The 225,315-nt window shown below is 68.2% G+C and carries 215 protein-coding genes, 1 tRNA gene and 2 pseudogenes (2 of these 218 running past the window's edge); 118 read left to right on the top strand and 100 right to left on the bottom strand.

Annotation, left to right across the window (positions count from 1 at the left end):
- The 4 genes from P0Y52_14975 to P0Y52_14960 form a co-directional block, all read left to right on the top strand.
- Window positions 1-514: the 3' portion of a uroporphyrinogen-III synthase gene (locus P0Y52_14975; GenBank protein WEK57822.1), read on the top strand. Its footprint begins 182 nt before the window's first position; only the last 514 of its 696 coding nucleotides appear in the window; its start codon lies off the left edge, out of view; the stop codon is at window positions 512-514.
- 50 nt (window positions 515-564) lie between these two features.
- Window positions 565-640 (top strand) — tRNA-Thr (locus P0Y52_14970).
- A gap of 170 nt (window positions 641-810) precedes the next feature.
- On the top strand, window positions 811-2,007 hold the full coding sequence (metK, locus tag P0Y52_14965; GenBank protein ID WEK57821.1) for a methionine adenosyltransferase: 1,197 nt from the start codon (window positions 811-813) through the stop codon (window positions 2,005-2,007).
- A 174-nt stretch (window positions 2,008-2,181) separates the two neighbouring features.
- The gene (locus P0Y52_14960; GenBank protein ID WEK57820.1) at window positions 2,182-3,429 is read left to right on the top strand and encodes an argininosuccinate synthase; all 1,248 of its coding nucleotides are present in this window, start codon (window positions 2,182-2,184) and stop codon (window positions 3,427-3,429) included.
- Window positions 3,430-3,440: 11 nt separating this feature from the next.
- Here P0Y52_14960 and P0Y52_14955 read toward each other — a convergent pair whose 3' ends face one another.
- Window positions 3,441-4,742 (bottom strand): PQQ-dependent sugar dehydrogenase, encoded by a 1,302-nt coding sequence (locus P0Y52_14955; GenBank protein WEK57819.1) that lies wholly within the window; start codon window positions 4,740-4,742, stop codon window positions 3,441-3,443.
- Window positions 4,743-4,892: 150 nt separating this feature from the next.
- On the opposite strand from P0Y52_14955, the gene P0Y52_14950 reads away from it, so the two are divergent.
- From P0Y52_14950 to P0Y52_14925, 6 genes are all read left to right on the top strand, one after another.
- Entirely contained in the window at window positions 4,893-5,339 is a 447-nt protein-coding gene (locus tag P0Y52_14950; GenBank protein ID WEK57818.1) for a hypothetical protein, read from the top strand.
- A gap of 127 nt (window positions 5,340-5,466) precedes the next feature.
- Window positions 5,467-5,928 (top strand): translation initiation factor IF-2, encoded by a 462-nt coding sequence (locus P0Y52_14945; GenBank protein WEK57817.1) that lies wholly within the window; start codon window positions 5,467-5,469, stop codon window positions 5,926-5,928.
- A gap of 105 nt (window positions 5,929-6,033) precedes the next feature.
- Window positions 6,034-6,501 carry a hypothetical protein gene (locus tag P0Y52_14940; GenBank protein ID WEK57816.1) on the top strand — a complete coding sequence of 156 codons (468 nt, stop codon included), beginning with the start codon at window positions 6,034-6,036 and terminating at the stop codon, window positions 6,499-6,501.
- Between the two features lie 111 nt (window positions 6,502-6,612).
- Complete coding sequence (locus tag P0Y52_14935; protein ID WEK57815.1) at window positions 6,613-7,161, top strand: hypothetical protein; 549 nt, start codon at window positions 6,613-6,615, stop codon at window positions 7,159-7,161.
- A 53-nt stretch (window positions 7,162-7,214) separates the two neighbouring features.
- Entirely contained in the window at window positions 7,215-7,853 is a 639-nt protein-coding gene (locus P0Y52_14930) for a LysE family translocator (GenBank protein WEK57814.1), read from the top strand.
- 87 nt (window positions 7,854-7,940) lie between these two features.
- Complete coding sequence (locus P0Y52_14925) at window positions 7,941-8,498, top strand: hypothetical protein (protein WEK57813.1); 558 nt, start codon at window positions 7,941-7,943, stop codon at window positions 8,496-8,498.
- A gap of 138 nt (window positions 8,499-8,636) precedes the next feature.
- On the opposite strand, the gene P0Y52_14920 is transcribed toward P0Y52_14925, so the two are convergent.
- Window positions 8,637-9,377 carry a DUF6065 family protein gene (locus P0Y52_14920; protein WEK57812.1) on the bottom strand — a complete coding sequence of 247 codons (741 nt, stop codon included), beginning with the start codon at window positions 9,375-9,377 and terminating at the stop codon, window positions 8,637-8,639.
- Between the two features lie 161 nt (window positions 9,378-9,538).
- On the opposite strand from P0Y52_14920, the gene P0Y52_14915 reads away from it, so the two are divergent.
- The 9 genes from P0Y52_14915 (at window position 9,539) to P0Y52_14875 (ending at window position 14,351) form a co-directional block, all read left to right on the top strand.
- Window positions 9,539-10,006 carry a prolyl-tRNA synthetase associated domain-containing protein gene (locus tag P0Y52_14915; GenBank protein ID WEK59509.1) on the top strand — a complete coding sequence of 156 codons (468 nt, stop codon included), beginning with the start codon at window positions 9,539-9,541 and terminating at the stop codon, window positions 10,004-10,006.
- A 54-nt stretch (window positions 10,007-10,060) separates the two neighbouring features.
- The gene (locus P0Y52_14910) at window positions 10,061-10,273 is read left to right on the top strand and encodes a ParD-like family protein (GenBank protein WEK59508.1); all 213 of its coding nucleotides are present in this window, start codon (window positions 10,061-10,063) and stop codon (window positions 10,271-10,273) included.
- Window positions 10,270-11,040 carry a type I methionyl aminopeptidase gene (map, locus tag P0Y52_14905; protein WEK57811.1) on the top strand — a complete coding sequence of 257 codons (771 nt, stop codon included), beginning with the start codon at window positions 10,270-10,272 and terminating at the stop codon, window positions 11,038-11,040. Before P0Y52_14910 ends, map begins: the two co-directional genes overlap by 4 nt.
- Window positions 11,041-11,827: 787 nt before the next feature.
- A complete protein-coding gene (gene trxA / locus P0Y52_14900; protein WEK57810.1) occupies window positions 11,828-12,727 on the top strand; it encodes a thioredoxin in 900 nt (299 codons plus the stop codon).
- Between the two features lie 15 nt (window positions 12,728-12,742).
- On the top strand, window positions 12,743-13,402 hold the full coding sequence (locus P0Y52_14895) for an LON peptidase substrate-binding domain-containing protein (GenBank protein ID WEK57809.1): 660 nt from the start codon (window positions 12,743-12,745) through the stop codon (window positions 13,400-13,402).
- A 104-nt stretch (window positions 13,403-13,506) separates the two neighbouring features.
- On the top strand, window positions 13,507-13,701 hold the full coding sequence (locus P0Y52_14890; GenBank protein WEK57808.1) for a Trm112 family protein: 195 nt from the start codon (window positions 13,507-13,509) through the stop codon (window positions 13,699-13,701).
- 91 nt (window positions 13,702-13,792) lie between these two features.
- The gene (locus tag P0Y52_14885; GenBank protein ID WEK57807.1) at window positions 13,793-13,942 is read left to right on the top strand and encodes a hypothetical protein; all 150 of its coding nucleotides are present in this window, start codon (window positions 13,793-13,795) and stop codon (window positions 13,940-13,942) included.
- Window positions 13,942-14,148: a hypothetical protein gene (locus tag P0Y52_14880; GenBank protein WEK57806.1), complete on the top strand. Its 207-nt coding sequence runs from the start codon at window positions 13,942-13,944 to the stop codon at window positions 14,146-14,148. The genes P0Y52_14885 and P0Y52_14880 overlap by 1 nt, the downstream gene beginning before the upstream one ends.
- Before the next feature lie 8 nt (window positions 14,149-14,156).
- Entirely contained in the window at window positions 14,157-14,351 is a 195-nt protein-coding gene (locus P0Y52_14875) for a hypothetical protein (protein ID WEK59518.1), read from the top strand.
- A gap of 30 nt (window positions 14,352-14,381) precedes the next feature.
- Here the strand turns inward: P0Y52_14875 and P0Y52_14870 are convergent.
- A pseudogene (locus tag P0Y52_14870) lies at window positions 14,382-14,501 on the bottom strand (hypothetical protein).
- 49 nt (window positions 14,502-14,550) lie between these two features.
- Window positions 14,551-15,801: a UbiH/UbiF/VisC/COQ6 family ubiquinone biosynthesis hydroxylase gene (locus tag P0Y52_14865; protein ID WEK57805.1), complete on the bottom strand. Its 1,251-nt coding sequence runs from the start codon at window positions 15,799-15,801 to the stop codon at window positions 14,551-14,553.
- A gap of 144 nt (window positions 15,802-15,945) precedes the next feature.
- Between P0Y52_14865 and P0Y52_14860 the strand changes: the two genes are divergently transcribed.
- From P0Y52_14860 to P0Y52_14845, 4 genes are all read left to right on the top strand, one after another.
- Window positions 15,946-18,426, top strand: coding sequence for a DNA translocase FtsK (locus P0Y52_14860; protein ID WEK57804.1), 2,481 nt, complete (start codon window positions 15,946-15,948; stop codon window positions 18,424-18,426).
- 288 nt (window positions 18,427-18,714) lie between these two features.
- A complete protein-coding gene (locus P0Y52_14855) occupies window positions 18,715-19,350 on the top strand; it encodes an outer membrane lipoprotein carrier protein LolA (protein WEK57803.1) in 636 nt (211 codons plus the stop codon).
- 233 nt (window positions 19,351-19,583) lie between these two features.
- Window positions 19,584-20,387: an exodeoxyribonuclease III gene (xth, locus tag P0Y52_14850; GenBank protein ID WEK57802.1), complete on the top strand. Its 804-nt coding sequence runs from the start codon at window positions 19,584-19,586 to the stop codon at window positions 20,385-20,387.
- 89 nt (window positions 20,388-20,476) lie between these two features.
- On the top strand, window positions 20,477-21,436 hold the full coding sequence (locus P0Y52_14845; protein ID WEK57801.1) for a hypothetical protein: 960 nt from the start codon (window positions 20,477-20,479) through the stop codon (window positions 21,434-21,436).
- A 220-nt stretch (window positions 21,437-21,656) separates the two neighbouring features.
- On the opposite strand, the gene gcvA is transcribed toward P0Y52_14845, so the two are convergent.
- The 3 genes from gcvA to P0Y52_14830 are packed head-to-tail and all read right to left on the bottom strand — an operon-like array spanning window position 21,657 to window position 24,043.
- Complete coding sequence (gene gcvA, locus P0Y52_14840) at window positions 21,657-22,580, bottom strand: transcriptional regulator GcvA (GenBank protein WEK57800.1); 924 nt, start codon at window positions 22,578-22,580, stop codon at window positions 21,657-21,659.
- A 7-nt stretch (window positions 22,581-22,587) separates the two neighbouring features.
- A complete protein-coding gene (locus P0Y52_14835) occupies window positions 22,588-23,274 on the bottom strand; it encodes a response regulator transcription factor (GenBank protein ID WEK57799.1) in 687 nt (228 codons plus the stop codon).
- A gap of 58 nt (window positions 23,275-23,332) precedes the next feature.
- The gene (locus tag P0Y52_14830) at window positions 23,333-24,043 is read right to left on the bottom strand and encodes a YggS family pyridoxal phosphate-dependent enzyme (protein ID WEK57798.1); all 711 of its coding nucleotides are present in this window, start codon (window positions 24,041-24,043) and stop codon (window positions 23,333-23,335) included.
- Here P0Y52_14830 and P0Y52_14825 point away from each other — a divergent pair.
- Window positions 24,042-24,683, top strand: a complete 642-nt coding sequence (locus tag P0Y52_14825) for a thiamine phosphate synthase (protein ID WEK57797.1) — start codon at window positions 24,042-24,044, stop codon at window positions 24,681-24,683. The two genes, P0Y52_14830 and P0Y52_14825, sit on opposite strands and share 2 nt — an antisense overlap.
- A gap of 13 nt (window positions 24,684-24,696) precedes the next feature.
- Here P0Y52_14825 and P0Y52_14820 read toward each other — a convergent pair whose 3' ends face one another.
- A complete protein-coding gene (locus P0Y52_14820; protein ID WEK57796.1) occupies window positions 24,697-25,092 on the bottom strand; it encodes a hypothetical protein in 396 nt (131 codons plus the stop codon).
- Window positions 25,093-25,425: 333 nt separating this feature from the next.
- On the opposite strand from P0Y52_14820, the gene P0Y52_14815 reads away from it, so the two are divergent.
- The 4 genes from P0Y52_14815 (at window position 25,426) to holA (ending at window position 30,099) form a co-directional block, all read left to right on the top strand.
- A complete protein-coding gene (locus tag P0Y52_14815; protein ID WEK57795.1) occupies window positions 25,426-25,872 on the top strand; it encodes a DUF3576 domain-containing protein in 447 nt (148 codons plus the stop codon).
- An 84-nt stretch (window positions 25,873-25,956) separates the two neighbouring features.
- Window positions 25,957-28,539, top strand: coding sequence for a leucine--tRNA ligase (leuS, locus tag P0Y52_14810; protein ID WEK57794.1), 2,583 nt, complete (start codon window positions 25,957-25,959; stop codon window positions 28,537-28,539).
- Entirely contained in the window at window positions 28,539-29,021 is a 483-nt protein-coding gene (lptE, locus tag P0Y52_14805) for an LPS assembly lipoprotein LptE (protein WEK57793.1), read from the top strand. Before leuS ends, lptE begins: the two co-directional genes overlap by 1 nt.
- Before the next feature lie 25 nt (window positions 29,022-29,046).
- The gene (holA, locus tag P0Y52_14800; protein WEK57792.1) at window positions 29,047-30,099 is read left to right on the top strand and encodes a DNA polymerase III subunit delta; all 1,053 of its coding nucleotides are present in this window, start codon (window positions 29,047-29,049) and stop codon (window positions 30,097-30,099) included.
- Window positions 30,100-30,280: 181 nt separating this feature from the next.
- On the opposite strand, the gene P0Y52_14795 is transcribed toward holA, so the two are convergent.
- The 11 genes from P0Y52_14795 to hemE form a co-directional block, all read right to left on the bottom strand.
- Window positions 30,281-30,469, bottom strand: coding sequence for a hypothetical protein (locus P0Y52_14795; GenBank protein WEK57791.1), 189 nt, complete (start codon window positions 30,467-30,469; stop codon window positions 30,281-30,283).
- A 34-nt stretch (window positions 30,470-30,503) separates the two neighbouring features.
- Window positions 30,504-31,388, bottom strand: a complete 885-nt coding sequence (locus P0Y52_14790; GenBank protein WEK57790.1) for a ParB/RepB/Spo0J family partition protein — start codon at window positions 31,386-31,388, stop codon at window positions 30,504-30,506.
- A 39-nt stretch (window positions 31,389-31,427) separates the two neighbouring features.
- On the bottom strand, window positions 31,428-32,249 hold the full coding sequence (locus P0Y52_14785; protein ID WEK57789.1) for a ParA family protein: 822 nt from the start codon (window positions 32,247-32,249) through the stop codon (window positions 31,428-31,430).
- Window positions 32,239-32,862 carry a 16S rRNA (guanine(527)-N(7))-methyltransferase RsmG gene (gene rsmG / locus P0Y52_14780; protein WEK57788.1) on the bottom strand — a complete coding sequence of 208 codons (624 nt, stop codon included), beginning with the start codon at window positions 32,860-32,862 and terminating at the stop codon, window positions 32,239-32,241. Before rsmG ends, P0Y52_14785 begins: the two co-directional genes overlap by 11 nt.
- Window positions 32,859-34,754, bottom strand: a complete 1,896-nt coding sequence (mnmG, locus tag P0Y52_14775) for a tRNA uridine-5-carboxymethylaminomethyl(34) synthesis enzyme MnmG (protein ID WEK57787.1) — start codon at window positions 34,752-34,754, stop codon at window positions 32,859-32,861. Before mnmG ends, rsmG begins: the two co-directional genes overlap by 4 nt.
- 81 nt (window positions 34,755-34,835) lie before the next feature.
- Complete coding sequence (gene mnmE, locus P0Y52_14770) at window positions 34,836-36,182, bottom strand: tRNA uridine-5-carboxymethylaminomethyl(34) synthesis GTPase MnmE (GenBank protein ID WEK57786.1); 1,347 nt, start codon at window positions 36,180-36,182, stop codon at window positions 34,836-34,838.
- A 4-nt stretch (window positions 36,183-36,186) separates the two neighbouring features.
- Window positions 36,187-36,426 (bottom strand): DUF6489 family protein, encoded by a 240-nt coding sequence (locus P0Y52_14765; GenBank protein ID WEK57785.1) that lies wholly within the window; start codon window positions 36,424-36,426, stop codon window positions 36,187-36,189.
- An 82-nt stretch (window positions 36,427-36,508) separates the two neighbouring features.
- On the bottom strand, window positions 36,509-37,999 hold the full coding sequence (gene rho / locus P0Y52_14760; GenBank protein WEK57784.1) for a transcription termination factor Rho: 1,491 nt from the start codon (window positions 37,997-37,999) through the stop codon (window positions 36,509-36,511).
- 309 nt (window positions 38,000-38,308) lie between these two features.
- The gene (locus P0Y52_14755; GenBank protein WEK57783.1) at window positions 38,309-38,773 is read right to left on the bottom strand and encodes a CopD family protein; all 465 of its coding nucleotides are present in this window, start codon (window positions 38,771-38,773) and stop codon (window positions 38,309-38,311) included.
- Between the two features lie 9 nt (window positions 38,774-38,782).
- Window positions 38,783-39,856, bottom strand: a complete 1,074-nt coding sequence (gene hemH / locus P0Y52_14750; GenBank protein ID WEK57782.1) for a ferrochelatase — start codon at window positions 39,854-39,856, stop codon at window positions 38,783-38,785.
- Window positions 39,853-40,887 (bottom strand): uroporphyrinogen decarboxylase, encoded by a 1,035-nt coding sequence (gene hemE, locus P0Y52_14745; GenBank protein WEK57781.1) that lies wholly within the window; start codon window positions 40,885-40,887, stop codon window positions 39,853-39,855. Before hemE ends, hemH begins: the two co-directional genes overlap by 4 nt.
- Window positions 40,888-41,410: 523 nt before the next feature.
- Here hemE and P0Y52_14740 point away from each other — a divergent pair.
- The 5 genes from P0Y52_14740 to dnaQ are packed head-to-tail and all read left to right on the top strand — an operon-like array spanning window position 41,411 to window position 45,107.
- Window positions 41,411-42,283, top strand: a complete 873-nt coding sequence (locus P0Y52_14740) for a kinase/pyrophosphorylase (GenBank protein WEK57780.1) — start codon at window positions 41,411-41,413, stop codon at window positions 42,281-42,283.
- Window positions 42,280-42,879: a Maf family protein gene (locus P0Y52_14735; protein ID WEK57779.1), complete on the top strand. Its 600-nt coding sequence runs from the start codon at window positions 42,280-42,282 to the stop codon at window positions 42,877-42,879. Before P0Y52_14740 ends, P0Y52_14735 begins: the two co-directional genes overlap by 4 nt.
- Window positions 42,876-43,718 (top strand): shikimate dehydrogenase, encoded by an 843-nt coding sequence (locus P0Y52_14730; GenBank protein WEK57778.1) that lies wholly within the window; start codon window positions 42,876-42,878, stop codon window positions 43,716-43,718. The genes P0Y52_14735 and P0Y52_14730 overlap by 4 nt, the downstream gene beginning before the upstream one ends.
- A complete protein-coding gene (coaE, locus tag P0Y52_14725) occupies window positions 43,715-44,329 on the top strand; it encodes a dephospho-CoA kinase (GenBank protein WEK57777.1) in 615 nt (204 codons plus the stop codon). The genes P0Y52_14730 and coaE overlap by 4 nt, the downstream gene beginning before the upstream one ends.
- A 43-nt stretch (window positions 44,330-44,372) precedes the next feature.
- A complete protein-coding gene (gene dnaQ, locus P0Y52_14720; protein ID WEK57776.1) occupies window positions 44,373-45,107 on the top strand; it encodes a DNA polymerase III subunit epsilon in 735 nt (244 codons plus the stop codon).
- Here the strand turns inward: dnaQ and P0Y52_14715 are convergent.
- Both P0Y52_14715 and secB read right to left on the bottom strand, forming a co-directional pair.
- A complete protein-coding gene (locus P0Y52_14715) occupies window positions 45,104-45,391 on the bottom strand; it encodes a putative quinol monooxygenase (protein WEK57775.1) in 288 nt (95 codons plus the stop codon). The genes dnaQ and P0Y52_14715 overlap by 4 nt on opposite strands.
- Before the next feature lie 114 nt (window positions 45,392-45,505).
- Entirely contained in the window at window positions 45,506-46,027 is a 522-nt protein-coding gene (gene secB / locus P0Y52_14710; protein ID WEK57774.1) for a protein-export chaperone SecB, read from the bottom strand.
- A 223-nt stretch (window positions 46,028-46,250) separates the two neighbouring features.
- On the opposite strand from secB, the gene timA reads away from it, so the two are divergent.
- From timA to P0Y52_14695, 3 genes are all read left to right on the top strand, one after another.
- The gene (timA, locus tag P0Y52_14705; protein WEK59507.1) at window positions 46,251-46,865 is read left to right on the top strand and encodes a TIM44-related membrane protein TimA; all 615 of its coding nucleotides are present in this window, start codon (window positions 46,251-46,253) and stop codon (window positions 46,863-46,865) included.
- On the top strand, window positions 46,865-47,980 hold the full coding sequence (locus P0Y52_14700) for an MltA domain-containing protein (GenBank protein WEK57773.1): 1,116 nt from the start codon (window positions 46,865-46,867) through the stop codon (window positions 47,978-47,980). Before timA ends, P0Y52_14700 begins: the two co-directional genes overlap by 1 nt.
- Before the next feature lie 113 nt (window positions 47,981-48,093).
- Window positions 48,094-48,399, top strand: a complete 306-nt coding sequence (locus P0Y52_14695; GenBank protein ID WEK57772.1) for a hypothetical protein — start codon at window positions 48,094-48,096, stop codon at window positions 48,397-48,399.
- Window positions 48,400-48,709: 310 nt separating this feature from the next.
- On the opposite strand, the gene P0Y52_14690 is transcribed toward P0Y52_14695, so the two are convergent.
- Entirely contained in the window at window positions 48,710-50,227 is a 1,518-nt protein-coding gene (locus P0Y52_14690; GenBank protein ID WEK57771.1) for a DUF853 family protein, read from the bottom strand.
- Window positions 50,228-50,344: 117 nt separating this feature from the next.
- Between P0Y52_14690 and P0Y52_14685 the strand changes: the two genes are divergently transcribed.
- From P0Y52_14685 to P0Y52_14620, 14 genes are all read left to right on the top strand, one after another.
- Entirely contained in the window at window positions 50,345-51,508 is a 1,164-nt protein-coding gene (locus P0Y52_14685) for an AI-2E family transporter (protein ID WEK57770.1), read from the top strand.
- 408 nt (window positions 51,509-51,916) lie between these two features.
- Complete coding sequence (locus P0Y52_14680) at window positions 51,917-56,776, top strand: NAD-glutamate dehydrogenase (protein ID WEK57769.1); 4,860 nt, start codon at window positions 51,917-51,919, stop codon at window positions 56,774-56,776.
- A gap of 237 nt (window positions 56,777-57,013) precedes the next feature.
- Window positions 57,014-57,481 carry a universal stress protein gene (locus P0Y52_14675; protein ID WEK57768.1) on the top strand — a complete coding sequence of 156 codons (468 nt, stop codon included), beginning with the start codon at window positions 57,014-57,016 and terminating at the stop codon, window positions 57,479-57,481.
- 105 nt (window positions 57,482-57,586) lie between these two features.
- Window positions 57,587-58,144, top strand: a complete 558-nt coding sequence (locus P0Y52_14670; protein ID WEK57767.1) for a NifU family protein — start codon at window positions 57,587-57,589, stop codon at window positions 58,142-58,144.
- A gap of 348 nt (window positions 58,145-58,492) precedes the next feature.
- The gene (locus tag P0Y52_14665; protein ID WEK57766.1) at window positions 58,493-59,092 is read left to right on the top strand and encodes a helix-turn-helix transcriptional regulator; all 600 of its coding nucleotides are present in this window, start codon (window positions 58,493-58,495) and stop codon (window positions 59,090-59,092) included.
- 72 nt (window positions 59,093-59,164) lie between these two features.
- Window positions 59,165-59,533 (top strand): helix-turn-helix transcriptional regulator, encoded by a 369-nt coding sequence (locus tag P0Y52_14660; protein ID WEK57765.1) that lies wholly within the window; start codon window positions 59,165-59,167, stop codon window positions 59,531-59,533.
- 22 nt (window positions 59,534-59,555) lie between these two features.
- Window positions 59,556-60,245, top strand: coding sequence for a tRNA (adenosine(37)-N6)-threonylcarbamoyltransferase complex dimerization subunit type 1 TsaB (gene tsaB, locus P0Y52_14655; protein ID WEK57764.1), 690 nt, complete (start codon window positions 59,556-59,558; stop codon window positions 60,243-60,245).
- Window positions 60,242-60,664, top strand: coding sequence for a ribosomal protein S18-alanine N-acetyltransferase (gene rimI / locus P0Y52_14650; protein WEK57763.1), 423 nt, complete (start codon window positions 60,242-60,244; stop codon window positions 60,662-60,664). Before tsaB ends, rimI begins: the two co-directional genes overlap by 4 nt.
- A gap of 28 nt (window positions 60,665-60,692) precedes the next feature.
- Window positions 60,693-61,169, top strand: a complete 477-nt coding sequence (locus P0Y52_14645; protein ID WEK57762.1) for a Fur family transcriptional regulator — start codon at window positions 60,693-60,695, stop codon at window positions 61,167-61,169.
- Between the two features lie 103 nt (window positions 61,170-61,272).
- Window positions 61,273-62,640: a tRNA (N6-isopentenyl adenosine(37)-C2)-methylthiotransferase MiaB gene (gene miaB, locus P0Y52_14640; GenBank protein WEK59506.1), complete on the top strand. Its 1,368-nt coding sequence runs from the start codon at window positions 61,273-61,275 to the stop codon at window positions 62,638-62,640.
- A 136-nt stretch (window positions 62,641-62,776) separates the two neighbouring features.
- Complete coding sequence (locus P0Y52_14635; GenBank protein WEK57761.1) at window positions 62,777-63,769, top strand: PhoH family protein; 993 nt, start codon at window positions 62,777-62,779, stop codon at window positions 63,767-63,769.
- On the top strand, window positions 63,770-64,225 hold the full coding sequence (gene ybeY / locus P0Y52_14630) for an rRNA maturation RNase YbeY (GenBank protein WEK57760.1): 456 nt from the start codon (window positions 63,770-63,772) through the stop codon (window positions 64,223-64,225).
- The gene (gene lnt / locus P0Y52_14625) at window positions 64,222-65,811 is read left to right on the top strand and encodes an apolipoprotein N-acyltransferase (protein WEK57759.1); all 1,590 of its coding nucleotides are present in this window, start codon (window positions 64,222-64,224) and stop codon (window positions 65,809-65,811) included. The genes ybeY and lnt overlap by 4 nt, the downstream gene beginning before the upstream one ends.
- Window positions 65,812-65,972: 161 nt before the next feature.
- Window positions 65,973-66,389 (top strand): helix-turn-helix domain-containing protein, encoded by a 417-nt coding sequence (locus P0Y52_14620; GenBank protein WEK57758.1) that lies wholly within the window; start codon window positions 65,973-65,975, stop codon window positions 66,387-66,389.
- A 71-nt stretch (window positions 66,390-66,460) separates the two neighbouring features.
- Here P0Y52_14620 and P0Y52_14615 read toward each other — a convergent pair whose 3' ends face one another.
- Both P0Y52_14615 and P0Y52_14610 read right to left on the bottom strand, forming a co-directional pair.
- Window positions 66,461-66,994, bottom strand: a complete 534-nt coding sequence (locus tag P0Y52_14615; GenBank protein WEK57757.1) for a carboxymuconolactone decarboxylase family protein — start codon at window positions 66,992-66,994, stop codon at window positions 66,461-66,463.
- Between the two features lie 201 nt (window positions 66,995-67,195).
- Window positions 67,196-67,750: a peroxiredoxin gene (locus P0Y52_14610; GenBank protein WEK57756.1), complete on the bottom strand. Its 555-nt coding sequence runs from the start codon at window positions 67,748-67,750 to the stop codon at window positions 67,196-67,198.
- A gap of 273 nt (window positions 67,751-68,023) precedes the next feature.
- On the opposite strand from P0Y52_14610, the gene katG reads away from it, so the two are divergent.
- Together katG and P0Y52_14600 are read left to right on the top strand one after the other, a co-directional pair.
- Window positions 68,024-70,237: a catalase/peroxidase HPI gene (katG, locus tag P0Y52_14605; protein ID WEK57755.1), complete on the top strand. Its 2,214-nt coding sequence runs from the start codon at window positions 68,024-68,026 to the stop codon at window positions 70,235-70,237.
- Between the two features lie 102 nt (window positions 70,238-70,339).
- On the top strand, window positions 70,340-71,227 hold the full coding sequence (locus P0Y52_14600; GenBank protein WEK57754.1) for a hydrogen peroxide-inducible genes activator: 888 nt from the start codon (window positions 70,340-70,342) through the stop codon (window positions 71,225-71,227).
- Between the two features lie 186 nt (window positions 71,228-71,413).
- Here P0Y52_14600 and P0Y52_14595 read toward each other — a convergent pair whose 3' ends face one another.
- Together P0Y52_14595 and acnA are read right to left on the bottom strand one after the other, a co-directional pair.
- Window positions 71,414-71,845 carry a hypothetical protein gene (locus P0Y52_14595; protein WEK57753.1) on the bottom strand — a complete coding sequence of 144 codons (432 nt, stop codon included), beginning with the start codon at window positions 71,843-71,845 and terminating at the stop codon, window positions 71,414-71,416.
- A gap of 106 nt (window positions 71,846-71,951) precedes the next feature.
- Entirely contained in the window at window positions 71,952-74,657 is a 2,706-nt protein-coding gene (gene acnA / locus P0Y52_14590) for an aconitate hydratase AcnA (protein ID WEK57752.1), read from the bottom strand.
- Between the two features lie 198 nt (window positions 74,658-74,855).
- Between acnA and ccmA the strand changes: the two genes are divergently transcribed.
- Together ccmA and ccmB are read left to right on the top strand one after the other, a co-directional pair.
- The gene (gene ccmA / locus P0Y52_14585; GenBank protein ID WEK57751.1) at window positions 74,856-75,479 is read left to right on the top strand and encodes a heme ABC exporter ATP-binding protein CcmA; all 624 of its coding nucleotides are present in this window, start codon (window positions 74,856-74,858) and stop codon (window positions 75,477-75,479) included.
- Window positions 75,476-76,141, top strand: a complete 666-nt coding sequence (gene ccmB, locus P0Y52_14580) for a heme exporter protein CcmB (GenBank protein ID WEK57750.1) — start codon at window positions 75,476-75,478, stop codon at window positions 76,139-76,141. Before ccmA ends, ccmB begins: the two co-directional genes overlap by 4 nt.
- A gap of 149 nt (window positions 76,142-76,290) precedes the next feature.
- On the opposite strand, the gene P0Y52_14575 is transcribed toward ccmB, so the two are convergent.
- From P0Y52_14575 to P0Y52_14565, 3 genes are read right to left on the bottom strand one after another with little or no spacing between them, the layout of a single operon-like run.
- On the bottom strand, window positions 76,291-76,839 hold the full coding sequence (locus P0Y52_14575; GenBank protein ID WEK57749.1) for a Smr/MutS family protein: 549 nt from the start codon (window positions 76,837-76,839) through the stop codon (window positions 76,291-76,293).
- A 58-nt stretch (window positions 76,840-76,897) separates the two neighbouring features.
- Entirely contained in the window at window positions 76,898-77,143 is a 246-nt protein-coding gene (locus tag P0Y52_14570; protein ID WEK57748.1) for a helix-turn-helix transcriptional regulator, read from the bottom strand.
- Between the two features lie 23 nt (window positions 77,144-77,166).
- A complete protein-coding gene (locus tag P0Y52_14565; protein WEK57747.1) occupies window positions 77,167-77,775 on the bottom strand; it encodes a DUF2975 domain-containing protein in 609 nt (202 codons plus the stop codon).
- Between the two features lie 445 nt (window positions 77,776-78,220).
- Between P0Y52_14565 and rdgB the strand changes: the two genes are divergently transcribed.
- The 9 genes from rdgB (at window position 78,221) to P0Y52_14520 (ending at window position 88,429) form a co-directional block, all read left to right on the top strand.
- Window positions 78,221-78,823 carry an RdgB/HAM1 family non-canonical purine NTP pyrophosphatase gene (gene rdgB, locus P0Y52_14560; GenBank protein WEK57746.1) on the top strand — a complete coding sequence of 201 codons (603 nt, stop codon included), beginning with the start codon at window positions 78,221-78,223 and terminating at the stop codon, window positions 78,821-78,823.
- A gap of 159 nt (window positions 78,824-78,982) precedes the next feature.
- Window positions 78,983-80,125: a radical SAM family heme chaperone HemW gene (hemW, locus tag P0Y52_14555; GenBank protein WEK57745.1), complete on the top strand. Its 1,143-nt coding sequence runs from the start codon at window positions 78,983-78,985 to the stop codon at window positions 80,123-80,125.
- A gap of 57 nt (window positions 80,126-80,182) precedes the next feature.
- Window positions 80,183-81,055: a 16S rRNA (cytidine(1402)-2'-O)-methyltransferase gene (gene rsmI, locus P0Y52_14550; protein WEK57744.1), complete on the top strand. Its 873-nt coding sequence runs from the start codon at window positions 80,183-80,185 to the stop codon at window positions 81,053-81,055.
- The gene (locus P0Y52_14545; GenBank protein ID WEK57743.1) at window positions 81,052-81,480 is read left to right on the top strand and encodes a YraN family protein; all 429 of its coding nucleotides are present in this window, start codon (window positions 81,052-81,054) and stop codon (window positions 81,478-81,480) included. Before rsmI ends, P0Y52_14545 begins: the two co-directional genes overlap by 4 nt.
- The gene (locus P0Y52_14540; protein ID WEK57742.1) at window positions 81,477-82,289 is read left to right on the top strand and encodes a transglutaminase family protein; all 813 of its coding nucleotides are present in this window, start codon (window positions 81,477-81,479) and stop codon (window positions 82,287-82,289) included. The genes P0Y52_14545 and P0Y52_14540 overlap by 4 nt, the downstream gene beginning before the upstream one ends.
- A gap of 155 nt (window positions 82,290-82,444) precedes the next feature.
- Window positions 82,445-83,395, top strand: coding sequence for a glutathione synthase (gshB, locus tag P0Y52_14535; GenBank protein ID WEK57741.1), 951 nt, complete (start codon window positions 82,445-82,447; stop codon window positions 83,393-83,395).
- An 81-nt stretch (window positions 83,396-83,476) separates the two neighbouring features.
- The gene (locus tag P0Y52_14530; protein ID WEK57740.1) at window positions 83,477-85,063 is read left to right on the top strand and encodes a YifB family Mg chelatase-like AAA ATPase; all 1,587 of its coding nucleotides are present in this window, start codon (window positions 83,477-83,479) and stop codon (window positions 85,061-85,063) included.
- Between the two features lie 47 nt (window positions 85,064-85,110).
- Window positions 85,111-86,646, top strand: coding sequence for a response regulator (locus P0Y52_14525; protein ID WEK57739.1), 1,536 nt, complete (start codon window positions 85,111-85,113; stop codon window positions 86,644-86,646).
- A 43-nt stretch (window positions 86,647-86,689) separates the two neighbouring features.
- A complete protein-coding gene (locus P0Y52_14520; protein ID WEK57738.1) occupies window positions 86,690-88,429 on the top strand; it encodes an MFS transporter in 1,740 nt (579 codons plus the stop codon).
- An 18-nt stretch (window positions 88,430-88,447) separates the two neighbouring features.
- Here the strand turns inward: P0Y52_14520 and P0Y52_14515 are convergent, their stop codons facing one another.
- Window positions 88,448-90,727, bottom strand: coding sequence for an NADP-dependent malic enzyme (locus P0Y52_14515; GenBank protein ID WEK57737.1), 2,280 nt, complete (start codon window positions 90,725-90,727; stop codon window positions 88,448-88,450).
- An 87-nt stretch (window positions 90,728-90,814) separates the two neighbouring features.
- Window positions 90,815-91,660, bottom strand: coding sequence for a diaminopimelate epimerase (gene dapF, locus P0Y52_14510; protein WEK57736.1), 846 nt, complete (start codon window positions 91,658-91,660; stop codon window positions 90,815-90,817).
- A 49-nt stretch (window positions 91,661-91,709) separates the two neighbouring features.
- On the opposite strand from dapF, the gene P0Y52_14505 reads away from it, so the two are divergent.
- From P0Y52_14505 to P0Y52_14480, 6 genes are all read left to right on the top strand, one after another.
- Entirely contained in the window at window positions 91,710-92,513 is an 804-nt protein-coding gene (locus P0Y52_14505) for an ion channel (protein WEK57735.1), read from the top strand.
- 113 nt (window positions 92,514-92,626) lie between these two features.
- Window positions 92,627-94,792 (top strand): prolyl oligopeptidase family serine peptidase, encoded by a 2,166-nt coding sequence (locus P0Y52_14500; GenBank protein ID WEK57734.1) that lies wholly within the window; start codon window positions 92,627-92,629, stop codon window positions 94,790-94,792.
- Window positions 94,793-94,967: 175 nt separating this feature from the next.
- Window positions 94,968-97,175, top strand: coding sequence for a prolyl oligopeptidase family serine peptidase (locus P0Y52_14495; protein ID WEK57733.1), 2,208 nt, complete (start codon window positions 94,968-94,970; stop codon window positions 97,173-97,175).
- A gap of 188 nt (window positions 97,176-97,363) precedes the next feature.
- Window positions 97,364-98,116, top strand: coding sequence for a DUF1223 domain-containing protein (locus P0Y52_14490; GenBank protein WEK57732.1), 753 nt, complete (start codon window positions 97,364-97,366; stop codon window positions 98,114-98,116).
- 73 nt (window positions 98,117-98,189) lie between these two features.
- Window positions 98,190-100,157: a potassium transporter Kup gene (locus P0Y52_14485; protein ID WEK57731.1), complete on the top strand. Its 1,968-nt coding sequence runs from the start codon at window positions 98,190-98,192 to the stop codon at window positions 100,155-100,157.
- A gap of 47 nt (window positions 100,158-100,204) precedes the next feature.
- Complete coding sequence (locus tag P0Y52_14480; protein ID WEK57730.1) at window positions 100,205-101,548, top strand: RsmB/NOP family class I SAM-dependent RNA methyltransferase; 1,344 nt, start codon at window positions 100,205-100,207, stop codon at window positions 101,546-101,548.
- Here P0Y52_14480 and P0Y52_14475 read toward each other — a convergent pair.
- Both P0Y52_14475 and P0Y52_14470 read right to left on the bottom strand, forming a co-directional pair.
- Window positions 101,545-101,700: a hypothetical protein gene (locus P0Y52_14475; GenBank protein ID WEK57729.1), complete on the bottom strand. Its 156-nt coding sequence runs from the start codon at window positions 101,698-101,700 to the stop codon at window positions 101,545-101,547. The genes P0Y52_14480 and P0Y52_14475 overlap by 4 nt on opposite strands.
- 151 nt (window positions 101,701-101,851) lie before the next feature.
- Window positions 101,852-102,274: a metallopeptidase family protein gene (locus P0Y52_14470; GenBank protein WEK57728.1), complete on the bottom strand. Its 423-nt coding sequence runs from the start codon at window positions 102,272-102,274 to the stop codon at window positions 101,852-101,854.
- A 143-nt stretch (window positions 102,275-102,417) separates the two neighbouring features.
- Between P0Y52_14470 and P0Y52_14465 the strand changes: the two genes are divergently transcribed.
- A complete protein-coding gene (locus P0Y52_14465; protein ID WEK57727.1) occupies window positions 102,418-104,730 on the top strand; it encodes an ATP-binding protein in 2,313 nt (770 codons plus the stop codon).
- 54 nt (window positions 104,731-104,784) lie between these two features.
- The gene (locus P0Y52_14460) at window positions 104,785-105,639 is read left to right on the top strand and encodes an HAD family hydrolase (GenBank protein WEK57726.1); all 855 of its coding nucleotides are present in this window, start codon (window positions 104,785-104,787) and stop codon (window positions 105,637-105,639) included.
- A gap of 151 nt (window positions 105,640-105,790) precedes the next feature.
- Here the strand turns inward: P0Y52_14460 and P0Y52_14455 are convergent, their stop codons facing one another.
- From P0Y52_14455 to P0Y52_14420, 8 genes are all read right to left on the bottom strand, one after another.
- Window positions 105,791-106,615, bottom strand: a complete 825-nt coding sequence (locus P0Y52_14455) for a kinase (protein WEK57725.1) — start codon at window positions 106,613-106,615, stop codon at window positions 105,791-105,793.
- Between the two features lies 1 nt (window position 106,616).
- A complete protein-coding gene (locus tag P0Y52_14450; protein WEK57724.1) occupies window positions 106,617-106,937 on the bottom strand; it encodes a 2Fe-2S iron-sulfur cluster-binding protein in 321 nt (106 codons plus the stop codon).
- Between the two features lie 113 nt (window positions 106,938-107,050).
- Window positions 107,051-107,848: a succinate dehydrogenase iron-sulfur subunit gene (locus tag P0Y52_14445; GenBank protein ID WEK57723.1), complete on the bottom strand. Its 798-nt coding sequence runs from the start codon at window positions 107,846-107,848 to the stop codon at window positions 107,051-107,053.
- Window positions 107,849-107,861: 13 nt separating this feature from the next.
- Window positions 107,862-109,646: a succinate dehydrogenase flavoprotein subunit gene (sdhA, locus tag P0Y52_14440; GenBank protein WEK57722.1), complete on the bottom strand. Its 1,785-nt coding sequence runs from the start codon at window positions 109,644-109,646 to the stop codon at window positions 107,862-107,864.
- Window positions 109,647-109,653: 7 nt separating this feature from the next.
- Window positions 109,654-110,052 carry a succinate dehydrogenase gene (locus P0Y52_14435; protein ID WEK57721.1) on the bottom strand — a complete coding sequence of 133 codons (399 nt, stop codon included), beginning with the start codon at window positions 110,050-110,052 and terminating at the stop codon, window positions 109,654-109,656.
- Window positions 110,049-110,426, bottom strand: a complete 378-nt coding sequence (sdhC, locus tag P0Y52_14430; protein WEK59505.1) for a succinate dehydrogenase, cytochrome b556 subunit — start codon at window positions 110,424-110,426, stop codon at window positions 110,049-110,051. Before sdhC ends, P0Y52_14435 begins: the two co-directional genes overlap by 4 nt.
- Window positions 110,427-110,626: 200 nt before the next feature.
- Window positions 110,627-111,043 (bottom strand): HIT domain-containing protein, encoded by a 417-nt coding sequence (locus tag P0Y52_14425; protein WEK57720.1) that lies wholly within the window; start codon window positions 111,041-111,043, stop codon window positions 110,627-110,629.
- The gene (locus P0Y52_14420; protein WEK57719.1) at window positions 111,040-111,786 is read right to left on the bottom strand and encodes an EcsC family protein; all 747 of its coding nucleotides are present in this window, start codon (window positions 111,784-111,786) and stop codon (window positions 111,040-111,042) included. The genes P0Y52_14425 and P0Y52_14420 overlap by 4 nt, the downstream gene beginning before the upstream one ends.
- Window positions 111,787-111,928: 142 nt before the next feature.
- Here P0Y52_14420 and mdh point away from each other — a divergent pair, with 142 nt between their 5' ends.
- Window positions 111,929-112,891: a malate dehydrogenase gene (mdh, locus tag P0Y52_14415; protein WEK57718.1), complete on the top strand. Its 963-nt coding sequence runs from the start codon at window positions 111,929-111,931 to the stop codon at window positions 112,889-112,891.
- A 255-nt stretch (window positions 112,892-113,146) separates the two neighbouring features.
- Here the strand turns inward: mdh and zapE are convergent, their stop codons facing one another.
- Window positions 113,147-114,277 carry a cell division protein ZapE gene (gene zapE / locus P0Y52_14410; protein WEK57717.1) on the bottom strand — a complete coding sequence of 377 codons (1,131 nt, stop codon included), beginning with the start codon at window positions 114,275-114,277 and terminating at the stop codon, window positions 113,147-113,149.
- Window positions 114,278-114,436: 159 nt separating this feature from the next.
- On the opposite strand from zapE, the gene P0Y52_14405 reads away from it, so the two are divergent.
- The 3 genes from P0Y52_14405 to P0Y52_14395 all read left to right on the top strand — a co-directional run bounded on the left by P0Y52_14405 (window position 114,437) and on the right by P0Y52_14395 (window position 117,173).
- Window positions 114,437-115,483 carry an aspartate-semialdehyde dehydrogenase gene (locus P0Y52_14405; GenBank protein WEK57716.1) on the top strand — a complete coding sequence of 349 codons (1,047 nt, stop codon included), beginning with the start codon at window positions 114,437-114,439 and terminating at the stop codon, window positions 115,481-115,483.
- 108 nt (window positions 115,484-115,591) lie between these two features.
- Window positions 115,592-116,602 (top strand): EamA family transporter RarD, encoded by a 1,011-nt coding sequence (gene rarD, locus P0Y52_14400; GenBank protein ID WEK57715.1) that lies wholly within the window; start codon window positions 115,592-115,594, stop codon window positions 116,600-116,602.
- Window positions 116,603-116,633: 31 nt separating this feature from the next.
- Complete coding sequence (locus P0Y52_14395) at window positions 116,634-117,173, top strand: DUF4440 domain-containing protein (GenBank protein ID WEK57714.1); 540 nt, start codon at window positions 116,634-116,636, stop codon at window positions 117,171-117,173.
- A gap of 464 nt (window positions 117,174-117,637) precedes the next feature.
- Here P0Y52_14395 and P0Y52_14390 read toward each other — a convergent pair whose 3' ends face one another.
- From P0Y52_14390 to P0Y52_14380, 3 genes are all read right to left on the bottom strand, one after another.
- A complete protein-coding gene (locus P0Y52_14390) occupies window positions 117,638-118,783 on the bottom strand; it encodes a serine hydrolase (protein ID WEK57713.1) in 1,146 nt (381 codons plus the stop codon).
- 31 nt (window positions 118,784-118,814) lie between these two features.
- On the bottom strand, window positions 118,815-120,470 hold the full coding sequence (locus P0Y52_14385; protein WEK57712.1) for a M28 family metallopeptidase: 1,656 nt from the start codon (window positions 120,468-120,470) through the stop codon (window positions 118,815-118,817).
- A gap of 77 nt (window positions 120,471-120,547) precedes the next feature.
- On the bottom strand, window positions 120,548-121,771 hold the full coding sequence (locus P0Y52_14380) for a TIGR03862 family flavoprotein (protein ID WEK57711.1): 1,224 nt from the start codon (window positions 121,769-121,771) through the stop codon (window positions 120,548-120,550).
- 49 nt (window positions 121,772-121,820) lie between these two features.
- Here P0Y52_14380 and greA point away from each other — a divergent pair, with 49 nt between their 5' ends.
- Entirely contained in the window at window positions 121,821-122,297 is a 477-nt protein-coding gene (gene greA / locus P0Y52_14375; protein ID WEK57710.1) for a transcription elongation factor GreA, read from the top strand.
- A gap of 2 nt (window positions 122,298-122,299) precedes the next feature.
- Here the strand turns inward: greA and P0Y52_14370 are convergent, their stop codons facing one another.
- Entirely contained in the window at window positions 122,300-122,440 is a 141-nt protein-coding gene (locus tag P0Y52_14370; GenBank protein WEK57709.1) for a hypothetical protein, read from the bottom strand.
- 89 nt (window positions 122,441-122,529) lie between these two features.
- Here P0Y52_14370 and P0Y52_14365 point away from each other — a divergent pair, with 89 nt between their 5' ends.
- On the top strand, window positions 122,530-123,471 hold the full coding sequence (locus tag P0Y52_14365; GenBank protein ID WEK57708.1) for a LysR substrate-binding domain-containing protein: 942 nt from the start codon (window positions 122,530-122,532) through the stop codon (window positions 123,469-123,471).
- Between the two features lie 178 nt (window positions 123,472-123,649).
- On the top strand, window positions 123,650-124,147 hold the full coding sequence (locus tag P0Y52_14360; GenBank protein WEK57707.1) for a hypothetical protein: 498 nt from the start codon (window positions 123,650-123,652) through the stop codon (window positions 124,145-124,147).
- Here the strand turns inward: P0Y52_14360 and P0Y52_14355 are convergent.
- Window positions 124,119-125,609: a transposase gene (locus P0Y52_14355; GenBank protein WEK57706.1), complete on the bottom strand. Its 1,491-nt coding sequence runs from the start codon at window positions 125,607-125,609 to the stop codon at window positions 124,119-124,121. The genes P0Y52_14360 and P0Y52_14355 overlap by 29 nt on opposite strands.
- A gap of 351 nt (window positions 125,610-125,960) precedes the next feature.
- Between P0Y52_14355 and P0Y52_14350 the strand changes: the two genes are divergently transcribed.
- On the top strand, window positions 125,961-126,326 hold the full coding sequence (locus tag P0Y52_14350) for a DUF6471 domain-containing protein (protein ID WEK57705.1): 366 nt from the start codon (window positions 125,961-125,963) through the stop codon (window positions 126,324-126,326).
- Window positions 126,327-126,411: 85 nt separating this feature from the next.
- On the opposite strand, the gene P0Y52_14345 is transcribed toward P0Y52_14350, so the two are convergent.
- The 6 genes from P0Y52_14345 to P0Y52_14320 form a co-directional block, all read right to left on the bottom strand.
- Complete coding sequence (locus tag P0Y52_14345) at window positions 126,412-126,795, bottom strand: Fur family transcriptional regulator (GenBank protein ID WEK59504.1); 384 nt, start codon at window positions 126,793-126,795, stop codon at window positions 126,412-126,414.
- Window positions 126,796-126,899: 104 nt separating this feature from the next.
- A complete protein-coding gene (locus tag P0Y52_14340) occupies window positions 126,900-128,942 on the bottom strand; it encodes a heavy metal translocating P-type ATPase (protein WEK57704.1) in 2,043 nt (680 codons plus the stop codon).
- Window positions 128,939-129,541, bottom strand: a complete 603-nt coding sequence (locus P0Y52_14335; protein ID WEK57703.1) for a cation transporter — start codon at window positions 129,539-129,541, stop codon at window positions 128,939-128,941. The genes P0Y52_14340 and P0Y52_14335 overlap by 4 nt, the downstream gene beginning before the upstream one ends.
- Window positions 129,538-132,759, bottom strand: coding sequence for a CusA/CzcA family heavy metal efflux RND transporter (locus P0Y52_14330; protein WEK57702.1), 3,222 nt, complete (start codon window positions 132,757-132,759; stop codon window positions 129,538-129,540). The genes P0Y52_14335 and P0Y52_14330 overlap by 4 nt, the downstream gene beginning before the upstream one ends.
- Window positions 132,760-132,770: 11 nt before the next feature.
- Entirely contained in the window at window positions 132,771-133,964 is a 1,194-nt protein-coding gene (locus P0Y52_14325; protein ID WEK57701.1) for an efflux RND transporter periplasmic adaptor subunit, read from the bottom strand.
- Window positions 133,961-135,214, bottom strand: a complete 1,254-nt coding sequence (locus P0Y52_14320) for a TolC family protein (protein WEK57700.1) — start codon at window positions 135,212-135,214, stop codon at window positions 133,961-133,963. Before P0Y52_14320 ends, P0Y52_14325 begins: the two co-directional genes overlap by 4 nt.
- A 115-nt stretch (window positions 135,215-135,329) precedes the next feature.
- Here P0Y52_14320 and P0Y52_14315 point away from each other — a divergent pair, with 115 nt between their 5' ends.
- Window positions 135,330-135,671 carry a hypothetical protein gene (locus P0Y52_14315; protein ID WEK57699.1) on the top strand — a complete coding sequence of 114 codons (342 nt, stop codon included), beginning with the start codon at window positions 135,330-135,332 and terminating at the stop codon, window positions 135,669-135,671.
- 77 nt (window positions 135,672-135,748) lie between these two features.
- Here the strand turns inward: P0Y52_14315 and P0Y52_14310 are convergent, their stop codons facing one another.
- The 4 genes from P0Y52_14310 to groES form a co-directional block, all read right to left on the bottom strand.
- The gene (locus P0Y52_14310; protein WEK57698.1) at window positions 135,749-135,943 is read right to left on the bottom strand and encodes a hypothetical protein; all 195 of its coding nucleotides are present in this window, start codon (window positions 135,941-135,943) and stop codon (window positions 135,749-135,751) included.
- Entirely contained in the window at window positions 135,940-136,446 is a 507-nt protein-coding gene (locus tag P0Y52_14305) for a hypothetical protein (protein WEK57697.1), read from the bottom strand. Before P0Y52_14305 ends, P0Y52_14310 begins: the two co-directional genes overlap by 4 nt.
- Window positions 136,447-136,708: 262 nt before the next feature.
- Window positions 136,709-138,352 carry a chaperonin GroEL gene (gene groL, locus P0Y52_14300; protein WEK57696.1) on the bottom strand — a complete coding sequence of 548 codons (1,644 nt, stop codon included), beginning with the start codon at window positions 138,350-138,352 and terminating at the stop codon, window positions 136,709-136,711.
- 54 nt (window positions 138,353-138,406) lie between these two features.
- Window positions 138,407-138,694 carry a co-chaperone GroES gene (gene groES / locus P0Y52_14295; protein WEK57695.1) on the bottom strand — a complete coding sequence of 96 codons (288 nt, stop codon included), beginning with the start codon at window positions 138,692-138,694 and terminating at the stop codon, window positions 138,407-138,409.
- A 249-nt stretch (window positions 138,695-138,943) separates the two neighbouring features.
- On the opposite strand from groES, the gene P0Y52_14290 reads away from it, so the two are divergent.
- Window positions 138,944-139,360: a hypothetical protein gene (locus tag P0Y52_14290; protein ID WEK57694.1), complete on the top strand. Its 417-nt coding sequence runs from the start codon at window positions 138,944-138,946 to the stop codon at window positions 139,358-139,360.
- Between the two features lie 72 nt (window positions 139,361-139,432).
- Here P0Y52_14290 and pgi read toward each other — a convergent pair whose 3' ends face one another.
- Window positions 139,433-141,037, bottom strand: coding sequence for a glucose-6-phosphate isomerase (gene pgi, locus P0Y52_14285; protein WEK57693.1), 1,605 nt, complete (start codon window positions 141,035-141,037; stop codon window positions 139,433-139,435).
- 156 nt (window positions 141,038-141,193) lie between these two features.
- On the opposite strand from pgi, the gene P0Y52_14280 reads away from it, so the two are divergent.
- Complete coding sequence (locus P0Y52_14280; protein ID WEK57692.1) at window positions 141,194-141,670, top strand: hypothetical protein; 477 nt, start codon at window positions 141,194-141,196, stop codon at window positions 141,668-141,670.
- Between the two features lie 113 nt (window positions 141,671-141,783).
- Here P0Y52_14280 and P0Y52_14275 read toward each other — a convergent pair whose 3' ends face one another.
- From P0Y52_14275 to P0Y52_14265, 3 genes are all read right to left on the bottom strand, one after another.
- On the bottom strand, window positions 141,784-143,979 hold the full coding sequence (locus P0Y52_14275) for a protein-disulfide reductase DsbD family protein (GenBank protein ID WEK57691.1): 2,196 nt from the start codon (window positions 143,977-143,979) through the stop codon (window positions 141,784-141,786).
- A 104-nt stretch (window positions 143,980-144,083) separates the two neighbouring features.
- Window positions 144,084-144,542, bottom strand: a complete 459-nt coding sequence (locus tag P0Y52_14270) for an OmpA family protein (protein WEK57690.1) — start codon at window positions 144,540-144,542, stop codon at window positions 144,084-144,086.
- 140 nt (window positions 144,543-144,682) lie between these two features.
- Window positions 144,683-145,033, bottom strand: a complete 351-nt coding sequence (locus P0Y52_14265) for a glycine zipper domain-containing protein (protein WEK57689.1) — start codon at window positions 145,031-145,033, stop codon at window positions 144,683-144,685.
- 152 nt (window positions 145,034-145,185) lie between these two features.
- On the opposite strand from P0Y52_14265, the gene P0Y52_14260 reads away from it, so the two are divergent.
- A complete protein-coding gene (locus tag P0Y52_14260; GenBank protein ID WEK57688.1) occupies window positions 145,186-146,118 on the top strand; it encodes a diacylglycerol kinase family protein in 933 nt (310 codons plus the stop codon).
- The gene (locus tag P0Y52_14255) at window positions 146,118-146,969 is read left to right on the top strand and encodes a metallophosphoesterase (GenBank protein ID WEK57687.1); all 852 of its coding nucleotides are present in this window, start codon (window positions 146,118-146,120) and stop codon (window positions 146,967-146,969) included. Before P0Y52_14260 ends, P0Y52_14255 begins: the two co-directional genes overlap by 1 nt.
- Window positions 146,970-147,033: 64 nt before the next feature.
- On the opposite strand, the gene P0Y52_14250 is transcribed toward P0Y52_14255, so the two are convergent.
- The 3 genes from P0Y52_14250 to P0Y52_14240 form a co-directional block, all read right to left on the bottom strand.
- The gene (locus P0Y52_14250; protein WEK57686.1) at window positions 147,034-147,210 is read right to left on the bottom strand and encodes a DUF1328 domain-containing protein; all 177 of its coding nucleotides are present in this window, start codon (window positions 147,208-147,210) and stop codon (window positions 147,034-147,036) included.
- Window positions 147,211-147,315: 105 nt separating this feature from the next.
- Entirely contained in the window at window positions 147,316-147,708 is a 393-nt protein-coding gene (locus tag P0Y52_14245) for a hypothetical protein (GenBank protein WEK57685.1), read from the bottom strand.
- Window positions 147,708-148,052: a DUF883 domain-containing protein gene (locus P0Y52_14240; protein WEK57684.1), complete on the bottom strand. Its 345-nt coding sequence runs from the start codon at window positions 148,050-148,052 to the stop codon at window positions 147,708-147,710. Before P0Y52_14240 ends, P0Y52_14245 begins: the two co-directional genes overlap by 1 nt.
- Window positions 148,053-148,211: 159 nt before the next feature.
- On the opposite strand from P0Y52_14240, the gene P0Y52_14235 reads away from it, so the two are divergent.
- The 9 genes from P0Y52_14235 (at window position 148,212) to P0Y52_14195 (ending at window position 160,351) form a co-directional block, all read left to right on the top strand.
- Entirely contained in the window at window positions 148,212-148,868 is a 657-nt protein-coding gene (locus tag P0Y52_14235) for a fumarylacetoacetate hydrolase family protein (protein WEK57683.1), read from the top strand.
- On the top strand, window positions 148,865-149,509 hold the full coding sequence (gene maiA / locus P0Y52_14230) for a maleylacetoacetate isomerase (GenBank protein WEK57682.1): 645 nt from the start codon (window positions 148,865-148,867) through the stop codon (window positions 149,507-149,509). The genes P0Y52_14235 and maiA overlap by 4 nt, the downstream gene beginning before the upstream one ends.
- 70 nt (window positions 149,510-149,579) lie before the next feature.
- Complete coding sequence (locus tag P0Y52_14225; protein ID WEK57681.1) at window positions 149,580-150,479, top strand: aldo/keto reductase; 900 nt, start codon at window positions 149,580-149,582, stop codon at window positions 150,477-150,479.
- 94 nt (window positions 150,480-150,573) lie between these two features.
- Complete coding sequence (gene mutS / locus P0Y52_14220) at window positions 150,574-153,282, top strand: DNA mismatch repair protein MutS (GenBank protein WEK57680.1); 2,709 nt, start codon at window positions 150,574-150,576, stop codon at window positions 153,280-153,282.
- Between the two features lie 160 nt (window positions 153,283-153,442).
- A complete protein-coding gene (glnD, locus tag P0Y52_14215) occupies window positions 153,443-156,133 on the top strand; it encodes a [protein-PII] uridylyltransferase (protein WEK57679.1) in 2,691 nt (896 codons plus the stop codon).
- 31 nt (window positions 156,134-156,164) lie between these two features.
- Window positions 156,165-157,871 (top strand): murein biosynthesis integral membrane protein MurJ, encoded by a 1,707-nt coding sequence (gene murJ / locus P0Y52_14210; GenBank protein ID WEK57678.1) that lies wholly within the window; start codon window positions 156,165-156,167, stop codon window positions 157,869-157,871.
- 171 nt (window positions 157,872-158,042) lie between these two features.
- Window positions 158,043-159,092, top strand: a complete 1,050-nt coding sequence (gene trpS, locus P0Y52_14205) for a tryptophan--tRNA ligase (GenBank protein ID WEK57677.1) — start codon at window positions 158,043-158,045, stop codon at window positions 159,090-159,092.
- A 71-nt stretch (window positions 159,093-159,163) separates the two neighbouring features.
- Window positions 159,164-159,874, top strand: coding sequence for a GNAT family N-acetyltransferase (locus tag P0Y52_14200; protein ID WEK57676.1), 711 nt, complete (start codon window positions 159,164-159,166; stop codon window positions 159,872-159,874).
- A 12-nt stretch (window positions 159,875-159,886) separates the two neighbouring features.
- Window positions 159,887-160,351 (top strand): OsmC family protein, encoded by a 465-nt coding sequence (locus tag P0Y52_14195; GenBank protein WEK57675.1) that lies wholly within the window; start codon window positions 159,887-159,889, stop codon window positions 160,349-160,351.
- A 3-nt stretch (window positions 160,352-160,354) separates the two neighbouring features.
- Here P0Y52_14195 and P0Y52_14190 read toward each other — a convergent pair whose 3' ends face one another.
- The 4 genes from P0Y52_14190 to rpe form a co-directional block, all read right to left on the bottom strand.
- On the bottom strand, window positions 160,355-161,104 hold the full coding sequence (locus P0Y52_14190; protein ID WEK57674.1) for a dienelactone hydrolase family protein: 750 nt from the start codon (window positions 161,102-161,104) through the stop codon (window positions 160,355-160,357).
- A gap of 181 nt (window positions 161,105-161,285) precedes the next feature.
- Window positions 161,286-162,890, bottom strand: coding sequence for a bifunctional phosphoribosylaminoimidazolecarboxamide formyltransferase/IMP cyclohydrolase (gene purH / locus P0Y52_14185; protein WEK57673.1), 1,605 nt, complete (start codon window positions 162,888-162,890; stop codon window positions 161,286-161,288).
- Window positions 162,891-162,978: 88 nt separating this feature from the next.
- Entirely contained in the window at window positions 162,979-164,793 is a 1,815-nt protein-coding gene (locus tag P0Y52_14180; GenBank protein WEK57672.1) for a heparinase II/III family protein, read from the bottom strand.
- Window positions 164,790-165,473 carry a ribulose-phosphate 3-epimerase gene (gene rpe / locus P0Y52_14175; protein WEK57671.1) on the bottom strand — a complete coding sequence of 228 codons (684 nt, stop codon included), beginning with the start codon at window positions 165,471-165,473 and terminating at the stop codon, window positions 164,790-164,792. The genes P0Y52_14180 and rpe overlap by 4 nt, the downstream gene beginning before the upstream one ends.
- 224 nt (window positions 165,474-165,697) lie before the next feature.
- On the opposite strand from rpe, the gene P0Y52_14170 reads away from it, so the two are divergent.
- Window positions 165,698-166,126, top strand: coding sequence for a DUF2141 domain-containing protein (locus tag P0Y52_14170; GenBank protein ID WEK57670.1), 429 nt, complete (start codon window positions 165,698-165,700; stop codon window positions 166,124-166,126).
- A 34-nt stretch (window positions 166,127-166,160) separates the two neighbouring features.
- A complete protein-coding gene (locus tag P0Y52_14165; GenBank protein WEK57669.1) occupies window positions 166,161-167,624 on the top strand; it encodes a carotenoid oxygenase family protein in 1,464 nt (487 codons plus the stop codon).
- Window positions 167,625-167,646: 22 nt separating this feature from the next.
- Here P0Y52_14165 and P0Y52_14160 read toward each other — a convergent pair whose 3' ends face one another.
- The 3 genes from P0Y52_14160 to P0Y52_14150 are packed head-to-tail and all read right to left on the bottom strand — an operon-like array spanning window position 167,647 to window position 169,554.
- The gene (locus P0Y52_14160) at window positions 167,647-168,027 is read right to left on the bottom strand and encodes a hypothetical protein (GenBank protein ID WEK57668.1); all 381 of its coding nucleotides are present in this window, start codon (window positions 168,025-168,027) and stop codon (window positions 167,647-167,649) included.
- A 31-nt stretch (window positions 168,028-168,058) separates the two neighbouring features.
- On the bottom strand, window positions 168,059-168,823 hold the full coding sequence (locus tag P0Y52_14155; GenBank protein ID WEK57667.1) for a LytTR family DNA-binding domain-containing protein: 765 nt from the start codon (window positions 168,821-168,823) through the stop codon (window positions 168,059-168,061).
- Window positions 168,823-169,554, bottom strand: coding sequence for a TetR/AcrR family transcriptional regulator (locus P0Y52_14150; protein WEK57666.1), 732 nt, complete (start codon window positions 169,552-169,554; stop codon window positions 168,823-168,825). Before P0Y52_14150 ends, P0Y52_14155 begins: the two co-directional genes overlap by 1 nt.
- A 267-nt stretch (window positions 169,555-169,821) precedes the next feature.
- On the opposite strand from P0Y52_14150, the gene P0Y52_14145 reads away from it, so the two are divergent.
- From P0Y52_14145 to odhB, 6 genes are all read left to right on the top strand, one after another.
- Window positions 169,822-172,065 carry a TonB-dependent receptor gene (locus P0Y52_14145; GenBank protein WEK57665.1) on the top strand — a complete coding sequence of 748 codons (2,244 nt, stop codon included), beginning with the start codon at window positions 169,822-169,824 and terminating at the stop codon, window positions 172,063-172,065.
- Window positions 172,066-172,206: 141 nt separating this feature from the next.
- A complete protein-coding gene (locus P0Y52_14140; GenBank protein ID WEK57664.1) occupies window positions 172,207-173,748 on the top strand; it encodes an MFS transporter in 1,542 nt (513 codons plus the stop codon).
- A 155-nt stretch (window positions 173,749-173,903) separates the two neighbouring features.
- Window positions 173,904-175,094, top strand: coding sequence for an ADP-forming succinate--CoA ligase subunit beta (sucC, locus tag P0Y52_14135; GenBank protein WEK57663.1), 1,191 nt, complete (start codon window positions 173,904-173,906; stop codon window positions 175,092-175,094).
- Window positions 175,095-175,150: 56 nt separating this feature from the next.
- The gene (sucD, locus tag P0Y52_14130) at window positions 175,151-176,053 is read left to right on the top strand and encodes a succinate--CoA ligase subunit alpha (GenBank protein WEK57662.1); all 903 of its coding nucleotides are present in this window, start codon (window positions 175,151-175,153) and stop codon (window positions 176,051-176,053) included.
- A 230-nt stretch (window positions 176,054-176,283) separates the two neighbouring features.
- Window positions 176,284-179,301: a 2-oxoglutarate dehydrogenase E1 component gene (locus P0Y52_14125; protein ID WEK57661.1), complete on the top strand. Its 3,018-nt coding sequence runs from the start codon at window positions 176,284-176,286 to the stop codon at window positions 179,299-179,301.
- A gap of 56 nt (window positions 179,302-179,357) precedes the next feature.
- Window positions 179,358-180,851 (top strand): 2-oxoglutarate dehydrogenase complex dihydrolipoyllysine-residue succinyltransferase, encoded by a 1,494-nt coding sequence (odhB, locus tag P0Y52_14120; GenBank protein ID WEK57660.1) that lies wholly within the window; start codon window positions 179,358-179,360, stop codon window positions 180,849-180,851.
- Between the two features lie 96 nt (window positions 180,852-180,947).
- Here the strand turns inward: odhB and P0Y52_14115 are convergent, their stop codons facing one another.
- The 3 genes from P0Y52_14115 to P0Y52_14105 all read right to left on the bottom strand — a co-directional run bounded on the left by P0Y52_14115 (window position 180,948) and on the right by P0Y52_14105 (window position 183,258).
- The gene (locus tag P0Y52_14115) at window positions 180,948-181,523 is read right to left on the bottom strand and encodes a hypothetical protein (protein ID WEK57659.1); all 576 of its coding nucleotides are present in this window, start codon (window positions 181,521-181,523) and stop codon (window positions 180,948-180,950) included.
- A 79-nt stretch (window positions 181,524-181,602) separates the two neighbouring features.
- Window positions 181,603-182,787, bottom strand: a complete 1,185-nt coding sequence (locus P0Y52_14110) for a CaiB/BaiF CoA-transferase family protein (protein WEK57658.1) — start codon at window positions 182,785-182,787, stop codon at window positions 181,603-181,605.
- A 204-nt stretch (window positions 182,788-182,991) separates the two neighbouring features.
- On the bottom strand, window positions 182,992-183,258 hold the full coding sequence (locus P0Y52_14105; protein ID WEK57657.1) for a DUF6356 family protein: 267 nt from the start codon (window positions 183,256-183,258) through the stop codon (window positions 182,992-182,994).
- A gap of 148 nt (window positions 183,259-183,406) precedes the next feature.
- On the opposite strand from P0Y52_14105, the gene P0Y52_14100 reads away from it, so the two are divergent.
- Both P0Y52_14100 and P0Y52_14095 read left to right on the top strand, forming a co-directional pair.
- A complete protein-coding gene (locus P0Y52_14100; protein WEK57656.1) occupies window positions 183,407-184,597 on the top strand; it encodes an acyl-CoA dehydrogenase in 1,191 nt (396 codons plus the stop codon).
- A gap of 83 nt (window positions 184,598-184,680) precedes the next feature.
- A complete protein-coding gene (locus P0Y52_14095; protein WEK57655.1) occupies window positions 184,681-186,018 on the top strand; it encodes a trypsin-like peptidase domain-containing protein in 1,338 nt (445 codons plus the stop codon).
- Between the two features lie 345 nt (window positions 186,019-186,363).
- On the opposite strand, the gene P0Y52_14090 is transcribed toward P0Y52_14095, so the two are convergent.
- The 10 genes from P0Y52_14090 to P0Y52_14045 all read right to left on the bottom strand — a co-directional run bounded on the left by P0Y52_14090 (window position 186,364) and on the right by P0Y52_14045 (window position 194,668).
- Window positions 186,364-186,987 (bottom strand): EipA family protein, encoded by a 624-nt coding sequence (locus P0Y52_14090; GenBank protein ID WEK57654.1) that lies wholly within the window; start codon window positions 186,985-186,987, stop codon window positions 186,364-186,366.
- A 242-nt stretch (window positions 186,988-187,229) separates the two neighbouring features.
- Window positions 187,230-187,781: a TIGR00645 family protein gene (locus P0Y52_14085; protein ID WEK57653.1), complete on the bottom strand. Its 552-nt coding sequence runs from the start codon at window positions 187,779-187,781 to the stop codon at window positions 187,230-187,232.
- Window positions 187,782-187,783: 2 nt separating this feature from the next.
- Window positions 187,784-190,207 (bottom strand): phenylalanine--tRNA ligase subunit beta, encoded by a 2,424-nt coding sequence (gene pheT / locus P0Y52_14080; GenBank protein WEK57652.1) that lies wholly within the window; start codon window positions 190,205-190,207, stop codon window positions 187,784-187,786.
- Window positions 190,204-190,602: a hypothetical protein gene (locus P0Y52_14075; GenBank protein WEK57651.1), complete on the bottom strand. Its 399-nt coding sequence runs from the start codon at window positions 190,600-190,602 to the stop codon at window positions 190,204-190,206. Before P0Y52_14075 ends, pheT begins: the two co-directional genes overlap by 4 nt.
- Window positions 190,603-190,617: 15 nt before the next feature.
- Window positions 190,618-191,694: a phenylalanine--tRNA ligase subunit alpha gene (gene pheS / locus P0Y52_14070; GenBank protein WEK57650.1), complete on the bottom strand. Its 1,077-nt coding sequence runs from the start codon at window positions 191,692-191,694 to the stop codon at window positions 190,618-190,620.
- A gap of 58 nt (window positions 191,695-191,752) precedes the next feature.
- On the bottom strand, window positions 191,753-191,956 hold the full coding sequence (locus tag P0Y52_14065) for a dodecin family protein (protein WEK57649.1): 204 nt from the start codon (window positions 191,954-191,956) through the stop codon (window positions 191,753-191,755).
- 232 nt (window positions 191,957-192,188) lie between these two features.
- Window positions 192,189-192,545, bottom strand: coding sequence for a 50S ribosomal protein L20 (gene rplT, locus P0Y52_14060; GenBank protein WEK57648.1), 357 nt, complete (start codon window positions 192,543-192,545; stop codon window positions 192,189-192,191).
- Between the two features lie 56 nt (window positions 192,546-192,601).
- Window positions 192,602-192,799, bottom strand: a complete 198-nt coding sequence (gene rpmI / locus P0Y52_14055; protein WEK57647.1) for a 50S ribosomal protein L35 — start codon at window positions 192,797-192,799, stop codon at window positions 192,602-192,604.
- Window positions 192,800-193,054: 255 nt separating this feature from the next.
- Entirely contained in the window at window positions 193,055-193,576 is a 522-nt protein-coding gene (infC, locus tag P0Y52_14050; protein WEK57646.1) for a translation initiation factor IF-3, read from the bottom strand.
- A gap of 126 nt (window positions 193,577-193,702) precedes the next feature.
- Entirely contained in the window at window positions 193,703-194,668 is a 966-nt protein-coding gene (locus P0Y52_14045) for a glycosyltransferase family 9 protein (GenBank protein ID WEK57645.1), read from the bottom strand.
- 79 nt (window positions 194,669-194,747) lie between these two features.
- On the opposite strand from P0Y52_14045, the gene P0Y52_14040 reads away from it, so the two are divergent.
- The gene (locus P0Y52_14040) at window positions 194,748-195,488 is read left to right on the top strand and encodes an alpha/beta hydrolase (GenBank protein ID WEK57644.1); all 741 of its coding nucleotides are present in this window, start codon (window positions 194,748-194,750) and stop codon (window positions 195,486-195,488) included.
- Window positions 195,489-195,540: 52 nt separating this feature from the next.
- On the opposite strand, the gene hslU is transcribed toward P0Y52_14040, so the two are convergent.
- Both hslU and hslV read right to left on the bottom strand, forming a co-directional pair.
- Window positions 195,541-196,845, bottom strand: coding sequence for an ATP-dependent protease ATPase subunit HslU (gene hslU / locus P0Y52_14035; GenBank protein ID WEK57643.1), 1,305 nt, complete (start codon window positions 196,843-196,845; stop codon window positions 195,541-195,543).
- 71 nt (window positions 196,846-196,916) lie between these two features.
- On the bottom strand, window positions 196,917-197,471 hold the full coding sequence (gene hslV / locus P0Y52_14030; protein ID WEK57642.1) for an ATP-dependent protease subunit HslV: 555 nt from the start codon (window positions 197,469-197,471) through the stop codon (window positions 196,917-196,919).
- A 152-nt stretch (window positions 197,472-197,623) separates the two neighbouring features.
- Here hslV and P0Y52_14025 point away from each other — a divergent pair, with 152 nt between their 5' ends.
- The gene (locus P0Y52_14025; GenBank protein ID WEK57641.1) at window positions 197,624-198,034 is read left to right on the top strand and encodes a BLUF domain-containing protein; all 411 of its coding nucleotides are present in this window, start codon (window positions 197,624-197,626) and stop codon (window positions 198,032-198,034) included.
- 49 nt (window positions 198,035-198,083) lie between these two features.
- Window positions 198,084-198,857: a HesA/MoeB/ThiF family protein gene (locus P0Y52_14020; GenBank protein ID WEK57640.1), complete on the top strand. Its 774-nt coding sequence runs from the start codon at window positions 198,084-198,086 to the stop codon at window positions 198,855-198,857.
- Here the strand turns inward: P0Y52_14020 and P0Y52_14015 are convergent.
- Both P0Y52_14015 and P0Y52_14010 read right to left on the bottom strand, forming a co-directional pair.
- Window positions 198,854-199,765, bottom strand: coding sequence for a hypothetical protein (locus tag P0Y52_14015; GenBank protein ID WEK57639.1), 912 nt, complete (start codon window positions 199,763-199,765; stop codon window positions 198,854-198,856). The genes P0Y52_14020 and P0Y52_14015 overlap by 4 nt on opposite strands.
- Window positions 199,766-199,855: 90 nt before the next feature.
- Window positions 199,856-200,842, bottom strand: coding sequence for a D-glycerate dehydrogenase (locus tag P0Y52_14010; GenBank protein ID WEK57638.1), 987 nt, complete (start codon window positions 200,840-200,842; stop codon window positions 199,856-199,858).
- Window positions 200,843-200,910: 68 nt separating this feature from the next.
- On the opposite strand from P0Y52_14010, the gene P0Y52_14005 reads away from it, so the two are divergent.
- From P0Y52_14005 to fabB, 3 genes are all read left to right on the top strand, one after another.
- Window positions 200,911-201,465, top strand: a complete 555-nt coding sequence (locus P0Y52_14005; GenBank protein ID WEK57637.1) for an SH3 domain-containing protein — start codon at window positions 200,911-200,913, stop codon at window positions 201,463-201,465.
- A gap of 68 nt (window positions 201,466-201,533) precedes the next feature.
- Window positions 201,534-202,073 carry a 3-hydroxyacyl-[acyl-carrier-protein] dehydratase FabA gene (gene fabA, locus P0Y52_14000; protein ID WEK57636.1) on the top strand — a complete coding sequence of 180 codons (540 nt, stop codon included), beginning with the start codon at window positions 201,534-201,536 and terminating at the stop codon, window positions 202,071-202,073.
- Between the two features lie 61 nt (window positions 202,074-202,134).
- Entirely contained in the window at window positions 202,135-203,364 is a 1,230-nt protein-coding gene (gene fabB / locus P0Y52_13995) for a beta-ketoacyl-ACP synthase I (protein WEK57635.1), read from the top strand.
- Window positions 203,365-203,374: 10 nt separating this feature from the next.
- On the opposite strand, the gene P0Y52_13990 is transcribed toward fabB, so the two are convergent.
- From P0Y52_13990 to glmS, 5 genes are all read right to left on the bottom strand, one after another.
- Complete coding sequence (locus tag P0Y52_13990; protein WEK57634.1) at window positions 203,375-204,256, bottom strand: SDR family NAD(P)-dependent oxidoreductase; 882 nt, start codon at window positions 204,254-204,256, stop codon at window positions 203,375-203,377.
- 10 nt (window positions 204,257-204,266) lie between these two features.
- Window positions 204,267-205,490, bottom strand: a complete 1,224-nt coding sequence (locus tag P0Y52_13985) for an NAD-dependent epimerase/dehydratase family protein (GenBank protein WEK57633.1) — start codon at window positions 205,488-205,490, stop codon at window positions 204,267-204,269.
- Window positions 205,491-205,576: 86 nt separating this feature from the next.
- On the bottom strand, window positions 205,577-205,927 hold the full coding sequence (locus tag P0Y52_13980; GenBank protein ID WEK57632.1) for a UrcA family protein: 351 nt from the start codon (window positions 205,925-205,927) through the stop codon (window positions 205,577-205,579).
- 258 nt (window positions 205,928-206,185) lie between these two features.
- Window positions 206,186-207,064, bottom strand: a complete 879-nt coding sequence (galU, locus tag P0Y52_13975) for a UTP--glucose-1-phosphate uridylyltransferase GalU (GenBank protein ID WEK57631.1) — start codon at window positions 207,062-207,064, stop codon at window positions 206,186-206,188.
- Window positions 207,065-207,335: 271 nt separating this feature from the next.
- Window positions 207,336-209,150, bottom strand: a complete 1,815-nt coding sequence (gene glmS / locus P0Y52_13970) for a glutamine--fructose-6-phosphate transaminase (isomerizing) (protein ID WEK57630.1) — start codon at window positions 209,148-209,150, stop codon at window positions 207,336-207,338.
- 195 nt (window positions 209,151-209,345) lie between these two features.
- Here glmS and glmM point away from each other — a divergent pair, with 195 nt between their 5' ends.
- Window positions 209,346-210,698 carry a phosphoglucosamine mutase gene (gene glmM, locus P0Y52_13965; GenBank protein WEK57629.1) on the top strand — a complete coding sequence of 451 codons (1,353 nt, stop codon included), beginning with the start codon at window positions 209,346-209,348 and terminating at the stop codon, window positions 210,696-210,698.
- A gap of 38 nt (window positions 210,699-210,736) precedes the next feature.
- Here glmM and P0Y52_13960 read toward each other — a convergent pair whose 3' ends face one another.
- From P0Y52_13960 to P0Y52_13950, 3 genes are all read right to left on the bottom strand, one after another.
- Entirely contained in the window at window positions 210,737-212,023 is a 1,287-nt protein-coding gene (locus tag P0Y52_13960; protein ID WEK57628.1) for a cystathionine gamma-synthase family protein, read from the bottom strand.
- A 119-nt stretch (window positions 212,024-212,142) separates the two neighbouring features.
- Window positions 212,143-213,447, bottom strand: a complete 1,305-nt coding sequence (locus P0Y52_13955) for an FAD/NAD(P)-binding protein (protein WEK57627.1) — start codon at window positions 213,445-213,447, stop codon at window positions 212,143-212,145.
- A gap of 40 nt (window positions 213,448-213,487) precedes the next feature.
- Complete coding sequence (locus P0Y52_13950) at window positions 213,488-214,987, bottom strand: phosphomannomutase/phosphoglucomutase (GenBank protein ID WEK57626.1); 1,500 nt, start codon at window positions 214,985-214,987, stop codon at window positions 213,488-213,490.
- Window positions 214,988-215,180: 193 nt separating this feature from the next.
- Here P0Y52_13950 and gpmA point away from each other — a divergent pair, with 193 nt between their 5' ends.
- From gpmA to P0Y52_13935, 3 genes are read left to right on the top strand one after another with little or no spacing between them, the layout of a single operon-like run.
- Window positions 215,181-215,894 carry a 2,3-diphosphoglycerate-dependent phosphoglycerate mutase gene (gene gpmA, locus P0Y52_13945; GenBank protein ID WEK57625.1) on the top strand — a complete coding sequence of 238 codons (714 nt, stop codon included), beginning with the start codon at window positions 215,181-215,183 and terminating at the stop codon, window positions 215,892-215,894.
- The gene (locus P0Y52_13940; protein WEK57624.1) at window positions 215,891-216,520 is read left to right on the top strand and encodes a bifunctional diaminohydroxyphosphoribosylaminopyrimidine deaminase/5-amino-6-(5-phosphoribosylamino)uracil reductase RibD; all 630 of its coding nucleotides are present in this window, start codon (window positions 215,891-215,893) and stop codon (window positions 216,518-216,520) included. The genes gpmA and P0Y52_13940 overlap by 4 nt, the downstream gene beginning before the upstream one ends.
- Before the next feature lie 60 nt (window positions 216,521-216,580).
- Window positions 216,581-217,852 (top strand): pentapeptide repeat-containing protein, encoded by a 1,272-nt coding sequence (locus P0Y52_13935; GenBank protein ID WEK57623.1) that lies wholly within the window; start codon window positions 216,581-216,583, stop codon window positions 217,850-217,852.
- Between the two features lie 65 nt (window positions 217,853-217,917).
- On the opposite strand, the gene P0Y52_13930 is transcribed toward P0Y52_13935, so the two are convergent.
- Window positions 217,918-218,391 carry an Hsp20 family protein gene (locus tag P0Y52_13930; GenBank protein ID WEK57622.1) on the bottom strand — a complete coding sequence of 158 codons (474 nt, stop codon included), beginning with the start codon at window positions 218,389-218,391 and terminating at the stop codon, window positions 217,918-217,920.
- Between the two features lie 286 nt (window positions 218,392-218,677).
- Here P0Y52_13930 and P0Y52_13925 point away from each other — a divergent pair, with 286 nt between their 5' ends.
- The 3 genes from P0Y52_13925 (at window position 218,678) to P0Y52_13915 (ending at window position 221,478) form a co-directional block, all read left to right on the top strand.
- Window positions 218,678-219,478: a methyltransferase gene (locus tag P0Y52_13925; GenBank protein ID WEK57621.1), complete on the top strand. Its 801-nt coding sequence runs from the start codon at window positions 218,678-218,680 to the stop codon at window positions 219,476-219,478.
- Between the two features lie 78 nt (window positions 219,479-219,556).
- Window positions 219,557-220,456: a methyltransferase gene (locus P0Y52_13920; protein ID WEK57620.1), complete on the top strand. Its 900-nt coding sequence runs from the start codon at window positions 219,557-219,559 to the stop codon at window positions 220,454-220,456.
- Window positions 220,453-221,478 carry an alpha/beta hydrolase gene (locus P0Y52_13915; protein WEK57619.1) on the top strand — a complete coding sequence of 342 codons (1,026 nt, stop codon included), beginning with the start codon at window positions 220,453-220,455 and terminating at the stop codon, window positions 221,476-221,478. The genes P0Y52_13920 and P0Y52_13915 overlap by 4 nt, the downstream gene beginning before the upstream one ends.
- 311 nt (window positions 221,479-221,789) lie before the next feature.
- On the opposite strand, the gene hisN is transcribed toward P0Y52_13915, so the two are convergent.
- Together hisN and P0Y52_13905 are read right to left on the bottom strand one after the other, a co-directional pair.
- Window positions 221,790-222,572: a histidinol-phosphatase gene (hisN, locus tag P0Y52_13910; protein ID WEK57618.1), complete on the bottom strand. Its 783-nt coding sequence runs from the start codon at window positions 222,570-222,572 to the stop codon at window positions 221,790-221,792.
- A gap of 134 nt (window positions 222,573-222,706) precedes the next feature.
- Window positions 222,707-222,928 (bottom strand): annotated as a pseudogene (locus P0Y52_13905) (helix-turn-helix transcriptional regulator).
- 184 nt (window positions 222,929-223,112) lie between these two features.
- Here P0Y52_13905 and P0Y52_13900 point away from each other — a divergent pair.
- Window positions 223,113-223,370, top strand: coding sequence for a GlsB/YeaQ/YmgE family stress response membrane protein (locus tag P0Y52_13900; protein ID WEK57617.1), 258 nt, complete (start codon window positions 223,113-223,115; stop codon window positions 223,368-223,370).
- A gap of 73 nt (window positions 223,371-223,443) precedes the next feature.
- On the opposite strand, the gene P0Y52_13895 is transcribed toward P0Y52_13900, so the two are convergent.
- Entirely contained in the window at window positions 223,444-223,878 is a 435-nt protein-coding gene (locus P0Y52_13895) for a superoxide dismutase (protein ID WEK57616.1), read from the bottom strand.
- A gap of 159 nt (window positions 223,879-224,037) precedes the next feature.
- On the opposite strand from P0Y52_13895, the gene P0Y52_13890 reads away from it, so the two are divergent.
- Window positions 224,038-225,315 carry the 5' portion of a GNAT family N-acetyltransferase gene (locus tag P0Y52_13890; protein WEK57615.1) on the top strand. Its footprint extends 387 nt past the window's final position, so only the first 1,278 of its 1,665 coding nucleotides appear in the window; its start codon is at window positions 224,038-224,040; the stop codon falls past the right edge of the window.

The raw sequence follows: 225,315 nt of genomic DNA, 5'->3' as shown, positions 1-225,315 counted from the left end.
CCCCAACGGCGTCGCGGCCTTCGCCGCCCTGACGCCCCTGCTTCGCGCCCTGCCGGTCTTCGCCGTCGGCGACGCGACCGCCGAGGCCGCCCGCGACGCCGGCTTCGCCGACGCCCGCTCGGCCGCCGGCGACATCCACGCCCTCGCCCGCCTCATCGCCGCCAGTCCGGTCCAGGGCCTGATCCTCGCCCCCGGCGCCCGCGAGCCCGCTGGCGACCTGCCCGCCTTGCTGCCCGACCGCCAGGTCCTGCGCCTGCCGGTCTACGCCGCCGAAGAAACCGACGCCGCCGCCCCCGCAGACTTCGACGCCGTCCTGATCCATTCCCCCCGCGCCGCCCGCGCGCTCGCGGCGATCCTGACGCCGGACGCCGCCGCAGACCGCCTCGCCGTCTGCATCTCCGCCGCCGCCGCCGCCCCGCTCGCCGCCTTCAGCTTCACCGAAATTCGCACCGCCGGCGCGCCCGATGAAACATCCCTGCTGACAGCGCTTGGCAAGTCCGCCGGACCCGTATAAAGACCCCACCTCGCGCGGCTCTCCGACACATGTCCGAGCCGCCGACCGGAGCCGCTTTAGCTCAGCCGGTAGAGCACATCATTCGTAATGATGGGGTCAGGTGTTCGAGTCACCTAAGCGGCACCACTTCCTTCCAGACAGTGAGATCAGAAGCCCCGGCCTCGGCCGCAGCGTCATTCGCTGCGCTCTGAGCGTCGGTGCGGCTGGATGATTCCGCGCTACATTTCGGTCATCACTTGAACGTATAAGCATATCTTTATATGTCTGTCGGCCTCACCGTCTTGCAGGAGCCTGCCTTGGCCCGTTCGTCCTTCCTCTTCACGTCCGAGAGCGTCTCGGAAGGCCACCCCGACAAGGTCGCGGATCAGATTTCCGACGCCATCGTCGACCTCTTCCTGTCCAAGGACCCCGAGGCGCGCGTGGCGTGCGAGACCCTGACCACGACCAACCTGGTGGTGATCGCCGGCGAAATCCGCGGTCAGGGCATCATGGACACCGAGGGCAACTGGGCCCCGGGCGTCGAGCAGGAGATCGAAGACACGGTGCGCGGCGTCGTGCGCGACATCGGCTATGAGCAGGACGGCTTCCACTGGAAGACCTTCCAGTTCCAGAACCACCTGCACCCGCAATCGGCCCACATCGCGCAAGGCGTCGACGCCGGCGAGGACAAGGACGAGGGCGCGGGCGATCAGGGCATCATGTTCGGCTACGCCTCGAACGAGACGCCCGAGCTGATGCCGGCCACCCTGCAATACAGCCACAACATCCTGAAGGCCCTGGCCGACGCCCGTCACGCCGGGACCGAGCCGGGCCTGGAGCCCGACGCCAAGAGCCAGGTCACGCTCTATTACGAAGACGGCCGCCCGGTGCGCGCCGCCTCGATCGTCGTCTCGACCCAGCACAAGGCCAACCTGAGCCAGGCCCAGGTCGCCGCCATCGTCAAACCCTATGTCGAGAAGGTGCTGCCGGAAGGCTTCATCACCGCCGAGACCGAGTGGCACATCAACCCGACCGGCACCTTCGTCATCGGCGGGCCGGATGGCGACGCGGGCCTGACGGGGCGCAAGATCATCGTCGACACCTACGGCGGCGCGGCCCCGCACGGCGGCGGTGCCTTCTCGGGCAAGGACCCGACCAAGGTCGACCGTTCGGCCGCCTATGCCTGCCGCTACCTGGCCAAGAACGTGGTGGCCGCAGGGCTCGCCGACCGCTGCACCATCCAGATCTCCTACGCCATCGGCGTGGCCAAGCCCCTGTCGGTCCACGTCGACCTGCACGGCACGGGCAAGATCGACGCCGCCGTTCTGGAAGCCGAACTGCCCAAGCTGATCGGCGGCGCCACGCCGCGCGCCATCCGCGAGCACCTGGGCCTGAACAAGCCCATCTATCGCCGCAGCGCCGCCTATGGCCACTTCGGCCGCACGCCCGACGCCGACGGCGGTTTCAGCTGGGAGAAGACCGATCTGGTCGACCAGCTCAAGGCCCTCGTCTGAGGCTCTTGATCGGCGGAAGAATGAAGGGCGTCGCGGCTTCGATCGCGGCGCCTTTTTCACATCTGCCGCGCCTCCCCTCGGGCACGACACAATCATGCCCTTGCATCAGGGGGCGTCTGGTCCTTTAAGCGCGCCAGACACGCCTCCCCGCGTCCCGAAAGGATTTTTCCACCCATGACCTCGCCCGCCCCCCAAGACCGGCCGATCAAGAAAGTCGTCCTCGCCTATTCGGGCGGGCTGGACACGTCGATCATCCTGAAATGGCTCCAGACCGAATACGGCGCCGAGGTCATCACCTTCACCGCCGACCTGGGTCAGGGCGAAGAGCTGGCCCCGGCCAAGGAAAAGGCGCTGAAGCTGGGCATCAAGCCCGAGAACATCTTCATCGACGACCTGCGCGAAGAGTTCGTGCGCGACTTCGTCTTCCCCATGTTCCGCGCCAACGCCCTCTATGAAGGCCAGTACCTGCTCGGCACCTCGATCGCGCGTCCGCTGATCGCCAAGCGCCAGATCGAGATCGCGCGCCAGCTGGGCGCCGACGCCGTCTGTCACGGCGCCACCGGCAAGGGCAACGACCAGGTCCGCTTCGAGCTGGGCTACTACGCCCTGAACCCCGACATCCACGTCATCGCCCCGTGGCGCGAGTGGGAGTTCCGCAGCCGCGAGGCCCTGCTGGCCTTCGCCGAGAAGCACCAGATCCCGATCAGCAAGGACAAGCGCGGCGAGGCCCCCTTCTCGGTCGACGCCAACCTTCTGCACTCCTCGTCCGAGGGCAAGGTGCTGGAAGACCCCGCCGTCGAGGCCCCCGAGTTCGTGCACCAGCGCACCATCTCGCCGGAAGCCGCCCCGGACGTGGCCACCGTCATCACCATCGGCTTTGAAAAGGGCGACGCCGTCTCGATCAACGGCGAGGCCATGTCGCCGGCGACCCTGCTGACCGCGCTGAACCAGTACGGCCACGACAACGGCATCGGTCGTCTGGACCTGGTCGAAAACCGCTTCGTCGGCATGAAGTCGCGCGGCGTCTATGAGACCCCGGGCGGCACGATCCTGCTGGCGGCGCACCGCGGCATCGAGTCCATCACCCTGGACGGCGGCGCCATGCACCTGAAGGACGAACTGGCGGTCAAGTACGCCCACCTCGTCTACAACGGCTTCTGGTTCTCGCCCGAGCGCGAGATGCTGCAGGCCGCCATCGACTACAGCCAGCAGAAGGTGTCCGGGACGGTCACGGTCAAGCTCTACAAGGGCAACGCCACCGTCATCGGCCGCGAGAGCGAGAACAGCCTCTACGATCAGGACCTGGTGACCTTCGAAGAAGGCGTCCAGGCCTATGACCACCACGACGCCGAGGGCTTCATCAAGCTGAACGCCCTGCGTCTGCGGGTGCTGGCCAAGCGCGACGCCCGCACCAAGGGCTAGGCCCTAAAGCCTTAAGGCCGGGCGATCCTCAGGATCGCCCGGCTGCGGTCGTCCGTGACCCAGATCGAACCGTCGGCGGCGACCGCCATGACCACCGGCGAGCCGCGCGGCTGACGCCCTGCAATACGATCCCAGCCCGGCGTCAGCACCCTGCCCTTCACGCTCGGCGCCCCGGCCGGGTAGGCCAGCGACCCGCGCGGATAGAGGGCGTATCGCCCGCCGACGTCCGTCAGCGGAACACCGGCCGCATCCGTCTCCACCGCCGTGATCCGGCCCGCCGTGCGGCGATAGCCGTGCCAGGTCATCAGCAGACGCCCGCGCAGCTGCGGGAACATCGCCCCCTCGTAATAGATCATGTCCAGCGGCGCGGCGTGCGGCGGCAGCAGGGCGACGGGCCGATCCCGCTCGCCGCAACGCGCCTGACGCGCGGACCAACCCGGCAGCGGCGTGGCCAGGTCGACGCAGTAGGGCCAGCCGTAATGCCCGCCCTGCCGCAGCACATTCACCTCGTCGAACGGATGCTCGGGCGTGGTCAGATCGACCGAGTTCTCAGCCTGCAACACCGTCCCCGACGGGTGGCGCGCCAGGGCGATGGAATTCCTCAGGCCGCTGGCGAAGACCGTGCTCTCCGCGGCCCAGCGGCCATTCCCCAGATAGGCGTGGCGACGGACCTGGGCGGTGGCCGCGTCCTCGACGCAGGCCCCGCGCGCGTCGACCTTGGGCTTGCCCGCCGCGTCCAGACAGCGGTCGCTGGGCGCCCCGACATTGACCAGCAGGTCGCCATTGCCGTCGAAGACAAAGCTCGACAGCGGGTGACGGTTGTCGTGCAGCCGGTTGTCCGGCAGGTCCCCGATCACGGTGCGTACGCTTAGCCCCGGATCCGCCGCGTCCGGGTCCAGCGTCAGGATGCGGTTCATCTCCGACACATAGATGCGCCCATCCGGCCCGCGCGCCACCGTGTGCGGCATCGACAGACCACGCGCCAGATGCCGCCAGCGCACCGCGCCGTCGCTGGCGAACGACAGCCGCCAGACCGCCCCCTTGCCGGCCTCCCAACCGCCCAGATCCGTGACCAGCCAGTCGCCGTCGGCCAGTTGCATCAAGCCGCGCGGCATCCCGGGGCCGTCCGTCCCCGCGCCCTGCCAGACCAGCCCCAGACAGAAGTCCGGCGCCATCCGCACCGTCGTCGCGGGCCGTCCGCCACAGTCCCCGCTGACGGCATAGCTTCGCTCCGGCGCGGCGGCCTGGACGCCGTTCGTCGTCAAGACGGACGCGATGACGGCCGTGGCTATGGTCAATGTCCTGATGCGCATGAGCGGGCCCTTCCGTCGCAGCCTGAGCTTATCCGCCCATCGCGCCAATTGCCTACAAGCCCCGCCTCGCAAGGCTGTTTCCACATCGATGTTAATATGTCTATTCTGGCTGCAAATGGAGTTCTCGGCTCCCGCTCAACGGAACGGATCATGTCCTCGCGCCTCGCTCTGATCGCCGCCGCCGTTTTCACCCTCGCCGCCCCGGCCTTCGCCCAGGAGGGGACAGCGCCCACAGCCGCGGTCCAGGGCGCCCCGTCGGCGGAGGTCAGGGCTTTCGAGATCAAGGCGGAGGCCTTCACCGCCCGCCTCGCCCAACTTCAGTCCGAACTCGAAACCGCCATTGCAGCAGCGGGCGGCGATCAGAGCCGCGGGATGGCTGCGGTCGAGGCGATCATCGCGCGGTACGAACCCGAAATCGACGCCTTCGTGCCCGAGCTTGAATCCTTCTTCGACGCTCAGATCGCCATCGCGACGAGCGACGAGCAAAAGGTTTCTCTGGCCGAATCAAAGGCCGACAACAGCCTCAGGCTGCGCGGCATGGTTCAGCACATCCGCACCTTCGCCCCGGATTTCATCGCCGCCGGCGGCCGCTCCTAGCGCCGCCACAGCCGAAGCGCGACCTCAACCGGCGCTCCAGAATGCGAAAACCCTCCACATCGTCGCAGAAGTGCGCAACCTTCTGCGACGATGGAGCCTTCAAGCTCCCAATCTCTCGGAGCTCCTGATGTCCCTACGCCTCGTTCTCGCCGCTGCGGCGACGCTCGCCTTCGCCGCGCCCGCCTTCGCTCAGGACGCCGCCCCTTCGGGCCCCGCCGCCGCCGCGCCCGCCATGTCGCCCGAGGAAACCGCCTTTGAAGCCAGGGGCATGGCCTTCGAGGCCGAGACGCGCCAGATGGGTGTCGAACTGCAGGCGGTGATGGAAGACGCCGCCCTCGACGCCGCGACCAAGAAGAGCCGCACCAACGCGATCATCGACCGCTATGCGCCCCAGTTCGAGGCCTTCGCCGGTGAACTGGAAAGCTTCCTGCGCGCCACGGCCGCCCGCCCCGAGCGCGCCGCCCAGAAGGAAGAAATCCTCGCCGCCGCCGAAGCCGCCCCGGCCCAGCTGCGCAACGCCCCGGCCCAGATCCGCGCCAGCATCGATCAGGCCCTGGCCGCGCCGGCAACCCCCGCCGCCCCCAACTGATCCAACGCAAGGGACGAGCCCAGGCGCGTCCCTTGCCGCTATTTCACTTGAGATCGGCGCGCCTTGAATTGACCCCGCTCGCGATCCGCAAAAGGAGCCTCCGTCATGATCCGCGCCCTGTCGCTCGTCGCAACGGCGGCCCTCGCCTTCGCCGCCCCCGTCGTGGCTCAGCAAGCCCCCGCCGCGAACTCGGGACCGCCCATCATCCTGCCCATCTCACCCAAGTCGCCCGCCGAAGCGGAATTGGAGGTCAAGACTGAGGCCTTCAAGATCCGCATCGCGCCGCTCCAGGCCGAGCTCCATGCCGCTGTCAGAGCCTCCGGCGGCGACACGGCCAAGGGTATGGCCGCTGTGGACGCCGTTCTGGCGCGCTATCGTCCCGACATCGAGAGCTACGCCGTCGAGCTAGACGCCTATTTCGACGGCCTGATCGGCGAGGCGCCCGACGACGCGACCCGTCAGCGCATCGCCGCAGACAAGGCCAAGGCCGGCGCGACGCTGCGCGGCATCCCCGATCAGATCCGCGCAGGCGCCCCTCAGGCGATCGCCTCCATGGGCGGCGCATCGCAGTAGAGGTCCCGACGGAAGCGGGCGTAGGGCTCATCGCGGCGCCTTACCGCGATTTCACTTGAGATCGGGCTTCCTTGGGCGGACCTTGCCGCGTCCGCCCAAGGAGATCTCCTCATGATCCGCGCCCTGTCGCTCGCCGCCGCCCTCGCCCTGCTGCCCGTCTCCGCCGCCGTGGCGGAAGAGAGCCGGACCGCCGCCGAGGTCCAGCTGGAGGCCGCCGCCGCCGCCTTCGAGGCCAAGATGGAGGAGTTCGGCGAACGCGCCGAAGCCATCCAGGACGACGACGCCCTCGACGACACGACCAAGGGCCTGCGCGTCGCCGCCCTGTGGGCGGAATACCAGCCCCACGTCACCGCCTTCACCACCATGGCCACGGCGCAGGCCGGCGAGATCGCCAGTCAGGCCCTGGCCGAGATCGACATCGACGCCGTGGTTGCGGAGAGCCTGGCCGGGGTCGCCCCCATGGTTCACGGCATGGCCAGCAACAGCGCCTGGGCCCAGGCCGACCCCGACCAGATGGTCACCTACGGCCTGATGGCCGACTACGCCGTCGCTCAGTCGCAAGATGCGCTGGACGAGGTCGATGCGGCCTTCATGATCCCCCCGGCGCCCCCGGCCCCGCCGGCCGAACCCGCCCGACCGGCTGAGCCCGCCAAAATCTGATCCGGTCGCTCAACCTGGCTTGACCTGACCGGCCCTCCGCCGGAAAGGGGCTGATGGCCGTTCTTCCCGTCGATCCCCATCTCTACGCCGCCTTCCTCGGCGTCATGGCCGTCATGGCCGTCACCCCCGGCCCGGCCAACCTGTTCGCCGTGGCCACGGGCATGGAGAAGGGTCGCGCCTCCGCCCTGATCGGCGTGGTGGGCATGAACGCCGCCACCCTGGTCTGGTTCGGCGCCGCCGCCCTCGGCCTCGGCGCCCTGGTCGCCGCCTTCCCCCAGGTCTTCCGCATCATCGCCGTGCTCGGCGCCCTCTATGTCGCCTGGCTGGGAATCAAGGCCCTGCACGGCGCCTTCGCCACCGCCGCCGAGCCCGATCATGTCGAGGTTCGACGCGGCCGCAGCGCCCTGGTCGACGGCTTCACGGTCCAGATCGCCAACCCCAAGGCCATCCTTTTCTTCACCGCCGTCCTGCCGCCCTTTCTGGATATGAACCGCCCGGTCGCGCCTCAGCTGGCCCTGTTCGCCCTGGCCACCATCGGCATGGACCTGCTGTCGATGAGCGCCTACGGCCTGGGCGGCGCCGCTTTGGCCGCGCGGATGAACCAGCCCCGCTTCAAGCGCGGCTTCGGCGTCTTCGTCGGCGCCCTTCTGATCCTGGCGGCGATCCTGATCGTATCGCGATTGCACGGTTAGGTCATTTGTGTCCGTGATGAGGAACTTGGCTGTTCATGCCCCGTTCAGACCCACGGACGTTCACTGGACGTTCAAGGAGACACTCCCATGAAAAACCTTCGCAAGACGACGGTTCTGGTGGCTCTCGCCGGCGCCCTGGCGCTGGGCGCCTGCGCCACCGCCACCCCCTATCAGCCCGCGGGCTACAACGGCGAGCGCGGCGGCTATGCCGAGCAGCGGCTCGAGGCCAACCGCTACAGCGTCAGCTTCTCGGGCAATTCGGTCACTTCGCGCGATCAGGTCGAGATGTCGCTGCTGCTGCGCTCGGCCGAGCTGACGGTCGAGAACGGCTACGACTGGTTCGCCACCGTCACCCGCGCCACCGACCGCGACACCCGCTTCTATACGACGCCCGACCCCTTCTACTATGACCGCTACGGCCCCTACTGGGGTCCTCAGTGGCGTTTCTACCAGCGCGGCTACTGGAGCACCTGGGATCCCTACTGGGGTCGTGACCGCGACATCCGTCAGGTCGACCGCTACGAAGCCACCGCCGAGATCGTCATGGGTCGCGGTCCCAAGCCCGCTGGCGACCCCAACGCCTTCGACGCCCGCGAGGTCATCAACAACCTCGGCCCGCGCGTGGCCCGGCCTGTCTCCAAGTAAGGGCGCTATCGCGCGCGGAGAGCGGCCCGAACTGAAAACGCCCGCCTCATCGCTGAGGCGGGCGTTGCTGTATGTGATCATGGCCTCAAGTAGCGCGAAGCGCGGTAGGCCTCTTCAAGAAAGACCCTCGGGGCGGCGCTAGCCGACCCGAGGCGTCTTCAAGCGGCGCTTGTTGGCGTGGGTCGCCGGCGCCGTGCCGAGCGCTTCCGGCACCTCTCCCTTGAAGTAGAAGCGCTGCCAGGCCTCCTTGGCCGCGTCGGGATCGCCCGAGGCCAGGCGGGTGTTGAAGTCGGTGCGCGCCCGGTTCCAGGCGTCGAACTGGCCCTTCATGCCGGGATTGGAGTCCAGCGAACGGATCACCGGCTCGAACGCCTCCACCTTCCTGTGCTCGACCGGCAGGATGAAGCAGAAGGGCTCGCCCTTCTCGAACTTGACCTTGCCCGGCCGCGTGAAGATCCAGTTCATGGTGAAGGGGAAGGGCAGCCAGTCGGTCTCGATCAGACCGGTCAGCGGCTGGATGCCGTCCTTGACGTGGTTCGGCGAGCCTTGCGCCAGCATGCCCCAGCCCGGCGGCGTCCTGAACAGGTACTGCGGGTGCATGGTCAGCACCCCGCGCGAGAAGTGCGAGGTGACGAAGTGGTCCAGCTCCGGCTGCGGCCGGTCGGGCGTGATCTTGATATCCGACTGGGCCGGGCCGCCGTTCCATTCGGCGGTGAAGCCGAACGGGACCAGGATCTCCCACCCCGTGGTGTTGGCCATGGTCAGCGGCAGGCAGCGATAGGGATGCCGGCTGGCGAAGGCGTCCATCCAGTTGCGCGACTGACGGCCCGGCACCAGGTCGCACGGCCGGGGGCTCATCGGATAGCATTCCAGTTCCAAGACGTGGGCTCCCAAAGACAACGAACAGAGGCTAACGATTGCAGCCTCCTCCCTATCGCCCCCGCCGCCCGCCCGACAAGGCCGAGATGACCGACACCGCCGCCGACCCCACTGGTCCCGCCCCCATCCCGGCCTATGACCGCGCCCGCCTGCTGGCCTGGATGGCCGACAACGACGTGGCCCAGACCACCCACGACCACCCCGCCGTCTTCCGCGTCGAGGAGGGGCTGGACCTCAAGGCCGGCCTGCCCGGCCTGCATACCAAGAACCTGTTTCTCAAGGACAAGAAAGGCCGGCTGTGGCTGATCTCGGCGGCCCAGGACACGGTCATCGACCTGAAGCGCGCCCACCGGACGCTCGGCTCCGACCGTCTCTCCTTCGGCAACGAGACCCTGATGTGGGAGACGCTGGGCGTCCGTCCCGGCTCGGTCACGGCGCTGGGCCTGATCAACGACACCGACCGGCGCGTGACCTTCGTCCTCGATCAGCGCCTGTGGGACGCCGCTGTCGTCAACTTCCACCCCCTGACCAATACGGCGACCACCGCTCTGGATCAGGCCGCCTTCCGCCGCGTCCTGACCCTGCTGGACCGCGAACCCCTGGTCGTGGACTTCGACGCTCTGGACTAAGCCGCCTGCTTGGGTATATGCAACATATATGAAACGTATATGCGAGGTCGCCTCATGGGCATCGTCAATATCGAGGACGAACTGCACGAGCAGCTGCGCCGGGCCAGCAAGGCCTCGTGCCGCTCAATCAACGCCCAGGCCGCCTTCTGGATCAGGATCGGCATGCTGGGCGAGTTGAACCCCGGCCTCTCCTTTCAGGACCTGATGGCGCGCGAGTTGAAGGCGGCGGGCGTCGGCGCCCCTGATCTGTCGGCCGCCGCCGCATGACCAAGACCCCGGCCGAGATCGAACTGATGGCCGAGGCCGGGCGCCTGCTGGCCTCCGTCTTCACCCATCTGGACGGCCTGACGCTCGCGGGCCTGAGCACCCTGCAGATCGACGCCCTGGTCGAAACCTTCATCGTCGATCAGCTGCAGGCCCGCCCCGCCAGCAAGGGCCAGTACGGCTACGGCTTCGTGCTCAACAGCTCGCGCAATCAGGTCGTCTGCCACGGCGTGCCGTCGGCGGACGAGATCCTGCGCGACGGCGACATCGTCAATCTGGACATCACTCTGGAGAAGAACGGCTTCATCGCCGATTCCAGCAAGACCTATCTGATCGGCGACGTGGCCCGCCCCGCACGCCGTCTGGTCCAGGCCACCTATGAGGCCCTGTGGAAGGGCATCCGTGCCGTCCGTCCCGGCGCCACGCTGGGCGACATCGGCCACGCCATCGAACGCCACGCCACGAAGAACGGCTATTCCATCGTCCGCGAATTCTGCGGCCACGGCATCGGCCGCGAAATGCACGAAGCGCCCCAGGTCCTGCATTTCGGCAAGCCCGGAACCGGCCTGCGGCTGCGCGAAGGCATGGTCTTCACCATCGAACCCATGCTGAACCAGGGCCGCCGCACCGTCGCCACCCTGGACGACGGCTGGACCGTCGTCACCACCGACGGCAAGCTCTCCGCCCAGTTCGAACACACCGTCTGCGTCACCTCCAACGGCGTCCGCGTCCTGACCCTGCGCCCCGACGAGGCGCGGCTAGCCGCCTAGGCGCCGCAGAGGCGTCCGCTATCGGCAGGTCAGGTGATGCCCGCTCCCGACGGTGTGCGCTTTCGCTTTCGTCATCCTCCGGCGAGCGCAGCGAGACCGGGGGACCCAGCGGCGCGCGAGAGCGCGAACCTGTCGCAGTCTGACCGTTGGTAGCCTCATCGCGGCGGTTCAAGTCGGATAATGGAACGTCCGCCACCCCCCCTTAAGCGAACTTCGCTTCACGACCCGTTGCGGACCTAACGGTCGCGCCTTTTCAATGCGGCAGAACCATACCGTCGCAGAAGTTCGAAAACGATCAAACCAGCACCGCTGGCACCCATGTGAAGAGCCAGGAAGCGCCAGGCGACTCGTTCGCACCCATCAGGTGGGCAAGCGCTGAGGACGATTAGTGGAGCAACAATGAGCATCACTGTGCAAATGAGTATGCCCGTGCAACCAAGCCCCTCGAAGTAGCGAAGTCGTTTGGTCTGCTTTTCCTCAGGGCTCATCGAATGACTTTGCAGATGGAATGGCGCGCTACGCAATAGTCCGTTTTCCACCCTCAGCCGACATTCCTCGGGTCCGTTTCCCGCCCGCGCGTCCCCTTCTGACGCAGGCCCCTGCTATGGCGACCTTCATGGCGGGCCGCAGGGCGGTCGATTTCAGACGAATTGGACTCTGTTTTTTCGCCGCCGGGTCCCAAGCCTCTAGGCGCGGCGGCGACTGCGTCCATTTCAACGCTTGATGGCGAGGCATCCCGACGCCATCTGATCCGTTACGATTCTTCGATCCAGATGCGGACCCGATCATGACCTTCGCCGACCCGACGCTGAACCCGCCCGCCGACCTGATCAAGGACGGCACGGACGCCTCCTTCATGGCCGACGTGATCGAGGCCTCGAAACATCAGCCGGTCATCGTCGACTTCTGGGCCACCTGGTGCGGCCCGTGCCGGACCCTCGGTCCCGCTCTGGAGAAGGCCGTGCGCGGCGCCGCCGGCGCGGTGAAGATGGTCAAGATCGACGTGGATGCGAACCCGGCCTATGCGGGCCAGCTCAAGGTCCAGTCGATCCCGACCGTCTATGCCTTCGTCAACGGCCAGCCGGTCGACGGCTTCCAGGGCGCCATCCCCGACAGCCAGATCAAGGCCTTCATCGACAAGCTGACCGGCGGCGCCGGCGTCAACACCGACATCGAGCAACTGCTGTCGCTGGGCGAGGAATCCCTGTCGCTGAACGACCTGGGCGGCGCGGCCCAGGCCTTCGCCCACGTCCTGACCATGGAGGCCGACCACCCCAAGGCCATCGCCGGCATGGCCCGCGTCTACCTGGCCGAGGGCGACGCCGAACAGGCGCGCCAGACCATCGCCATGGCCCCTGCCGACTCCCCCGATCCCATGGTGCAAAGCGTCCGCGCCCAGCTGGCCCTGGCCGCCTCGGCCCCGACCGGCGCCACCGCCGAACTGGAAGCGAAGATCGCCGCCGATCCCAATGATCATCAGGCCCGTTTCGACCTGTCGCTGGCCCTGGCGTCGGCGGGTGATCTGGGCGGCGCCGTCGATCAGTTGCTGGCCATCGTCAAGGCCGACCGCGAGTGGAACGACCAGGCGGCGCGCAAGCAGCTGCTGACCGTGTTCGAAGCGGCCGGCGGCGCCAGCGAGATCGCCCGCGACGGCCGCCGTCGCCTGTCCTCCATCCTGTTCGCCTGACCGGAGAGCGCAGCGATGGCGCAGGGCTATATCAAGGCGATTGAACTGCCCCAGGTGATCCCGGTCTTTCCTCTGCCGGGGTCCATCCTGCTGTCGCGCGGCCAGCTGCCGCTGAACGTGTTCGAGCCGCGCTATCTGAACATGGTGGACGACGCCATGGCCGGGGATCGGATGATCGGCCTGATCCAGACCTTGACCGGGCTGGACAATCCCTTGCCGCCGCTGAGCCGCGTCGGCTGCGCGGGACGCATCACCAGCTTCAACGAGACCTCGGACGGGCGCTATCTGATCACCCTGACCGGGGTCTGCCGGTTCCGCGTCACCACCGAGCTTCAGGTCAAGACGCCCTATCGTCAGGTTCACGCGGACTTCGCCCCCTTCGAGGCCGACCTGCACGCCCCCGATCCCAGCAACCATTTCGACCGCGACCACTTCCTCGACGCCCTGCGCCCCTATCTGGAACACCGGGGCCTGAACGTGGACTGGGACACCGCCGAAGCCGCGCCGCAGGAGGCCCTGATCAACAGCCTGGCCATGGCCCTGCCCTTCGAGCCGCCCGAGAAACAGGCCCTGCTGGAGGCCATGACGCTGGAAGACCGCGCCGAGGCCCTGACCGCCCTGCTGCGCATCGACGCCGCCGACCCCGGCGACGACGACGGCCCGGCGATGCAGTAGCCGCCACTCACAACCAGCGCGTCAGAGCGTCCGTCCCGTAGGGACACGGCCCGCCAAACGGGCTCAAGTAGCGCGAAGCGCGATAGCCCACTAAGAAAGACTTCATGAGCGACGCCTTCAACACCCCCGTCTCGGTCGATCCCCGCCTGCTGGAGGTCCTGGTCTGCCCGGTCACCCGCGGCCGCCTGACCTATGACCGCGAGCGCAACGAGCTGATCTCGGCGGGCGCCAAGCTGGCCTTCCCCATCCGCGACGGCGTGCCGATCATGCTGGCCGAGGACGCCCGTCCCCTCGACTAAAGCTTACGCCGCGCTTAGGCGGGCGCCCCGCTTTCCGCATCGCGCCCTTACGCCCCTTGGGCGTCTTCTTCGCCGTCTGAAGGAGATGCCCATGAGCCGCCGCGCCCTGCTGAACCAGTCCCTCAACCGCGCCGCCCCGCCTGGAGCCCCCTCCAGCGTCTGGCGCATGACCCAGACCGTTCTGACCCTCTATCTCGGCTGCACCCCGCGGGACCCCGCCGACCGGAGCCGCCCGCGATGATGAGCGGCTATCCCGACGCCGGCATCCCTGAAATTCAGGCCGAGGCCGTGCCCCACAGCAGCCGCACCTATGGCGTCGTCGCTCGCGACGGCGGCTGGTGCGTCACGCTGGACAGCTGCGCCACGCGGCCCTTTCCTGACCGCGAGGCGGCGCTGCGCATCGCCAGACAGCTTCAACGCCAGGCCGACCGCCTGAACCACGCCTAGCCGCAAGCATGACCGCCGCGCCTCTTTCCCATGCCCGTCCCGTCCTGTTCGAGATCAGCCGCATCGGCCGAGTCTGGCGTCTGGCCTCGTCGGACGGCCTCTTCTTCGGCCTGTTCCAGACCCGCGCCTCGGCCCTGCGCTGCGCGGTCGAAGAAGCCGACCGCCGCGACGGCGGCGACGTCCTGCTGCACACCCACGACTGACCTAAGACGCGTCTTTCCTCCCCATTTCATGGGGAGGTGGCGCGGAGCGAAGCGACGTGACGGAGGGGGCGTCTCGACGGTTGAAGGCGGCATCGCCCCCTCCACCGCTACGCGGTCCCCCTCCCCACATAGTGGGGAGGAAGGCGCCAAGCCCTCAAACAGCGAGCGCCCGCGGCGCGAGCGATAGGGCCTCTTGGCTTTAAAGACTCTCGCCTCGCAAGAGGCGCGGCAGATCGCCCGTCGCGCCGCCGGCCTCGTGCATGAAGGCGCGGCGCAGGGGGGCGATGCGGTTGACCGCCGCCATGCCCAGATCGCGCGCCAGCCGCACCGGCGCCAGGTCGTTCGAGAACAGCCGCACGAAGCCGTCGAAGCCTGCCGCCAGAGCCGCATTGTCGAAGCGGCGCCAGCGGGCGTAACGTTCCAGCACCAGCTCCGAACCGATGTCCTCGCCGATCCGCACGGCGTCAGTCAGCACCTCGGCCAGGGCGGCGGCGTCCTTCAGCCCCATGTTCAGCCCCTGCCCGGCCACCGGGTGCACCCCGTGGGCGGCGTCGCCGAGGATGGCGATGCGCGGCGCGGTCAGCTTCTCGGCCAGTTGCAGCGACAACGGATAGACAAAGCGCGGCCCCACCACCTCGACCCCGTCCAGGAACTCGCCGAAGCGCCGCATCAGGTGGGCGTGGAAGGCCTCGTCCGAAGCCGCCTTCAGCGCCTCGGCCCGGCGCGTGCTCTCGGTCCAGACCAGGCTGGCGCGCTGCTCCGTCAGGGGCAGGATGGCGAAGGGGCCGTCGGGCAGGAAATACTCGTGGGCGACATTGCCGTGATCGCGGCCCAGCTTGACCGTCGCCACCACGCCGCTCTGGCCATAGGCCCAGCCCAGGGTGTCGATCCCGGCGGCCTGACGCACGGTCGAGCCGCGCCCCTCGGCGCCCACGACCAGGGGCGCGGCGATGGTCGAACCGTCCTTCAGCGTCACCGTCGCCAGCCCCGGCCCGACCTCGACCCCATCCACTGAAGCCGGTGCGCGGACCTCGATCCCGGCAGCGGTCACAGCCTCGGCCAGGGCCGTGCGGATGCGGCGGTTCTCCAGCATATAGCCCAGGGGCTCGCCGCCGTTGCGGTCGCCGATCTCGTCGGCGTCAAAGCGGATATAGGCCGGCGACGGCGGGCGGCTGGCGGCGCCCGGCCGCTTGCCGTCCGTCACCAGGATGCGGTCCATGCGGCAGGCGTGGGGGCGCAAGGCTTCCCCCAGACCGAGGGCGTCCAGCATCCGGAAGGTGGAATAGGCGATGGCGGTCGAGCGCCCGTCGAAGGTCGGCGCCAGCTGGGCGTCGAAGGGCTGGGGATCGATCAGCACCGGCTTCAGCCCGCCCTGCGCCGCCGCCAGCGCAAACGTCGCCCCCGCCAGTCCCGCGCCCGCGATGATGATGTCGTAGTCCGTCTGAGCCATGCCGCCTGTGTCGCGCCGATGGCCGCCCGCGTCCAGAGGCGACAAGAGGGGCGAGAGGTCGCGGGCGCCGGATCGTCGCCTGGTAAACAGCCCCTTAACCCTGTCGCGCGACAAGGGATGGTCAGTTTTCTGAGGTTCGCCTTCATGTCCGCCGCCCTCGCGCTCAGCCAACGCGCCTGGTCCACCGCCCGCATCGTCTGGGCGGCGCCCTTCGCCGTGCGTTTCCGGGGCGTTCTGCAAGCCCTGCTGTCGACCCTGCTGCTGGTCGCCATGATTTCGTGGAACCCGGCGGACCCCAGTCTGAACGCCGCCTCGACGCAAGGGGCCACCAACTGGCTGGGCGGAACGGGGGCCACCCTGGCCGACCTGATGATGCAGTCGCTGGGCCTGGCCGCCTGGCCCGCCGTCCTGCTGCTGATCGCCTTCGGGCTGGCGACCGCCATCGGCGACGCCCTGCAACACCGGCTGCAACCGACGGCCCTCAAGGTCTTCTGCTCGGTCTGCGGCGTCCTGCTGCTGTCGGCGGCGCTGTCGGCGCTGGCCGCGCCCGCCAGATGGCCGCTGGCCGCCGGGCTGGGCGGCCTGTGGGGCGACGGCGTCACTGGCCTGTCGGCGCAAGGCCTGGCCGCCCTGCACATCCCCGCCGGGCGCTGGATCGCCGGGGGCCTGTTCCTGATCCTCGGCCTCTGGGCCCTGGGCTATGCCGTGGGTCTGCGCCTGCGCGACTTCACCGACACCGCCGGATGGGCCGCCGAGAGGCACGCCGCCCATCGCGCGGATCGCCCCGCCAAGGTTCAGACGCCCGCGAAAGCCGTGCTCAAGGGCGACGCCCGCGTCGTGGCCGAGGCCGCCGCTCCGCCTGCGCGCAAGCCTCGCCGCGCGCCCGAGCCGGACATGGCGCCCGCCGACCATGGCGGCGAAGACAACCCCTACGCCGCCGATCCCTATGCCGACGACGAGGCGCCTGGCGCCTCGGTCCCGCCGTGGGAAGACGCCGCCCCCGTCCCCCCCATCGCTCCGCCCTCGGCCACGCGCGGCGCCACCCGCGCCGCCGAGCCCAAGGTCGCCGCCGTCAAGGCGCCCCGCCCCGCCCGCGACGCCGACCAGCAGACCTTCGAGTTCGAACCCAGCGACGGCTTCGACCTGCCCTCGCTCGGCATCCTGTCCAAGCCGCAGCAGCGCGTCGGCGCGGTGGACGAGGAATCGCTGAAGCAGAACGCCAAGATGCTGGAAGGCGTGCTGCAGGAGTTCGGCGTGCGCGGCGCCATCGACCAGATCCGCCCCGGCCCCGTCGTCACCCTCTATGAACTGGTGCCCGCGCCGGGCGTGAAGCACGGTCGCGTCGTGGCCCTGGCCGACGACATCGCCCGCTCCATGTCGGCCCGCGCCTGCCGTATCGCCGTGGTTCAGGGCCGCAACGCCATCGGCATCGAACTGCCCAACGCCAAGCGCGAGACCGTCTATCTCCGCGATCTGCTGGCGAGCGGCGAATACGACAAGAAGAGCCACCTGCTGCCGCTGGCGCTGGGCGAAACCATCGGCGGCGAGCCCTATGTGGCCGACCTGGCGCGGATGCCCCACCTGCTGATCGCGGGCACCACCGGCTCGGGCAAGTCGGTCGGGGTCAACGCCATGATCCTGTCGATCCTCTATCGCCACACGCCGGCCGAATGCCGCTTCATCATGATCGACCCCAAGATGCTGGAGCTGTCGGTCTATGACGGCATTCCGCACCTGCTGGCGCCGGTCGTGACCGATCCCAAGAAGGCGGTCGTGGCCCTGAAGTGGACCGTGCGCGAGATGGAGGACCGCTATCGCCGGATGTCCAAGCTCGGCGTCCGCAACGTCGCCAGCTATAACGACCGCGCCCGCGAAGCCCAGGAGAAGGGCGAGCATTTCGAACGCACCGTCCAGACCGGCTTCGACGAGCAGGGCCGCCCAGTCTATGAATCCGAAAAAATCCGGCCCGAGCCCATGCCCTATCTGGTCGTGGTCATGGACGAGATGGCCGACCTGATGCTGGTCGCCGGCAAGGACGTGGAAGGCGCGGTCCAGCGTCTGGCCCAGATGGCCCGCGCCGCCGGCATCCACCTGATCATGGCCACCCAGCGCCCGTCGGTGGACGTGATCACCGGCACCATCAAGGCCAACTTCCCGACCCGGATCTCCTTCCAGGTCACGTCCAAGATCGACAGCCGCACCATCCTGGGCGAACAGGGCGGCGAGCAGCTGCTGGGTCAGGGCGATATGCTCTACATGGCCGGCGGCGGCCGCATCACCCGCCTGCACGGCCCCTTCGTCACCGACCAGGAAGTCGAGGAGGTGTGCAAACACCTGCGCAGCCAGGCCGAGCCCGACTACCTCGACCTGATCACCGACGAGCCGGACGGCGACGGCGACGGCGCCTTTGACGAGGACGGCGGCGGGTCGGGCGACGACCTCTATGACCGCGCCGTGGCCGTGGTCACGCGCGACCGCAAGGCCTCGACCTCCTACATCCAGCGTCGCCTGCAGATCGGCTACAATCGCGCCGCCACCCTGATCGAGCGTATGGAGCAGGAAGGCGTTGTCAGCCCCGCCAACCACGCCGGCAAGCGGGATATCCTCGCCGGCCCGCCGCCTTGACCTAGTCGGCAGCTTCGCTGCAGGGCGCTATCGCTCGCGCCGCGGGCGCTTGCTGCTTCAGCGCCGAAGCGGGCACAGACGAACGGAACCGCGCGCCCTCTGCGCCCGTTGAAGCGCCCATGTCCTCAAGCAGTGAGCGCCCGCGGCGCGAACGATAGGACCCCTAAAAACGATGAACGATGCTTCATCGGAGCGCCGAAATATGGTCAGGCTGGGGTCATGGGGTCGCCGTCTGCCTGCGGCTTGATGACCATCCGAACCCTCATCCCGAATGGGAGAAGACAAGACATGACGATTTCACGCCGCGCCTTCGGTTTCAGCGCCGCCGCCTTGGCCATCGTGGCCGCCGCGCCCGCTTCGGCCCAGTCCAACCTGTCCGCCGAGGACCAGGCCACCCTGCGTCAGGCCCAGGCCTATCTGACTGCGCTTACGGCGGCGCAGGGTAACTTCATCGAAACCGGACCGGGCGGCCAGCAACGCACCGGCAAGTTCTGGCTGCAGCGTCCCGGCAAGATGCGGTTCGAATACAGCGACCCGGCGGGCCTGCTGGTCGTGGCCGACGGCAACAACGTCAAACGCTACGACCCGCGCCTGAACGTCTTCCGTCAGGTGCCGCTGGCGGCCACGCCGCTATCCACCTTCCTGGCCCGCGAGGTCCGGCTGGATCAGGGCGTGCGCATCGACCGTGTCACCCGCATGGCCTCGGGCGCCTTCGCCATCACCGCCCGCGACGCCTCCAAGCCCAACGAAGGCTCGGTCATCCTGGCCTTCGCCGGGTCGCCGCTGCGGCTGCAGGAATGGAGCATCACCGATGCGCAAGGGTCCCGCACCCGCATCCAGCTGACCTCGCTGCAGCCCGCCTCCGGTCTGGCCTCCAGCCTGTTCCAGCTGCGCGATCCCACGCGCCGCCCCAGCCGCAACTAGAAGTCGTCGCCAGGCCGAGCGTCGTCCGGATGGCACAACCCTGACGCATTTTCTTGATTTGACTTTTTTTCGCTCTGTGACACTTTGAGCACAGGAACGACGGCGGTCGTTCTGTCCGCCATGGAATCATCCCCTCCCGGCGGTGAGAGAGACGAACCTGTTCAGCGCCCGGACCCGTTCCGGGCGCTTTTTTCATGCCCTTGTCGGGGCCGCGACCATGCTAAGGCCGGGCCATGAGCCTTCGCATCGTCACCTGGAACATCAACTCGGTCCGCCTGCGCGTCGATCAGGTCGCCCGCTTCGTCGCCGAATACGCGCCCGACGTCCTGTGCCTGCAGGAGATCAAGTGCACCGAGGACCAGTTTCCTCGGGAAGCCTTTGAGCAGATGGGCCTGCCCTATCTGAAGATCCGCGGCCAAAAGGGCTGGCACGGCGTGGCCATCGCCAGCAGGCTGCCGATCCTCGACGGCGAAGGCCCTGCGCTCGATGTATGCCGCGAGGGTCATGGCCGCTGCGTCTCGGGCCTGATCAACGGGATCGAGGTGCAGAACTTCTATATCCCGGCTGGCGGCGACATTCCCGACCGCAAGCTGAACCCGAAGTTCGATCACAAGATGGATTTCTATGAGCGCCTGACCGCCGAGATGAAGACCCGCGACCAGCAGAGACCTCTGGTCCTGGCGGGCGACTTCAACATCGCGCCGGGCGACAACGACGTCTTCAATCACAAATTCATGCTGAAGGTGGTCAGCCACACGCCGGGCGAGATCGAGACCCTGCGTCGTCTGCAAGACGCCGGGGGGTTCGCCGACGTGGTGCGCGACCAGATCCCGGACCCGGTCAAGCTGGCCAGCTGGTGGAGCTATCGCGCCAAGGACTTCCGCGTGTCGAACCGCGGCCTGAGGCTGGACCACCTGTGGACCTCGCCGGGCCTGACGCCGGCCGTGATCAAGGGCAGCGCGCGTATCCTCGACACCGTGCGCGAATGGGAACGGCCCAGCGACCACGCGCCCGTGGTCATGGATCTGGACGTCTAGAAGACCCCAACCATCCGGAGCCTCGTTGGCCCTGGACGACAATAACGGCTAAGCTTCTGGCCGAGTCGCACCACGTCCTGGGGGGGACAATGTCAAAACGAGGCCTGAGCACGATCCAGCTGGATCGCGTCGAACGCTCCTACCTGTCGATTCTGAGGGTCGGCGTCCTGGGGGTAGCCACCATCTGCCTGATCGCAGCCCTGTTCTTCGCGGGCGATGCGGCCTGGCGCTTCTTTGTTTCTACCAAGGTTGACGCCGCGCCCACCGCCGTCAGCGGTGCCGAAGTCGCCAGCGCCATGCGCGCCCCTATGTCCGCACGTCAGAGCGACGCCAACGATGGCCTTCCCGCCGAGGCCCGCGCGCGTCACGCTCGCTTCGTCAAAGACATCTTTCCTGGGTATTACGCGCTCTATCAGCGCGCCTCGACCGCCTACAATAAGCCCGAAGACAAGACGCTCAGTCCAGCCGAACTGATGGACGCCCTAGGCTATGACCTGGGAACCTATGCTGGCGGAGAAGCGCCCGATGTCGCCCTCTTCGTCGACAACCCTGACTATCAGGCGCAGGCGCGGGCCGCAGTGACGACAGCCATGGCTGATCCGGCCGTGGTGAAAAAGCTTAATGAATACAAAGTTGCACAGAAGACTGCGCGTCAGTGCTCGACCCAGTATGTGCGTCGCACCGTGTGGGATTCCAATAGCACGGCCTGCTCGGGCTGGTACTATCCGCCCTATGGCTGCAATGTCAGCCGCAACGTTCCGGTCGAGCAATGCGTCGCCGCCTACCCCGAAGGGATCGTCAGTCCCCTGGTGGCGTTCGGCAGGGCCGACGAAGCCTTCCGCGCCCTATGGCTACAGAAGGCCGATCAGAACGCCGCTGCGGCTGAAGCCAAGCGCGGCGACCGCGAAGCCCTGAGGCAGGGAATCGCGCCGCGTCTGCTGCTGGCGCTGCAGATCGCGGGCGGCTTCCTGGTGGTGATGTTCTTCTTCGTCCTGGTCGCGCTGGAGCGGCACATCCGACGGATCGCCGAACGAACCTCCTCGGTCTGACCTCAGGCGGCGCCGAGCAGCTTGGCGCCGGCCAGAACGCCCAGCAGGATCAGGGTGACGCTGCCGGTGAAGACGACGACGGCTTCGAACGAGGCGTCGGCGCGGGGATGAACGAGTTTCATGTCTGGGTCCTTTCGGCGGGGAGATCCGAATGCGCCGAACATGGTCTATCGACCCGCTGTGGACAAACCACGGTTAGGCTAGGTCGAGTGAGTTCAGATCACTCGACGGGATCGGCATGGGCCTCGGCTTCGATCCAGTTCAGGAAGCGCCGCAGCTTGGGCTCGTCGGCGCGTTCGGGCAGGACCACGGCCCAGTAGGCCAGGTTGTTGGTCAGGGCGTGATCGACCGGCTGGATCAGACGCCCCTCCTTCAGGTCGTCCGCCGCCAGGGGCGCCGAGGTCAGGGCCACGCCGCGTCCCGACAGGGCGGCCTCCAGCGCCAGATGGCTGTGGCTGAAGACCGGGCCGCGCAGGTGCTGGACGCGGGGGTCGGCAACGCCCGCGCTCTCGAACCAGGCCTTCCACCCCATGCGGTCGGCGAAGGGCAGGTCGTGCCAGGATTCATGGATCAGCACGGCGTCCAGAAGATCCGCCGGGGTCCGCATCGACCGCGCCGCCGCCAAGGACGGGGCGCAGACCGGGATCAGGCGTTCGCTCATCAACCGACGCGCGACCTGACCGGGATAGGGCCCTTCGCCGTAGCGCAGGGCCACGTCAGCCTCGCCGTTCGACAGGTCGGCGATTCGGTCTTCGGCGAAGACGATCAGGTCCAGGTCCGGGTTGTCCTCGCTGAAACGGTGCAGGCGCGGCGACAGCCACTTGCCCGCCAGCGACGGCAGGGCGGAGATCCGCAGCTGACGGCTGCGGCCCGGCCGCACGGCCTCCAGGGCGCTTTCCAGCCGTTCGAAGGCGTCGGCCACGCCCTGGGCCAGCCGGCGGCCGTCGGCGGTCAGAACCACCGAGCGGTTGAAACGGTCGAACAGACGCAGGCCCAGCCGCATCTCCAGCGCCTTGATGTGACGGCTGACGGCGCCGGGCGTGACGCCCAGCTCCTCGGCGGCCTCGCGGAAGCTGCCCAGACGGGCGGCGGCGTCGAAGGCCCGAAGCGCCACCAGAGGCGGGGTCGGACGACGCTCGCTCATGTAACCCTCAGGGCTGGAGGCGGTAGCCGCCCGCGTCGGTCAGCAGCAGACGCGCCTGACCCGGCTCGGGCTCGATCTTCTGGCGCAGGCGATAGATGTGGGTTTCCAGGGTGTGGGTGGTGACCCCGGCGTTGTAGCCCCAGACCTCGGTCAGCAGCTCCTCGCGCGACACGGGCTTGGCCCCGGCGCGATAGAGGTATTTGAGGATGTTGGTTTCCTTTTCCGTCAACCGGACCTTCTTGCCCTTGTCGTCCAGCATCATCTTCGACGCCGGGCGGAACTCGTAGGAACCGATCTGGAAGACGGCGTCCTCGGACTGCTCGTGGCTGCGCAGGTGAGCGCGGATACGGGCCAAGAGGACGGCGAAGCGGAAGGGCTTGGTGACGTAGTCGTTGGCCCCCGAGTCCAGACCCAGGATGGCGTCGGAATCCGACGACTGGGCCGTCAGCATGATGACCGGGGTCGAGACGCCCGCCTTGCGGATCAGGCGGCAGGCCTCGCGGCCGTCCATGTCGGGCAGGTCGACGTCCAGCAGGATCAGGTCGGCGCGCACCTCGCGCGCCTGACGCACCCCGTCAGTGGCGGTGGAAGCCTGAACGGGACGAAACTCCTCGTGGAGCGCCAGCTGCTCGGCCAAGGCCTCGCGCAGGTCGTCGTCGTCGTCGATGATGAGGATCGTCTTGGGGGTCGCCATGACTAGAGAATGGCGAGGCTTGAGAGGTTCGCCAAGGGTGCTCCGCTATTTCATCGCTTCAAGAGGGCTTTAGGGGCGCATTTCGTTCCCCGAACAGGGCCGAACCGACCCGGACATGGGTCGCGCCGCAGGAAATGGCGATTTCATAGTCGCCGCTCATGCCCATCGACAGCACCGAGAGGCCGTTTCGAGCGGCGATGTCGGCCAGAATTCTGAAATGCGGTTCGGGCGCTTCGTCGGCGGGGGGGATGCACATCAGGCCCTCGACGATAAGGCCGTGGCGGTCGCGCGCGGCGGCGATGAGGGCGTCGGCGTCTTCGGGCAGGACCCCTGCCTTCTGCGGCTCGGCGCCGGTATTGACCTGGACCAGAACGCGCGGGATCCGACCGGTCTTCCGCATCGCTGTCGCCAGAGCCGCCGCCAGCTTCTCGCGGTCCAGGGTCTCGATGACGTCGAACAGTTCGACCGCCTCGACCGCCTTGTTGGTCTGCAGCGGGCCGATCAGGCGCAGTTCCAGATCGGGAAGGGCGGCGCGGCGCTCGGTCCAGTGGGCCTGCGCCTCCTGCACCCGGTTCTCGCCGAAGACGCGCTGGCCAGTGGCCAGAGCCGCCTCCAGCGCGTCACGGCCTTGCGTCTTCGACACGGCGGTCAGGATCACAGAGGCCGGGTCGCGGCCCGCCTCGACGCAGGCCCGGTCGATCCGCGCACGCACGGCGGCGAAGCGATCATGGATGGACGGAACGGCGGAAGCGGGATTAGAGGCGGTCATGACCCTGTCCGAAGACGCGCACACGCTGTGGCAGACAGCGACGGCTCTAGCCCGTGCGGCGGCGGCTGTCAGCCCGCCGAAACGCCCCCTGCCCCCGCTGCTTTTCTTCACCGACCCGACGCGCACGCCCCGCCCCTGGGAAACGGCGGCTCGCCTGCCCGCCGGCGCCGGCGTCGCCTTCCGCCATTTCGGCGCGGCGGACGCGCTGGAAACCGGTCTGCGACTGCGGGCGGCGACCCAGGCGGCGGGCGTGCGCTTGCTGGTCGGGCTGGACGCCGAACTGGCCGAGCGGATCGAGGCGGACGGCGTGCACCTGCCGGAACGGGCCCTGTCAGCGGCCTACGCCCTGTCGGTGCGGCGCCCCGACTGGCTGCTGACCGGGGCGGCGCATTCGCTTGAGACGGTGACGGGCGCGCGCGATCTGGACGCCATGATCCTGTCGCCGGTCTTTCCAGCGGGCGGCCTTTCGGGGGCCAAGGCCGCGCTGGGGATCGAAGGGTTCACGGCGATGGCGGCGAGCGCCCCCTGCCCGGTCTATGCTCTGGGGGGGATCAGCGCCGACAACGCCGCGACCCTGATCGGATCAGGCGCGCGCGGAATCGCAGGCGTGGACGCCGTGCAGACCGCTTTCCGGCCCTAGAGCCCAGACGCGATCAGAACTTGAAGATGGTTTCCAGACGCACGCGCGGGGCGGCGCGGCGGTCGGCAGCGCTTTCAGGGGCGCGGGCCGGATCGACTTCTGGCGTGGCCAGATTGGCGGCGGCGCCAACCCGCAAGCGCGGGCTGAGGCGGTAGTAGGCGCCGGCCTCGACGTCGCCCCAGTCGGTTTCGCGGCCGACCGGCTGGTTCAGGTTGAAGTTCAGACCCCAGCGGCCGCTGTCGTTCCAGCGCAGGCCACGACGTTGCGGCGCAGGCGTCGCATGCGAGGCCTGGGCGGCTTCGGTCAGGGAAACGACGGGCGCGCGACGGGCCTGGGCCGAGGCGTCATGGGCCGTCCCGGCGATCGCCAGGATGCTCACAGTCGCAGCGATGATCGCAACGAAACGCATCTTCCAACCCTTGGACCCGACGATCGCGCCGGACCTTGTTCCTGAACCCGGGGCCGAAGCCCGAGGACACAGCGATTAGACACCGCTGGTCCGCCCGGTCAACGAAACGTAGTCATCCACAGGCCGTTCCCGACGACTCTTGCGGTTGCTGTGGCGCTGAGACCACGCCAATAAGTCGACTTACCGACGATCGAACACGGCTTCGCCTTGTCACGGCCCCTTTTCGCCGTGTTATAGTGCGCGGCTGCGGCGCAGGCGTGCGCGTATCCTTGGAGCGCGTGCGCTCGAGGTTCGCTCCACGGCTCGACCTCGAACCTTTACGGAGATCTCGGAATGGCATTTGTTCGCGGCGCTGCGGTCGCCCTGATCGCGTCGGGACTGCTGCTGGGCGGTTGCTCCAGCCTGCCTTTCGTCGGCGCCAAGGATAAGGCTCCCAAGGCCGACGCCCAGTTGGGCATTGGCGTGAACGCCTACCTGTGGCGCGCCACGCTGGACACCCTGGCCTTCATGCCCCTGGCCAGCGCCGACCCCTGGGGCGGCGTCGTCAACTATGACTGGTACGTCAACCCGCAAGCGCCGAACGAGCGCTTCAAGGCCACCGTCTTCATCCTGGATCGCCGCCTGCGCGCCGACGCCCTGAACGTGTCCGTGACCAAGGAAGTCAAGGACGCCGCCGGCGCCTGGACCGCCGCCCCGGTTGCAGCCCAGACGGAAACCGATCTGGAAAACGCCATCCTGACCCGCGCGCGTCAGCTTAATCTCGCCAACGCGGCTCGCTAAGAGCCGCTTCTACCTCCGCCACCCCAACGCAGACCTCAGGGCCGCCTCAAGCTTCGCGCCTGAGGCGATACCTCAGGATACGCCGTGGCCACTCGTTACGAGTCCAAGACCGCCGAACCCCGCCAGCAAGCCCGCTGGGCGGCTGCTGACGCCTTCTCCGTGTCGAACGAGGACACCGGGCGGCCCAAATACTACGTCCTCGAGATGTTCCCCTATCCGTCGGGCAACATCCACATGGGTCACGCCCGCAACTATGTGATGGGCGACGTGGTCGCGCGTCACAAGCGGGCGCAAGGGTACGACGTCCTGCATCCGATGGGCTGGGACGCCTTCGGCATGCCGGCCGAGAACGCGGCCATGGAGCGCGGCGTCCACCCCGGCGACTGGACCTGGTCCAACATCGCCACCATGCGCGACCAGCTGAAGCTGCTGGGCCTGTCGCTGGACTGGAGCCGCGAGTTCGCCACCTGCGACCCGGCCTACTACGGCAAGCAGCAGGCCTGGTTCCTGGAGCTGTACAAACGCGGTCTGGTCTATCGCAAGGACGGCGTGGTCAACTGGGACCCGGTCGACAATACGGTCCTGGCCAACGAGCAGGTCATCGACGGGCGCGGCTGGCGCTCGGGCGCCCTGGTCGAAAAGCGCAAGCTGAACCAGTGGTTCCTGCGCATTACTCAGTATGCGGACGATCTGATCGACGGCCTGTCCGAACTGGAAGGCCGCTGGCCCGACAAGGTCCGCCTGATGCAGGAAAACTGGATCGGCCGCTCCAGGGGTCTGCAGATGAAGTGGGCCTTTGCGCCCGACGCCGCGCCGACCGGGCATGAGGCCGTCGAGGTCTACACGACCCGACCCGACACCCTGTTCGGCGCCAGCTTCGTCGGCCTGGCCCCCGATCACCCCATCTCGAAGCAATTGGCCGAGGCCGACCCGCGCGTCGCCGCCTTCGTCGCCGAATGCCGCAAGGGCGGGGCCTCTCAGGCCGAGATCGAACAGGCCGAAAAGATCGGCTGGGACACGGGTCTGAAGGTGGTCCACCCCTTCACCGGGGCCGAGGTTCCGGTCTGGATCGCCAACTTCATCCTGTCGGAATACGGCACGGGCGCCATCTTCGCCTGCCCGGCCCACGACCAGCGCGACCTCGACTTCGCCCGCAAATACAACCTGCCGGTGATCCCGGTCGTCCGTCCCGAAGGCGCCGGCGACGACTTCGCCGTGGCCAATGAGGCCTACACCGGCCCCGGCTCGATCTTCCATTCCGACTTCCTGAACGGCCTGGACATCGACGCCGCCAAGGCCGAGGCCATCGCCCGCATCGAGGCGGCGGCGGCTGGCGAGGCGAAGACCATCTATCGCCTGCGCGACTGGGGCGTCAGCCGCCAGCGCTACTGGGGTTGCCCCATCCCCATCATCCACTGCGAGGCCTGCGGCCCGGTGGCGGTCCCGGCGGATCAACTGCCGGTCGAGCTGCCCAAGGACGTGACCTTCGACGTGCCTGGCAACCCGCTGGACCGTCACCCGACCTGGAAGCACGTCGCCTGCCCCACCTGCGGCGGCGCGGCCCGTCGCGAGACCGACACGCTCGACACCTTCGTCGATTCCAGCTGGTATTTCGCCCGCTTCGCCGACCCCAAGGCCGATGCGCCGATCAACAAGGCCGCCGCGTCCAAGTGGCTGCCGGTCGATCAATATATCGGCGGCGTCGAACACGCGGTCCTGCACCTGCTCTACGCCCGCTTCATCACCCGCGCCCTGTCGGACGCCGGCCTGATGGACGTGAAGGAGCCCTTCGCCGGCCTGTTCACCCAGGGCATGGTGGTCCACGAGACCTATTACGAAGGCCATGAAGCCAGCGGCAAGCCGCGCTGGGTCGAGCCTTCGGATGTCCGCATCGAGACGGTGGACGGCCAGCGCGTCGCCACCCGTCTGTCCAATGGCGCCGCCCTGACGATCGGCGACATCGAGAAGATGTCCAAGTCCAAGAAGAACGTCGTCGCCCCCCAGGACATCATCGAGGCCTACGGCGTCGACGCTGGCCGCCTGTTCGTTCTGTCGGACAGCCCGCCCGAACGCGACGTGCAGTGGTCGGCGGGCGGCGTCGAGGGCGCCAGCCGCTTCGTCCAGCGCGTCTGGACCGAGTTCGACAGCCTGGATCCGTCAGCGCCCGCCAACGCCGACGTGGACGCCAGCCTGATCCGCGAGACGCACAAGACCATCAAGGCCGTCAGCGAGGGCGTCGAAGGCTTCCGCTTCAACTCGGCCATCGCCAAGCTCTACGCCTTCCTGGCCACCCTGCGTCAGCACGACAAGGCCGGCTTTGAGGCGAGGAGAACCGCCCTGTCGACCATGGCCCGCCTGATCGCCCCCTTCACCCCCCACCTGGCCGAAGAAGCCTGGGCGCGGTTGGGTGAGGCCGGCATGGTTCTGGACGCGCCCTGGCCCGTGTTTGACGCGGCCCTGGCCGCTGACGACGAAGTCACCCTGCCCGTCCAGATCGGCGGCAAGCGTCGGGGCGAGGTCGTCCTGCCGCGCGGGTCGGACAATGCGACAGTCGAGGCCGCCGCTCTCGCCAACCCGACGGTTCAGGCCTACCTTGCCGCCAACAACCTCAGCGTCCGCAAGGTGATCGTGGTGCCCGACCGTATCGTCAATCTGGTGGCCGGCTGATGCGTCGCGCCCTCGCCCTGATCGCCGTGGCGGGCGCGGCCCTGCTGTCCGGCTGCGGCTTCACGCCCCTCTATGGTGACACAGGCGTGGGCGCAGGCCTGTCGCGCATCGCCGTGACCACGCCCGACAACCGCCTCGGCTACCGACTGCGCGAGCAGCTGGAGGACGCCTTCGGCCGCGATGGTTCGGCCCAGCCCCTCTATCGGCTGGCGACGGAAGTGACGCAGGAACGTCGGCCCCTGGGTCGTCGCATCGACGACACGGCCAGCCGCTATGAGCTGACGGTCAAGGCCGACTGGACCCTGACCCCGGCCAGCGGCGGCGTCCCGATCAAGGGCTCGCAGACCACGACCACCACCTATGCCGCCGCCGACCAGCCCTATGCCGCCATCACCGCCCAGCAGGACGGCGAGGACCGGGCCGCCGCCGATCTGGCGCGCCTGATCCGGCTGGACATGATGCGCGCCCTGGCGGGCCAGTGAGGCCTGTTCTGAAGGGGATGGGCGCGTGATCCTGGCCAAACGGCCCGAGGTCGACCGCTTCCTGAAGTCGCCCGACGCCCACATCCGCGCCGCCGTCATCCACGGCAAGGACCGCTCAGGCGTCACCGAGCGGGCCCTGACCCTCTACAAGGCCATCACGCCCGACCTAAACGATCCGTTCAACGTCACCTTCCTGACCGAGGCCGATATCGACGGCGATGCGGTCAAGCTGGAGGAGGCGCTGACGGCCCTGAGCATGATCGGCGGGCGCCGTCTGGTGCGCATCCGCCTGTCGGACGGCAAGGCCAGCGTCGACAAGGCCATCGCCGCCGCCCTGACCGTGCACGCCGACGGCGGCTACAATCCCGACGCCATGCTGGTCATCGAGGCCGGGGCGCTCGGCCGCGAATCCGCCCTGCGGAAGGCCGCCGAGAAGTCGCCCGGCGCCGTCGGTATCGCCTGCTACGAGGACGAGGTCGGCGACGTGGCCCGCATGACGCGCGAGGCCCTGGGGGCCGACAAGGTGGGCCTGACTTCGGACGCCCTGGACCGCTTCGTCGCCCGCCTGCCTCGCGAGCGCGGTCTGATGCGTCAGGAAATCGAACGTCTGGTCCTCTACATCGGGCCTGGCTCCGGCCGCACCATCGACGTGCCGGAACTGGAAGAACATCTGGGCGTAGAGCCCGACGCCTCCCTGTCCGACGCCGCCCTGCAAGCCTTCGGCGGACGCCCCGGCCCGGCCCAATCCGGCCTGCGCCGCGCCCTGGCCGAGGGCGAAAGCGCCGTCATGGCCGTGCGCATGGCCGCCATACACCTCGGCAAACTGCGCCGGATCAACGTCCTGCAAGCCTCCGGCGCGGGCGCCAAGGAGGCGGCCAAGTCCGCCGGCGTCTTCTGGAAGCAGGAGGCCGAGATGCTGCGTCAGGCCCGCGCCTGGCGTCTGGAGACGCTCGACGAGGTGCAGGACAACGTCAACACCGCCGACATCGCCACCAAGACCACGGGCATGCCCGAAGCCCTGATCGCCGAACGCCTGCTGCTGGAAATCTCCGCCCGCGCCAAGCGCATGGGACTTTGAGCGAGGGCCTACCGCGCTTTCGCGCTACTTGAGGTCGTCGCCCCTTTCCTCCCCACTTGTGGGGAGGGGGACCGCGTAACGGTGGAGGGGGCGGCACAGAGGGCTGACGTTTGAGTCGCCCCCTCCGTCACGTCGCTTCGCGCCGCGCCACCTCCCCATGAAATGGGGAGGAAAGAACTATTTAGCCCCGTTTCGACGCCTTGCGGAAAGCCGGCTTGTTCGCCGCCGCCGCCTGACGCTGCATGGCCTTTTCAGGGGCCTTGCCCACGGTCTTGGCGCCGGGCTGCCCGCCCCGGGCCCCGGCCTTCTTGGCGGCGAGGGCGCGTTTCAGGGCGTCGGTCGCGCTGGTCTTGTCGGTTTGATCAGTCATGGCCGCACCCTAGCACGTCCTGACCGGAAAGACCTTAGCCGCGCATCAGGCGGCGACACAGGTCGTCGAGTTGTTCCAGGGTGGCGTATTTGATGGTCAGTTCGCCCTTGCCGCCCTTGTCGGTCAGCAGGACCTTGAGGCCGAGCGCATCGGCCAGATCCTGCTCCAGAGCGGCGACGTCGGCGGCGCCCTCCCCGCTCAAGGCCGGCTTGGCCTTGGAGGCCTTGGGACCATCCGCGGCGCGACGAGCCAGGGCCTCGGTCTGACGCACGTTCAGGCCCTTGGAGAGGACCTGTTCAGCCAGGGCCTCAGGGTTGGGGGCCGTGATCAGGGCGCGGGCATGACCGGCCGAGAGCCGGTTTTCCATGACATGGGTCAGGACGCTGTCGGGCAGTTGCAGCAGGCGCAGGGTATTGGCGACATGGCTGCGGCTCTTGCCGACCACGCCAGCCAGGGCGTCCTGGGTGCGGCCGAAACGCGAGATCAGCGAGCCATAGGCCATGGCCTCTTCGACCGGGTTCAGATCGGCGCGCTGGACGTTTTCGATGATGGCGACCTCCATCACCTCCACGTCGTCCATGGGGCGTTCGATGATAGGCACGAATTTCAGCCTGGCGGCCTGGGCGGCGCGCCAGCGGCGCTCGCCGGCGATGATCTGCCACATGCCGTCCTCACCGGGCTGGGCCCGCACCAGGATGGGCTGCAGCACGCCCTTGTCGCGGATCGAGGCGGTCAGTTCTTCCAGATGCTCGGCGGCGAACTGTTTGCGTGGCTGATCGGGGTTGGGCTTCAGGCTCTCGATCGGCACGGCGCGCACGCCCGTCGGCTGAGCCCCGCCGTCCACCGGCGCGCTCTCGGCGACGTTCTCTCCCAGAAGGGCCGACAGGCCGCGACCCAGACCACGTTGACGTTCGGACAAGATGCTGATTCCGTTCTACTTAATCGAAAGAGCCGCCAATCAGGCGGCGAGCGCCTGACGACGCTGGCGTTCGCGGGCCACAAGCTCGCGCGCCAGCTTCAGATAAGCCTGGCTGCCGGTGCATTTCAGATCATAGATCAGCACCGGCTTGCCGAAGGACGGCGCCTCCGACACCCGCACGTTGCGGGGAATGACGCTGTCATAGACCTTGTCGCCAAAGTGGGCGCGCACGTCAGCCGCCACCTGGCCCGACAGGGCGTTGCGGCGGTCGTACATGGTCAGGACCAGGCCCTGGATCTCCAGCGCCGGATTGAGGCTCTGCTTGACCATGTCGATGGTCCGCATCAGCTGGGTCAGGCCCTCCAGCGCAAAGAACTCGCACTGAAGCGGCACCAGAACGGCATCGGCGGCGGCCATGGCGTTCAGCGTCAGCAGGTTCAGCGACGGCGGGCAATCGATCAGGACATAGTCATACCGCGTATGGCCGTTGCCGCCCTGCGCCGCGAGGGCGTCGCGCAGACGATAGGAGCGACGGTCCGCCTGGCTCAGTTCGATCTCAACGCCCGACATGTCGGCGTCGGCCGGCACGATAAAGAGGCCCGGGACAGCGGTTTCAACCGCCGACTGGTCGATCGGGCGGCCATCGACGATGACGTCATAGATCGTCGCTCGGCGTGTTTCACGTGGAACACCCAGACCCGTCGAGGCATTGCCCTGCGGGTCCATGTCGACGATCAGCACCTTTTCGCCGATGGCGGCCAGGGCGGTGCCGAGGTTGATGGCGGTCGTGGTCTTGCCCACCCCGCCCTTCTGGTTGGAGACAGCCAGGACTCGGGTCTGTTTCTCGCGATCAGCGGACACGGCGAAGACTCCGGATGTGGACGATGCGGCCGCGCGGGTCGCTGCGCGAGACGGAGAGGTCACTCTTAAACTGCCAGACCTTGGCCGCCTCTTTCAACTCAGCTTCGGCCTTCTCGCCCTTCAGGAACAGGCCTTGTGCACCGTGCTGGAAGTAAGGTTGTGCATAAGCCAGAAGTTTCTCCATCGGAGCCACGGCGCGAGCGGTGACGATGTCGACCTCGACGTCCTGCTCCTCGGCCCGGCCGTTGACGACCGTAGCTGGCAGATCCAACGCCTCGACCACCTGTTCCAGGAAGCGGCAACGTTTGCCCAGGCTGTCGATCAGCCAGACATGGGCGTCGGGGCGATCCTTCAGCAGGATGGCGAGAACCACGCCGGGAAATCCGGCCCCGGCACCCAGATCGGCCCAGGTCAGAGCCTCGGGCGCCTGGGTCAGAAGCTGGGCGCTATCCCAGGCGTGACGGTTCCAGAAGTCGGGAATGGAGTCCGGGCCGACAAGGTTCATCACCTCATTGGCCTCGGTCAGCATGGCGAGGAAGGCGGTCAGATCATTGATCTGGGCTTCACTGGCGCCGGTGTGGGCGCGGAAGGCGGCGACGGGATCCAGGCTCACGCGACGATGGTCTCGACTTCTGCGGCGAGCGGCGTCGCCTTCTTCACATGGGCCAACAGGGCCGTCAGGGCGCCCGGCGTCATGCCTTCAATCCGGCCCGCCTGCCCCAGGGTGCGGGGCTGGACCAGGATCAGCTTCTCGCGGACCTCGTTCGACAGCCCGCCGATGGCGGCATAGTCGAGACCGTCGGGCAGGGACAGGCCCTCCTCCCGACGCAAGGCCTCGGCCTCCGACGCCTGGCGGTCCAGATAGCCGGCGTAGACGGCGTCGATCTCGACCTGTTCGCGCACGGCGGGCGACCAATCGGCGACTTCAGGCCGGACGCCAGCGAAATGGTCCAGCGTCACACCGGGAAAGGACAGGAGGTCGCGGATCGACCGGCGCTGGCCGTCAGCATTGACGGTGATGCCCAGCGCTCCAGCCTCCTTGGGCGTGAACTGGGTTTCACGTGAAACACGGTTCGCCCGGTCCAACTGCGCGGCCTTCGTCAGCCATACTTTCGCGCGCGCCGACCCGACTACGCCGGCGGCGACGCCCAGCGCCGTCAGACGCAGGTCGGCGTTGTCGGCGCGCAGGGTCAGGCGGTACTCCGCCCGGCTGGTGAACATGCGATAGGGCTCGGTGACGCCGCGCGTCACCAGGTCGTCGATCATGACGCCGATATAGGCCTGGTCACGACCGAGGATAATCGGGTCCGAACCGGCGGCGGCGCGGGCGGCGTTGAGGCCGGCGATCAGGCCTTGGGCGCCCGCCTCTTCATAGCCCGTCGTGCCGTTGATCTGACCGGCCAGATAGAGACCGGGCCGTTTCTTGACCTCCAGCGCCGGGGTCAGTTCGCGCGGATCGACATAATCGTATTCGATAGCGTAGCCGAAGCGGAAGACCTCGACCTGTTCCAGGCCCGGCATGGTTCGCAGGAAGGCCATCTGAGTGGCGTCCGACACCGAGGTCGATATGCCATTGGGATAGACGGTCGGGTCGTCCAGACCCTCGGGCTCAAGGAAGACCTGGTGGCTGGTCTTGTCAGCGAAGCGGACCACCTTGTCCTCGATCGAGGGGCAATAGCGCGGTCCGCGCCCCGACAGCTTGCCGCCATAGACGGCGCTCTCGCCCAGGTTCTCGGCGATGATGCGGTGGGTTTCCTCGGTCGTATGGGTGATGCCGCAGGCGATCTGCGGCACCTCGATCTTGTCCGTCCGGAAGCTGAACGGCACGGGCTCGTCGTCGGCCGCCTGCATCTCCAGCTGGTCCCAAGCGATGGTTCGGCCATCCAGACGCGCGGGCGTGCCGGTCTTCAGCCGCCCCATCATCAGGCCTGCGCCATAGAGGTCGGCGGCCAGACCGACAGACGGCGCCTCGCCAAAGCGACCGGCCGCGATCCGTTCCTCGCCGCGATGGATGACGCCGTTGAGGAAGGTGCCGGTCGTCAGGACCACGGCCCCGGCGCGCAAGGTAATACCCTCGCCCGTCGTGACGCCGACGACGCGGTCGCCGTTCAGGATCAGGGCCTCGGCCGTGCCGGCCATCAGGGTCAGGTTCGGCGTCTGGGCCAGTTCGGCCTGCATGGCCTCGCGGTAAAGACGACGGTCGATCTGGCTGCGCGGGCCGCGCACGGCGGCGCCTTTGGAGCGGTTCAAAAGGCGGAACTGGATGCCGGACACATCGGCCAGACGCCCCATGACGCCGTCCAGGGCGTCGATCTCCCGCACCAGATGGCCCTTGCCCAGGCCCCCAATGGCCGGGTTGCAGCTCATCTCGCCGACGGTTTCCAGCTTCTGGGTCAGCAACAGGGTGCGGGCGCCAGCACGCGCCGAAGCGGCCGCGGCCTCGCAGCCGGCGTGACCGCCGCCGATGACGATGACGTCGAAGGTGTTTGAGGGGGAGAAAGTCATGGCCGAGGACATAGTCTATCCCGCCCGACATCGCCACAGCCGCGACGCCGTCGTTTCACGTGAAACACCGAAGTTCTGTGGCTATTTGCCGATGCAGAAGGTGGAGAAGACCTCGCCGAGGATGTCCTCGACACCAATGGCGCCGGTGACGCGGGCCAGGGCGTCCGCCGCCCGACGCAGGTCATCGCCCGCCATTTCCGGCGCCAGATCCAGGGCGCGACGACCCGCCTCGACCGCGGCCAGGGCCTCGACCAGACGACGGCGATGGCGCTCGCGCGTCACCGCCGGGAAGTCGGCGCCCGACAGGTCGCGGGCCAGACGGGCGGCGATCCAGTCGTGCAGTTCGGACAGCCCCTGCCCAGTGGCGGTGCTGACGGTAAGGGCCTCAAGCCCCGCGGCAGGTGTTGCGGCGCCGAGGTCGGCCTTGTTCAGGATCTGAAGGTCGTCGGCCTGGGCGAAGGCGGCGGCGGGATCATCGCCCTGCCCTCCATCTTGCCCCCCAGCTTGCCCCATGTCCGGCGCACGAACCCAGAGCCGCAGGTCGGCGCCTCCGGCCCTCTGGCGCGCGCGGCGGATACCCTCGGCCTCGACCAGGTCCTCGCTGTCGCGCAGCCCCGCGGTGTCGGACAGGGTGACGGCGTAGCCGCCGATCATCAGTTCAGCGTCCAGCACGTCGCGGGTGGTGCCGGCGATGGGGGTGACGATGGCCGCCTCGCGCGCCGTCAGGGCGTTGAACAGCGACGACTTGCCGGCGTTGGTCTCACCGATCAGGACGATGCGATAGCCTTCGCGCACCCGCCGACCCCGGTCGGAATCGGCCAGAGCGGCGCGCAGATCAGCAGCCAGCTGGTCCAGAACCGGACCGGCAGTGCGGGCCAGATTGTCGGGCACTTCCTCGTCGGGAAAGTCGATCTCGGCCTCGACCAGCGACAGGGCCTTGAGCAGGTCACGGCGGAAACCGGCGTAGGCCGCGCTGAGGGCGCCGTCCAGCTGCCCCAGGGCCTGAGATTTCTGGGCGCTCGTCTCGGCGTCGATCAGGTCGGCGACGGCCTCGGCCTGGGCCAAGTCCATGCGGCCGTTCTGAAAGGCCCGACGGGTGAACTCGCCCGGTTCGGCGGGGCGAACATCCAGCGCGATCAGCGCGCGGCTGGCGGCCTCGATCACGGCCCGCCCGCCGTGCAGATGCAGTTCGGCCGAGTCTTCGCCGGTGTAGGAATTGGGTCCCGGGAAGCGCAGGACCAGGGCCTGATCGACCATCTCGCCCTCGTGACGCAGGGTGCGAAGCGACGCCAGTCGCGGGGTCAGCCCCCCTGCCCCGAGCCCAGCCAGGGCGGCGTCCACGCCCGGTCCGGACAGACGCAGGATGGCGATGGCCCCTCGCCCCGGCGGGGTGGCCAGGGCGAAGATGGTGTCGGCGTTGGAACTCAAGTCTTCAGCCCTTGGGCGCGCCCGTGACGGCGGCTTCCATCAGACGGCGGAACTGGTCCTGAGCCTGAACCCCGAACGAGGTCCAAGTCTTCATCAGTTCGTCAGGCTGCAGCGACGCCATGTTGGCGTCCATCCGCTTCTGCATCTCGCCGACCAGATGGTCGTTGAGGACGGTCACGTCGGGCAGGCCGAGGAAGGCGCGAGCCTCGGCCGGGGTGCAGTCGATCTCGATGTTCAGCTTCATGACGCCCTCTCGTGTTTCACGTGAAACATGACGGCGCCCCTCAAGCAGCCTCGCGCCGCGCGCGAGGCGCTAGGGGCCCCAATCAAGTATTCATGGACTGGAAGAAATCGCCGTTGTTCTTGGACTGACGCATCTTGTCGAGCAGGAACTCGATCGCGTCCTGCGGCCCCATCGGGTTGAGGATACGGCGCAGGACATAGGTCTTGGCCAGCTGATCCTTCGGCGTAATGAGGTCTTCCTTGCGGGTGCCGGACTTGAGCACGTCGATGGCCGGGAAGATGCGCTTGTCGGCGACCTTGCGGTCCAGGACGATTTCCGAGTTACCCGTGCCCTTGAACTCTTCGAAGATGACCTCGTCCATGCGCGAACCGGTGTCGATCAGGGCCGTGGCGATGATGGTCAGCGACCCGCCCTGCTCGACGTTACGCGCGGCGCCGAAGAAACGTTTGGGACGTTGCAGGGCGTTGGCGTCGACGCCGCCGGTCAGGACCTTGCCCGACGACGGGACGGTGGCGTTGTAGGCGCGGCCCAGGCGGGTGATGGAGTCCAGCAGGATGACGACATCCTTCTTGTGCTCGACCAGACGCTTGGCCTTTTCGATGACCATTTCGGCGACGGCGACGTGGCGGGTGGCCGGTTCGTCGAAGGTCGAGGCGACGACCTCGCCCTTCACCGTGCGCTGCATGTCGGTGACTTCTTCCGGGCGTTCGTCGATCAGCAGGACGATCAGGAAGACTTCCGGGTGGTTACGCTCGATCGACTTGGCGATGTTCTGCAGCATGACCGTCTTACCCACGCGCGGCGGGGCGACGATCAGGCAGCGCTGGCCCTTGCCCAGCGGAGCGACGATGTCGATGACCCGGCCCGAGCGGTCCTTCAAAGTCGGGTCCTGGATTTCCATGTGCAGACGCTCTTCGGGATAGAGCGGCGTCAGGTTGTCGAACAGGACCTTGGTCTTGACCATCTCCGGATCTTCGAAGTTGATCGTGTCGACCTTGAGCAGGGCGAAGTAGCGCTCGCCCTCACGCGGGCCGCGCACGGCGCCGTGCACCGTGTCGCCCGAGCGCAGGCCGAAACGGCGAATCTGCGACGGCGAGACATAGACGTCGTCCGGGCCCGGCAGATAGTTGGCGTCGGGGCTGCGCAGGAAGCCGAAGCCGTCCGGCAGGATCTCCAGCACGCCCGAGGCGATGATCTCCACCTCTTCGTCGGCCAGGGTCTTCAGGATGGCGAACAGAAGGTCCTGCTTCCGCAGGTTGCCGGCGTTCTCGATCTCGAGGCTTTCGGCGAAGGCGACCAGGTCTTCCGGCGTCTTCTCGTTCAGTTCCTGAAGCGTGATGCGGCCATTCGGCACCATCGGCTCGCCGTCGTCGTCCTCGTCGTCCGCCGTGGTGTCGACGCCGGTATGATCGTTGACGATCTCGGAGGTGTCCTCCGCTTCGACTTCCGGTTCCGGCGCAGCCTCGACCGGCGCGGCGCGCGCGCCGCCCAGCGTCAGCGTCTTGCGCGGACGTTCTGCAACAGTTTCAACGACTTCGGTAGGCTGATCGTTGTTCTCAGGCGTGTCGGTCATGGCGTGCTCGCTCACGCGCTCGGACGCGAGGGCGTCGAGGGCGGTTCGTCTGTCGATGTCGCGGCCTTGCGGCCAGAGGGAGGGCGACGGGCTCCCGCAGGATCAATCCGGCAGGCGTCGCAAGAAGAGAGGGACCGCCCTGCGGCCTACGCCGAACGGTTCATCGCCAGCGGAACCACGAATGACCCGGCGCCGTCAAGCAAGGCCATTCTTTTTGGCCGCGGTCAAAAGGCTCCACGCTTCGAGCCGACGTGGCCTGGCGCTTCGTGCGCTCAAGCCGCGCGCGACCGCGTCGCGCGCGATAGCGCCCTAAAACCTCCACTCCAGCGTCACCGACAGCACCATGATGATGGCCAGCAAGAAGGGGATTTCATTCGTCATACGCCAGAAGCGGCCGGAGTGTTTCGATGTTCCGGCGGCGATCTTCTTGCGTTCGCGGGCCAGGAAGCCATGCCAGCCAGCCAGCAAAAAGACGCCGGTCAGCTTGGTCACCATCCAGGGCTGCTGGAACACATCCCATCCACGCCCCGTGCCGTCGATCCAGATCAGCCAACCGCCGAAGACGAAGGCCAGGATCATCGCCGGATTGATGATGATGCGCAGCAGCCTTGTCTGCCAGGTCCTCAGCAGGGCCTGCATCTCGGCTCGGAGGGGCTCTGGCTTGCCGTTCTGCTCGGCGTCATAGGCATAGAGGCGCGGCAGGAAGAGCATTCCCGCCATCCAGGCGATGACCGCCAGAATATGCAGGCCGCGAGCGAGATCATAGGCGTTCATGGCGTGATCCTAGGCGGCTTTGGCGCGTTTTGAACAGCCGCTGGCGCAGGCTTTCAGCCCGGAGCAGAAGGCGCCCTTGGCCACACCCTGAGGCGCGACGCCGGGGGTCTTCAGCGCCGCCTCGACCGCCTGGGTCAGGGTGGTGATGAAAGCGGGCTCCACGCCCACGGCCGGCGCGCGCAGATAGGGTGCGCAACCGACCTGTTCGGCCAGTTCGGCGTATTCGTGATCCAGCTCGACCAGGGTCTCGATATGCTCGGACACGAAGGCGATCGGCACGACCACAGCCCCCACCCCGTCCCGGCCCGCCTGCTCAACGGCCTCGGGCGTCGACGGCCCCAGCCATTTCAGCGGCCCGACCCGGCTCTGATAGCAGATGGCCCAGTCGCTCAGCCCCATACGGGCGACGACGGCGGCCACCGTGGCCTCGACCTGAGCCTGATAGGGATCGCCGGCGGCGACCAGTTTTTCAGGGATGCCGTGAGCGGAGAACAGCACCCGGACCGGCCGGCCCTCGGCCTTGTCCATGGTCGCGCGGATCAGCCGGGCCTGGGCCTCGATCAAGCCCTCGGCGTCGGGATAGCAGCAGACGGCGTGGACCTCGCCCGGGCCCTTGTAGGCCTCGCGCCAGGCCTTGAGCGACGAAGCGGTCGTGGTGGTCGAGAACTGCGGATAGAGCGGCAGCAGCACCACGTGATCCGGCTGGAACTCCGCCACCGCCCGCGCCGTATCCTCCGTGAAGGGATGCCAGTAGCGCATGGCGATGAAGACCTCGGTCTCGTCGCCCGGCGCCGCATCGGCCAAAGCTTCCGATAGAGCCGCCGCCTGTTTCAGCGTCTCGGGCAACAGGGGCGAGCCCCCGCCCATCCGGGCGTAGTTGGCCTGAGCCGACTTTTCGCGCCGCGAGGAGATCAGCCGGGCCAGGGGCGTGCGGACAATCCCCGGCAAGCCGATGATGGCCGGGTCGTTGAACAGGTTGAACAGGAAGGGTTTGACCGCGTCCGGTCCGTCCGGCCCGCCGAGATTGGTCAGCACCACCGCCACGCGTCGGCCCGGACGATTGTTCTCGGCGGTCTGGGTCATTGGGCGCCGATCCGACGCAGGACCTGTTCGACGTGCGCGATCGGCACGTCCGGCAGGATGCCGTGACCCAGGTTGAAGATCCACGGCCCCTGACCCCAGGCCTCCATCAGTTGATCGACGCGACGATCCAGCATGGGACCGCCGGCACGCAGCAACAGGGGGTCGAGCGCGCCTTGAATGGGCTTGATGGCCTGAACCCGCTTGCCGACTTCCAGAGGACAGGCGGTGTCCAGCGCCACGGCCTGGACGTCGCACTCGCTCGCGTAACGCTCTGCAAGCGCCGCAGAGCCTCTTGGGAAGCCGATGAGCGGCACGGTGACCCCCAGGGCCCGGGCGCGCGCCACAAGCGCCTGGTGAGGCTTCAGGACCAGGATTTCGAACAGATCGTCGGGCAGGCCCTCGGCCCAGCTCTCGAAGATCTTCAGCACCTGGGCGCCGGCGTCCTGCTGCATCTTCAGATAATGGGCGGTAGCCTCGACCAGAACCTCCAGCAGGGCTGCGACCTTTTCCGGTTCGGCATAGGCGTAGGTCCGGGCCGCAGCGCGCTCGCCCTTCATGATCGTCCGGGCTTCGCCGTCCAGCATATAGGTGGCCACGGTCCAGGGCGCGCCGGCGAACCCGATCAGGGCCTTGGACGGATCGAGTTCAGCCCGCACCAGGCTAAGGGTATGGCCCACCGACTTCAGGGCCTCTCCCGCCCCGGAAGCCAGCTCCCGCATCGACTCCACCGACGGCAGGGCGCCGAGGCGCGGACCTTCGCCGGCTTCGAACCAGACCTTCTGTCCCAGAGCGCCCGGGATCAGCAGGATGTCGGCGAAGACAATGGCCGCATCAAAGCCGAACCGGCGCATCGGCTGAAGCGTGGCTTCCGCCGCCATCTCGGGGTTGTGGCAGAAGGCGATGAAGTCCGGCGCCTTGGCCCGCAGCTCGCGGTACTCGGGCAGGTAGCGCCCGGCCTGACGCATGAACCACACGGGCGGACGGGTCGTAGTCTGGCCCTGGAGAGCCTGGATCAGAAGAGGAGTGCTCATGGTCTGGGCTTTAGGATGCACACCCCCAAGCCTCAATCCCTATTCAAGAATAAGAATTTGAAAGAATTGGAGGTTGGAAGCAGGGCGCTGGACAGCGGGGATAGAATTCGGAACTCCCGTCCATCGACAGGTTTTTCCCGGATTTCGGAAGAACGATTCCTGAGGGGGCCGTCATGGTGTGTTGATTACGGGGATAACCGGCTCTGAGTCCGCTATGACGGGAGTCCGATCTGGGCGCCGTTGTGGGAAAGGCGCCGGGCGCCAATTCTGGACAAGGCGCCTTATCCCCTGGTGAGGATAATAATTCGGCGCCTGTATGAACGACTCCAGGCGCCGTTCGGCAATCGGCGCCCGTGATCCCCGCTCGCGACCCGCGTCTGAGCTTGCTAGAGGATTCGGCGCCCAATCGGCGCCCCGTCGGCGCCCAGGCGATGTCGAACGGCGCCCCGGCTTTTGCACAGGCTGGGGGGAAAGAGTCCGCCGCTATCCGGGGCGGTTTGAGGATGAGGAGACGATCAGAGCCATGAGCCCCGCCCGACCCTCGTCGCGTCTCGCCACCTATTTCCATGTCCATCTGGTCTCGGACTCGACCGGCGAGACCCTCAACGCCATGGCCAAGGCCGTCATCGCCCGGTTCGACGGCGTCATTCCCATCGAACACATCTATGCTCTGGTCCGTTCGCCCAAGCAGATGGAGCGGGTTCTGGAAGAGGTCGCCGGAGCGCCCGGCGTGGTGCTGCACACCCTGGTCGACCGCGAACTGCGCGAACAGCTGGAAGAAGGCTGTCGTCGGCTGCAGACGCCGCAGATCGGGGCGCTGGACCCTCTGGTCGGGGCGCTGTCGGGTTATCTGGGCACGAACATCTCGACCCGCGTCGGGGCTCAGCACGCCCTCGACCACGGCTATTTCAATCGCATCGGCGCCCTGGACTTCGCCATCGCCCACGACGACGGCCAGGGCACGCTGGAACAGCTGGAGCACGCCGACGTGGTCCTGTGCGGCGTCAGCCGGACCTCCAAGACCCCGACCTGCATCTATCTGGCCAATCGCGGCATTCGCGCCGCCAACGTGCCGCTGGTGCCGGGCCAGGAAGATGGCGAGCGACTGACCCAGTTGAAGAACCCTCTGGTCGTCGGCCTGACGGTCTCGCCGGATCGTCTGGTGCAGATCCGCCGCAACCGGCTGGAGGGTCTGAACGCCGCGCGCGCCTCCGACTATGTGGATCATGAGGCGGTGCGCGATGAAACCGTCAAGGCGCGCCGCGCCTTCGAGCGGCGCGGCTGGCCGACCATCGACGTCACCCGCCGCTCGGTCGAGGAGACCGCGGCCGCCATTCTCAACCTGCTGAGCGAGCGGCGCAGCCGCCGCCAGGACACTCCCGGAGCCCCCTCGTGACGACGACTGACGGCGAACGCCTGATCCTGGCCTCCAAGAGCGCGGCGCGACGCGCGATCCTGACCGAGGCGGGCGTGCCTTTCACCGTTCAGGTCGCCGACGTGGACGAGGACAGGCTGAAGACCCCGGGCGTCGATCCGGTCGCACTGGCGGTCGAACTGGCGCGGGCCAAGGCCCTCGCCGTGTCGCGCCACGACGCCGACGCCTGGGTCCTGGGCGCCGATCAGACCCTGGCCTTCGACGGCGGCCTGGTCTCCAAGGCCCCGACGCTGGCGGCGGCGCGCGAACGCCTGGTCGCCATGCGCGGCCGGACGCATCAGCTGCATTCCGGCGCGGCCCTGGCCCGCAACGGCCAGGTGGTCTGGTCCGGCGTGGACACCGTCGAGATGAGGATGCGCGACTTCTCCGACGCCTTCCTCGACGCCTATCTGGCGGCGGAGGGCGAGGCCCTGCTGGCCTGCGTCGGCTCCTACCGGCTGGAGGGCCTGGGGTCACAGTTGTTCGAGGCGGTCGAGGGCGACTATTTCACCGTGCTCGGCCTGCCGCTGTGGCCGGTGCTGGCCGAGCTGCGCCGCGCCGGGGTGATCGTCTCGTGAGCCCCTCCCCTTTTCGCACCAACCGCATCACCGGCGCCGCCCTGCTGGCGGGCATCGCCGGTCAGCCGGTGGCCCATTCGCTTAGCCCGGTGATCCACAACGCCTGGCTGGAGGCCGGCGCCATCGACGGCGCCTATATGCCGTTCGCGCCCCAAGACGCCGCCGGGTTCGACATCCTGGTCGCCGCCGGCCGCGCGGGTCTGGTCCAGGGCCTGAACGTCACCGCCCCCTTCAAGGAACAGGCCTTCGCCCTGGCGGATGAAGCCAGTCCAGCGGCCCAGGCGACCGGTTCGGCCAATATCCTCGTCTTCGACAAGGGCCGGGTGCGGGCCGACAGCTCCGACGGCGTCGGCGTCCTTTGCGCCCTGGCCGACCAGGCGCCGGCGCTGAAGCTGAAAGGCGCCGTCGTGGTCATGCTGGGCGCCGGCGGGGCGGCCCGCGCTGGCGCGGGCGCCCTGATCGAGGCGGGGGCGACCATCCACATCCTCAATCGCTCGCAAGACCGGGCCGAGGCCCTGGCCGCCGACCTGGGCGCGTCGGTGAGCGTGGCCGACGAGACCGCCCTGGCCTCCGCCGACCTGGTGATCAACGCCCTCAGTGTTCAACCGAGCATCGACCTGGCGCTGCTGAAGCCGAGCGCCGTGGTCATGGACATGACCTACAAGCCCGTCGTCACCCCCTTTCTGGCGGCAGCGCGCGCCCGCGGTCTGACCACGGTGGACGGTCTGGCCATGCTGATCGGTCAGGCGGCGCCCTCCTTCACCGCCCTGTTCCGTCGCCCGCCGCCGCCGCTGGACCTGCGCGCCCTGCTGCTGGCCCATCTGGGAGAAGGCGTGTGATCATCCTTGGCCTGACCGGCTCCATCGGCATGGGCAAGTCGACGACGGGGCGGATGTTCGCCGACGAAGGCGCTCTGGTCTGGGACGCCGACGCCGCCGTGCACCGCCTCTATGCGCGCGGCGGGGCGGCGGTCGAACCCCTGGCTCAGGCCTTTCCCGGCGTGGTCGTCGATGGCGCCGTGGACCGCACCCGCCTGGCCGAGGCGCTGGGTCGCGACGAGGCCGCCTTCAAACGCCTGGAAGCCATCGTCCATCCCCTGGTGGGGCAGGACCGGGCTCAGGATCTGGCGGCGGCGCGCACTGAGGGCGTCCGTCTGGCCGTGCTCGACATCCCCCTGCTGTTCGAAACCGGCGGCGAGGCCTTGGTGGACGCCGTGGTCGTGGTCACGGCCGATCCCGAGGTTCAGGCCGCGCGCGTCCTGGCCCGCCCCGGCATGACCCACGAGCGGTTCGAAGCCATCCTGGCCCGCCAGACGCCTGACGCCGAGAAACGTCGCCGCGCCGACTTCCTCGTCGATACCGGTCGCGGGCTGGACGCAGCGCGCGATCAGGTGCGCCAAATCGTGGGGACAGTTCTCGATCCCGCGTGGACGCCCCCGCGCCGGCACTGAGCCGGCCCTTTCGTCCGGGCGCGGCTTGCCCCATTAAGGGGCTATGGCCCGCGAAATCGTTCTTGATACTGAAACCACAGGATTTGATCCCAAGACGGGCGACCGTTTGATCGAGGTCGGCTGCATCGAGATCTACGACCTGCTGCCCACGGGTCGGACTTTCCACCGCCTGGTCAATCCTGAACGTCTGATCCCGCCGGACGCCATCCGGGTCCACGGCATCACCGACGACCACGTCAAGAACGCCCCCAAGTTTCATGAGATCGCCGCCGACCTGCTGGAGTTCGTCGGCGATGCGCCTCTGATCGCGCACAACGCCAACTTCGACCGCAACTTCATCGACTTCGAATACAGCCGTATCGGTCAGAAGCCGCCGCCGCAGGATCGCTGGATCGATACGCTGCAGCTGGCTCAGAAGCGCTTTCCGGGCATGCCCAATTCGCTGGACGCCCTGTGCAAGCGCTTCAAGATTTCACTGGTGGACCGGACCCTGCACGGCGCCCTGATCGACTCCCGTCTGCTGGCTGAGGTCTATCTGGAGCTGCGCGGCGGCAAGGAAAGGGCGCTGGACCTGACCACGGCCCGCAGTCCTCAGGCCATGGCCGCCGCGGCCAGCCTGAGCCACGGCGCGCGACCCAATCCCCTGCCCTTCCGCTCGACCGAAGCCGAGCAGGCGGCGCATCGGGCCTTCCTGAAGTCCTCGCTGAAGGACTACAGCCTGTGGGCCGGCTATGGCGTGACCGTCGAGGTCGAAGCCAAGGATGAAGCCGCCGCCTAGAGCGCGGCGTCCATCAGGATATAGGTCCCGGCCTTGTCCTGAAAAGCGTCGATCTGGGGGACCAGGCGGCGGAAGTGTTCGCTGGCGCAATGGGCGTCCAGCGCCGCCTGATCGGGCCATGCCTCGATGAAGATGAAGTGGCCGGGCTGGCGCCGATCCGTGAACAGATCATAGGCGACGCAGAGCGGCTCCTGGCGCGTCAGCCGCACCAGTTCGCGATAGAGCGGCATGACCGTCTCGACGTGTTCGGGCTTGATGAAGACCTCGGCGATGACCTTCAGCATGACGGTCCCCTTTCGGCATAGAAAAGGGGCGCCCCCAAAGGAAGGACGCCCCCCAACCTTCCGCACAAGCAGCGAGGCGCCCCGCGCCTCGCGTTAGCGGTCTTCACTTATGATTTATGCCTGGCCGGTTTCGGCCGGGCCGCTGGCGATCTGCTGCTGGCGGGCGACATAGATGGCGGCGAAGTCGATCGGATCGACCATGAAGGGCGGGTAGAAACCGCCGTCCGAGGTGGCCTGGGCGATGATCTGGCGCGCGAAGGGGAAGAGGTAGCGCGGGCATTCGATCAGCAGCAGGGGCTCGATGTCCTGGGGCGAGACGCCGCTCAGGGCGAACAGGCCGCCGTAGACGAGTTCCACGTGAAACACCGCGTTCTTGTCGTCGCCGGTGGCCTTGACCGACAGCTTCAGGTCGACTTCGAACAGGCCGTCGGGGCGACCGGCGGCGTTCATTTCCACGCCCATGTCGATGGCGGGCTTGCCCTCGATGCGCAGGCTTTCCGGCGCGCGCGGGTTCTCGAAGGACAGGTCGCGGACATATTGGGCCATGATGCGGAAGCCCGGACCCGCGGGCTGGCCCTGCGTCGGCTCGGTCTGGCCGTTGGCGGCGGCGTCGGCGGGGGCGGTGGCGTCGGTCATGAAGTTAGCCGTCAGTCTGAAAAACAAGGGACGCCGGACCGCTCCGGGTCCGGGATGAAGGGCCCGCGACTACCACGGCGAGGCTATTGGCCGCAACGGCGAGACCCGCGTTCTGAGCCCCCCTCGCCTTGCGCGCGGCGGGATCGCCCCCTAATCCTGACAATAACAGATGCGCGCCCGTCGCCCCCCTTGGGCGCGCGCCAATCAGGTGAAGCCCGTGCCCATCCAATTCCAGATCGTCATGTTCGCCATCGTCGCCGCGGTGCTGCTGTTCATGCTCTATAACGTCCTGGGCAAGAAGGTCGGGCGTCAGCCTCAGGAAGACGCCCGCCTGCCTCAAGCCGCCGCGCTTGGCGGTCCGGCGCCGGCCCCCGCCGCTCCCGGCCTGGACGCCGCCACGGCCGCCGCCGTCGCCGGGCTCAAGGCCCGCGACCCGGGCTTCGATCCCGTGCGTTTCGTCGAGGGCGCCCGCCAGGCCTATGAGACCATCGTGCGCGGCTACGCCTCGGGCGACCGCGAGGCTCTGCGGCCGCTGCTGACCCCCACCGTCATGACCTCGTTCGAGGCCGGGATCGCGGCGCGTGAAGCGCGCGGCGACCGCGAACAGACCGAATTCCTGCACCCGCCCCGCGCTGACCTGGAACTGGCCACGGTCAGGGACGACCGCGCCGTCGCCAAGGTTCGTTTCCTGGCCGAGATGCGCAGCACCGTGACCCCGGCCGAGGGCGAGACGACCACCGAGGAACGCCGCACGGCCGAGCTGTGGACCTTCGAACGCGCCCTGGGCGCCGCCGATCCCAACTGGGCTCTGGCCCGCGTCGAGCCGGCCAGCGCCTGATGCGCGCCGCCGCCCTGCCGCCCGTCCCGCACCGAGGGCGGTCGGGCGTGATGAAGCTCGCCGCCCTGGCCCTGCTGCTGCTGGCGGCGGCCTGCGCCTCGGCGCCGCGCGTGACGCCGCTGCCCCCCATAGGCCCCGGTCCCGTTCCTCCGCCCACGGCCTCGGTCGAGGGCTTCAGCCTCGCCGCCCTGCCCGGCTGGGCCGAGGAAGACCATCTGGCGGCGTTTCGCGCCTATGCCGTCGGCTGCGGGCCGGCCCGGCGCGGAGGGGCCGACGCCGTCTGCCTGCGCGCTCGCGCCCTGTCGTCTTCGCGCCTGACGCCCAGCGAGGCCCGCGCCTTCCTTGAAGCCAATTTCGTCGCCGTCGAGGCCCGGACCGACGATGGCGGGCCCGGCCTTTTGACCGCCTATTTCGCCCCGGAATATGCGGCGCGGCGCGCCCCCGACGACGAGTTTGACGCTCCGGTCCTCAGCCGCCCGGCCAATCTGTCGAGCGTCGGCGACCGCGCGGCGATCGAGGCGGGCTCGGCCCAGTCGTCGGCCCTGGCCTGGATGCGGGCCGAGGACCTCTTCTTCCTGCAGATCCAGGGGTCGGGCACCCTGACCTTCCCGGACGGCGCCCGCCTGCGCGCCGCCTACGCCGCCGACAATGGCGCCAGGTTCGTCGGCATCGCCCGCCCCATGGCCGAGCGCGGCCTGCTGCCGCAAAATGGGACCTCAGGCGACGCCATTCGCGTTTGGCTGTCGGCCCATCGCGGGGCGGAGGCGCGCGCGGTCATGGCCCTGAACCCGCGCTACATCTTCTTCACCGTCAGTCCCGACGACGGCAACGAGGCCACCGGCGCCGCCGGCGTCCCCCTGCCCGCGCGTCGCTCCGTGGCCGTGGACCCCTCGCGCTGGACCTATGGCGACGCGGTCTGGATCGAGGCCGACGGCGGCAATCTGCTCGGCGCCCGCGCCAGCTACCGCGGCCTGGTCATGGCGCTGGACACCGGCTCGGCCATCCGCGGCCCGGTCCGCGCCGACCTCTATGTCGGCCGTGGCGACGCGGCGGGCCAGGAAGCCGGGGCGGTGCGCCATCCGCTGCGGATGTGGCGGTTGACGCCGAAGGGCTGAGGTTGGGAGGGCAGAGTCTGTTTCGACCCGTTGGCGACATTAGCGGCATCGCCTAGCCTCCAGATATGCACAAAGAACCGAGAGACGGAGGGGCCGATGTCAAGGCAGTCTATGTGGCTGGCCTCTCGGGCTACTATCCTAGCCCCTACCTGACACCGGACGACCTCAAGGCCCTGTCAGACCGCTGCCTGACGGGCAATAGAGTGATCAGCAACATTGAGGCTTACGAGCTTGATGGTGGGGCCGACGTCGCCCGTTTTGACCTAAGTCTCTACGGAGAAGACGCTACACAGAAGTTGAAGAGCTGGCCGGAGCGGGCGTCGGACTCGGTAACGTTCATCGAGCAGTTGCTGCTTGATGTGGCCAAGGAAAAGAACCGCATAATGTTTCAGGTCTGGCTTGATTGGGACCAAACCTGAGGTCGGCTCCGTAAGTGTCCGCTTCCGACCCAAAACAGACATTGACATCGACCGTCTGGCGGCAAGTTCATAGCCCGATGAAAAAACGATACGTGATCGCGATTGGCGTTGGTCTGGCGGCAATCGGTGTCGTGGTCGGAGCGAAGTTCATCCTACATGACTGGCTAACCGTTGATGCCTGCTACGATCGCGGCGGGGTGTATCTTGATGAGATCGGCAAGTGTTCTCACTCGCAAACGGAAGTGGATAGCTACCGACCCAGGTCTAACCAGCCCGCAGAGGTTCGCTAACCACCCTTAGCTGCCTCTCTCTACCGCCGCTTCAGGCTGCCCAGCAGACCACGCATCAGTTCGCGGGTGATGGTGGTGCCGGCGGTGCGCAGGACGGACTTGGTCAGGGCCTCCATCGGAGTCTGACGGGACGAGGCGCGGGGGCGCGGCGCGGCGCGTTCGCGGGTCGGGGCTGGGGCGGAACGGGCGGCCTTTTCGGCGGCCTTGACCGCAGCGGCGTCGCTCTGGGTCTGGGCCTCGATGCGGTCGGCCTGGGCGCGGCGGGCCTTCAGGACCTCCTCGGCGGACTCGCGGTTGACGGCGGTGTCGTAGGTTCCGCGCACCGGGCTGGCGGCCATCACGGCGGCGCGCTCGGCCTCGGTGGCCGGACCCAGGCGCGAATCCGGCGGACGGATCTTGGTCTGGGCCACCACGGTCGGGGCGCCCTTGTCGTCGAGGGTCGAGACCAGGGCCTCGCCCACCCCCAGGCCCTGAATGGCCTCGGCGGTGTCGAAGGCGGGATTGGTGCGGAAGCTCTGGGCTGCGGCGCGCAGTCCCTTCTGTTCGGCGGGGGTGTAGGCGCGCAGGGCGTGCTGCACCCGGTTGCCCAGCTGGGCCAGAACGGTGTCCGGGATGTCGGCGGGGTTCTGGGTGACGAAATAGACCCCCACCCCCTTGGAGCGGATCAGGCGCACCACCTGCTCAACCTTTTCCAGCAGGGCCTTGGGCGCGTCGTTGAACAGCAGGTGGGCCTCGTCGAAGAAGAAGACCAGTCTCGGCTTCTCCGGGTCGCCGATCTCGGGCAGTTGCTCGAACAGCTCCGACAGCAGCCACAGCAGGAAGGCGGCGTAGAGGCGCGGGCTGTTCATCAGCCGGTCGGCGGCCAGGACGTTGACCTGACCGCGCCCGTCCAGCGAGGTCCGCATCATGTCCTCCAGCCGCAGGGCCGGCTCGCCGAAGAAGGCCTTGCCCCCCTGTTGCTCCAGTTGCAGCAGGGCGCGCTGGATGGCGGCGATGGAGGTGGGCGAGACATTGCCGACCTCGCGGCCGATGGTCTGGGCGTTCTCGCCGACATAGGCCAGCAGGGCGCGCAGGTCCTCGAGGTCCAGCAGCAGCAGGCCCTCCTTGTCGGCGACGTGGAAGGCGACGGTCAGCACGCCTTCCTGCACATCGTTCAGCTCCAGCATCCGGGCCATCAGCACCGGGCCGATGTCCGTGACGGTGGCGCGCACCGGGTGGCCCTTCTGGCCGTAGAGGTCCCAGAAAACGACGGGCGCCGCCTTGCCGGTCAGGGTCAGGCCCATGGCGCCGGCGCGCTCGCCGAACCGGGCTGTGTCGCCGGCCTGACTGATGCCTGACAGGTCGCCCTTCACGTCAGCGCAGAAGACCGGGACCCCGGCGTCGGAGAAGCCCTGGGCCATGATTTGCAGCGTCACCGTCTTGCCGGTGCCGGTGGCGCCCGCCACGACGCCGTGCCGGTTGGCGCGCTTGAACAACAGGGTCTCTGCGGCGCCCTCGAAGGACTGGCCGAGGAAGAGGGCGGCGGGGGCGTCGGTCATGCGGGCGGTCTCCAGCGTCTGGGCGCATGGTTATCTGACCGGGACCGGGCCGCAAGACGGAACCGTGCGGCTTTACAGCGATTGACGCTGTCCCCGCCGACCCTGACAGTCCCGCTCATGAAACTGCCCATCTCCCTGCAGACCTCGTCGGTCGCGCGCAACGCCCTGGTTCTGATCGCTGTCGTGGCGGCTGGGGCGGCCCTCTACTGGCTGCGCGACATCCTGACGCCGCTGGCCATGGCCATCTTCCTGATGATCATGATCGACGGGGTGAAGCGCGCGATCGAGCATCGCACCCCGGTCCCGTCGCGCTTCGCCGGGGCGGCCGCCCTGACTGTCGTGGTGATCGGCTTTCTGCTGTCCATCTGGATCATCGTCGACGGCGCGTCCGGCTTCTTCACCGACGCTTCCGGCGTCTCGGCCAGCATCGGGCCGCGCCTGGACCACATCATCGCCGACGTCAGCGGCCTGGTCGGCATCCAGGAGCCCCCGACCCTGAACGAACTGATCGCCGGCATCGACGTGCGCGGTTGGCTGACCCAGGCCGCCCTGCAGGCCCAGGGCGTGGCCTCGGGCGCCTTCTTCGTCATGGTCTATCTGGGCTTCCTGCTGGCCTCGCAGGCGGGTTTCCGCAAGAAGATCGTCGCCATGTTCCCCGAACGCGGCGCCCGGCATGAGGCGCTGGAGGTGTTCAATCGCGTGCGCGGCGGGGTCGAGGGTTATCTGTGGGTTCAGGCTGTCACCGGCGCCCTGATCTGCCTGGTCGCCTGGGTTCTGATGCGGGCTGTGGGTCTTCAGAACGCCGAGTTCTGGACCTTCGTCATCTTCATCGTCGGCTTCATTCCGGTGTTGGGCGGCGCCATCGCCGGCCTGGCCCCGCCCCTGTTCGCCCTGGTCCAGTTCGAAAGCTACTGGCCCGCCCTGATTCTTCTGGTCGGTCTTCAGGCCCTGTTGTTCATCGTCGGCAATTTGATCCAGCCGCGCATGCAGGGCGATAATCAGAATATCGATCCGGTGGTCGTCCTGTTGGCCCTCGCCCTGTGGGGCAAGATGTGGGGCGTGCCAGGCATGTTCCTTTCGACCCCGCTGGCGGTGATGGCCATGGCCATCCTGGCCGAGTTCAAGGGCTCGCGCTGGATCGCGGTCCTGCTGTCCGGCGACGGCGAGCCCTATGCCCCGCGCAAGCTCGAGGCCGAGACCGCGCCGGAGGGTCCTGGATGGGTCCAGCGCCTCTTGGGGCGCGGCAAGGCGCCGCATCAGAAACACGACGAAGACGGCTGATCCTGCCCTTGATCCGCCATATCTGACGACTATCTACCCAATCAGACGACGCGGCCTCCCCTCCCCCTCCCGGCCGCGAAGTCCAGAGGACCGGCGCTCCCTCCCCCTCCTGCGCCGGACCCCAAGCAGGCCGTCGAGCGTTTCACGCTCGGCGGCCTTGTTCTTTTCAGACCGCCTTGCTGCACTCGCGCTCGCCCGATCACGGCTGAATTGGGGCGGTTGTTGTCGTCAACGGAGTTTTGGCGACCGGAATTCGCCCAACTGTGGGCCCTTGGCGCAACATGGTGCGCTGCACACTGAAATTCAGGGTCTGAGCCGCCTCGGACGGCCTAGCCAGTTCCGTCAGCGACGCTAAGGTGGCGCGGTCAAATCCCTGCGGCCTCAGGCCGTGCTGTTCGAGACCACATCATGTCCGCCGCTCCGCGCACAGTTTCCGCCACGCCAGCCACTCTGGAGGCGCTGGAAGCGACCTATGCGCGGATTGTCGACGGCCCGCCGGGCGCCGCTGAAAAGTCCTTCCTGGCCCAGGCCTTTGACGACTACGCCGCCGATGAAACGCCCGAATTGGGCGGCGACGATCTGGCCGCCCTTCTGGGTCTGGCCTGGCGCTCGGCCCAGACCCGTCAGGCCGGCGAACCGGCCCGCGTCACGGTCAGCCCCCTGGCGGGCGCCGACGGCGCGCCGAGCGGCTATGACAGCGTCCTGATCCTGCAGGACGACGCCCCCTTCCTGGTCGACAGCGTCCTGGGCGAACTGGCCGACGCCGGCGTCACCGTACGCGCCCTCTTCCACCCGATCGTCGAGATTGCAGCGGGGCGTCGCGACTCGCTGATCATCGCTGTCATCGACCCCCTGCCGCAGGAGCGCCGCGACGCCCTGGGCGAGGGTCTGGCCCAGGCCATGGCCGACGTCCGCGCCGCCGTGGCCGACCACGGCGCCATGGTCGCCTTGATGCGCGAGGCGGTCGAGCAGCTGGAAACCGCCCCCCCCGCCGCCATCGATCCCGCCGTTCTGGACGAGAACATCGCCTTCCTGCGCTGGGCCAAGAGCGATCACTTCGTCTTCCTCGGCGCCCGCGACTACGCCTATCCCCGCAGCGCCGACGGCGGCTATGCCCCGGAAGCTCCGCTGGACGTCTCGGATCAGGGGCTTGGCGTCCTCGGCGACCCGGAACGCCGCGTCCTGCGTCGCGCCTCGGAACCCGCCGTCCTGACCGCCGCCATGCAGCGTCAGCTGGACCTCAGCGAGCCGGTGACGGTGGCCAAGGCCAATATCCGCAGCCGCGTCCATCGCCGCGCCTACATGGATTACGTCGGGGTCAAGCGGTACGGCGCGGACGGCAAGGCCTCGGGCGAGACCCGTTTCGTCGGCCTGTTCACTGCCGAAGCCTATGACAAGATGGCCAAGGAGGTGCCGCTGATCCGGCGCAAGGTGGCCAACGCCCTGGACCGCGCCGGCAAGGCGCCGGGCAGCCACAACTACAAGCGCCTGAAGAACATTCTCGAAAACTACCCGCGCGACGAGCTGTTCCAGATCAGCGAGGACGAGCTGCTGGAGACGGCGCTCGGCATCCTGCACCTCTATGACCGCCCGCGCATCCGCCTGTTCTCGCGCTGCGACCCGTTCGACCGCTTTGTCTCCGTGCTCTGCTTCATTCCGCGCGAACGCTTCGACGCCGGCCTGCGCCAGCGCATCGGCGGCATCCTGGCCAAGGCCTGGGGCGGCCGGGTGTCGGCCTGGTATCCGCAGCTGTCGGACCAGCCGCTGACGCGCGTCCACTACATCATCGGCGTCGAGCCGGGCGCTCACCTCAACCCCGACCTCAAGGCCCTGGAGGCCGAGGTGGCCGAGGCCGGCCGCAGCTGGATCGACCGCTTCGAGACCGCCCTGCGCGCCGCCGACGTCGATGAAGTCGCCGTGGGTCCGACCAGCGCCAAATGGGCGGACAGCTTCGGCGTCTCCTACCGCGATCGCTATGACGCCGCCGAGGCCGTGGCCGATCTGGAGCAGTTCGACCGTCTGAACGACGGGTCGATGGGCGACGGCGTCCACGCCGAGCCGGTGGCTGTCCGCGCCTTCCGCACGGCGGATGAAAGCCCGCTGCAGTTCCGCTTCAAGCTCTATCGTCGCGGCTCGGCCGTGCCCCTGTCCGACGTCCTGCCGATCCTGGCCGACATGGGCCTGAAGACCCTGGAAGAATCGGACCACGTCGTCCGCACCGTCGGCGACGCCCCCATCTATATCCACGACTTCCTGCTGGAAGACCCGCGCGGCGAGGCCCTGACCTTCGCCGACATCAAGGCCCCGTTCGAGGCCGCCTTCTCGGCGGTCTGGACCGGCCGCACCGAGAGCGACGGCTTCAACCGTCTGGTGCTGGAACTGGGCGTCGACTGGCGCGAAGCGGCCCTGATCCGCACCCTGGCCCGCTATCGCCAGCAGACCGGCCTCGACCCGTCGCAGGCGGTGCAGGAAGCGGCTCTGCGCGAATATCCGACCGTGGCGCGCGCCATCCTGTCGCTGTTCAAGGCCAAGTTCGATCCGGCCCACGGCGGCGCGGTCGAAGCGCGCGAGGCCCTGGTCGCCGAGCTCAACGACAAGATCATCGCCCTGCTTCAGGACGTGAAGAGCCTGGATCACGACCGGGTGCTGCGTCGCATCGCCCTGCTGATCGGGGCCGTCAAGCGCACCAACTTCTATCAGGTCGACGCCGAGGGAAATCCGAAGGCGCATATCTCGATCAAGATCGCCTCGCGCGAACTTGAAGACCTGCCCCTGCCCAAGCCGTTCCGCGAGATCTTCGTCTGGGCCCCGCACATCGAGGGCGTCCACCTGCGCTTCGGCCCCGTGGCGCGCGGCGGCTTGCGCTGGTCGGATCGTCGCGACGACTTCCGCACCGAGGTCCTGGGTCTGGTGAAGGCCCAGCAGGTCAAGAACTCGGTCATCGTGCCGGTCGGCTCCAAGGGCGGCTTCTATCCGAAGCAGCTGCCGGTCGGCGGCGATCGCGACGCGGTCCAGGCCGAAGCCATCCGCGCCTACAAGACCTTCCTGTCCGGCCTGCTGGACATCACCGACAACATCGTCGGCGACGGCGCGCCCGTCCGCCCGGCCAATGTCGTGGCCTGGGAAGGCGACGATCCCTATCTGGTCGTAGCCGCCGACAAGGGCACGGCGACCTTCTCGGACATCGCCAACGGCGTGAGCCAGTCCTACGGCTTCTGGCTGGACGACGCCTTCGCCTCGGGCGGTTCGGCCGGGTATGACCACAAGGAGATGGGCATCACCGCGCGCGGCGCCTGGGAGGCGGTCAAGCGCCACTTCCGCGAGATGGGCAAGGACATCCAGTCCGAACCCTTCACCGTGGTCGGCGTCGGCGATATGTCCGGCGACGTCTTCGGCAACGGCATGCTGCTGTCCAAGGCGATCAAGCTGGTCGCCGCCTTCGATCACCGCGACATCTTCATCGACCCCAACCCGGACACGGCCAAGTCCTTCGCCGAACGCCAGCGCCTGTTCGAGACGCCGCGCACCAGCTGGCAGGACTATGACAAGAGCCTGATCTCGGAGGGCGGCGGCGTCTTCTCGCGCGCGGCCAAGACCATCACCCTGACGCCGCAGATCAAGGCCCTGCTGGACATCGAGGCCGACACCGTCGACCCGACCACCCTGATGCAGGCCATCCTCAAGGCGCGCGCCGAGCTGCTCTACTTCGGCGGCATCGGCACCTACATCAAGGGCGCGGGCGAGACCAACGCCCAGGCCGGCGACAAGGCCAACGACGCCATCCGCATCAACGGCGGCGAGGTCCGGGCCCTGGTCCTCGGCGAAGGCGCCAACCTGGGCGCCACCCAGCTGGGCCGCATCGAGGCGGCGCGGGCCGGCATGCGCCTGAACACCGACGCCATCGACAACTCGGCCGGCGTCGACTCCTCCGACCACGAGGTGAACATCAAGATCCTCACCGGCGGCGCCATCGCCTCGGGCCATCTCAAGGCCGAGGACCGCAACGCCCTGCTGAAGTCGATGACCGACGAGGTCGGCCTCAAGGTCCTGGCGCACAACTACGACCAGACCCTGGCCCTGACCCTGCAACAGGCAGAGGGGCCCGACGCGCTCGACGCCCAGCAGGCCTTCATGCAGCATCTGACCGCCCTGGGTAAGCTGAACCGAGCGGTGGAATACCTGCCCGACGACGCCCGCATGGCCGAGATGAAGCTGCAAGGCGCGGCCCTGACCCGTCCTGAACTGGCGGTGCTGACGGCCTATTCCAAGCTGGAGCTGTTCGACGAGATCGTCGGTTCTTCGGCCCCGGACGACGCCTTCTTCGAGCGCCTGCTGGTCCACTACTTCCCGGCCCCGCTGGCGAAGTTCGAAGAGGACATGAAGGGCCACCGCCTGCGTCGCGACATCATCGCCACCGTGCTGTCGAACGAGATCGTCAACATGGCCGGGCCGACCTTCCCCGATCGCCTGCGCGCGGCGGCGGAATGCGACACCGCGGCCATGGTCACGGCGTTTGAAACGGCCCGTCAGGTCTTCCGTCTGGATCAGGCCTGGAAGGCGGTTTCGGCTCTGGACCTGAAGATCCCGGCCGAGGCTCAGACGGCGCTCTATCAGGAGATCGCCAAGGTTCTGCGTCGCCAGACCTACTGGCTGGCCCGCCGCGCGGCCCGCACGGAAACCACGGTCGGCGGCATGATCGCCGCCTATCAGCCCGCCGCCGACGCCCTGCGCGCCGCCGGTCCCGAAGTGCTGTCGCGCTTCGAGCAGCAGCAGTTCGAAGCCCGCGTCGCTAGGTTTGTCGGCCTAGGCGCGCCGGAAGATCTGGCGCGCGACATCGCCCTGCTGCGGCCCATGGTGGCCACGGCGGACATCGGCGATCTGGCCACTGAACTGGGCTGGAGCGCCCCGGCCATGGCCCGCCTCTATCACCAGGTCGGCGCCGCCTTTGACTTCGACCGTCTGCGCGTGGCGGCCGGTTCGATCCCGTCGGGCGACCACTTCGATCGTCTGGCCGTGCGTCGCCTGATTCAGGATCTGATGGCCGAGCAGCAGCAACTGACCCGCGCCGTGGCCAAGGCTTCGGCCGAGGCGGCGGGCGCCAGCGAGGCTTCGGCCGAGGCGGCCGTCGACGCCTGGATCGGCGCCCGCATGGGTCAGGTCGAAGCCCTGCGCGGGGCCGTGGACGAGATCGAGACCTCGGGCGCCGGCTGGACCTTCGCCAAGCTGACCATCGCCAACGGGGCCATCCGGGAGGTTCTGGGAAGCTAAGCGCTTCCCAAGAGCGCTAACGCGAGCGACGCGGTCGCTCGCTGCTTGAGCGAGTCTAAGGGCGCTACGCTCGGCTCGCGGAGCCTCGCTACTTGAGCGCATGACCGCCCGCTTCGGCGTCATTTCAGGGCCCGCTCGTTTCGTCGTTCGCGACGAGGCGGGCGGGCCTTGGCGTTTGGGGCCGCTTGGCGTTAGGTGGGCGCCGCTGTTCAGAGATCCGCTAAGGCCGCACGACCCATGCCCAGGAAGTTTCTCGTCGTCGTCGACGACAGTCCCGAGTTCGGCGCGGCCCTGGGCTATGCCGCCCGGCGGGCCAAGTCGACCGGCGGCCGCGTGGTCCTGCTGCGCGCCCTGCCCGGCGGCTCGGACGAGCATTGGTCCGGCGTCCGCGACGAAATCCGCCGTCAGCAGCGCGAAGAGGCCGAGGTCTTGTTGAACCGTCTGGGCGAAGAGGCGGCCGACAAATCCGGCGCTCCGCCCATCTTCATCATCGAGGAAGGCGATCCCCAGGGCGCCATCCGCAAGACCGTGGGCGCCGATCCTGACATCAAGATTCTGGTGCTGGCGGCGGGTTCCGGCTCGCGCGGACCCGGGCCTCTGGTGTCGGCGGTGCTGAAACAGGGCGGGGCCTTCACCGGCCGCAAGCTGCCCGTGACCATCGTGCCCGGCGAACTGACCGACGCGGACATCGAGGATCTGGCATAATTCTGAGGGTCGCTACGCTCGGCTCACGGAGCCTCGCGGCTTGAGCGACGATTAGCGCAGAGCCTGGGTCTTGAAGATGCCGCCCAAGGGGCGCATCTCCCGCCCATGTTCATCCAGACCGAACCCACGCCCAATCCCAATGTCCTGAAATTCCTGCCGGGCCGCGACGTGGCGCCTGAAGGCGTTCTGGAATACCGCACCATCGACGAGGCAGCGGCCTCGCCCCTGGCCGAGGCCCTGTTCGAGCTGGAAGGCGTTGAAGGCGTCTTCTTCGGCGCCGACTATGTCTCCGTCACGCGCGGGGCTCAGGCGCCCGAATGGAGCCAGATGAAGGCCCCCATCCTGTCGGTCGTCATGGATCACTTCGTCTCGGGCGCGCCGCTGACGCGCGGCGTCGAGGCGGCGACGGACGACGCCGACGAAGACAGCGAGATCGTCGCCGAGATCAAGGGTCTGCTCGACAGCCGCATCCGTCCGGCCGTGGCCCAGGACGGCGGCGACATCCTGTTCGATCATTTCGATCTGGAAACCGGGGTCCTGCGCCTGCGGATGCGCGGCGCCTGCTCGGGCTGCCCCTCCTCCTCGGCCACGTTGAAGGCGGGCGTCGAACAGATGATGCGCCACTACATCCCCGAAGTGACCAGCGTCGAGCAGGTCATCTAACGAAGGAGCGCTACCGCTCGCGACGCGGTCGCTCACTGCTTGAGCGCATTTCGGGGCGCTACCGTTCGCCGCGCGACGGCTCGCTGCTTGAGCGCAGGTGGGGGCGCGCTCTGTGCCGCTCGAGCGCGCGCGAAGCGCCAGGCCGCGTCGGGTCGGGAGGTCCTGGAGGGCCGACGACCGCGGCCCACAAGAAAGCCGCGTCGGGTCGGGAGGTCCCGGAGGGCCGACGACCGCGGCCCACAAGAAAGCCGCGTCCGGTCGAGAAGGCGGAGCCTTCTGACCGCGGCCCGCCAAGATGTTTCACATGAAACACTATCGTCCGAACGGGCCGTGGGGCATGATCGCCGCATGGCCCGTTTCACTGCTGATGATGACGCCGAGGCCGAGGGCCGCGCCCTCGGCGAGGCCCTGTCCGCCCTGCGCCGCGAACGCGGCTTGAGCCAGGCCGAGGCCGGTCAGAGGATCGGCATGACCAGCCAGGGCTGGGGCCTGTATGAGGCGGGCAAGCGCCCCGGCCTGTTCCGCCCGGACGTGCAGCGGCGCCTGACCGCCGCCCTCGACGCCACGCCCGAGGATCTCGCCCTTCTGGTCGGCGCCGCCGCCCCTTCCCCACAGCCCAGGCCCAGTGCTGACGGCCTACAGGCGCGGGGTCGCGCCTTCGACGCGGCACCCACGGCCGAGCGACGGCGGCTTCAGCTTTCCACTGACGACCTGGCCCCCTGGGCCGCGGCCGGGACGGTTCTGGAATACGCTCCGGGCCGCTGGCCGCGTCGTGATCAGGGCTGCGTCATCGAGATGGAGGACGGCTCCCTGCGCCCGCGGCTCTACGTCCGGTCGGACGAGGCGGAACTGGTGGTGCGCGGCGCTGGGGCCCTGCTGACCATCGAGCGTATTCCCCGCGCCCAGGCCCGCGCTGTCTCGGCGGTCGTCGCGCGCCTGGATGATTGATGAAACTAAAATGTTGCTTTTAGCGGCATGGCATGAAACGGTGGCGTTGCAACTTTCAGGGAGACGCCGCCCATGCCTCGCCGCAGCCAGGATATCGACGCCGCCGTGGGTTTGCGCATGGCAGCGCGACGGTCGGCTCTTGGCCTGTCGCAGACGGCCTTGGCCGCGGAACTGGGCGTCAGTTTTCAGCAGGTGCAGAAGTATGAAAAGGGCGCCAACCGCATCTCGGCTTCGCGTCTGCATCAGGTGGCGACCGCGCTGGGCTGCTCGGTGGCGGACTTCTTTCCCGCCCGCGCCAATGCGGACGATGCCTTGGCCGCTTTGCGCGACCTGACGGCGACGACGGACGGACGCCTCCTGGCCGAGGCCTTTCCCCGTATCGCCGATCCCGCGCTGCGTCAGGCGGTGACGCGAGTGGTCGCGGCGCTGGCGTCGGCCTGACTGCCCGGATAGGAAGGCCGGGATGAGAATTCTGATCGTGGATACGGCGCTGGGCGCCTGTTCGGCTGGGGTGTTCGACGACGACCGGCCGCTGGCCGAGCGCGTTGAGCCGATGGCCAAGGGTCATCAGGAGCGGCTGGCGGGTCTTGTTCGCGATACGATGACCGAGGCGGGCGGCGGTTTCGCCCGTCTGGACCGGATCGGCGTCACTGTGGGGCCGGGCTCCTTCACCGGCTTGCGCGTCGGCTTGGCCTTTGCACAAGGGTTGGGGGCGGCGTTGGATCGCCCGGTTGTCGGCGTCTCGACGCTGGACGCGCTGGCGGCCTGTGCGCCGCCCGCCGGGCTGGTCGCCGCCGTGATCGACGCCCGCCGGGGCCAGGTCTATGCGCGACTTTTCCGGGACGGCGTCGCTCTCGGCGAGGCCGAGGCCCTGTCGCTGGAGACGGCGGCGGATCGCATTCGGACGGCGGCGGCCGGCGGGGGCCCGACCCTCGTCGGTTCGGGCGCGGTTCTGCTGGGCGAGACCTTCCCCGCTGTGTTCGCCGATGCGGTCCTGATGCCGCTGGCGGCGCCGACGCCCGAAGCCCTGGCCCGGATGGCCGTCGCGGTCGATCCGGCTGTCGCCCTGCCCCGCCCCCTCTATCTGCGCGCGCCCGACGCCACCCCGCCCAGTCGTCTGCCGGGCCAGCCGCGTTCGTCTGCGACATCGTGACCGACCCCGCCCGTCTCGCCGCGATCCACGCCGAAGCCTTCGCGGCGCCCTGGGATGAGGCTTCGCTGACGGCCCTGCTGGCCTCGCCCGGCGTCTTCGCGGTGGCCGAGGACGAGGGCTTCATCCTGATCCGGGTCGTGGCCGACGAGGCCGAGATTCTCACCCTGGCGGTGCGGCCTGCCGCCCGGCGCGGCGGCCTGGGAGCCCGTCTGGTCAAGGCCGCCGTCGTGCAGGCCGCCGCTCTCGGCGCCGAGCGGATGTTCCTGGAAGTGGCCGAGGACAATGGCGCCGCCCGCGCCCTTTACGCCCGTACCGGCTTCGTCGAGGCCGGGCGTCGGCGCGGCTATTATGCCCGGGCGGACGGCGGCCGCGAGGACGCCCTGGTCCTGGCTCTGAACTTTCCTCGACCGCTTCCATAAGTCAGCGGCTCAGCCTATCTTCCGGCGCATGGAACGGATCGAGAAACTTTGCGCCGACCGCGGCATGCGTATGACCGAGCAGCGGCGCGTGATCGCCCGCGTTCTGTCTCAGGCCGAGGATCACCCCGACGTCGAGGAGCTGTATCGCCGCGCCTCGGCCATCGACCCGCACATCTCGATCGCCACCGTTTATCGCACCGTGCGCCTGTTCGAAGAGGCGGGCGTGGTCGAGAAGCATGACTTCGGCGACGGTCGCAGCCGCTACGAAGAGGCCGGCGACGACCACCACGATCACCTGATCGACACCAAGACCGGCGAGGTCATCGAGTTCTTCGACGCCGAGATCGAACGCCTCAAGACCGAGATCGCGCGCAAGCTGGGCTTCGAACTGGTCGGTCACAAGCTGGAGCTCTACGGCCACGTCATCGAGGGCGTCGAGCCGAGCGAGCGCGAGGGTCTGATCTACAAGCGCCACGCGGCGCGGGTCGAACCTACGGACATCTGAGGCTGCGTCTGATCGCCTTGCCGTCGTCGGTTTCGGCGATCATAAGCCGCGCATGACCGATACGCTCGAAAAGCCCGTAGAGACGGCGGATGGCGTGGCCCAGATGGCTGCGCCCAAGCGCCTCTTCATCAAGACCTACGGCTGTCAGATGAATGTCTATGACTCAGAGCGCATGGCCGATGTCCTGCGCCCGCTGGGCTATGCGACGACCGACGCGCCCGAGGCGGCGGACTTCGTCATCCTCAACACCTGCCACATCCGCGAACGGGCCGCCGAGAAGGTCTATTCGGAACTCGGCAAGCTCAAGCAGATGCGCGAGCGCAAGGTCGCGCGCGGCGACGGCGGCATGACCATCGCCGTGGCGGGCTGCGTCGCCCAGGCCGAGGGCGAAGAGATCATGAAGCGCCAGCCGGCGGTCGACCTGGTGGTCGGACCCCAGGCCTACCACCAACTGCCGGAACTGCTGACCCGCACGGCGCGGGCGCGCGGCGAACGCATCGGCGCCGACTTCGCCCCGCATGAAAAGTTCGACGCCCTGACGCCCGAGATGATCGCCACGCGCGGCGGCGAGGGTCCGACCGCCTTCCTGACGGTGCAGGAGGGTTGCGACAAGTTCTGCACCTTCTGCGTCGTCCCCTATACGCGCGGCGCCGAGTGGTCGCGGCCAGTGGCGGCCGTGCTGGCCGAGGCCCGCGCCCTGGCCGACCGGGGCGTGCGCGAGGTCACCCTGCTGGGTCAGAACGTCAACGCCTATGACGGCGAGGGACCGGACGGCAAACCCTCCTCGCTCGCCCGCCTGGCCTACGCCCTCGCCGAAATTCCGGGTCTTGACCGCATCCGCTACACGACCAGCCACGCCAACGACATGTCTGACGACCTGATCGCGGCCCATGCCGATCTGGACGCCCTGATGCCCTATCTGCACCTGCCGGTGCAGTCCGGGTCCGACCGGGTATTGCGGCTGATGAATCGCAAGCATGGGCGTCAGAAGTACATCGACCTGATCGCCCGCATCCGCGAGGCGCGGCCTGACATGGCTATCGCCGGCGACTTCATCGTCGGCTTCCCGGGAGAGACAGATCGCGACTTTGAGGACACCCTCGATCTGGTGCGACAGGTGACCTATGCGGGCGCCTTCAGCTTTGTCTATTCGCCGCGCCCCGGCACGCCTGCCGCGACCATGGCCGGGCAGATCGAGGAGAAGGTCGGGCTGGAGCGGCTGCACCGGCTTCAGGCCCTGCTGTTCGAACAGCAGACCGCCTTCAACGCCGCCCAGACGGGCAAGACCCTGAACGTTCTGTTCGAAAAGAAGGGGCGCTACGCCGGTCAGGCCATCGGCCGCTCGCCCTATCTGCAGGCAGTCCACGTCGAGGGGGCGGATCATCTTCTGGGCCAGATCGTTCCGGTCGAGATCCTCAGCGGCGCGCAGAACAGTTTGAACGGGCGCTTGGCCAGCGCGAACCCTATCTAGATCGAAGAGACCGATTTAACTACGGCGTTCCTCAAGCAGTCTCGCTCCGCGAACGAGACGTCAGGAACCCAAGAAACGGCCCCTGAAGCAGCCTCGCTCCGCGAGCGAGGCGTTAGGGGCCCCAAAAAGGAAACCTATGGCGCGAGAGTCCGAGTTCCTGTCCCTGAGCGATCAGGCCTTGCGGGCCGTGATCGGCCCCAACAGCCGCCACGTCGCCCTGATCGAAGACGCCTTCAAGGTGCTGGTCGAGGCGCCCGGCGGCGGGGTGTCGATCAACGGCTCCGCGCGGGACCGGGCTCAGGCCAAGCGCGTGGTCGAAACCCTCGCCAAGCGGGCGGATGCGGGCGCCGAGATCACCGAGGCCGACGTGCGCATGGCCCTGGGCGCCGCCGTGTCCCAACCGCGCGCCGATCAGGGTCGGGTTGTGCCAGACGCCATCGCCCTGCCGGTTGGTCGTCGCGGCGCCATCGCGCCCAAGACGGCGGCCCAGGCCCGCTATCTGGACCTGCTCAGCCGCTGCGAACTGACCTTCGGGGTCGGTCCGGCGGGCACCGGCAAGACCTTCCTGGCGGCGGCCTATGGCGCCTCCCTGCTGCGGCGCGGACAGGTGGACCGGCTGGTCATCACCCGTCCGGCGGTCGAGGCGGGCGAGAAGCTGGGCTTCTTGCCGGGGGATCTGAACGAAAAGGTCGACCCCTATCTGGCCCCGATCTGGGAGGCGCTGAACGACATCCTCGGCGTCGATGACGTGCGGCGCCGTCGCGAGAAGGGCGAGATCGAAGCCGCCCCCATCGCCTTCATGCGCGGCCGCACGCTCAGCCACGCCTTCATCATCGTCGACGAGGCCCAGAACACCTCGCGGCTGCAGATGAAGATGGTCCTGACCCGTCTGGGCGAAGGCGCGCGCATGGTGGTGACCGGCGATCCGTCGCAGATCGACCTGCTGAACCCGCGCGATTCCGGCCTGCGCCACGCCTTGCGCATCCTTGAGGACGTGAAAGGGGTGGGGGTTCAGGCCTTCAAGGCCGAGGATGTGGTGCGCCACGCCATGGTGGAACGGATCGTGCGCGCCTATGACGCCGATGCGGCGCGGGGGCGCCCCCCTGCCGATCTCGAGGACGAAGACTGAATGATCGAGATCGAAGTCGAGGACGCGGCCTGGACGGCTGCGCTGTCTGACGCTGAAGCCGTGGTCCTGAAAGCCGCCACCGCAGCGCTGGGCACGGTCGAGGGCGACGTGGTCGTGCTGCTGACCGACGACGCCGGGGTGCAGGACCTGAACGCGCGGTTCCGCGACAAGGATCGGCCGACCAACGTCCTCTCCTTCCCCGCCGCAGAGAGCGCTTTTCCGCATCTGGGCGACGTAGTGCTGGGCTACGCCTATTGCGCGGCGGAGGCCGAGACGCAGGGCAAGACCCTGTCCGACCATCTGAGCCATCTGGTCGTCCACGGCGTGCTGCACCTGCTCGGCCGCGACCACGAGGACGACGCCGAGGCTGAAGAGATGGAGGCCGAGGAGCGCGAAATCCTGGCCGCGCTCGGCGTCGCCGATCCCTATGCTGTCGAACACGAGGCGAATGCATGAGCGACCGCTTGTCAGCCCTTTGGGGGGGCGTGCTGACGAACCGCTGGGGCCGTATCGCCCTGGCCCTGCTGGCCGGCGCCGGCGCCGCCCTGGCGCATCCGCCGTTCGGCGTCCTGCCCGGCCTGCTGGGCTATCCCCTGCTGATGCTGCTGGCCGAACGGTCGCGGACGGTGAAGGGCGGCTTCTGGGTCGGCTGGCTGGCCGGCTTCGCCTACTTCTTCATCGGCTGCTGGTGGGTGGCCGAGGCCTTCCTGGTCAACCCGGAACAGGCCTGGATGGCGCCCTTCGCCGCCAGCCTTCTGCCGATGGGACTGGGGCTCTTCTTCGGGACGGCGACGGCGCTTTATCGTCGCTTTGCGCCGCGCGGCGCCGTGCGGCGCGTCCTGCTGTTCGCCGCCCTGTTCGCCCTGCTGGAGTGGCTGCGCGGCCATGTGCTGACCGGCTTTCCGTGGAACCCAACCGGCGCCGCCTGGCAGGCGGGATCGGCCATGTCGCAGTTCGCCTCGGTGGCGGGGGTCTATGGGCTGGGCCTCGTGACGCTGGCGGCGGTCTCGGCGCTGGGCCTGCTGGCGGACGTCGGACAGCGTCGTCCGCGTCTGATCGCAGCGGGTCTGGGCGTCGCGGTTCTGGCGGGTCTGTTTGCCTTCGGGACGGCGCGGCTGTCCTCGGCTCAGCGGGTGGACGGCCCGACCCTGGTGCGTCTGGTTCAGGCCGACATCCCACAGGAATCCAAATGGAGCCCTGAGGCCTATCAGGCCATCGTCGACCGCTACGTCGCCCTGACGGCCCAGCCGGGCGCGGCCTTGCCTGACGTCGTGGTCTGGCCCGAGGGCGCCCTGCCCGCCACCGCCAACGACGTCTTCAACTCGCCTGACGCCCGGGCCATCGCCGGCGCCCTGCAGACCGGCCAGACCCTGCTGATGGGCATCAGCCGCGGCGAGGCCGACCCGGACGCCGAGGGCGGCGCCCGCTATTACAACAGCCTGTTCGCCTTGCACGATGAAGGCGCGGCGGGTCTGCGCATCGGCGCCATCTACGACAAGCACCGCCTCGTGCCCTTCGGCGAGTATCTGCCGTTGGGCCACCTGATGAGCCAGATCGGCGTGCGCAGTCTGGTGCACGTCCCGTCCGACTTCAGCGCCGGGCCGAAGCCGGCGCCGATCAGCCTGGTCAATGCGCCGCGCGTCCAGCCGCTGATCTGCTACGAAAGCCTCTATCCGGGCTTCACCCCGGCCAGCGGCGCGGCGCGGCCGGCCTGGATCGTCAACGTCTCCAACGACGCCTGGTTCGGCGCCACCTCGGGCCCGCGTCAGCACCTGAACCTGGCCAGCTACCGCGCCATCGAAACCGGCCTGCCCATCGCCCGCGCCACCCCGACCGGCGTCTCGGCCATGATCGACCCCTGGGGTCGGGTTGTGGACGGCAAGCGGCTGGACCCCGGTCATGCCGGCGTCATCGACGTGCGCCTGCCCGAACCGGCGGCGCCGACCCTCTATGGCCGTTGGGGCGACGTCTTGTTTGGCGTCCTCTTGGCCTTCATGCTGCTGGGCGGCCTATCGTGGAATCGACGCAAGGGGCGGTCATGACCCGGACCCGAGCATTGAAGCTGGGGCAAGGCCGCTGAGCGGGGGCAGAGAATCGACGGCACGCGCGTCGCGCGAATTGTCGTGACACCGCCGGCGATCCGTCGCATTTCGGGACAGTTGAGTAATTGGGTTCGGACGTAGTTTTTAGGCGAGAACGCACGATGGTCAGAGGCTCGGCAGAGGATGGTCCGCATCCGGTGGATCGTCATGTCGGTCGGCGCGTCTGCGAAAAGCGGATCGCCCTGGGCTATAATCAGAGCGACCTGGGCCGGGCGCTGGGCCTGACCTTTCAGCAAATTCAAAAATACGAGAAGGGCGCCAACCGTGTCTCCGCCTCCAAGCTGTGGGACATCGCTCGCTTCTTCAAGGTCGACATCGGCTACTTCTTCGAGGGCCTGACGACGGCGGTCCCAGGCATGGCCGAGGATGAGGCAGAACCCTTCGTCCACGACTTTCCCGCCACCCGTCAGAGCATCGAGATCGGCCGTCTGGCCCCGCAGTTGTCGGTCCGCCAGCAGAAGCTGGTGCTGGACATGATGCGTGAAATGACCGGCCACGAGAACGCCGACAAGGACTGACGCCGATCCGGATGGAATTGAAAAAGGCGCGGATCGCTCCGCGCCTTTTTGCTGTCTGTCGACCTGTCGGATCAACCGGCCAGTGCGGCTTCCGAGGCGACGATCCGGCTGGCGGCGTGGACCACGGCCCCGATGCGCAGTGCGGCCTGGACCTGGAGGTTGGGCACGCCGTGCTTACGCAGTTCGCCTTCGTGGGCGTCCAGGCAGGCGCCGCAGCCGTTGATGGCCGAGACTGCGGTGGACCACAGCTCGAAGTCCAGCTTCTCGACGCCCGGATTGGCGATCACGTTCATGCGCAGCTTGGCCGGCAGGGTCGTGTACTCGTTGTTCTTCATCAGGTGCAGCGAGCGGTAGTAGATGTTGTTCATGCCCATGATGGCGGCGGCGGCCTTGGCGGCGTTCAGGGCCTCGGGCGAAAGGATGGTCGCGGCCTGGGCCTCGATCAGCTTGACGACGGGGGCGACGCCGATGGCGTGAGCCGAGGCCAGGAAGCAGCCCCACTTCTGCTGGTCGTTCAGCACCGTCTCGTTGGCCAGCGAAGACAGGTTCAGCGAGATGTCCTTGCCATAGGCCGGGATAAGCTCGCGCAGGGCGTCGATGGACATGGGAAGTTCTCCGATAAGGGCCGACTGTCGGCCAATGGCGCCAAGGGCGTTCAAGCCGCGCGCACGAAGCGCGCTCAAGCAGTCCAAGGGACGATAGCGCCCTAGAAAGAAAAAAGGCGGCGACAGTCGCCCGCCGCCGCCTCTTCAAGAGGGGCGGCCCGAACCCTACTCACGCGGTCCGGGCCGTACCTTGGCCAGTACTTAAGCGGCCAGGGTCTCGCCGCCGACCGGGCGGTTGCAGGCGCACAGTTCGTCGGTTTGCAGGGCGTCGACGACGCGCAGCGTGTCTTCCGGCGAACGGCCGACGTTCAGGTTGGTGACGTAGACGTGTTGCACGACGTTGTGCGGATCGACGACGAAGGTGGCGCGCAGGGCGACGCCGTTCTCTTCGTCCAGGATGCCCAGGTCACGGGCCAGCTTGCCGCCGGTGTCCGCGAACTGCCAGATCGGCAGCTTGTTCAGGTCGGCGTGGTCGCGGCGCCAGGCCAGCTTGACGAATTCGTTATCCGTCGAGCCGCCGAGGACGACGGTGTCGCGGTCTTCGAAATCCTTGCCCAGCTTGGCGAAGGCGGCGATTTCGGTCGGGCAGACGAAGGTGAAGTCCTTCGGGTAGAAGAAGATGACCTTCCACTTGCCGTCAAAGCTGTCCTGCGTCAGCGTTTCGAACGCCGAGACGCCGTTTTCTTCATGGTCGTTGAAGCCCGGCTTCACGCCAGTGATCTTGAATTCAGGCAGTTTTTGACCGACGCCCAGCATATGTGGAGCTCCATTCTGACAATGTAAGAGTTGCGGCGACGCAAGGGAGGCGCATCGCCGTTGGAGCTCAGATGGGGGGTAGGGAGCGGGAAGTCAAATCGATGATTTCACAATCGCGAATAGATTTTGATTATGGCCACGATGGCTCGCCCAGCGCGACAGCCTGTCGCGCCCATAAGTTTTCCTGCTGGCCAACTCAAAGTTTATCGATTTTCCTTCAACGACGAACCGGGCGTAGGCTCGCTGCATAATCGACCAGGCAGGAGGAAAGTCATGGACGGACAAGCAGGCGGCCCCACCCCTCTCCACGATCCCAAGAAGGAGCCAGCCGCGTTGCGCTCGCTTCTGGGGCGCACCAACCGCGACTGGTGGCCTAATCAGATCGCGATGGACATCCTGCATCAGCAGGGCAAGTCCGGCGACCCGATGGGCGACGACTTCGACTACGCCGCCGCCTTCAAGTCGCTGGACCTGGCGGCGGTGAAGCGCGACCTGACCGCCCTGATGACCGACAGCCAGCCCTGGTGGCCGGCGGACTACGGCCACTACGGCCCCTTCTTCATCCGCATGGCCTGGCACTCGGCCGGCACCTATCGCACCGGGGACGGGCGCGGCGGCGCCGGCGCGGGCCAGCAGCGCTTCGCCCCGCTCAACTCCTGGCCGGACAACGGCAACCTGGACAAGGCGCGCCGCCTGCTGTGGCCGATCAAGCAGAAATATGGCTCGAAGCTCAGCTGGGCCGACCTGATGATCCTGGCCGGCAATGTCGCCATCGAGAGCATGGGCGGGCCGGTCTTCGGCTTCGGCGGCGGCCGCGCCGACGTCTGGGAACCGGAAAAGGACGTCTACTGGGGCACGGAAGAAAACTGGGTCGGCGACGAGAACAACCAGACCCGTATCCAGCCCGACAAGGGCATGGCCCTGGAAGATCCCCTGGCCGCCATCCAGATGGGGCTCATCTACGTCAATCCGGAAGGCCCCGGCGGCGTGCCCGAAGCCCTGGCCTCGGCCCGCGACATTCGCGAGACCTTCGCCCGCATGGGCATGAACGACGAGGAGACGGCCGCCCTGACCGCCGGCGGCCACACCTTCGGCAAGGCCCACGGCGCCGGCGACGCCTCCAAGGTCGGGATCAGCCCCGAGGGCGCCGACATCGCCCAGCAGGGCCTGGGCTGGATCTCGGGTCACGCCAGCGGCATCGGCGACGACACCATCACCTCGGGCATCGAGGGCGCCTGGACCCCCACGCCGATCACCTGGGACATGACCTATTTCGACATGCTGCTGGACCATGACTACGAGCTGGTCCGCAGCCCGGCGGGCGCCAAGCAGTGGCAGCCGGTGGGCAATCCGCCCGAGACCCTGGCGCCGGCGGCCCATACGCCCGGCAAGCGCGTGCCGACGATGATGACGACCGCCGACATGGCCTTCAAGGTCGACCCGGTCTATCGCCCGATCATGGAGCGGTTCCGCGCCGACCCGGCCTATTTCGGCGACGCTTTCGCCCGCGCCTGGTTCAAGCTGTGCCACCGCGACATGGGGCCCAAGGCCCGCTATCTCGGCCCGGACGTTCCGGCCGAGGACCTGATCTGGCAGGACCCGATCCCGGCTCACACGGGCCCGGCGCTTTCCGACGCCGACATCAAGGTGCTGAAGGACATCATCGCGGCGTCCGACCTGTCGGTCGCCGATCTGGTGTCGACGGCCTGGGCTGCGGCCGTGACCTTCCGCGGCTCGGACTATCGCGGGGGCGCCAATGGCGGGCGTCTGCGCCTGGCCCCGCAAAAGGACTGGGACGTCAACGAACCGGCGAAGCTGGCCCGCGTGCTCAAGGTCTATGAGGACATCAAGGGCGGCCTGAGCCTGAACGTCTCCATGGCCGACCTGATCGTCCTCGGCGGCGTCGTCGGGGTCGAGCAGGCGATCCGGGCGGCGGGTCATGACGTGGCGGTTCCCTTCACGCCGGGCCGCACCGACGCCTCCCAGGAGCAGACCGACGTGGACGGCTTTGCGGTGCTGGAGCCTCGCGCCGACGGCTTCCGCAACTATTTGCAGGTCCGCTTCAACGTGCCGACCGAGGAACTGCTGATCGACCGGGCGCAACTCCTGGGGCTGACGGCGCCCCAGATGGCGGTGCTGGTCGGCGGCTTGCGCGTTCTCGGCGCCAACCACGGCGGGTCGAAGCACGGGGTCTTCACCGACCGGCCGGGTCAGCTGACCAACGACTTCTTCGTCAACCTGCTGGACATGAGGACCGGCTGGAAACAGGTCGATGGCGAGGGTGACGAGACCTTCGTCGGCTCGGATCGTCTGACCGGCGAACAGCTGTGGACCGCCACCCGCACCGACCTGGTCTTCGGCTCCAACGCCCAGCTGCGCGCCCTGTCCGAGGTCTATGCCTCGGCTGACGCGGGCGAGAAGTTCGTCCGGGACTTCGTCGCGGCCTGGACCAAGGTGATGAACGCCGACCGCTTCGATCTGCACTAGGCGTAGAGGAGGCGCCGCGGGCCAGCCGGCTCGCGGCGCCTTTCTTCATCAATGGTTTCGATTGTCTTTGAAAACACGATAGGGCGCGCCTATGTGGGGCGGATGCTCCCCACCCTGCGACAGCTCCACTATCTCAAGCTTCTGGCCGAACACGCCTCGTTCAGCCGCGCCGCCGAGGCCGCCCACGTCAGCCAGCCGGCCCTGTCGGCGGGGGTGCAGGAGCTGGAGAAGATCCTGGGCGCGCCCGTGGTCGAGCGCACGCGCGGCGCGGTGCAACTGACCGCCGTCGGCGCCGAGGCGGTCAAGCGCGCCGAGGACGTGCTGGCCCGCACCGAGGACCTCGTCGAGGCGGCGAAAAACGCGGGCAAGCCCCTGTCGGGCCGGTTCCGTCTGGGCATCATCCCCACCGTCGCCCCCTTCCTGCTGCCCCGCGCCCTGCCCGGCCTGCGCGAGCAATACCCGGCCCTGCGCCTCTTCATCCGCGAGGACCTGACCCCGCGCCTGATCGCCGGGCTGAAGGCGGGGCAACTGGACGCCGCCGTCATCGCCCTGCCCTATGAGGCGCCGGGCATCGACCACGCCCGCATCGGCGACGACGAGATTCTGGCCGCCGCCCCGGTCGGCCACCCCCTGGCGGGTCTGGGCCCCATCCCCGAGGGGATGCTGAAGTCCGACGACCTGATCCTGCTGGAGGACGGCCACTGCCTGCGTGATCAGGCCCTGGCCGCCGTCAACATCGAGGCCCCGCGCGGCGAGGACGTCTTCGCCGCGACCTCCCTGCATACCCTGGTCCAGATGGTCTCCGCCGGCCTGGGCGTCAGCTTCCTGCCGCAGATGGCCGTGACCGCAGGGCTGGCCGACAACCCCGGCGTCGTCGTTCGCCCCATCTCCGCCGACGCCCCCCGCCGAGAGATCGTCGTCGCCTGGCGCGCCGGCTCCAGCCGCGCGGCGGAGGCCCGGCTGCTGGCCGAGGCGCTCAAACTCGACTGACGCGGGGGCGAGGCGCCGCGGCCATTTGGCCGCCAGGCCTTCCCCACGTCTACCCCCTCTCTCGTCGTCATCCTCGGGCTTGACCCGAGGATCGAGCGTAGCGGCGCGCTCGACCTTTCCGGAATCGCGCTGACAGACAATCCGATCCTCGGGTCAAGTCCGAGGATGACGGCTACCGGCGGGCACTCAATCAACCAAAGCCTGCGCTGCGGAATATGCGGCCAACACCTGCGTCTCCCGTTCGTCAGGGCCGATGTCGATGATGATGAGGTCGTCTAGCGGCACTGTTGGATGAAAGGCGGTGTGAGCGGCAAACCACAAGGTCTCCGACAGCGACTCATGCTCATGCCATGTGGTCATGACGAACTTGTCGTCATGGATTTCATCAAAGCTCGCCGCCGATAGGTTCGCCCAATCGACACTGTCATCCCATGAACTACAGCCTACCCCCCACGCCATCATGTAGAGGCATCCTGAACTGACGAGCCATTCGCTCACGCGGCCCTGCCACTCGGCAGGCACGGCTTGATCGAGCACAAGAACGGCTTTGAATGGCCTCAGCGCATCTATCGACGGCGGCTCGGAGCCGGGTAGCAAATGCAGATATGTAACTCGCATATCGCCATTCTATCACAAGGCGAGGCGGACACAGCGCACCCTCTCCCAAACAAAAAGGCCGGCGGATCGCTCCGCCGGCCTTTCCATTCAGACTCTTGCCTGAGACCTATTCAGCCTCGCCGCGCGCGAGGTTGCGCAAGACGTAGGGCATGACGCCGCCGGCCTTGAAGTAGTCCAGCTCGGTCTGGTTATCGATGCGGCAGCGGACCGGGAAGCGGGCCATCTTGCCGTCCGACGGACGGAACATCTCGACCCACAGGTCCTGACGCGGCTTCAGCTTGCCGATGTTGGCGTCGGTCAGGCCACGGATGGTGACGATCTCTTCGCCGGTCAGGCCCAGCTTGGCCCAGCCGTCCTGCTTGAACTGCAGCGGAACCACGCCCATGCCGACCAAGTTCGAGCGGTGGATACGCTCATAGCTTTCGGCGATGACGGCGCGGACGCCCAGCAGACGTGTGCCCTTGGCCGCCCAGTCGCGCGACGAGCCGGTGCCGTATTCCTTGCCGGCGAAGACGACCAGAGGACGGCCTTCCGACTGGTAACGCATGGCGGCGTCATAGATCGACATCGTGTCTTCCGAGGGGAAGTGCTTGGTGACGCCGCCCTCGATGTCCGGGGTGATCTTGTTGCGGATGCGGATGTTGGCGAAGGTGCCGCGCATCATGACTTCGTGGTTGCCGCGGCGGGCGCCGTAGCTGTTGAAGTCCAGGGCGTCGACGCCGTGGTTGGTCAGATAGACGCCGGCGGGCGAGGCCTTCTTGATCGAACCGGCCGGGCTGATGTGGTCGGTGGTGATCGAGTCGCCGAAGATGCCCAGGATGCGGGCCTCGACGATGTCGGTGACCGCCGAAGGCTCCATCGACAGACCCTCGAAGTAGGGCGGGTTGGCGACGTAGGTCGACTTGTCGTCCCACTCATAGGTCTGACCGCCGGTGACCTTGATGGCCTGCCAGTGCTTGTCGCCCTTGAAGACGTCCTTGTAGCGCTTGGCGAACATGGCCGGGGTGACGGACTTCTTCTGGATGTCGGCGATCTCTTGCGAGGTCGGCCACACGTCCTTCAGGAAGACGTCATTGCCCTTCTTGTCCTGACCGATCGGGTCCTTGGTGATGTCGATGCGCATCGAACCGGCGATGGCGTAGGCCACGACCAGCGGCGGCGAGGCCAGGTAGTTGGCCTGGACGTCCGGGTTCACGCGGCCTTCGAAGTTGCGGTTGCCCGACAGGACCGAGGTCGCGACCAGGCCGTTGTCGTTGATCGCCTTCGAGATGGCCGGGTCCAGCGGGCCCGAGTTGCCGATGCAGGTGGTGCAGCCATAGCCGACCAGGTTGAAGCCCATGGCGTCCAGATCCTTCTGGAGGCCGGCGTCGGTCAGATAGTCGGTGACGACCTGCGAGCCGGGCGCCAGCGAGGTCTTGACCCAGGGCTTGACCTTCATGCCCAGGGCATGGGCCTTGCGCGCCACCAGACCGGCGGCGATCAGGACCGACGGGTTCGAGGTGTTGGTGCACGACGTAATGGCGGCGATGACCACGTCGCCGTCGCCGACGGTGAACTTCTGGCCTTCGACAGCCACGCGGCCGGCGTCGTTCACGCGACCGAAGACGTCGGTCAGGGCGGTTTCAAACGCCGGGGCGGCGGTGGTCAGTTCAACGCGGTCCTGCGGACGCTTGGGGCCGGCCAGCGACGGCACGACCGTCGAGATGTCCAGTTCCAGAACGTCGGTGAAGACGGGGTCTTCCGAGGTCTCGTCGATCCACAGGCCTTGGGCCTTGGCATAGGCTTCGACCAGGGCGACGCGCGCCTTGTCGCGGCCCGTGGCCGTCAGATAGTCGATGGTGGCTTGCGACACCGGGAAGAAGCCGCAGGTGGCGCCGTATTCCGGGGCCATGTTGGCGATGGTGGCCTGGTCCTCGATGGTCATGCCGGCGATGGCGGGACCGAAGAATTCGACGAACTTGCCGACCACGCCCTTCTTGCGCAGCATCTGGGTGACGGTCAGGACCAGGTCGGTCGCGGTGGCGCCTTCCGGCATCTTGCCCGACAGTTTGAAGCCGATGACTTCCGGGATCAGCATGGGGATCGGCTGGCCCAGCATGGCGGCTTCGGCCTCGATGCCGCCGACGCCCCAGCCCAGGACGGCCAGGCCGTTGATCATGGTGGTGTGGCTGTCGGTGCCCACGACGGTGTCGGGATAGGCGACGGTCTTCTTGCCTTCGTCCAGGGTCCAGACGGTCTGGGCCAGGTTCTCCAGGTTGACCTGGTGGCAGATGCCGGTGCCGGGGGGCACGACGCGGAAGTTGTTGAAGGCCGACGACCCCCAGCGCAGGAAGTTATAGCGCTCGATGTTGCGCTCATACTCGCGCTCGACGTTCTGGCCGAAGGCCTTGGCGTTGCCGAAGTGGTCGACCATGACCGAGTGGTCGATGACCAGGTCGACGGGGACCAGCGGATTGATCTTGGCGGCGTCGGCGCCCAGCTTGGCCATGGCGTCGCGCATCGCGGCCAGGTCGACGACGGCGGGCACGCCGGTGAAGTCCTGCATCAGCACGCGGGCCGGACGGAAGGCGATCTCGTGCTCGACCGAGCCCTTGTTCTCGATCCAGGCGGCGACGGCCTTCAGGTCGTCTTCCGTGACCGAGACGCCGTCTTCGTTGCGCAGCAGGTTCTCGAGAAGCACCTTCATCGAGCGCGGCAGACGGGAAATCCCGGCCAGACCGGCTTCCTCGGCGGCGGGAAGGCTGTAATAGGCGTACTTCTTGCGTCCGACGGCAAGGTCCAGACGGGTCTTGAGGCTGTCAATCGACGGCATGGAGATAAGTCCTCTGACTAACGCCGCCCGACAATTCGGTTGCGCCTTCGCGCGCTGGACGCCGGGGCGCACAGGTCCCAGGCGCGCGCGGCGAAAGCCTGCTGCGGCGCTTGCGCGTATAGTCCTGTGCGCGGGAGCCGTCCATGTATCCACAACGCGGTCGTGGACATTGAGAGAGGTTCGCAAATCGGCGGGGCCATGCTGAAGACGGTCGACATCCAGTCTCTGAGCCTGTCGCGCGGCGAGCGCGTCCTGTTCCAGGGCCTGTCATTGCGCCTTTCGGCGGGCGAGGCCGTGGCCCTGACCGGGGCCAACGGCGCGGGCAAGACCAGCCTGCTGCGGGCCGTGGCGGGCTTTATTCGGCCTGATGCGGGGGCGATCACATTCTGCGGCGCGGACGCAGAGGCGCTGGATTCCGAGGCCGCGCGCCGCGACGGCGTCCACCTGCTCGGCCACCTCGAAGGCCTGAAGCCGACACGGACGGCGCGTCAGGAGTTCGACTTCCAGACGGCCTGGCTGGGCGGAAATATTGCGGCGCGCGAGGCGGCGGTCGCTCGCCTCTCGCTGACGCCCCTGCTGGATCTGGAGACGCGAAAGTTGTCGGCGGGCCAGAAGCGCCGCCTGTCGCTAGCCCGGCTGATCGCCGCCCCGCGCGCCCTGTGGCTGCTGGACGAACCCCTGGCCCCGCTGGACGAGCGTTGGCGCATGGTGGCCGCCGAGCTCATGGCGGCGCATCTGGCGTCCGGGGGCATGATCCTGGCGGCGGTGCACGATCCCCTGCCCGTCCCGGCGCGCAATCTCGATCTCGGAGGCCTCGCATGAGGGCCGTTCGGGTCCTGTTCGGCCGCGAGCTGTCGCTGGCCTGGGGCGGCGGCGGCGGGCCTCTGCTGGCCTGCGGCTTCATGCTGTGCCTGACGGCCATCCTGCCGCTGGCGGCGGGCGGTGATCCGCGCGTCCTGGCCCCGGCGGCCTCGGGGGCCAGCTGGATGGCCCTGGCCCTGGCGTCGCTGCTGTCGCTGGAGCGGCTGTTCGAGCGCGACCTGGAAGACGGCGCCCTGGACCTGCTGGCGCTCGGCCCCCTGCCGCTGGAGGCGACGGTGGCGATCAAGGCTGTGACGCAATGGCTGGCCACGGGCCTGCCGCTGGCGCTCGCCGCCCCGGTCGCGGCCCTGGCCCTGGGCCAGCCGGTTCATCTGATCGGTCTGACGGCGCTGGCGGCGGCCATCGGCGGGCTGGGCTTCGCCTTCACCGGGGCGCTGGGGGCCGCTCTGGCGCTCGGGGCCAGGCGCGGCGGGCTGCTGATCGCCGTGGTGGTTTTGCCCCTGTTCATTCCGCCGGTGGTGTTCGGCTCGGGCGCCCTGACGCGAGCGGCGGACGGCGGCGATCCGCTGTCGGCCCTGGCCCTTCTGAGCGCCTATGTCCTGTTCGCCATGGTCATCGCGCCGCTGGCCGGGGCGGCGGCGATCCGCAACGCCCAGGGCTAACGCCCCTTTTCGGTCATCCCGGACAAGGCTCGCTGGCGAGCCGAAGATCCGGGACCCAGGCGGTGGAGCTCCAAGGCGTCGTCGAACCCGTCCAGAGCCGACGCCTGGGTCCCGGATCGGCCTGGCGGCCGTCCGGGATGACGGGGAAATTAGCTACGCGGCTTCAGCGTGACGTAGAGGGCGCCGTCGCCGCCGTGACGCCGGTGGGCGAAGGCGAAGCCGGACACCACGCCGCGCAGATGCGGGCCGGTTAGCCAGTCGTGCACGGAGCTGCGGATGACGCCGCCGCCGCGCCGTCCCTGACCTGTGATGACCAGAACCGAGCGCAGGCCCCGCGCCTGACAACCCATCAGGAAGCCGCGCAGCTGATCTTCGGCCTCGAAGCGACCGAAGCCGTGCAGGTCGATCCGGGCCTCGATGGGATCGCGTTCGCGCGACAGGCGGCGCTGGCGGCGCGGCTCCAGTTCTTCGGGCGTGGGCCGGGCGCGGCTGGGGGCGGGCGCAGTCGGGGCGATGAGGCCGAGCGCCTCAAACGTCGGCGTCTGATCGGGGGTGTTGCGCTTCTTGCCCGCGACGCCGCGCGCGGGCTTGGCCGACGCCGAGGCCGGTAGAGGCGCGGCTGCAGGATCGGGCAGGACGGCGCCGGGGGTGACGCGGGCCGCCTTGCGGCGCGCGGGCGGCGTCACCGTGCCGGTCACGCGGGCCCAGATGCGTTTGTCATCGTCGAAAGACGTAGGCGGACCTTTTCGGGCCACCTCAGTCCTCGCCGTCGAAGGCGTCTCCCATGTCGGATCCTGGCCCCGGCTCATGCGCCAGCAGGTCGCCCGGCTGGCAGTCCAGCTCGCGGCACAGGGCGTCCAGCGTCGAGAAGCGCACGGCGCGCGCCTTGCCGGTCTTGAGGATCGACAGGTTGGCGACCGTCACGCCGACGCGATCGGCAAGCTCCGTCAGCGACATACGCCGTTCGGCAAGGATTCGGTCGAGTTGGACGCGGATGGCCATGGGGTGAGCTTAGCGTTTCGAGATCAGATCGTCAGTTCGGATTCGCGGCGCAGGCGCGCGCCTTCGCGGAAGACCTCCGCCAGAACGAAGACGACGAGGATGGAGAAGACGGGGGTGAGCAGGTCGCTGACGCCTTGCGGCTCCATGACGCCGGGGGCCAGGCGGGCGGCGACCAGGCCTTGCGCAAGCCACACTCCGCCGGTGACGACGGCCAGGATCAGGCCGATCTGGCGCAGCCGGCGCACATTGTCCGGCTGGAAGGGATCGCCCAGGGTCAGGGTGCGGAAAATCTTTCGCAGGCCGCGCAGGATCATCAGGAAGCCGCCGAAATAGGCGGTCATGGCCCCGACGCCGAACAGCAGCAGAGGACGGGTCAGCGGAATCTGGCGGCCGTTGTCGCCGTCCGTGACGGTGACGTTCAGATTATCGAGCGGAATGAAGATGGAGGCGATCCAGAGCAGCAGCAGCACGCCGGTGATCAGAGCCAGCAGGACATAGGCGACGTCCAGGGCGATCTTCAGCAGGCTGGAGACGGACCCGGGACCCAGGGTCTTGAGATTGGGGGTCCTGAGGTTGGCGCCCGTCAGGCGCGGCGCACTTATCCCGATGGAAGGCAGTTTCGGGAGGCGCATGAAGTCAGGTCTCAGGCCGAGGGTTCAGGGCGCGATCGCCGCGCGGGGTCCGGCAAACCCTCACGCGGCGCTATTCTTCGCGGTGTTCATGTCGATCGTCAAAGCCCCCGATGTGATCCAGTGTCGGATCACAGGCTCTGGATGATCATGGCGATCGCGGCGGTCGGCAGGGCTGCCAGCAGAAGGGCGTTGAAGAAGCCGTGGCCGACGCGGTCCATCCAGATCGAGGTTTTCATCGCTTGCATCGTATCTCTCCGTGGTTGCACGATTTTCGTGCGTTTCTGTTGTGCCGCTGGGTGAACGTTGCGTTGTTTTCGCTTCGTTTGAACGGTGCGACCCCCGTTCTTGAGATTGAAGATAGGGGCCACCCCGCCGAAAATCACGTTACATATCGTTTAACGATGTTAAACTTCCGCAATGCGTCGGAGAGGCCTATGATCGCGTCATGAATCTCAAGCTGATCAAGGGGATGCGGCTGGTGGCCGCGACCCACAATCCGGGCAAGGCGCGCGAGATCGAAGCGCTGCTGGATGGAAATTACAGGATCGTCACGGCCGGCAGCCTCAACCTGCCCGAACCGGACGAGACCGAGAGCACCTTCGTCGGCAACGCCATGCTGAAGGCGCGCCATGCGGCCGAGGCCTCGGGCGAGGTCTCGCTGGCCGACGACTCCGGTCTGTCGGTCGCCGCCCTCGACGGGGCGCCGGGCATCTTCTCGGCGCGCTGGGCCGGGCCGGGCAAGGACTTCGCCCTGGCCATGAAGAAGGTCGAGGTGCGGCTGGAAGAAGTCGGGTCGACCGACCGCCGCGCCTGGTTCACCTCGGCCCTCGCCGTGGCCTGGCCCGACGGTCCCTGCGTGGTGGTCGAGGGCCGCATCGACGGCGACCTGGTCTTCCCGCCGCGCGGCGACCGGGGCTTCGGCTACGACCCCATCTTCCGCCCCGAGGGCTCGGACCTGACGTTCGGCGAGATGGACCCGGTGGAGAAGGACGCGATCAGTCACCGGGCCCGCGCCTTCGCCCGGCTCAAGGCGGCGCTGATTGACTAAACACGGCCCTTCTCCCTGCGGGGGAGAAGGTGGCTGCCGCAGGCAGACGGATGAGGGGGACGTCGGCTTCCTCTGCTACGAAGGCCCGAGATGTCCAACTCGCCCCCTCATCCGAGCGGCTCCGCCGCCCATCTTCTCCCCCAAGGGGAGAAGGGAGAGTTGAACGACTCTCTCGCCCTCTACGTCCACTGGCCCTACTGCGCCCGCATCTGCCCCTATTGCGACTTCAACGTCGTGCGCGACCGGGGCCGGGTCGAGGAACAGGCCGGACTGGTCCAGGCCATCCTGACGGACATGGAGGCGCAAAGTCTGCTCGTCGGCCCGCGCCGTCTGGCCTCGATCTTCTTCGGCGGCGGCACCCCGTCCCTGATGCCGCCCGAGGCCGTGGCCGCTGTGATCGCGCGGGCCAGGGCCCTGTTCCCGCCGGCCGGGGAAATCGAGATCACGCTGGAGGCCAACCCCACCGACGCCGAGGCGGGCCGCTACGCCGCCCTGGCCGAGGCCGGGATCAACCGCCTGTCCATGGGGGTGCAGTCGTTCGACGACGCCGCCCTGACCTTCCTCGGTCGCGACCATTCGGCGGCGGAGGCGCGGCGCGCGGTTCAGACGGCGGGCAGGGTCTTTCCGCGACTGTCCATCGACCTGATCTACGCCCGGCCGGGGCAATCCGTGGCCGACTGGACGGCGGAGCTGACCACGGCGCTGGATCTCGGCTTTGAACACATCTCGCCCTATCAACTGACCATAGAGCCGACGACGGCCTTTGGCCGGGCCTTCGCGCGCGGAACCCTGACCCCGCCCGACGAGGATCTGGCGGCGTCCCTCTACGAGGCCACGCAAAGCGTGCTCGAGGGCGCGGGGTTCGAGGCCTATGAGGTGTCCAACCACGCCCGCGACGTCGCGGCGCGGTCCAGCCACAACCTGCACGTCTGGCGCGGCGGCGACTATCTGGGCCTCGGACCCGGCGCCCACGGACGGCTGACCCTGAACGGCGAGCGTACCGCTGTCGTCGCCCATCGCCGCATCGCCGACTATGTCGCGGGCGTCGCGGACGGCGCCCCCTGGGCCGAACGCGAGACGCTGGATGCGCCGGGCGCAGCCGAGGAACGGGTCCTGCTGGGCCTGCGCACCGTCGAGGGCGTGCCGCTGACGCTGCTGCACACTCTGGGCCTGTCGGAGACGACCGGGCCGCTGGCCGACCTGATCGTCGACGGCTTCCTCACCTTGAGCGAGGGCCGGGTGGCCGCCACGGCCACCGGTCGCCCTGTGCTGGACGCGGTGCTGCGGACCCTGCTGACCTAGTCGCTCGCGCCAGACGCCACCTAGACCCGGAAGGCCGGGGCTGGCAGGGTCCCGCCGATGTCAGACGCCTCCCTCTTCCCGCCGACCGCCCCGCCCGCGCGCTCCGTCGGGCCCGGCCTCTATCTGGTGGCCACGCCCATCGGCAACTTGCGCGACATGACGCTGCGGGCGCTGGACGTCCTGGCCGCCGCCGACCTGGTTCTGGCCGAAGACACCCGCGTCACCGCCAAGCTGCTGACCGCCTATGGCCTGCGCGCCAAGCTGGAACGCTGCGACGACCATGCCTCGGCCCGCGCCGCCGAGATCGCCGTCGAGCGGCTGAAGGCGGGCGAGGTCGTGGCCCTGGTGTCCGACGCGGGCACGCCCCTGGTGTCGGATCCGGGCTATGTCGTGGCCCGCGCGGCCATCGCCGAGGGCCTGCCGGTCCATCCCATCCCCGGCGCCTCCAGCCTGTTGGCCGCCCTGTGTTTGGCCGGTCAGCCCGCTGATCGGGTGCTGTTCGCCGGCTTCCTGCCGCCCAAGTCGGGGGCGCGAAAGACCATGCTGGAGGAACTGCGCACCGGGCGTCAGACCCTGGTCTTTTTCGAAAGCGGCCCGCGCCTGAAGGACAGCCTGACCGACATGGCCGAGGTGCTGGGCGACCGTCCCGCCGCCGTGACCCGCGAACTGACCAAGCTCTATGAGGAGGCGGTGCGCGGCACCCTGGCCGAACTGGCCGCCGACCCGCGCTGCGACGCGCCCAAGGGCGAGATCGTCGTCGTCATCGGCCCCGGCGAGGCCGAGGTGGCCAGCGCCGCCGACGCCGACGCGGCCCTGGCCGAGGCCATGACCCGCCTGCCGCCGGGTGAGGCCGCCGCCGAGGTGTCCAAGGCGCTGAACCTGCCCAGAAAGCCGCTCTACAAGCGGGCGCTGGAAATGCAGGGCCGGTGAAGCCCCGCCTGCGGCCGCCCTCGTCGCCGCGTCCGCCCAAATCGGGCTGGCGTCAGGCGCTGGGAGGACGGTCGCACCGCGAGGGCCACGCCGCCGAATGGATCGCCGCCCTATGGCTGATGCTCAAGGGCTATCAGATCCTGGCCTTTCGCCTGAAGGGGCGCGGCGGCGAGATCGACATCCTGGCCCGGCGGGGCCGCACCCTGGCGGTGGTCGAAGTCAAACGGCGACGCACCATCGAGGCGGCGATCCTGGCCCTGGGGCCCGAACAGCACGGGCGTCTGGTCGTCGCCGGGGTGGCCGTGGCCCGCAGCCGACCCTCCTTGCAGGGGCTGAACCTGCGGATTGATATGGTGGCGCTGGCCCCTGGACGATTTCCGCGTCATCTTCGCGGGGTGACGACCACAGGAACGGACATCGCGTGACGCGCGACGACGCCGAGATCATTCTGGCCCAGGCGGGAACCGCCGAGGACGACGGCTTTCCGCTGCTCGAATGCGCCATCGCCTGCGCCATCCACGACTATCCCTTCCGCGACCCCGAGCCGGTCCGTCTGCTGGCCGATCAGGCCGCCCAGAGGGTCAAGGAACGCGCCGCCAACGAAGGCCCCGACGACGCCCTGGCCGAGACCATGGCCTCGGACCTGCGGCTGAACGGCGACCTGCTGAACTACGACCATCCCGGCAATACCGACGTCATCGATGTGGCCGAGCGGCGGCGCGGCCTGTCGGCGGCCCTGGTGGTCTTCTATCTCGACGCGGCGCGCCGGGCGGGGCTGAAGGCGGCGGCGGTGGACTTTCCCGGACACGTCCTGCTGCGGGTCGAGACGCCAGAGGGGCCGGTGGCGCTGGACCCCTTCAGCCAGGGCCGTCTGGTCCTGCCCAGCGAGCTGACGCGGCGCGCCCTGCTGGCCGGGCTGACCCCGCACGTCGCCGACCGTCTGGACCTGCTGATGGCCCCGGTCAGCGATCGCAAGGCCCTGATCCGGTTGCAGAACGTCCTGTTTGCCCGCGCTCTGATGATCGAGGACTATGAAGGCGCCGAGCGTTCGGCCCTGCGCCGCGCCCTGCTGGACCCCGAGGATCACCGCCCCTGGCTCGATGTCGCCGCCGCGCGCGAGAAGCAGGGGGCCCTGACCGGGGCGCTGGACGCCCTGTCGCGCGCCCGCGCCGTCGATGGTCCCGCCGACGCCCATCGCGCCAGCATGGACCGGGTGCGGATGCGCCTGAACTGAAGCCTTGCGGTGCGCATCCAGCGCCCTCAAGTAGGAGCAGCGCGCTTCGGCGCTCAAGCCGCGAGCGTCCGCGACGCGAGCATAGCGCACTAAAACCAGCTCAAGCAGCGAGCGCCCGCGGCGCGAGCGATAGCGCCTCTTACTAAGGACTACCCATGCTGAAAGTCGCCATCCAGATGGACCCGCTCGAGGCGGTGAACGTCGAGTCCGACACCACCTTCCTGATGGCCCTGTCCGGTCAGGCGCGCGGCCACAAGCTGTGGATCTACGACTTCCGCTCCCTGGCCCTGGACGAAGGCCGCCTGTTCTGCCGGGCGCGCCCGGTGACGGTGAACACGGTCCAGGGCGAGCACGCCGACTTCGGCCCCGAGGTGGTCCTTGATCTGGCCGAGGACGTCGACGTCATCCTGATGCGTCAGGACCCGCCCTTCGACATGGCCTATGTCACCGCCACCTATCTGCTGGAGCGGGTGCATCCCAGGACCCTGGTGGTCAACAACCCGGCCGAGGTGCGCTCGGCGCCCGAGAAATTGATCGCCACCCTCTTCCCGGGCCTGCAGCCGCCGACCCTGGTGTCGTCGGACCCGGTGGCCCTGGTCGACTTCCATCAGCGTCACGGCGATGTGGTGCTGAAGCCCCTGCACGGCGCCGCCGGTTCGGGCGTGGTGCGCTTGAAGGGCGACGATCCCAATCTGGAAGCCCTGATCGAGATCCACGCCGCCGGGTCGCGCGACCCGCTGGTGATCCAGAAGTTCATTCCGGCGGTGTCCAAGGGCGACAAGCGCATCATCCTGATCGACGGCGCGCCGGTCGGGGCCATCAACCGCATCCCGGCCAAGGATCAGGTGCGCTCCAACCTGCGCGTCGGCGGCACGGCGGCGCCGGTCGAGCTGACCCCGCGCGATCTGGAAATCTGCGCCGCCATCGGCCCCTACCTGAAGGAGCGCGGCCTGGTCTTCGTCGGCATCGACGTGATCGGCGACTATCTGACCGAGATCAACGTCACCTCGCCCACCGGGGCCCAGCAGATGCTGAAGTTCAACGGCGTCGATGCGACGGCCCTGATGTGGGACGTGATCGAGCGCAAGAAGGCCGAGGCGGCCTAGGCCGTTTCGATGAGATAACGCCGCTCTTGCAGCCTGCGTGAGTTCGTGATTTGTTCTCTCGCGAAGAGCGGGAGGCAGGTCATGGTCGCGCGGGTGGTGACGGTCGCTTTCGACGGGGTCGAGGCGCGACGGGTCGATGTCGAGGTGCAGCAGGTGGCGACGCCTGCCGGGGCCTTCGCCATCGTCGGCCTGCCGGACAAGGCGGTGGCCGAGAGCCGCGAGCGGGTGCGCGGGGCCTTTGCGGGCATCGGTCTGGCCCTGCCGCCCAAGAAGGTCATCGCCAACCTGGCGCCCGCCGACCTGCCCAAGGAAGGCAGCCATTTCGACCTGCCCATCGCCCTGGCCCTGCTGGCCTCGATGGGGGTGATCGCGCCCGACGCCCTCGACGGCTGGGCGGCGGTCGGGGAGCTGGGGCTGGATGGTCAGATCGCGGCGGTGGGCGGCACGCTTCCCGCGGCGATGGCGGCGGGCGCCATGGGGCTGGGCCTGATCTGCCCTGAGGCCAATGGCCCCGAAGCCGCCTGGGCAGGGGAAACGGCCATCCTGGCGCCGCGCTCCCTGATCGGGCTGATCAATCACTTCCGGGGCACGCAGGTGCTGCGCGCGCCTGACCCCGGCCCGGTGACGGCGGGCGGCGCGGTCCCCGACCTGCGCGAGGTCAAGGGTCAGGAGAGCGCCAAGCGGGCGCTGGAGATCGCGGCGGCGGGCGGCCACAATCTGCTGTTCATCGGTCCGCCCGGTTCGGGCAAGTCGATGATGGCCCAGCGCCTGCCGGGCCTCCTGCCGCCGCTGACGCCGCAGGAACTGCTGGAGACCTCCATGGTCTGGTCGGTGGCCGGTCTGATCCAGCGCGGCGCCCTGACCCGCGACCGGCCCTTCCGCTCGCCGCATCATTCGGCGTCGATGGCCGCCCTGACCGGCGGGGGCCTGCGGGCCAAGCCGGGCGAGGCGTCCCTGGCCCACAACGGCGTCTTGTTTCTCGACGAACTGCCCGAATACTCGGCCCAGGCGCTCGACAGCCTGCGTCAGCCGCTGGAGACGGGCGAGATCGTGGTGGCGCGGGCCAACGCCCATGTCCGCTATCCGGCGCGGTTCCAGCTGGTGGCGGCGATGAACCCCTGCCGCTGCGGTCTGGGCGGGGCAGGACGCGGCGCCTGCGGCAAGGCTCCGAGGTGCCAGCGCGACTATCAGAACCGCATCTCCGGCCCGATGTTCGACCGCATCGACCTGACGGTGGAGACCCCGCCCGTCACCGCCGCCGACATGGCCCTGCCGGCCCCCGCCGAGGGCACAGCCGAGGCCGCCGTCCGCGTGGCGACGGCCCGCGCCCAGCAGGAAGAGCGCGTCCGCGCAGCGGGCTTCGATCCCGAAAAGGCGCGCGATCAGGGCGTCAACGCCCGCGCCTCGGGCGAGACCCTGGACCGCTTCGCCGCCCCCGACGACGCGGGCCGAGCCTTGCTGATGCGGGCGGGCGAGGCTGGAGGGCTGACGGCGCGCGGCTGGACGCGGACGCTCAGGCTGGCGCGCACCATCGCCGATCTGGACGGCTCGACCGGGGTGTTACGCCGCCACGTGGCCGAGGCCCTGATGTATCGCCGCACGACCCTCGGCGCCCAGGGCGATTTCGACCGCCAGACGGCGCATCGCGGCGAGACGCCCGCCTTCTGAAGTCCTCGTTCGGCCACGCTTAACCCTTGGACGTTACAATCGGCGTCATGGGACAGGCACGCAGAACGCACGCATCGACCGAGATCGCCGCCGCCGCATCGTCGGACGGGCCGGAACAGCAGTTCCTGCGGCTGATGAGCCATGAGATGCGCACGCCCCTGAACGGGGTGATCGGCATGCTGGGCCTTTTGTCGCGGACCAAGCTGGACGGGGCCCAGCGCGCCTATGCCGAGGCGGCGCAGAAGTCGGCGGAACACCTGCTGGGTCTGGTCAACGACCTCCTGGACTTCGCCCGGTTGGAAGCCGGAGCGCTGGAGTTCGACGCCTCGCCCGTCGATCTGGAAGGCCTGACGCGCGGCGTGGCCGAATTGCTCAGCCCCAAGGCCCACGACAAGGGGCTGGAGATCGTCTGGTCCGTCGCCGCCGACGCGCCCGACGTCATCGCCGACGAGGGCCGTCTGCGTCAGGTCCTGTTCAATCTGGCCGGCAACGCCGTGAAATTCACTGACCGGGGCGGGGTGCGCCTGACGGTCGAGCGCGCGGGCGGAACCGCCGCGCGCCCCCGCCTGGCCTTTGTTGTCGACGACACCGGCCCCGGGGTGCCGGAGGACGCCCGCGGCCGCATCTTCGATGAGTTCGGTCACGCCGACGCCTCCGACGCCGCGCGGTTCGACGGCGCAGGTCTGGGCCTGGCCGTGGTCCGACGTCTGGCCCAGGCCATGGGCGGCACGGTCGCCGTGAGCGATAGGCCTGACGGGCCCGGCGCCCGTTTCCGCTTCGAAGCCCCCTTCCCCGTCGCCACGACCGCGCCACGCGCCCGTCCGCTGGACGGCGTGGTGGTGGCGGTGCGCACGCCCGACCCCTTCGTGCGCCAGGCGGCCGCGGCCCAGATCGAGGCCTCGGGTGGCCGCGTCGCGCGTCAGGCGGGCATCACCCTGATCGACCACGCCATGGCCGAGGACGGCGCCCTGATGGTCAAGCCGTCGCAGGGCGAGGCCATCATCCTGCTCAAGCCCAGCGAGCGCGACCTGATCGACCGCTACCGGACGGCGGGCTTCCACGGCTATCTGATCAAGCCGCTGCGCCGCGCCTCCCTGGCCGAGCGGGTGCTGGCCGCGGCCGGCCGCCGCAAGGGGCTGACGGTCGCCATCGGCCGGGCGCAGGAGGACGACCGCGTCACGCCCGTGGCCTTCAAGGGGCTGCGCGTCCTGCTGGTCGAGGACAATCCGGTCGGCGCCCTGCTGGCCAGGACCCTGCTGCGCCGTGAGGGTTGCGTGGTCCAGACCGCCGCCGACGGCCATGAGGCCCTGCTGACGCTGAAGGAGGCCCGCTTCGACCTGATCTTCATGGATATGCGGATGCCGCGCATGGACGGTCCCGCCGCGGTGCGCGCCTTGCGGGCGCGCGGCGAGCGCACCCCCATCGTGGCCCTGACCGCCAACGCCTTCGCCGAGGACCGCATCGCCTGTCTGGAGGCGGGGATGAACGACCATCTGACCAAGCCGCTGGAGGCCGACGCCCTGCGCGCCGCCCTGACCCGCTGGACGAACGTCGGCAACCGCGCCAAGGTCGGCGCTCAGTAATCACGACCGCCCGTTTTCCGGCGGCGTCCCGCCGGAGAGCCGCATGACCGACACGAAGACGCCCGCCGCCGCGCCTGCAAAAGGGCTGGCTGGTCTCGCCGTCTATGGCGAACGGCGCGTCTTCGTCATGCTGCTGCTCGGCTTTTCGGCGGGTCTGCCCAACCTGCTGATTTTCGATACCCTTTCGGCCTGGCTGCGCGAGAGCGGCCTGTCGCTGTCGGTGATCGGCTTCTTCGCCCTGGCCACCATCTCCTATTCGCTGAAATTCGTCTGGGCGCCGCTGATCGATCGGACGAAGATTCCAGTCCTGACCAGATACCTCGGTCATCGGCGGTCCTGGATGCTGGTGACGCAGGCCGTGGTCATCTTCGGCCTATGGTCGATTTCCGGCCTGAACCCGGCGACATCGTTGATGCAGGTCGCCGCCTTTGCGGTGCTGGTCGGCTTCTTCGGCGCGACCCAGGACATCGTTATCGACGCCTGGCGAATCGAGGCGGCCGACGACAGCCGCCACGGGGCCATGGCCGCCGCCTATCAGATGGGTTACCGCGTCGCCCAGATCGTCGCCGGCGCCGTGCCTCTGGTCCTGGCCGACCTCTACAACTGGAACCTGTCCTACGCCGTCATGGCCGGGCTGATGGCCTTCGGCGTCATCGGTGTCCTGTTCGCCCCGCGCGAGAAGGCCCATGCCATCCGCCCGATCCCGGTCGCCGACGTGCCGTCGCGGCCCCGGCTGGAGATCGTCGAGTGGATCGCCCGGCTGGCGATCATCGGCGTCGCGGCCCTGATCATGGGATCGGGCCTCAGCGGTCAGGCCGGACCGCTCAACGGCCTGCTCGGCCTGTTCGGACTGTCGCCCGAGGCCCAGATGGCGATCAGCGACGCCTGGGCCGCCAAACCGGAAGGCGTCTATCTGCAGGTGGTGTCGGTGTTTGGCGGCCTGGGCCTGCTGGTTCTGGCCTGCTGGCCCATCCCCAGGGTGCGGACGCGTCCCGGCGCCTATCTGGCCGGATCGTTCGGCGAGCCGCTGAAGGATTTCTACACCCGCTTCGCCGGGGTGGCGACGCTGATCCTGGCGCTGATCTGCGTCTATCGGCTGGCCGATTTCGTGCTCAACATCATGAACCCCTTCTACCTGGATCTGGGGTTCACCAAGACCGAGCTGGCGGAGGTGCGCAAGGTCTTCGGCGTCATCGCCACCACGGTCGGCGTCTTTGTCGGCGGCTGGTCCGTGGCCCGTCTGGGCCTGATCCGCACCATGGTCATCGGCGCCTTCATGAGCCCGGTCTCCAACCTGGTCTTCGCCTGGCTGGCGACCCAGGGACCGGATCTTCAGGCCCTCTTCATCGCCATCGGCGTCGACAACCTGGCCACCGGCTACGCCGGCACGGCCCTGATCGCCTATATGTCCAGCCTGACCAGCATCGGCTTCACCGCCACCCAGTACGCCCTGTTCAGTTCGCTCTACGCCCTGCCCGGCAAGCTGATCGCCTCGCAGTCGGGGCGGATCGTCGAGGCCTCGGCGAGGGCGGCGGAGGTCGGCGGCGTCTTCGCTCCGCTCAAGGCCCTGTTCGCGCGCCTGCCCGCAGGCTCCCTGGTGCAAGGCGCGGCGACTAGCGGCGTCACTCCGGCGGCGCTGGGGGCGGGCTATATTGTCTTCTTTCTTTATTCGACGGTGATCGGCGTCTTCGCCATCATCCTGGCCTTCATCGTCGCCGCCAAGCAGACGGCGCTTCAGGCCAGAAACGAAGATGGGGCGGCCGAAGCCGCCCCATCCGAGTAGATCAACTAGCTGCGTCGGTCAGTCTTCGACCGACGCGCCCTCGGCGTAGGCGGCGAAGGTGGCGGCGGTCATGATCTCGTTGACCGAGGCGCCCAGGGGCACGATCTGCACCGACTTCTCCAGACCGACCAGCAGCGGGCCGATCACGGTGGCGCCGCCCAGCGACTGCACCAGACGGGTCGAGATGGCCGCCGAATGGATGGCCGGCATGACCAGGACGTTGGCGTCGCCCGTCAGGCGCATGAAGGGATAGTTGGCGCGGGCTTCGGGGTTCAGCGCCAGCTCGGGCGGCATTTCGCCTTCGTATTCGAAGTCGATGTCCATGCCGTCCAGAATGCGGATCGCCTCGCGGACCTTCTCGCCGCGATCACCAGGGGGATCGCCGAAGGTCGAGTAGCTGAGGAAGGCCACGCGCGGCTTGCGGCCCAGCTTCTTGACCGTAGCAGCGGCCTTGATGGCGATCTCGGCCAGTTCGGCGGCGTTGGGCAGTTCGTGGATCGAGGTGTCAGCCACGAACAGGGTGCGGCCCTTGGCCAGCAGGATCGACAGGCCGATCATGCGGTCCGTGACGTCCAGGACGCGACGAACCTCCTTCAGGGCCATGTTGAAGTTGCGGGTCACGCCGGTGACCATGCAGTCGGCCTGACCGCGCGCGACCATGGTGGCGCCGAAGTAGTTGCGGTCCTGATTGATCATGCGCTGCACGTCGCGGCGCAGGTAGCCCCGACGGTTCAGGCGCTCATACAGCCAGTCGGTGTATTCGACATTGCGGCCCGAGGTGCGGGCGTTGACGATCTCGATGCCCAACTCGTCGAAGTTCAGCCCCGCTTCGGCGGCGTTCTGACGGATCAGGTCCTCGCGACCGACCAGGATGGGCGTGCCCAGCTCGGCCTGCTTGAAGGCCCAGGCGGCGCGGATCACGGATTGCTCCTCACCCTCGGCGAAGACCACGCGTTGCTGCGGCCCCGAGCGCACGGCCGAGGAGATCTTCTGCATCAGGGCGGCGGACGGATCGACCCGCTGCTTCAGCGAGATGCGATAGGCGTCCATGTCGGCGATGGGCTTGCGCGCCACGCCGGTGTCCATCGCCGTCTGGGCGATGAAGGGCGGGATGTACCAGATCAGGCGCGGGTCGAACGGGGTCGGGATGATGTATTCCGGGCCGAACTTCAGTTTGCGGCCGCGATAGGCGGCGGCGACTTCATCCGGCACATCCTCACGGGCCAGCGCCGCCAGGGCGTGGGCGCAGGCGATCTTCATCTCGTGGTTGATCTGGCGCGCCCGCACGTCCAGCGCGCCACGGAACAGGTAGGGGAAGGCCAGGACGTTGTTGACCTGGTTGACATAGTCCGAGCGGCCGGTGGCGATGATGGCGTCCGAGCGCACCGACTTGACGTCTTCCGGGGTGATTTCCGGGTCGGGGTTGGCCATGGCGAAGATGATCGGATTGGGCGCCATGGAGGCGACCATGTCCTTGCTGATCGCGCCCTTGGCGGACAGGCCCAGCACCACGTCGGCGCCGACCATGGCCTCGGCCAGGGTGCGCAGGGGGGTGTCGGTGGCGTGCGCCGCCTGCCACTGCGAGACGTTGTCGCGGCCCTTGTAGATCACGCCCTGACGGTCGCAGATGACGGTGTTCTCGGCCTTGACGCCGGCGGCCTTCATCAGGGCGATGGACGACAGGCCCGCAGCGCCGGCGCCCGACAGGACCACCTTGAGGTCTTCCAGCTTCTTGCCAACGATATGGGCCGCGTTGATCAGGCCGGCGGTCGAGATGATGGCCGTGCCGTGCTGGTCGTCATGGAAGACGGGGATGTCCAGCAGGTCCTGAAGTTGGGCTTCGATCTCGAAGCATTCCGGGGACTTGATGTCCTCCAGGTTGATGCCGCCCCAGGTGTCGCCGATGTTCTTGACGACGGTGACGAACTCGTCCGGGTCGGTGGTCTTCACTTCGACGTCGAAGCTGTCGACGTCGGCGAAGCGTTTGAACAGGACCGACTTGCCCTCCATCACCGGCTTGGACGCCATGTGACCGAGGTTGCCGAGGCCCAGGATGGCCGTGCCGTTCGAGATGACGGCGACCAGGTTGCCCTTGGCGGTATAGTCGTAGGCCTTGTCCGCATCGGCGGCGATCGCCAGGACCGGCACGGCCACGCCCGGCGAATAGGCCAGCGACAGATCACGCTGGGTCGCCATCGGCTTGGTCGGGGCCATGGAGATCTTGCCCGGGATCGGATCGCTGTGGAACTCCAGAGCGTCGTCGTCGGAGAAGGTCTGTTTATCGGTCAATTCGGGCATTTCGATCTCGGGAAGGGCAGGCGCCTTCTGTTCCTAGATCGCGGGACCGCTGGGGACAACCGCTGACGCTACGTCAGGGCAGATTGGCTAGGCTTGTGGCAAGAGCCCGGTGCGCTCGACCTCGACCGGGCCGGTCATGAAGACATGGTCCGTGGCTTCGTCCCAGTCGATGACCAGTTCGCCGCCATCGACGGTCACGGCGGCCCGGCGATCGGTCAGGCCGCGCCGCGCTGTGGCCACCAGGGCCGCGCAGGCGCCGGTGCCGCAGGCCAGGGTCAGGCCCGCGCCGCGCTCCCACACGCGCAGCCGGATATGGTCGCGGTCGATGACCTTGGCGAAGCCGACATTGACCCCCTCGGGAAACAGCGGGTGATGCTCGATCAGCGAGCCCGAGCCGCGCACGAAGGCGTCGTCCTGCCGGTCGGTGAAGAAGACGACGTGGGGATTGCCCATCGAGACGGCGCCCGGCGTGTGCAGCAGGGGGGCGTCGATCGGCCCGACCTGCAGTTCGATGCCGCGCGTGTCCATCTCCTCGGCCAGCGGCACCTGGGTCCAGTCGAGGCGAGGTTGGCCCATATCCACCGTCACCTGATGATCTCCAGCTCGCCGCGCCGTCGTCGGCCCGCCCAAGGTGTCGATGACCACTTCTTCCTTGCCGGTCGCCTCCAGCAGCAGCCAGCCGACGCAGCGCAGGGCGTTGCCGCAGGTCTCGACCATCGAGCCGTCGGCGTTCCAAACCCGCATGAAGGCGTCCGCCGTTTCCGACGGCTCGACCCCGATCAACTGATCGAAGCCGCCCAGACCCGCCGCCGGGGCGGCCAGGGCGCGCACCTCGGCCTCGCTCGGGTGGAAGCCTTCCTCGAAGGCTTGGACGACGATGAAGGCGTTTCCGGCGCCGTTCATGCGGATATAGGGGCGAGCAGCCTGGGTCATGTCCGCCTTCATATAGGATTTTTCGCCGGTTCATGTATCGCTGGCGGCGATGGCGCACGAACCGGTTGACATTCAGGACCATGGCCGCCTGCGGTTGCGGGCGCGGCTGCGTTATCTCTACCACGGCAGCCAGCCCAAGGCGGTGAAGTTCCGTCTGACGGTCATCATCATCGACGTGGCCATCATCGGCTTCTTCCTGGCCGCCCCGATCCTGAAGGAGGCGGGCTGGGCCTTCTACGTGCTCGACTATCTGATCGCCGGCGTGCTCGGTCTGGACCTGATGGCGCGGGCCTACGCCTATTCCGACATCAGGGACTGGTTGAAGCGCCCCATCGTCTGGGTCGACCTGTTCGTCCTGGCCACCCTGCTGTTTCCGACCTTGCTGGCCAATTTCGGCTTCCTGCGGATGCTGCGGCTGTGGACCCTGCTCAACTCGGACTTCTTCTGGCGCACCATTGGCCGCCGGTTCGACGACACCCGGGTCGAGGAGATCACCCGGGCCCTGGCCGCGCTTGTCACCTTCGTCTTCGTTGTGACCGGCTTTGTCTACGCCGCCTTCCGGGGCAGGGCCGAGCACATCAACGGCTATCTGGACGCCCTTTATTTCACGGTGGCGACCCTGACCACGACCGGGTTCGGCGACATCACCTTGCCAGGCAACTGGGGGCGGGTCATCTCCATCGTCGTCATGCTGGTGGGCATCACCCTGTTCATCCGCCTGGCCCAGACCCTGATCCGACCGCACAAGGTCAAGTTCCCCTGCCCGACCTGCGGATTGCAGAAGCATGATCCCGACGCCGTCCACTGCAAGGCCTGCGGTCAGATCCTCTGCATTCCAGACGACGGCGCCTGATCGCGCGACTGGCCGCCCTGCGACCAAAGATGACAGGCTTGTAAGATTTCCGCCGCTTGCCGCCGCCGTCCTGTCTCGCCAAGGTGCCGTCAAATTTTTTGGGGCCTGAAACAATGATCCGCACCCTGGCGTCCGCCGCCGCCCTTCTTCTCGCCGCTGGAGCCGCACCCGTCGCCATGGCCCATTCGACCGATACCCCCGCCGCCTCGTCCGCGCCCAGTTTCGCTACCAGCGACGCGACCGACCCCTATCTCTGGCTGGAAGAGGTCGAGGGCGCGCGCGCCATGGACTGGGTCAAGGCCCACAACGCGACCTCGCTGGGGACGCTGCAAGGCGATCCGCGCTACGACACCCTGCATCAGCAGGCTCTGGACCTGGTCCAGTCGGCTGACCGCATCCCCTCGCCCGGCTTCACGCACGACGGCCACATCGACAACTTCTGGCAGGACGCCGAGCACGTGCGCGGCATCTGGCGCCGCACGACGCTGGACTCCTATCGCACCGAGACCCCGACCTGGGAGACCATCCTCGACGTCGACGCCCTGTCGGCGGCCGAGGGCAAGAACTGGGTCTACAAGGGCGCGACCTGCCTGGCCCCCGAGGAACGCTATTGCCTGCTGTCCCTGTCGGACGGCGGCAAGGACGCCGTGACGATCCGCGAGTTCGACAGCGTCACGAAGACCTTTGTCGAGGGCGGCATCAACCTGCCGGAATCCAAGGGCGGCGCCGACTGGATCGACAAGGATTCGCTGCTGATCTCGCGCGACTTCGGCGAGGGCTCGCTGACGGACTCGGGCTATCCGCGCACCGTGCGCCTGATGAAGCGCGGCCAGACCGTCGATCAGGCGGTCGAGGTCTTCGCCGGGCAGCAGACCGACGTCTCGGTCTCGGGCTACACCCTGCGCGACGCCGACGGCGTGGTGCAGGCCGTGCTGCTGAACCGGGGGATCAACTTCTATGAGAGCGAAACCTGGCGCCTGAACGCCGACGGCACGACGACCCAGCTGGCCCTGCCGCTGAAGGGCAATATCAACGCCCTGGTCGCCGGTCAGCTGGTGGTGACGACGGATCAGGACTGGACCGCGCCCTCGGGTCAGGAATTCAAGACCGGCGACGTCATCGCCTGGCCGCTGCAGGCCTGGCTGGCCGATCCCAAGACCCCGGCGCAACTGGTTATCCGTCCGGGCGAGCGCGAGGCCGTCGAGGGCGTCAGCGCCACCCGCAACAAGCTGGTGGTCGCCCTTTATGAAAACGTGCGCGGCTCGGTCTATGTCTATGACCCGGCGGACTGGAGCCGCACCCGTCTGGACCTGCCGCAGAACGTCTCGGTCGGCGTCGGCTCGGCCTCGGAGCAGGACGACAAGATCTTTGTCAGCGTCACCGGCTACCTGAACCCGTCCAGCCTCTACCTGGCCGACGCCGCCACCGGCGCGGTCGATCTGACCAAGGCTCTGCCCGCCAAGTTCGACGCCGCCGGCATGCGTGTGGATCAGTTCGAGGCCCGCTCGGCCGACGGCACGATGATTCCCTATTTCGTCGTCCACAAGGACGCCATGGCGATGGACGGGTCGAACCCGACCCTGCTCTACGGCTATGGCGGCTTCCAGTCGTCGTTGCTGCCCGGCTACTCGGCCACCGTCGGCAAGCTGTGGCTGGAGCGCGGCGGCGTCTATGTCATCGCCAATACGCGCGGCGGCGGCGAGTTCGGTCCGAAATGGCACCAGGCGGCCCAGCAGGAAAACCGCCAGCGCGCCCACGAGGACTTCCAGGCCGTCGCTCTGGACCTGATCGCGCGCAACATCACCAGCCAGCCTCACCTCGGGATCATGGGAGGCTCTCAGGGCGGCCTCTTCATGGGGGCCATGCTGACCCAGCGCCCGGACCTGATCAACGCGGCGGTCATCCAGGTGCCGCTGTTCGACATGCTGCGCTTCCACAAGCTCTTGGCCGGCGCCTCGTGGATCGGCGAATACGGCAACCCGGACATCCCCGAACAGCGCGCCTGGATCGAGGAATACTCGCCCTATCAGAAGCTGGCGGCGGGCCAGCCCTACCCCGAGGTCTTCATCCACACCTCGACCAAGGACGACCGTGTCCATCCGGGCCACGCCCGCAAGGCGGCGGCGCGTCTGGAGGAACTGGGCTACCCGGTCCTCTTCTATGAAAACACCGACGGCGGCCACGCCGCCGGCGCCAACCTGCGCGAAACGGCCCGCCGCATCGCGCTGGAATACACCTATCTGACGCGCCGCCTGATGGACGAACCGGCGCAGCAGTAGACGGCGTCCTCTGAATCCTCCCCTGTGAGCCTTGGCGAACGGGGGAGGGGGACCACGAAGTGGTGGAGGGGGCGAGCCCCGAACGCCGAGGCTGGTTCCGCCCCCTCCACCGCCTGACGGCGGTCCCCCTCCCCCGCTGACGCAAGGGAGGATTTCGAAAGCGGAGTTTATCTTCATGAAGGCCCTGTTCCTCACCGCCGCCCTGCCGGTGCTGATCCTCGCCGCCGGTCCGGCCCTGGCCCAGGCCCCTGCCGACCCGGTCGCCGCCGCCGCGACCAATCCGCCGCCGCATTTCCCGGGCGATCTGACGCCCGAGGGGGTCAAGGCCGCCGACGATCATCTGGCGCTGGAAGAAGTGGACGGGGCCGAGGCCAGGGCCTTCGTCGCCGCCGAGAACGCCAGGTCCCTGTCGGCCCTGACCGGCGACCGCCGCTACGAGGCCTTCCGTCAGCAGGCCGAGGCCATCCTGACGGCCACCGACCGCATCCCCGGCGTCAGCTTCCTGGGCGAGGGTCTGGGCAATTTCTGGCAGGACGGGGTCAACCCGAAGGGGGTCTGGCGCCGTACGACGCTGGACAGCTATCGCAGCAACCAGCCCCAGTGGGAGACCCTGCTCGATATCGACGCCCTCGCTAAATCCGAAGGCCGCGACTGGGTGTTCAAGGGCGCCGACTGCCTGGCGCCGGACGAGACCCGCTGCCTGATCAACCTGTCGGACGGCGGCAAGGACGCCGTGACGGTTCGCGAGTTCGACCTGACGACCAAGACCTTCGTGGGGCCGTCCCAGGGGGGCTTCGTCATTCCCGAGGGCAAGCACCGCCTGACCTGGCTGGACCGCGACACCCTGCTGATCGCCACCGACTTCGGTCCCGGCACGATGACCGAGTCGGGCTATCCCTTCATCGTCAAATCCCTGACGCGCGGCCACCCGCTGGCCCAGGCGACCGAGGTCTATCGCGGCCAGCAGTCCGACGGCGGCTACGGCGTCTCGCCCATGGTCTTCCGCGACAAGGCCGGTGCGGTCGGGGCCGTCCTGTTCAGCCGTCCGCTGGACACCTTCCGCTCGGAGATCTGGGCCCTCGGCGCGGACGGCAAGCCGCAGAAGCTGAACCTGCCGGAACGCGTCGCCGTCGAAGGCGTCATGAGCGGCAATCTCATCTTCTCGCCGGATCAGGCGTGGAGCTTTGACGGTCAGGACTATGCGGCGGGTTCTCTGCTGTCCCTGCCGCTCGGCGTGCTGCGCCCGGAGCGACTTGAGATCGCCATCGGGGCTGCTCGCGCGACCGTCTTCACCCCGACGGCGCGCCAGTCGCTGCAGAACGTGACCGTCCTGTCGGACAGCATCGTCGCCGTGATCGCCGACAACGTCGTCGGCACGTTGAAACGCTTCACCCCGAGCGCGAATCGCTGGACCGTGACCGAACTGGCCGTGCCCGCCAACAGCGCCGTGGGTCTGGGCGACAGCTCCAAGGCCAAGGGGCAGGTCTTCGTCTCGACCCAGGGCTTCCTGACGCCGCCGACCCTCAGCCTGGCCGAGGTCTCGACCGGCGCCCTGACCGAGCTGAAGTCGGCCCCGGCCAAGTTCGACGCCTCGACCCATGTGGTCGAGCAGTTCGAGGCGACCTCGGCCGATGGGACGAAAATCCCCTACTTCGTCACCCGGCCCAGGAACCTGGCGATGGACGGGACCGGCCCGACCATCCTGTTCGGCTACGGCGGCTTCCAGGCCAGCTTCCCGCCCGCCTACAAGCCCGAGATGGGCAAGCTCTGGCTCGAGAACGGCGGCGTTTTCGTCCAGGCCAATATCCGCGGCGGCGGCGAGTTCGGTCCCGGCTGGCACCAGGCGGCCCTGCGCGAGAACCGCCAGCGCGCCTTCGACGACTTCGCCGCCGTGGCCCGCGATCTGGAGCAGCGCAAGATCACCAGCCCGCGTCACCTGGGCATCTATGGGCGGTCCAACGGCGGGGTCCTGACCTCGGTGTCGATCACCCAGCACCCGGAGCTGTTCAACGCGGCGGTGATCGAGAGCCCGCTGATCGACATGCTGCGCTATCAGGACCTGCCCGCCGGCGCCTCGTGGATCGGCGAATACGGCGACCCGCGCATTCCGGGCGACGCCGCGTTCATCGCCCGCTATTCGGCCTATCAGCAGCTGCGGCCCGAGGTGAAATACCCGCGCGTCTATATCACCACCAATACGCGCGACGACCGCGTCCACCCCGGCCACGCCCGCAAGTTCGCGGCGCGCCTGGGCGATCAGGGCCACGACCACCTCTATTATGAGGACACCGCCGGCGGTCACTCCAACGACGCCGACCCGGTCGCCAACGCCCGCCGCTGGGCGCGCCACTATGTCTATCTCAGCCAGCAGTTGATGGACTGAGCCTCCTCGTCATCCCGGACGCGGCTTTGCCGCTTGGGCGCTACCGGCTCTTCGCTTCGCTGCGGCCGGGATGACGGTCCGCGGCCTCAAGGAGCGCGAAGCGCGATAGGCCAGGGAAATATGTGCGGCTTCTTCCCCTTCACGGTTTTATGAACGGCGCGGACGGATCGAACGGCTAGGATCGCGGCATGACGGCACGGGGCATCAGGACCGGGATGATCGCGGCGGCGGTCGCAGGCGTCGGCCTGCTGATCGCTGCCGCTGCCCCGCCGCGCGAGCGCGACGCCCCGGTCCAACCGGTGGTGGTCGAGTTGTTCACCGCCCAGGGCTGTTCCGGTTGTCCCGACGCCAACCGCACCCTGGAGGCGGTGGCGAACACGCCGGGGGTCATCGCCCTGACCTATGGCGTCGGCTACTGGGATTATCTGGGCTGGCCCGACACCTTCGCCAAGCCCGAGTTCGCCGCGCGCCAGCAGGCCTATCGTCAGGCGCTGAAACTGAGGAACGTTTCGACGCCTCAGGTGGTGATCGACGGCCGCCGTCATCTGTCGGGCGCCCGACCGCCGGAGCTTCAGGCCGCCATTGACGCCGAGGCCGCCGCCCGCCTCTGGCCGCCCGAGATCGAGTTCCGCGAGACCGGCGACCGGGTCGGGATCGGCTCGGGCCGCCCGCCCCGCGGCGGGGCCGAGGTCATGGCCGTGGTCTATCAGCCGGGCCTCCAGACGGTCGAGGTGCGTCAGGGCGACAATCGCGGCCAGGCGGTGCGCCACGTCAATGTGGTGCGCGAGGTGCGTCGTCTCGGCGACTGGACCGGACGGCCGGTCCTCTTCGCCCTTCCTGCGGATTCCGCGTCTGAAGACAACGTCGTAGTCCTGGTTCAGGCCAAGGCGGACCGACGGATTCTGTCCGCCGCCCGTCGGGTGGAACCGAGGGCCGATTGAACCGCTGACGGAAAGGGGTTAAAGGCCCGCCGCTCTTGATGGGCGCGCCCTTCGCGCGACCCGGAGGTTATGCATGGCTGGGGACACGCCCCGTGGCGACGCTGCGACGTCCGCCGCAAAAGCTTCCGAACCCGCGAACGCCCAGATTCCGTCTCCGCCCCATCATGGGGTCGGGCACGGCAAGGCGGCCCATCGCGCCCTGATTCTGGGCGCCATCGGCGTGGTCTTCGGCGACATCGGCACCAGCCCGATCTACGCCCTGCGCGAGGCCATCGGCCACGCCCAGAAGGGCGTCGGCGGGGAACTGGCCATCATCGGCGTGGTCTCTCTGGCCTTCTGGGCCCTGATGATCGTCGTGACGTTCAAATACGTCATGTTCCTGATGCGGGCGGACAACAAGGGCGAGGGCGGCACCCTGTCGCTGATGGCCCTGGCCCAGCACGCGGTCGGCCGACGCAGCGCCTGGCTATTCATCCTCGGTGTCTGCGGCGCGGCGCTCTTCTACAGCGACGGCGTCATCACCCCGGCCATTTCGGTGCTGTCGGCGGTGGAGGGTCTGAAGGACGCGCCCGGCCTGAACGGCGAACTGGACCCCTTCATCCTGCCGATTTCGGCGGGCATCCTGATCGCCCTGTTTCTGGTTCAGTCGCGCGGCACCGCCGGTCTGGCCAGGTTCTTCGGTCCGATCACCGCCGTCTGGTTCCTCAGCCTCGGCGTCCTGGGCCTGACCCATATCTTTGACGACATCACCATCCTGCGCGCCCTGTCGCCCCTCTATGGGATTGAGCTGCTGCTCAAGGACGGCTTCCTCGGCTTCGTCATCCTCGGCAGCGTCTTCCTGGCCGTCACGGGGGCCGAGGCCCTCTATGCGGACATGGGCCATTTCGGCAAGGCGCCGATCCGTCAGGGCTGGCTGTTCGTGGTCCTGCCCTGTCTGACGCTCAACTATCTGGGTCAGGGCGCTTTCCTGCTGGCCAATCCGGGGGCGGCGGACAACCCCTTCTGGAACATGGTCCCGCAGATGGTCTATTGGCCCATGCTGGTTCTGGCCACGGCGGCCACGGTCATCGCCAGCCAGGCCGTCATCACCGGCGCCTTCTCGGTGACGCAGCAGGCGGTCCAGTTGGGCCTGCTCCCCCGTATCGACATCCGCAACACGTCGGAGACCCTGGCGGGCCAGATCTATGTCCCGGCGGTCAACAGCCTGCTGATGGTCGGGGTGCTCTTCCTGCTGCTGACCTTCCAGTCGTCGCACAATCTGACGGCGGCCTATGGCGTGGCCGTCACCGGCACCATGCTGGTCAACACCCTGATGTCCTGGTCGGTGGTGACCAAGAAGTGGAAGTGGCCGATGTGGGCGGTGCTGGGCACCCTGGTCCCGTTCGGGATCATCGACGGCGTCTTCCTGACCTCCAACCTGCTCAAGATTCCTGACGGCGCCTGGATGCCTCTGGTGCTGGGCGGCGGTCTGGTCCTGATCATGTGGACCTGGGTGCGCGGCACGCAGATTCTGACCGAGAAGACGCGCAAGGACAGCCTGCCGCTCAGCGATCTGATCGAGATGCTGAAGGCCCGACCGCCGCACCGCGCGCCGGGCACGGCCATCTTCCTGACGTCGGACCCCGAGGTCGCGCCGGTCGCCCTGATGCACAATCTCAAGCACAACAAGGTGCTGCACGAGAAGAACGTCATCCTGACCGTCCACACCGCCGACCGGCCGCGCGTGCCGGACGACCAGCGCGTGTCGATGGAGCCGATCAGCGACGACTTCAAGCGGCTGACCATCACCTACGGCTTCATGGAGACGCCGAACGTGCCGCGCGCCCTGGGCCTGTGCCGCAAACAAGGTTTGAAGTTCGACATCATGTCGACCAGCTTCTTCCTCGGTCGTCGTTCCGTGGTCGCCTCGGCCCGTCAGGGCATGCCGCTGTGGCAGGACAAGCTGTTCATCTTCCTGATGCGCAACGCCGCCAATCCGACTGACTTCTTCCATATTCCGCCCGGCCGCGTGGTCGAGCTGGGCACGCAGGTATCCGTATGAGTGGTGGAACCCCCAAGGGGAAAAGCTCGGCCGCGCGCGGCCGTCGCATGGCTGAAAAGTCGCGTCCGCGTCGCGAGGCCCAGCCCGAGATCGTCACCGATGACCCCCACGCCGACATCGGCGTCGAGGCCCGTCTGGTCGCCGGCATTCTGCTGAACGCGGCGCTGGAGAAGCGCACCGGTCTGGACGAGGCCCTGGGCCAGTCCCCGGCCAAGGACCTGGCCGGTCCCGACCGCGCTTTCGCTCGCGCCGTGGCCATGGCCGCCCTGCGTCGTCTGGGCGAGATCGACCAGATTCTCGACCGTCGCCTGCAGAAGGCGCCGCCCGCCCCCGTGCGCACCATCCTGCGCGTCGCCCTGGCCCAGACCCTGGTGCTGGGCACGCCCGCCTTCGCCGCCGTCTCGACCGCGGTGAAACTGGCCGAGCGCGACGCCAAGACCCGCCCCTACAAGAACCTCGTCAACGCCGTCCTGCGCGGCGTCGACCGCGACGGTCCCGGCTTGACGACCGCTGAATCCAACCTGCCCGACTGGCTGGCCGCCCGCTGGAAGGCCACCTATGGCGAGGCCAATCTGATCGGCCTGGCCCTGGCCACCCGCGACGAGCCCGCCACCGACCTCAGCGCCAAGCCCGGCGTCGATCTGGAGGTCCTGGCTCAGGACGTCGAGGGCGAGGTCCTGCCCGGCGGTACGGTCCGCACCGGCAAGCGCGGCGACGTGGCCGGCTGGCCCGGCTTCGAGGCCGGCGACTGGTGGGTCCAGGACGCCGCCGCCGCCGTCCCTGCCCGCCTGCTGGCCGCCAAGGCCGGGGAGACGGTGCTGGACATGTGCGCCGCGCCCGGCGGCAAGACCCTGCAACTGGCCGCGGCCGGCGCCGAGGTCACGGCCCTGGACCGTTCGCCCGCCCGCTTGAAGCGTCTGAAACAGAATTTCGACCGCACCGGCCTGCCGGTCGAGGTGGTCGCCGTCCCCGCCGAGGACTGGGAGGACACGCGCACCTTCGACGCCGTCCTGCTGGACGCGCCCTGCACCGCCACCGGCACCTATCGCCGCAACCCGGAAGTGCTGCGCGCCACCCGCCCCGCCGAGGTCGCCAAGCTGGCCGATGTGCAGCACCGCCTGCTGGATGTGGCCGCCGAGAAGGTGAAGCCCGGCGGCCGTCTGGTCTATTGCGTCTGCTCGCTGGAACGCGAAGAGGGCGAGACCCAGATTATCGCCTTCCTGCGCCGCAACCCGGCCTTCCGCACCGTCGCCGCCGTCCCGTCCGAGATCGGCGCCCCTGCCGAAGCCCTGACCCCCGAAGGCTGGCTGCGCATCCTGCCCTCGCAATGGGCCGAGCGCGGCGGCGTGGACGGCTTCTTCGTCGCCCGGCTGGAGCGAATCGCGGACTAGCGCAGGAGATGAAGCAGGGGCTTGGCGTGGTGCAGGTTGCGCACGAACAGCGCCGTCACCGCCACCGCCATGGCGAGCCCCGGCGACAGGATGAGCCACCGCCGAAAGCGGTGCGCCCACCACAGCAGTTCCCCTAGTGCGCTAACAACCATTTTGACGTCCCTCGGTGGGTAGTCTTGCGCGACAATCTGTCCCATGTCGAGACACCGGCAGAGACAATCTGTCGGACGCGGTAGAACGCCGCATGACCTGTGCCGGCCCTGTTCGGAATTTCGGCGTTCGGGCGCGAACGCGCCGGCCGCCTCAGTCGTCCTCATCCTCGATGTCGTGGATCTGGTCATCGTCCAGGCCCAGGTGATGGCCGATCTCGTGGATCAAGACGTGGGCTATGATCTCGGCCAGACCCACGTCGCCGCGCTCGCACCACTCATCCAGGATGGGGCGGCGATAGAGGAAGATGCGCGACGGCTCGGCCGCCGGCCCCATGGCGTCGCGCTCGCCGATATGGACTCCGTGATAGAGGCCTGACAGTTCGAACGGGTCCTCGATCTCCAGACTGTCCAGAGTCTCCTCGTCGGCGAAGTCGTCGATACGGATGACCACGTCGCCGGCGGCTTGCCGGAACATCTCGGGCAGGGCGGCGAAAGCGGCTTCGGCCAGGCGGGCGAAGTCGTCGAGCGAGGGCGCGGACTGATCGTTCCACGCCGGGTTCGGGGTCTGGGTCATGGGTCGGATATCGCCCGCGAGGGCCCGCGCCGCAATCGGCCGTCTCGCCGCATCGCAATTCGCGCAATCAGGGTATGGTAAACGCGAATCGGTCTTCGCCTTCGGGTCTTGGCCGTGTGATCGACGACTTTTCCGGGGACAGGATGGCCGAGGCCGACATCGCCTATGTGGCCACTGCGGGCGCAGCGGGTCTGGCGCTGGCGATCAGCGCCTGGGCCTGGCGGCTGCGCAAGCGTCTGGGCGCGCGCGAGGCCGAGGTCGAGGCCTGGCTGTCGGGCGAACGCGCCCACGCCGCCGCCTGCGAAGGCGCCCTCAACGTCTTCGACGACGTGCGTCTGGCCCTGACGCCTGAAGGTCACGCCCAATGGGTGTTCGGCGCGCCGGAGGCCCTGGCGGTGCTCGCCCCCGGTCGTGAAGGGGCAGCGGCGGCCGAGGCCATCGTGACGGCGCTTCACGAAACCCACACCGGCCACATGGACGGGCTGGTCCAGCGCGGCGAGCCGTTCGAGACCCTGCTGGAATCCGCCGACGGCGCCTGGGCGGTCGAGGGCCGGGCGCTCGGCGGTTCGGCCTGGCTGCGCCTGTCGAAACTGGGGGGCGCGGAAACCGCCGCCGACGCCGGCCTGGGCGCCCTGGCCGAGGCCTCGCCGGCCCCGACCTGGGTGGTCGACGGCGCCGGGCAGCTGATCTGGGCCAACAAGGCCTGGCTGACGGAGGTTCGCGCCGAGACCCTGGCCGAAGCCCATGAGCAGTGCCTCAGCTTCGATCGCGGCGCCGACCTGATCGTGGCCGAGGCTTCGCGCCTGAACGCGCGTCAGGACGGCTTCCGCTGGGTGTCGTCGGACGGTCGCCGCCGCGCCTGGCGCATCCTGGCCGAGCCTCTGGCGGGCGGGCGCGGCGCCGTCATCGCCTTCGCCATCGACATGACCGAGGCCGAGGAGACGCGCGACACCCTGCGCCGTCACGTCGAGGCCCATGATGAGACCCTGAACCATCTGGCCGACGCCGTGGCCATCTTCGGCCCGGCCAAGCGGCTGGCCTTCCACAACACCGCCTTCCAGCAGCTGTTCAACATCGACCCGGCCTGGCTGGACGAGCGCCCGACCCACGCCGAGCTTCTGGATCGCCTGCGCCAGAAGCGCCAGTTGCCTGAGGTCATCGACTACGCCGGTTGGAAGGCCAGCGAGCTGGAATTCTACGGCGCCGCCGAGGCCTCGCCGGACGACAGCTGGTCCCTGCCCGATGGGCGGACCCTGCGCGTGGTGCGTCAGCCGCACCCGCTGGGCGGCATCCTGCTGATCTTCTCGGACATCACCGACGAGCTGCAGCTGCGCAGCCGCTACAACGCCCAGATCCAGGTCCAGACGGCGACGCTGGACAAGCTGAACGACGCTGTGGCCGTCTTCGGCTCGGACGGCCGCCTGCGGCTCAACAACGACGCCTTCGAAAGCTTCTGGGGCGTGACGGCGGACCAGTTGGCCGAGGCTGGAGACTTCGACGCCGTGGCCGCCTTGTGCCGCCCGGTGCTGGACGACGCCGCCCTGTGGCTGGGCCTGAAGGCGCGGGTCGCCGATCCCGATCCGGAAAGCCGTGTGCCCATCTCGGGCGAAGGCCGCACCGACGACGACCGCGTCGTGTCCTGGCAGACCCGGCCCCTGCCCGACGGCGCCACCCTGGTCGCCTTCTCCGACGTCACCGCCCGGCGCGAGCTGGAACAGGCCCTGGCGGCCAAGGAAGCCGCCCTGGCCGAGAGCCAGGCGCTGAAGCGCGAGTTCGTCGGCAGCGTCTCCTATGAGCTGCGCACGCCCTTGACCACCATCGTCGGCTATTCCGAACTGCTGGAGGCCATGGGCGACCTGCCCGAGCGCAGCCGCCAGCACGCCGGGGCCATCCGCGTCGCCGCCAGCCACCTGGCCCGCTCGATCGACGACGTGCTCGATATGGCCCAGATCGACGCGGGCGAGATGGAGCTGACGCTGGGCGACATGCGGGTCTGCGACCTGCTGGAGGCCTGCGCTGAAAAGGTGCGCGGCAAGGTCGAGGGCCGCGGCGCTGTCCTGACCGTCGCCTGCCCGCCGCGGCTGAAGCCGGTCCGCGCCGACGTCCGCCGCATCGCCCAGGCCGTCGATCACCTGCTGGAAAACGCCTGTCGCGCCGTGTCCGAGGGCGGGGCCGTGACCCTGACCGCCGAGGTCGGCGCGGGCGAGGTGCGCATTCGCGTCGAGGACACCGGGCGAGGCATCCCCTATCATCTGCAGGCCCACGTCTTCGACCGCTTCGTGCGGCGCGAGCGCGGCGGGCCGGGCGTGGCCCTGGCCCTGGTCAAGGCCCTGGTCGAGCTGCACGGCGGCTGGGCAGAGGTCCAGTCCGAGCCGGGCAAGGGCGCGGCCTTCATCCTGCACCTGCCGGTCGAGGCCACGGCGCCGACGGCGGCTCCGGAACTGCTGCTGGGCTGATCTTTGCGCCCATCTCGTGCTAGAGGGCTTGTCCAAGCCCCTCAGGACGTCCCCATGGCCGACACGACCCGCCCCCTGCTCAAGACCGCCATCATCTATGATTTCGACGGCACCCTGGCGCGGGGCAATATGCAGGAGGTCAGCTTCATCCCTTCGATTGGGATGACGCCGTCCCAGTTCTGGAACGAGACCGTCCGTCCCCGGACCATCGCCTCCGACGGCGACGGCATCCTGATGTATATGCAGATGATGCTGCAGACGGCCCGCGAGCAGGGCGCGCCGGTGACGCGCCAGACGCTGCGGGATCACGGCCGCGACGTGGCCCTGTTCGAAGGTCTGCGGGATCGCAGCTGGTTCGACCGCATGAACGAGTTCGGCGCCCAGTACGGCCTGGAGATCGAGCACTACATCATCTCTGCGGGCCTGGAAGAGATGATCCAGGGCTGCCCCATCGCCGAGGCCTTCACCCACGTCTTCGCCTCGAAGTACGCCTATGACGAAAACGAGGTCGCCGTCTGGCCGGCCGTCGGCGTCAACTACACCACCAAGACCCAGTACCTGTTCCGCATCAACAAGGGCGTGCACAACCACTGGGACGACGAGCGCATCAACCGCTTCATCCCGGACGAGGAACGTCCCATCCCGTTTGACCGGATGATCTTCCTCGGCGACGGCGACACCGACGTCCCGACCATGAAGATGATGCACACCAAGGGCGGCTTCTCCATCGCCGTCTATGACCCCGACAACACCCCGCGCGACCACAACAAGATCCACCGCCTGATCTCGGAAGACCGCGTCAACTTCGTCGCCGAGGGCGACTATCGCGAGGGCACCCCCGTCGACCTGATCGTCAAGGGCCTGATCGGCCGCATCGCGGTCAACTACGGCCGCATGCCGGCGGACTGATGCGCTCAAGCAGCCGAAGGCGTTAGCGCCCAAAGAGCCCTTCTCCCCTTGAGGGAGAAGGTGGCCCGTCAGGGCCGGATGAGGGGTGTCGGCTCGACGTCATGTCGCGACCCGCCGACGCCGAACTTTCAGATCGAGGCGCTCACACCCCTCATCCGTCAGGCTCCGCCTGCCACCTTCTCCCTCTAGGGGAGAAGGGACGCCGATCTCTATCCAGAGTAAACGTCGCGTCCGCCCGAACCCCGCCCGCCAGCATGGAGCGGGTGATGCGCTCGAAATGCTGAATGAAGAGCGCCAGTTCGGCGCGGCGCGCGGGCGGCAGATCGACCGGCGCCAAGCCCAGCAGCCCCACCTCCTGCTCGCAGCGCCAGTCCAGCACCACGTCAAACGACGGCGCCCTCAGGAACAGCACAGCGTCAAAACGCGCAAAGACCTCGGCATAGGGTCCTGCCAGTTCGGTGTTGACCGCCCGCCGCCAGACCCCCTGCCCGTCCCGCTCGTGTTCCAGCCCATTGATCGGCGCGGCGAGGTCCGCCTCGGCCTGCGCCGTCGCCCCCAGACACCAGCCGTCCACCAGCACCGCCGTCGGGCGGCCCGCGAACACAGGCCATTGCGTCTCGGGACGGCGATCATCGGAAAGCTTGTCGAAGGCGGGCAGCGGCGTCCGGCTGTCGGGACCGGCGGCGCGTAGCGCTTCTACCCTCCGTTCCAGCAGCCTCAGGTCATGCGTTCCCGGCGGGCCGCGCACGGCGAACAGGGGATGGAGCGCCCTGCCCTTGGCCTCACGCTCGGCCTTCGTCAGATAGACGTCATCCAGCGACAGATGCGCCGCGCCGAACCGCGCGGCGGCGGCGCGCGCCAATGTGGTCTTGCCCGACCCTTGCGCCCCCGCGATCCCGACGAGCGGAACGTGGCCAGGTCCCGCATGGGCGGTGATCAAGGCCCCGACCGCGTCCAGCAGCCGGGTGTCGATCATCTCAGTGCTGGCTTTGCGGCAGGCGCACGATCAGGCCGTCCAGGTCGTCGCTGACGCGGATCTGGCAGGACAGGCGGCTGTTCGGTTCGACGTTCTCGGCGAAGTCGAGCATCGACTCCTCCATGGCCGAAGGACGCCCCGTTTCCGAGGCGAAGTTCTCGTCCACATAGACGTGGCAGGTTGCGCAGGCGCAGGCGCCGCCGCAGTCGGCGTCGATGCCCGGCACATTGTTGCGGATCGCGCCTTCCATGACGCTGAGGCCGTTCTTGACCTCGACCGTGTGCTCGGTCCCGTCGTGCTCGATGTAGGTGATCTTGGCCATGCAGGCGTCTTAGCCCAGGCCGCGCGGGAGGCAAGCCCCGGCGTATCGCGGGCATGAAAAACCCCCGGAGCCTGTCGGCGCCGGGGGCTGTTCGGGTCGGTAAGCCTGAAGCCCTAGGCCGCCGCGCGTTTGCGGCTCGGCGCGACCATCAGCTTCTTGGTCTCGGCGATCGCCTTGGCCGGGTTCAGCCCCTTGGGGCAGACCTGGGCGCAGTTCATGATCGTGTGGCAGCGATACAGCTTGAAGGGGTCCTCGAGGTCGTCGAGGCGCTTCTGGGTCGCGTCATCGCGGCTGTCCGAGATCCAGCGGTAGGACTGCAGCAGGGCCGCCGGGCCGAGGTATTCTTCCTGGTTCCACCAGTAGCTGGGGCAGGAGGTCGAGCAGCAGGCGCACAGGATGCACTCGTACAGACCGTCCAGCTTCTCGCGGTCGGCCGGCGACTGCAGGCGCTCGGCTTCCGGGTCCGGCTCGTCCGACTGCAGGTAGGGCTGGATCGAGTCGTACTGGGCGTAGAAGAGGCTCAGGTCCGTCACCAGGTCCTTGACCACCGGCTGGTGGGGCAGGGGGGCGATGGTGATGTTGTGCGACGAGCACTCGTCCATGCCTTTGGTGCAGGCCAGGGTGTTGCGACCGTCGATGTTCATCGAGCACGAGCCGCAGATGCCTTCACGGCACGAGCGACGGAAGGACAACGTCGGGTCGATCTCGTTCTTGATGTGGATCAGGGCGTCCAGAAGCATGGGGCCGTGATCGTCGGACGAGACCTCGAAGCTGTCCCAGCGCGGATCGGAATCCGTTTCCGGGTCGTAGCGATAGACCTTGTAGGTCTTGACGTTCTTGGCGCCGGCCGGGGCCTTGTGGACCTTGCCGGTCGTGGGCTTGGAGCCGCGCGGGAGAGTGAGCTGAACCATCTGCGGGACTCCCTTAGTAAACCCGAGCCTTGGGCTCGATGTAGGCGACGTCGTCGGTCATCGTGTATTTGTGGACCGGGCGGTAGTCGATCTGGACGCCTTCGCCCGGACGCTTCCAGGCCAGGGTGTGCTTCATCCAGTTGACGTCGTCGCGGTCGGGGAAGTCCTCGCGAGCGTGGGCGCCGCGCGATTCCGTGCGGTTGGCGGCACCTTCGATGGTCACGAGGGCCTGAGCGATCAGGTTGTCGTATTCCAGGGTCTCGATCAGGTCCGTGTTCCAGATCAGGCCGCGGTCCGTGGTCTTGATGTCGGCGCCGGCCGCGTCGATGGCGCGCAGCTTGGCCACGCCTTCGTCCAGGGTCTTGCCGGTGCGGAAGACGGCGGCGTCCGACTGCATGGCGCGCTGCATTTCAAGACGCAGCTTGGCGGTCGGGGTCGAGCCCGAGGCGTTGCGGAAGCGATCCAGACGGGCCAGGTGCTCGTCGGTCTGGGCCTTGGAGGCCGAGGGCACGGCCGAGGCCTTGTCGACGACTTCGCCGCAGCGCAGGCCGACGGCGCGGCCGAACACCACCAGGTCGGTCAGGGAGTTGGAGCCCAGACGGTTGGCGCCGTGCACCGAGACGCAGGCGGCTTCGCCCACGGCCATCAGGCCCGGAACCACGCTGTCGGGGTTGCCGTCGCGCAGCGTCAGCACCTCGCCGTGATAGTTGGTCGGGATGCCGCCCATGTTGTAGTGGACCGTCGGCAGGACCGGGATCGGCTCCTTGGTCACGTCGACGCCGGCGAAGATCTTGGCCGATTCCGAGATGCCCGGCAGGCGCTGATGCAGGATCTTGGGATCCAGGTGGTCCAGGTGCAGGAAGATGTGGTCCTTGTTCGGACCCACGCCGCGCCCTTCACGGATTTCGATGGTCATGGAGCGCGAAACCATGTCGCGCGGGGCCAGGTCCTTCACGGTCGGCGCATAGCGCTCCATGAAGCGCTCGCCTTCCGAGTTGGTCAGATAGCCGCCTTCACCGCGGGCGCCCTCGGTGATCAGGCAGCCGGCGCCATAGATGCCGGTCGGGTGGAACTGCACGAACTCCATGTCCTGCAGCGGCAGGCCGGCGCGCAGCACCATGGCGTTGCCGTCGCCGGTGCAGGTGTGGGCCGAGGTGGCCGAGAAGTAGGCGCGGCCGTAACCGCCGGTCGCCAGCACCACCATCTTGGCGCGGAACTGGTGCATCTGACCATTGTCGAGCTGCAGGGCGGTCACGCCGGTGCAGGCGCCGTCCTGCATGATCAGGTCCAGGGCGAAGTATTCGACGAAGAACTTGACCTCGCGACGGACCGACTGGCCGTACAGGGTGTGCAGGATGGCGTGGCCGGTACGGTCGGCGGCGGCGCAGGTGCGCTGCACCGGGCCTTCGCCGAAGTTGCGGGTCATGCCGCCGAAGGCGCGCTGGTAGATCTTGCCTTCTTCGGTGCGGCTGAAAGGCACGCCCCAGTGTTCCAGCTCGTAAACCGCCTTGGGCGCGTTACGGACCAGGTATTCGATGGCGTCCTGGTCGCCCAGCCAGTCCGACCCCTTGACGGTGTCGTACATGTGCCATTGCCAGCTGTCCTCGCCCATATTGCCCAGCGAGGCCGAGATGCCGCCCTGGGCGGCCACGGTGTGCGAGCGGGTCGGGAAGACCTTGGTGACGCAGGCGACCTTCAGGCCCTGCTGGGCGGCGCCGAGCGCCGCGCGCAGGCCGGAACCGCCCGCGCCGACGACGACGACGTCGTATTCGTGATCGATAAGCTCGTAAGCAGCCATGACGGGATCAGACTCCGGCGGGCAGCGGGGCGGAGCCCATCGCTACACGCACGATGAAGAAGATGCTGGCGGCGGCCAGCACGAGGAAGACGAGGTTCGACAGGTTGATCAGGGTCGTCCGGGTCGAGGGCGCGGGGACGTAGTCCTCGATGATCACCTTCCAGGCCAGGCTGGCGAACAGGAAGAAGACAATGGCGGTCAGACCCAGAAGACCCGCGTTCAGCGTGCTGCCGAACCAGGCGGCGACCGCCTCATAGCCAGCGCCGGCCAGGGTGAAGGCGCTCGACAGGACCCACAGGCCCAGCGGCATCAGGGCCGCCAACGCCAGCTTCTCGATCTTCCATTCGCCGGCGCCGTGGCGCTCGGAGATCTTCACATGGTTCTTGAACTTGGGGGCGGCGCTCACAGCGAAACCTTTCCGGCGGCGAACAGGACGACCCAGAACAGCACGGTCAGGACCAGGGGGCCCCAGACGGCGATGTTGGCCATCAGAGTGGCGGACTTCAGATCAAGGCCCTTGCCGGCGTCGTTGATCAGGTGGCGGGCGCCATTCAGCAGGAAGGAGAACAGGACCAGCGACAGGCCGAACCAGATGAACAGACCGAACGGCGAGGCCGAGCAGGCCAGAACCTTGGCGTAGGCCTCGGGGCCAGCGGCGACCGCTGCGACCCAGGCCAGCAGCAGGACGGCGCCGACGGTGGCCGCGCCGATGGTGACGCGGAACAGGATGGAGGCCGTCATGGTCACGTGCCACCGCCAGACGTCGGTGAAGGGCGACATCGGCGCCACATGGCCATTGGGATGGCGGACGTAGCGGCCAGTCGGGTCGCCCGCACCCTGGGGAAGGTTCGACATGCGAATGATTCTCAAAAAACCTGTGGAAAAACAGGTCCGGTTGCAGTGCGATAGGCTTTAGTGACCGCAAAGGCCGGGTGTCAACGAACCGGGGCGGATAAGCGCCACGGATCGCGATTTCCTGATCAGGCCTCGCGAATCGCTCGCAACAGGCCGGCTTTATCGTCCGCCGACAGAGGCACGGCGCCGGGGCGACCCCAGATCGGATCGGGCCACAGGCCGTCGTCGCGGCGACGCCCGACCACATGGACGTGCAGCTGGCGCGTGACATTGCCGAGGGCCGCCGTGTTCAGCTTGTCGATGGGGCGTCCCGCCGCCTGACCCAGGGCGCGGACCCGTTCGCCGGCCCGCACCACCTCTTCCATCAGAGCGGCGCGCTGCTCTGCGGTCAGGTCATCCAGCTCGACCGCGCCGTCCACGCGGGGCAGCAGGATCATCCAGGGAAAGCGGGCGTCGTCCTGCAGCCGCACCTGACACAGGGGCCAGTCGACGGCGAAGACGGACCCGGCCTCGAAGGCGGGATCAGCTTTGAATTCAGTCATGTCAGATGCTCGTCCTCGAACCAGCGCAGGCGATAGGCGTTCATCGCCGTTGTCGCCAGCCGCGTCGTCAGCCGCCAGTTGACCACGGCCCCCACCGGCGCGCCGATGACCGGGATCAGCTGGGCCAGCTTGGCCAGGTCGATGTAGTCGCGGTACTCCAGCTGGAACTTGCGCCAGTCGAAGTCCTCGATGCGTTCGGGCTGGTGCAGACCCTTGCCCGCCGCCTCCAGCGCGGCCAGGGCTTCGGGCCGATGCCGGGCGCTGGAAAAGGCCATCTGGAAGATGCGCAGCAGGAACAGCCGCTCGCTCAGGCTCTTGCCCGAATGCCCATAAAGGGCGCCGATCTCGGCCAGCAGCTTGATCTTGATGGCCAGCAGGGCCGGAAAATCCGCCGCCGCCAGCAGGAAGCCGCCGGCCCCCGCCACCCCGCCCTCGACGCTGGCCGTGGTGCGGTAGAAATCGACGCGGGTCTGGATCAGCTCTTCGCGCGTGCGAAGGCTGCCGTGCAGCAGGGGCCTGGCCGTGGTCCAGTCGGCGCCGGTCATGATGCCCCGCGTGGTCAACTCGACGCCCGAGGTCACGATCTGGTGCACCCGTTCAGGAATGATCCGGTTGATCCGGTCCTGGGTCGCCCGCGTGGTCATGTCCCACAGGCCGGGCCGACGCAGCTGGCGTTCGCGCCAGACCTCGGCCTCACCGAGGACACGGGCCTCATACTGTCGATCGTCTTCCGCAGCGGTCATCATGCCCCTCTGGATCAAGGTCAGCCTCGCAGGGGCCGACGAATGGCGCAACGCCCGACGCTTGCTCCCGCTCCGCTGCGGGTCTAGACCGCCCGCCATCGAGTACCGTTTCGCACACGCAACATCGACTGGAGAGACCTCTATGGCTCGCGCGAAGATCGCCCTTATCGGCGCCGGAATGATCGGCGGAACCCTGGCCCACGTGGCCGCGCGCGAAGCGCTGGGCGACGTCATCCTGTTCGACATCGCCGAAGGCACGCCGCAAGGCAAAGCCCTCGACATCGCCGAGGCCTCGGCCGTCTTCGGTCAGGACGTGGCCCTGAAGGGCGCCAACGACTACGCCGACATCGCGGGCGCCGACGTCTGCATCGTCACCGCCGGCGTGCCGCGCAAGCCGGGCATGAGCCGCGACGACCTGATCGGCATCAATTTGAAAGTGATGAAGGCCGTCGGCGAGGGCATCAAGGCCCACGCCCCCAACGCCTTCGTCATCTGCATCACCAACCCGCTCGACGCCATGGTCTGGGCCCTGCAGAAGTTCTCGGGCCTGCCCAAGGAGAAGGTCGTCGGCATGGCCGGCGTGCTCGACTCGGCCCGCTTCGCCTACTTCCTGGCTGAAAAGACCGGCGTCTCGGTGCAGGACATCCACGCCTGGACCCTGGGCGGTCACGGCGACGACATGGTGCCGATGGTGCGCCACTCGACCGTGGGCGGCCTGCCGCTGCCGGACGCCGTCGCCGCCGGCTTCCTGAGCCAGGCCGACCTGGACGCCATCGTCGAGCGCACCCGCAAGGGCGGCGGCGAGATCGTGGCCCTGCTGAAGACCGGCTCGGCCTTCTACGCCCCGGCTGAATCCGCCATCGCCATGGCCAAGTCCTACCTGCTGGACCAGAAGCGCGTCCTGCCCTGCGCCGTCTGGCTGTCGGGCGAGTACGGCCTGTCCGACCTCTACGTCGGCGTCCCGGCCCTGATCGGCGCCGCCGGCGTCGAGAAGATCGTCGAGTTCACCACTAACGACGACGAAAAGGCCATGTTCGCCAAGTCGGTGGAATCGGTGAACGGCCTGATCCAGGCCTGCAAGGACATTGAGCCTTCCTTGGCTTAAGGGCGCTACAGCGAGCCGCGCGGCGGCTCGCTGCTTGAGCGCTTAGGCGTCCGAAATACGAAGGGGTCGCGTCGAAAGGCGCGGCCCTTTTTCGTGCGCCATCCTTTGAACCCGCGCATCCCGGCGGACGCCGGGATCCAGTAAGAGCCTCAGATGCATCGGTGGAAACGGGCGCCTTGATCCTGGCTTGGGGCTTGTAGCCAAAGCACTGGATCCCGGCGTCCGCCGGGATGAGCGGGATGGAAGAGGGCCGCCTCAGGCGTGAACCGCCTCCTCCGCCTCGTCGTCATCGCCGCGCTGTTCCAGCCAGGACGCGCTGCGCATCTCGTTCAGGCGCGACACCGTCCGTTCGAACTCGAAGGCGCCGACCCCCTCGGCGTAGAGGGCTTCGGGTTCGGCCTCGGCCAGGACCACCAGCCGGGTCTTGGCCTCGTAGAGGGCGTCGATCAGCGTCACCAGACGCCGGGCCTCATGATGGTTGGCCGGGCTCAAGGTCGGCACGTCCGACAGGAACAGGGTGTGGAAACGCCGGGCGACGGCCAGATAGTCCTGCGGCCCCAGCGGCGCGCCGCACAGCTCGCTGAAACTGGCCCGCGCCATGCCGCCGACCGTGCGCTGGACCCGGACCTGACGGCCCAGCACCGGCAGGGCCGCCGGCTCCTCGGGCTCGCCGCCCTTGAGGTCCGACCACAGGGTCTCGAAGCCGGAACGCGCCGTCTCGTCCAGCGGCGCGAACCAGACCTTGGCCCCGGCCATGCGGTCCAGACGGAAGTCGCGCGCTCCCGCCGTCTCCACCACCTCGCAACGCTCGCGCAGGATGTCGATGAAGGGCAGGAAAAGCTGGCGGTTGATGCCGTTCTTGTAGAGGTCTTCCGGCGCGCGGTTCGAGGTGATGGCCAGCACCACCCGCTTCTCGAACAGGGCGTCGAACAACCGGCCCAGGATCATGGCGTCGGCGATGTCGGTGACTTGAAGTTCGTCAAAGCACAGCAGCCGGGCTTCCGAGGCGATCAGGGCCGCGATCGGCGGGATCGGGTCGTCGCCCTTGCTGGTTCCGAACACGGCCTTGCGGGTGCGGGCGTCGCCCTCGCGCCACTGCTTCACCAGGTCGTGGATGCGGGCCATGAAGGCGTGGAAGTGGGCGCGGACCTTCTTCTGCTCGGGCGTGGCTGAATAGAAGAGGTCCATCAGCATGGACTTGCCGCGTCCCGGCGGGCCCCAGATGTAGATGCCCTTCACCTCGGGCGGGCGGCCGAACAGGCCCTTCTTCGCCAGATCCGCCTCCAGCCGCTCCAGCGCGGCCAGCAGCTCCAGCTGTTTCGGATCAGGGGCGATGACGCCCTCTTCGACACGGATGTCGTAGGCGTTGCGGATACGGGAGGTCATGGCCAGCGGCATAGCCCCACAGGGCGGATCAGGGAAGGCGAGGGCGCTTCATGCCCTCTCTCAGCAGGATTTTGGTGAAAACTGGTTGCTTCGCGCTTGCGAAAGACCCAAATGCAGAACCGCTTTTCTCCCCAGCGCCCCTACAAGGATTATCTAATCATGGGCTATCGCGTCGCCGTCGTTGGCGCCACCGGCAATGTCGGTCGCGAAATGATGAACATCATCGAGGAACTGAACTTCCCCGTCGACAAGATGCACGCGATCGCCTCACGAAAATCCAAGGGCGTGGAGGTCTCCTTCGGCGACAAGACGCTGAAGTGCGAAGATCTTGAGCAGTTCGACTTCTCGACCGTCGACCTCGTCCTGATGAGCGCCGGCGGCAAGGTGTCCAAGGAATGGTCGGAAAAGATCGGCCAGGCCGGTCCCATCGTCATCGACAACTCCTCGGCCTTCCGCATGGACCCCGACGTGCCGCTGATCGTGCCGGAGGTGAACCCCGACGCGGTCAAGCTGGCGCGCAAGAAGAACATCATCGCCAACCCCAACTGCTCGACGGCCCAACTGGTCGTGGCGCTCAAGCCCCTGCATGACGCGGCCAAGGCCAAGCGCGTGGTGGTCTCGACCTATCAATCCGTGTCGGGCGCCGGCAAGGAAGGCATGGACGAGCTGTGGAACCAGACCAAGGCCATCTACGGCCTGGGCGACGCCACGCCGAAGAAGTTCCCCAAGCAGATCGCCTTCAACGTCATCCCCTACATCGGCTCGTTCCGCGACGACGGCTACACCGACGAGGAAGCCAAGATGTGGGACGAGACGCACAAGATGATCGATCCTTCGATCAAGCTGACCGTGACCTGCGTCCGCGTGCCGGTCTTCGTCGGCCATTCGGAGGCCGTGACGGTCGAGTTTGATCGCCCGATCGAGCCGGACGAGGCCCGCGAAATCCTGCGCGAGGCGCCCGGCGTCCTGGTCATCGATAAGCTGGAGCACGACGGCTACATCACCCCCGTCGACGCCGCCGGCGAGCACGCCGTCTATGTCAGCCGCATCCGCAAGGACCCGACCGTCGAGAACGGCCTCAGCTTCTGGGTCGTGTCCGACAACCTGCGCAAGGGTGCGGCCCTGAACGCCGTCCAGATCGCCCAGCTTCTGGACGAGACCGGCGTCATCACCCCGTCCAGCGGCTATCGCAGCCTGACTGTCTAAGTGAAGGGGGCCTAGCGCCCCGCGCGCGTCGCGGGGCGCTAGGCCCCTTCTATCCTCTCCAAGCCTCCGCAGCGTCTCTGGCGCGGCGGAGGCCGAAAGGTCCGCCCAGTGACCGCGTCCCCCTCCCCGAACTCGTCCGAAGCCCGCACCGCCCTGGCGGCCGGGACGCTCTGCTATCTGCTCTGGGGTTTCATCCCCCTGGTCTTTCAGCAGATGGCGCATCAGGGCGCCGACGCCTGGGAGATCATGGGCCACCGCGCGGTCTGGGGCGTGCTGTGGTCGCTGCTGCTGGTGCTGATCGCGCGTCAGTGGCGCCAGGTCGTCGCTGTCTTCCACCAGCCGAAAGTGCTGGGCTGGCTGGCCCTGTCGGCGGTGCTGATCGCCACCAACTGGACCACCTATGTCATCGCCGTGAACAACGGCCGGACCCTGGACGCCTCGCTCGGCTATTACCTCAACCCCCTGCTCAACATGGCCGCCGGGGCCTGGCTGTTCCGGGAACGGATCGACCGCTTCGGCGCCGCCGCCATCGTCCTGGCCGCCGTGGGCGTGGTGCTTCAGGCCGTGGCCCTCGGCCACGCCCCCTGGGTGTCCCTGCTGCTGGCCTTCAGCTTCGCCGGCTACGGCATCATCCGAAAGCGGGTCTCGGTCGACGCCCAGACGGGCCTCTTCATGGAATGCCTGCTGCTGGCCGCGCCGGGTCTGGCCTGGGTCATCTTCATCGAGACGACCGGACAGGGCCATTTCACCGCCTCGCCCGCCGCGACCCTGTGGCTGCTGTTCGCCGGTCCGGCCACGGTCATCCCGCTCGCCCTCTTCGCCTGGGCGGCTCGGCGCATGCCCCTGTCCAGCATGGGCTTCCTGCAATTCCTGGCCCCGACCATCGTCTTCTTCATCGGCATGATCCAGGGCGAGGCGCTCGGGGCCCTGCGCATCGCCTCCTTCGCCTTCATCTGGCTGGGCGCGGGCGTCTTCGCCGTCGGGGCCGTGCTCAAGGTGCGCCGCGCCAGCCGCACCGCCGAGACCATCGTCGCGCCGGAGCCCGGCCTGCTCGACGATCCCGCCGAGGACCGGATGGCCGCCATGGACGACGAAGCGCCTCGCCAGAACCTGCGTTGAGGTTCGGCGCCGTTCCAGCCTAGAAGGGATGATGATCCGCGCCCGCTCTCTCGTCGCCCTCGCCATCTCCGTCGCCCTGGCGACCGGCTCGTCCGCCTGCGCCCAGAGCGTGGGCGGCGATGAAGTCATCCGCACCGCGCGGACGGAGGCGCCCGTCGCTGCGACCCCGCCGGTCGTCGTGCCGACCACGGCCGAGACCTTCGACGCCGTCAGCAACACCCTCGACGCCGCCGCCGAGGCCTGGTCGTCGGGCGACGTGGACGCGGTCATGGCCACCTATGTCGCCGACGAGCCCCTGCTGGTCTTCCTCGGCGACACGCCGTTGAAGGGACCGGACGCCGTCCGCGCCGCGCTGACCGCCCGCGCCGCACAGCCCGGCGGCCTCGGCCTGATGACCTATGAATGGTTCGAGACCCTGCAGTTCGACGTCAACACCACGGTGGTCTCGGGCCGGGTCGTCCTGCGCCGCGACGGCAAGACCGCGCGCGGCCTCTTCACCCGCGTCCTGCGTCGCACCGAAGACGGCTGGCGCATCGTCCACGACCAGCTCGCCTGGGGCCCCGACGCCTGAGACTGTCGCATGGACCTTGCGCATGGCGTGAGGCGCTGACGCCAGTATTTCGTTGCGATTGGCCGCGTCGCGATGATGGATGCCCGCCCAGGTCAGGAACGACGTCATAGTCGCCCTCTGATCTTTCTCACCGTCCGTTCGACATCAAGCCTCCCTCTCCCGCTGGGAGAGGGCTTGAGCCTCGGAGAGCCGCAGGCGATCCGCCAGGCGAAAGGGTGAGGGTTCAGGCCCTTCCGTCGGCGTAAGCCGCCTCCGCAGCTCCCCCTTCCGTCACCCCGGACGGCCCGCAGGGACGATCCGGGGCCCAGACCTCCGCCCCAATCGCCGGGTCGCGAACTGTCTCGACGCCTGGCTTCCGGGTTCGCTTCGCGCCCCGGAATGACGGCAGGAGAAGCCAGCATCAGGCTCTGCCCATTGCACCCATTGCACTGTTTTTTTCTGCGCACCGTGCAATGCGCCGCCCCCTACAGCGCGGCGTAGAGGGCCTCGACCAGCCGCAGGGCGCGCGGATCACCAATCAGATGCGGCGACTGGCGCGTCATGACATAGGCCGCCGAGACCCGCGCCTCCGGATCGGCCAGGGCCATCGACCCGCCCCAGCCGCAATGGCCCACCGTCTGCGGATTGGGACCGAAGACGTCCAGGCCCTCGTTGCGCATGAAGCCCGCCGCCCAGTTCATCTGATAGGGCACGACCTTGTCGAGGCCGCGAATGCGCTCACGCGTCGCCTGGGCCAGGGTGTCCGCCGACAGCAGGGTCTGCCCGTCCAGCATCCCGCCGGTGGCGATCAGCGACATCATCCGCGCCAGGTCCTTCGCCGTGCCGTGCAGGTTGGCCGAGGGGATTTCCGCCATCCGCCACTCGGTCGAGCCGCGCCCGCCCGGCGCCGAGCCCCGGTCGAGGAAGGCGGCCTTCTTGATGGCGTCGATGGGCCCGAGGTCCGGCGCGGCGGTCGGCTTCCTCATCTGCGCCACCCGCCCATGCTCGCTCTCGGGTAGGCCGATCCACAGGTCCAGATCAAACGGCGCGGCGAAGTCTTCACGCAAGGCCGTGCCCATGCTGCGCCCATCCACAATGCGGAACAGCTCGCCCGCCAGATAGCCGATGGTGATGGGGTGATAGCCTGACGCCGTGCCCGGCTCCCACAGCGGGGCCTGGGCCGCCAGCTTGTCGAGCACGGCCTGACGGTCAAACCAGATGGCCGGCTCGACCCCGTCGGAAAAGCCCGGCAGACCCGACTGGTGGCTCATCAACTGACCGACGGTCAGCCGCTCCTTGCCCGCCGCGCCAAAGGCCGGCCAGTGGTCGCAGACCCGGTCCTCATAGGACAGCAGGCCCTTGTCCACGCAGCGCGCGATCATCAGGGCCATGACCGCCTTGCCGGTCGAGAAGACCGGAGCCAGGGTGTCCTCGGCGAACGGCTTGTTGCCCGCCAGATCGGCCGACCCGGCCCACAGGTCCACCGCCACCTCGCCGTCGATGGTGACGGAAAAGCGCGCCGCCAGCTCGTTCAGCCCCTCGGGCGCGTCGGTGAAGTTGGCGGCGAAGGCGTCCTTCACCGCGTTGAAGCGGGCGGGGCAGAGGCCGTGGATGTCGGGCGCTTGGGTCATGGGGGCGGTCTAGCGCGTCAGGCGGTCCGGGTCACGGCTTGCGCGCCGCCGCCGAGGCGTTGCGCGCCGCCGCGAACTCGTCGCCCGGCTTCCACGCGGGCCAGTCGCGCGAGTTGGCCAGGGCGGCGCCGACTTCATAGAGCAGCTGAACATCGGCGGCGGCGGCGTCCATCTTCCACTCGGGCGTCCATTCGTCCGTGGGCTGATGATAGCGGTTGGCGACATAGTCGCGGCTGGCGGCGTTATGGCCGGTAAAGCCCGCCGCGGCGAACAGGGCCGGCACGCCCTTCCTCGCCAGCGGGAAGTGGTCGGAGCGATAGAAGGCCCCGGCCTGGGGCGCCGGATCGGGGATCAGGCGACGCCCTTCGCGCCCAGCGAAGACGGACAGCCGGTCGTCCAGATCATTCTTGCCCGCGCCGATGACGACGATGTCGGGGTCGATCTCAGTCCCTGGCAGCAGGCTGTCCATATTGATGTTGGCCACCGTGGTCTCCAGCGGCCAGACCGGGTTGGCGGCATAGTATTCGGCCCCCAGCAGGCCGGTCTCCTCGGCGGCCCAGCTGACGAAGACGGTCGAACGTTCGGGGCGCGGCCCCTCGGCGAACAGGCGGGCCAGCTCCAGCACCGCCGCCACGCCCGTCGCATTGTCCACGGCGCCGTTGTAGATGTCGTCGCCTCCCTTGGGCGTGGCGCGGCCATAGGCGTCCCAGTGGGCGCCGAACATGACGGTCTCATCCGGGTGGGTCGCGCCGGGCAGGCGGGCCATGACGTTGCGGGTCTGCACCCGGTCGGCCACCTGGCCGAAGTCGATGGACATGGTCACGCCGTCCAGCGTCACCGGCTGGAAGCCGGGGGTGCGCGCCTGATCCTTCAGCGCCGCGAAGTCGAGCCCGGCGTCCTGGAACAGTTTCTCGGCCACGGCGCCCTGGATCCAGCCCTGGGCTGCGGCGCGCTCCTTGTCCGGGTCGGCGCGGACGATGTCGAACTTGGGCGCCGTCGAGGAGTTCTGCAGCGTGGACCAGGGATAGCCCGCCCCCGCCGTGTCGTGGATGACCAGGACGCCCGCCGCGCCCTGCGCCGCCGCCTCCTGGAACTTGTAGGTCCAGCGGCCATAGAAGGTCATGGCCTGGCCGTCGAACTGGCCCGCCACCGGATGGCCGTCCGGCGCGTTGAAATCAGGGTCGTTGACCAGGACCAGCATGATCTTGCCGCGCAGATCGACGCCCTTGTAGTCGTCCCAGCCGCGTTCCGGCGCATCGACGCCATAGCCGACGAAGACCAGGGGCGCGTCTTTCAGCGTGATATGATCCACCGGGCGGTCGGACGAAACGATGACGTCGGTGGCCCGATTCAGCGCTGTCGTCTGGCCCTTGCTGGACACGCTGATGGTCGCCGGCCCGTCCTGCTTGGTGCGGCTGACCTGGGCCACCTGGACCCATGACCCGTCAGGCCCGCCGGGCTCCAGACCCAGGGCCTGAAACTGCGCCGACAGCCATTCGATGGTCTTGTCTTCACCCGGCGTGACGGGGGCGCGGCCCTCGAATTCGTCGGACGCCAGAACCCGCGTCGCCTCGCTCAACCGAACCGGATCGACGCGCCCAAGCGGGGCGGTCTGGGCCAGGACCGAGGTCGAGGTCATCAGAACGGCCATCAGGCCAAGGGCGGCGGCGGAACGGGACATCGACATGAAGCGCACTCGGTCAGCTAGGGAAGGCCGACACGCTGCCCCCTCGCAGAGCCCCTGTCGACCCCCGCCTTTGTCGATCAGCGCGCCTTGAGCCAGTCCGTTACGCCTGTCGCCGTCACGACGCCGGAGGCGAACGCGGCCTGCAGCAGATAGCCGCCGGTCGGGGCCTCCCAGTCCAGCATCTCGCCCGCCACGAAGACGCCGGGCCGGGCCTTGAGCATCAGGTGGTCGTCCACGGCGTCCAGCGTCACGCCCCCCGCCGAGGAGATGGCGCGGGCCAGGCCCTGCACCCCGGTCAGGGTCAGGGTCACGCCCTTGATGCGCGCGGCCAGCGGGCCGGGCTCGGTCGGCAGCGGTCCGCCTTCGCGCAGCAGGGCGATGGCGGCGGGGTCCAGATGGAGGATCTTGCGCAGCCAGTTCGACAGGCTGTCCTTGCCGCGCGGCTTCAGCAGTTTCTGTGTCAGGGCCTGACGGCTGATGCTGGGGCGCAGGTCCAGCGTCAGCTCGGCCTGACCGTCGCGGGCGATGGCTTCGCGTAAGCCAGCCGACAGGGCGTAGACCCCGCCGCCCTCGATGCCATAGGCCGCGATCATGGCCTCGCCGCGCACCGTGCGCCCGGCGTGGGTCAGGGCCGCGCCCTTGACCGGCTGACCGGCGAAGCGCTCGCGCAAGAGCGGCGACCAGGCCACGTCAAAGCCGACGTTGGAGGGCTGGAAGGGAGCCACGGTCACGCCCGCCGTCTCCAGTTCGGGAACCCAGGCGGCGTCGGAGCCCATCCGGGCCCAACTCGCCCCGCCGAGCGCCAGGACCACGGCGTCGGGCCGTTCCAGCCGCTCGCCCTCGGGGGTGTCGAAGGCGAGAGCGCCGTCCTTCCAGCCGGTCCAGCGCGAGCGCACACGGATCTCGACGCCCAGCCCCTCCAGCCGCGCCAGCCAGGCCCGCAGCAGGGGCGAGGCCTTCATGGCTTTCGGGAAGACGCGGCCCGATGAGCCCACGAAAGTCTCCTGCCCCAGCCCCTCGGCCCAGGCGGTCAAGTCGGCAGGCGAAAAGGCGGCCAGCCACCCGGCGACGCGGTCGCGCGCCGAACCATAGCGCTCAAGGAAAGGCGCCAGCGGCTCGGAATGGGTCAGGTTCAGCCCGCCGCGTCCGGCCAGCAGGAACTTGCGCCCTACCGACGGCATTCGCTCATGCACGGTGACGCGCAGACCCGCCGAGGCCAGGCGTTCGGCGGCCATCAGGCCGGCGGGGCCGGCGCCGATCACGGCGACAGTGGACGAAGCGGGAGAAGCTGTATCGGTCATCGGCTCTTCCTAGACCGGAACGCTCGCGAACGGCATACGCTCTGTCCCTATGAGCGTCGCCTTCACCCGAGAAGAAGATCTGGAAGCCACGGCCGCCGACCTGGTGGACCGCCCGATCTCGCCCCACCCGAACCATGTCACGCCCGAGGGCCTGGCCCAGATCGAGGCCGAACTGGCCGCAGCGCGGGCAGCCTATTCTGGCGCGCAGGTCAAGGGCGCGATCGAGGCCGACCGCACCGCCATGGCCCGGGCCACGCGCGACCTGCGCTACTGGTCGTCGCGGCGCGCCTCGGCCCAGCTGCTGGAGACGAAGCCGGACGGGCGGGTGCGCTTTGGCGGCTCGGTCGCCATCGAACGTGAGGACGGCCGCACCCAGACCTGGCGCATCGTCGGCGAGGACGAGGCCGATCCGGCGCAAGGCAGCGTCAGCCACGTCTCGCCCCTGGCCCGCGCCCTGATGGGCAAGCGGGTCGGCGACGAGGCGACCGTGGCGGGTCAGTCGGTCGAGATCGTCGCCGTCGACTAGGGTCAGCAGGCGGCACGGCGGGGGCGCAGCGTCGGCGCGGGCTGGGGCTTGCTCGCAGCGGGCGCAGAAGCCTTGCGGGCGTCCAGCAGGGCGCCGATCCAGCCCCACGCGGGTTCCTTATGAGTGCTGTAGATATAGTCCATCGGTCGTCCTCCTTTCTTGAAGCCGGAATATGCGGTTGACGCCGGGCGTTCACAAACGAGACGATAGGGCTCACGCACAAGGCTTGCTTATGGCTGACGTCCTCTCCCGCATTCCCGTCGACGCCCTGAGGGTGTTCGAAACCGCCGCGCGCCTGCTCAGCTTCACCCGCGCCGCCGAGGCCCTGGGCATGAGCCAGGCGGCGGTCAGCTGGCGCATCCGCGACCTGGAGCAGAGACTGGACCGGGCCCTGTTTGTGCGCGGCACACGGCAGGTGTCGCTGACGCCGGAAGGCGAGCGGCTGGCCACGGCGGCGATTGAGGCCATGACCCTGTTGCGGCGCGCTGTGGCCGACGTGGTCGAGGCCGATCAGGGCGTGCTGGCCATCACCACGCTTCAGACCCTGGCGACCCAGTGGCTGGCGACGCGGCTGGGCTCGTTCCAGTTGGACAACCCCGATCTCGCGGTGCGGGTGGACACCAGCCCGACCCTGTCCATGCTGGGCGCCGACGGGCTGGACGTGGCCCTGCGCTTCGGCTCGGGCCAATGGGCGGGGCTGGAGAGCCGCTTCCTGATGCCCGCTGTCTTCACCCCCCTGTGCAGCCCGGCCATGCGCGACCGGCTGGACCTCAAGGTCCCCGCCGACCTGAAGCGGGCCCATCTGGTGGGGGAGCCGAACGAATGGGCCGCCTGGTTCGCCGCCGCCCAGGTCTCGGCCGCCGACACGGCCCCGCCGCCGCGCCTGACCGCCGACAATCAGGCGATGGAGGTGGCGGCGGCTCTGGGCGATCAGGGCGTGGCCCTGGGCTCGCCCATCCTCTATGCGCGCGAGATCGAGCGCGGCCTGCTGGTGCGTCCGTTCGCCCAGACCGTCGCCTTGGCCGAGGGCTACTGGATCTGCTACCCGCCCGCTCGCCGCCTGACCCCCAAGATCGCCCGCTTCCGCGACTGGCTGCTCGACACGGCGCGGGCCGATCCGGCCGTGGTCGAAGGCGCGAGGCTGGCGGGGCGGGAAGTGGGGGAGACGGGGTAGGCCCTTCTCCCTCCCCTTCATGGGGAGGGTGGTCGGAGCGAAGCGCGGCTATGGGTAGCAAACACACCTCCGCTCGAATATGCCCTCGTGGTCAGCAATTCGAGGGATTTAGGTGGCATCAGGGCGAAAAAGCACCGGGAAGCAGCTAACCGCCCACCTCAAGCGCCTCTACGGCCGCATGGGTGGCGAACTGCACTGGATCGAGAACCCGCCCAAGCTACGACAGAAGAACTGGAGAGGCGGTGAGGCGTTCGCTGCCGAGGCTGGTGAGCGCCAAGCCAGGGCCGAGGAGATCAGAACGGCGATCCCCCATATCGTTTACGTGATCCAGATGTTCGAGCCCGACTGGAACCCCGAGCAGGAGAAACTGATCAGGCCGCTCCGCCGGGGGGCCAACCGACCGCCCCACGGTTGGGCGGACGCCGCCTTCGATGTGTTGCGAGAGGACGGTGAATGGCTGACGGTGCGCGAGATGCTGGATCGGATCGTGGAACGCCACGACCTCAGCGTCGATGACGGTCCCGCCTACGTTCTGGCATACGGAGCCATCAACGCGGCGTTGCAGCGCGCTCAGCGGGGCTTGGTAAACGATGGTGCAAAGCCGCCGCGATGGGCGCTGAAATCGCGACAGAGCGGGAACGAGCCGTCTAGCGCCGCTGGCGAGGACGACTGCTAGGCGGCGGCGGCTCCCACGCGGCGACCACGGCCTCGCGGAAACGTTGGCGCAGGCTCGAAAGCAGGCGACTGAACGACGATGGATCGCGATCCCGGATGTTCAGCGGCGCGGCGGTGCGCTTCAGCATCTCCTTCTCCACCGTCTTGTGATAGCCGCAGACCTTGTATCCGATCACGACTTCGCTGCGCAGCCACTCGCTCAAGGCCGTTTCGCTCGCCTGACGACCCTTGAGGTCACCGAGTTCGCCGGTCCCCGCGACCCAGTGGATGGCGAAGACCGATTGACGGAACGGCGAGTCCGCGATGCTTCCGAGAAGGTGCCCGGTCACCCTCTCGCGCAGGGAGTAGCCTTCGCCTACGTATCCGTTGCGTGAAACCCCGTGGTCCCAGGCCGGCAACTGCGGATCAGGGAAATAGCCAGCAAGGTTGAAGAGCCGTTCGCCGCTCCGAAGGAACAAGCTGTAGACGCCAGGGCTCAGGGGCATTCGCTTGGGATCGTCCATGAACTCGCCGGCCGACATGAACTCGAAGCCGTCACGCCAACGCTTCGCGGATCGAGCGTCGGCGACGCGGGGTGTCTCCACTTCTCCGGCGGCGCGCTTGGCCTCCTTGTGCGCCAGCCGCCGCTCCTCTGAACTCGGCGGGCTCCACTCGATCGGCGCGCCGTCTTGGCTGATGATTTCGCACCGACGCTTGGAACCGCCCGCCTTCTTCTTGAGGAAATAGCCAGCCATCGGCGAGCGGCCTGGGGTCATCATCGTTCCGAGGAGCGCAGCGAAGCTGTCGTCCGGACCGGTGGCTGTGTGGCTCAACCGCCACGTAAGCTGAGCCGTATAGAGGTCGAGGTAGTTGCCGAGGATGCGACGATAGATCATCCGCATGCCCTCAAGGACGCGGAAGCCGCTCTCGGCCCAGTTGGTGCAGGCTTCCGGCGTGTAGAAGTGGTGATCGTGGATGACCCGCTTCAGCGCGCAATGCTCGCGAATCTGGCCCCAGTGACCGCCGTCAGCGAACACGACAGCGTTCGGATCGACCACGTCGATGAACGGGGGGATGGGGTGGTGCTCCTGCTTCGCGACCCACGCGCGGGCTGGACCGCCGCGCTGGCGAGCCAGCGTCACTCGCAACGTCCGATCCGGGGCGCCATAGGGGAAACGCCAGTGATCCTTTTCATTTCGCACGTTCTTGGGGCGGATGTAGCCCTTCAGCTCCTTGCCATCGATCTCGATCTCTTCGCGCAGGATCGTGCGCCGCTCGAAGGCCTGCATCGCGCATCTGATTTTGTGGAGCCAGACGAAGATCGTCTTGTAGTTCTTCACCTTGGCCCGCAGGTCCCGCTTGATTTCGAGAGCACTGCGTCCCTGATAGGCGACGTTGAACTGCGCCAGGATCAGCAGGATCGTCTTGAACGGCAGCTTGCGGTAGGCGAACGGCGTGTTGGTGGTCAGGGTGAACTGCCTCAAGCACTGTTTGCATTTGAAGAGTTTGCCGTCCTGGTAGGTCCACGCGGCAGGTGATCCGCAGTGGTTGCAGCAGGGATCGCCCCCATTCTCTGCGAATCGGTAACGGCGAAACAGCGCACGCGCTGCGTCTTCCGAGAGTTCGGCGATCTCGGTAGGCGTCGCGGCATGTGCCGGGCCTTGAAGGAGAGCCAATGATGTCAACGCACATACGGGAGGTTTGTCGCGTATGTGCGATACTAATCGCGTCGTAGCCTGTCAAGAAGATTGTCGCGTATGTGCGACCTTTATCGCTTAAACGAGCGATAGGTCGCGTCGGTTGATAGGTGGGTGAAGTGATGGCATTAACTGGTCATGGCTAAACGCCCCGCGACCTCTGATCTCGATGATCCCGAAAACGTCTGGCGCGAGAAGGCGCGAACCCTGCTGCGGGTCGAGCAGCGTCGCCAGAACCTCACCTACGCCGACATCGCGGAACGCATGCAGGCGATAGGCATCGAAGAGACCGAGGTCAGCGTCCGCAACAAGATCAGCCGAGGGACATTCCCGGCAACGTTCATGCTGCAATTCATGCATGTGCTGGGGGTCGACCTCATCCCCTTCAAGCCTCAGTTGACCGGCGAGTTCACGTTGGCCCCCGATCTGCTCGACAAAGTGCCGCAGGTGCGAATGACCCCAGAACTGATTGCAGCCTTGGTAGGGACCCCAAAGAAGGAGTGACCAATTCCTCTACATAGGCCCTGTTAAGCGTGTCTTCCGTCCTGACCGTGATCTCCTTCTTTTGGAGCGCCACTTCTGTGGCATCCTATTCGCGTTCGTCCACACAGCACGCCGAACATCTGCCGGCAGCTTCGATAGTGATCCGATCAACCGAATAACCCAGCCGGTTTGCAGACGCGGTCAATGAAGTCGTCTCAGGCGCGGAGATTTCGCGGCACGAGCCGCAACAATCGCAGATTAGGAAAGCCGCCGGGTGGGCAGCCACGCCGAGGGTGCAGGCCACATAGCATTTCGACGACGCAAGGCGGTGGACCAGCCCCAGCCCCGTCAGGACCTCAAGGGCCCTGTAGATGGTGGCGGGCTTCGCGACCCGCCCGACAGCGTGGTAGGCGGCGACGAGATCATATGCCTTCACTGGTCGGCCCGACGTCAAAAGCAGTTCCAAAACCCGCCGTCTGGGAGCGGTCATCTGATGGTCGGCGGAGACAATGCGGTCGTAAGCAGCATCAAGCGCGAGACTCACCGCTGTGGCCGTCGGCGATTTCGCTTCCTGACCATGTGGACAAGCCGCTGTCATGCTGACGACGGCCTTGTGGTGGGGTCTCGGTAAGCAAGCAGCCGCAGGGCGTTGAAAACTACCAGGAGCGTTGAGCCCTCGTGCATCGCCACGGCCGGCCCGATACCGAGGCCGAGGATGGTCGCTGGCACGAGGAAGGCGACAACGCCGAGGCTGACGATCAGATTTTGCAGAATGATGCGGCGGGTGCTGCGGCTCAGGCCCACCGCGAAAGGCAGTTGCGAGAGATCGTCTGACATCAGGGCGACGTCGGCAGTCTCCAGCGCGACGTCGGAACCGGCCGCGCCCATGGCGATGCCCACGGTCGCAGTGGCCATGGCCGGGGCGTCGTTCACCCCGTCCCCGACCATGGCGATCTTGCCCTCTGCGCGGAGCCGTTTGATAGCCTCCACCTTGTCCTCGGGCATGAGGTCGCCCCAAGCTTCGGAAAGGCCGACCTGGCTCGCGATCGCCTGAGCCGCCTTCTGATGGTCCCCCGAGATCATGATCATCCGAGATACGCCCAGCGCGCGCAGGGCCTCAAGCGTGGTGCGGGCTGCCGCGCGTGGCGTGTCCAACAGACCGATCACCCCGAGATCGCGCTCGCCCTGGCGCACGACCATCAGGGTGCGCCCATCCTCCCGGAGCCGCTTCACGGCGGCCTCCGCTTCCTGACCCAGGGGAGCGACGCCATCGGCGCCGAACATCTCGGGCTTGCCGATGAGGACCGTCGCGCCCTCAAGCTGAGCGGTGACGCCCTTCCCGGTCAAACTCTTCAGGTCCGACGCCGGAGCAGTCGTCTTGCTGCCGAGACGTTCGGACCCGTCGCGGGCGATGGCTTCCGCCAGAGGGTGGTCGCTCAGCCGTTCCACGGCGACGGCGGTCATCAGCAGATCAGTCTCGCTCGCGCCGCCCACAGGCACGATGTCCGTGATGCGGGGCCGCCCCTCCGTCAGGGTGCCCGTCTTGTCAAAGGCGATGGCATTGAGGGAGCCGAGGTTTTCAAGCGGCGCGCCACCCTTGATCAGGACGCCCGCCCGAGCCGCTCGCGCCACGCCGGACAGGACGGCGCTGGGCGTGGCGATGGCGAGGGCGCATGGGCTGGCCGCCACCAGAACGGCCATGGCCCGGTAGAAGCTGTCGCGGAAAGGCTCGTCGACCACGACCCAGGCGAAGAGCAGGACGAAGGCGAGGCCGAGGACGACGGGGACGAAGATGCGTTCGAAGCGGTCGGTGAACCGCTGGGTCGGCGACTTCTGGGTCTCGGCCTCGCTGACCATGCGGACGACCTTGGCCAGGGTCGTGTCGGAGGATTTTCGGGTCGTCTCGATCTCGATCGAGCCCGCTCCGTTGATGGTGCCGGCGAAGACAACGGAGGAAGAGGCGACCTGGGCGGGCCGCTTCCGGGCCGCAGCGGCGTCTGGGACCGGTTGCTTATCGACCGGCATGCTCTCGCCGGTGACCGGGGCCTGATTGATGCTTGTCGCGCCAACCACGACGAACCCGTCCGCCGGCAACCGTTCGTTAGGCCGCACCACGACCGTGTCGCCGATTTCGACCTCCTCGACCGGAACCTCCACGACCTGGTCGCCGCGCCGCACATGGGCCGTGCGGGGCGCCAGATCGGCCAGGGCCTCGATCGCGCGTTTGGCCCGGCCCATGGCGTAGTTCTCAAGAGCGTGGCCGATGCTGAACAGGAACAGGAGCAGCGCGCCCTCGGCCCAGGCTCCCAGAGCCGCCGCACCGGCGGCGGCGACGAGCATCAGGGTGTCGATCTCGAAGCGCTTGTTGCGGAGGTTTTCGAAAGCCTCGCGAACCGTGAAGAAGCCGCCGAAGCCATAGGCGACAAGATACAGACAGAGAGGCAGCCACGCCGGAACGCCGGGAGCCAGCCTTTCTAGACCGAAGCCCAGCGCCAGTGCGACGCCGCTCGACACAGCGAAGATCACCTCGGTGTTCGATCCAAACACCCCGCCATGCGCGTGCGGGTCAGCGCCCGCCTTCTCGCTCGCATGGTCGTGGCCGTGCACCGCTTGATGGTCGGTATCGGTCGAACTCATCGGCTCGCCTCCTCAGTGGCTTCGGTGCGAGCCGCGCCTCGCAGGATGTCGACGCCGCCCTTGATCGCGAGCGCGGCTACCAGCAACCCGACCACGAAATCCGGCCAGGCCTGATCGAGCCACCACACGAGCCCACCCGCGACGAGAATGCCGCCATTCGCGGCGAAGTCGTTCAGGCTGAATGTCTCAGCGGCGTCCATGTTCACATCATCGGACGTGACCCGTTTCAGGAGCATCAGGCAGATCAGGTTCACGACCGCAGCCACGAGGGCCAGACCCATCATCGTCAAACCGACCGGTTCAGCCCCGAACCACCATCTTCGGCCGACGTCTATAAGAACCCCGACGGCGAACAGCAGCAGCAGAATGCCGGACAGACGCGCCGCGCCTTTCTTCCAGGACAGGGCGCGGCCAACCGCGAGAAAGCTGATCAGATAGACGACCGAGTCCGCCCCGTTGTCGACCGCATTGGCCAGCAAGGCGCTGGAGTCGGCGAGGATGCCGCCCGCGCCCAGCCCCACGAAGAGCAGCGCGTTGAGGATGAGGACCACCAGCAGCGTCCGTCGCTGCTGGTGGTCTTGAGCGGTCAGTGCCGTCAATCGTCCATTCCTTCCGACGCCCTGTGCTTGACCGCCCTGGCAGCAAACGTCGGCAGGACCAGCAGGGTCAGGATGGTCGCCGTGAGAAGCCCGCCGATCACCACCGTGGCTAAAGGCTTCTGCACCTCCGCTCCCGCGCCATGAGCCAGCGCCATCGGGATGAATCCGACGATGGCGACCAGGGCGGTGGTCAGAACAGCGCGAAGACGGCTGGACGCTCCTTCGATGGCGGCGTCGTAGGGGGTCAGACCCGCCGTCAACCGTTCACGGATCGCCTGCATCAGCACTAGGCCGTTCAGGGTCGCCACCCCTGAGACGGCGATGAAGCCGACCGCCGCAGAGACCGAGAAGGGCATCCCGCGCAGGAGCAACGCCAACGCGCCGCCGACCAGAGCCAAGGGCACGCAGGCGAAGACCAATCCGGCCTCCGCGAACGAGCCCAGGGCCAGGAACAGCAACACGCCGATCAGGACGAAGACGACCGGGATGACCAAGCCGAAGCGTTGCTCGGCCCGCTTCAGATTCTCGAACTGGCCGCCCCAGTCCAGATAGACGCCGGCGGGCAGTTCGATCTCCGCGACCTGGCTCTGAGCGTCTGTGACGAAGCCGCCCAGATCGCGGCCGCGCACATTGGCCTGGACCACCATGCGACGGCTGCCGTTCTCGCGGCTGATCTGGTTCGGACCTTCGCCGGTCTGGATACGCGCCACCGACGACAGCGGCACAATCACCCCGGTGTCCGAAACGATCGGAAGAGCCGCCAGCGCTGCCGGATCGTTGCGGGCGTCGTCGGGCAGACGGACGACCACGTCGAAGCGCCGGTCGCCCTCGAAGATGCGCCCGGCCTCGGCTCCGCCGATTCCGGCCGAGACCGCTTCGCTAACGTCAGCGGCGGACAGACCATAACTGGCGGCGGCGGTGCGATCGACGCTGACGGTCAGGGTGGGCAGGCCGGAAGCCTGTTCCACCCGCACGTCCGCAGAGCCGGTCGTCTCGCGCAGAGAGGCCGCCACCTGATCCGCCACGCGCTGAAGCGTGTCGAAGTCGTCGCCGTAGACCATGACGGCGAGATCGGTGCGGACGCCCGAGATCAGTTCGTTGAAGCGCAGTTCGATCGGCTGGCTGAACTCAAAATTGTTGCCAATCTGCTGACCCGCGACCTCCTCCAGCCGTTCGATCAGTTCCTCTTTCTCCAGGCTCGGATTAGGCCAGTCCTTGCGATCCTTCAGGACGATCACGCTGTCGGAGATGTTGGGCGGCATCGGGTCCACCGCCGCCTCGGCCGTGCCGGTGCGCGAGAACATGGTCTCGACCTCGGGCTGGGCCTTGATGGCGCGTTCCAAGGCCATCTGCATGGCCAAGGATTGTTCCAAAGACGCCGAGGGAACGCGCAGCGCCTGCATGGCGATGTCGCCTTCGTCGAGCGTCGGGATGAACTCGCGACCCAGGGACATGAAGGAGACCGCGCCGATGGCCAGCGTTGCGACGGCCGAGATCAGAACGACCTTGGGCCGCGCGACCGCCGCCTTGATCGCCGGCTGAATGAACCGGCGGGCAAAGCGCAGAATCCAGGTTTCGTGTTCGACCGCCTGACCGTCCGCATCGACGTGGACCGTCTTGGGATCGCGCACGAGCAATGCCGTCATGGCAGGCACGAAGGTGAAGGAGAAGATGAAGGCTCCGACCAGGGCCAGCATGACGGTCGCGCCCATGGGCTGGAACGTCTTGCCCTCGACGCCTTCCAGCATCAGCAGGGGCGCAAACACGAGCAGGATGATTAGCTGGCCGAAAGCGGCGGGCTTGACCATCTGGCGCGCCGACTGGACCGCGACGTCCAGACGCTCATGCCGGGTGAGCATCCGCCCAACCGCCGCCCGACGTTGGGTCAGCATCAACAGGGTGTTCTCGATCACGACGACCGCCCCATCGACCATCAGGCCGAAGTCGAGGGCGCCCAGGCTCATCAGGTTTCCGCTGATGCCGAACCGGTTCATGCCGATGACGGCGAACAGGAAGGACAGCGGTATCATCAGGGCGGTGATCGTCGCGGCGCGAATGTTGCCGAGCAGCAGGAACAGCACGACCACGACCAGAAGCGCGCCCTCGGTCAGGTTTCGGGCCACGGTCGAGATGGTCGAGTTGACCAGTTCGCTGCGGTTCAGCACCGGCAGGGCGACGATGCCCGGCGGCAGGCTGTCGTCCACCTCCGCCAGCCGTTCGGCGGCGGCCTGGGCCACGGTCCGGCTGTTGCCGCCCGCGATCATCAGGGCCGTGCCGAGAACCGCTTCGTGCCCGTCTCGGCTGGCGCCGCCCAGGCGCGGGGCCTGACCGATCTCGACCGTGGCGACGTCGGCGACCCGGACGACCAGACCGCCACGATTGACGACCGGGGCCTGGGCCAGATCGTCGATCGTCAGGGCCAGGGCGTCGGTGCGGACGACCAGGGCCTCTCCCGCGCGCTGGATATAGCCGGCGCCCGCCTGGGTATTAGCGCGCTCGACGGCTTCGACCAGATCGTTAAGGCCGAGGCCATAGGCGGCAAGCTGTGAGGCATTGGGCCGGACGGCGTATTCCTTGACGTAGCCGCCGACGGTATCCACCCCGGCGAGGCCGCTGGTGGTGCGCATCTGCGGCGCGATGATCCAGTCCTGAACCGTGCGCAGATAGGTCGCGCGCTGCTGGGGCGTGGTAAGGCGTTCGCCCTCGGGGGTCAGATAGACACCACCCGCCTGCCAGCCGGGCTGACCGGGTCGGGATAAGGTCTCGGTCGTGAACGGCACATAATCGACCGTCCACATCAGCACCTCGCCCAGGCCCGTGGTGATCGGCGACAGGCCGGGCTCCACGCCTTCGGGCAGGCCCTCCGACGCGGCAGCGAGTCGTTCGGCGACCTGCTGGCGGGCGAAGTAGATGTCGGTCTGGTCGGTGAAGATCGCGGTGATCTGGCTGAACCCGTTGCGCGACAGCGACCGGGTGCTGGTCAGGCCTGGGATGCCGGCCAGGGCCGTCTCCAGCGGATAGGTGACCTGGCGCTCAATCTGCTCGGGCGCGAGGGCCGGGGCGACCGTTGTGATCTGCACCTGACGGTTGGTGATGTCGGGCACCGCGTCGATGGGCAGCTTGGTCAGTTCGAACAGACCCAGGGCCGCGACAAGGCTGACGGCGATGATGACGAACCAGCGGAACCGGACCGACGCTTGGATGATGGCTGTAAACATGATCGTCGCCCCTAGTGGCCGTGCTCGGCCTCGCCCTTGGCGAGTTCGGCTTTCAGGAGGAAGGCGTTGGCCCCGGCGATGCGCTCGGCCCCGGTCAGGCCGCTCAGGATTTCCGTGCGATCTCCCGCCTGCCGACCCGCAAGGACCGGGACTGCGCGGAAACCTCCGGCGGTTCGCACGAAGACGACGCTCGCGCCTTCGACGGTCTGGATCGCGTCGGACGGAACGGTTAGGCCACTGACAGCGCCACCGGTGACGACCGTCCCCGACACCGCCGATCCGGCGGGCGGCAGCACACCCCCCGTCGGCCGCGCGCGAATGACGGTCGCGCCGCTCTCGGCACCGGCTCCGGCGGCGACGCCGGTGACGACGGCATCGAACTCTCCGGCCGGTCCCTGCACTCGGATAGCGCTGCCTGCTCTAACCTGGGCGGCGAGCGCCGGCGGAGCGTTGAAGACGATCTCGACCCGCGCGGGGTTGGTGACCTCTGCGATCACCCCGCCCTGGGCGGCGAAACCGCCCGGCCCGACCTGGACACTGGTGACGACACCCGAGATCGGGCTGGTCACGCTGAGCCGCCCCGAGGCGTTGGGCGAGCCGGCGGCCGAGGCGCGCGCGCGTGCGGCGCGGGCTGCTGCCTGGGCGCTGAGCGCTTGGGCATGGGCGACCTCTGCATCGCGGCGAGCCACGACGCCCTGATCGGCCAGGCTCTCTTCGCGGCTATGCGCCTGCTCGGCGGCGATGGCATTGGCCTGGGCCGCGTCTGCGTCAGCGCGAAGGCTGGCGGCGTCGCCGCTGACGAGGATGGCCAGCGGCTGCCCCGCGCGCACGGACCGGCCCGGAGCCACCAGGACGCGTTCGACCCGCCCGCCAACGGACGCGGCGACGGCGGCCCTGGCGTCGATCATCGGTTCGACCCGGCCCGACAGGCGCGTCTCGCCGCCGCCACCGCCGGTGACGGCGACGATCGCGATGTTGGCGGCGGTAATCTGGGCCGCCGTCAAGACGACGACACCTTCTTCGCCGCCCGCTTCCTCGCCCTCGGCGTGCTCGCCTTCCTCCTCGGAATGTCCGGCTTCACCCTCCGCCGCCGGAGCCTCGGCGGGAGAGCGGGTCATGGCATAAAGCCCCGCGCCACCCAGGACGACGACGGCGGCCACCCCGGCCATCAGCCAAGTCTTACTGATCTGTGGTGTGCGTTTCATAGCGATGTTCCAAACGGGGCGCGGCCTTGAAGGCGCGCGAGGTCGATTTCGGCCCGGACCCGCGCGAGGCGGGCGTCCACGGCGGCGTTGCGGGCGGCGATGAGGGCGGCGCGGGAAGACCGCAGTTCCAGTTGCGAGATGCGCCCCGCCTCGAACCCGATCCGCGAGAGGCGATAGGCTTCCTCCGCGGCCGTGACGCCGGCGTCGCTGGCGGTGACGCGGCTGACGGACGCTCTGAGACGCGCTTCGGCGGCATTGCGATCCGCCTCCGCTTCCTGACGCGCGCCCATCAGACGGGCGTCGGCGGCGCGAAAGTCCGCCTGGGCGGCTTCGATATTGCCCCGGTTCCGGTCGAACAGCGGCAGGGGGACGCTGAGCCCGAAGGTCAGGGCGGTCGCGTCCTCGGCCTCGTAGCGACGCACGCCGACCGAGGCGCGGACGTCGGGCCGGGCGCGGATGCGTTCGACCTCGATCCGGCTTTCGGCCGCCGCCCGCTCGGCCTCGGCCACGCGGACCTGCGGCGTCGCGCCGGGCGTCACGCCCGCTGCGGCGGGCACCCGGTCGATCAGGCTGGTGTCGATCGAGGTGACTGGCTTCGGCAGCATCGCCACGGCGGTCAGCCGCGCGAACGCCGCGTCCCGTTCCGCCTCCGCCTCGTCTAGGGTCGCGCGGGCGGCGGCGGCTTCGCTTTCGCCCTGGATGCCGCGCAGCAGGGGCTCGCGCCCCTCTTCGACCAGGATCAGCGCCGCGCGGGTATCGGCGATAGTGACCGTCAGGGCCTCTTCAGCCAGCAGGAACCGTCGCTGTGCGGCTTCCGCCTCGGCATAGACCAAGGCCAGCCTGGCCCCCGCCTCGACGGTCGCCAGGTCACGCCTCAGACCCGCCGTGCCCGCATCGGCTCTCGCGACCTCGACCCGCGCGCCGCGACGGCCCCACAGTTCCAGGTCCTGGGACAAGGACAGGGTCGTTTCGGCGTTGTCGTAGCCGGAGAAGGGACCGCTGCCGAAGGCGTTTTCCGCCTCCAGCCCCAGTTCGGGGTTGGGGCGAACGCGCGCCTGACGGACTCGAGCCTCGGCCGCGTCGAGCAGAGCGCCGGCCTCCACGGTTGTCGGCGTCAGGCCGATGCGTTCAAGCAGCGCCTCGAACGAGGGCGCGGGATCGGCCCAGGCAGGGCCGGTGACCGCTGTCGCCATCGCGACCACGGCGCAGCCGATCGCGAGACGCGACCGACCAGATTTCAGGGGTGGCATGTTCCATGTCCCAGCAGTTCCAAACGATTGACGAGCGCCATCAGGCGCAGGGCATCGTCAGGCTCTGGGAGGGCGTTCCAGACCACTGGGCGCGCGAGACGCCAAGGGCTCATCGGTGGGGCGCAACAGACTCGGCGCGACGGCAGCCGTCACCGACACCGATTGGGTCGAGGACGGCATCGCGGTTCCGCTGTGGTGGCAATGGCCGTGCGAACAAATGGCATGGTCGTCGGGTTCAGAGGGCAGATCGCCACCGTCGTCGGCGACTGACGCCGCCGGATGGGCGGGTTCCAGTTCCACGGCGCATGCCGCAGCATCGAAGGTCGGGATCAGAACGAAGACGGCGACGAACAGCGCAAAGAGCGCCGCCGTGACGCCGTATCTGTTCGCCGATCGAACCATGCCGCCCAATAGCACGGTTCAAGAGAACAGCAACGAACACTTGGTGCCACGCTGACGCGAATGTCTTAGCCCGCCCCTTTTCCGGTATATGGCCGCAAGGGCTGCCTTTGCTGCGTGTCTGGCCATTCACTTTTAAGGCACCGCCACCGCTTCCTCGGTCTGATCCTTTCGCCAGCGCGCCGCCTTGATCAACGCCCGAGCCACACTGGCGCGGTCAGGCGCGGTGGCAACAACTCGGCCGTTTCGCAGTCCGATGAAGCCTTCGCCATCGCGCTCTGGGGCGATCTGGCAGAGTTGGTTTCCGTGAAAGAAGGACAGGCTGTTCATCGGCCCAACTCCGTCGCACCGGCAACAGCTTGTTTGACTTGCCGGGTCACCAGGACCCAGCCCTGCTGTCCCGCCTCAATCGGCACAGCGCGCACCCGTCCGGCCAGTCGCAAGGGCCTCAGACAGGCTCGAACGCGTTTGGCCATCGTGACTTCCAGCTTCATGTCAGCGAGGTCGAGGTCTCGCCTCTCAACCACTGCACGCGCCAGCGCTCTCGATGTAACCGGTCCGTCGGCTTCTCTCAGATGATCAACGACGATGCCGGTGATCTCCCCCGGGGCGGCAGCAAGTAGCGGCCGGCCGCGTTTCGGGGCTATCTTGCTCAGGTCGATGTCAGGTTTGAGCAGCACGAGCACTGCGTCCAGGTGTTGGATCGCCTGGTGAAGTTCGCGCAGCTTCCCCTGCTGTCTCTCCAAGTCGCCGTCCAACTCGGCACGCCTGCGGACCAGGGCATGCAGAGCGACAGAATGCTCGGTGCCAAAAGGAATGATCGAATTTGCCATCCCCACATCATAATGGCAGCGGTTCCTACTGTCCCGGCTGTCAAGGTGTGTTTGCTACCCATAGCCGGCGAAGCGTAGACCGGGTGGGGAGGGCGAGGCGATGCAAAGCGCAACGTCTGATTTGCTCTGCTGCCCCCACCCGGCTTCGGCCTGACGGCCTCAGCCACCCTCCCCATGAAGGGGAGGGAGAGGCGCGGCGCATAGAAAAAGGCGGGACCTTTCGATCCCGCCTTCCCTGGTTCTAGCCTTGGTCAGCTTGGACTTAGAAGTCCATGCCGCCCATGCCGCCCATGCCGCCCATGTCGGGGGCGCCGGCGCCGCCCTTCTTGGGGGCGTCAGCGATAGCGGCTTCCGTGGTGATCATGATGCCGGCGACCGAGGCGGCCGACTTCAGAGCCGAACGGACGACCTTGGCCGGATCGATCACGCCCATCTGGACGAGGTCGCCGTACTCTTCGGTCTGGGCGTTGAAGCCGAACGAGGCGTCGGAGGATTCCATCACCTTGCCGACCACGATCGAGCCTTCGACGCCCGAGTTTTCCGAGATCTGACGGATCGGAGCCTGCAGGGCGCGGCGGACGATGGCGATACCGGCGTTCTGATCGGCGTTGGCGCCCTTCAGATCGATCAGCTTCTTGGAGGCTTGCAGCAGGGCCACGCCGCCGCCCGGGACGATGCCTTCATCGGCAGCGGCGCGGGTGGCGTTCAGGGCGTCGTCGACGCGGTCCTTCTTTTCCTTCACTTCGACTTCGGTCGAGCCGCCGACGCGCAGGACGGCGACGCCGCCAGCCAGCTTGGCCAGACGCTCTTGCAGTTTTTCCTTGTCGTAGTCCGAGGTGGTGTCCTCGATCTGACGCTTGATCTGCGAGACGCGGGCTTCGATGCCGTCTTTTTCACCAGCGCCTTCCACGATGGTGGTGTCGTCCTTGGTGATCTGGACCTTCTTGGCCTTGCCGAGCATGTCGAGCGTGACGGTCTCAAGCTTGATGCCGAGGTCTTCCGAGATGACCTGGCCGCCCGTCAGGATGGCGATGTCTTCCAGCATGGCCTTGCGGCGGTCGCCGAAGCCCGGCGCCTTGACGGCGGCGACGCGCAGGCCGCCACGCAGCTTGTTGACCACCAGGGTGGCCAGGGCTTCGCCTTCGATGTCCTCGGCGATGATCAGCAGGGGACGGCCCGACTGAACCACGGCTTCCAGCACCGGCAGCATGGGCTGCAGCGAGGTCAGCTTCTTCTCGTGGAGCAGGATGAGGGGCTCTTCGAGGGCGACCTCCATCTTGTCCGCGTTGGTGATGAAGTAGGGCGACAGGTAGCCGCGGTCGAACTGCATGCCTTCGACGATGTCGACGGTGGTTTCAGCCGTCTTGGCTTCTTCGACCGTGATGACGCCTTCGTTGCCGACCTTGGCCATGGCCAGGGCGATCAGCTCGCCGATTTCAGCGTCGCCGTTGGCCGAGATGGTGCCGACCTGGGCGATTTCCGAGTTGTTCGAGACCGGCTTGGAGATGGCCTTGACCTCGTCCAGGGCCACGGCGACGGCCTGGTCGATGCCGCGCTTCAGGTCCATCGGGTTCATGCCGGCGGCGACGGCCTTGAGGCCCTCTTGCACGATGGCCTGAGCCAGGACGGTGGCGGTGGTGGTGCCGTCGCCCGCGTTGTCGTTCGCCTTGGAGGCGACTTCGCGGATCATCTGGGCGCCCATGTTCTCGAAGGCGTCTTCCAGCTCGATTTCCTTGGCGACCGAGACGCCGTCCTTGGTCGAGCGCGGCGCGCCGAAGGACTTCTGGATCACGACGTTGCGGCCCTTGGGACCGAGCGTCACCTTGACGGCGTCAGCCAGGACGTTGACGCCCTTCAGCATCTTGTCGCGGGCGTCAGTGTTGAACTTTACGATTTTAGCGGCCATGCGGGCAGCTCCTATCTAGATGTTTTTACGAGAGAAACCGGAAACCCAGAGTGCTTACGACAGCACGCCCAGGACGTCGGATTCCTTCATGATGATCAGGTCGTCGCCATCGATCTTCACTTCCGTGCCCGACCACTTGCCGAACAGGATGCGGTCGCCGGCCTTCAGTTCCAGAGCGACGTGCTTGCCGTCTTCGTCACGGACGCCGGGGCCGACGGCGACGACTTCGCCTTCCTGCGGCTTTTCCTTGGCCGTGTCGGGGATGATGATCCCGCCCTTGGTCTTGGATTCTTCTTCAACGCGCTTGACCAGCACGCGGTCGCCGAGAGGACGAAACGCCATCTGATGATCTCCCAATAGGTGTCGATTAAGCCCCGGAACCAGCGGCTTTTGGCAGCCGCCCTCCCCGAGTGCTAACGGGACGGGAGTTAGGGGGCGGTTGGGGGACCGTCAAGGGCGGCGATGCGCGAATTCCGGCGGGTGCGATCCGGTCCAGATGACTTGAATATGAACAGGCCCCCTTGGGGGCGTTCAGCGGAGCCTTTCTAAAAAGGAGGCAACGGATCAACCGGCTTTCGAAAGGAGCCCGCCATGAAGACCATTTCCAAGATCGGCGTCGGCGCCATCGCCCTGACCATGCTGGCGACCACCCCCGCCGCCGCCCAGTCCTATCGCGACCGCGATCGCGACAATACCGGCCGTGACGCCGTGCTTGGCGCGGTCGTCGGCGGCGTGGCGGGCGCTCTGATCGGCCAAGGCGACGGCCGCTATATCGCCGGCGGCGCCCTGGCCGGGGCGGCCCTGGGCGCCGTGGCCTCGTCCGACAACGACCGCGACCGATGCGACTACTATCGCGGCGGCCGCTGCTATCGGACCCAGAGCCAGTGGGACCGCAATCCGCACAACGGCGGCTACTATCGTGACGGCCGCTACTGGCGGAACCAGGGCGAGTGGCGCAGCCATCAGAACCGCCGCGACCGCGACTATCGCTATGATCGCCGCTGGTAAGGGCCGGCGCTGAAACAAGGAAAGGCCCGGCGGCGACGCCGGGCCTTTTTCGCGTCGGGGGACGGGCGCCGCTCAGGCGATCAATCGGCGGAGCAGGGCCGCGGTGGAGGGGTCGAGGGCGGGAGAGGGGGCGCCGGCGACCACGTCCTTGAGCACGGCCTTGGCCAGAACCTTGCCCAGTTCGACGCCCCACTGGTCGAAGCTGTTGATGTCCCAGATCACGCCCTCGACGAAGGTCTTGTGCTCATAGAGGGCGATCAACGCGCCCAGGGTCTGGGGCGTCAGGCGGTCCATCAGGATGGCGGTGGAGGGCCGATTGCCGGGGAAGGTCTTGTGCGGGGCCAGGCGGTCGGCCTCGACCTGAGAGGCGCCTGAGGCGATCAGTTCGGCGTGGGCCTGGGCCTCGGTCTTGCCCTGCATCAAAGCCTGACCCTGGGCCAGGGCGTTGGCCCAGAGCGGGCTCTCTGACGCGCCATTGAGAGTGCTGGCGACGATGATGAACTCGGCGGGGACCACCTGCGGTCCCTGATGGATCTGCTGGAAGAAGGCGTGCTGGCCGTTGGTGCCGGGCTCGCCGAAGACGACGGGGCAGGTCGCGCGGCCCACCGGCGAGCCGTCGCGGCGCACCCGCTTGCCGTTCGATTCCATCTCCAGCTGCTGCAGGAAGGCGGGCAGGCGGCGCAGGGCGTGGGCGTAGGGTGCCACGGTGCGGGCGGGGCGATGCAGGCCGTCGACATTGTAGATCTGGGCCAGGGCCAGCAGGACCGGGGCGTTGGCCCCCAGCGGGGCCTCGAGGAAGTGCCGGTCCAGTGCGGCGGCGCCGTCGAGGAAGCCCTGGAAGACGTCCCAGCCCAGGCCGATGGCGCAACTGAGGCTGACCGCCGACCACAGGGAATAGCGTCCGCCGACCCAGTCTCGAAACGCAAAGGTGCGACCGCAGCCAAAGGCGGCGGCCTTCTCCGGCGCGGCGGTGACGCCGACGACATGTCGGTTCAGCCCCTCTGGCGGCAGGGCCGCAGCGAGCCAGGCTCGCGCAGCCTCGGCGTTGATCAGGGTTTCTTGCGTGGTGAAGGTCTTGGAGACGATGACGACCAGGGTGGTCTCCGGCTTGAGCCCGGTCAGGGCCTCGGCCATGTCGCGGGGATCGACATTGCCGACGAAGCGCAGGTCGATGGCGGGGTCGAGCGGGCGCAGGGCGTCCCAGATCAGACGCGGCCCCAGGTCGGAGCCGCCGATCCCGACATGGACCACGGCCTCGAAGGGCCGCCCGGTCGCGCCGGTCTCGATGCTGGACCGGACCGCATGGGCGTAGTCGCGCATCTGGGCGCGCACGGCCTCGACCTCGGCCGAGACGGCCTCGCCCAGGGCGCGGAAATCGGCGCCTTCGGGCGCGCGCAGGGCAGGATGCAGCACGGCCCGGCCCTCGGTGATGTTGATGGCCTCGCCGCCGAACAGGGCGGCGCGGCGACCCTCGACGTCGGCGGCGCGGGCCAGGGCCAGGGCGGCGTCGAAGCCGGCGCGGGTCCAGCTCTGCTTGGACAGGTCCAGATGCAGGCCGGCGGCATCCACCGTCATCCGCGACAGACGCTGGGGATCGGCGGCGAACTGGTCAGCGATACGGGCGTCGGCGTCGCGGCGGGCGACGGCTTCCAGTTCGGTCCAGGCGGCTTGCGGCATCAGCGTCTCCCCCTTCCGCCCGTCCCGAACAGGGCTGGTACGGCGCTTGCAAGCCCATGTTTACGGCTCAGGCCTAGAAGAGTTCAATCAATGACCGGGTCAACACGGGTTTCCGTGCGGAAAGCCGACCCGGACGCCCGTGAAAGGATGCCCCGCATGTCCTGTGGTCTCGCCCTCGCCGCCCTGCTGATGCTCAGCGACCCGTCCGTGGCCGAAGCCGCCGCCGTGGCCCCGGTCGCCGCCGATGCGCCCGTCTCGGTGGCGCACGAGCCCCTGTTCGCCGATCTGGTGGAGCGCTCGGGTTCGCTCAAGGCCATCGTTGACGGCTGGATGGCCTCGGGCGCGGCAGAAGCCGACGGTTTTCTGAACGGCGCCGCCTTCACCGGCTTCAAGGCCCAGGCGGCCGACCTGGCCGCGCGCGATCTGCAAGGCCATCTGGTGCTGAAGGCGCGCGGCACGGACAATGACCTGAAATGCATCCTGCGCGGCATCTCGGAAGACATGCCCAAGAAGGTCGCCGCCGTCGAAGCCGCCCCCAGCGCCGCCGAGCGCAAGGTGGCGCTGGAAGAACTGGCCTATCTGCTGAACGACAACATCGAGGTCATCACCTCGCCGCCTAAGCCCGCTGTCTGAAACAGCAGGCTTAGGTTTTCTTAGGGGGCCTATCGCCCTTCGGGCTACTTGAGGCCCGCTCCCCTATCTTCAGCGGAGCGGAGAGGGGAACCGCCCAAGACGCCGCGCGTGGCTCAGCCCTTCTTCGCGCCGAGGGCGTCGATGATCAGGCCTTCGGTGAGCAGTTGCGGCAGGATGCGCGGCTCAGGCTGATCGGGCGTGTAGAGCAGGTAGAGCGGCACGCCCGAACGGCCGTGGCGCTCCAGCTCGCGGGTGATGGCGTCGTCGCGGCGGGTCCAGTCGCCGACCAGATAGACGGCGTTTCGAGCCTTCAGCGCCTCGGCGGTGCGGGCCGAGGTCAGGGCCGTGGTCTCATTGATCTTGCAGGTGACGCACCAGTCGGCGGTGAAGTTGACCAGGACCGGCCGGCCTTCAGCCAGGGCCGCCTGCACCGCTTCGGGCGACCAGGGCTGCGAGGCCAGCGGGCCGGCGGCTTCGGTCACAGTCATACCCGAGAGGGGCGTGCTGCGACCTGCGATGACGGCCACACCGAGGGCCAGGATCAGGACGATCAAGGCGGCGAGGCCCGACAGCAGGCCGTTCTGGCCCAAGGCCCGCGCCGCCTGGTGCCGTCCAGCCAGCCACAGGCCCAACGCCAGCAGCAACCCCGCCGCGAACAGGATGGCCAGGGCGTCGCCGCCGGTCTGGCGGGCGAAGACCCAGACCAGCCACAGGGCGGCGCCATACATGGGGAAGGCCAGCAGGTTTCTGAGCCCCTCCATCCACGGGCCTGGGCGTGGCAGGCGGGCCAGCAGGCCGGGGCTGAGGCTGATCAGGACGTAGGGCAGGGCGAGACCCAGGCCCAGCATCAGGAAGACCGCCAGGGCCATGGGCCAGGGCATCAGCAGGGCAGCCCCCAGAGCAAGGGCCATGAAGGGGGCGGTGCAGGGCGCGGCCACGACCACGGCCAGAACCCCGGTGAAGAAGGCGCCGACGACGCCGGGCAGGCGCGACAGAGGCCCCGAGCCTGCGCCCTGCAACCCGGCGCCCACATGGAAGACGCCCGACAGGTTCAGCGCCACGGCCAGCATCAGCAGCCCCAAGGCGGCGACCACGCCCGGCGACTGCAACTGGAAGCCCCAGCCGAGGGCCTGACCGCCCGCGCGCAGGGCCAGCAGGGCGCCGGCCAGGACCAGGAAGGTCGCCAGCACCCCGGCGAGGAAGGCCAGGCCGTCGCGCCGCGCCTCGACCGGATGATGCGCCGATCGGGTCAGGGCCGCCGCCTTCATCGCCAGAATGGGGAAGACGCAGGGCATGAGGTTCAGGATCAGCCCGCCGAGCAGGGCGAACAGGGCGGCTTGAGCAAAGGCGTTCAGGCTGACCGGAGTCTTGGCGGTCGTCTCGCCGCTGGACAGGCCGCCGTCTCCACCTGCGCCGGGCAGGGCCGGGCCGGGCGGGGCTGAAATCTCCCAGGCGCCCTGATCCGTGGCGAGGACGCCGGCGACCGGCCCTTTCAGGCCCTCGGCGGTCAGAGCACGTCCGGCGGCGACCGACAGGGTCAGGCCCTCGGGGCCGTGCTGGCCGGTCTGTACGGCGGCATGGTCGAGAACCCCGCCCTCGAAGGGGAAGAAGTAGGCCCACTTCGTCGCGGCGCCGGTCCCGACCTTAGCCAGCGGCCCGCCGGTGGCGGTCAGCGTCAGCTGGCCGTCCGTGAGCTGGGCGCGGGCCTCAATCCCGGCGGGACGCGGCGCGGACTGGATCACCGACTGGATGGCGGGGCCGTGGCGCGTGTCCAGCGGGGCGGCGCCGTCCTGAACCTTGAGGTCCAGCGCCAGATCGAGGTCTTCGGGCACGCACATCTGGTCGCTGCAGACGAAGACGTGGGCGACGACCTTGAGCTTCAGGGTCTGGCCGGGGCGGGCGTCGGCGGGGATGTCGATCGGAACCGGCAGGAAGGCGGCGCCGGAATAGCCGTAGTTCATCAGGCTCTGCAGCCGCTGACGCTCGGGCAGGGGCCAGACGATCTCGCCGGCCCTGACGCCGGCGGGCAGGGTCCAGTCGAGGGTGGTCGGGCCGCCGGAATCTCCCGGATTGCGCCAATAGGTGTGCCAGCCCGGCTGGATCTTCTGGCGCACGGCGACGATGGCGGTCGAGCCGGGGGCGGCCCAGGCGCTCATGGGGACCAGTTCGGCCTCGATCCGCTCGGTGCGCTGGGGGCCGGCGGACGGCGACGCCGCGCCCGCCCTCAAGGCGTCGTCCAGGGCGGACGGCGCGGCGACGGCCGGGGCGGCGAGGGTCAGCCAGACGAGGAGGGCGGCGAGAAGACGCAAAGGGCGGCACCAGGCGAAGGGAAGGCGTCACGACCTTAGCCGCCGCGCGCGCCCACAGCCACCGTCTCGCGACGGCGGGACCCTCTGACGCAGCCGCGGGAAGGTCAGCGCCGGGGCGCGGCCTCGATCAGCACTTCGGTGCGGCGGCGCAAGGGATCGTTGACGCCGTTGACCACGGCGCCGTCGGCGCCGGCGGCGGCCACCTCGAAGGCGGGGGCCGGCAGGCCGACTGCAGCCAGGGCCTCGGCTACAGAGCGGGCGCGGCGCTCGGACAGGGACTGGTTGGCGGCGGCCGTGCCGCTGCGGGCGTCGGCCAGGCCCAGAACCTGGATGCGGGTGACGTCGCAGCCCTGAAGCTGGGCGGCGGTCAGGCGGACAGCCTCGCGCGCGGCGGGGGTCAGTCGGGCCTGATCCTGATCAAAATAGACCTCGAACCGCTTGGCGGCGCAGGCGGAAGGATCGCTGACCAGATCGGCGCGCGTCCTGTAGGCGCCGGGCGGGGCGCAGGCCGCGACCAGGGCGGTCAGGCCGCCGACGACGGCGAGCGGGAAAATCGGTTTCATGAAAAGCCCCTTTGCTAAACACGCCCAGCCCCGGGCGCGACGTCAGACCTGGATGGTTCTCGGCCAGAAAAAAGGGCGGCCCGCACCAACGGACCGCCCCTGAAACCTGACCCGAAATCTCTTCGGGCGCCAGCGTGATCCTAGTAGCGGCGCTGGCCGTTTTCCCAGTAGCACTCGGTCTGGCGGTTGTCGTAGCAGTAGTAATACCGGCCCTGGTTGTCGCGGTAACGCTGCTGGTTGTTGCGGTCCTGGTTGGAGCCGCGGATGGCGCCCGCCGCGCCGCCGGCCAGGGCGCCGATGGCGGCGCCGGTCGCGGCGTTGCCGCCGCCGACGTTGTTGCCGATGATGGCGCCGGCGACCGCGCCGATGCCGGCGCCGATGGCGCCTTGACGCACGGTTTCGTTGTTGTTGCCGCCGCCGTAATACGGGTCACTGGCGCAGGCGGTGACCAGAAGGCCTGCGCCGGCGATGGCGATAATCGCCTTGTTCATGGGTCTGTCCTTCAGCTCGGGGTTGCTCCCCTGAGCGCAATCAACGCCGTGCCAAGGCGACGGTTCCGGGCCAGAGGCGACAAGCTTTACATTATTTTGTTCGCCCGATCGGCTGGGGCGGAACCGGGCCGGAAACGAGGCGTTCGCCGCCCATGACCGACGCCGCCGCGCCCGCCGACCCCGCTCTAGCGCCCCGCCTTACGCCCCACGCGCCGATGCAGAGGGTGACGATTCTGGTCAATCCCCTGTCCGGCGGGGTCGGCCCCCAGGCGGCGGCCGAGGCCGAGGCCATCCTGTCGACCTATGCCCTGGAAGCCACCGTGGTCACGCTGGAGGGGCCGCGCATAGCCGACCAGATCGGCGAGGCCCTGGAGGCCCGGCCGGATGTTCTGTTCGTGCTGGCCGGGGACGGCACGGCGCGGTCGGTGGCGACGCGGGCCGGAGCCCGGGGGCCGCTGATCGCGCCCCTGCCCGGCGGCACCATGAACATGCTGCCCAAGGCCCTCTATGGCACCGGCGACTGGAAGCTGGCGCTCAAGCGGGCGCTGGAGGAGGGCGCGCCCCAGGCCGTCTCGGGCGGAGAGGTCGAGGGCGAGGCCTTTTATTGCGCCGCCATCTTCGGGTCCCCGGCCCTGTGGGCCCCGGCGCGCGAGGCGATGCGGACCGGCAAGGTGAAGCTGGCCTGGATGTACGGTCGGCGGGCCCTGAAACGGGCCTTCAGCGGCTCGATCCGCTTCACTCTGGACGGCGGCGTCCGGCGGCGGGCCGAGGCCCTGGTGCTGATCAGTCCGATGATCTCCAAGGCCATGGACGAGCCGGTCGGGCTGGAGGCGGCGGCGATGACCACGTCGGACGCGGCCCAGGCCTTCGCCCTGGCGGCGCGCGCCCTGTTCGACGACTGGCGCCATGATCCCAATGTCACGACCCAGCCGGCGCGCAAGATCGCGGTCCTGGCGCGGTCGAAGATTCCGGCGGTGATCGACGGCGAGCCCATGCTGCTGGGGCGCGAGGCGCGCATCCGCTTCCTGCCGCGCGCCTTCATGGCCCTGGCGCCCTTGCCGCCGGCGGCCGAGGACAGTGTCTGATGGGGCGGGTGCTGCAGTTTTCGGACGTGCATTTCGGCTGCGAGCATGTGCACGCCGTGGCCGCCGCGCTCGACTACGCCCATGCGACCCCGCACGATCTGGTGCTGATCACCGGCGACATCACCCAGCAGGGCTTTCCCAAGGAGTTCGCGGCGGCGGGGGAATGGATCCGCGCCATGCCTCAGCCGGTCTTCGTCACCGTGGGCAATCACGATGTCCCCTACTGGGACGTCATGGCGCGGCTGTTCTGGCCGTGGCGCGCCTTCGAGCAGGCGACCGGCCATCCGGCCCATGATCACGAGTTCCGCCGAGAACACCTGATGGTGCGGGGAGTGACCACGGCGCGCGGTTGGCAGGCGCGGCCCAACTGGTCCAAGGGCGTCATCGACCTGGACCAGACGCGGCGCGCGGCCGAAGCCCTGCGCAACGCCCCGATCGGGGCCCTGCGGATTCTGGCCTGCCACCATCCGCTGATCGAGATGATCGGCGCGCCGATGACCGGCGAGGTCAAGCGCGGCGACCAGGCGGCCCTGATCTTCGCCGAGGCGGGTGTGGATCTGATCACCACGGGCCATGTCCATGTGCCCTTCGCCCTGGGCATCGACCTGTCGGACCGCTGTTCCTACGCCATCGGCTGCGGGACGCTGTCGCATCGCGAACGGGGGGCGCCCCCCAGCTTCAACCGGATCGAGTGGGATGCGCGCGAGATTGTGGTGACGGCGGTGGTCTGGACCGGCCAGCGGTTTGAGGATCATCAGACCTGGCGTCTGCCGCGGCGTCAGGACACGCGGCGGATCGAGACGGCGCCCGATCCGGTCACGCCGGGCGAAATGGAAGCCGCCGTCGTCTGAACGGCCACGAAAAAAGGCCCCGGCGGAACACCGGGGCCTTTCTGCTGACAGCGCCTGAGCGGCGTCAGATTCGCGGACCGCGACCCCTCATGCCGCCGACGACCAGCGAGACGACGAAGAGAATAACCGCAATAATGGCGATGAACTTGGCGATCTCGAACGACATGCCCGAGATACCGCCGAAGCCGAGGACTGCCGCAACCAAGGCGACGATAAAGAAAATGATGGCCCAGCGAAGCATGGACGACCCTCCGGAACGTTGTTGACGGGAGCAGAACCATCGACCCCTCCCGTCGATCGTCCGCCTGTCTTAACAACGCTCCGAAGGCTTGACCGTTCCGCTTTTTTATCGCCTGCGCGGGCGGCTCTTTTCAGTAAAGGCGGCCGCGACCATGGTGGCCAGGGCCGGGTTGCGCAGGAAGATCCAGCCGCCGGCCAGGGCCGCCGCTGCGCCGAGGATGGGGCGCTGCTGGAACAGGTGCAGGGCGCGCATGCCCAGGCCTTCCGGCTCATAGTCCTCTTCTTCGTCCTCGCCTTGCGCCCGGCGGACGAAGACCAGGGCGACGATCAGGGCGATGACCGCAAAGAGGGCCGAGGTGATGGCCGCCGCCGCCAGAGGCAGGACGACCAGCGCTAGAAGATAGTAGACCGTGGCCCCCAGGGCGACCATGGCCACGAAGCCCGCGCCGGCCGCGATGAAGGTCGCGACCGCACGATTGACCAGCCCCCGCCCCAGCATCAGCGGCGACGACCGGCGAGCAGCAGGCCCAGCACCACGCCGACGCCCAGGGCGATGGCGGTGGACTGCACCGGGCGTTCCTGCACGCGCTCGACGACATAGCGTTGGGCTTCCTCGAAGCGCTCGGCGGCGTCGTCATAATATTCGCGACCGCGCACGCGGGCGTCGGCGTAATAGCCGCGCGCCTTTTCCCGCAGTTCGTCGCCCTGCTCGCGCAGGCGGGCTTCGGCCTCGGCGGCCTTTTCCTTGAGGCGCTGCGTTTCCTCGCGCGCGCCCGTCTTCAGATCCTCCTTGAGGGTCTTCAGGTCGTTCTTGATGTCTTCCCGAGCCTTGGTGGTGGCCATGATGCGCGCTCCGCTGGATGTGTAAGCTTGACGATTAGATAGAGAACCCCCGCCCCGAACGCCACACCGACGACCAAGGTTCCTGCAAAGCCGCAGGCCGAGGTCGAGGCGCCCGTCGCCTTCTGGCGTCGGAAGGGGCGTCGTCCTAGAAAGAACGCCATGACCCAATGGCTGTTCCCGCCCGCGCCCGCGCCGTCCCTGTCCATCCTCGGCGAGGCGCGTCGTTTTCCTGTTCGTCGCGTCCTGTGCGTCGGCCAGAACTACGCCGCCCATGCCCGCGAAATGGGGGCCGATCCGAACAAGCCCGCCCCCTTCTTCTTTTCCAAGCCCGCCGACGCCTTGGTCGTCGACGGCGCCGACCCGGCCTATCCGTCGGCCACGGCCAACCTGCATCATGAGGTGGAGCTGGTCGTCGCCGTGGGCGAGGGCGGGGGGATCGCGGGTTGGGCCGTCGGCGTCGATCTGACGCGGCGCGATCTGCAATCGGACGCCAAGGCCAAGGGGCGGCCGTGGGAGGCGGGCAAGGCCTTTGACCAGTCGGCCCCGTGCGGCGCCCTGACGCTCGGCGCCCTGCCGAACGCCGACGCGGCGATCGAACTCAAGGTCAATGGCGAGACGCGCCAGTCGGGCCGTCTGTCGGACATGATCTGGGACCCGGCAGGGATTCTGGCCAAGGCCAATGAGTTGTGGACTCTTCAGCCCGGCGACCTGATCTTCACCGGCACGCCCGAGGGCGTCGGGCCTCTGGTTCCGGGCGACCGGGTCGAGGCGACCATCGACGGTCTGGCCCGGCTCAGCTTCACGGTGCAGCCATGATCCTGCACGGCTACTGGCGCTCGGGCACCAGCTATCGCACGCGCATCGCCCTCAACCTGAAGGGGCTGAGCTATCAGACGGCGCCGGTCGATCTGCGCACGGGCCAACAGAAGTCCGACGCCTATCTCGCGCTGAATCCGCAGGGCCTGGTTCCGGCGCTGGAGACCGACGACGGTCTGGTCCTGACCCAGAGCCCGGCCATTCTGGAGTGGCTGGAAGAAACCCGTCCGACCCCGGCCCTGCTGCCGTCGAACGCCGCCGACCGGGCCTGCGTGCGGGCCATGGCGGCCCTGATCGGCTGCGACATCCATCCGCTGAACAATCTGCGGGTGCTGAAGGCGGTGCGCGCCCTCGGCGCCGATCAGGCCGGTGTGGACGCCTGGGCTGGGCGATGGATCGCGGACGGGTTCGCCGCGCTGGAAGCCCTGGTCGTGCGTCACGGCGAGGGCTGGTGCTTTGGCGGGGCGCCGACATTGGCGGACTGCTACCTGATCCCACAAATTTATTCGGCCCGGCGGTTTAACCTTGATATGACGCCGTTTCCACGTCTGCTGGAGATTGAAGCGCGGGCGGACCTGCATCCGGCCTTCATCGCGGCGCATCCCGACCGTCAACCCGATGGGCAGTCGGACGCGGGTTAAGTCTCTTCGTTCACCAACAGCCTTGATTTCGGTCAATCTCCCTTAAGCTTTGGCGCGGAATATCGGCGTCGTGAGATTCGCCGTCCCGCCCTCTCCCGCCGACCGGCTCGCCATCGCTGTGGTGACTGAGCCTGAACGGTCCCGCCCGCTGCCGCCCGGCCAGCGGGAAGACGCCATGCGCCATCTGCTGCAGACGGCGGGCGACGCGGGCGTCGGCCTGGTCGCGACCCGGCCCGAGGGCGACGTCGAGCGCCTGCTGGGTCAGGCCTGGCCCTTCCCCTCGCCTTTCCGCGTCACCGCGCGCACCGTGCCCCTGGCCGACGGTCTGGACCGGGTCGAGGCCCGCGCCCGGCGCTCGCTGGAGCGCATGGGCCTGCCGCGCGGCGACGCCGTCCTGGTGCAGAACGCCGCCGATCTGGCCGGTGCCGAGGGCCGCGCCCTGTGGGGCCGGTTGCAGGCGCTGAAGGAGCGGGGGATCTTCCGCAAGATCGGCTTCGTCGCCACCGTCGAGGACGGTCCGGCCCTGATCGCCCGCCGCTTCCAGCCCGACGTGGTGCAGGTCGCCTGCAACATCCTGGATCAGCGCGCGGCGCGCAGCGGGGTCATCGAGGCCCTGGCTGGACAGGGCGTCGAGGTGCATCTGGCCTCGGTCTTCGCCCAGGGCCTGCTGTTCGCCAACCGCGAGAGCCTGCCGCCCGAACTGGCGAACCACGGCATGGCTCTGTCGCGCACGCGTCGTCGTCTGGCCGAAGCCCGCGTCGATCCGATGCAGGCGGCCCTGGCCTATGCCCTCAACCTGCCCGGCGTGGCCTCGGTCATCGCCAGCGTGGCCTCGGCCGCCGAACTGCGCGCCATCGTCGCCGCCTCGCACGCGGCCAAGCCCGACATTGACTGGGACGCCCTGGCCCTGGACGAGGCCCCCGCCGCCGTCGCCTCGCGCCTGCGCCTGCACGTCAGCAACGCCGCCTGATCCACAGGCGCGGCGGTCTTCACAGCCGTCCTGTGCATGATCGCCGCCGATCCCGCTTGAGGCGGGCGCCCCGATCCGTCACCTTGCGCCGCGTATGAACGCGCCCCTGTCCCATCCCCCGCAAGCCGATCTGAAGCCCGACGCCAAGGCGGATTCGGGCACGACGCCGGTCATGGCGCAATTCCTGGCGGCCAAGGCCGATCAGCCGGACGCCATCCTCTTCTTCCGCATGGGCGACTTCTACGAGCTGTTCTTCGACGACGCGGTCAAGGCGGCGGCGGCCCTGGGCATCACCCTGACCAAGCGCGGCAAGCATCAGGGCGAGGACATTCCCATGGCCGGGGTGCCGGTCCATGCGCTGGACGGCTATCTGGCGCGGCTGATCCGCATGGGCTTCAAGGTCGCCATCTGCGAGCAGCTGGAAGCCCCCGCCGAGGCCAAGAAGCGCGGCCACAAGGCGGTGGTGCACCGCGGGGTGGTGCGGGTGGTGACGCCCGGCACCCTGACCGAGGACAGCCTGCTGGACGCGCGCGGGGCCAACCGTCTGGCGGCGGTGGCGATCCGCAAGGGCCGCGCCGCCGTGGCCGTGGTCGAACTGTCGGCCGGGGCGGTGGACTCGGTGGCCTGCGACCTCGGCGATCTGGGCGCGGCGCTGGCGGCGTTCCGGCCGTCGGAGGTTCTGGTGCCGGACCGCCTGTTCTCGGACGAGACGCTGAAGGGCGCGCTGGACGGCTCCGGCGGCGTGGTTCAGGCCATGCCCCAGGCCCTGGCCGAGCCGGTCGGCGCGCGCGACCGGGTGCAGCGGCTCTATGGCGTTTCCGCGCTGGACGGCTTCGGCGCCTTCGAGGAGGCCGAGGTCTCGGCGCTCGGCCTGGTCGCCGCCTATCTGGAAACCACCCAGGCCGGCAAGATCCCGGCCCTGGCCCCGCCGCGCCGCTCGGGCGAGAGCGGGTTTCTGGCCATCGATCCGGCGACGCGTCTCAGCCTCGAGATCGACCGGACGCAGCGGGGCGAGCGCGACGGCTCCCTGCTGCACTGCATCGACCGCAGCGTCACCTCGGGCGGGGCGCGGGCGCTGGCGGAACGCATCTCGCGGCCCCTGCGCGATCCGGCGGCGATCAACGCCGGGCTGGATGCGGTCGAGTGGTTGCTGGAGCGGCGCGACCTGCGCCGCGATCTGAGGGACGGGCTGCGGTCCTCGGCCGATGTGGCGCGGGCCACCTCGCGGCTGGCGCTGGGACGCGGCGGTCCGCGCGACCTGGCGGCCATCCGTTCGGGGCTGACGACGGCGCAGGCTCTGGCCGGGCTGTTCGCGGCCTCGACCCATGACCCTCTGGCGGGACCGCCGAGCCGGGTCCTGGCCTGTCTCGACCGGCTGACGCTGGACGGGGAGCTGTCGCACTTGCTGGCCGATCTGGGCGACGGCCTGATCGAGGAGCCGCCGCATCTGGCGCGCGACGGCGGCTTCGTGAATCCCGGCCACCGCCCGGAACTGGACGCCGCCCGCACCCTGCGCGACGACAGCCGCCGCGTGGTCGCAGACCTTGAGGCCCGCGCCGTGGCCGAGAGCGGCGTGGCCTTCAAGGTGCGCCACAACGCCGTGCTGGGCTATTTCCTCGAGGCCTCGGCCAAGGCGGCGGAAAACCTGCTGCGGGCTGGGCCCGACAGCCCCTTCATCCACCGTCAGACCCTGGCCAATCAGGTCCGCTTCACCACGGTCGAACTGTCGGAGCTGGACGCCAGGATCAGCCAGGCCGGGCATCGCGCCCTGGCCATGGAGGGCGAGACGTTCGAAGCCTGGCGGCGCGAGGTCGCGCGGCTGGCCGGGCCGTTGCAGGGCGTGGCCGAGGCCCTGGCCGAGCTGGACGCCCACGCCGCCCTGGCCGAATGGGCCGAAGAGGTCGGCGCGGTCCGCCCTGTGGTCGACGACAGCCTCTGCTTCGATGTCGAGGCCGGGCGTCACCCGGTGGTCGAGGCGGCGGTGACGGCGCAGGGCGACCCCTATACGCCCAACAACTGCCGGCTGGCCGGGGATGGTCAGGGCGCGTCGCGCCTGTCCATCGTCACCGGGCCGAACATGGCCGGTAAGTCGACCTTCCTGCGCCAGAACGCCCTGCTGGTGGTGCTGGCCCAGGCCGGAGCCTTTGTGCCGGCGCGCGCCATGCGGCTTGGGGTGGTGGACCGGCTGTTCAGTCGGGTCGGGGCCGGCGACGACCTGGCGCGCGGGCGCTCCACCTTCATGATGGAGATGGTCGAGACCGCCGCCATCCTGACCCAGGCTACGCCGCACAGCTTTGTCGTGCTGGACGAGATCGGGCGCGGCACGGCCACCTATGACGGTCTGGCGATCGCCTGGGCCACGGCGGAGGCCCTGCACGAAACCAATCGCGCCCGCACCCTGTTCGCCACCCACTATCACGAGCTGGCGCGGCTGGAGGAGCGGCTGGACCACGTCTGCAACCTGTCGATGAAGGCGCGCGAGTGGAACGGCGATCTGGTCTTCCTGCACGAGGCGGCGCCCGGCGCGGCGGACCGCTCGTACGGGGTGCAGGTGGCCAAGCTGGCCGGGGTGCCGACGGCGGTGGTCGGTCGCGCCCGTGAGGTGCTGGAACGGCTGGAGAGCGAGAAGGCGGCGACGGCGCGTCTGGACGACCTGCCCCTGTTCGCCGCCGTGGCCGAACCGGCGCCAGCGCCGATCAGCTCGGCGCTGGACGACGCGATGGCGGCCCTCGACCCGGATGAGCTGACCCCGCGCGAGGCGCTGGAGGCGCTTTATCGGCTGAAGAATTTGGCGAAGGCCTGAAATCCGCTCATCCCGGCGGCCGCCGGGACCCGGTGAGAGCCTCAGGCGCGCCGGCGGATTGGGTACGCACTAGAACTGATGGGCTGTAGAGAAGGCCAAAGGACTGGATCCCGGCGTCCGCCGGGATGAGCGGAGGAGAGGGCGTGTTAGGATGGTCGGCGTGACTTCTTCTTCCGTTCTTGATCCGCGCCTCATTGAAGCCGCTGCGGCGCCCGACGCCCGCGTCGCCGTCACCGAGCTCTTGCGCGAAAGCTTCGCCATCGAGCGCGCCCGCGTCGCCCGGCGGCTGGAGAGCGGGGTCGATGGCGCCGAGGCGGCGCGTCTCTACGCCGCCGCTGCGGACGCCATGCTGATCAACCTGTGGCGGGTGGCGACCGAGGTCCTGCATCCGGCGCCGCAGGATCGCCTCAGCCTGTTGGCGGTCGGCGGCTACGGGCGCGGCGTTCTGGCGCCCTTTTCCGATCTGGACCTGCTGTTTTTGCGGCCGGGTCAGGGCGTCAACGCACGCACCACGGCGGTGACTGAGTTCGTCCACTACGTCCTGTGGGACCTGGGCCTGAAGGTCGGTTCGGCCTCGCGTTCGGTCGGCGAGACGCTGGACCTGGCCCGCAGCGACATGACGGTGCGGACCACCTTGCTGGAGGCGCGGACGCTGGTCGGCGACATCGCCCTCGGCGAGGGCCTGCTGAGGCGGTTTCGGACTGAGGTCGCCAAGGCCGATCCGCGCCCCTTCATCGCCGCCAAGATGGAGGAGCGGGACGTCCGCCTGCAAAAAACAGGCGCTGTGCGCTACCGCGTCGAGCCCAATATCAAGGACGGCAAGGGCGGTTTGCGCGACCTGAACACCCTGTTCTGGATCGCCCGGTCGCTGGCGCCGGACAGCGAGCGGGGGCAGGCGGCGCTGGAGGGCCTGCTGAGCGCGCGCGAGCTGCGCAGCTTCCGCGAGGCCATCGGTTTCCTGTGGAGCGTGCGCATCCATCTGCATCTGACGGCGGGCCGGGCGGAAGAGAAGCTGACCTTCGACTATCAGCCCGAGATCGCCCGGCGCATGGGCTGGCGCGGGCGCGGCGACGAACTGGCGGTTGAGCGCTTCATGCGCCGCTATTTTCAGGTCGCGCGCGAGGTCGGGGCCCTGACCCGCGCCGTCTCGGCCCAGCTGGAGGCGCGCCAGCAGAAGAAGGCGCAAGGGCTGGCGCGCGGCCTGTCGCGGCTGATCCCCCGCCGGCGCGCCAAGCTGGCCTTCGACGGACTGGCCATCGAGGGCGGGCGTCTGACGGTGACGGGGGGCGGGGTCTTCGCCCATGACCCGGTGCGGCTGCTGCTGCTGTTTGTCGAGGCTGACCGGCTGGATCTGGATCTGCACCCCGACGCCTTCGCCGCGGTGATCCGCGCCCTGCCGTTGGTGACGCCGGCGCTGCGGCGCGACCCGCGGGCGGCCGAGGCCCTGCTGACGGTGCTGGCGCATGGCCAGAGGCCCTATCGCGTCCTGTCGATCATGAACGAGACGGGTCTGCTGGGTCGCTTCCTGCCCGAATGGGGGCGGATCGTCGGCCAGACCCAGTTCAATATGTATCACGCCTATACGGTGGACGAGCACACCCTGCAGGCCGTCGGGATCATCAACGACATCGCGCGCGGCAAGCTGGAGGCGGACCATCCGGCCTCGACCGCCATCATCCATCGCATCGCCGATATCGAGGTGCTGATGCTGGCCATGCTGCTGCACGACGTGGGCAAGGGCGGCGACCGGGGCCAGCTGGAGGACGGGGCCATCGCTGCGCGCCGCGCCTGCGAACGGCTGGGCGTCGACCCGCGCCGGATCGAGCTGGTGGTCTGGCTGGTGCGCCATCACCTGCTGATGAGCGACTACGCCCAGAAACGCGACGTCTCCGACCCCTCGACGGTGCAGGCCTTCGCCGAGGCCGTGGGCGATCCCGAGCGGTTGCGGATGCTGATGGTCCTGACCGTGGCCGACATTCGCGCCGTCGGGCCGGGGGTCTGGAACGGCTGGAAGGGGCAGCTGATGCGCGCCCTGTTCGAGGCCACGGAGGCCCTGTTCCGCGGCGACGCCGTGACGCGCGAGGACCCGCTGGTCGATCACCCGGCCCTGGTCGAGCGGGCGCGGCGCGAAGGCGCGGCGGTCGAGGCCCTGCCGCCGGAAACCGCGCTGGAATCCACGGCGCGGGTGGCGGTGGCGGCGACGGACCGGCCCGGCCTGTTCGCCGATCTGGCGGCGACCCTGGCCCTGGCGGGGGCCGATGTCGTCGGCGCCCGTCTGGCCACCGCCGAGGACGGCACGGCGCTGGACGTGTTCGAGCTTCAAGACGGGGCGGGCGAGGCCTATGGCCAGCGCGAGCCGCGTCGGCTGGCCATCCTGGTCAAGGCGCTGGAGCGGGCGGCGCAGAAGGGCGCCCGGGCCTCGGCGGTCGAGACCCCGCGCGTCAGCGCCCGCCGGGCGGTGTTTGAGGTGCGCCCGGTGGTGCGGATCGACGTCGAGGCCGGCACCAGCGCCGTGGTGGTCGAGGTTTCGGGCGCAGACCGGCCCGGCCTGCTGGCCGATCTGGCGCGGACGATTGCGGCCCACGGCTATTCGACCCGCTCGGCCCACGTCGCCAGCTTCGGCGAGCGGGCGGTGGACGGCTTCTACATCACCGACGCCGACGGTCGTAAGCCGAGCGACGCGGCGCGTCTGGGGGCGCTGAAGGCTGGGCTGCTGGAGGTTCTGGATCGTGCGCCGCAGGGGCCGGCGGGGCGCCGCATCGTCCCGGTGCGGGCCAGCGTCCGCGACGTCTCCGATCTGGAAGGCGAGGTTGGACGCAAGCCCGTATCCAGCGGGTCGCGGGCGCGCTAAGGCGTTTGTCCGGGCGAACACAGAGATAGCCGTGAACGACAAGACCGATCCCATTGAACCGGCAGCCCCGGTCCCGGCCGCCAACGCCACCGTCGAGCCGATCGTTCAGCCGCCCGCCGCCTCGACGACGCTGGACGGCGACGCGCCCAAGGGCGGTGGCGTCATGCGTTCCTCGGCCATCTTCAGCGCCATGACCCTGCTCAGCCGCCTGGCCGGGTTTGCGCGCGACGTGGTGATCTCGGCGGCGCTGGGGGCCTCGGCGGGACCGGCGGCGGACGCTTATAACACCGCCCTGAACTTCCCCAACCTGTTCCGCCGCATCTTCGCCGAAGGGGCCTTCGCCGCCGCCTTCGTGCCGGCCTACGCCAAGACGCTGAAGACGGAAGGCGAAGCCGTGGCCGATCAGGTCGCCACCGACGCCCTGGCCGCCGTCGCCGCCGTCACCGTGGTTCTGACCATCATCGCCCAGCTGACCATGCCGTGGCTGATGACGGTCATCAACATCGGCTTCCTCGACGATCCGGCGCGCTTCAAGCTGGCGGTGATCCTGACCCAGATCACCATGCCCTATCTGCCCTGCATGGCCGTGGCGTCCTTGTTGAGCGGGGTGCTGAACGCGCGCGGGCGCTTCATCGTCTCGGGCGCCTATCCCATCCTGCTGAACCTGATCATGCTGGCCGCCGTCATTCCGGCCAAGGGCGACCAGGTCGGCGCCGCCTACGCCGCCTCCTGGGGCGTGGCCGTGGCGGGCGTGGCCCAGGCCGGCCTGTGCTGGTGGGCGGCGAGGAAGGCGGGCGCCAATATCCGCCTGACCATGCCCAGGCTGACCCCGGCGGTGAAGGCCATCATCATCACCGCCGTGCCCGCCGCCATCGGCAACTCGGCGACCCAGATCAACGTCTTCATTTCGGGCAACCTGTCCAGCTTCGTCGCGGGCGGCCGGACCTGGCTGGCCACGGCGGACCGGCTGTATCAGCTGCCGCTCGGCCTGGTCGGCGTGGCCATCGGCATCGCCCTGCTGCCCAAGCTGTCGGCGGCGGTGGCGTCCCAGGACCACGGCCAGCAGCAGGCCTCGATGGACGAGGCCCTGGCCCTGTCCATGGCCCTGACATTGCCCGCAGCAGCAGCCTTGCTGGCCATGCCCTACTTCCTGATCGACGCCCTGTTCACGCGCGGCGCCTTCCTGCAGGTCGACGCGGTCAACACGGCCCAGGCCCTGTTCCAGTTCGGCTGGGGCGTGCCGGCCTTCGTCCTGATCCGCATCCTGGCCCCGGCCTTCTTCGCGCGCGGCGATACGCGGCGACCCATGGTTTTCGCCCTGATCTCGGTGGCGGTGAACGCCGGTCTGGCCATCGCCCTCTTCAACCTGGGCATGGGCATCGCCGGGATCGCGGCGGCGGTCAGCGCCGCGGCCTGGACCAACGCCCTGCTGCTCGGCGCGACGCTGTGGCGGCGAGGTCATTACCGGCCCAGCCCGGCGGCGGCGTCGCGGCTGGCGCGCATCGGTCTGGCCAGTCTCGGCCTGGGCGTCGTCGTCGGCCTCGCCTCCTGGGCGCGTCCCATGCTTCAGGCGCCGGTGGCCGATCTGATGGCCATGCTGGGAACCAGCCACGGCGCCAAGGAGATCACCCTGGCTCTGGTCGTGGCGGCGGGCGGCCTGACCTATGTGGTCCTGGCCTTCGCCACCCGCGCGATCACGGTCGCTGAGATCAAGGGCCTGATCCGCAAGGGGCGGTAAGCTTGCCCTTCCCAGCCTTGCCCTAAGACCGCCGAGCCGGTAAGCGCGAGGGCATGGCTTATTCGGGACATCCCTTTATCGCCCGGCGATGGCGCGGCTGACTGTTCACCGCCTGCCTCCGCACGCCTGCGTGCGCCGAATTCCAGCCTTTACGCTTCCCGAGAAAATTCCATGACTGACCAGATCCCGGCCCCCGTCGCTCCGGCTTATGCAGGTCCGCGCCGTATCCTGTCCGGCATCCAGGCTTCCGGCGCCCTGCACCTGGGCAATTATCTGGGCGCCCTGAAGCGCTTCACCGAACTTCAGGACACGGGCGCGCCCCTGTTCGTCTTCGTCGCCGACATGCACGCCATCACCGTCTGGCAGGACCCCGCCAAGCTGACGGCCCAGACGCGCGAGATCGCGGCGGCCTATCTGGCGGCGGGTCTGGACCCGGCCAAGGCGACCATCTTCCCGCAGTCGGCGGTGCCGGCTCACGCCGAGCTGGCCTGGATCTTCAACTGCGTCGCCCGCCTCGGCTGGCTGGACCGGATGACCCAGTTCAAGGAGAAGTCGGGCAAGCACAAGGAGCGCTCCAGCGTCGGCCTCTACACCTATCCGGTGCTGCAGGCGGCGGACATCCTGCTCTACAAGGCGACCGAGGTGCCGGTCGGCGAGGACCAGAAACAGCATCTGGAGCTGACCCGCGACATCGCCGCCAAGTTCAACAACGACTTCGGCGCGCCCAACTTCTTCCCCCAGCCTGAACCCCTGATCCAGGGTCCGGGCACCCGCGTCATGTCCTTGCGCGACGGTTCGGCCAAGATGAGCAAGTCGGATCCGTCGGACCTGTCGCGCATCAACCTGACCGACGACGCCGACACCATCGCGGCCAAGATCAAGAAGGCCAAGTCGGACATGGATGTCCTGCCGGACACGGTCGAGGGTCTGGACGGTCGGCCCGAGGCCAAGAACCTGGTGGCCATCTACGCCGCCCTGTCGGACACGACGCGCGAGGCCGTTCTGGCCGAGTTTGGCGGTCAGGGCTTCGGCGCCTTCAAGCCCAAGCTGGCTGAGCTGGCGGTGACGTCGATGGCTCCGGTCACGGCCGAGATGCGCCGCCTGATGGCCGACCCGGCCGAGATCGACCGCGCCCTGGCCGTCGGCGCCGAGCGCGCCCGCGAAGTGGCCCAGCCGGTCGTGGACGAGGTCAAGAAGATCGTCGGCTTCTGGCAGGGTTGATCAGCCGTTTTCGGACGTGATGGCCTCGCTGCGGGTTTCGCGGCGGGGTCTTCGCGCCTAGATCGTCGGTCATGACCCATCCTCTCGATCGCGCCGTCTTCAACGCCCTGACGACGCGCCTGTCGCGGTTTACGACGCCGGATTCCGCAGCCTTGGCCGCGCGCCTCGACCCCGAGGTCGGCGTCTTTCTGGCGGCGGCGGACGACAGCAGGGCCAGCCGCGAGGCGCTCGGCGTCCTGGCTCGACGCTATCCCGGCGCGGGCCTGGTCGAACGCGAGGACGGGCCGATGGCCGGGGTTCTGCCCGATGGCGTGCCGGTCGCCGCCCAGGTCGCCCTGGTGCAGATGACGGCGACCGCGCTGACGCCGGTCGGGTCGACAGCCGCGCGGCTGGACGACATGATCGAGGTGCTGGGCGAGGCGGACGCCCCCGCCATGCTGGCCCTGGCCACCCTGACAAAGCCCGGTCCGTTTCGCTCCCGGACCCGCGAGCTGGGTCCCTTCGTCGGCGTCAAGCGCGACGGCCAGCTGGTCGCCATGGCGGGGCGGCGGTTGCGCGTCGACGGCTTCACCGAGCTGAGCGGGGTCTGCACCCATCCCGATCATCGCGGCATGGGCTACGCCGCCGCCCTGTCCCGCGCCGTGGTCGCAGAGATTCTGGCCACGGGAGAGGCGGCCTTCCTGCACGCCTTCGCCGATCACGAGACGACCATCGCCTTCTATCGCGGACTGGGATTTCAGACGCGGGCGCGCATGATCTATACCTCGTTGGGCGAGGCCTAGAGGAGACGCGGCATGAGCGGACACGGCGCAACAGTGGAATGGACGCGGGGCGATCAGGCCTTCGTCGACAAGCGATATAGCCGCGCCCACGTCTGGCGCTTTGACGGCGGGGCCGTGGTGCCCGGCTCCTCGGCCCCGTCGGGGGTGCCTGTGCCGATGTCGGACCCGGCGGGCGTGGACCCGGAGGAGGCCATGGTCGCCTCCCTGTCCAGCTGTCACATGCTGTGGTTCCTGGCCTTCGCCGCCAACGCCGGTCTGGTGGTCGACCGCTATCTGGACGAGGCCTCGGGCGAGCTGGACAAGAATGAAGCGGGCAAGCGCTATCTGGCGCGCGTCGCCCTGAAGCCGGTGACGACCTTTACGGGCCGTCAGCCCGACCAGGCCGAGCTGGACGCCTTGCACCATTCCGCGCACGAGCACTGTGAAATGGCCCATTCGGTGCGCGCCGAGATCACGGTCACGGCCCGTACCGGCTGAGGATCACGCCTCCGGCGCCACATCCTTGAGGAAGGCCGTGAAGCGACGCAGGGCCTCCAGCGTCAGCTCTGGGTCGTGGCGCATCGGGCCGTTGCTGGTCGGTTCGTCGAAGGCGTGGGTGCCCTCGGCGACCCAGCTTTCGACCTCGGAGCCGCAGTCGCGGATCATGGCGTTGACTCGCTCGGCGTTCGACACCGTGGTCAGGTGGTCGCGCCTGGCCGTCATGGCGAGAACGCGCGGGCAGTGCCGCCACGGCTTCATCTTGTTGAAGGCCCAGGTCCCGACATAGGGGTAGGCCAGCCACACCGCCTTGACCCCCGACAGGTCGCAGGACGCCGGGTCGGCCACGCCCATGCGGCCCGGTTGCGGGTCCTCGCTCATCATCTCCATGATCGACCACCCGCCGTGGCTCCAGCCGGCCAGCGACAGCATCGTCGGATCGACGTCGGGGCGGCGCGAAATGCCCTGAATGGCGGCCAGGAGGTCGCCCGCGCGCTCATAGCCGCGCAGCACCAGTCCGGTGCAGACCGTGGTCAGGGTGAAGGCCCGGTTCCAGCCGCGCGGGGCGTAGGAATCGACGATGAAGGCGCGCCAGCCCGCCGCCTTGGCCGCCTCGGCGTAGCGCGGCAGGTGATCGCGCAGACCGCCGCAGCCGTGGAACAGCAGCACCGCCGGACGCGGCCGGTCGTCCTCGGGGCCGACCACGGTCACGTGCGGTTCCAGCATGGCCCAGCGGGCGTCGAGCGTATCCATGAGCGGCACCATAACGCGCGAACAGCAAAGAAAAAGCGCCGCTTCTCCCTGACGGGAGAAGCTTTTTTTGAGAGGTGCTACCGCCCTTCGGGCTGCTTGAGCACGTCGCCCCCGCGAGAGGGGAAACGTCACGCGCTCAAGCAGCGAGCCGCCGCGCGGCGAGCGCTAGCGCCCTTCAGACCTAGTGCCGGAAGACGCGCACGCCCGTGAAGGCCATGGCGATGTTGTTCTCGTCGGCGGCGGCGATGACCTCGGCGTCGCGCATCGAGCCGCCCGGCTGGATCACCGCCGTGGCGCCGGCGGCGATGGCCTCCAGCAGGCCGTCGGCGAAGGGGAAGAAGGCTTCAGAGGCGCAGGCCGAACCCTGCGCCAGCGAATGGGCCAGACCCTTGGCCTCGCCGGCTTCCTTGGCGCGGATGGCGGCGATGCGGGCGCTGTCGCGGCGGTTCATCTGGCCGGCGCCGATGCCCGCCGTCTGGCCGTCCTTGGCATAGACGATGGCGTTGGACTTGACGTGCTTGGCCACGGTGAAGGCGAACAGCATGTCCTGGATCTCGGTCGGCGTCGGCTGACGACGCGTGACGATCTTCAGGTCGGACGGCTTGATCAGCGACCGGTCGCGCGACTGGACCAGGAAGCCGCCGGCCACCGAGCGGAAGACCTCGCCCGCGCCGTGCGGGTCAGGCAGGCCGTCGGTGATCAGCAGGCGCAGGTTCTTCTTGGCGGCGAAGACGTCCTTGGCCTCTTCATCCGCGCCGGGGGCGATGACCACCTCGGTGAAGATGCCGGTGATGGCGCGGGCGTCGTCGCCGTTCAGCGGGCGGTTGACGGCGATGACGCCGCCGAAGGCCGAGACCGCGTCGCATTCCAGCGCGCGAGCATAGGCTTCCGACAGGGTGGCGCCGACGGCCACGCCGCAGGGGTTGGCGTGCTTGACGATGACGCAGGCCGGACTTTCGAACTCGGCCACCAGCTCATAGGCGGCGTCGGCGTCGGCGATGTTGTTGTAGCCCAGCTCCTTGCCCTGGACCTGTTCGGCATAGGCCACGCCCGGACGGCGTTCGCCGGTGCGGTAGAAGGCGCCGGTCTGATGCGGGTTCTCGCCATAGCGCAGCGTCTGGGCCAGCGAACCGGCGATCGACTTGCGGGCCGGGGCGGCGTCGTTCAGCTGACCGGCGAACCAGCCGGACACGGCGGCGTCATAGGCGGCGGTGCGGGCGAAGGCGCGGGCGGCCAGTTGTTTGCGCAGGGCGAGCGTGGTCGTGCCGTCGGCCTTCAGGGCCTCGACGATCAGGCCGATGCTCTCGCCGTCCACGGCGACGGCGACGTGGCCGTGGTTCTTGGAGCCCGAGCGGATCATGGCCGGGCCGCCGATGTCGATGTTCTCGATGGCCGCTTCAAAACCGCCGCCGTCTTCGACCGTCTTCTCGAACGGGTAGAGGTCGATCCAGACGATATCGATGGCGCCGATGCCGTGCTCGGTCATGGCGGCGGCGTGGGCCGGGGCGTTCCTGACGCCCAGCAGGCCGCCATGCACCACCGGGTGCAGGGTCTTGACCCGGCCGTCCATCATTTCCGGGAAGCCGGTCAGATCGGCCACGTCCTTGACCGGCAGGCCATAGCCCGCGATCGCCGCCTTGGTGCCGCCGGTCGAGACCAGCTCGACGCCGAGGCCGACGAGGGTGCGCGCCGCGTCCTCCAGCCCCGCCTTGTCCGACAAGGAAATCAGGGCGCGGACAGGTTTGATCGCGTCCGGGGCGGGCGGAAAGTCGGGAGCGGCGGGCATGGGCGGCGTCCGTTAACAGCTGGGGCGGGGAGATGGCGGGCGCTCTAGCACCATCAGTCGCCCGCGTCAGCCCGCGCCGCCCGATTAGTCAGTGCGGATCGCCCGCGGCGCCGGCCGGGCTCAGCTTCCAGCGGATCTTGGTGTCGGCGTCGGTGCGGGCGGAGCCGCGGACGACGATCTGGAGGCTGCGCCGCGTCAGGCCTTCATCGACGTGGACGGCGGGTTCGATGGCGACGTCGGGGCCGTCGCTGCGGAACCACCAGCCGCGGCCCGAATGACCGCGCAGCAGGATGGAGCGGCGGTCGCGGGCGAGCGAGGCCTGCACCCCCGGCTCCAGCTGGAAGCGCAGGGCGTAGGGGGCGGCGATGGCGCGGGTCACGTCGGGGCGGCCTTCGGGCGGATGCAGGCGTTCCTCGGCGCGCAGTTCGTCGAGGCGCTGATCCAGATAGAGGCGGCGTTGATGCATCAGGCCATAGAGCGGCATCCAGCCATCGTGCTCGGCCTCCAGCCAGACGGCGCCGTCGCCTTCGCGGTGATCGCGGCTGACGTGCAGGGTCGGGCCAATCAGGCGCGGACCCAGAAGTTCGGCCTTCCAGCCGGACAGGGGCTCGCCCAGCGGCTGTTCGCCGAGCGTCAGCGTCGAGGCCCCCGGCGTCAGGCGCAGGGCCTGACGGTCGAGCGCGCGCGGGGTCCATCCGGCCGAGGTGAACAGGCGGTCACGGCCGCAGACGACCTCCAGCGCGGCGGGCTGACCGCAGGCGGCGGCCGACCAGGCGCCGCGCGCCGGGGCCTCCACATCGACCATGACGGTCAACAGGGGGCTGGAGATGCGCACCAGTCCGCCAACCGCGCCGCTGGGCGGCGGGGCGGGCGTCTCGTCATGGGTGCGGGCGGCGGCGACACGATCGGGGGTCGAAGGCCCGCCGCCCTGGAAGGCGGCGAGGCGCCCGTCAGGCAGGGTCAGGACGCGCAGGGCTGTGGTCAGGCGCGAGATGGCGGCGGCGACCGGCTCGGGCGTCGGCTCGGACAGCTGGGCCAGAGCGTCGTCCAGGGTCAGCAGGTCGAGCAGCAGCTCCAGGCCCATTTCCGGGGCGCGGGCGGCGTGACAGCCGTCGATGGCGACGGTGATCTCCAGCGCGCTGGGCAGGCGCTTCAGGGCGGTGCGGCGAATGCCGGCCCCGGCCTTGCCCGCCAGCGCACAGCCGGCGACGGCGGCGGCGGTCAGGCGCTCGGCTCGGCCCATCAGGCCGCCGGGCGGACGCAGCAGCTGACGCGCTTGCCGCGCCAGAATGTCGGTCAGGCGCAGGCGCTCGGCCTCGGTCGCCACTCCCGCCAGGCGCCGTCCGGCGCAGGCCAGGTGATAGGTGCGGCGCGCGAGAATTTCGGGGTCCCAGGCGAAGGGCGACCAGCGGTTGAACAGGTCGTCCCAGGCCAGGGTCAGCGCCAAAGCCTCGCGCAGGCCGCGATCGCCGTGGGCCATCATCTCGGGCATCCAGGCGAAGGCGTGCAGTTCAACCGCGAAGGCGCGGCTGGGCGTGGGGCGGTTCCACAGATCGGCGGGGCCCTCGGCGTCAAGGCTGAGGCCCGCCAGGGTGAAGCGGCCCGACAGCAGCGGGCGCGGCGCCTCTTCGCGCAGGGGGCGGAAGTCGCGCGGGCTGACGGCGAAGCCGTCGGCGCGGGCGCCTTTCAGCGTCAGGGCGTAGCCGGGCAGGCCATAGAGCTCGATCCACAGCTGGCGCGCGGCCAGTTGCCCGGCCACGGCGGCCCAGAGGGCAGGGTCGGTCTTGGGGCCGCCGGCGGGGCGCACGGGGGTGCGGACCGGCGCGCCCTTGAGGCCGGGGATATGACCCTCGGTCAGGCCGCCCTCGGCGTCACGCGGGGCGAAGGGGCCAAGGGGGCTCACGCGGCGGCGGCCTTCAGAGCCTGGATGTTGGCGGCGTAGGCGTCCGGCCCGCCCTTGAAGACGAAGGAGCCGGCGACCAGGGCGTCGGCCCCGGCGGACAGGCAGGCCCCGGCGTTGTCGGCGATGACGCCGCCGTCGACCTGCAGGTGGGCCTTGGACCCGGCGCGGTCGAGGATGGCGCGGGCGCGCTCGATCTTGTGCAGCGACGAAGGGATGAATTTCTGACCGCCGAAGCCGGGGTTGACCGACATGATCAGCACCAGATCGACCAGGTCGACGACCTCTTCGAGGATCGACAGCGGCGTGGCCGGGTTGAAGACCAGGCCGGCCTTGGCGCCCAGCTGGCGGATGCGGCCCAGGGTGCGGTGGACGTGGGGGCCGCTTTCCGGGTGGATGCTGAGCAGGTCGGCGCCCGCCTCGCGATAGGCCTCCAGCCAGTTGTCGACCGGGGCGCACATCAGGTGGACGTCGAACGGCAGACGGGTGTGGGGGCGCAGGGCCTTCACCACATCCGGGCCGATGGTGATGTTGGGCACGAAGTGGCCGTCCATGACATCGACGTGGATCCAGTCGGCGCCTGCGGCCTCGAGCGCGCGGACCTCTTCGCCCAGCTTGGCGAAATCGCTGGCGAGGATGGAGGGGCAGATCAGCGGGGCGGTTGCGGCGACGGTCTGGGTCATGGCTCTGCGACTTACGGCCATGACGCGCGGGGGGCAAGCCGGGCCGCTGACGCAGGGGGGGCGACGAAGCGCTGCCGAGGGTGTGCATTGGCGCTTCGCCAACGGTCGATGGTGGTCATTGGCGAAGGCGGGGCGGTCAGGGACGCAAGGCCGCTGGCGAGGCGCGGCGGCGTGGGGGAGGAAGGCGGCGACTTCTTCAACCGTCTCTCGATAAGGACCCCGCCATGATCCGCACCCTCGCCGTCGCCGCCGTTCTGGCCTTCACAGCTCCTGCCCTGGCCCACTCCTCATCCTTGGCTGCGGACGACCGTGTGACCCTGACCTTCGAAACCGGCGCCGAGACCGGCGCTATCATGGTCGCCCTGTATGACAGCGAGGCCGCCTACGAGGGCGGACAGCCGGCGCGGGTGGCTCAGGTCGACGTGGCCGCGGGCCAGCGCGAGGCCGTGTTCGACCTGCCCGCCGGCGCCTATGGGGTGAAGGCCTTCCACGACGTCAACGGCAACGGCAAGATGGACACCAACCCCTTCGGGATGCCGACCGAGCCCTTCGCCTTCTCCAACAATGCGGTGGGCAACATGGGCCCGGCCAAGTGGGATCGCGCCCGCTTCGAGGTCATGGGCGCCACGGCCCAGACCATCCGCATCCGCTAAGCCCAGACAAGCGTCAGACTTCGAAGAGACCGCCATGACCCCGACCCGTCGCACCTTGTTCATGGGCGCCGCCGCGCTCGCTGCCGCCCGCGTCCTGACCCCCGACCGCGCCTATGCCGCACAGGCGATGAGCGCGACCGCCGACTGGGCCCTGGCCACCGCCGACGTGGAGGGCGACGTGGCCCCGCGCGCCTTGACGCTGGTGCACGGTCGGGCGCCGGCCGGGCTGTCGGGCAGTCTCTATCGCAACGGCCCGGCCAAGTTCCGTCGGCCCGGCGGCTCGTCCCAGCACTGGTTCGACGGCGACGGCCTGATCCGCCGCTGGCGTGTCGAGGACGGTCAGGCGTCGCTGGCCGCCCGCTTCGCCGACACGCCCAAGCGGCGCCAGGAGGCCGAGGTCGGGGCCATGCTGATGCCGGGCTTCGGCACGGTCGCCGACCCGCGCGCCCGTATCGGTTCGCCCGACGACGCCAGCCCGGCCAATACCTCGGTGCACCGGGTGGGCGGCAAGCTGTGGGCGCTGTGGGAGGCGGGCTCGCCCCTGGCCATGGACCCCGAGACCCTGGCGACCGAGGACTTCATCACCCTGCGTCCCGACCTGAAGGGCATGCCCTTCCTGGCCCACCCGCGCATCGAACCGGACGGTCGCATCTGGAACCTGGGCCTGAACGGCAAGCAGGCCATGGTCTGGCGTCTGGCGGCGAACGGGACGCTGGAGGCGGCGGACGTCATCGCCCTGCCGCGCGCCAGCTATATCCACGACTTCAGCGCCACGGCGAAGCATCTGGTCATCGTGCTGCAGCCCTGGGTGCACACGCGCAACATCATGCCGATCTCGGCGGCGTTCGAGTGGACGCCGCAGGCCGGGACCCACGTGCTGGTGATCGACAAGGCCGACCTGAGCCAGCGCCGGATCTATGAACTGCCGCCCTTCGGCTTCTTCCATGCGGGCGACGCCTGGGAGGAGGCGGACGGCACGATCCGGCTGGATCTGTGCGCCCACAAGGACATGAATTTCGCCGCGCGCGGCGCCCATGAGGTGCTGAACGGCGTGCCGCTCGGCCATGACCCGGCGGAACTGGCCATGGTGGTGCTGGAGCCGAACGGTCGCGGGCGGCTGGAGCGCACCGGCTTGGTGGGCGAGTTCCCGCGCAGCGACCCGCGTCGCGCCGGGCTGGCCCGCCGTTTCAGCCTGCACACGACGGGCGAGCGCGCCGATCGACCTCTGGCCTCGGCGGTGGGGGTGACGGACTGGACCTCAGGCCGCACGCGGTCCTTCGACTTCGGCCCCGGCCACGTGACCGACGAGATGGTCTACGTGCCCAAGCCCGGCGGGACGCACGAGGCCGACGCCTGGCTGGTCGGCCCGACCATCAACCTGAAGGCGGGGGTCAGCGAACTGCACGTTCTGGACCTGCTGCAGGTCGAGGACGGCCCCGTCGCCACATGGCGCGCCGACGTGGCCCTGCCGGCGGCGTTTCATGGGAACTGGGTGTGATGGCTGGGGTCGTCGAAACCGGTCAGGCGCGAGACTTGATGCGGCGGCTGCTGATCAACCGACGTAGGCCGCTAACTGCCAGCACGAGCCACAGGACCGGGGTTAAGAGGTAGCCGAGTATGTAGAACGTCGGCCAGAGAACCGGTTCTTCCTCCCATGATCCACCATCGAGCAGGCGAATGGCGTCAGGTGATTGCCACCAAGGCGGGGCTTGGTCGGGATGGGCGCGCGACCAAGCACCTTCTTCACCCCCGCCCATGCCAATGTCTAGCGAGGGGTATGGCTTCAACATCAAATAGTTATCGCCAAGAGTCCCTTCCAGAAAAACGCGGGCGGTCATGAGGTAGAGGATCGTCAGCGCGACGGCGAACACGGCGATCAGGAAGAGCCAGCGTTTTTGCATCCGTTCCTCACAACGCGCATCCTGAATGAGTTTACCACCACCCGGCCTCCCTCAGCGCCCGGGCGTAGCGGCGGCTGACGGGGGCGGTGAGGTTGTCGGTCAGGGTCAGGGCGGCGCGGCCGTCGCCGCGGGCGACGGAGGCGACGGCGTCCCTGGCCACCCACCAGCTGCGGTGGGTCTGGGCGCCTTCCAGGCCTTCCAGCTCAGTCAGGGCGTCGGCCAGCCGCATCAGGATCAGGTCCGAGCCTCGATCCGTGTGCAGGCGCAGGTAGTGGTCCTCGGCCTGGACGGCGATCAGGCGGGCGCCGCGCAGTTTGGGCGGCAGGCGGTCGAGGAAGCGGGCGGGCGCGGCGCCGGGGGCTGAGGCGTGGGTCTCGACCGGGCGCTCGCGGCCCAGGAAGACGTTGATCGCGCTGACCGCGGCGGTGATCAGGGCGACCGGAGGCAGGAAGTGGATCAGGACCGCCAGCGGGAACAGCCGTCCGCTGAAAAAGAGGCCGGTCGCGGCCCAGACCCCAAGGGTCAGCGGCCCGGTGATGACCGCCGTCAGCGCCGCCGTGACGGCCCAGGGGCGGGCGTCCTGATCGATGAAGCGGGTGACGAAGGCGCCGCAGACATGGCCCCATAATCCGCCGATCACCAGCAGGGGGATCCAGTAGGCCAGCCTCTGCGTCAGCGGGGTGTCGCCCGAGCCGAAGGCGCCGCTGACGGCCAGAAAGCCGCCGGCGACGACGGCCACGATCAGACCGCGCAGGAAGTCTCGGCCCTTGCCGCTCAGCCCTTCAGGCAGGCGCATCAGGCGGTCTTGCCGGGCAGGCAGACGGCGCGGAATCCGGCGGCGGCGAAGCGCACCATGTAGTCGCAGGCGCTGTCCAGATCGCCGGACTTGCACAGGCCGCCGGACAGGCGGTCCAGACGTCCGGTCTCGCCGAGCGTCAGGGTCAGAGCCCCCGACAGGTTGTGGTAGGCCCAGTAGAGGTCCGTCTCCTCCGCCTCGGGCAGGACGCGCTTGACCAGCTCCAGAAGGCGGCGGATCGCCGGGTCGAAATAGCGGGCCATGGTCTCGCCGCCGAAAGCCGGGTTGGCGTTGGTCTGGGCCACCAGGGCGGCGTAGTGTTTCCACCCCGGCCCGCCCTTCATCGACCACTGGAACGGCGGGCGCAGGAAGGCCTCGAACAGGCCCTCCAGGGTCATGGCCTCGCCGGCGGCCTCGGCGTAGCGGTCGACGGCGGCGACACGTTCGCTGTTCCACACCTCGGCGCGGCGGGTGAAGACGGCGTCGAACAACTCCTTCTTGGCCCCGAAATAATAGTGGACCAGGGCCGTATCCACGCCGGCCTCGCGCGCCACCTCGCGGATGGTGACGCCATAGAAGCCGTGTTTGGAGAAGAGGTCCTCGGCCGCGTTCAGGATGGCGTCGCGGGTCTCGCCCGCCGCGGCGGTCTTGGTCTTCTTCGGGCGACCGCGACGTGCCGGCGCGGCGACGACGGGCGGCAGGGTGGGGGCGAGGTCGTCTTCAGGTTTCATGCGCGCAAGCTAGAGCGAAATCGGTTCAGATGCGATTGTCTATGAACCTGGATATTCGCTCCTGCATGAATCCCGGAGCCGGATGCGGTGCGTCCGGCTCCGGGCGCGGTTCGACCCTCAGTGCAACGGCGCCACAGGGGCGGCGGATTTGAGGCGGGGTTGAGCGTGGCCGTTTGACAGGAGGGCGAAAGACCGGCACGTTCCGTGAAAATCATTGAACGCTGAATAAAAGCGTCGATTGGGCTGGAAACAGAGATTGGGATCCAAATGAACAGACTCGTGAAGACCGCCTTGCTGGCGGGCGCCGCCATGGGCGCAATCGTCTCGGCGGCTCAGGCCCAGGACGCGCAGCCGACCTCCAGCGTTGAAGACATCATCGTCACCGCCCGCCGCACCGAAGAATCGGCGCAGAAGACCCCGCTGGCCCTGACGGCCTTCAGCGGCGAGACCCTGGAACGCGTCGGCGCGCAACAGGTCACGGACCTGCAGGGCGCGGTGCCGAACCTGAACCTGGTTCAGGGCCGCGGCTCCTCCAACTCGACCAACATCTATATCCGCGGCGTGGGCCAGCCGGACGCGCTGCAGACCTTCGACCCGGCGGTCGGCGTCTATGTCGACGACGTCTATTACAGCCGCATCCGCGGCAGCCAGTTCGACCTGCTGGACCTGGAACGCGTTGAAATCCTGCGCGGTCCGCAGGGCACCCTCTACGGCAAGAACACCATCGGCGGCGCCATGAAGCTGGTGTCGCGTCGTCCGGGCCAGGAGTTCCGCGCCCGCGCCTCGGCCGCCTATGGCGACTATGACCTGATGGAGATCCAGGGCGCGGTTTCCGGCCCGATCACCGACACCCTGGCCCTGGGTCTGTCGGCCCTGCATTCGGAGCGCGGCGGCTATGTCACCGATCCGGTCACGGGCGCCGAATACAACGACAAGAACACCTCGGCCGCCCGCGCCAGCCTGGCCTGGGATCCGACCGCGACCTTCCGCGTCGACCTGAACGTCGACTATTCGAAGGACGACGCGGGCCTGACCGTGGGCCAGGCGACCAACAGCCTGACCTATCTCGGCTATGGCGTGTCCTATCCGGTGGCGACGCCGACGCCGGAGTATGATTTCAAGACCCGCACCACGCCGGGCCTGCCGAACGAGACGCGTCTGGAGACCTGGGGCTCGGCCCTGCGCATGACGTGGGACCTGTCCGACGCCCTGACGCTGAAGTCGATCACCAGCTATCGCGAGCTGAACACCGACGACTACATCGATTTCGACGCCACCGAACTGGAGATCGCCGACGCCCTGGTGGCCGTGGATCAGAAGCAGACCAGCCAGGAACTGCAACTGACCTATTCGACGGATCGCCTGACCGCCGTCGGCGGCCTCTACTGGCTGAAGGAAGACGTCTCCTCGCATCAGGAGAGCTACAACGACGACCTGCTGGGCCCGGCATACGGCAACCCCACCTTCCTGCGCTATATCGACGACGCCCTGGAGACGACGTCGAAAGCGGCCTACGCCAACCTGAGCTATTCGGTGACGGACGCCCTGCGCCTGTCGGCCGGCGTGCGCTACACCAAGGAAGAGAAGGACTATGCGCGCCTGACCTCGGTGGTCAGCAATCTGACGGCGCTCAACTCCAGCTACGCCTTCGCCCCGCCGACCGGCGAGTATGAAGACACGTCGATCATGCTGTCGGCCGACTATCAGCTGTCGGACGCCGCCATGGTCTATGCGCGCTACTCGCAGGGCTTCAAGTCGGGCGGTTTCAACGGCCGCGCCAACTCGGCGACGGAAGCGACCGAGTATCAGCCGGAAACGGCCGACAGCTTCGAGGTCGGCGCCAAGACGCAGTACTGGGAAAACCGGGTGCGTCTGAACCTGGCCGCCTTCATGACCAAGTATGACGACTTCCAGGCGCGCGTCTCGGGCATCGAAACCCCTCCCGGCGGCGGCGTGCCGACCCCGGTCCTGTCGGTGATCAACGCGGGCTCGCTGGACATCTTCGGCTTTGAAGTCGAAGGCGTTCTGGCCCCGGTTCGCGGCCTGACCCTGGACACCCAGATCGGCTTCCTGAACGCCGACTACAAGGAGTTCGCGGACGCCCGATTCACCGCCTTCGGCGGCAGCCGCGCCTTCCAGGACCCGGCCTTCTCGCCGAAGTGGACGGTGCGGGTCGGCGGTCAGTATGAGTGGGCGCTGGACGGCGGATCGTCGGTGACGTTTGGCGCGGCGGCCAAGTACCGCTCGCGCATGGCCCTGGCGGTGGACAACACCATCATCAACACCGACACCGAACTGGCGGGCATGTATCAGGACGCCTACTGGCTCTACGACGCCCGCGTCGTCTGGTCGGACGCGGCGGACCGCTACAGCGTCGGCCTCTACGGCCAGAACCTGGCGGACGAGGTCTACAAGACCGACGCCCAGGAGTTCTCCTCCATCGGCAACATCCGCACGGCCTACTACGGCGCCCCGCGCACCTGGATGGTCAAGGTTACAGCCAAGTACTGATCCTGCTCTCTCCCGAACGCCTGATCATTTGATCGCGGGCGGCGGTCCCGACCGGACCGCCGCCCTTTTTCTTTGGCGACGCCGAGCGGCGCCGCTACCGTCGCCGTCCATCAAGAAACCGTCCGCTCCAGGGGGCAAACCATGACCACGTCCGGGGCCGCCGCGCCGCAGGAGCCTGCCGAGTCCGTCTCGACCGGCTATCGCTATTACGTCCTGGCCATTCTGGTCTTCGTCTACATGCTGAACTTCGTGGATCGGCAGATCATCGGCATCCTGGCCGCGCCGCTGAAGCAGGAGTTCCAGCTATCGGACAGCCAGTTCGGCCTGCTGGGCGGCATCGCCTTCGCCTCGGTCTATTCGACCCTGGCCATTCCCCTGGCCTGGCTGGCGGACCGGTCCAGTCGGGTCTGGATCATGACCGGGGCCCTGACCGTCTGGTCGGGCTTCACCGCCCTGTGCGGGGTCGCGGGTTCGTTCGGGCAGCTCTTCCTGTTCCGCATGGGGGTCGGGGTCGGCGAGGCGGGCGGCGTGGCCCCGGCCTATTCGCTGATCGCCGACTATTTTCCGCCCAACCAGCGCGCCCGCGCCATGGCCGCCTTCGCGTTCGGCATTCCGCTGGGGACGGCGGGCGGCACCCTGATCGGCGGCCTGCTGGCGGCCCATTACGGCTGGCGCACCGCCTTTATTGCGGTGGGGCTTCTGGGCGTTCTGGTGGCGCCGCTCCTGCGTCTGACGGTGCGGGACCCGAAGCGCGGCGGGACGGATGCGGCGGCGGCCCAGGCGACGGGTCAGGTCGTTCCTGCCGCTGGCGTCCCCGCCTCGGCCTCAGAGCTTCCGGCCGACGACGGCCTGGGCCGCAAGGTGGGCTTGGGCGCGTTTGGCGTCGCGGGCGGTCTGGCCCTGCTGGCGGGGCTGTCGTTGGCAGGCGTCGGCGTAGCCACGCCCCTGATCCCGGCCTTCGGCGCCGGCCTGTTCGCGGTCATCGGCGTGTCGCTGCTGATCGCCCGTCGAACCGGATCGGTCATCATGCGCAAGAAAAGCTTCTGGCTGCTGTCGCTGGGCGCCGCCGCCTCGTCGGTGTGCGGTTACGGCGTGGCGGGCTGGCTGCCGCTCTTCTTCATGCGCAGTTTCGACCTGACCCTGGCTCAGGTCAGCTGGTACTATGCCGGCATCGCCCTGATCGGCGGCCTGCTGGGCATCTGGATGGGCGGCTCGGTGGCCGACAGGTTGGGACGCAAGTCCAAGGGCGGCTATCCTCTGGTGCCGGCGGTGGCCTTCCTGATCTCGGCGCCCTGCTTCATCCTGGCCATGAACTCGCCCTGGCTGATCGGCCTGCTGCCCGGGGGCGGCAGCCGCGCCCTGGCCCTGAGCGTGGCCTTCCTCATCTTCCTGATCCCGACGGGGCTGAACCTGGCCTGGCTGGGCCCGGTGACGGCGGCGGTCCAGCATCTGGCCCCGGCGCCGATGCGTTCGACGGCCTCGGCCATCTTCCTGCTGATCAACAACCTGCTGGGGCTGGCGGTCGGCTTCTTCTACTTCGGCTGGATGAGCGACCTGCTGCGCCCGACCTTCGGCGAGGAGAGCCTGCGCTGGGCCATCTACACCGGCATGGGCTTCTATCTGCTGTCGTCGGCCCTGCTGTTCGGCGCCTCGCGCACGCTCAAGAAGGACTGGGTCGACTGATCAGCCCGCCGGGGCTGAGCCGAGCTGAGCCGTTTCGCGCATAAGAAAAGCTTGGGAGGCGCATAAGGAGACGAACGGTTGCGTCTGCGAAGGGCCGACGCCTATAAGCGCGACCAAAGTTTCCTCACACCTCCTCCCAGCGGCGCGGATCAGACATGAACATTCACGAGTATCAGGCCAAGCAGGTTCTCAAGGCCTTTGGCGCACCGGTCGCCGAAGGCGTCGCCATCACCTCGGCCGACCAGGCCGAAGCCGCCGCCAAGCAACTGCCTGGCCCGCTCTATGTGGTGAAGTCGCAGATCCACGCCGGCGGCCGCGGCAAGGGCAAGTTCAAGGAACTGCCGGCTGACGCCAAGGGCGGCGTGCGCCTGGCCTTCTCGATCGAGGACGTGGTCAAGAACGCCAAGGAAATGCTCGGCAACACCCTGGTGACGGCCCAGACGACCGACGCCGGCAAGCAGGTCAACCGCCTCTACATCGAAGACGGCGCCGACATCTCGCGCGAACTCTACCTGTCGATCCTGGTCGACCGCGCCTACGGCCGCATCGCCTTCGTCGTCTCGACCGAAGGCGGCATGGACATCGAAGCCGTCGCCCACGACACCCCCGAAAAGATCATCACCGTCGTCATCGACCCGACGACCGGCGTGACCGAAGCCGACTGCGCCGCCCTGTCGGACGCGCTTCTGCTGGAAGGCGACGCCCGTGAAGACGGCAAGTCGCTGTTCCCGGCCCTGTATAAAGCCTTCGTCGAGAAGGACATGGCCATGCTGGAAGTGAACCCGCTGATCGTCATGGAAAACGGCCGCCTGCGCGTTCTGGACGCCAAGGTGTCGTTCGACGGCAACGCCCTGTTCCGTCACCCTGACATCAAGGAACTGCGCGACGTCACCGAGGAAGACGCCAAGGAAATCGAAGCGTCGGAGTGGGACCTGGCCTACGTCGCCCTCGACGGCAACATCGGCTGCATGGTCAACGGCGCCGGTCTGGCCATGGCGACCATGGACATCATCAAGCTGTACGGCAAAGAGCCGGCCAACTTCTGCGACGTCGGCGGCGGCGCCGGCAAGGACAAGGTCGCAGCGGCCTTCAAGATCATCACCGCTGACCCGGCCGTCCAGGGCATCCTGGTCAACATCTTCGGCGGCATCATGAAGTGCGACGTCATCGCCGAAGGCGTGGTCGCAGCCGTCAAGGAAGTGGGCCTGAAGGTGCCGCTGGTCGTGCGTCTGGAAGGCACCAACGCCGAGCTGGGCAAGAAGATCCTGAACGAGAGCGGCCTGGCCATCACGGCGGCGGACGACCTCGACGACGCCGCCCAGAAGATCGTCGCGGCGGTCGGCTAAGGCGCAAGCCTTAACCGCCACCGCCTGCAGACACACAGATTTCAGAGCACAGACACATGTCCATTCTCGTCGACAAGAACACCAAGATCATCGTGCAAGGCCTGACCGGCAAGACCGGCGGCTTCCACACCGAACAGGCCCTGGCCTATCACGGCACCCAGATGGTCGCCGGCGTGCACCCGACCAAGGGCGGCACCAACTGGACCGGCTCGCACGGCGAAACCCTGCCCATCTACGGCTCGGTCGCTGAAGCCAAGGAGCGCACGGGCGCTGACGCCACCGTCATCTACGTCCCGCCGGCAGGCGCCGCCGACGCCATCATCGAAGCCATCGAGGCCGAGATCCCCTTCATCACCTGCATCACCGAAGGCATCCCGGTGCTGGACATGGTGCGCGTCAAGGCTCGCCTGGACCGTTCCAACTCGCGCCTGCTGGGCCCGAACTGCCCCGGCATCCTGACCCCGGAACAGTGCAAGATCGGCATCATGCCGGGCAACATCTTCTCCAAGGGTTCGGTCGGCGTCGTCTCGCGCTCGGGCACCCTGACCTATGAAGCCGTGTTCCAGACCACGAACGCCGGCCTGGGTCAGACCACGGCTGTCGGCATCGGCGGCGACCCCGTCAAGGGCACCGAGTTCATCGACGTCCTGGAAATGTTCCTGGCCGACGACGAAACCACCTCGATCATCATGATCGGTGAAATCGGCGGCGGCGCCGAAGAAGACGCCGCCCAGTTCCTGATCGACGAAGCCAAGAAGGGCCGCAAGAAGCCGATGGCCGGCTTCATCGCCGGTCGTACGGCTCCGGCCGGCCGCACCATGGGCCACGCCGGCGCCATTGTTTCGGGCGGCAAGGGCGATGCGGAATCCAAGATCGCTGCGATGGAGGCTGCGGGCATCCGCGTCTCGCCGTCGCCGGCGCGTCTGGGCCACACGCTGCTCGAAGTGCTGAAGGGCTAAGAAGCCCTTCAGGGCAAGAGAACGCTGTTCCGGGGCGAATTTTCGCGCCCCGCGACCTTTTGAAACGCCTCCGGAATCGTCCGGAGGCGTTTTTTCTTGCGGATTCGACCAATTTCCACCCGCATCGCCCCGCTTCGGTCATGACCAGTAAGGAAACACGGCCTATATGAGCGGCGCCGCTCACCGCGCAGGCGTGCGCGCGCGGCCGAATGTAGGACGACGAGAGAAAAATGGCGGACGATGCAGGTCGGCTGAACCAGGTCTTTGCCGAGACCAGCTTCCTCTATGGCGCGAACGCCGCCTTCATTGAGGACCTGCACGAAAAATGGGCCGCGGACCCCGGCTCGGTGTCGGGGGAATGGCGCGCCTTCTTCGATCAGTTGAAGGACAACGCCGACCTGGTGAAGCAGTCGGCCGCCGCCGGCTCCTGGGGCCGTGGCGCCGCCACCGATCCGAGCGAGGACACCGCTGTGTTCGATGGCCGCTGGCCCGCGCCCAAGCCTGATCCCAAGGCCGCCGCCGGCAAGCCCGGTCCGCGACCCGCGGCTCCGGCGGCCGACGCCTCGGGCGCGCTGACCGCCGCCGACGTGCGCGCCGCCGCCCATGACTCGATCCGCGCCCTGATGCTGATCCGCAGCTACCGCGTGCGCGGCCACCTGCAGGCGACGCTGGACCCGCTGGGTATCGAGCAGCCGATCGACAACCCCGAGCTGACTCCCGAATTCTACGGCTTCACCGCCGCCGACATGGACCGCCCGATCTTCCTCGACGGCGTCCTGGGCCTGCAAACCGGCAGCGTGCGTCAGGTGCTGGAAATCCTGCGTCGCACCTACTGCGGCAACATCGGCGTGCAGTACATGCACATCGCCGAGCCGGAGGAGAAATCCTGGCTGCAGCAGCGCTTTGAAGGCCCGGACAAGTTCGAGCAGAACGCCTTCACCAAGGAAGGCAAGCTGGCCATCCTGCACAAGCTGATCGAGGCCGAGGGCTTTGAACGCTTCCTGCACAAGCGCTTCCCCGGCACCAAGCGCTTCGGCCTGGACGGCGGCGAGGCCATGGTCCCGGCCCTGGAGCAGGTGATCAAGCGCGGCGGCAACCTGGGAGTCGACGAGATCGTCTTCGGCATGGCCCACCGCGGCCGCCTGAACACGCTCGCCGCCGTCATGGGCAAGCCCTACAAGGCCATCTTCCACGAGTTCCAGGGCGGTTCGACCGTCCCGTCGGACATCGAAGGCTCGGGCGACGTCAAATACCACATGGGCGCCTCGTCGGACCGCGTGTTCGACGGCAACAAGGTCCACCTGTCGCTGACCGCCAACCCGTCGCACCTGGAGATCGTCAACCCGGTCGTCCTGGGCAAGTCGCGCGCCAAGCAGGCCTTCGACATCCGTGAAGCCAACGCCGGCAAGCCCGAGGCCGAATGGGCCCTGGACCGCTCCAAGGTCGTGCCCCTGCTGATCCACGGCGACGCCGCCTTCGCCGGTCAAGGCGTGGTGGCCGAGTGCTTCGCCCTGATGGGGCTGAAGGGCTACCGCACCGGCGGTACGCTGCACTTCGTGATCAACAACCAGATCGGCTTCACCACCAGCCCGCGCAACTCGCGCTCGTCGCCCTATCCGTCGGATGTGGCGCTGATGGTTCAGGCCCCGATCTTCCACGTCAACGGCGACGACCCCGAAGCGGTCGTCTTCGCCGCCAAGGTGGCGACGGAATACCGTCAGAAGTTCCACAAGGACGTGGTGGTGGACATGTTCTGCTACCGCCGCTTTGGCCACAACGAAGGCGACGATCCCACCTTCACCCAGCCGCTGATGTATTCGAAGATCCGCGCCCAGCCCTCGACGCGCGAGATCTACTCCAAGCGTCTGGTCGAGCAGGGCGTGGTCACCCAGGCCGAGGTCGACGCCGAGATCGCGCGCTTCGAGGCCTTCCTCGACGCCGAGTTCGAAGCCGGCAAGAGCTTCAAGGCCGACAAGGCCGACTGGCTGGACGGCCAGTGGCAGGGCCTGGGCGCCGAGAAGACCGACGACGCGGCCCAGCGCGGTCAGACCGCCGTCCCGGCCGAGAAGCTGACGGACTATGGTCACCGCCTGACGCAGATCCCCAACAGCGTCGACATCCACAAGACGCTGAAGCGCGTGGTCGAGGCGCGTCGCGAGACGGTCACGACCGGCCAGAACATCGACTGGGCCACCGCCGAAAGCCTGGCTTTCGCCTCGCTGCTGGACGAGGGCTACAACATCCGCCTGTCCGGTCAGGACTCGGTGCGCGGCACCTTCTCGCAGCGTCACTCGGGCATCACCGACCAGACGACGGAACAGCGCTACATCCCGCTGAACCATCTGCGCGACGGTCAGGCCCACTTCGAGGTCATCGACTCGGCCCTGTCGGAAGAGGCGGTGCTGGGCTTCGAGTACGGCTACTCGCTGGCTGATCCGAACACCCTGACCCTGTGGGAAGGCCAGTTCGGCGACTTCGTCAACGGCGCCCAGGTGGTCATCGACCAGTTCATTTCGTCCGGCGAACGCAAGTGGCTGCGCATGAGCGGCCTGACCATGCTGCTGCCGCACGGCTACGAAGGCCAGGGCCCCGAGCACTCCTCGGCTCGCCTTGAGCGCTTCCTGCAGCAGTGCGCCGAGAACAACATGCAGGTCGCCAACTGCACCACCCCGGCCAACTATTTCCACATCCTGCGTCGCCAGATGCACCGGGATTATCGCAAGCCGCTGATCCTGATGACGCCCAAGTCGCTGCTGCGTCACAAGAAGGCGGTCTCGACCCTGGCCGACATGGCGGAGGGCTCGTCCTTCCACCGCGTGCTGCGCGACGACGCCCAGCTGCGTCCGGACGTGGCCGGCGTCTCGCTGAAGGCGGACAAGGACATCCGCAAGGTCATCGTCTGCTCGGGCAAGGTCTATTACGACCTGCTGGACGCGCGCGAGAAGGCGGGCGTCAACGACATCTACATCCTGCGCCTCGAGCAGTTCTATCCGTGGCCGATCAAGTCGATCTCGACCGAGCTGGCCCGCTTCCCCAACGCCGACCTGGTCTGGTGTCAGGAAGAGCCCAAGAACATGGGCGGCTGGACCTTCGTCGATCCGTGGATCGAACTGACGCTCGAGAAGATGGATCTCAAGGCCAAGCGCGCCCGTTACGTCGGGCGTCCGGCCTCCGCCTCCACGGCGGCCGGCCTGATGAGCCGCCACCTGAAGGAACTCGAGACCTTCCTCGCCGAGGCCATGGCCTGACCGGCCCTGCCTGACCTATAGATACGCCAAGACACAAAAAGACACTGGACCGAACCATGGCCGATATCCTCACTCCCGCCCTCGGTGAATCCGTCAGCGAAGCCTCCATCGCCAAGTGGACCAAGAAGGTCGGCGACGCCGTCCGTAAGGACGAAGTCCTGGTCGAACTGGAAACCGACAAGGTCTCGCTGGAAGTCGTGGCCCCGGCCGACGGCGTCCTGGCGGCGATCAACGCCGCTGAAGGCGACACCGTGGTGCCCGGCACGGTGCTGGGTTCGGTGAGCGAAGGCGCTTCGGCCCCGACCGCCGCGCCGGCTGCGCCCGCCGCGGCTGCCGCTCCGGTCGCCGCCTCGGCCTCGGTCGAGATCGCCGTCCCGACCATGGGCGAAAGCGTCGCCGAGGGTTCGATCGGAACCTGGCTGAAGAAGTCGGGCGACACCGTCGCCAAGGACGAACTGCTGGTCGAGATCGAGACCGACAAGGTCGCGGTGGAAGTCTCGGCCCCGGCCGCCGGCGTCCTGACCATCGCCGCCGACAACGGCTCGACCGTGACCCCTGGTCAGGTCATCGGTTCGGTTTCGGCCTCGGGCGCTGCTGCGGCTCCGGCGGCCGCTCCCGCCGCTGCTCCGGCCAACACCGGCTCGGCTCAGGCCCAAAGCCAAGATAAGGCTTCGGCCCACCTGTCGCCGGCCGTCCAGCGCGTCGTTTCGGAAAACAACCTGAACCCGGCGTCGCTGTCGGCCTCGGGTCCGAAGGGCAACATCACCAAGGCTGACGCCATCGCCGCCATCGGCGCCGCTGCTCCGGCAGCGCCCGCCGCCGCCGCCGCGGCCGCCCCGCGCGCCGACCAGCCGCGCGAAGAGCGGGTGAAGATGACGCGCCTGCGTCAGACCATCGCCCGTCGCCTGAAGGAATCCCAGAACACGGCCGCCCAGCTGACCACCTTCAACGAGGTGGACATGACCAACGTCATGGCCCTGCGCGCCCAGTACAAGGAAGTGTTCGAGAAGCGCCACGGCGTGAAGCTGGGCTTCATGTCCTTCTTCACCAAGGCTGTCGTTCAGGCCCTGCACGAGCTGCCCGCCGTCAACGCCGAGATCGACGGCACGGACATCATCTACAAGAACCACTACGACATCGGCGTGGCCGTCGGCACCGACAAGGGTCTGGTGGTTCCGGTCCTGCGCGACGCCGACACCCTGTCGCTGGCGGGTATCGAAAAGGGCATCGGCGCCCTGGGCAAGGCCGCCCGTGACGGCGCCCTGACCATGGATCAGATGCAGGGCGGCACCTTCACCATCACCAACGGCGGCACCTATGGCTCGCTGATGTCGACGCCGATCCTGAACGCGCCGCAGTCGGGCATCCTGGGCATGCACAACATCGTGCAGCGCCCGATGGCCATCAACGGCGAGGTCAAGATCCGCCCGATGATGTACCTGGCCCTCAGCTATGATCACCGCATCGTCGACGGCAAGGAAGCCGTGACCTTCCTGGTCCGCATCAAGGAACTGCTGGAAGATCCGGCCCGCGCCCTGCTGGACCTTTAAGGTTCGCGCGAGCAACGCGAAGAATGAAAACGGCGGGACTCGAAAGGGTCCCGCCGTTTTCAATTGTAGATGGAGGTGAGTTGATTGCGGAGTCTTTTACGCAGGGGTCCCGAAGTCACATTCCTCTGCTGTCGGCGCTCCGAGCGTGCCGTCACTGAATTTCAAATCTAGTTCTTTGCGCGTTCTTTCGAGATCAACGCGAGGTGCGCCGTGGAAGCGGCCAAAGGTGTCGATCACACCAAGGCGATTTAGCTTCTGCCGAGCGAACGAGTCGGGGTCGTGCGGGAAGAAGAGATCGAACGTTTCTCCCACGCCTAGTTTCTTCGGCAAACCGCCCGCAAACGGGCCGCCTGCTATTTCGGGGGTGTAGATGCTGGTTACAGGGTTCACGATTGCGTTCTGACCGCGCTTCCAGAACGATTTTGGCGCGAATCTCAGAACTGCGGTTGTTACCGTGAGTTCGGTAGGCCCGAAGTTCGTCATGGCTAATCGAAGAAATCGAGGTTGCTGATCCAGCGGTCCGTTGCCGAAGTGGACAACAATCGCGGCGAATCCGACTCGGAGCTTTGCTTTCGGATAGAGCCACTTAGACCATACGTTCCAAGCGAACGACGCGATGGCAACGGAGGCAGAAAAAATTGATACGATCAGTGCATAGTCTGCCGTCGTCACGGATTTTCCCTCCTGATGTGCAGCGCAGGCGTCACTATAGCCTTGGCAAATGCGGAAGCGCGACCGGAGGCTCGTTTGTCTATTCTAGCGTCGCCAGCACGGCGTCCGTGTCCTGCCCCAGTTTCGGCGGCGGGGCGTCGTAGCGGACGGGGGTCCTGGACAGGCGGATGGGCGAGGCGACGGTGCGGATCGGCGTGGCCAGGTCGGGGCGTGACTGCTCCACGGTCAGGCCGCGCTGGATCGCTTGCCGCTCCTCGAACACCTGATCGATGGTGTTGACCGGGCCGCAGGGCACGCCCGCCGCCTCCAGCGCCGCCATCAGCCCCTTCATGGTGAAGCCCGCCGTCAGGGCCGACAGGGTGGGCGACAGTTCGACCCGGTGCTGAACCCTGAGCGCATTGGTGGAAAAGCGCGGATCGGCGCCCATGGGCTCGACGCCCAGGGCCTTGGCCAGGGCGCGGAACTGGCCGTCGTTGCCGACCGCGATCACCACCATGCCGTCCGAGCAGGGGAAGGGTTGATAGGGGGCCAGGTTGGGGTGGGCGTTGCCCATCCGCGTCGGCGCGACGCCTGAGACGAAGTAGTTGGTCGCCTGATTGGCCAGCATGGCCGCCTGGACGTCGAACAGGGCGATGTCGACGTGCTGGCCCTCGCCGGTCGCTCGCGCATGCATCAGGGCGGCCAGGATGGCGTTGGAGGCATAGAGGCCGGTGAACAGGTCCACGACCGCCACCCCGACCTTCATCGGCTCGGCGCCCGGCGCGCCGTCCGGCTGGCCGGTGATCGACATCAGTCCGCCCATGGCCTGGATCATGTAGTCATAGCCGGCGCGGTGGGCGTCCGGCCCGGACTGGCCGAAGCCGGTGATGGAGCAATAGACCAGCCTGGGATTGATCGCCGACAGACCGGCATAGTCGAGGCCATACTTCTTCAGCCCGCCGGTCTTGAAGTTCTCGACCACCACGTCGCAGGTCGCCGCCAGACGGCGCACGGTCTCGGCGCCCTCCTCGCTGGCGATATCCAGTTCGACGGACTTCTTGCCCCGGTTGGCGCACATGAAATAGGCGGCGTCGCCCTTGGACCCGTCGGTCGTGGTGGTGAAGGGCGGGCCCCAGTGGCGGGTGTCGTCGCCCTCGCCCGGACGCTCGATCTTGATCACCTCGGCGCCCAGATCAGCGAGCGTCTGCGTCGCCCAGGGGCCGGCCAGAACGCGGGAAAGGTCGAGAACGCGAACGCCGGAGAGGGGGCCGTGAGCTTGGGTCATGCCCCTAGGTAGCCCTTCTCCCCTCGGGGGAGAAGGTGGCCCGTCAGGGCCCGATGAAGGGGAGGGTGGAGGCAACTAGTCAGTTTGAATTGTGGAGGTGTTCATTGGGCCGCGTCGGGAACGGGGAAAGCGCCCCCTCATCCGAGCGCCTCCGGAGCCCACCTTATCCCCCGAGGGGAGAAGGGTCATTCAGCATGGCGGCGCTTACAGCCCCACGTCCCAGACGCCGGCGTTGCGCATGCGGCTGTCGCGAGCCTCCTCGGCGCGGCCGCCCATGTCGCGGGCCATGCCGCGGATGGCGTCGGACACTGTGCTCTTGTGCACGCCCGGCACGACGGCGTGGGTGAAGGCGCAGCCCGCCAGCCGCATCAGTTTGAAGCCGAAGCGCGCCGAAGCGGCCATATGTTCGAGATAGGTCTCGCGGACCTCGCGCGGATGATCGCGGAACAGGCGTGAAAACGTGGACGACATGGTTCAAGCCTAACGCGGTTCGCCGCGCCCCTCTACCCGGTTCCGATATTTTGCCCTAAACCGGCGACCGGAACAGGGGTCGCATCGTCACGCCCCGTCGATCGCGCGTGACGACCAGAGAACCCCGCTTAATCGCGCAGGAAACATCATGGCTGACGGCTCGCACGCTTCGCAACAGACCTTCCGTTGGGACGACCCCTTCGACCTGCGCGGGCGCCTGACCGACGACGAGCGGATGATTCAGGACGCGGCGCGCTCCTATGCCCGCGAGGCCCTGTTGCCGCGTGTGGTCGAGGCCTTCCGCGACGAGACCTTTGACCGCGCCATCATGACCGAGATGGGCGAGATGGGCTTCCTCGGCGCCATGCTGCCGGAACAGTACGGCGGCTCCGAAGCCAGCCACGTCGCCTATGGCCTGATCGCGCGCGAGGTCGAGGCGGTCGACAGCGGCTATCGCTCGGCCATGAGCGTCCAGTCCTCGCTGGCCATGTACCCGATCTACGCCTTCGGCTCGGAAGAGCAGAAAATGAAATTCCTGCCGAAGATGGCGGCGGGCGAACTGGTCGGCTGCTTCGGCCTGACCGAGGCTGACGGCGGCTCGGACCCGGCCTCGATGAAGACGAAAGCCGTCAAGGTCGACGGCGGCTATCGCCTGAACGGCGCCAAATACTGGATCACCAACTCGCCGATCAGCGACCTGGCCATCGTCTGGGCCAAGCTCGATGACAAGATCCGCGGCTTCATCGTCGAGCGCGACTTCGACGGCTTCACCACGGACAAGATCGGCGACAAGCTGTCCTTGCGCGCGTCGATCACCGGCGACATCGGCCTGAACGACGTCTTCGTGCCGGAGGCCAACATCCTGCCGGGCGTGCAGGGTCTGCGCGGGCCGTTCAGCTGCCTGAACAAGGCGCGCTTCGGCATCGCCTGGGGGGCCATGGGCGCCGCCGAGTTCTGCTTCCACGCCAGCCGCGACTATGTCGGCGAGCGCATGCTGTTCGGCCGCCCCCTGTCGTCGCGCCAGTTGGTGCAGAAGAAGCTGGCCGACATGCAGACCGAGATCTTCCTCGGCTTCGAGGGCGCCTATGCGCTCGGTCGTCTGCTCGACACCGGCGCCTGGGTGCCGGAGGCCATCAGCCTGATGAAGCGCAACAACTGCGGCAAGGCCCTGGCCGTGGCGCGTGAGGCCCGCGACATGCACGGCGGCGCCGGCATCACCGGCGAACTGCACGTCATGCGCCACGCCATGAACCTGGAGACGGTGAACACCTATGAGGGCGCTCACGACGTCCACGCCCTGATCCTGGGCCGGGCCATCACGGGCGAAAGCGCCTTCTAAGGGCTCACGCTTATTGTGACGGTCGAGGCTGTCGTCACGGCGGGTTTCCCGCGCTAGGTTGTGCGCCTGTGAAGGGACCGACCATGACGCGATCCACCCTGCTGGCCTCGACCGGCGCCGCCCTTGCCCTGATCCTGAGCGCCGCACCCGTGGTCGCGGCCCCGGCGGCGGCCTCGGCCCAGACGCCCGGCGTTCAGGGCCTGCCCTATGACGCCCGACGCGGGGTCTTCACCTTCGCCGCCGGTCTGGACGCCTCCCTGCCCGCCGTGGTGCAGGTGACGACCCTGGGCCAGTCGCGCGGGCCGCGTTCGGACGGCGATCCCAAGCCCTCTCAGGGCGGGTCAGGCGTCATTATCGACGCCGCCAACGGCATCATCGTCACCAACAACCACGTCATCGAGAACGGCCAGAAATTCACTGTCGACATGATCGACGGCCGCCTGTTCGACGCCGTCCTGATCGGGGCCGACAAGGCCACCGACATCGCCGTGCTGAAGATCGAGGCCTCGGGCCTGTCACAGGTCCAGACGGTGGATTCCGACACCCTGCGCACCGGGGACCTGGCCTTTGCGGTCGGCTATCCGCTCGGCCTCGACCAGACCCTGACCATGGGGGTCATCTCGGGCCTGAACCGCTCGGGCATGGGCGACGCCATTGAAGACTATATCCAGACCGATGCGGCGGTGAACTCGGGCAACTCGGGCGGGCCGCTGCTGGACAGCCGGGGGCGGCTGATCGGCATCAACACCTCCATCCTGTCGGGCGGCATGGGCGGAGGCAACGACGGCATCGCCTTCGCCGTGCCGACCCGCATCATGATGTTCGTGGTCGACCAGTTGCGCGCCACCGGCGAGGTCAAGCGCGGTCAGATCGGCGCGGCTCTGGGGTCGTTGACCGCCGAGCGGGCGCGGGACATGGGCCTGGGCATCGTGCGCGGGGCCGTGGTCTATGACGCCGCTCCGGGCTCGTCGGCCGAGCAGGCGGGCCTGCGGCCCGGCGACGTCATCACTCGCATCCAGAACCGCCCGGTCGCCAACGCCGGCTCGGTCCAGGCCACCGTCGGCATCGCCCGGCCGGGCGCCGCCCTGCCGGTCGTCTATCTGCGCGACGGGCGCGAGGCGACGGCCAGCCTGACGGTCCAGTCGCCCGATCCGGCGGCGGTCCGTGTGGGCCGCAGCGCGGCCATGGGACGCGGCCTGACCTTCAGAAACTCGGGCGAGGGTGCGGGCGCCCAGATCACCGTCGTCGACGGAGGTTCGGTCGCAGCGGCGGCGGGGGTTCAGGCGGGCGACGTGGTGGTCGAGGCCGGCGGTGCGGCCGTGGCCGACATGGCGGCTCTGGCGCAGGCCCTGCAGGGCGGCGCGGTCGATCTTACGGTGGTGCGGGACGGCGAGCGGACGCGGATCAGCCTGCCCGGCTGATCCTGGTTCCAGACAGCAAAACGCCCGCGTCGCCAGGAGGGGGAGGGGGGCGGTCGCGGGCGTCTCGCTTGGAGGAAGCATCGACCCATCGAAGCCCTTAGCGGAAAAATCCAGGGGGGCTGGGGGGGCTGTTCAGGATCCGGGACTTCTCCGAACTCCGACAGGCCGATGTTGCCTTTTTGGCTTTCCTTCCGGGCGGACGAAGGGCCGAATGGGGGTCTTTTCGTGGCCGAAACGCACGGTTTTTGTCCTAACCCCGCCACCAGGCGCTCAGCCCAGGTCGCTCGCTGCGCTCCAGCAGCGAGGCCCCGCGGGTCGAGCGCTAGCGCCCCTTCCTTCCTGGTATCAGAAAGGAAGAATGTTGCGCTGGCGGCTGTAGCTCATGGTGCCGACATTGGCGCCCAGGCGCAGGCCGACGCCGGTGCGGATGGGGGCGAGGACGATCCCGTCGGCGCGCTGGTAGTTCACGCCCAGACCGGCGACCAGATAGGCCGAGCCCTCGACACCGGGGTAGCGGCGATAGAGCATGTCGGGGTGATAGAGGCCGTAAACCAGGGTGAAGACGCGGCTGGCGTTGCCGCCCACGTCCCAACCGATCGAGATGCCTTGCCAGAAGACTTCCTGGGAGGCCGACAGATCCTTCATGTGCAGAGCGCCCCGACCGTAGCGGACGCCGATGGCGGCGGCGCCGGCGGCTTCCTCGCCCGCGATATAGGCGGTCGGACGGTCGCCCTGTTCGGCGAAGATGCGCTCGATGGCGGCGCCCATGGCCTCAGCGGCGATGCCCATTTCGCGCGAGCCGGCCGCGACCAGTTCCTCGAAGGTATAGGCCTGGGCCGTCTGGTCCGAGGCGATCGGATAGTTGGGGTCGGTCGGCTGGCGCGTCGAGGCGCAGGCGCCGAGGCCCACGGGCAGGGCGCCGGCGGCGGCGATACCAAGGCTGGAACGGATCAGTTGGCGGCGATGCATGGTCGAGGCTCCTGACAGAGAACGGTGCGCCCATCGTCGCGGGCTTGGCCTACCGTCCGTGTCTTTTGCGGCAGCCTTGGGGCTTTAAGGTTAACCGAACCTTGCTTGGCCGTATTCGAGGCCGCCAAAGCCAATCAAGCCTTTGTCAGCAGCCCCAGACGACCCCAGAAGGCCCCCAATATCGCGGGCCTCAAGTAGCGCGAAGCGCGATAGGCCCCAAAAAAAATCACTAGGGCGGAGCCCTAGTGCTTGTCGGTTTTCGCCGCGACCCAGTCCATCACCGCGAGCAGGACGCCCGAGGCCACGAAGGTCAGGTGGATGATCACCGCCCACATCAGGCCGGCCTCGTCGAGCGGGACGCCCGGCTTGCCGATGTTCATGAAGCTCTTGAGCAGGTAGATGGCCGAGATCGCCACGATGGAGGCGATCAGCTTCATCTTCAGGCCAGAGAAGTCGACCGTGCCCATCCACGGCGGCCGATCGACGTGGTTCTCGTCCAGATCCAGCTTGGAGACGAAGTTCTCATAGCCGGAATAGATGACGATCAGCAGCAGATTGCCCGCCAACGACAGGTCCACCAGGCTGAGGATGGCCAGGATGGCGCCGTCCGACTTCATGTGGCCTTCGCCCATGATGAAGGCCTGGGGCACGTAGTAGATCAGCTCGCGGACGAAGACGGCCAGCAGCATGATCAGGGCCGCGACCAGACCCAGGTAGAAGGGGGCCATCAGCCAGCGGGCCCGGAACAGGCTGCGCTCGAACTGAACCTCGGCCCAGGGCTTCTTCTCGGCCATCCTTAAGTCCTCAGCACCGCGCCGGCCTTGGCGGCGGCGGCGATGACCTTGGCGGTCAGGGCCTCGATCTCGGCCTCGGCCAGGGTGGCGGCGCGGGGCTGGATTTCGACCTCCAGGGCGACCGACTTCTGGCCCTCCGGCACGCCCCGGCCGCGATAGACGTCAAAGACGCGCACCTCAGCGATCAGGGCCTTGTCGGCGCCGACGACCGCGCGGGTCAGGTCGCCCACGGCCCTGGCTTCATCCAGCAGGAAGGCGAAGTCGCGCGACAGAGGCATCAGGTTCGGCAGGTCCGCCGCGCCTCGCGCCTTGCCGCCTTTTCCACGCGGTTCCGGCACGGCGTCGAGAGTGATCTCGAAGGCCAGCATGGGGCCGTCGGCGTCCAGGGCCTTCAGCACGCGCGGGTGCAGTTCACCGAACTCGACGATGACGTTCTTGGGCCCCAGTTGCAGGCGAGCCGAACGCCCCGGATGCCACCAGCCCTGGTTGGACCCCTGCGCCAGCTGCAGCGAGGCGACGGGCGCGCCGATCTCTTCCAGCAGGGCGAACAGGTCGGCCTTGACTTCGAACAGGGCGTCCTCGCCCGCCCCGCTCCAGTGGCGGTCAGGATGGGGCGCGATCAGGCCGGTGATGGCCGTGCGCTGACCGTTCGGCTGGTCGTTCAGATAGACCGGACCGACCTCGAACAGGGCCGCGTCGGCATGGCCGCGCGCGGCGTTGCGCGCCGCCGCCTGGATCAGGTTGGGCAGGATCGAGGGCCGCATGCAGTCGAGGTCGGCTGCAATGGGGTTTTCCAGCACCAGACGCTCATCGCCGCCGCCGAACAGGGCCGCCGTCGACTGCTTGGTGAAGGACCAGGTCACGGCCTCGGCATAGCCCAGGCTGGCCAGGGCCCGGCGGGCGATGCGAACGCGGGCCTGACGCGGGCTGAGCACGCCGCGCGCATGGCGGGCGACCTCGGGCAGGGGGGTGTTGGGCAGGGCGCGGAAGCCCTCGATGCGTGCGACTTCCTCGACCAGATCGGCGCGGCCCTCGACGTCGCGACGCCAGGACGGCGGGGTCACGATCCACGGCTCGGCCTGATCGGCGCCGCCCTTGGTGATCAGGAAGCCCAGCTGGCCCAGAATGGTCCCGATCCGGTCGTCGGTCAGTTCCATGCCGGTCAGGCGCTTCACATAGGCGGGGTCGAAGGCGAAGGGCGCCGGGCTGGCGGGCGGTTCGCCGACGAAGACGATCTCGGACGGCTCGCCGCCGCACAGGTCGAGGATCAGGCGCGTGGCCAGTTCCAGACCCGGCGTGACAGAAACCGGATCGACGCCGCGCGCGAAACGATACTGGGCGTCGGAATGGATGCCCAGGGTGCGGCCCGTCTGGGCGATGACGATAGGCTCGAACCAGGCGCTTTCGAGGAAGACGTCGGTCGTGGCCTCGTCGCAGCCGGTGGACTCCCCGCCCATGACGCCGCCCAGGCCGATGGGGCGCTCGCCCGCAGCATCGGCGATGACACAGTCGGTCGGCGCAACGCTGTAGGTCTTGCCGTCCAGCGCGATCAGGTGCTCGGGCTCGCCCGTCTCTGCGGAGGTCAGACCGCCGCGTACGACGATCTCCGTCCCCGACAGCTTGGCCATGTCATAGACGTGCAGAGGCCGCGCGCGGTCATAGGCGATCAGGTTGGTGACATCCACCAGGCGGTTGATCGAGCGCAGGCCGATGGCGGTCAGGCGTTTCTGCAGCCAGGCCGGCGAGGGGCCGTTCTTGACGCCCCGGATGACGCGACCAGCGAAGACCGGGCACATCTCGGGCGCGTCCAGCCGCACCGAGATCGGCGAGGCGAAGGCGCCGCGCACCACGGCGATGTCGAAATGCTTCAGCTTGCCGGCGCCGGCGGCGGCCAGGTCGCGAGCGATGCCGGCGACGCCCAGCCAGTCGGGGCGGTTCGGCGTCACCTCGAAGTCGATGACCGGCTCGGCGCCGAACAGACCGGCGACCGGGGTCCCGACCGGGATCTCCGGCGGCAGCTCCTGAATGCCGTCGCTTTCGTCGGCCAGCTCCAGCTCAGAGGCCGAGCACAGCATGCCGTGCGAGACCACGCCGCGCACCGGCTTCTCGACCAGGGTCACGCCCAGGCCGGGCACATAGGCGCCGATGGGGGCGTAGATGGTGGTCAGGCCGGGACGCGCATTCGGGGCGCCGCAGACGATCTCCTTGAGGCCATCGACCGTCTCGACCTGGCAGACCTGCAGGCGGTCGGCATCGGGGTGACGCGCCGTCGAGAGGATCCTGGCCACGGTGAAGGGCGCCAGGGCGGCGACCGGATCATGGACCTCCTCGACCTCCAGCCCGGCCATGGTCATGGCTTCGGCGATCTGATGGACGTCGGCCTCGGTCTCGAGGTGGTCCTTCAGCCAGGAAAGCGTGAACTTCATTGGGGCGCGCCGCCGAGGGCCGAGACCATTTCGTCGAGGTAGGCGGGGGTTCCCGTGAAGCCGACTCCAAGGAAACGGCAGTTGATGAACTTGCAGTTCTTCAGCGGAATGGCGCCGGTCACGCGCTGCGGCCCGACGGGCTGGAGCAGAAGGTTGCGCGGATCGCCGTGGGCGTCGCCCATGTTGCAGCCGTCGAAGGTGCAGCCGGCCAGCGGGAGCAGCACGGCCGGTCCTTCGATCAGGCATTCGGTAAAGGTCAGGTTCTCAATGGTCGGTGAACCGGCGCGGCTGGTCTCCATGAACAACTGCGGCAGCCAGACGCTGGCCTTGGTGAACTCTGGGCCCGGGCCCAGCAGCTCAAGCGTGATGGGGGCGGCGGTTTGGGTAGCGGTCATGATCTAACTCTCGGGTCAGCTGAGGCCCGACGCCGGGTTCGGCGCGGCGAAGGCGGAGAAGCCGTAGTGCGCCAGCCAGCGCGTATCGGCGTCGAACATGGGGCGCAGGTCGGAGACGCCGTATTTGAGCATGGCCAGGCGATCGACGCCCATGCCGAAGGCGAAGCCCTGATACTCATCCGGGTCAATGCCGCAGTTACGCAGTACGTTCGGGTGAACCATGCCGCAGCCGAGGATCTCCAGCCAGTCGTCGCCCTCGTTCAGGGTCAGCTTGCCGCCCGATCGGTCGCAGCGGATGTCCATCTCCGCCGAGGGCTCAGTGAAGGGGAAGTGGTGCGGACGGAAGCGGGCGTTGACGTCGTCCAGCTCGAAGAAGCGGGCGATGAAGGTTTCCAGCGTCGTCTTCAGATGACCCATGTGGATGTCGCGGTCGATCACCAGACCTTCGATCTGATGGAACATCGGCGTGTGGGTGGCGTCGGAATCCTTACGGAAGGTGCGGCCGGGCGCGATGATGCGGATCGGCGGCTTCTGCGACATCATGGTGCGCACCTGCACCGGGCTGGTGTGAGTGCGCAGCACCTTGCGCTCGCCCGTTTCCGGGTCGGGCTTCAAGAAGAAGGTGTCGTGCATTTCCCGCGCCGGGTGCTTGGGCGGGAAGTTCAGGGCGGTGAAGTTGTGAAAGTCGTCCTCGATGTCCGGGCCTTCGGCCACGGCGAAACCCATCTCGGCGAAAAGGGCGATCATCTCGTCCATGACCTGCATGGTCGGATGCACCCCGCCCTTGCGGCGCGGGCGGCTGGGCAGGGTCAGGTCGATGCGCTCGGCCAGCAGGCGGGCGTCCAGCTCGGCGGTCTCCAACTCGGCCTTCCGGGCGGCGAGTGCGGCGGTGACGCGGTCGCGCAGGCCGTTGATGATCGGCCCCTGTTCGCGGCGTTCGTCGGGGCTGAGCGCGCCCATCCCCTTGAGCAGGGCGGAGACGGCGCCGGTCTTGCCGACGGCGGCGACGCGCACCTCTTCGATCGCAGCGACGCTTTCGGCCGCTCCGATGGCGTTGATCAGGTCGAGTTCTAGCTGGGCGAGATCGGTCATGGTCCGCAGCGTCTAGCCCGACACGGCCGTCACGCAAAGCCTTCAGCGTCGATCAGGCCTAGTCTGCGAGGACGAAACTGATCTTCATGTTGACGCGGTATTCGGCGATCTGGCCGTCGCGGACCACGACCTTCTGTTCCTGGATCCAGGCCCCCTCGACATGGCGCAGGGTTTTTTCGGCGCGCGCCACGCCCTGGACGACGGCGTCGTCGAAGCTGACGGTGGACGATGCGGTGATTTCGGTGACGCGGGCAATGGACATCGACAGGGCCTCCTCAAACGCGCGTTCGCCGGTCGAACCCGCTGTCGACCCCAACGCCCGATCCGGCGAAAAGTCAGGCTTGGCCATGAAAAACGCCCGCCCCGAGAACGGGACGGGCGTTTGTATCTTTGTACGCTACCGCTCAGCCCACGGGGCTGAACTGCTTGAGCGCGTGGCCTTTACGCTAGAGCTCGGCTCTCAGAGCCTCGCTGCTTGAGCGCAGTCGCGAGACTTAGGCGGCCAGAGCGGCGCGGACCTTCTCGGCGATGGCCTTGAAGCTGGCTTCGTCGGCGGCGATCGTCGACAGGACCTTACGGTCCAGCACGATGCCGGCCTTGTCGAGGCCGTGGATGAACTGCGAGTAGGTGAAGCCTTCCAGACGGGCGGCGGCGTTGATGCGCTGGATCCACAGGGCGCGGAACGAACGCTTCTTGTTGCGACGGTCGCGGTAGGCGTACTGGCCAGCGCGGTCGACGGCGGCCTTGGCCGTGCGGATGGTGTTCTTGCGGCGGCCGTAGAAGCCCTTGGCCTGCTTAAGAACCTTCTTGTGTTTGGCGTGGGACGTTACGCCCCGTTTGACGCGAGCCATGTGTCGCTATCCTTTCAAATTCTTACGTAGAGATCAGATCGAAACGCGCGCGCCTATCAGGCGTACGGCATATAGGATTTGATCTTCTTGGCGTCGGCGTCGGCCATGACCGAGGTGCCGCGGTTCTGGCGGATGTACTTGGAGTTGTGGCTGATCAAGCGGTGACGCTTGCCCGCAACGCCGGCCTTCACCTTGCCAGTGGCCGTGAATTTGAAGCGCTTCTTGGCGCCAGACTTCGTCTTCAGTTTCGGCATTTTCACTCTCTCTTTTTAGTGGGCTATCGCTCTTCGAGCTGCTTGAGCCCGGAGTGCGAAGCTGAAACGAACGGCCCAGGCATGCCTGTTAGCCCGGCTGTTCGGTCGCGAAGAGGCGGCTTCTACGCCGAACCCCGGCGCGAGGCAAGCGAGTCACGGCCGTGTCGGCCCATCAATCGGATTCATTGGTCCTGGCGGGTCCAAGAAAAAAGCCCCGGTCAGAGACCGGGGCTTGATGAGCGATCGAAGGCCGCCTTAGCGCGGCGCCAGGATCATGATCATCTGACGGCCTTCCATACGCGGTGCGTATTCGACCTTGGCGACTTCGTCGAAGTCGGCCTGCACCTTGTTGAGCAGTTTCATGCCCAGTTCCGGGTGCGCCATTTCGCGGCCGCGGAAGCGCAGGGTCACCTTGACCTTGTCGCCCTCCTCGAAGAAGCGGTGCATCGACTTGGCCTTCACGTCGTAGTCGTGGGTGTCGATGTTCGGGCGGAGCTTGATTTCCTTGAGCTCGACGACCTTCTGACGCTTGCGCGCCTCAGCCTTCTTTTTCTGCTCCTGGAAACGATGCTTGCCGTAATCCAGGATCTTGCAGACCGGCGTCTCGGCGTTGCCGACGATCTGGACCAGATCCAGACCGGCTTCTTCGGCCGCTTCCAGCGCGGACGACAGCGGCATGACGCCCTGTTTCTCGCCGTTCTGGTCGATCAGCAGCACGCGCGTGGCGCGGATTTCCTGGTTGATGGGCGGCCCGTCCTTGACGGGCGGCGCTTGCATGGGACGGCGAATGGGCGTCGTTTCCTTATGTGGTCAGAAGAGCAGGCGATAATCTCGCAGGGATTCAGCGCGCGACGAAGGGCGGCGTTCCCAGCGGCGGGAATATGACGATAGAAGCCCTGTAATTCAAGGCTGGTCGGGGTTTTGACCGCCAATGAAGGCGTCGTGCAGCGCCAAGACCCCCTCAAAGACGTGATCCACGGTCAGATCCTCGATGGGGGCGAACTGGCCGCGCGTCTCGTTGGAGGCCACTGTGCGGGTCGTGGGGCCCCAGGGGCCGTAGAGCCACCACTCGGTCGGTCCGAACAGGCCGAGTGTCGGCCGGCCCAGCGCTGCGGATACGTGCATCAGGCCGCTGTCATTGCCGACGAACAGGGCTGCGCGGTCGATGAGGGCGGCGGAACAGAGGATGTCGCCCTTGCCCACGCCGTCGATGGCGCGCTCGCCGGCCGTCTCCAGCGCCGGGGTCGCGGGCGGGCGGTCGCCGGGTCCGCCGACGGGCATGAAGCGCCAGCCGTCGAAGCGGGGCTCCGCCTTCAGCTTCTCGACCAGTTGACCCCAGCGGTCGGCGGGCCAGGACTTGCCCGGCTGGTGGGCGATGGGGGCCAGGGCGATGATCGGCCCCACGCCGGGCCCTGCGGCCAGTTGCGGGTCGATGACGGCGGCGGCCTCGGCGCGGGCTTGAGCGTCGAGCCAGATTTCGGGGGCCAGCGGCGTGGCCGAACCCATCAGGCGCGACACCATCTCGACCTTGCGCAGACCCGTCTCCCAGCGGCGATTATAGACGATCCGGCGCTTGGCCGGGATCAGCCAGGCCAGGGCCGAACCGCGAATGTCGACGACCAGGTCCCACTGGGTCCCGCGCACCTGTTTCCACAGATCGACCCAGTGTCCGGCGGCCTTCTTCTTGTCGAGGATGATGACGCGTTTGACGTTCGGGGCGGACCGGAAGAAGGGCGCCGGGGGACGTCCGCAGGCCACGGTGATCTGAACCCCCGGCAGTTGGCGCGCGATCTCGCGGATCACTCCCGAGGAGATGACGCAGTCGCCGATCCGGTTCGAGCTGACGAAGAGGGCTTTGGGTGCGGACAAGCGGGGCTCTCGCGGCCTGTGAAGAAGTCCCGCCTCTGCTAAAGCCATTCCACGCCGAATGACAGTCCGAGGAGTTTTCATGTCCGATGTCGAAACCCTGCAACGCCCCGACGGCGAGACCCTGGCCTTCAAGGCGGTCAAGGGCGACGGCCCTACGGTCGTCTGGATCGGCGGCTTCCGTTCGGACATGGAGGGGACGAAAGCCTTGGCCCTGGACTCCGCCGCCCGCGAACGCGGCTGGAACTATGTCCGCTACGATCACTTCGCCCACGGCCAGTCCTCGGGCGACTGGAGACAGGCCACCATCGGCCGCTGGCGCGAGGACGCCGTGGCCCTGATCGACAGTCTCGAAGGGCCGATCATTCCCGTAGGGTCGTCGATGGGCGGCTGGGTGGCCCTGCTGGCGACCCTGGCCCGGCCGGAGCGGATCAAGGGATTGGTGCTGGTCAATCCGGCGCAGGACTTCACCGAAAAGCTGATGTGGCCCGGCCTGGCCGACCACGAGCGTCAGGCCATCCTGCGCGACGGCGAGACGGTCATCACCGAGGCAGGGCTGGGGGCCTACGTCCTGGCCCGGTGCATGTTCGAGGAGGCGCGCGACTGGCTGTTGCTGGACGGCGTGATCGAGATCAGTGCGCCGGTTCATGTGCTGCAGGGCCGCGCCGACGACGTGGTGCCGTGGCGCCATCAGGTCGAGCTGCTCGAGCGCCTGACCGGCGGCGACGTGCGTCTGGACCTGATCGAGGGCGGAGACCATCGGCTGTCGACGCCGCGCGATCTGGAACGGCTGGTCGAAGCGGTGGAGGCGGTGCGGGGCTGATCGCTTGCGTCTTTCCTCCCCATTTCATGGGGAGGAAATCGGCTTCAGCCCATCACAGGATAAACCGGCTCAGGTCGATGTTCTTGGCCAGTTCGCCGACCTTGTCGCGCACCTGATCGCCGTCGAAGGTCAGGGTCTGGCCCGACAGGTCCGAGGCCTTGAAGCTGGTCTCTTCCAGCACCCGCTCCAGCACGGTCTGAAGGCGGCGCGCGCCGATGTTCTCGACGGTGTTGTTGGCGGCCACGGCGGCGTCGGCCATGGCCTCGACCGCGTCGTCGGTGAAGACCAGGGTCACGCCCTCGGTTTCCAGCAGGGCCTGATTCTGACGGATCAGGTTGGCCTCCGGCTCGGTCAGGATGCGCTTGAAGTCGTCGCGCGTCAGGGCCTTCAGCTCGACCCGGATCGGCAGGCGGCCTTGCAGTTCGGGCAGCAGGTCGCTGGGCTTGGCGACGTGGAAGGCGCCCGAGGCGATGAACAGGACGTGGTCGGTCTTCACCGGCCCGTACTTGGTCGACACTGTCGTGCCTTCGATCAGCGGCAGCAGGTCGCGCTGCACGCCTTCACGTGAAACATCGGCCCCGGAGGCGCCCTGACGCGCCGCCACCTTGTCGATCTCGTCGAGGAAAACGATGCCCTCGTTCTCGGCCAGCAGAAGCGCCTCCTTGGTCAGGCTTTCCTGATCCAGCAGCTTATCGCTTTCCTCGGTGGTCAGCGGGGCCATGGCTTCGGCGACCGTCAGCTTGACCGTCTTGGTGCGCCCGCCCCCCATCTTGCCCAGCAGGTCCGACAGGTTCAGCAGGCCGACGTTGCCGCCGCCGCCCGGCATGTCCAGGCCCTGCAGGGGCGAGGTCGTGTCGGTCAGGGCGATCTCGATCTCCTTGTCGTCCAGCTCGCCAGCGCGCAGCTTCTTCCTGAAGGCGTCACGCGTGGCGGGCTGCGACCCCGGCCCGACCAAGGCGTCCAGAATGCGATCCTCGGCCTGACCTTCGGCGCGCGCCTTGACGCCCGACCGGCGCTTGTCGCGCACCATGACCAGGGCGCTCTCGACCAGGTCGCGCATGATCTGATCCACGTCGCGACCGACATAACCGACCTCGGTGAACTTGGTGGCCTCGACCTTGAGGAAGGGCGAACCGGCCAGCTTGGCCAGGCGCCGGGCGATCTCGGTCTTGCCGACGCCCGTGGGGCCGATCATCAGGATGTTCTTGGGCGTGACCTCGTCGCGCAGATCTTCCGGCACGCGCTTGCGGCGCCAGCGGTTGCGCAAAGCCACGGCCACGGCGCGCTTGGCGTCGTCCTGACCGACGATATAGCGGTCCAGTTCGGAAACGATTTCGCGGGGAGACAGGTCGGTCATGGGTCAGACGGTCCAGAAATACTCAGACAGGCGCTCAAGCAGCGAGCCGCCGCGCGGCGAGCGATAGCGCCCTACAAACTCTCAATGGTCAGGTTGCCGTTGGTGTAGACGCAGATGTCGGCGGCGATCTTCATGGCCTTGCGCGCGATCTGCTCGGCGTCCAGCTCGCTGTTTTCGTCGATCAGGGCGCGGGCGGCGGCGAGCGCATAGTTGCCGCCAGAGCCGACAGCGGCCACGCCGTACTCCGGCTCCAGCACATCGCCGACGCCCGTCACCGTCAGGATGGTGTCCTTGTCGGCCACCAGCAGCATGGCCTCCAGCCGGCGCAGATAGCGGTCGGTGCGCCAGTCCTTGGCCAGCTCGACGCAGGCGCGGGCCAACTGGTCGGGATACTGCTCCAGCTTGGCCTCCAGCCGCTCGATCAGGGTCAGGGCGTCGGCGGTGGCCCCAGCGAAACCCGCCAGGACCTTGCCGCCCGCAAGCGTGCGCACCTTGCGCGCCGCGCCCTTGACGATGGTCGGCCCCATCGAGACCTGGCCGTCGCCGGCGATGACAGTGCGGCCGTTCTTGCGCACCGCCAGGATGGTGGTGCCGTGCCAGTCGGGGAAGCTGGAAGTCTGGGTCATGACGACCAGATGGCGAGGAATGGTCGGCCTCGCAAGACGCCGTCCGGTCGCAGGCGCGCCGTCGCCCCCGATCGGCGCTCGTGGTTTGTTAACCCCGTCCGTGACAAGGGGCGCTCTGGTTTGTCTGCATCGTCTTCAGTTCGAGTTCCGCCTTGCCCCTGCACCGCATCATCTACGTCAGCGAGGCCGTCGGCGCGGCGGGGACCAGCCTCTTGTCGATCGCTGAGATCCTGGGGGTGTCGGAGCGCAACAATCGCCGCGACCATCTGACCGGGGTGCTGCTGGGGCACAACGGCCGCTTTCTTCAAGCCATCGAGGGCGCGCGGACCGACCTCGACCGGCTGATGGATCGTCTGAGTCATGATCGGCGGCACGTCAATCTGCGCCTCCTGTCCGACCGGCCGATCGCCGCCCGCATGTTCGGCCACTGGGCCATGGGACAGGCCACGGCCACGCCGGCCATGCTGGACCTGCTGAACGATGAGGACCTGTCGGCCATCAGCCCGGCCAAGGCCGAGACAGTGCTGGCGGCCACGGCGGCCAGTCTGGCGGAACCGGCCTGATGCCGCGTCTCGGGCTGGCGTTCCCCTGACGACGCGCTAGATGTCGGGGGTGAACACGCCCTCCGCTCCCGCCGCCCCCGTCCGCTTCTCCGATGAGGAGGTGGACCGCTATGCGCGTCAACTGGTGCTGTCCGAGATCGGCGGTCCGGGCCAGCAGGCCCTGAAGCGCGCGCGCGTGCTGATCGTCGGCCTGGGCGGGGTCGGCGCGCCCGCCGCCCTCTATCTGGCCGCCGCCGGGGTCGGGACCCTGGGCCTGATCGACCATGACGCGGTGGCCCTGTCGAACCTGCAACGCCAGATCATCTTCACGACCGCCGACGCCGAACGCCCGAAGGTCGAAGCGGGCGCTGACCATCTGGCCGCGCTCAATCCCCATGTCGTCGTCGAGCCCTTCGTGGAGCGGCTGACGCCTGATAACGCCCGCAGCATCATCGAGCGGTTCGACGTGGTGCTGGACGGCACCGACGATTTCGAGACGCGCTTCGCCGTCAACGCCGCCTGCGTCATGGCGGGCGCGCCGCTGGTGTCCGGGGCGCTGGGCCGCTGGAACGGTCAGGTCGGGGTCTTCGCCGGCAAGCCCTGCTATCAATGCCTGGTGCCGGAAACCCCGCCCGACGCCGAGACCTGCGCCCGCGTGGGCGTGGTCGGCGCCCTGGCCGGGGTCATCGGCGCCATGGCGGCGCTGGAGACGATCAAGATCATCACCGGCGCGGGCGAGCCCCTCACCGGTCGGCTGATGCTCTACGACGGCCTGACCGGAACCAGCCGGGTGGCCAGGGTTACGACGGACCCGGCCTGTCAAATCTGTGGCGTGCAAGCTTAGAAGAGCTCTCCGGCAGCCTCGCTCATGCGACGGAAGTCATGGCCGACGTCCGGTACGGTCGAGACTTGCCAATTGAAGGGCAGACCGCGTTGCTCTGCATCGGCTTGAGCGGCGGCGTAAAACTTCATGCCTCGTTCCAGCCGGTGATCGCCTTGATCCATTGCGCGGGCAGACTGATCCAGGCGTCCCTGTTCAGCGTCGGTGTCGTTCTCGCCCAGCAGGATGATCAGATGTCTGGCGTAGGATTTGCCGCGATCGTTCGAGACGCCTTTCACCCCGTATGGGAAGTCGATGCTGCTGTCAGGAAAGGCATAGGTTCCCGCATTGGCGGCTATCGCCCGACGGATGCGCGCCTCCGGCTTGACCATGACCATCCGCTGAACGAACTGACCGCCTGCCGAATGGCCAAACATGTCATACTGCGTCACTGACCAGTCATTGGCTGCATTGATATGGTCGACGACATTCTCGATAGCGGTGAAGGCCCATTCGCTTTCTGGATTGGGTGCGCCGAACACATTCCGAAGATTGCCTTCCTGATAGTCGCTGGTGATGTACTCAGCGAAGCGGCTGTCAAATTCTGGCGCGATCAGAAGAATACCCTTGCGGTCGGCGATTTCGCTCCACCTATCCAGATAGGTCTCAGCGTTTCGGCCCATGCCGTGCATAACGAAAAGAACAGGGTCTTCGGGGCTCCAGGCGTCGGGCCGGTATGTCCAGACTCGAATGGTTCGGCGATCTGAATTTTTCCACGCCGACATGACAAAACTGCCCTTGCCATGCGGCGTCGGCGCAACTGCAGTCAGCGCGGGCCCCCGAGGCATCCACGTCACATAAGCAAAAATCAGCACCAGCAACGCAGCAACTGTGAGCGTCATCGCCCCAGCCAATAGCTTCAGTACTTTCATATAGCCCTCCCGTTCGAGCGTTCCCGCCGAGCAACGGTCAAGCTCAGTCTCCGACCCTGAACCGTGAGTGAACGAGGCCTAGCGCCAGCTTTAAAGCATGGCCGGGATGACGCGGTCCGGGGGGCGGTGACCGTTCTGATAGGTCATGATGTTGGCGATGACGCGGTCGCCCATGTCCTGGCGGGCCTCGATCGTGGCCGAGCCGAGATGGGGCAGCAGGACCACGTTCGGACGGCCGACCAGACCCGGATGCACCGCCGGTTCATGCTCGAACACGTCCAGACCGACGCCGAACAGGGCGCGGCGATCCAGGGCCTCGACCAGGGCCGCCTCGTCGATCAGCTCGCCCCGCGCCGTATTGACCACGATGGCGTGGGGCTGCAGCCGGGCGATGCGCTCGGCCGACAGCAGGTGGTGGGTGTCCTTGGTGGCCGGGCAGTTCAGCGAGATGACGTCCATTCGCGCCAGCATCTGATCCAGATCGTCCCACCAGGTCGCGCCCAGCTCCTCGGCGATCATGTCCGAAACGGGCTTGCGGTTGTGATAGTGGACCTGCATCCCAAAGGCCTTGGCGCGGCGGGCCAGGGCCTGGCCGATGCGGCCCATGCCGACGATGCCCAGCCGCTTGCCCCACAGCTTGCGCCCGCACATCCAGGTCGGGCTCCAGCCCTCGAACTGACCCGCTGCGACGACATTGGCGCCTTCGACGATGCGGCGGCTGACGCCCAGGATCAGGCTCATGGCCAGGTCGGCGGTGTCCTCGGTCAGGACGCCGGGGGTGTTGGTGACGATGATCCCGCGCGCCACGGCGGCGTCGATGTCGATATGGTCCACGCCCGCGCCGAAGTTGGCGATCATCTTCAGCTGCTCGCCCGCGCCCGCGATCAGCTCGGCGTCCAGATGGTCCGTGATGGTCGGGACCAGGACCTCGGCGCGTTGCAGGGCGGCGGCCAGGTCGTGGCGCGACATGGGCTTGTCGGTCAGATTCAGCTCGGCGTCGAACAGTTCACGCAGGCGCGTCTCCACCGCGTCCGGCAGGCGTCTGGTTAATACGACCTTAAGCTTGCGAGCGGACATAGGGGGCCTGGGTTTCGACGGGCAAAAGCGCCCGTGCGGGACGTGTCGATCCGGTGTTTAGCAAAGCTGTGGTCAGGTTCAAAAGTTTCCGGCGTATCGCCGTCATCGCCGCTGTTCTGGGAACGGGCGTCTTCGCGGGCGCCGGTGCGACCATGCCCGACGGTCGGCCCACCCCGACCGGATTGGAAGTGCCGCGCTGGGTCACGCTGAAGTCCTCTCAGGTGCGCGCTCGCCAGGGGCCGGGGCTCGATTACCAGATCCTGTGGGAATACCGCGCCGCCGGCTTGCCGGTTCAGGTGATCGCCGAGACCAAGGAGTGGCGCAAGATCTGCGACCCCGACGGTTCGGTCGCCTGGATTCACCGCACCGTGGCCTCGGGCCGCCGCAGCGTGTTCAACCGCTCGGCCGAAGAAATCCTGATCCATTCGGGACGCTCGGCCACCTCGTCGGTGCGCGCGCGCCTGTCGCCGCGCTCCATTGTCTCACTGGACGAGTGCGAAGAGGGCTGGTGCCGGGTGCGGGCCCGCAAGATCAGGGGCTGGCTGCCCGAGCGCGCCGTGTTCGGAACCCAGGACCGGGCCCTGTGCAACGCCGCTCGCCCGGCTGGCGCCGGTCGAAGCTAGATTTCACAACAGTTGAGCGCGCGCGCAGGGTCGTGTAACCCGCCCGCAACACTTCCGGAGCGTCATCCTTGAGCCAGTCCCAATATCCGTCGTCGTTCGATCATGAAGGCCTGCTGGCCTCGGGCCGTGGCGAGCTGTTCGGTCCGGGCAACGCCCAGCTGCCGGCCCCGCCGATGCTGATGTTCGACCGCATCAAGACCATCACCGCCGATGGCGGCGACTATGGCAAGGGCTATGTCGAGGCGGAACTCGACATCAACCCGGACCTCTGGTTCTTCCAGTGTCACTTCATCGGCGATCCGGTCATGCCGGGCTGCCTGGGCCTGGACGCCATGTGGCAGCTGGTCGGCTTCTACCTCGGCTGGATCGGCGGCGCCGGCAAGGGTCGTGCTCTGGGCGTCGGCGAGGTCAAGTTCACCGGCCAGGTGACGCCGGACGTCAAGAAGGTGGTCTACAAGGTCCACCTGAAGCGCGTCATCAACCGCAAGCTGGTCATGGGCATCGCTGACGGCGTGCTCGAGGCCGACGGCGAGGTCATCTACACCTGCGCCGACATGCGCGTCGGCCTGTTCGGCGGCGCGGCCACGGTGGCGTCGACGGACGCCTGACCCCATTTAACGCAGACCGCGGTCAACGCGGCGCCTGAAGACTGAACGTTAGGAAACCACCATGCGGCGTGTTGTCGTCACCGGATTGGGCATTGTCTCCTCCATCGGCACCGGTCAGGACGAGGTCACGGCCTCCCTGCGCGAGGCCAAGTCGGGCGTCCAGCACGCCGCCGACCACGCCAAGTACGGCTTCCGCTCGCAGGTCTGGGCGCCGCCGGCCCTGGGCGTGACGGCTGAGGACTGGGCGCCGCTGGTCGATCGTCGCGCGGCGCGCTTCCTGGCCAACGGCACGGCCTGGGCGCACATCGCCTTTGAAGAAGCGCTGAAGGACTCAGGGCTCAGCGCTGACGAGATCAAGGACGAGCGTATCGGCCTGATCGTCGGCGAGGGCGGTCCCTCGACCCAGGTTATCCTGCAAGCCGCCGCCACGACCGTGGAAAAGGGCTCGCCCAAGCGCGTCGGCCCCTTCGCCGTGCCCAAGGCCATGGCCAGCGGCCCCTCGGCGGTTCTGGCCACCTGGTTCCAGCTGAAGGGCATCAACTATTCGATCTCCTCGGCCTGCGCGACCTCGGCCCACTGCATCGGCGCAGCCGCCGAGCAGATCGCCTGGGGCAAGCAGGACGTGGTCTTTGCTGGCGGTTGCGAAGACATCGACTGGTCCATGTCGAACATGTTCGACGCCATGGGCGCCATGTCCTCCAACTTCAACGAGACGCCTGGCGTCGCTTCGCGCGCCTATGACAAGGACCGCGACGGCTTCGTCATCGCCGGCGGCGCCGGCATCGTTGTGCTGGAGGAATACGAACGCGCCGTGGCGCGCGGCGCGACCATCTACGCCGAAGTCACCGGCTACGCCGCCAACTCGGACGGCTACGACATGGTGGCCCCCTCGGGCGAGGGCGCCGAACGCTGCATGAAGCTGGCGCTGGAAATGGCCGGCAATCCTCGGATCGACTACCTCAACCCGCACGGCACCTCGACGCCGGTCGGCGACGCCAAGGAAATGGGCGCGGTGCGCAACGTGTTCGGCGACGACCTGCCGATGATCTCCTCGACCAAGTCGCTGACGGGTCATTCCCTGGGGGCTGCTGGCGCGCAGGAAGCCATCTACTGCCTGTTGATGATGAAGCACGGCTTCGCCGCCGAGAGCGCCCACATCGAGAACCTCGATCCCGAGTTCGAGGGCATGCCGATCCTGCGTCAGCGCCACGACGGGGAACTGAAGCACGTCATGTCCAACAGCTTCGGCTTCGGCGGCACCAACGGCGCCCTGATCCTGTCCAAGGTCTAGTCTTCGGGGATCAGGTCTCGGCGATCAGGGCTTCCAGCCCCTCGCGCCAGGTCGGGTATCTGGGCCGCCAGCCCAGTTCGGCCTTGGCGCGGGCGTTCGAGAGGCGCTTGGAGTCGTTGTAGAAGCGCCGCATGGCGTCCGACACCGACGGATCGTCCAGCGCCACCTCGGGCGGCAGGGGCAGGCCCAGCCGCGCCGCCGTCCCCGCCATCACCACATCCGCCGGGGCCGGCTCGTCGTCAGCCAAGGTATAGGCGCGGCCCGGATGCGGGCGGGCCATCGAGGCGAAGAAGCCGGCGACGGCGTCCTCGACATGGATACGGTTGAACACCTGACCGGGCTTTTTCACCAGCCGGGCGGCGCCGTCGCGCAGGCGGTCCAGCGGCGACCGGCCGGGCCCGTAAATGGCGGGCAGGCGGAAGATCTGCACCGTCAGCCCCATGCCGCGACCCGCGTCCAGCCAGTCCTGCTCGGCCCGCACCCGGCGCGCCCCCTCCAGACTGGCGGCGTTCAGTTCGTCGTCCTCGAAGGCCCAGCCGCCCGCCCGGTCGCCATAGACGGCGGTTGAAGAGACATAGCCGATCCAGTCGGGATAGGCCTGAGAGACGCTGATCGCGGGAATCAGGGCCTTGAGGCCGGGGCAGCCGGCGCTGTCCGGCGCGGCGGTGATCAGGATGGCCGAGGCCTTGGCGATCGCTGCCGTCAGCGCCGCGCCGTCGGCGGGATCGACCGCAATCACACCCGCCGCCGACAGTTCGGCGCGTCGGGCTGGATCACGCGATGTGGCGAAGGCGCGGCCGCCGCGACGGATGGCCTCGCGCGCCGCCGCTAGTCCCAGATAGCCGCCGCCGAAGACCAGAAGCGAAGGGGCGGCGGGGGCAGGCTGGGTCATGGCGGTCCGGTCAGGCGGTTTTGGCGGCGGCGAGCGTGGCGGCGACGCCCTCAGACTGCAGCGCTTCGGCGCGCTTGTCGTTCCAGGTGGAGACGCACGGTATCTTGCTCCGGTCGGCGCGATCGGCGTAGCGGCGGGCGATGTCGGTGACGTCGGTCATCAGGCCCTCGGCCAGGGTGATCGGCTTCAGCCCGAGGTCGCGGAACTGGTCGTTGGCGACGACCAGTTCGTTCTCGTCGGCCTCCTGACGGGGGTTGGCCACGTTGTGGACCTCGGCGCCGGTCATGTCGGCCACCATCTGGGCCAGATCGCGGACGCGGCGGCTCTCGGTCATCTGGTTGAGGATCTTGACCCGGTCGCCGGACTTGGGCGGGTTGTTCAGCGCCAGTTCGACGCAGCGCACCGTGTCCTGAATATGGATGAAGGCCCGCGTCTGGCCGCCCGAGCCATGCACCGTCAGCGGATAGCCGACCGCCGCCTGCATCAGAAAGCGGTTCAGCACCGTGCCGTAGTCGCCGTCATAGTCGAAGCGGTTGATCAGACGCTCGTCCTGACGCGTCTCCTCGGTCTGGGCCCCCCAGACGATGCCCTGATGCAGGTCGGTGATCCGCAGGGCGTCGTTGCGGGCGTAGAATTGGAACAGCAGGGCGTCCTGCGTCTTGGTCATGTGATAGATGCTGCCCGGATTGGGCGGGAACAGGATCTCCTGCTCGGTCGGGCCGTGGTCGGTCTCGACCGTGACCTTCAGATAGCCCTCGGGGATGCGCAGGCCGGCGGTGGTGTAGCCATAGACCCCCATGGTCCCCAGGTGGGCCAGATGCACGTCCCGCCCGCTCTCGACGATGGCCGCCAGCAGGTGATGAGTGGCGTTGATGTTGTTGTCGACGGTGTAGAGCTTGTGCCGCGCCGACTTCATCGAATAGGGGGCGGCGCGCTGCTCGGCGAAGTGAACGACGCTGTCAGGCGCCCAGTCCCTGATCAGGGCGACCAGGCGGTCGAACTCCTGGCCCACCGTCAGGTTGACGAAGTCGATGGTCCGCCCCGACACCTCGCGCCACGCCTTGATGCGCTCGCCCATGGTGCGGATGGGGGTCAGGGACTGGACCTCCAGCTCATTGTCGATGTTGCGACGGCTGAGGTTGTCGACGATCAGCACGTCCCAGCCGCGCGCCGACAGGTGCAGGGCCGTGGGCCAGCCGCAGAAGCCGTCGCCGCCGAGAATGATCACGCGCATTGGTCGAACCCCGCCTCGTCTCTATCGCTGCCTCCTGCCTAGCCGATGGCGGAGGCCGACGAAAGCGGGGGTCGGTGCGACCTTTGCTACGGCTGAGATCGAGCGTGCACGGCGGCGAGCACGATGGTGCGGTTTTCGGCGAACTGCGCCGAACGGCTGGTCTCGACCTGGGCCCAGCCGTCTGCCACGGCTGTCTTGACGCACCAGTGACGGGCCCGAGGCGCCGACGCGACCAGATTGGTGTCGCCGCACAGGCGCTGCGCCGCCGATCTCAGACGGTTGTTGAGGCGCTGCGATCCCGCCGGTTGGGTGAGGTCGAGGTCGGCGAAGCTGACCGCAATGCTCTCGCGGTCGGCGGGGCCGGTCTGGGCCTGGGCGCCGCAGGGCGCGACACCGGCGAACACAAGGGCAGCGCCCATGAACAAGGACTTCATCATACGATCTCCTGATCGCCCGCTGCGCCGCGTCTCTGGCCTTGGCCTCGAGGACGGGCGTCCGACTGGAGAGCGACGTTAGGTGAAGATCGCGGAGACTGTGACGGCAAAAATCAGGCGTTCATCCTGTCCTGCTACACAAATTCGTTCATGAAAACGCGTGAAGATCGATGAATTTGTGCCAATCGGCGCGTCGCTCTGCGGTTTTTGTCTCACGGCTGCGACGCAGGGCCGCTTTCGTCTCAGCGCGGCGGTCGAGGCTCAAAGCAGGGCGGTGATCGCCGCGCGCGTCGCCTCGCCCAGGTCGGGACGCTTCAGGGCCAGGGCGACGTTGGCGCGCAATAGGCCGATCTTGTCGCCGCAGTCATGGGTCACGCCCTCGTACTCATAGGCGGTGAAGGTCTGGGTCTTCATCAGGCGGTCCATGGCGTCGGTCAGCTGGATCTCGCCGCCGGCGCCGCGTTCCTGCGTTTCCAGCAGGTCGAAGATCTCCGGCTGCAGGATGTAGCGGCCCGAGATCGACATGTTGGAGGGCGCCGTGCCCTGCGCGGGTTTCTCGACCATGCCCTTCATGGCGAAGCGGCGACCGTCCTGGGCCGAGGGGTCGATGATGCCGTACTTGTGGGTGTCGGCCTCCGGCACGGCTTCGACGCCGATGAGGTTGCCGCCGACCTCGGCATAGAGGTCCGCCAGCTGCTTCAGGGCGCCCGGCTGCGAGTCGACGATGACGTCGGGCAGGATGACGGCGAAGGGCTCGTGACCGATGATGTCGCGGGCGCACCAGACGGCGTGGCCCAGACCCTTGGGCTGCATCTGACGGGTGAAGCTCATCTCGCCGGCGGTGGCCAGTTCGGCGTTCATGGCCGCCAGCAGTTCGGTCTTGCCCTTGGCCAGAAGCTGGGCCTCGAGCTCGATCTGGTGGTCGAAATAGTCCTCGATCGCCTGTTTGGCGCGGCCGGTGACGAAGACGATATGCTCGATCCCCGCCTCACGCGCCTCTTCGACGATGTAGGACAGGATCGGCCGGTCGACGACGTTCAGCAGTTCCTTCGGCGTGGTCTTGGTGCCAGGCAGGACGCGGGTGCCCAGGCCGGCCACAGGAAGAACCGCCTTGCGAAGGCGTGCGGGGAAAGTCGTCATCAGTCGTCCCGAAAGTCGTTAGCCGCCTGTCATAGGCGTAAACCGTGACCGTTCCAAACGGGAGCGGGCGCGGCGGGTTGCATCTGCACCAGTCAGCCTTCTCCCCTTGAGGGAGAAGGTGGCAGGCGGAGCCTGACGGATGAGGGGCGTCGTCGCGGTGGTTTGACGTGATATCCTGAACGGCGATGTCGGCTTCGGATGGGCGGCGCCTCCACCCCTCATCCGAGCGCCTCCGGCGCCCACCTTCTCCCTCAAGGGGAGAAGGGTTCGATCACTCCACCGTCACCGACTTGGCGAGGTTTCGCGGCTGATCGACGTCCGTGCCCTTCTGGACGGCGGTGTAATAGGCCAGCAACTGCACCGGCACGGCATAGACCAGCGGCGCGATCAGCGGGTGGCAGTCGGGGGCGTCGACGCGGCGGATGCCTGCGCCGTGCGGGGCCGGAGCCGTGACCGGGGCGATCATGACGACGGGGCCGCCGCGGGCCGCGACTTCCTGCAGGTTGGAGGCGGTCTTCTCATAGACCTCGTCCAGCGGGGCCAGGGCGATGATCGGGGTCTTTTCGTCCACCAGGGCGATGGGGCCGTGCTTCAGCTCGCCAGCGGCGTAACCCTCGGCGTGGATATAGCTGATCTCCTTCAGCTTCAGCGCGCCTTCCATGGCCAGGGGGAACATGGCGCCCCGACCCAGGAAGAGGACGTCGGTCGCCTTGGCCAGGTCGAGGGCGATGGTGCGGATCTGGCTGTCCATCTGCAGGGCCTCGGCGATCAGGCGCGGGGCCTCGAACAGGGCCTTGACCAGCACCGTCTCTTCGTCAGCGCCGATACGACCGCGCGCCACGCCCGCCGCGATGGCGAGCGCCAGCAGGGCCGAGACCTGGGCGGTGAAGGCCTTGGTCGAGGCCACGCCGATTTCCGGCCCGGCGTGGGTCGGCCACAGGACCTCGGCCTCGCGCGCCATGGAGGAGGTGTGGACGTTGACCACGGCGGCGGTCTTCAACCCTTGCGCCTTGCACCAGGTCAGGCTGGCCAGGGTGTCGGCGGTCTCGCCCGACTGGCTGACGGCCACGGCGACCGTGCCCGGCGTCAGGGCCGGCGAGCGATAGCGGAACTCCGACGCGATCTCGACGTCGCAGGGCAGGCCCGCATATTTCTCGAAGGCGTACTTGCCGATCTGGCCGGCGTAGAAGGCGGTGCCGCAGGCGATGATCTGGATGCGGTCGACGGCGGCGAAGTCCACGCCTTGCGTCTTGGCCGTGCCGGTCACCAGGTCGAGATATTCCGACAGGGTGTGCTGGACGCTGTCGGGCTGCTCGTGAACTTCCTTCTCCATGAAGTGGCGATAGGCCCCCTTCTCGACCATGGCCGAGGAGGCCGCGACCTGCACCACGGCGCGGTCGGCGGGACGGCCCGAGGCGTCGAACATGTGGGCGCCCGAGCGGGTCATGGCGACGTAGTCGCCTTCTTCCAGATAGGAGATCTTCTGGGTGAAGGGGCCGACGGCCAGGGCGTCCGAGCCCAGATACATCTCGCCCTCGCCCCAGCCGACGACCAGGGGGCTGCCGCGACGCGCGCCCAGGATCAACTCGTCTTCGCCCTCGATCAGGACGGCGAGGGCATAGGCGCCGGTCAGGCGGTCCAGCGTCGCCTTGAAGGCGTCCAGCGGGGCCAGGCCTGCCGCCAATTTATGATCGAGCAGATGGGCGACGACCTCGGTGTCGGTCTGGCTCTCGAAGACGCGGCCCTCGGCTTCCAGCTCGGCCTTCAGCTCGGCGAAGTTCTCGATGATGCCGTTGTGGACCAGGCAGACGCGGCCCGCCTTGTGCGGGTGGGCGTTGGTCGTGGTCGGGGCGCCGTGGGTGGCCCAGCGGGTGTGGCCGATGCCGATGGTTCCGGTCAGGGGCTCGGCGGCCAGCACGGCCTCCAGTTCGCGGATCTTGCCCTTGGCGCGGCGGCGTTCGATGCGGCCGTCGACGATGGCCGCGATCCCGGCGGAGTCATAGCCGCGATACTCCAGCCGCTTCAGGCTGTCGACCAGGCGGGGGACGACGGCGCCTGCGCCCGTAATGCCGATGATGCCGCACATGAGGTCTGCTCCGATCAAGGGGCGAGGCGGTCTCGCTTTGCGCGACGCCGCCGTAAGGGGTAAGCGAGAGGGTTCAGCCCGTCTCGCCCTGTGATCTTGCGTCTAGGGGAAGCGAAGGCCGGCGACATCAAAAAATGGGTTTCGGAAGGTTTCTTTGCAAACCCTCCGGCGCCCCGCCATCAAAGGACGACGCCCTTGGGCGAGAGAAAATACTTCGGCACCGACGGCATTCGCGGTCGCGCCAACGCCCATCCGATGACGGCCGAGGTCGCGCTGCGCGTCGGGCTGGCGGCGGGCAAGCTGTTCCGCACCGACGACGACCGCCGCCATCTGGTGGTGATCGGCAAGGACACCCGCCTGTCGGGCTATATGATCGAGCCCGCGCTCGTGGCCGGTCTGGCCAGCGTGGGCATGGACGTGCGCACCTTCGGCCCCCTGCCGACGCCGGGCGTGGCCATGATGACGCGCTCGATGCGCGCCGATCTGGGCATCATGATCTCGGCCTCGCACAACGACTATGCCGACAACGGCATCAAGCTGTTCGGGCCGGACGGCTACAAGCTGTCGGACGAGATCGAGCTGAAGATCGAGGCCCTGATGGACGGCGGCCTGAACGACGACCTGGCGCCGTCAGACAAGCTGGGCCGGGTCAAGCGCATCGACGACGCCCCGCCGCGCTATATCGAGATCGCCAAGTCGGCCTTCCCCAAGCGGCTCAGCCTCAAGGGCCTGCGCGTGGCCATCGACTGCGCCAACGGCGCCGGCTACCGCGTCGCCCCGACCACCCTCTATGAGCTGGGGGCCGAGGTCTTTCCCGTCGGCGTCGAGCCGAACGGCCTGAACATCAACGCCGAGTGCGGCTCGACCCATCCGGCCACGGTGTCGGAGGCGGTGAAGCGCTATCGCTGCGACATCGGCATCGCGCTCGATGGCGACGCCGACCGGGTGATCATCTGCGACGAAAAAGGCCACGTGGTCGACGGCGACCAGATCATGGCCCTGGTCGGTCTGGCCTGGGCGCGCAAGGGTCGATTGAATGGCGGCGGCGTGGTCGCCACGGTCATGTCCAATCTGGGGCTGGAGCGGAAGCTGAAGGCCGAGGGCCTGACGCTGGAGCGGACCAAGGTGGGCGACCGCTACGTCATGGAGCGGATGCGCGCGGGCGGCTTCAACATCGGCGGCGAGCAGTCGGGCCACATCATCCTGAAGGACTACGCCACGACCGGCGACGGCCTGATGGCGGCCCTGCAGGTGCTGGCCGTTCTGGTCGAGACCGGCGTGCCGATGAGCGAGCTGGCGCGCCAGTTCGAGCCGGTGCCGCAACTGTTGCAGAACGTGCGCTACACCGCCGGCAAGCCGCTGGAAGACGCCAAGGTCAAGGCCGCCATGGCCGATGCCGAAGCCGCCCTGAACGGTTCGGGCCGGCTGCTGGTGCGGCCGTCGGGCACCGAAAAACTGATCCGCGTCATGGCCGAGGGCGACGACGAGGCCCTGGTCAAACGCGTGGTCGCCGAGGTCTCGGCGGCGGTGAAGGCGGCGGGTCAGTAAGGGTCGGCGGGCGCCGCGAACGGCGCCCGCTGACTTCCTCAGATCGCGGCCAGGGCCTGTTGCAGGTCGGCCCACAGGTCTTCGACATTCTCGATGCCGACCGACAGGCGCACCAGATTGTCGCCGATGCCGCTGCGCGCCTTGGCTTCGGGCGTATAGTCCGAGTGAGTCATGCTGGACGGGTGCGAGGCCAGGCTCTCGGCGCCGCCCAGGCTGACGGCCAGCTTGAACAGCCGCAGGGCGTTCAGCATACGGAAGGCCTCGGTCTCGCCGCCCGGAAGCTCCAGCGAGAAGGTCGAACCCGAACCCTTGCACTGGGCCTCGAAGATGGCCTGCTGTTCCGGCGAAGCGTCCGGCCCCCCGGCGGTCAGGACGGCGCTGACGCGCGGATCGGCGCGCAGGCGTTCGGCCAGGACCAGGGCGTTTTCCTGCGCCCGTTCCATGCGGATGTGCAGGGTCTCCAGACTGCGCAGCAGCAGCCAGGCCGTGTGCGGATCGGTGTTGGTGCCGCAGATGGTGCGCATCTCGCCCACCCGCGCCATCAGGTCGGCGGCGCCCATGCAGCCGCCGGCGATCAGGTCGGAGTGGCCGCCGACATACTTGGTCAGGGAGTAGATGACGAGGTCGGCCCCCAGTTCCAGCGGGCTCTGCCACAGGGGGCCGAGGAAGGTGTTGTCCACGGCCACGATCGGGCGCTCGGCCTGATCCACGGCCTTGGCCCCAGCCACGGCGCGGGCGATGTCGACCAGTTGGTTGGTCGGGTTGGCCGGGGTTTCCAGATAGACGGCGGCGAGGCGTCCGCCGGTGGTTTTCGCCAGGGCGGCGGCCGCGGACATGGCCGCATCCAGGGCGTCGGCGCCCTCGGCGGCGGGCACGCTGATCGCCTTGACGCCGTAGCGGGGCAGGATGCGGTCGAACAGGTATTCGGTGCCGCCATAGGCCGGGGCCGTATAGAGGATGACGTCGCCGGGGCGGACCAGGGCCAGCATGGCCGTCGAGATGGCGGCCATGCCGGTCGAGAAGACCAGGGCCTTGTCGGCCTTGTCCCAGACGGCGAGGCGGTCTTCGAGGATTTCCAGGTTGGGGTTGTTGATGCGCGAGTAGATCAGGCCCAGGGCCTCGTCCGGGTCGCGCTGGCGCAGGCCATAGGCGACCTCGAAGAAGCGTTTGCCGTCCTCGGCCGACTTGAAGACGAAGGTGGACGACTGGAACAGGGGCGCCTTGATCGCGCCCTCCGACAGGGCGGGGTCATAGCCATAGCCCATCATCAGGGTTTCAGGCGCGAGGGTGCGGCCCCCAAGGACGCGGGTGCGGTGACGGTTCATTTTTATGTTTCCTCTCCTGTCCCGGTGATAGCCGACCCGGCAAATGCCCGCCAGACGCCATGTCTCGGAAAGAAATGCGGGCCTCTTTGGAAGTTTCGACCGCAGGGTGGTGGGTCGGATCAGGCCGTCAAGAGGGCGGCCAGAGCCTCGATGCGCTGGCGGATGTCCGGCACGGCGATGGTTTCCCAGAAGGCGGCGCGGGCGGGCGGGCCGAGGACGTAGAGGGCGGGATCGGCGGCGCCGTCGGCGTGGCGGACGCGTCCATCGTCATCGAGATCGAGGCCCAGGCCTGAGGCGGCCAGACGGGCGCGGCCCTCGGCGATCAGGTCGGCGGTCAGGGGCACGGTCGTCGCGTCATGGCCGGGGCCGGTGCAGTCGATCAGCCACGACGCCGACAGGGTCTGTGCGCCGTCGCGGGTGGTCAGGCGCAGCGTAGCGGCCTCGGCGGACGACTCGACCGCGCCGACGCGCCCGGCGCAGACGGTCAGGCGGCCCTCGGCCAGCATTCGGTCCAGTTCGGCGGCGATCTCGGGGGCGATGCGGTGGCGGTGGACATCCCACCAGGGGCGCAGATGGCGCAGGAAGCGGGCGCGTTCGGCGTCCGTCGCGGCGCGCCACAGGTCGAGCGTGATCGGGCGATAACCCTCCATGACCCGGCGCCAGCCGGGGGCCCTGGCCAGGCGCCGGGCGGCGAACAATCGCGCCGACAGGGGGCCGCTCAGGGCTTCGGGCGGCAGGTCGACGGGCGCGTCATGCTCGGGGCCGTGCGCGCGAGGCAGCAGGCCGCGCCGCGACACCGCCGTGGCCCGGCCGCGCCAGCCCTGGGCTGACAGGCTCAGCAGCACGTCGACCATGGTCAGGCCGGCCCCGAGGATCAGGACATTGTCGTCGGGCTGGATGGGCGTCAGGGCGTCGGGCGCCCAGGGGTTGGCGATGATGCGCCCGCCCTCACTGGCCGGGGTGGTGCGCGGGGCCGGGTTGCCGGTGGCCACAACCACGGCGCGCCCCTCGATCCGCTCTCCGGTGGACAGGACCGCCGATTGCTTCTCAACGGCGATGACGGCGCCGCTCACGCGGCGGATCAGGCCGGGATAGGCCGCTTCAACCGTGGCCAGACGGTCGCGAACATAGAGGCCATAGAGGCGGCGCGGGGCGAAGCCGTTCGGGTCCGCCTGATCGGGATGATGCGCCCTCAGCCAGTCGATGAAGTCGTTGGGCTGGTCCGTCGTGGCGCTCATGCGCCCTGCGCGGACGTTCAGCCGGTGCGCGTCATTCTGCGTGGCGTAGGCGACGCCTGGACCAAAGGCGTCGCCGCGCTCGATCAGGACCGAGGCCTGTCCGCGCTCTGCCAGCCGCGCGGCCAGCATGGCGCCGGAGAAGCCGCCGCCGACGATGACCACGGGCAGGGAGGAGGCGTCGCTCATGGTTGCACCTCGCCCGGGCGTCGACCGCGTCAAATTCAGCTCAGATTTCCTGATTGAAGGCGCCGATTTCGGGGTGGGCGGCCAGGCGGGGCTTCACCTCCTTGCGGAACAGGTCGCGCATGTCGTCGGCGGACCTCATGCTCTCGACCACGACCACCAGTTCCGGCTTGTTGCTGGAGGCTCGCACCAGGACCCAGGAGCCGTCCTCGAGGTGGACGCGCACGCCGTTGACGGTGATGGCCTCGACGATCTTGCGGCCCAGGATGGAGCCGCCGCTGGCCGCCAGATCCTCGTATTCCTTCACGATCTTGGCCAGGACATCATACTTCAGCTCGTCGTCGCAATGCGGCGACATGGTCAGCGAGGTCCAGGCGTCGGGCAGGGCGGACTTCAGGTCGCTGAGGCTCTTGCCGGGGTTGCGGTCCAGCATGGCCAGGACGGCGCCGGCGGCGACCAGACCGTCGTCGTAGCCGTGACCCAGATCGCCCGACAGGAAGAAGTGGCCCGACTTCTCGAACCCGGCCAAGGCGCCCAGTTCGGCGGTCTTGCGCTTGATGTAGGAGTGGCCGGTCTTCCAGTAGACGGTGGTGGCGCCATTGGCCTTCAGCACCTCGTCGGTCTTGTAGAGGCCGGTCGATTTCACATCGACGACGAAGGTGGCGTTCGGGTGCAGAGCCGACAGGTCGCGGGCCAGCATCAGGCCGATCTTGTCGGCGAAGATCTCCTCGCCGGTGTCGTCCACCACGCCGCAGCGGTCGCCGTCGCCGTCGAAGCCCAGGGCCAGGTCGGCGCCGGTTTCCTTCACCTTTTGCGCCATCGCCACCAGCATGACGTGGTCTTCCGGGTTCGGATTGTACTTGGGGAAGGTCCAGTCGAGGTCGGTGTCCATCTCGATGACCTCGGCGCCCATCAGGCGCAGGGCCTCAGGGGCAAAGGCGCCGGCGGTGCCGTTGCCGCAGGCGGCGACGACCTTGAGCGGACGGGTCAGCTTCAGCTTGGACGCCACGTCCTTGATGTAGGTTTCGCGGAAGCCCTCGATGTGCTCGACGCGGCCGCCGGGGCGGGCGACGCCTTCGCCGTTAAGCACGATGTCTTTGAGCCGGCCGATCTCGTCGGGGCCAAACGTCAGCGGGGCCTGGGCGCCCATCTTGACCCCGGTCCAGCCGTTCTCGTTGTGGCTGGCCGTGACCATGGCCACGCAGGGACAGTCCAGGGCGAACTGGGCGTAATAGGCCATCGGCGACAGGGCCAGGCCGATGTCGACCACCTCCATCCCGCCTTCCAGCAGGCCGAGGATCAGGGCCTGCTTCACCGACAGGGAGTAGGAGCGGAAGTCGTGGCCCACGGCGATGCGCGGCCGCTGGCCGATCTCATGGACATAGGTGGCCAGGCCCAGACCCAGGGCCTGAATGCCCAGCAGGTTGATCTCTTTTTCCAGAATCCAGCGGGCGTCGTATTCGCGAAAGCCGGTCGGCTTCACCAGGGGGGTGGTTTCATACTCCGCCGTATTGGGGCGGATATCCTGGCGCGGTTTCGACATGGGTCTTCCTGAGCATAGGCGAACGGGCGGGGGAATGAACTGCCCGCGCCCTAGCGTGGCGGTATAGCGGGCGTCCCCCGAGAGGCCAAGAACGCGCGGCGAGGCGTCGGGCTGCATTGGGGTTCGCGGCGGTGAAACCTTGACCGCCCCCGCATCCCCGGCCTACGCGAAAGGCTACGATACGGAGACACCCATGCCCCGCCTAATCCTGCTGCGCCACGGCCAGAGCCAGTGGAACCTGGAAAACCGCTTCACCGGCTGGGTGGACGTCGACCTGACCGCCGAGGGCGAGGCCCAGGCGCGGCGCGGCGGCGAGCTGATCGCCGAGGCCGGGTTCAAGCCCGCCGTCATGTTCACCTCGGTCCTGACGCGGGCCAAACGCACCGGCGCCCTGGCGCTGGACGCGGCGGGTCTGAAGGACGTGCCGGTGGTCGAGGACTGGCGCCTGAACGAGCGTCACTACGGCGGCCTGACCGGCCTGGACAAGGCCGAGACGGCGGCCAAGCACGGCGAGGATCAGGTCAAGGTCTGGCGCCGCAGCTATGACGTGCCGCCGCCGCCCCTGGCGTCGGGCGGCGAGTTCGATTTCGGCTCTGACCCTCGCTACGAGGGCAAGGCCATTCCCGACACCGAGAGCCTGAAGACCACGCTGGACCGGGTGCAGCCCTATTGGGACGCCGAGATCGCGCCGCGCCTGAAGGCTGGCGAGGACGTGCTGATCGCCGCCCACGGCAATAGCTTGCGCGCCATCGTCAAGCTGCTGTTCGCGGTGCCGGACGATCAGATTGTCGGCGTTGAAATCCCCACCGGCAATCCGCTGGAGATCGATCTGGACGCCGACCTGAAGCCGGTCGCCGCTCGCTATCTGGACCAGGCGCGGGCGCAAGCCCTGCCGGCCATCGCATGAGTACGTCCGAAGCCGACGCCATCCACATGCGCCGCGCCATTGATCTGGCGCTGGCCAGCATGGGCGAGACCTGGCCCAATCCGGCGGTCGGCTGCGTCCTGGTCAAGGACGGGGTGGTGCTGGCTGAAGCGGCCACCGCGCCGGGCGGACGCCCGCACGCCGAGGAACAGGCCGTGCCCGCCGCTGGCGAGGCCGTGAAGGGCGCGACCGCCTATGTCACGCTGGAGCCGTGCGGCGCCCGCTCGTCGGGCCGCAAGTCCTGCGCCCACTTCCTGGCCGAGGCCGGGGTCGCGCGGGTGGTGATCGCCGCCCTCGATCCTTCGCCCTTCGCCTCGGGCCGGGGCACCGAGCGTCTGCGCCAGTCGGGCCTGACGGTCGAGACGGGCCTGCTGGCCGAGGAGGCCGCCGTCCTGTGCGAAGGCTTCCTCCACCGGGTCGAGACCGGGCGGCCCATGGTCCGCGTCAGCGAGGACGGCAAGGGTTTCGACGGCCGCTTCGTCGCCGCGCCGCGCGCCGACCTGACGACCGAGCTGAACCGGCTGGGCGAGGCGGGCTATACCCGGCTTTGGACCCAGGAGGGCGAACTGGCCGACGCCCTGCGCGAGCAGGGCTTGTTGACCGAGTAGAGCTCGGAAACCCTCGTTTCCGCAAAGCTTCCTTAATGCGGCGTAAGCCATATTGTCGGCATGAGCGACGCTGCCGATCCTGTCCGCAAGAAACCGACCCAGGCCGAGGTCGACCTGATCTGCGCCAAACATGACCGCTTGTGGCAGGCGCGGCCCGGCGGGGCGCGCGCCGTCTTCGCCTGGATGGACCTGTCGGGGCTGACGCTGCGGGGGCGCAACCTGGCCGACGCCGATTTCGCCGCAGCCCGCCTGCACAACTGCGACCTGTCCGGGGCCAAGCTGGACAACGCCAACTTCTTTGGCGCGGACATGCAGGACATCAACCTGACTGAGGCCAGCCTGCGTCGGGCCGATCTGCGCGGCGCCTGCCTGCGCGGGGCCGACCTGTCGGGCGCCGACCTGTTCGAGGCCGACCTGCGCGAGGGCACGATCGCGGCGGCGGACGGCAAGCTGGGCTTCCGTGTCATCGAGGCCCAGAAGCGCGGCGACACCCAGGCCCAGGGCGCCAGCCTGGTCGGGGCCAACCTGCAACGCTCGCGCATGACCGGCATGGTGGCCATCGCCGCCGACTTCACCGACGCCATCATGAAGGACTGCAAGCTGGTCCGGGCCAATCTGAAGCAGGCCAACTTCACCGGCGCCGATCTGGCGGGCGCGGACCTTTCGGGGGCTGATCTGTCGGGCGCGGACCTGACCGACGCCATTCTGGTGGGGGTCAAGGCCACCATGTGGCGCACCGACGGGGCCAATATGGAGGGGACCCTGACCGACAATCGGTCGGCGGGCGAATCCGTCAGCCGCATGCCCGCCGCCGAGATGCTGCGCGACCACGCCCAGTGGTGCGAGACGGGGGGAGCCGAAGGCCAGCCCTCGGTGTTCGACGGGGTCGACCTGCGTCCGCTGGAGTCCATTCGCGGGCTGAACCTGACGGCCCTGTCGGCCAAGGGGGCGGTCTTCTACGGCCTCGACATGGAGGGCGTGCAGCTTCAGGGGGCGCAGCTGGAAGGCGCGGATCTGCGCTCGGCCAACCTGCGCCGTGCCGATCTGCGCGGGGCGCGGCTGGGGCGGGCCAAGCTGAATGGGTCGGACCTGCGCGAGGCCCAGCTAGGGCCGCTAATGTTGGGAGCGGACAGGCTGCTGCCGGCGGACCTGTCGGGGGCTGTGCTGCGCGGCGCGGACCTGTCGGGCGCCGATCTGCGCCGGGCGGTGCTGAAGGGCGCGGACCTCAGCCGAGCGGTCATGCACGGGGCCCAGGTCAAGCAGGCCGACTTCACCGGCGCCCAGACCGGCGGCGCGCGCGGGCTGGACCCGGCGGATCTGAAAGCGGCCTAGAGCGCGCACGAAAAAGGGGCGACGCGAACGCCGCCCCTTATCGGTCAGTGAGGCGTCAGCTGCGCTTAGGCGGCCTTATCCGCCTTGTCGCTCTTGTCCTCGATCATCTTGCCGGTCGCGATCTCGATGCGGCGCGGCTTGAGGGCCTCGGGCAGTTCGCGTTGCAGGTCGATGGTCAGCAGACCATTGGACAGGTCGGCGCCCTTGACCACCACATAGTCGGCCAGCTGGAAACGGCGCTCGAAGTCGCGCTCGGCCAGGCCACGGTGGAGATAGGTCTTCTGGACCGCGGCGTCGTCGTTGGCGGCCTTCTTGCCGGTGACGGTCAGCAGGTTTTCCTTGGCCTCGATGTTCAGCTCGTCGGGCGAGAAGCCGGCGACGGCGATTTCGATGCGATAGGCGTTCTCGCCAGTCGTCTCGATATTATAGGGGGGCCAGCCGTTTTCCTGGCTGGAGCGCGCGGCGCTTTCCAGTTGACGGGCCAGACGGTCGAAGCCGACGGCGGAACGATAGAGCGGCGAAAAATCATAGGTACGCATGGGTCATCCTTCTGAGGTTCAGCAAGGTTGAACCGCCCGGCGATTTGGCCCCGGACGGCGGAGGGATTCAGTCCGGGCGGTCCGAGATCGGCCCCGTCAGGTCTGGAGAGCCCGGAAGCGGCGCTCTCGGAGAAAGAGGTAGGCGCGCATTTCCATGGCGCAAGGGGCGCCCTCAGCCGACGATGAAGCGCGCGAAATCGTCGCTTGGGCCAATCCGCGCCTTGCCGAGGCCGCGAAGCGCCGTAAGGGTTACGGATTGTTTCTTTCAGGACCGACCGGAGCCCCCATGCGACCTCTCGTCCTCGCCGCCCTGCTGGCGTCCGCCCTCGCCGCCCCCGTCATGGCCCAGACCGCGCCGCCCGAAACGGCGTCCCTGCAGCACCGTCAGGGCCTGTCGATGGAGATGCCGACCATGGCCGAGGACGTCGCCCTTCAGGCTGCTATCGCCTCCGCCACCCGGCCGGAAGCCGACCGCGCCCGCGACAGCCAGCGCCATCCCTTCGAGACCCTGACCTTCTGGGGTCTGCAACCGGGGCTGACGGTGGTGGAGATCGAGCCCGGCCGCGCCGGCTGGTGGCGTCACATCCTTGAGCCCTACGCGGCGGCGACCGGCGGGCGCTATGTCCCCGTCAGCAAGCCGACCGAGAGCATGGGCGTCGCCGACGGAACCGCCGACATGGTGGTGGTGGCCAGGGCCTTCCACAACTGGTCCAGCGACGGCCGCACCGACCCCTATCTGACGGCCTTCTTCAAGGCGCTGAAGCCCGGCGGCGTCCTGGCGGTCGAACAGCACCGCAGCGTCGAGGGCCTGAACGTCGCCGACGTCGCCTCGACCGGCTATGTGCCTGAAAGTTATGTGATTCATGCCGCCCGCCGCGCTGGCTTCGAGCTGGAGGCGCGCAGCGAACTGAACGCCAATCCCAAGGACGACCGCGACCATCCGTTCGGCGTCTGGACTCTGCCGCCGGTCCGCACGTCGGAACAAGGGGGCCGCACCCTGACCGCCGAGGAACGCGCCGCCTTCGACGCTATCGGCGAGAGCGACCGCATGACCCTGCGCTTCCGCAAGCCCGAGACTGCGAACTGATGCGGTTTGCGGTTTTGACGCTGGTGGAGAACCGCCTTAAGCCCCAAGGCATGATGATCCTGACCCAGGGAGGCGCGCATGGCTGAGCGGTCGACGCGACGCGCAGTTCTGGCGGGGGCCTGCATGGCCGCCTTCGCCGGCCTGGCCGCCTGCGGCAAGAAGGAAGAAAAGGCTGCGGCTCCGGTCCCCGCCGCGCCTTCGGGCCCGCCGGAAGGGTCGCTGGAATGGGCGGTCGCCGGTTCCTGGCGCTCGCCGGCGGACAAGGCGCGCGACGCCTGGCGCCACCCGCTGGAAACCCTGAGGTTCTTTGGTCTGCAGCCGAAGATGACGGTCGTCGACTTCTGGCCCGGCAGCGGCTGGTATATCGACATTCTGGCCCCCTATCTGAACAAGGGCGGCGGCACGCTCTATCTGGCCGGCTTCGCTGAAGGCCCTGCCGCTGATCCCGCGCAGATCGCCATCAACAAGGCTCTCAAGGCCAGGCTTGAGGCCGACAAGAAGCTGTACGGCACAGTCCCGTTCAGCGCCTTCGGCGCGGGCACGGGGCCGGTGGCGCCCGCCGGGACGGCCGATCTGGTGCTCTTCTTCCGCTATATCCACGCCTGGATGGCGGCGGGCCTGGCCGAGAAGGCCTTCGCCGACGCCTACGCCGCCCTGCGTCCCGGCGGGGTTCTGGGTGTCGAACAGCACCGTCTGCAGCCCGACGAGGATCAGGACCCGGCGGCCGCCAACGGCTATGTGCAGGAATCCTTCGTCAAGCAGTTGGCCGCCGAGGCCGGCTTCGTCTTCGTCGAAGCCTCGGAGATCAACGCCAACCCGGCCGACACCAAGGACCATCCCTTCGGGGCCGACACCCTGGCGCCGACCCGCCTGACGGCGCCCATGGGCCAGCCGGCCAATCCCGAGTTCGACCGCACCAAATACGACGCGATCGGCGAGAGCGATCGCATGACCTTGAAGTTCAGGAAGCCCGAGTGAACCGCGCCACCGCCTTCGCCGCCCATGCGCCCCTGATGGGGGTTCCCGGCGCCGCCTCGCCTCCTGGCGGAGAAGGCGACTGGTTCCGCGGCGCGGGCGGGCTTCGCCTGCGCGCCGCCCTGTGGACGCCGTCGGCCATGGTGGCCAGGACGCCGCGCGGCACCGTGGTGCTCAGCCCCGGCCGCACCGAGCCGATCGAGAAGTATTTCGAGGTCATCGGCAACTTCCTGGCGCGCGGCTTCTGCGTCCTGGCCCACGACTGGCGCGGTCAGGGCCTGTCGGCGCGGCTGCTGCCCGACCGGCTGCGGGGCCATGCGCGCGCGGTCGAGGAGTTTCTGGACGACTACGCCCGTCTGCTGGACGCCTATGAGACCAAGGCGCCCAAGCCCTGGATCATGGTCGGCCACTCGATGGGCGGGGCGCTGAACCTGCTGTCGCTGGAGGCGGGCGAGGATCGGTTCGCCGCCGCCCTGCTGTCCAGTCCCATGCTGCGCATCAAGACCGGCAAGCGGTCGATGTGGTCGGTCAAGCTGGCGGTGCGCTGGAACCTGCGTCACGGCAAGGCGGGCGACTATGTGCTGGATAATCCCGACGATCCCTTCGACCACACCTTCGAGAATGACGCCCTGACCTCGGATCAGCATCGTTATGATCTGTGGCGTCAGCAGCTCTACGCCTGCCCGCACCTGGCCATCGGCGGCCCGACCTGGGGCTGGCTGGCCTTTGCCCTGGACGCCGGCGAGCGGGCGCTGAAGCCGCGGGCGCTGAAGTCGGTCAAGATCCCGGTCTGCGTGGTTCAGGCTTCGGACGACGACAAGGTGTGGAAGCAGACCAACCGCTGGGCGGCGCGTCGCCTGGGTCGGGGCCGCTATGTCGAGGTGCCGGGCGCCCTGCATGAGGTGATCATGGAAGCCGACCCCCTGCGCGGCGTCTTCCTCGACGAGTTCGACGCCCTGGCCGGCTATGTCGCCCCGGCGGAGGGCCAGACGGCGACGGCTGCGCCGGCCAAGGGCGCGGCCTGAAGCCTGATCGATTGCACTGCGCGACGAAAAAAAATCGTGCAATTGGTGCAATGGAAGCGGGGCGGGGCCGGGTTCGTGTTTTGTCGAACGACCCGCCCTCCTCAGCGAAAACTCCAGACTGTGTCAAAGACCAGGGCGCATCATAGGGGCGTGCTGGACCTCGGCGTGTTCAGCCACGTTTTTGCGGCGCAAAGCCCCGTCACGACAGCCTTCTGAGCGTCGGCGAAAAGAAGATGGCGCGCATCCGGGGCGGCGTGGCGTAGGGGGCGCGGCCTCCCGTAGCCGCTTGAAGCTCGACCCGCGAGCGGTCCCTATGGGGCTGCGTTCAGCACCGCCAGGGCCTGGTCGGTCAGGGCGGCGTCGCCCACGGCCAGGATGCGGCCGTCGCCGTCGGGCGTCTGGCCCGACCAATCGGTGACGCGTCCGCCCGCCGCCTCGATCACGGGTTTGAGCGCCGACCAGTCCCAGACCTTCAGTTCTGTTTCGGCCACCAGGTCGATGCGGCCCGCCGCCACCATGGCGTAGGCGTAGGCGTCGCAGCCCAGGCGGGCCAGACGGGCCGAGGCGCGCAGGCGCGTCCAGGCCTCGCGGTCGGCGCCGACGAAGATGTCCGGGTCGGTGGTGGCGATCAGGGCGTCGCCCAGGGCGGGACAGGCGCGGGTCCTGAGCGGGGTCTCGGTCCCGTCGCGCAGAAGGCGACCGCCGGAGGGGCCGCCGAGGAAGACCTCGCCCAGATAGGGTTGGCCGATGGCGCCGATCACGGGCGCGCCTTCACGGCGCAGGGCGACCAGCGTGGTCCACAAAGGCAGGCCGGCGATGAAGGCGCGGGTGCCGTCGATGGGGTCCAGAACCCAGACATGCTCGGCGTCCGGGCGGTCCTCGCCGTATTCCTCGCCGATCACGCCGTGATGCGGATAGCGGGCGGCGATCAGGCGGCGGATGGCGGCCTCCGACGCACGGTCCGCTTCGGTAACGGGGTCGAAGGCGCCGGGCCCGGCCTTGTTCTCTTCGGCGTTGTCGCCGCGGAAATAGGGCAGGGCTGTGCGCGCGGCCGCGTGCGACAGTTCGACGGCGAAGGCTTCCAGTTCGGTCATGCCGAGCAGATACACCGCCCGCCGTTCGGGAGCGAGAGCGCGAACGGCCGAGATCGGACGAAGACCTAGGCCGCCTTGCTGGGGGTGTCGTCGCGGTGGAAGGGTTCGACGGCGGTCGGCGCCGGCCGTTCGACGCTGTCGCCGAGGCCGTCGTAGAAGTAGCTGATCGGCGTCGCCAGGGCCTCGGCCAGTTCCCACAGGCGGGCGGCCGAGATGCGGTTGGCCCCGCACTCGTACTTCTGGACCTGCTGGAAGCGCACCCCGACCTGAACGGCCAGCTGCTGCTGGGTCAGGCCCAGCAGGCGGCGACGGCGACGCAGACGGCGGCCCAGATGAAGATCGATTTCGGCGGCCATGACGGCCCCTCCCTCTGACGGTCTGTGCTGTGCCGGATCGGCACGGCTCAGGCCTCACGCCGCAAGGCTCGTGCCGATTTCGCGTGAAACGCGAACAGCGACGCTTCGAAGCGTCCAAGGCAACCCGCCAGCGCTCAGCGCATTACGGTCGAGGCATCAAGCCTGACTTCAAGGGAGGGTCGTCATGAGTGGATTTGGATTCATCGCCTGGATCATCATCGGCATTATCGCCGGATGGCTGGCGGAAAAGATCATGAAGCGCAGTCACGGTCTGCTGACCAATCTGATCGTCGGCGTGATCGGCGCCCTGATCGGCGGTTTCCTGGCCAACAACCTGTTGGGGGTCGACGCCTCGGGCAACTGGATCGTCGGCATCATTGTCGCCACCGTCGGCGCCGTGGTCCTGCTGTTCCTGCTGGGTCTGGTGAAAAAGCGGGCCTGACGCGCCTTCGGGTTCGAAAGGCAAAAAGGGGCGGTCCGCTGGACCGCCCCTTTCGTCATGCCGATCTGAAGGATCAGGTGTTCGGTTCGTCGGCCGGCGCTTCGGTCGGTTCAGCCGCGTCGGCGGGCGGGGTCGCCTCAGCCGGGGCCTCGCTGACGATCGCGGCGGCGGCCTGGAAGTCGGACAGGCTGGCGTTGACGATGATGGCGTCGCCTTCCTGACGGATGCCGGCCACCGCCACCGGACGGACCGAACCGTCGGCGCCGCGCACGGTCAGCTCCTGACCCGACGCGCCGTTCTGGGCGCCGACCAGCTTGCCGAGCTCGGACCCGTCGGCGCTCTTGACCGTGGCGCCGGGCGTCAGGGTCAGGCTTTGGGGTTGTGCCGCAGGCGCCTCAGCGGTAGCCGGTTCGGGCGTCTGCGCTGTCGTGGCGTCCTGGGCGAACACAGGGGCGGCGATGAGGAAGGCGCCGGCGATGCCGGTCAGCAGGGCGGTCTTGCGGATCATGAGGTCACTCCAATTTCGGCGAGTCTGGCGCTCGCGAAAAGGTGAACCCGCAGCATTTCAGATTGTTTCACTCGCCCAGAAATGACCTTTTCAGCGCCGCAAACGGCCGATTCCTGCTTTATGAGGGGCTAAACCCCGCGAGCACGCCCAAGAGGACTGATGACGACGACGAAACGGCAGGGTGGAGCCAGGCGGCTGGCGCAACGTCTCGGCGGGCTGGTCTATGAGCTGACGCCTCAGATCTTCGCCGTGGCCTCCTTCGTCCTGGGGGCCGTCATGCTGCTGTCGGCGGTGACGCCGGCCTTCAGCGGGCGGCTGCAGGCTTTGGACCGCATCTCGGCGCCCCTGCTGATCGACCTGTCCCATTTCGCGGCCAGCGTGACCGGTTTCCTGCTCCTGCTGGTGTCGGCGGGTCTGTGGCGGCGTCGGCGGGGGGCCTATTACGCCGCCCTGTTCGGCCTGATGCTGGGTGCGGTCTTCTCCCTGATGAAGGGGCTGGACTGGGAGGAGGCGGCGGAGCTGACCCTGGCCGCGGCCCTGCTGCTGCCGTGCCGGGCGGCCTTCAACCGGCGCTCGCGGCTGGGCGAGCCGTTGCGGCCGGGCTGGCTGCTGATGCTGGCCGCCGCCGTCGCGGCCATGCTGTGGCTGGGCTTCTTCGCCTATCGCGACACGACCTACACCGATGAGCTGTGGTGGACCTTCCTGACCGACAAGCAGGCCTCGGGCTTCCTCCGCGCGGGGGCGGTCCTGGCCATCCTGACGCTCGCGGTGGCGGTGCGCTCCCTGCTGACGGCCCCCGGCGCCCGCAGTCACGGCCCGGCGGGCCCCGCCGAGGTGGCGCGCGCCCGCGCCGCCCTGGCGGAAGCCGATACCGCCACGCCGGAGGCCAATCTGGCCCTGCTGGGGGACAAGGCCCTGCTGTTCAGCCCCACGGGCCGCAGCTTCATCGCCTATCGGGTGCGGGGACGACGCTGGATCGCCATGGGCGAGGCGGCGGGCCTGAAGGCGGAGCGGCTGGAGCTGCTCTGGGCCTTCGCCGAGATGGCCGACAGCTATGGCGGGACGCCGGTCTTCTATTCCGTGGGCGAGGGCATGCTGGCCGATCTGGCGACCCTGGGCCTGGCGGTGCGAAAGGTGGGCGAGGCGGCGGTGATCGACGCCGAGCATTTCTCGACCGAGGGCAAGGGCAAGCAGAACCTGCGCACCGCCGTGAATCGCGCCGAACGCGAGGGCACGACCTTCGAGGTTCTGGCGCCCGGCGCCGCCCGGTCGCTGGAGGCCGAGCTGCGCGCCGTGTCGGACGCCTGGCTGGACCACCACAACGGCTCCGAGAAGGCGTTTTCTCTGGGGCGGTTCGACATCGCCTATCTGGACCTTTCGCCCCTCGCCGTGGCGCGTCACGACGGCCGCATCGTCGCCTTCGCCAATCTTCTGGTC

The organism is Candidatus Brevundimonas phytovorans (assembly GCA_029203145.1).
Taxonomy (GTDB): Bacteria; Pseudomonadota; Alphaproteobacteria; order Caulobacterales; family Caulobacteraceae; genus Brevundimonas; species Brevundimonas phytovorans.
This window is presented reverse-complemented; position numbering and strand designations above follow the sequence as displayed.

Excerpts from the sequence above, each read along its gene's own strand:
- P0Y52_14960 (WEK57820.1), top strand. The coding sequence starts at position 2,182 with ATGACCTCGCCCGCCCCCCAAGACCGGCCGATCAAGAAAGTCGTCCTC.
- P0Y52_14955 (WEK57819.1), bottom strand. The coding sequence starts at position 4,742 with ATGCGCATCAGGACATTGACCATAGCCACGGCCGTCATCGCGTCCGTC.
- P0Y52_14950 (WEK57818.1), top strand. The coding sequence starts at position 4,893 with ATGTCCTCGCGCCTCGCTCTGATCGCCGCCGCCGTTTTCACCCTCGCC.
- P0Y52_14945 (WEK57817.1), top strand. The coding sequence starts at position 5,467 with ATGTCCCTACGCCTCGTTCTCGCCGCTGCGGCGACGCTCGCCTTCGCC.
- P0Y52_14940 (WEK57816.1), top strand. The coding sequence starts at position 6,034 with ATGATCCGCGCCCTGTCGCTCGTCGCAACGGCGGCCCTCGCCTTCGCC.
- P0Y52_14935 (WEK57815.1), top strand. The coding sequence starts at position 6,613 with ATGATCCGCGCCCTGTCGCTCGCCGCCGCCCTCGCCCTGCTGCCCGTC.
- P0Y52_14930 (WEK57814.1), top strand. The coding sequence starts at position 7,215 with ATGGCCGTTCTTCCCGTCGATCCCCATCTCTACGCCGCCTTCCTCGGC.
- P0Y52_14925 (WEK57813.1), top strand. The coding sequence starts at position 7,941 with ATGAAAAACCTTCGCAAGACGACGGTTCTGGTGGCTCTCGCCGGCGCC.
- P0Y52_14915 (WEK59509.1), top strand. The coding sequence starts at position 9,539 with ATGGCCGACAACGACGTGGCCCAGACCACCCACGACCACCCCGCCGTC.
- P0Y52_14910 (WEK59508.1), top strand. The coding sequence starts at position 10,061 with ATGGGCATCGTCAATATCGAGGACGAACTGCACGAGCAGCTGCGCCGG.
- map (WEK57811.1), top strand. The coding sequence starts at position 10,270 with ATGACCAAGACCCCGGCCGAGATCGAACTGATGGCCGAGGCCGGGCGC.
- trxA (WEK57810.1), top strand. The coding sequence starts at position 11,828 with ATGACCTTCGCCGACCCGACGCTGAACCCGCCCGCCGACCTGATCAAG.
- P0Y52_14895 (WEK57809.1), top strand. The coding sequence starts at position 12,743 with ATGGCGCAGGGCTATATCAAGGCGATTGAACTGCCCCAGGTGATCCCG.
- P0Y52_14890 (WEK57808.1), top strand. The coding sequence starts at position 13,507 with ATGAGCGACGCCTTCAACACCCCCGTCTCGGTCGATCCCCGCCTGCTG.
- P0Y52_14885 (WEK57807.1), top strand. The coding sequence starts at position 13,793 with ATGAGCCGCCGCGCCCTGCTGAACCAGTCCCTCAACCGCGCCGCCCCG.
- P0Y52_14880 (WEK57806.1), top strand. The coding sequence starts at position 13,942 with ATGAGCGGCTATCCCGACGCCGGCATCCCTGAAATTCAGGCCGAGGCC.
- P0Y52_14875 (WEK59518.1), top strand. The coding sequence starts at position 14,157 with ATGACCGCCGCGCCTCTTTCCCATGCCCGTCCCGTCCTGTTCGAGATC.
- P0Y52_14865 (WEK57805.1), bottom strand. The coding sequence starts at position 15,801 with ATGGCTCAGACGGACTACGACATCATCATCGCGGGCGCGGGACTGGCG.
- P0Y52_14860 (WEK57804.1), top strand. The coding sequence starts at position 15,946 with ATGTCCGCCGCCCTCGCGCTCAGCCAACGCGCCTGGTCCACCGCCCGC.
- P0Y52_14855 (WEK57803.1), top strand. The coding sequence starts at position 18,715 with ATGACGATTTCACGCCGCGCCTTCGGTTTCAGCGCCGCCGCCTTGGCC.
- xth (WEK57802.1), top strand. The coding sequence starts at position 19,584 with ATGAGCCTTCGCATCGTCACCTGGAACATCAACTCGGTCCGCCTGCGC.
- P0Y52_14845 (WEK57801.1), top strand. The coding sequence starts at position 20,477 with ATGTCAAAACGAGGCCTGAGCACGATCCAGCTGGATCGCGTCGAACGC.
- gcvA (WEK57800.1), bottom strand. The coding sequence starts at position 22,580 with ATGAGCGAGCGTCGTCCGACCCCGCCTCTGGTGGCGCTTCGGGCCTTC.
- P0Y52_14835 (WEK57799.1), bottom strand. The coding sequence starts at position 23,274 with ATGGCGACCCCCAAGACGATCCTCATCATCGACGACGACGACGACCTG.
- P0Y52_14825 (WEK57797.1), top strand. The coding sequence starts at position 24,042 with ATGACCCTGTCCGAAGACGCGCACACGCTGTGGCAGACAGCGACGGCT.
- P0Y52_14830 (WEK57798.1), bottom strand. The coding sequence starts at position 24,043 with ATGACCGCCTCTAATCCCGCTTCCGCCGTTCCGTCCATCCATGATCGC.
- P0Y52_14820 (WEK57796.1), bottom strand. The coding sequence starts at position 25,092 with ATGCGTTTCGTTGCGATCATCGCTGCGACTGTGAGCATCCTGGCGATC.
- P0Y52_14815 (WEK57795.1), top strand. The coding sequence starts at position 25,426 with ATGGCATTTGTTCGCGGCGCTGCGGTCGCCCTGATCGCGTCGGGACTG.
- lptE (WEK57793.1), top strand. The coding sequence starts at position 28,539 with ATGCGTCGCGCCCTCGCCCTGATCGCCGTGGCGGGCGCGGCCCTGCTG.
- P0Y52_14795 (WEK57791.1), bottom strand. The coding sequence starts at position 30,469 with ATGACTGATCAAACCGACAAGACCAGCGCGACCGACGCCCTGAAACGC.
- mnmG (WEK57787.1), bottom strand. The coding sequence starts at position 34,754 with ATGACTTTCTCCCCCTCAAACACCTTCGACGTCATCGTCATCGGCGGC.
- P0Y52_14765 (WEK57785.1), bottom strand. The coding sequence starts at position 36,426 with ATGAAGCTGAACATCGAGATCGACTGCACCCCGGCCGAGGCTCGCGCC.
- rho (WEK57784.1), bottom strand. The coding sequence starts at position 37,999 with ATGACCGACACGCCTGAGAACAACGATCAGCCTACCGAAGTCGTTGAA.
- P0Y52_14755 (WEK57783.1), bottom strand. The coding sequence starts at position 38,773 with ATGAACGCCTATGATCTCGCTCGCGGCCTGCATATTCTGGCGGTCATC.
- hemH (WEK57782.1), bottom strand. The coding sequence starts at position 39,856 with ATGACCCAGACCGCCGAGAACAATCGTCCGGGCCGACGCGTGGCGGTG.
- hemE (WEK57781.1), bottom strand. The coding sequence starts at position 40,887 with ATGAGCACTCCTCTTCTGATCCAGGCTCTCCAGGGCCAGACTACGACC.
- P0Y52_14740 (WEK57780.1), top strand. The coding sequence starts at position 41,411 with ATGAGCCCCGCCCGACCCTCGTCGCGTCTCGCCACCTATTTCCATGTC.
- dnaQ (WEK57776.1), top strand. The coding sequence starts at position 44,373 with ATGGCCCGCGAAATCGTTCTTGATACTGAAACCACAGGATTTGATCCC.
- P0Y52_14715 (WEK57775.1), bottom strand. The coding sequence starts at position 45,391 with ATGCTGAAGGTCATCGCCGAGGTCTTCATCAAGCCCGAACACGTCGAG.
- secB (WEK57774.1), bottom strand. The coding sequence starts at position 46,027 with ATGACCGACGCCACCGCCCCCGCCGACGCCGCCGCCAACGGCCAGACC.
- P0Y52_14700 (WEK57773.1), top strand. The coding sequence starts at position 46,865 with ATGCGCGCCGCCGCCCTGCCGCCCGTCCCGCACCGAGGGCGGTCGGGC.
- P0Y52_14690 (WEK57771.1), bottom strand. The coding sequence starts at position 50,227 with ATGACCGACGCCCCCGCCGCCCTCTTCCTCGGCCAGTCCTTCGAGGGC.
- P0Y52_14685 (WEK57770.1), top strand. The coding sequence starts at position 50,345 with ATGAAACTGCCCATCTCCCTGCAGACCTCGTCGGTCGCGCGCAACGCC.
- P0Y52_14680 (WEK57769.1), top strand. The coding sequence starts at position 51,917 with ATGTCCGCCGCTCCGCGCACAGTTTCCGCCACGCCAGCCACTCTGGAG.
- P0Y52_14675 (WEK57768.1), top strand. The coding sequence starts at position 57,014 with ATGCCCAGGAAGTTTCTCGTCGTCGTCGACGACAGTCCCGAGTTCGGC.
- P0Y52_14670 (WEK57767.1), top strand. The coding sequence starts at position 57,587 with ATGTTCATCCAGACCGAACCCACGCCCAATCCCAATGTCCTGAAATTC.
- P0Y52_14665 (WEK57766.1), top strand. The coding sequence starts at position 58,493 with ATGGCCCGTTTCACTGCTGATGATGACGCCGAGGCCGAGGGCCGCGCC.
- P0Y52_14660 (WEK57765.1), top strand. The coding sequence starts at position 59,165 with ATGCCTCGCCGCAGCCAGGATATCGACGCCGCCGTGGGTTTGCGCATG.
- tsaB (WEK57764.1), top strand. The coding sequence starts at position 59,556 with ATGAGAATTCTGATCGTGGATACGGCGCTGGGCGCCTGTTCGGCTGGG.
- P0Y52_14645 (WEK57762.1), top strand. The coding sequence starts at position 60,693 with ATGGAACGGATCGAGAAACTTTGCGCCGACCGCGGCATGCGTATGACC.
- miaB (WEK59506.1), top strand. The coding sequence starts at position 61,273 with ATGGCTGCGCCCAAGCGCCTCTTCATCAAGACCTACGGCTGTCAGATG.
- P0Y52_14635 (WEK57761.1), top strand. The coding sequence starts at position 62,777 with ATGGCGCGAGAGTCCGAGTTCCTGTCCCTGAGCGATCAGGCCTTGCGG.
- ybeY (WEK57760.1), top strand. The coding sequence starts at position 63,770 with ATGATCGAGATCGAAGTCGAGGACGCGGCCTGGACGGCTGCGCTGTCT.
- lnt (WEK57759.1), top strand. The coding sequence starts at position 64,222 with ATGAGCGACCGCTTGTCAGCCCTTTGGGGGGGCGTGCTGACGAACCGC.
- P0Y52_14620 (WEK57758.1), top strand. The coding sequence starts at position 65,973 with ATGGTCAGAGGCTCGGCAGAGGATGGTCCGCATCCGGTGGATCGTCAT.
- P0Y52_14615 (WEK57757.1), bottom strand. The coding sequence starts at position 66,994 with ATGTCCATCGACGCCCTGCGCGAGCTTATCCCGGCCTATGGCAAGGAC.
- P0Y52_14610 (WEK57756.1), bottom strand. The coding sequence starts at position 67,750 with ATGCTGGGCGTCGGTCAAAAACTGCCTGAATTCAAGATCACTGGCGTG.
- katG (WEK57755.1), top strand. The coding sequence starts at position 68,024 with ATGGACGGACAAGCAGGCGGCCCCACCCCTCTCCACGATCCCAAGAAG.
- P0Y52_14600 (WEK57754.1), top strand. The coding sequence starts at position 70,340 with ATGCTCCCCACCCTGCGACAGCTCCACTATCTCAAGCTTCTGGCCGAA.
- P0Y52_14595 (WEK57753.1), bottom strand. The coding sequence starts at position 71,845 with ATGCGAGTTACATATCTGCATTTGCTACCCGGCTCCGAGCCGCCGTCG.
- acnA (WEK57752.1), bottom strand. The coding sequence starts at position 74,657 with ATGCCGTCGATTGACAGCCTCAAGACCCGTCTGGACCTTGCCGTCGGA.
- ccmA (WEK57751.1), top strand. The coding sequence starts at position 74,856 with ATGCTGAAGACGGTCGACATCCAGTCTCTGAGCCTGTCGCGCGGCGAG.
- ccmB (WEK57750.1), top strand. The coding sequence starts at position 75,476 with ATGAGGGCCGTTCGGGTCCTGTTCGGCCGCGAGCTGTCGCTGGCCTGG.
- P0Y52_14570 (WEK57748.1), bottom strand. The coding sequence starts at position 77,143 with ATGGCCATCCGCGTCCAACTCGACCGAATCCTTGCCGAACGGCGTATG.
- P0Y52_14565 (WEK57747.1), bottom strand. The coding sequence starts at position 77,775 with ATGCGCCTCCCGAAACTGCCTTCCATCGGGATAAGTGCGCCGCGCCTG.
- rdgB (WEK57746.1), top strand. The coding sequence starts at position 78,221 with ATGAATCTCAAGCTGATCAAGGGGATGCGGCTGGTGGCCGCGACCCAC.
- rsmI (WEK57744.1), top strand. The coding sequence starts at position 80,183 with ATGTCAGACGCCTCCCTCTTCCCGCCGACCGCCCCGCCCGCGCGCTCC.
- gshB (WEK57741.1), top strand. The coding sequence starts at position 82,445 with ATGCTGAAAGTCGCCATCCAGATGGACCCGCTCGAGGCGGTGAACGTC.
- P0Y52_14530 (WEK57740.1), top strand. The coding sequence starts at position 83,477 with ATGGTCGCGCGGGTGGTGACGGTCGCTTTCGACGGGGTCGAGGCGCGA.
- P0Y52_14525 (WEK57739.1), top strand. The coding sequence starts at position 85,111 with ATGGGACAGGCACGCAGAACGCACGCATCGACCGAGATCGCCGCCGCC.
- P0Y52_14520 (WEK57738.1), top strand. The coding sequence starts at position 86,690 with ATGACCGACACGAAGACGCCCGCCGCCGCGCCTGCAAAAGGGCTGGCT.
- P0Y52_14515 (WEK57737.1), bottom strand. The coding sequence starts at position 90,727 with ATGCCCGAATTGACCGATAAACAGACCTTCTCCGACGACGACGCTCTG.
- dapF (WEK57736.1), bottom strand. The coding sequence starts at position 91,660 with ATGACCCAGGCTGCTCGCCCCTATATCCGCATGAACGGCGCCGGAAAC.
- P0Y52_14505 (WEK57735.1), top strand. The coding sequence starts at position 91,710 with ATGGCGCACGAACCGGTTGACATTCAGGACCATGGCCGCCTGCGGTTG.
- P0Y52_14500 (WEK57734.1), top strand. The coding sequence starts at position 92,627 with ATGATCCGCACCCTGGCGTCCGCCGCCGCCCTTCTTCTCGCCGCTGGA.
- P0Y52_14495 (WEK57733.1), top strand. The coding sequence starts at position 94,968 with ATGAAGGCCCTGTTCCTCACCGCCGCCCTGCCGGTGCTGATCCTCGCC.
- P0Y52_14490 (WEK57732.1), top strand. The coding sequence starts at position 97,364 with ATGACGGCACGGGGCATCAGGACCGGGATGATCGCGGCGGCGGTCGCA.
- P0Y52_14485 (WEK57731.1), top strand. The coding sequence starts at position 98,190 with ATGGCTGGGGACACGCCCCGTGGCGACGCTGCGACGTCCGCCGCAAAA.
- P0Y52_14480 (WEK57730.1), top strand. The coding sequence starts at position 100,205 with ATGGCTGAAAAGTCGCGTCCGCGTCGCGAGGCCCAGCCCGAGATCGTC.
- P0Y52_14475 (WEK57729.1), bottom strand. The coding sequence starts at position 101,700 with ATGGTTGTTAGCGCACTAGGGGAACTGCTGTGGTGGGCGCACCGCTTT.
- P0Y52_14470 (WEK57728.1), bottom strand. The coding sequence starts at position 102,274 with ATGACCCAGACCCCGAACCCGGCGTGGAACGATCAGTCCGCGCCCTCG.
- P0Y52_14465 (WEK57727.1), top strand. The coding sequence starts at position 102,418 with ATGGCCGAGGCCGACATCGCCTATGTGGCCACTGCGGGCGCAGCGGGT.
- P0Y52_14460 (WEK57726.1), top strand. The coding sequence starts at position 104,785 with ATGGCCGACACGACCCGCCCCCTGCTCAAGACCGCCATCATCTATGAT.
- P0Y52_14455 (WEK57725.1), bottom strand. The coding sequence starts at position 106,615 with ATGATCGACACCCGGCTGCTGGACGCGGTCGGGGCCTTGATCACCGCC.
- P0Y52_14450 (WEK57724.1), bottom strand. The coding sequence starts at position 106,937 with ATGGCCAAGATCACCTACATCGAGCACGACGGGACCGAGCACACGGTC.
- P0Y52_14445 (WEK57723.1), bottom strand. The coding sequence starts at position 107,848 with ATGGTTCAGCTCACTCTCCCGCGCGGCTCCAAGCCCACGACCGGCAAG.
- sdhA (WEK57722.1), bottom strand. The coding sequence starts at position 109,646 with ATGGCTGCTTACGAGCTTATCGATCACGAATACGACGTCGTCGTCGTC.
- sdhC (WEK59505.1), bottom strand. The coding sequence starts at position 110,426 with ATGTCGCCCTTCACCGACGTCTGGCGGTGGCACGTGACCATGACGGCC.
- P0Y52_14425 (WEK57720.1), bottom strand. The coding sequence starts at position 111,043 with ATGACTGAATTCAAAGCTGATCCCGCCTTCGAGGCCGGGTCCGTCTTC.
- P0Y52_14420 (WEK57719.1), bottom strand. The coding sequence starts at position 111,786 with ATGACCGCTGCGGAAGACGATCGACAGTATGAGGCCCGTGTCCTCGGT.
- mdh (WEK57718.1), top strand. The coding sequence starts at position 111,929 with ATGGCTCGCGCGAAGATCGCCCTTATCGGCGCCGGAATGATCGGCGGA.
- zapE (WEK57717.1), bottom strand. The coding sequence starts at position 114,277 with ATGACCTCCCGTATCCGCAACGCCTACGACATCCGTGTCGAAGAGGGC.
- P0Y52_14405 (WEK57716.1), top strand. The coding sequence starts at position 114,437 with ATGGGCTATCGCGTCGCCGTCGTTGGCGCCACCGGCAATGTCGGTCGC.
- P0Y52_14395 (WEK57714.1), top strand. The coding sequence starts at position 116,634 with ATGATCCGCGCCCGCTCTCTCGTCGCCCTCGCCATCTCCGTCGCCCTG.
- P0Y52_14390 (WEK57713.1), bottom strand. The coding sequence starts at position 118,783 with ATGACCCAAGCGCCCGACATCCACGGCCTCTGCCCCGCCCGCTTCAAC.
- P0Y52_14385 (WEK57712.1), bottom strand. The coding sequence starts at position 120,470 with ATGTCGATGTCCCGTTCCGCCGCCGCCCTTGGCCTGATGGCCGTTCTG.
- P0Y52_14380 (WEK57711.1), bottom strand. The coding sequence starts at position 121,771 with ATGACCGATACAGCTTCTCCCGCTTCGTCCACTGTCGCCGTGATCGGC.
- greA (WEK57710.1), top strand. The coding sequence starts at position 121,821 with ATGAGCGTCGCCTTCACCCGAGAAGAAGATCTGGAAGCCACGGCCGCC.
- P0Y52_14370 (WEK57709.1), bottom strand. The coding sequence starts at position 122,440 with ATGGACTATATCTACAGCACTCATAAGGAACCCGCGTGGGGCTGGATC.
- P0Y52_14365 (WEK57708.1), top strand. The coding sequence starts at position 122,530 with ATGGCTGACGTCCTCTCCCGCATTCCCGTCGACGCCCTGAGGGTGTTC.
- P0Y52_14360 (WEK57707.1), top strand. The coding sequence starts at position 123,650 with ATGGGTGGCGAACTGCACTGGATCGAGAACCCGCCCAAGCTACGACAG.
- P0Y52_14350 (WEK57705.1), top strand. The coding sequence starts at position 125,961 with ATGGCTAAACGCCCCGCGACCTCTGATCTCGATGATCCCGAAAACGTC.
- P0Y52_14345 (WEK59504.1), bottom strand. The coding sequence starts at position 126,795 with ATGACCGCTCCCAGACGGCGGGTTTTGGAACTGCTTTTGACGTCGGGC.
- P0Y52_14340 (WEK57704.1), bottom strand. The coding sequence starts at position 128,942 with ATGAGTTCGACCGATACCGACCATCAAGCGGTGCACGGCCACGACCAT.
- P0Y52_14330 (WEK57702.1), bottom strand. The coding sequence starts at position 132,759 with ATGTTTACAGCCATCATCCAAGCGTCGGTCCGGTTCCGCTGGTTCGTC.
- P0Y52_14325 (WEK57701.1), bottom strand. The coding sequence starts at position 133,964 with ATGAAACGCACACCACAGATCAGTAAGACTTGGCTGATGGCCGGGGTG.
- P0Y52_14320 (WEK57700.1), bottom strand. The coding sequence starts at position 135,214 with ATGCCACCCCTGAAATCTGGTCGGTCGCGTCTCGCGATCGGCTGCGCC.
- P0Y52_14310 (WEK57698.1), bottom strand. The coding sequence starts at position 135,943 with ATGAACAGCCTGTCCTTCTTTCACGGAAACCAACTCTGCCAGATCGCC.
- P0Y52_14305 (WEK57697.1), bottom strand. The coding sequence starts at position 136,446 with ATGGCAAATTCGATCATTCCTTTTGGCACCGAGCATTCTGTCGCTCTG.
- groL (WEK57696.1), bottom strand. The coding sequence starts at position 138,352 with ATGGCCGCTAAAATCGTAAAGTTCAACACTGACGCCCGCGACAAGATG.
- groES (WEK57695.1), bottom strand. The coding sequence starts at position 138,694 with ATGGCGTTTCGTCCTCTCGGCGACCGCGTGCTGGTCAAGCGCGTTGAA.
- P0Y52_14290 (WEK57694.1), top strand. The coding sequence starts at position 138,944 with ATGAAGACCATTTCCAAGATCGGCGTCGGCGCCATCGCCCTGACCATG.
- pgi (WEK57693.1), bottom strand. The coding sequence starts at position 141,037 with ATGCCGCAAGCCGCCTGGACCGAACTGGAAGCCGTCGCCCGCCGCGAC.
- P0Y52_14280 (WEK57692.1), top strand. The coding sequence starts at position 141,194 with ATGTCCTGTGGTCTCGCCCTCGCCGCCCTGCTGATGCTCAGCGACCCG.
- P0Y52_14270 (WEK57690.1), bottom strand. The coding sequence starts at position 144,542 with ATGAAACCGATTTTCCCGCTCGCCGTCGTCGGCGGCCTGACCGCCCTG.
- P0Y52_14265 (WEK57689.1), bottom strand. The coding sequence starts at position 145,033 with ATGAACAAGGCGATTATCGCCATCGCCGGCGCAGGCCTTCTGGTCACC.
- P0Y52_14260 (WEK57688.1), top strand. The coding sequence starts at position 145,186 with ATGACCGACGCCGCCGCGCCCGCCGACCCCGCTCTAGCGCCCCGCCTT.
- P0Y52_14255 (WEK57687.1), top strand. The coding sequence starts at position 146,118 with ATGGGGCGGGTGCTGCAGTTTTCGGACGTGCATTTCGGCTGCGAGCAT.
- P0Y52_14250 (WEK57686.1), bottom strand. The coding sequence starts at position 147,210 with ATGCTTCGCTGGGCCATCATTTTCTTTATCGTCGCCTTGGTTGCGGCA.
- P0Y52_14245 (WEK57685.1), bottom strand. The coding sequence starts at position 147,708 with ATGCTGGGGCGGGGGCTGGTCAATCGTGCGGTCGCGACCTTCATCGCG.
- P0Y52_14240 (WEK57684.1), bottom strand. The coding sequence starts at position 148,052 with ATGGCCACCACCAAGGCTCGGGAAGACATCAAGAACGACCTGAAGACC.
- P0Y52_14235 (WEK57683.1), top strand. The coding sequence starts at position 148,212 with ATGACCCAATGGCTGTTCCCGCCCGCGCCCGCGCCGTCCCTGTCCATC.
- maiA (WEK57682.1), top strand. The coding sequence starts at position 148,865 with ATGATCCTGCACGGCTACTGGCGCTCGGGCACCAGCTATCGCACGCGC.
- mutS (WEK57680.1), top strand. The coding sequence starts at position 150,574 with ATGAACGCGCCCCTGTCCCATCCCCCGCAAGCCGATCTGAAGCCCGAC.
- trpS (WEK57677.1), top strand. The coding sequence starts at position 158,043 with ATGACTGACCAGATCCCGGCCCCCGTCGCTCCGGCTTATGCAGGTCCG.
- P0Y52_14200 (WEK57676.1), top strand. The coding sequence starts at position 159,164 with ATGACCCATCCTCTCGATCGCGCCGTCTTCAACGCCCTGACGACGCGC.
- P0Y52_14195 (WEK57675.1), top strand. The coding sequence starts at position 159,887 with ATGAGCGGACACGGCGCAACAGTGGAATGGACGCGGGGCGATCAGGCC.
- P0Y52_14190 (WEK57674.1), bottom strand. The coding sequence starts at position 161,104 with ATGGATACGCTCGACGCCCGCTGGGCCATGCTGGAACCGCACGTGACC.
- purH (WEK57673.1), bottom strand. The coding sequence starts at position 162,890 with ATGCCCGCCGCTCCCGACTTTCCGCCCGCCCCGGACGCGATCAAACCT.
- rpe (WEK57671.1), bottom strand. The coding sequence starts at position 165,473 with ATGACCCAGACCGTCGCCGCAACCGCCCCGCTGATCTGCCCCTCCATC.
- P0Y52_14170 (WEK57670.1), top strand. The coding sequence starts at position 165,698 with ATGATCCGCACCCTCGCCGTCGCCGCCGTTCTGGCCTTCACAGCTCCT.
- P0Y52_14165 (WEK57669.1), top strand. The coding sequence starts at position 166,161 with ATGACCCCGACCCGTCGCACCTTGTTCATGGGCGCCGCCGCGCTCGCT.
- P0Y52_14160 (WEK57668.1), bottom strand. The coding sequence starts at position 168,027 with ATGCAAAAACGCTGGCTCTTCCTGATCGCCGTGTTCGCCGTCGCGCTG.
- P0Y52_14155 (WEK57667.1), bottom strand. The coding sequence starts at position 168,823 with ATGCGCCTGCCTGAAGGGCTGAGCGGCAAGGGCCGAGACTTCCTGCGC.
- P0Y52_14150 (WEK57666.1), bottom strand. The coding sequence starts at position 169,554 with ATGAAACCTGAAGACGACCTCGCCCCCACCCTGCCGCCCGTCGTCGCC.
- P0Y52_14145 (WEK57665.1), top strand. The coding sequence starts at position 169,822 with ATGAACAGACTCGTGAAGACCGCCTTGCTGGCGGGCGCCGCCATGGGC.
- P0Y52_14140 (WEK57664.1), top strand. The coding sequence starts at position 172,207 with ATGACCACGTCCGGGGCCGCCGCGCCGCAGGAGCCTGCCGAGTCCGTC.
- sucC (WEK57663.1), top strand. The coding sequence starts at position 173,904 with ATGAACATTCACGAGTATCAGGCCAAGCAGGTTCTCAAGGCCTTTGGC.
- sucD (WEK57662.1), top strand. The coding sequence starts at position 175,151 with ATGTCCATTCTCGTCGACAAGAACACCAAGATCATCGTGCAAGGCCTG.
- P0Y52_14125 (WEK57661.1), top strand. The coding sequence starts at position 176,284 with ATGGCGGACGATGCAGGTCGGCTGAACCAGGTCTTTGCCGAGACCAGC.
- odhB (WEK57660.1), top strand. The coding sequence starts at position 179,358 with ATGGCCGATATCCTCACTCCCGCCCTCGGTGAATCCGTCAGCGAAGCC.
- P0Y52_14110 (WEK57658.1), bottom strand. The coding sequence starts at position 182,787 with ATGACCCAAGCTCACGGCCCCCTCTCCGGCGTTCGCGTTCTCGACCTT.
- P0Y52_14105 (WEK57657.1), bottom strand. The coding sequence starts at position 183,258 with ATGTCGTCCACGTTTTCACGCCTGTTCCGCGATCATCCGCGCGAGGTC.
- P0Y52_14100 (WEK57656.1), top strand. The coding sequence starts at position 183,407 with ATGGCTGACGGCTCGCACGCTTCGCAACAGACCTTCCGTTGGGACGAC.
- P0Y52_14095 (WEK57655.1), top strand. The coding sequence starts at position 184,681 with ATGACGCGATCCACCCTGCTGGCCTCGACCGGCGCCGCCCTTGCCCTG.
- P0Y52_14090 (WEK57654.1), bottom strand. The coding sequence starts at position 186,987 with ATGCATCGCCGCCAACTGATCCGTTCCAGCCTTGGTATCGCCGCCGCC.
- P0Y52_14085 (WEK57653.1), bottom strand. The coding sequence starts at position 187,781 with ATGGCCGAGAAGAAGCCCTGGGCCGAGGTTCAGTTCGAGCGCAGCCTG.
- pheT (WEK57652.1), bottom strand. The coding sequence starts at position 190,207 with ATGAAGTTCACGCTTTCCTGGCTGAAGGACCACCTCGAGACCGAGGCC.
- P0Y52_14075 (WEK57651.1), bottom strand. The coding sequence starts at position 190,602 with ATGACCGCTACCCAAACCGCCGCCCCCATCACGCTTGAGCTGCTGGGC.
- pheS (WEK57650.1), bottom strand. The coding sequence starts at position 191,694 with ATGACCGATCTCGCCCAGCTAGAACTCGACCTGATCAACGCCATCGGA.
- P0Y52_14065 (WEK57649.1), bottom strand. The coding sequence starts at position 191,956 with ATGTCCATTGCCCGCGTCACCGAAATCACCGCATCGTCCACCGTCAGC.
- rplT (WEK57648.1), bottom strand. The coding sequence starts at position 192,545 with ATGGCTCGCGTCAAACGGGGCGTAACGTCCCACGCCAAACACAAGAAG.
- rpmI (WEK57647.1), bottom strand. The coding sequence starts at position 192,799 with ATGCCGAAACTGAAGACGAAGTCTGGCGCCAAGAAGCGCTTCAAATTC.
- infC (WEK57646.1), bottom strand. The coding sequence starts at position 193,576 with ATGCAAGCGCCGCCCGTCAAGGACGGGCCGCCCATCAACCAGGAAATC.
- P0Y52_14040 (WEK57644.1), top strand. The coding sequence starts at position 194,748 with ATGTCCGATGTCGAAACCCTGCAACGCCCCGACGGCGAGACCCTGGCC.
- hslU (WEK57643.1), bottom strand. The coding sequence starts at position 196,845 with ATGACCGACCTGTCTCCCCGCGAAATCGTTTCCGAACTGGACCGCTAT.
- hslV (WEK57642.1), bottom strand. The coding sequence starts at position 197,471 with ATGACCCAGACTTCCAGCTTCCCCGACTGGCACGGCACCACCATCCTG.
- P0Y52_14015 (WEK57639.1), bottom strand. The coding sequence starts at position 199,765 with ATGAAAGTACTGAAGCTATTGGCTGGGGCGATGACGCTCACAGTTGCT.
- P0Y52_14010 (WEK57638.1), bottom strand. The coding sequence starts at position 200,842 with ATGTCCGCTCGCAAGCTTAAGGTCGTATTAACCAGACGCCTGCCGGAC.
- fabB (WEK57635.1), top strand. The coding sequence starts at position 202,135 with ATGCGGCGTGTTGTCGTCACCGGATTGGGCATTGTCTCCTCCATCGGC.
- P0Y52_13990 (WEK57634.1), bottom strand. The coding sequence starts at position 204,256 with ATGACCCAGCCTGCCCCCGCCGCCCCTTCGCTTCTGGTCTTCGGCGGC.
- P0Y52_13985 (WEK57633.1), bottom strand. The coding sequence starts at position 205,490 with ATGCGCGTGATCATTCTCGGCGGCGACGGCTTCTGCGGCTGGCCCACG.
- P0Y52_13980 (WEK57632.1), bottom strand. The coding sequence starts at position 205,927 with ATGATGAAGTCCTTGTTCATGGGCGCTGCCCTTGTGTTCGCCGGTGTC.
- galU (WEK57631.1), bottom strand. The coding sequence starts at position 207,064 with ATGACGACTTTCCCCGCACGCCTTCGCAAGGCGGTTCTTCCTGTGGCC.
- glmS (WEK57630.1), bottom strand. The coding sequence starts at position 209,150 with ATGTGCGGCATCATCGGCATTACGGGCGCAGGCGCCGTCGTCCCCCGC.
- P0Y52_13960 (WEK57628.1), bottom strand. The coding sequence starts at position 212,023 with ATGAACCGTCACCGCACCCGCGTCCTTGGGGGCCGCACCCTCGCGCCT.
- P0Y52_13955 (WEK57627.1), bottom strand. The coding sequence starts at position 213,447 with ATGAGCGACGCCTCCTCCCTGCCCGTGGTCATCGTCGGCGGCGGCTTC.
- P0Y52_13950 (WEK57626.1), bottom strand. The coding sequence starts at position 214,987 with ATGTCGAAACCGCGCCAGGATATCCGCCCCAATACGGCGGAGTATGAA.
- gpmA (WEK57625.1), top strand. The coding sequence starts at position 215,181 with ATGCCCCGCCTAATCCTGCTGCGCCACGGCCAGAGCCAGTGGAACCTG.
- P0Y52_13940 (WEK57624.1), top strand. The coding sequence starts at position 215,891 with ATGAGTACGTCCGAAGCCGACGCCATCCACATGCGCCGCGCCATTGAT.
- P0Y52_13935 (WEK57623.1), top strand. The coding sequence starts at position 216,581 with ATGAGCGACGCTGCCGATCCTGTCCGCAAGAAACCGACCCAGGCCGAG.
- P0Y52_13930 (WEK57622.1), bottom strand. The coding sequence starts at position 218,391 with ATGCGTACCTATGATTTTTCGCCGCTCTATCGTTCCGCCGTCGGCTTC.
- P0Y52_13925 (WEK57621.1), top strand. The coding sequence starts at position 218,678 with ATGCGACCTCTCGTCCTCGCCGCCCTGCTGGCGTCCGCCCTCGCCGCC.
- P0Y52_13920 (WEK57620.1), top strand. The coding sequence starts at position 219,557 with ATGGCTGAGCGGTCGACGCGACGCGCAGTTCTGGCGGGGGCCTGCATG.
- hisN (WEK57618.1), bottom strand. The coding sequence starts at position 222,572 with ATGACCGAACTGGAAGCCTTCGCCGTCGAACTGTCGCACGCGGCCGCG.
- P0Y52_13900 (WEK57617.1), top strand. The coding sequence starts at position 223,113 with ATGAGTGGATTTGGATTCATCGCCTGGATCATCATCGGCATTATCGCC.
- P0Y52_13895 (WEK57616.1), bottom strand. The coding sequence starts at position 223,878 with ATGATCCGCAAGACCGCCCTGCTGACCGGCATCGCCGGCGCCTTCCTC.